The sequence below is a fragment of the Kribbella sp. NPDC055110 genome, assembly GCF_053607525.1.
On record NZ_JBSGTS010000012.1, the window covers coordinates 1 to 214,334 of the forward strand.

Below are 214,334 nucleotides of genomic sequence, written 5' to 3' on the forward strand. Positions count from 1 at the left end.
ACCGAGAGGTAGTGCTTCAGCGGGTCCTGGCCTTCGCCGACGCCCATCGTCTCGCGGATCTGGCCCTCGACCAGCCGGCCGAAGGTACGGGCCTGGATCCGGACCGCTTCCGGCCCGAGGTCCGCGACCAGGTCCGACGCCCGGGCGAACAGCCAGTCACCGGACAGGATCGCGACCGAGTTGTCCCACCGTGCGTTCGCCGTCGACGAGCCGCGCCGCAACACGGCCTCGTCCATCACGTCGTCGTGGTGCAGCGTCGCGACGTGCGTGAGCTCGACGACGACCGCCGCCTTCACCACCTCGTCGGACGCCACGTCAGCACCGAACTCGGCCCCGAGCAGCACCAGCAACGGCCGGAACCGCTTGCCGCCGGCAAGCATGACGTGCTGGGAGGCCGCCGTGACGAACGGCGCCTCCGACTGGGTCGCGTCGAGCAGCGCCTGCTCGACACGCTCCAGCCCAGCACGAACCCGGGACTCGAGGCCTGCGTCGGCGAACTCGAATCCCAGGCTCTCGGCCGGCAGCGGGGTCGGACTCAACGGATGAACTCACCAGCTCGGGCCGCCAGGTCGAGCACCGGTCCGGGAACCAGACCGAGAACCACCGTGGCGGCAAGACCCAGGGCGACGGCCGACGTGGTCTGCCAACCCGGCAGCGCCACGTCCGGCGCGTCGGCCGGCAGGTCGGAGAAGAACATCAGCACGATCACGCGGACGTAGAAGAACGCGGCGACCAGGCTGGACAGGACAGCGACGACGACCAGCGGCCACGCGCCACCTGTCCACGCCGCGCTGAAGACCGCCCACTTGCCGGTGAAGCCCGCGGTCAGCGGGATGCCGGCGAAGGACAGCAGGAAGAACGCGAAGATACCGGCCAGCAGCGGCGACTTCTTGCCCAGGCCCGCCCAGCGGGACAGGTGCGTCGCCTCGCCACCCGCGTCGCGCACCAGTGTGACCACCGCGAACGCGCCGATGGTCGGGAAGCCGTACGAGACCAGGTAGAACAGCACCGCCTGCGTCGAGGTGATGCCGTTGTGGACGCCGCTCCCGACCTGCGCGAGGCCGACGAACGCGGTCAGCAGGAAGCCCGCGTGCGCGATCGACGAGTACGCGAGCATCCGCTTCACGTCGGTCTGCGTGATCGCGACGATCGAACCGACCACCATGGTGAGGATCGCGATGATCCACATCATCGGCGCCCAGTCCCAGCGCGAACCGCCGAGCGCGACGTAGAAGACCCGCATCAGGCCGACGAACGCGGCGATCTTGGTGCAGGCCGCCATGAACCCGGTGACCGGCGTCGGAGCGCCCTGGTACACGTCCGGCGTCCAGGAGTGGAACGGTACGCCGCCGACCTTGAACAGCAGGCCGACACCCAGCAGCCCGGTCCCGGCGAGCAGGATGGTGTCACCGCCGGTGTCCTTGCTGAGCGCGTCCGCGATCCCGCCGAGCGACATCGTGCCCGCGTACCCGTAGAGCAGCGCGATCCCGAACAGCAGGAACGCCGACGAGAACGCACCGAGCAGGAAGTACTTCATCGCGGCTTCCTGCGAGATCAGCCGGCGACGGCGCGCCAGGCCGCACAGCAGGTACAGCGGCAGTGAGAACACCTCGAGCGCGACGAACAGCACCAGCAGGTCGTTCGACGCCGCGAACAGCATCATGCCGCCGACCGCGAACAGGGTCAGCGGGAACACCTCGGTGTGCTCGACGCGCGCCGCCGTACCCTCACGCTCGGCCTCGGAACCCGGTACGGCGGCCGCTTGGCCGGCGAACGCGGACAGGCCGCCGTCGATCGAACGCTCCGCGAACAGCAGCACGCTGATCAGGGACAGCGCCAGCAGGATCAGCCAGGTGAACAACGCCGGGCCGTCGACCGAGATCGCGCCCTGGGCGGCGATGATCTCCTTCTTGCCGTGCATCAGCATGCCGGTCCGCACGCCGGCCGCGATCACGGCCACCACCGTGATCGTCAGCTGCACCAGGTGCCGCAGCGGCCGGGGCACGAACGCCTCGACCAGGACGCCCACGGCCGCGGCACCGAAGACGATGAACAGCGGGAGCAGTTCGCCGTACTCGATGCTGGGCTTCGTGAAGTCCGCCAGCGGCAGCAACATCGCGGTCACTTCTGTCCCTCCGTCACGGGGATCTGCGGTGCCTTGTCGGTCACGCCCACCCGCTGCATGGTCGAGTCGACCGCGGGCTTGATGATGTCGACGATCGGCTTCGGGAAGATGCCCAGGAAGATGATCAGGATCACGAGCGGTGCGATCGCCAGCACCTCACGCGGGTTCAGGTCCTTCAGCTTCTCGATCCCGTCACGGACCGGGCCGGTCATGGTGCGTTGGTACATCAGCAGGATGTACAGCGCGGCCAGCACGATACCGAGTACGGCGATCACGGCGATCACCTTGTGCCGGCTGAACGTCCCGGCCAGCACCATGAACTCGGAGATGAACGGCGACAGACCGGGCAGCGCCAGGCTGGACAGGCCTGCGAACAGGAACGTGCCGGCCAGCACCGGTGCGACCTTCTCCACCCCGCCGTAGTCGGCGATCCGCGCGGACCCGCGCCGGGAGATCAGGTACCCGGCGACCAGGAACAGCGCCGCCGTGGAGAGACCGTGGTTGAACATGTACAGCGTCGAACCGGTCAGGCCCTGCGACGTCAGCGCGAAGATGCCCATCACGATGAAGCCGAAGTGCGAGATCGACGTGTACGCGATCAGGCGTTTGATGTCGGTCTGCCCGATCGCCAGCAGCGCGCCGTACAGCACCGAGATCAGCGCCAGCACGAGGATGACCGGGGTAGCCCACTGGGACGCGTTCGGGAACAGCCCCAGGCAGAACCGGATCATCCCGAAGGTGCCGATCTTGTCGAGGATGCCGACCAGCAGCACCGACGTCCCGGGCGTCGCCTCACCGGCCGCGTCCGGCAGCCAGGTGTGGAACGGCACCATCGGCGCCTTCACCGCGAAGGCGAAGAAGAAACCGAGGAATAGCCAGCGCTCGGTGTTCTGGCTGATGTCCAGCTTCATCATGTCGGTCAGCAGGTACGACGGGGCGCCGTGCTTGGCCGAGACGACGTACAGGCCGACGACCGACGCCAGCATCAGCAGACCGCCGAGCAGCGAGTAGAGCAGGAACTTCACCGCGGCGTACGAACGCTGCGGGCCGCCGAAGCCACCGATCAGGAAGTACATCGGGATCAGCGTGGCCTCGAACAGCACGTAGAACAGGAACACGTCGGTGGCGGAGAACACGCCGATCGACAGCGCCTCGAGGCCGAGGATCCAGGCGAAGAAGGACTTCTCCGACCAGCGGCCGTGCGACGCGTCGTTCCAGGACGCGATCATCACGATCGGCGTCAGCAGCGCGGTCAGCACCACCAGCACGATGCCGAGACCGTCGAGGCCGAGCGCGTAGTGCGCGCCGAACGCCTTGATCCAGGTGTGCGTCTCGGTGTAGTCCCCGGCGCCGTTGCGCTGGTAGCCGATCGCGACGATCGCGGTCAGCACCAGCGTCACGAGCGAGAACCCGAGCGCGACCTGCTTGGCCGTCAGCGCTTTCGCCTTCGGCACCAGCATCGTCGCGATGGCCCCGACGAACGGCAGGAGCAGTAACAGGGTCAGCCAACCGATGTTCACGACAACCTCACCGCGAGGAGGGCGACGACCACGAATGCGGCGCCGAAGACCATGCTGAGTGCGTACGAACGGACGAAGCCCGTCTGGAACCGGCGGAGCCGGCCGGACAGACCGCCGAAGAGTGCGGCCAGGCCGTTCACCAGGCCGTCGACGCCCCGGTTGTCGAGCCAGACCAGCGTCCGGGTCAGGTACTGCCCGGGCCGCATCAGGACCGCCTCGTTCAGCGCGTCGCCGTACAGGTCCCGGCGGGCGAAGACGGTGACCGGCGAACCGGCCGGCGCCTCCCGCGGGATGTCCCGGCGGTACTTGAGCACCGCGATGACGATGCCGACGGCAACCACCGCGAGGGTGATCAGCGTCATCACCAGCGCACTCACCGGCGGGTGGTCCTCCTCGTGACCGACGATCGGCTCCAGCCAGTCGACGATCCAGTGACCCGCGAAGTACAGCGCGCCGCCGCCCAGCGACAGCGCCGCCAGGATGATCAGCGGCCAGGTCATCACGGCCGGCGACTCGTGCGGGTGCACGTCGTCCGCCCAGCGCTTCTTGCCGAAGAACGTCATCAGCATCACCCGCGTCATGTAGAACGCGGTGATCCCGGCGCCGAGCAGCGCGCACAGACCGACCACCGTGTTGTCCGCGAACGCGGCCTCGATGATCTTGTCCTTGCTGAAGAAGCCAGCGAACGGCGGGATGCCGAGGATCGCCAGGTAGCCGAACGCGAACGTGACGAAGGTGATCTTCATCGGCGTCCGCAGGGCGCCGTAGTGGCGCATGTTCACGTCGTCGTTCATGCCGTGCATGACGGATCCGGCGCCGAGGAACATGTTGGCCTTGAAGAAGCCGTGGGTGAGCAGATGGAAGATCGCGAACACGTACCCGGCCGGGCCGAGACCCGCGGCGAGCATCATGTAGCCGATCTGGCTCATCGTCGAACCGGCCAGCGCCTTCTTGATGTCGTCCTTGGCGCAACCGATGATCGCACCGGCGAGCGCGGTCACCGTGCCGACGATCACCACCGCGGTGGACGCGGCGTCGGTGACCTCGTAGATCGCGTGCGACCGGACCACCAGGTAGACGCCGGCCGTGACCATCGTCGCCGCGTGGATCAGCGCCGACACCGGGGTCGGGCCCTCCATCGCGTCCAGCAGCCAGGACTGCAGCGGCACCTGCGCGGACTTACCGCAGGCGGCCAGCAGCAGCATCAGGCCGAGCAGCGTGGCCCAGGTCTTCGAGAGGTGCTCGGCGCCGGCGTTCACCGTGCCGAACGCCGAGGAGCCGAACAGCGCCCACATGCTCATCACCGCGAGCGAGAGGCCGATGTCACCGACCCGGTTCACCACGAACGCCTTCTTCGCCGCGACCGCTGCTGTCGTCTTGTACTGCCAGAAGCCGATCAGCAGGTACGACGCCAGACCGACGCCCTCCCAGCCGACGAAGACCAGCAGGTAGTCGGCGGCCAGCACCAGCAGCAGCATCGACGCGATGAAGAGGTTCAGGTACCCGAAGAACCGCCGCCGGCGCTCGTCGTGCTCCATGTAGCCGATCGAGTAGATGTGGATCAGCGAACCCACGCCGGTGATCAGCAGCACGAACAGGATCGACAGCGGGTCGATCAGCAGCGTGAAGTCGACCTTGATGTGGCCGACCGAGAACCACTCGAACAGCCGGACCGTCTCGGACCGGTCCGCACTCGGCTTGCCCTGCATTTGGAAGAACAGCACGACGCCGAAGGCGAAGGAGATCACCGGCGCCAGCGTGCCCAGCAGGTGACCCCATGCATCGGTGGCCTTGCCACCGAGCAGGAGGATCGCCGCGGACAAAGCCGGTACCGCGACCAGCAGCCACGTCAGCTCATGACTCATCGGTGCTTACCTCAGTACTTGAGCAGGTTGGCGTCGTCGACCGAGGCCGAGCGACGGGTGCGGAAGATGGCCATGATGATCGCCAGCCCGATCACGACCTCGGCCGCGGCCACCACCATCACGAAGAAGGCGGCGATCTGGCCGTCGAGGTTGCCGTGCTGGCGGGCGAAGCTCACGAACGCGAGGTTGGTCGCGTTCAGCATCAGCTCGACGCACATGAAGACGACGATCGCGTTCCGGCGTACCAGCACGCCGAGCGCGCCGATACTGAACAGAATCGCCGCGAGCACGATGTACGGCTCTGTCGTCACTTGTCGTCCTCCTCGACCGGGAACTCACCTTCGGCGGTGAGCGTGCGGACCTCGTCGACGTCCGCGCGCTCCTCGGCTTCGGGGAACACGGTGCCACGTGCCTGGAGCACACGCGAAACCGAGGTCGGTGCGATCGACCCGTCCGGCAGCAGCGCCGGGGTGTCGACGGCGTTGTGCCGGGCCAGGACACCCGGTGTCGGCAGCGGGCCGGGGTGGATGCCCTGTTCGGCGTACTTGCGGATCCGCTCCTCGGCGTGGTCGCGCTGCGTCTTCTTCTTGGTCAGCCGCTCGCGATGGGCCAGCATCATGGCGCCCATCGCCGCGGTGATCAGCAGCGCCGACGTGACCTCGAAGGCGAACACGTACTTGCCGAACAGCAGTTGCGCGAGGCCCTTGACGTTGCCGTCCGGCTGCGCGTCGGCCAGCCCGGTCGGGTGCCCGTAGATCGCGTTGCCGACGGCCGCGATCAGCAGTACGCCGAAGCCGAGGAACGCGATCCCGGCGAGCAGCCGCTGACCGCGGATCGTCTCGACCAGCGAGTCGGACGCGTCGACGCCGACCAGCATCAGCACGAACAGGAACAGCATCAGGATCGCGCCGGTGTAGACGATGATCTGTACGGCGAACAGGAACGGCGCGTCCTGCGCGGCGTACTGCACCGCGAGGCAGATCATCACGGTCGCCAGCAGCAGCGCCGAGTGCACCGCCTTACGGACCAGCACCATGCCGATCGCGGCCAGGATCATGACCGGGGCCAGCAGCCAGAACGCGACCTGCGGGCCGGTGACGAGACCGATCATTTGGCGTCACTCCCGTCGGTCTTGGCGGCGACACCGGTCAGACCGAGGTAGTAGTCCTTCTCGGTCTTGCCCAGCTGCATCTCGTGCGGCGGCTCCTGCATGCCCGGGAGCAGCGGCGCCAGCAGGTCCTTCTTCTCGTAGATCAGGGACTCGCGGCTGGTGTCGGCCAGCTCGTACTCGTTGGTCATCGTGAGCGCCCGGGTCGGGCAGGCCTCGATGCACAGACCGCAGAGGATGCAGCGCAGGTAGTTGATCTGGTACACGCGCCCGTACCGCTCGCCCGGCGACATCCGGCCGCCCTCGGTGTTGTCGGCGCCCTCGACGTAGATCGCGTCCGCGGGGCAGGCCCACGCGCACAGCTCGCAGCCGATGCACTTCTCCAGGCCGTCCGGCCAGCGGTTCAGCTGGTGCCGGCCGTGGAACCGTGGTGCGGTCGGCTTCTTCTCGAACGGGTACTCCTCGGTGAACACCTTCCGGAACATCGTCCGGAAGGTCACCCCGAACCCGGCTACCGGGTCCCAGAGGGACTCTTTGACACTAGCCACGGCTGCCTGCCTTCGATGTCGGCTCGGTCTGCTGACTGGGGAGCGGTGGTGGCACCGGGAACCCGCCGGCGAAGGCGTCGAACTCCTCGCCGTCGGCTACCTCGACCGGCTCTTCCTTGGGCTTCCCCGGGACGAACATGCTGATCACCGCGAGCACCAGGACGACAGCGGCGGCGACCAGCAACGTCGTCCGGCTGAAGTTGGTCTCGCGGCCGACCGCGCGGACGGTGGCGACCAGCAGGATCCAGGCCAGCGAGATCGGGATCAGGACCTTCCAGCCAAACTTCATGAACTGGTCGTAGCGCAGTCGCGGCAGCGTTCCGCGCAGCCAGATGTAGAAGAAGATGAAGCACATCAGCTTGCCCATGAACCACAGCACCGGCCAGTAGCCGGAGTTCGCGCCGTCCCAGAGCGAGATCGGCCACGGCGCCCGCCAGCCGCCCAGGAACAGCGTGGTGGCCAGCGCGGACACGGTCGCCATGTTGATGTACTCGGCCAGGAAGAACATCGCGTACTTGATCGAGGAGTACTCGGTCAGGAAGCCCGCGACCAGCTCGCCCTCGGCCTCGGGGAGGTCGAACGGCGCCCGGTTCGTCTCGCCGACCATCGAGATCACGTAGATCACGAACGACGGGAAGAGCAGGAACGCGTACCACCCGGGCAGCGGGATGTCGGCCCCGAACCAGTGCACGGTCTGATGCGACTGCGCCGCGACGATCTCCGAGGTGGACAGCGAACCCGCGAACAGGAACACCGTCACCAGCGCCAGTCCCATCGCGACCTCGTACGAGATCATCTGCGCGCTGGACCGCAGGCCACCGAGCAGCGAGTACGTCGAGTTCGACGACCAGCCGCCGAGCACGATGCCGTAGATGCCGATCGAGGCGATCGCCATCACGTACAGCACCGAGACCGGCAGGTCGGTGAGCTGCAGCCGGGTGTAGGTGTCGGTAAACGGGATCTTCACCGTCGGCCCGAACGGGATCACCGCGAAGGTCAGGAAGGCCGGGATGGCGACGATCGCCGGCGCCAGGACGAAGACCAGCCGGTCGACGCCCTTCGGCATCAGGTCTTCCTTGAGCATCAGCTTCACACCGTCGGCCAGCGACTGCAGCAGACCCTGCGGGCCGTGCACGTTCGGGCCGATCCGCTGCTGCATCCGCGCCACCACCCGGCGTTCCAGCCAGATGTTGAAGAGCGTCAGCACCACCAGGAAGACGAAGATGAGCAGCACCTTGATGAGGATCACCCACCAGGGGTCGTGCCCGACCCCTGCGTCAGGTACGGCGAGCGACATCATGCGTTTCCTCCGGCGATCGTCACGATCGAGCCATGGTCTGCGTGCAACGACCGGCGGACGTGGGAGTCGGCCGAGTTCGTCGGCAGCCAGACCACGTTGTCGGCCATCGGGGTGATGACAACCGGCAGCCGGATGCTCCCGGCGTCGGTGCTCACCACCAACTCGTCGGCATCGGCGACACCGATCCGGCGCGCGGTGGTCAGCGAGACCCGGGCGACCGGCGTCCGCGCGGTCGCGGTCAGGTGCGGCTCACCGTCGCAGGCGCGGCTGTCGTCGATCAGCATCCGCCAGGTCGCGAGCCGGGTGGAGTCGAACGCGCCGAGGGCCGGACCGGCCTGGTACGTCGGCTGCTGGGCCCGGTCGCCGTCCCACCGGCCGAGCTCGTCGTACTCGCGCTTCGCACCGTCGGGCGTGCTGAAGCCGAGCGGGTTGCCCATCTCCTGCGCCAGCGCGGCCAGCGCGCGGACGTCCGGCATCGCGGTCGGCACCTTGAGCACCACCGGGAACGGCCGCTCGCGGCCCTCCCAGTTCACGAAGGTGCCGGACTTCTCCACCGGCGGTACGACGGGGAAGACCACGTCGGCGTACTCGGTCACCTGCGAGTTGCGTACCTCGAAGCTGACCACGAACGGCGCGGCCTCGAGCGCGGCGAGCGCCGCGGCCGGGTCGGGCAGGTCGTCGATCTCGACACCCGCGACGATCAGCGCCTGCAGCGATCCAGCGCCCGCCCGCAACGCAGTGATGATCTCGGTAACGTCCTTGCCGGGCTCAGCCGGCAGGTTGTCCACGCCCCAGGCGGCCTGCAGGTCGACGCGCGCCTGCGGGTCGCTGACGAGCCGGCCGCCGGGCAGCAGGCCCGGCAGGCAGCCGGCCTCGAGCGCGGCCCGGTCACCCGCACGCCGCGGGATCCAGGCCAGCTGCGCACCCGTGTCGAGAGCGAGCCGGAGCGCCGACGAGTACCCGCCCGGTACGGCGGCCAGCCGCTCGCCGACGACGATGATCGAGTCCGCACCGAGCGCGGCGCGGGCAGCTGCCCCGGCCGCACCGGCGTTGCCGAGATCCGACAGTACGGCGGCCTCGGTACCCGGCGATGCCGGTACGACGACACCGGAGAGCTTCTCCACACCGCGGGACGCGTACGAAGCGACCGTGAACACCTTGGTGCCGTGCGCCTTCACGCCCTTGCGCACCCGGAGGAACACCGACGGTGCCTCTTCCTCGGGCTCGAACCCGACGAACAGCACGGCGCCGGCCTTCTCCAGGTCCGCGAACGTCGTACCCAGGCCGGTGCCGGCGACCGCGGCGGCGAGGAAGTCCGCCTCCTCCGCGGAGTGCGGGCGGGCCCGGAAGTCGATGTCGTTGCTGCCCAGCGCGACCCGGGCGAACTTCGAGTATGCGTAGGCGTCCTCGACCGTCAGCCGGCCACCGGTCAGCACCGCCGCGTTGCCACGGGCCGCGGTCAGCTGCTCGGCGGCGAAAGCGATCGCCTCGGGCCAGGACGCCGGCCGCAGCTCGCCGTCCTCGCGGATCAGCGGGTGGGTCAGCCGGTCACCGGTGGTCGCGTACTGGAACGCGAACCGGTCCTTGTCGGAGATCCATTCCTCGTTGACCTGTGGGTCGTCTCCGGCCAGCCGGCGCATCACCTTGCCGCGCCGGTAGTCGACCCGGATCGCCGCACCGGACGCGTCGTGCTCGGCCACCGACGGCACCGACACCAGGTCGAACGGCCGCGAGCGGAAGCGGTACGCCGCACTCGTCAGCGCACCGACCGGGCAGATCTGGATCGTGTTGCCGGAGAAGTAGCTCTCGAAGGGCTCCTTCTCGTAGATGCCGACCTGCTGCAGCGCGCCGCGCTCGATCAGCGCGATGAACGGGTCACCGGCGATCTGCTCGGAGAACCGGGTGCAGCGCGCGCAGAGGATGCAGCGCTCGCGGTCCAGCAGCACCTCGGCCGAGATGTTGATCGGCTTCGGGTAGGTCCGCTTGATCTCGTGGAACCGGGTCTCGCCGGCGCCGTTGCTCATCGCCTGGTTCTGCAGCGGGCACTCGCCGCCCTTGTCGCAGACCGGGCAGTCGAGCGGGTGGTTGATCAGCAGGAATTCCATCTGGCCGTGCTGGGCCTTGTCGGCCACCGGCGAGGACACCTGGGTGCGAACCACCATGCCGTCGGCGACGGTGATCGTGCAGGAGGCCTGCGGCTTCGGCATCCCGCGGCCGTTCCCGGCGTCGGTGATCTCGACCAGGCACTGCCGGCAGGCGCCGACCGGGTCGAGCAACGGGTGGTCGCAGAACCGCGGGATCTGGATCCCGATCTGCTCCGCGGCCCGGATCAGCAGGGTGTTCTTCGGAACCTTCACCTCGATGTCGTCGATGGTGACCGTCACCAGGTCGGTGCGCTCCACCTCCGACCCAGCCGGCGGGTTCGCTTGGATCGTCATGCGCTAGCTCCAGCAGTCGCGAAGACAGTGCTTGCCATCGGGTCGAACGGGCAGCCGCCGTTCTCGAAGTGCGCCAGGTACTCGTCCTTGAAGTGCGCGATCGAGCTGGCGATCGGCGCGGTCGCGCCGTCGGCCAGCGCGCAGAACGACCGGCCGGTGATGTTCTCGCACAGGTCGAGCAAGGTGACCAGGTCTTCCTCGGTGCCCTGGCCCTTCTCCAGCCGCTCGAGAATCTGCACCAGCCACCACGTGCCCTCGCGGCACGGCGTGCACTTGCCGCAGGACTCGTGCTTGTAGAACTCGGTCCAGCGCAGTACGGCGCGCACGACGCACACCGAGTCGTCGAAGATCTGCAGCGCCTTCGTACCGAGCATCGAGCCGACCGCGCCGACGCCCTCGTAGTCCAGCGGTACGTCGAGGTGCTCCGACGTCAGCAGCGGCGTCGACGAACCACCCGGCGTCCAGAACTTCAGCTCGTGGCCCTCGCGGACCCCACCGGCCAGGTCGATCAGCTCTCGCAGCGTGATGCCCATCGGGGCCTCGTACTGCCCCGGGCGGGTGATGTGCCCGGACAGCGAGTACAGCGTCATGCCCTTGGACTTCTCGGTGCCCATCGAGGAGAACCAGTCCGGCCCGTTCTTGACGATAGCGGGAACGGAAGCGATCGACTCGACGTTGTTGATAACAGTGGGGCACCCGTACAGACCGGCTACGGCCGGGAAGGGAGGACGCAGCCGAGGTTGACCGCGACGTCCTTCCAGCGAGTCCAGCAGCGCCGTCTCCTCACCGCAGATGTACGCGCCGGCACCGGCGTGCACGACCACGTCGAGGTCGTAGCCGCTGCCGAGGATGTTCTGGCCGATGTAGCCGGCGTCCTTGGCCTCCTGGACCGCCTGCTGCAGCCGGCGGATCACGTGCAGGACCTCACCGCGGACGTAGATGAACGCGACCGACGCGCGGATCGCGTAGGACGCGATGACGACGCCCTCGACCAGCGTGTGCGGCGAGGCCATCATCAGCGGGATGTCCTTGCAGGTGCCCGGCTCGGACTCGTCCGCGTTCACCACCAGGTACTTCGGCTTCGGGTTGTCCTGCGGGATGAAGGACCACTTCATCCCGGTCGGGAAGCCCGCGCCGCCACGGCCGCGCAGACCGGAGTCCTTGACCGTGGCAACGACATCGGCCGGCTGCATCGTGAGCGCCTTGCGCAGCGCGTCGTACCCGCCGGTGCGCTGGTACGACGCCAACTGCCAGGCGTTGATCTGGTCCCAGTTGTCCGAAAGCACCGGGGTCAGCGTGTCCACCATGGTCAGCCCTCCTTCGGGGTCTCGGAGCCGTTCGGGGCCGACCAGTTGCGCTCGCGGGCCAGGCGGAGGCCGGCCAGCGAGGCCTTGCCGCCGGTCGGGCCCTCGTCGGCGCGGCCGTCGGAGTACCCGGCCAGCACGCGCTCGGCCTCGCGCCAGGTGCAGATCGTCGCACCGCGCGGCGACTTCACCTCGGTGCCGTCCCGCAGGTCGTCGACCAGCTGGGTGGCCGACTCCGGCGTCATGTCGTCGAAGAACTCCCAGTTGACCATCATCACCGGCGCGTAGTCGCAGGCGGCATTGCACTCGAGGTGCTCGAGGGTGATCTTGCCGTCCTCGGTGGTCTCGTCGTTGCCGACGTCCAGGTGCTGCTTCAGCCGGTCGAAGATCAGGTCGCCGCCCATCACCGCGCAGAGCGTGTTGGTGCAGACGCCGACGTGGTAGTCGCCGACCGGGCGGCGCTTGTACATCGTGTAGAAGGTGGCCACCGCCGACACCTCGGCGCCGGTCAGCCCGAGCACGTCGGCACAGACCTCGATGCCCTCCGGGGTGACCCGGCCCTCGACCGACTGCACCAGGTGCAGCATCGGCAGCAGCGCGGACCGGGCGACCGGGTAGCGCGCCGCGATCTCGCGCATCTCCGCGATCGTGGCGTCGGTGATCGACGAGTCGCCGGTGCTGTACGGCACCGTCTTGTCGGTAGCAGTCGTGTGGTTCTCGGCCATTTAGCGGTCCACTCCACCCATCACCGGGTCAAGGCTGGCGACGGCGACGATCACGTCGGCGACCTGGCCGCCCTCGCACATGATCGGCATCGCCTGCAGGTTTGCGAAGGACGGGTCACGGAAGTGCACCCGGTACGGCTTGGTGCCGCCGTCGGAGACGACGTGCGCACCGAGCTCGCCACGCGGCGACTCGATCGCCACGTAGGCCTGGCCGGCCGGGACCCGGAAGCCCTCGGTGACCAGCTTGAAGTGATGGATCAGTGCTTCCATCGACTCGCCCATGATGTGCTTGATGTGGTCGAGCGAGTTGCCCATCCCGTCGGCGCCGACGGCCAGCTGGCTCGGCCAGCCGATCTTCTTGTCGGCCACCATCACCGGCCGGCCGTCCATCTTCTCCAGCCGGTCGGCGCACTGCTCGACGATCTTCAGCGACTCGTGCATCTCCTGCAGCCGCACCCGGAACCGCCCGTAGGAGTCCGAGGAGTCCCAGGTCGGTACGTCGAAGTCGTACGTCTCGTAACCGCAGTACGGCTGGCTCTTGCGCAGGTCCATCGCGTACCCGGTCGAGCGCAGCGGCGGGCCGCTGATGCCGAGCGCCATGCAGCCGGTCAGGTCCAGGTAGCCGACGTTCTGCAGCCGCGCCTTGAAGATCGGGTTGGCGTTGCAGAGTTCGGCGTACTCCTTGAGGTGCTTGTTCATCCACGTGATGTACTCGCGGATCTTGTCCAGCGCACCCGGCGGCAGGTCCTGCGCGACGCCGCCCGGCCGGATGAACGCGTGGTTCATCCGCAGCCCGGTGATCAGCTCGAACAGGTCCAGGGTCTTCTCACGCTCGCGGAAACCGATCGTCATCACGGTCAGCGCGCCGATCTCCATGCCGCCGGTGGCGATGCAGACCAGGTGGCTGCTGATCCGGTTGAGCTCCATCAGGAGCACCCGCATCACGTTCGCCTTGTCCGGGATCTCGTCCTCGATCCCGAGCAGCCGCTCGACCGCCAGGCAGTACGCCGCCTCGTTGTAGAACGGCGACAGGTAGTCCATCCGGGTGACGAACGTGACGCCCTGCACCCAGGAGCGGAACTCCATGTTCTTCTCGATACCGGTGTGCAGGTAGCCGATGCCGCAGCGGGCCTCGGTCACGTTCTCACCGTCGAGCTCGAGGATCAGCCGGAGCACGCCGTGCGTCGACGGGTGCTGCGGGCCCATGTTGACGACGACGCGCTCTTCCGGCTCCTCGCCGAGGCCGGCCACGACCGAGTCCCAGTCCTGGCCGGTGACGGTGAAGACCTTGCCCTCGGTGGTGTCCCGAGTGGTCGCGTAGGGGTCTGTAGTGGTCATCAGTTGTACGACCTCCGCGTGTCGGGCGGTGGGATGACAGCGCCCTTGTACTCGACGTCGATACCGCCGAGCGGGTAGTCCTTGCGCTGCGGGTGACCCGGCCAGTCGTCGGGCATCTGGATCCGGGTCAGTGCGGGGTGCCCGTCGAAGACGATGCCGAAGAAGTCCCAGGTCTCCCGCTCGTGCCAGTCGTTGGCCGGGTAGACCGAGACGATCGACGGGATGTGCGGGTCGGCGTCGGGCGCCGACACCTCCAGCCGGATCCGGCGGTTGTGGGTGATCGACAGGAAGTGGTAGACGGCGTGCAGCTCGCGGCCGGTCTCTTCCGGGTAGTGCACACCGCTGACCCCGGAGCAGAACTCGAACCGCAGCGCCTCGTCGTCGCGCAGGTGCTTGGCCACCTCGACCAGGTTCTCGCGCTTGATGTGCAGGGTCAGCTCGCCGCGGTCGACGACGACCTTCTCGACCGCACCGGCGGCGGCCAGGCCTTCCAGCCGGTCCACCGCACCGTCGAACCAGGAGCCGTACGGCCGCGGCGTACTGCCCGGCAGCACGACCTCGCGGCGCAGGCCACCGAAACCGGAGGTGTCACCGGTACCGCGGACACCGAACATGCCCTCGCGCTGCTCGATGACCTCAGGAGCCGGAGCCTCCGGCGTCGCCGGAAGATTCTCGGAGTCGCTCACCGCAGCAGACCCTTCATCTCGATCGTCGGGGCGGCGGTCAGGGCCGCGGCCTCCAGCTCGGTCTCCAGCGCCTTCTTGTGCGCGCCGAGCTTCATGTGCTGGATCTGGTCGTGGATCTTCAGGAACGCGTCCAGCAACATCTCCGGCCGCGGCGGGCAGCCGGGCAGGTACATGTCGACCGGTACGACGTGATCCACGCCCTGCACGATCGCGTAGTTGTTGAACATGCCGCCCGACGACGCACACACGCCCATCGCCAGCACCCACTTCGGGCCGGGCATCTGGTCGTAGATCTGGCGCAGCACCGGCGCCATCTTCTGGCTCACCCGGCCGGCCACGATCATCAGGTCCGCCTGTCGCGGCGAGGCCCGGAAGACCTCCATGCCGAACCGCGCGGCGTCGTACCGCGGGGCGCCGGTGGTCATCATCTCGATGGCGCAGCAGGCCAGCCCGAAGGTTGCCGGCCACAACGAGGCCTTGCGCATGTAGCCGAGCAGTCCTTCGACGGTGCTCAGCAAGACGCCGGCCGGAAGCTGTTCCTCAAGACCCATGTCAGTCCCACTCCAGTCCGCCGCGGCGCCACACGTAGGCGTACGCGACGAAGACGGTGACGATGAAGATGACCATCTCGACCAGCCCGAACAACGCCATCTGGTCGAACGCGACGGCCCACGGGTAGAGGAAGATGATCTCGATGTCGAAAACGATGAACAGCATCGCGGTGATGTAGTACTTCACCGGGAAGCGTCCACCACCGACCGGCTGCGGAGTGGGCTCGATGCCGCACTCGTAGGAGTCCAGCCGGGCCCGGTTGTAGCGCTTCGGGCCGACCAGCGCGCTAATGGTGATGCTGCCTGCGACGAAGAGCGCCGCGAGCACACCGAGAGCGAGAATCGGTGTATAGGGGTGCATCGCTGCGTGCTCCCTCCTTCAGCCGGTGGTCTGTATAGGTCTTTGGATATCAGTACGCCGGTGGCTCAGCTCACTCGCCCCGCCGCTCAGGCCGCGGGAGCGAGCTTCGTGAGACCGTTGATGATCTTGTCCATCACGTCCCCGTCGCGCGGGTCGGTGAGGTTGGCGAGCAACTTCAGGGTGAACTTCATCAGGGTGGTGCGCGGCAGACCGTACTTGGTGCAGAGCCGCATCACCTCCGGATTTCCGATCAGCTTCACGAAGATCCGGCCGAGCGTGTAGTAACCGCCGTACTCCTGCTTCAGCGCCTTCGGGTACGCCGACAGCGCGCGCTCCCGCTGGTTCGGCTGCCGGTGCAGCGCCTGCGCGGCGACCTCGGCGGCGAACGCCCCGGACTCCATCGCGTACGGGATGCCCTCGCCGTTGAACGGGTTGACCATGCCGCCGGCGTCGCCGAGCAGCATCAGGCCGCGGGTGTAGTGCGGCTGCCGGTTGAAGCCCATCGGCAGCGCGGCCCCGCGGATCGGGATGGTCTGGAACTCGTCGCGGAACTGCCACTCCTCGGGCGTGACCTTGAGCCACTGCTTCAGCAGGTCGGCGTAGTCGACCTTGCCGAACGCGTCCGAGGTGTTCAGGATGCCGAGGCCGACGTTGACCGTGCCGTCGCCCATCCCGAAGATCCAGCCGTAGCCGGGAAGCAGCACCCGGCCACCGGGCTGCTTCGGGTCGTCGGCCCACAGTTCCAGCCAGGACTCGAGGTAGTCGTCGTCGGTCCGCGGGCTGGTGAAGTACGTCCGGACGGCGACTCCCATCGGGCGGTCGTCGCGCTTGTGCAAGCCCATCGCGATGCTGAGCCGGGACGAGTTGCCGTCGGCCGCCATCACCAGTGGCGCCCGGTACTCGACGTCGGCCCCGGCCCGGCGGCCGTTGTCGTCGACCGGCTTCGCGGTGACGCCGACGATGTCGCCCCTGGCGTCCAGGATCGGGCCGGTCACGTTGGTCCGCTCCCGCAGCTGAGCCCCGGCCTTCTCGGCCTGCCGCGCGAGCATCTCGTCGAAGTCCATCCGGTTCCGGGTCAGCCCGTAGTTCGGGTGGCTGGCCAGATCCGGCCAGTCGAGCTGCAGGACGTGCCCGGCGCCCTGGATGCGGAGTCCGTAGTTGCGGATCCAGCCGGCCTCTTCGGAGATGTCGATGCCCATGTTGATGAGCTGCTTGGTGCCGCGCGGGGTGAGCCCGTCGCCGCACACCTTCTCCCGCGGGAACGCGGTCTTCTCCAGCAGCAGGACGTCCAGTCCGGCGTTCGCCAGGTGGTACGCCGCCGACGATCCGGCGGGTCCGGCACCGACGACGATCACATCGGCGGTCTCCGCCTGCTGCCCGCTCGGCACGCTCTCGCTCATCTCTCCGGCCTGGATGTTCTTGGGGCGTGTGCGCTCGTGAACGACTTCACGAGCCCTCTTCACTCGACAGTCTAGGACTGCCTGACTCGGACACGAAACTCGCCCCAACCCCCTTGCAGACAAGCCAATTACGCATAATTTCCGTTGCGTAATTAATCCGCCTTGACGGCCCGATGAATGGCGACCAGACCACCCGTCAGGTTGCGCCACTGGACGCGGGTCCACCCGGCGCCCTCGATCGCCCGGGCCAGCGGCTCCTGGGGCAGCCAGGCGCGCGTCGACTCCGCGAGGTACTCGTACGCCTCGGGGTTGGTCGACACCACCTTCGCCACCGCCGGCACCGCCCGCATCATGTACTCCAGGTACACGACCCGGAACGGCTTCCAGGTCGGGTGCGACTGCTCCAGTACGACGAGCCGCCCGCCGGGGCGCGTCACCCGCAGCATCTCCCGCAGCGCGGCCGCGACGTCGTTCACGTTCCGCAGCGCCCAGGAGATGGTCACCACGTCGAACGTGTCGTCGGCGAACGGCAGCCGCAGCGCGTCGCCCGCCACCAGGTCCAGCTCGGGGTGCCGGCGCTTGCCGACCCGGAGCATGCCGACCGAGAAGTCGCAGGACACCACCTCGGCGCCCGCCTCGCGCAGGTTGATGCTGGACGCGCCGGTCCCGGCCGCCAGGTCGAGGATCTTCATCCCCTTCCGCGGCGCGATCGCGGCCAGCGTCGCGGGCCGCCAGTACAGCTTCTCCAGCCCCATCGTCGCGACCGCATTGGTCCGGTCGTACCCCTCGGCCACGTTGTCGAACATGGCCGCCACGGCCTGCGGGTCCTTACTCAGATCTGCGCGCGTCACCTGTCTAGTTGATCACGCGAGGGCGAGTCTGCCGGACGGCAGGCATACGCTTGCATCTCGTGACAGCATCTCCAGGTAGCCGTGCGGCCCTCGCGACCCGAGGCCCCGCACCGCAGTTGGTGGTTCGCAGTCAGTCGGTGGACGGGGTCTCGGCGCATCTGCTGGACCACCTGCCGGACGAGGGCGGACTCGCGTGGGTACGGCGGGGCGACGGCCACGTCGGCTGGGGCGTCGCCGCCCGGCTGGACGTTGCCGGTAGCAACCGCTTTCAGGAGGCCATGACCTGGTGGCAGGAGCTGACCGCGGCCGCGGTGGTCCGCGACGAGGTCGGCGTACCGGGCTCCGGACTGGTCTGCTTCGGATCCTTCGGGTTCACCGACCAGGACCCGGGTGAGCTGGTGGTTCCCGACGTCATCGTCGGGCGCCGCGGCGACATCACCTGGGTGACCACGATCTCGCCCGCCAGCTCGCTGGGCGCGCCGCCCGAGCTGGTAGTCCACGAGCCGTCGCCGGTGTACGACGTGACGTTCGCGGACGGCGCCCGGACCGGGACGGACTGGTCGAGCATCGTCGCCGACGCGGTCCGCCGGATCACCGCCGGCGAGCTCGACAAGGTGGTGCTGGCCCGCGACCTGATCGCGATCGCCGCGCAGCCGATCGATCTGCGCTGGCCGTTGCACCGGCTCGCGACGGCGTACCCGAACTGCTGGACGTTCTCCGTCGACGGCCTGATCGGGGCCACCCCGGAGCTGCTGGTACGCCGGGAGAAGGGCCTGATCACGTCCCGCGTGCTGGCCGGGACCATCCGCCGTACCGGGGACGACGAGCACGACCTGGCGCTGGCCGCGTCGCTGGCGCGGTCGTCGAAGGACCTCGAGGAACACGAGTTCGCGGTCCGCTCGGTCGCCGAGGCGCTGGAGCCGCACTGTACGTCGATGAACGTGCCGGAGACCCCGTTCGTGCTGCACCTGCCGAACGTGATGCACCTGGCCACCGACGTCGCCGGCGTCGCGAACAACGGCGCGTCCGCGCTCGGACTCGCCGCCGCCCTGCACCCGTCCGCGGCGGTCTGCGGTACGCCGACGCCGGTCGCGCGGGACCTGATCGGTGAGATCGAAGGCATGCAGCGCGGCCGGTTCAGCGGACCGGTCGGATGGATGGCCGCGTCCGGCGACGGCGAATGGTGCATCGCGCTGCGCTGCGGCCAGGCCGACTCCGACGAGCCGCGCCGGATGCGGCTGTTCGCCGGGGCCGGGATCGTGGCGGGTTCCGACCCGGATGCCGAACTGGCCGAAACGAACGCCAAGCTGGTGCCGATGAGAGACGCTCTAGGAGACTGAACCTTGAAGCTCACGAAGTTTGCGCACGCCTGTGTCCGCCTGGAGAAGGACGGGAAGGTGCTGCTGATCGACCCGGGCACGTTCTCCGAGGACGCGGCCTTCGAGAAGGCCGACGCGGTGCTGATCACACACGAACACCCCGACCACATCGACGTCGAGCGGCTGAGCGGGTTGCAGGTGCCGGTCTTCACCACCGCCGGCGTCGCGGCTCAGCTGAACGACGAGCGGGTCACGGTGGTGTCGGACGGTCAGGCGTTCGACGCGGCCGGTTTCGCGGTCCGTGCCTACGGCAAGGATCACGCGGTGATCCTGCCCGAGCTCGGCGTACCGTGCGAGAACATCGGCTACCTGGTCGACGACGCGGTCTACCACCCGGGCGACTCGTTCACCCGGCCCGACCGCGAGGTGCACACCAACCTGGTACCGATCTCCGGCCCGTGGTTCTCGGTGCCGCCCGCGGTCGAGTACGCCCGCTCGATCAAGGCGGAACAGACCGTCGGCATCCACAACGCCCTGCTCAGCGACATCGGCCTCGGCATGATGGCACGCTGGATCACCGAAGCCGGCGGCCGCCCGTACCACGGCCTCACCCCTGGTCAGTCCCTCGAGATCAGCTGAACTCGGCCTCGACGAAATCGGCCACCGGGCGGTAACCCGCCTGGTGGTAGATCTTGTTGGAGGTCGGGTTCGCGAGGTCGGTGAACAGGCAGGCCTGGTTGCCGCCAGCAACGATCATCGCAGTCACATGGCTCGTCAGCGCACCGGCGTACCCATGTCTGCGCCTTGAAGGAGGCGTGTAGACCGGACCGACGCGGCTGACGCCGAAGACCGGCTGATGGAAGCCGACCATGCTGACCGGCTCGCCGTCGACCTCCCAGATCAGCATGCTCTCGTGCTCCAGGTGCCGCTCGGCCCACTCGCGGTGGCCGATGGTCAGTTCTTCGGCGAACCCGTCCTTGCCCCACCCGGCGACCAGGTCGACCTCGTCCGCGGCCATCAACCGCGGCGCGCCGGCGTCGGCTTCGAGCGGCGTCAGCTCGATCAGCTTGTGCAACCGCGTGCCGCGTACCACCGTCGCTCGGCCGCCGCGATGCGCACACCACCGCTCACCGAATCGCGTCACGACTGGTGGATCCCCCGCGACGCCGGGGACCTCCGGCAGTACGTCGGCGAGCGCGTCGGCGACCGGCTCCGCGAAGTCCTCGCGCAGCGCGCCGAGATACACGTAACGGCCCGCGGTGCGCATCGCGACCCCGACCACGTCCGGGTCGTGCACAGACACGTAGTACGACGGCTCGAGGTCACGCACCCGGCCGGTCGCCCGTTCGTGCACGACGGTCATGACGAGGTTGTGCAGCACCGGATCCGCTTGCAGGAAAGGAAAAACGGTCTGCTCGAAAGCCTGTGCATCGCTCGTCACACGGACATCCATGTCCGGGAGCGTACGCCTGCCGCACCGGACCGGTCGCGCGGATTTACACTGCGAGCATGTCCACCACGCGGTTGTTGCTGCTCGGCGTCGTGCGGATCTTCCAGCCGGCGTACGGGTACCAGCTGCGGCGTGAGCTGCTGACCTGGAACGTGGAGGCGTGGGCGAACGTCAACCCCGGCTCGATCTACACGGGATTGCGCACGCTGGCCAAGCACGGGTACCTCCAGGAACTCGAGCAGGACGGTGCACATCGGCCCGGGCGTACGTCGTACAAACTGACCGCGGACGGCGAGACGGAGTATTTCTCACTGCTCCGCGGCATGCTGTGGACCGTCGACGGGTTCCACCCCGACAAGATGCAGGCCACGATCAGCTTCATGTGGTCGCTACGCCGCGACGAGGTGATCGCCGCGCTCGAGGCCCGGATCAGCCAGCTGGAGTCCTGGCTGAAATCCGAGCCGTACTCCGAACGCCACATCCTCGAGGACCCGGCCACCCCGAACCACGTGGTCGAGATGTTCCGCATCACCTCCGCCCGCGACGGCGGCGAGCTCCGCTGGACCCACGAGTTCCTCGACCGCATCCGCGCCGGCGCCTACGCCTTCGCCGGCGAGACGGCCGACTGGGAACCGTACCCCGGCATGGTCACCCACTGGGGCGAAATCCCCGACGCACCAGCCCACACCTCCGGTAATCAAGATTGACTAGTCAAAGTTGATTAGTCAGACTGGCCCGCATGATGATCGAAGCTCGCGGGCTGGTGCGGACGTTCAAGACGAAGCGGGGGCCTGTCCAGGCGGTACAGGGAGTAGACCTTGATGTGGCCGACGGGGAGATCGTCGGTTTTCTGGGGCCGAACGGGGCCGGTAAGACCACGACGATGCGGATGCTGGCCACGCTGATCCAGCCGACGGCGGGCACCGCGACGGTGGCCGGATGTGATCTCGCGAAGGATCCGGTGGGCGTCCGCCGCGGCATCGGGTACGTCCCGCAGAGCGGGTCCACTCTGCCCGAGGCGATCGCCGGCGACGAGGTCGTCGATCACGCGCGGCTGTACGGCGTACCGAAGGCGAAGGCGATCGCCGAAGGGCAGCGCCTGTTCGAGGAGCTCGACCTCCCGGGCCTCTGGCGCCGCCAGTGCAAGACGCTGTCCGGCGGGCAGCGCCGGCGGCTGGACATCGTGATGGGCCTGATCCACGACCCGAAGCTGATCTTCCTGGACGAGCCGACCACGGGCCTCGACCCGCAGGCGCGCGCCAACCTCTGGGAGCACATCCGCGGCCTGCGCGACCGCGGCGCGACGATCTTCCTGACCACGCACTACCTGGACGAGGCGGACGCGCTCTGCGACCGGATCCTGGTCATCGACCACGGCAAGATCGTCGCGTCCGGTACGCCGGAGAACCTGAAGCAGCAGGTCTCCGGCGACGCCGTCCGGCTGAGTATCGCCGACACCAGCCAGGCGCCGGCGGTGATGAAGATCGTCCGCGAGCTCGAGGGTGCCCTCGACGTCGAGACCGAGGACGCCGTGGTCGGGTTCCGGATCCCGCGCTGCGGTTCGGTGCTGCCGGCGCTGCTCCGCTCGATCGATGCCCAGGGCATCGAGTTGCACGGGGTCGAGGTCCATCGACCGACGCTCGACGACGTGTTCCTGACCATGACCGGCCGTTCCCTGCGTGACGAGGACGCCACACCCACCGACGAGAAGAAGAAGGAGACGGCAGCGTGAACGTCCTGCGTGAGACCTGGATCGTTTTCCACCGCCAGATGCGGCTGTCGCTCCGGAACCCGATGTGGTCGATCCTGATGCTCAGCCAGCCGCTGATGTACCTGTTCCTGTTCGGCCCGCTGCTCAAGCCGATCACCGCCCAGATCAGCCAGGGCGCCACCACGAACGCCTACCAGGTCTTCATTCCCGGCCTGATCGTGCAGCTCGGCATGTTCGGCGCGATGTTCGTCGGCTTCGGCCTGATCGCCGAGTACCGGGCCGGCGTCATCGAGGCCGACCGCGTCACGCCGGCGTCCCGGATGGCGCTGATGGCAGGGCGAGTACTGCGGGACGTCGTCGTACTCGTGGTTCAGTCGGTCCTCCTGCTGCTCGCAGCGCTGCCACTCGGCCTGCGTGCACCGTGGGCCGGCGTACTGCTCTCGCTGGTGATCGTCGCGCTCCTGGGCGCCACGTTCGCCTCGCTGTCGTACTCGGTCGCGCTCATCACCAAGAGCGAGGACGCGCTGGCCCCGCTGCTGAACGGCATCGCGATGCCGCTCCTGCTGCTGTCGGGCATCCTGCTGCCGATGCAGATCGGTCCGACGTGGCTGCAGCGGCTGTCCGACATCAGCCCGCTGAAGCACGTGGTGAACGGCGTGCGCGCCCTGTTCCGCGGCGACATCAGCAGCTCGTCGTCGCTCTGGGGCCTGTTCTGGGTGGTCCTGCTGACCATCATCGGACTGGCTGTCGGTGCAAGAACCTTCCGCAAGGAATCCGCTTGATGTTCATCGACGTGTTGCATGGCCGGGCTACGGTCCGCTCATGCGCTCGCCGATGGTCCGTGGGGTCGTCGGCTCTGTTGTAGTCGCTCTGGCGAGCCTGGTGACGTCGGTCGTACCCGCGTCTTCCTGGGTCGCCTCCATCCCGCTGCGCCACTCGTTGGCCGGCCGGATGGTCGGGCTGACGTTCATGGTCGCTGGGCTCGGTCTGATGGCCTGGGCCTGGCTGACCGTGGGCAGGCGCGTCATGGCCCGCGAACGCCTCCCACTTCTCCGTATGACGGCCTGCTGGAGCGCACCGCTCTTGCTGGCGCCGCCACTGTTCAGCCGCGACGCCTGGAGTTACGCGGCCCAGGGCGCACTGGTCGCCGAGGGCTACAACCCGTACGACGTGGGACCCGGCGTACTGTCCGGCCACATCATCGAGGCCGTCGACCCGATGTGGATGCAGACACCGGCGCCGTACGGTCCCCTGCCGCTCGCGTACGGCGGTCTGGTCGCCCACCTCACCATGGACCCGTACGTGCTGATGCTGGCGCACCGCCTCCTCGCCGTACTGGGCATAGTCCTCATCGCGTGGGCTGTACCGCGCTTGGCGATCGCATGTCGCGTCGACCCGGCTTTCGCCACCTGGCTGGTCGTACTGAACCCCATGCTGATCACCCACGGCATCGGCGCGGCCCACAACGACGTACTGATGCTCGGCCTGGCCTGCAGCGCGTTCGCACTGGCCCTGACGGGTCGCTGGGGTACGGCGGCAGTCGTGGCCGGTGTAGCGGCTGCCGTGAAGCTCCCGGGTGGACTCGTAGTGATCGCGATCGCCGCAGTGATGAGCCCACTGGCCGGACGGGTGCTCCGCTTTGCCAGTCTGGTCATTGCGGGCGCGGTGTCCGTGCTGACGCTCGTCACCATCGGTGCACTGACCGGTGTGGGCTCCGGGTGGCTCGGTGCGCTCGACGTACCCGGGCTGGTCCGTTCACCCTTCTCCATCGCCAACCTGATCGGTATGGCGGCGTCCGGCGTACTGGGATGGCTAGGAGAGGACACTGCTGCCGCACAGGCGCTGCAGATCGTCCGTCTGGTCGGTATGGTCGCCGCACTCGCTCTGATCGCGTGGCTGAGTCTGCGGTCGTCGATCCACTACGCGGCACGAGCTGTCGGTGTCGCACTGCTCGCGGTCGTCGTACTCGGGCCGAGCGCGCACGACTGGTACTTCCTGTGGTGCCTGCCGTTCCTGGCCGTCGCACGCCCTGGACGACGGCTGACCACGATCATCACCGCGGTCAGCCTGATCTTCACGATCGCTGCTCCGCTGAACTCGTCGCTGCGCGGCGCGACGATCCCGATCCTCACGACGACCGCCCTGGTCATCGCGATGGCAGTGTCGCTGCTCAGCCACCTCCGGACGCTGCAACCGGCGCGGAAGGTACCTGTTACAACTGCTTGAGCGCCGCGACCATCGCCGCGCCGAGCGGTCGGTGAGCTTCCCGGGAGATCCGCACCTCGACCACGTCCAGGCCGGCGACCGTACGCGTCAGCGCGGCCCGCAACTCGTCGACGGTCCGCACCAGCATGTACGCCGTACCGCTGGCTGCGCACAGTGCGCCGAGGTCGACGTTGTGCGGCGTACCGAAGACGCGCTCGAAGTGCGTCGCGTGCGTCGGATCGCCTTGTTCGAGGGTGGAGAAGATCCCGCCGCCGTTGTCGTTCACGACCACGATCCGCAGGTCGGGACGCGCCTCGTCCGGACCGACGACCAGCCCGTTGCTGTCGTGCAGGAAGGCGAGATCGCCGATCAGCGCGTGCGTCGGGCCCGCGTTCGCGAGGGCGGCGCCGATCGCGGTCGAGATCGTGCCGTCAATACCGGCCAGGCCGCGGTTCGCGATCGTACGGATCGGGACGACCGGGGCGAGGTCGAGGTCGCGGATCGGGTTCGAGGAGGCGACGACGAGCATGCCGTCGGCGCCGACCGCCTCGCCGACGAGCGCCGCGACGCGTGGTCCGCTGAGGCCGTCCGCGAGGACCTTGTCGATCTCGGGGCGGGCGACCTGGTCGGCGTGCTGCCACCTCGCGAGCCAGTCGGTCCGGTCGGCGCCGGTGACCTCGAGCGCGGTGACGACGGAGGCCGCGCGGCGGGCCGGGTCCGGCCACAGCCCGGTCGGCGAGATCACGACGACCTCGACGTCCGGCCGGGCCAGCAGCTTCGAGATCGGGCGGGACAGGGTCGGGTGCCCGAACACCAGCACCCGCTCGATCTCGCCCGCCAAGGTGTTTGCCTGCAGCAACAACCGGTACGCCGAGATCACCGACGGGCCGATCCGTGCGCGACTGGACGGCTCCGCGAACAGTGGCCACTGTCCGGCCTCTGCCGCCAACCGCGCGGACTGCGACGCACCATCGCCGGCAACGACCACCGTCTTCGGTCCGGGCGACACAGCTGCCGGACGGCCCGCTGCTGCGTGAATGGAGGTCCACGGGCCGGTGCTGCGTCCACTCAGCGGCTCAGGCCACTCTGGTCCCTCTGTCGGAACCAGCGGCTCCGAGAACGGGCAGTTGAGCTGCACTGGCCCCGGGTCGGCGGTACGGGCACCTACTGCCGTCGCCACGGCTCTGGCAACCTGCGAGCGCCAGTACGCGACCTGACCGATCTCACGGATCGGCGTACCCATTTCGTGGAACAGGCGGACCGCAGAGCCGAACACCTTGATCTGGTCGGTCGTCTGGTTCGCACCGCTGCCTCTCAGGGCAGGTGGCCGGTCCGCGCTCAGCACGATCAGCGGGAGCCCGCTGTGCGACGCCTCGAGCACAGCCGGGTGCAGGTTCGCTACCGCCGTACCTGAGGTGGTCACCACAGGTACCGGTAGACCGCTGCCGCGCATCAGGCCGATTGCCAGGAATCCCGCCGTACGCTCGTCGATTCGCACATGCAGCCTGAGCCGCCCGTCACGGTCGGCGGCCGCGAGTGCCAGCGCCAGGGGGGCGCTGCGGGAGCCGGGTGACACCACGGCCTCGCGTACACCGCAGCGGATCAGTTCGTCGACCACTACGGTCGCGAAAGCCGTGGACGGGTTCATCCGGCACTCCTTACTCGGGACAGGCGTTCTTCCCACACCTTCGTCCGGTCCGCGTCCGCACGTGCGGCTTCCAGTAGTTGGGGATCCGGTACGACGCTTCGGACCGACAGGAACCCGTTGGTGGGTAGTAGCGGCTCGGCGACCACCTCTTGGGTGAACATCGACACGGTGGCCAGACCGCAGGCGTAGGGCAGTTCCGGAAGCGCAGCGGCGAGTGCTACGCCAGCAGCGATGCCTACTGAGGTCTCCAGCGCAGACGACACCACTACGGGCAGTCCGATCCGGTCAGCGATCTCCAGACACGCACGGACGCCTCCGATCGGCTGGACCTTCAGTACGGCGATGTCCGCGGCGTCGAGCTTCTTGACCCGCAACGGGTCCTCGGCCCGGCGGATCGACTCGTCAGCCGCAACAGGTACGTCGGTACGCCGCCGTACCTCGGCCAGCTCCTCCACAGTCGCACACGGCTGCTCGACGTACTCCAGGTCGAACCGCTGCAGCTGCTTGAGGTTCTGCACTGCCTGGTCCACCGACCACAGCCCGTTGGCGTCGATGCGTACCTGTCCGCTGCCGATGGCGTCCCGTACCGCTTCGAGGCGCTCCAGGTCGTCCGCGAGCGTCTGACCCGGCTCGGCCACCTTCACCTTCGCCGTACTGCAGCCAGACGCTCTTACGATCTCTGCGGCCCTCTCGGGTCCGATGGCCGGCACTGTGCAGTTGACGGGCACGCGGTCGCGGACCGGCGCCGGCCAGCCGTCCTCGGCCGCCTCTCGCGCCGCACGCAGCCAGGACACACAGGTGGCGTCGTCGTAGTCCAGGAACGGGCTCCACTCCGCCCAGCCCGCGGGGCCTTCGTACAGCATCCCCTCGCGCACTGTGATGCCACGGAACTTGTTCTTGAGGCCGATCGAGTACGTGATCACCGCACGCCCTCCAGCAACCGCTGCCGGTCCACCTTGCCCGAAGCAAGCATCGGCAACGCCTGCAGCTGTACGACGTCCCGCGGGGCCCACGTCCGCGGCAGGGTCTGACTGACCCAGTCCCGGAGCTCGTCGCGCGTCGGCTCACCTACGACGAACGCGACCACACGCGTCCCCCACTCGGCATCCGGGACCCCAAGTACTACAGCGTCCGTGAGCTTCGGATGCTCGAGCAGCCGCGCCTGCACAGTCGTCAGCGTGACGTTCACGCCACCGGAGATCACCACGTCGTCCACGCGACCGATCACGCGCAGACGCCCATCCACGAGTTCGCCACGATCCTGTGTGCGGAACCAGCCGTTCTGCAGCACCTCGGCGGTGAGCTCCGGTCGCAGCCGGTACCCATCGAAGAGCGTGCTCCCCTTGATGAGTATGCGTCCGCCGTCCAGGTCGATCGACGTACCGTCCAGCGGCACACCGGCGTACACACACCCGCTGCCGGTCTCGGTCATCCCGTACGCCGGGATCGCGTTGACGCCGGCCTCCGCGGCCCGCAGTTTGAGCGGCTCCGGCGTCGACGCCCCGCCGATGATGATCGCGTCGAACGACCGCAGCGCGTCCAGGTCCGTCTCGAGATAGCGAGCCAGCTGCGTCGGCACCATCGCCGTGTAGCGCCGTACACCGGTCAGCTTCAGCGCGGCCGCCGTGAAGCTTTCGTCGAGCAGCACTGGCGTCGTACCGGCGACCAGTGAACGCGTGAGGATCTGCAGGCCGCCCACGAAGTACGGCTTCATCGGGAGCAGCCACTGCCCAGGTCCGCCGAGCCGGTCGTGGGTGGCGGTCGCCGACGCGATCAGCGCCTCCCGCGACAGCAGCACGCCCTTCGGCTCGCCGGAGGACCCGGAGGTGGTGAGTACGACCGCGCAGCCGTCCTCGAGCGGCTCGTCCGGCTGGGCCGCGTCGTGAACCCGCGCGGCCGCCGCCGGGTCGCTCGGCACCGGCGCGAACGGCGTACCGCTCCCGTCGAGTACGCCGCTCAGCGCGGACAGCACCGCGTCCGGCGTGCCGGGAACCAGGCGCAAGGTAGACATGACACCGACGAGCGTACGGCCCCCCTGCGCCGGTCGGCCGCCTGGCTGACAGAATCGACGCTCATGGCCACCCCTGCCCAGTGGATCGAAGGCGCCCGCCCCCGAACCCTGCCTGCCGCGATCTCCCCCGTACTCGTCGGAACCGGCGCCGCCGCGTACCTCGACGGCTTCGTCTGGTGGAAGGCGCTGCTCGCCCTCGGCGTCGCGCTGGCCCTGCAGATCGGCGTCAACTACGCCAACGACTACAGCGACGGCATCCGCGGTACCGACGAGAACCGCGTCGGCCCACTCCGCCTGGTCGGCTCCAAGGTCGCCACACCGCGGGCAGTCAAGACCGCCGCCTTCACCTGCCTCGGTATCGGCGCAGCGCTCGGCATCGTGCTGTGTGCGACCACCACGTGGTGGCTGCTGGTCGCCGGTGCCGCGTCGTTGCTCGGTGCGTGGTTCTACACCGGCGGCAAGAAGCCGTACGGCTACCGGGCGCTCGGTGAAGTCAGCGTGTTCCTCTTCTTCGGCCTGGTCGCCGTCCTCGGTACGACGTACGCCCAAGCGGAAACGCTGCACTGGTCGGCCATCGCCGGCGCCGTCTCCGTCGGCGCGATCGCCTGCGCTCTCCTCGTCGCCAACAACCTCCGCGACATCCCGACCGACTCCGTCACCGGCAAGCGCACGCTGGCGGTGGTGTTGGGCGCCGCCCGCTCCCGCCGCTTCTACGCCGCCCTGATCGCCCTGGCCTTCATCCTCGCGGCCGTCTCAGTCATCGCCACCCCGTGGACCCTCCTCGCCTTCATCGCCCTCCCCCTGGCCGTCAAGTCCACCCGCATCATCCTGAGCGACGCAGTAGGCCCCGCCCTCATCCCCGTCCTCAAGCTCACCGGCCTCACCGAACTCCTCTACGCCATCGGCCTCGGCCTCGGCCTCGCCCTAGGCAGCTGACCTGCGCGCAGGAAAGCGTGGGGTTGAACAGGAAATAACCTGTTCAACCCCACCACCACGCCGGCCACCGCACCACAACGCTGGTGGTCCCGTGAGAAGCGGGGTTACTCGGGTTCGGTCCAGTGGCCGGTGGTGGCGAAGGATTCCAGGGTGGTGGTGTAGGGGGTGATGTCGATGCCGCTCGTGCGGAGCCAGGCGTCGTCGTAGTAGGTGTTGCCATAGCGTTCGCCGCTGTCGCAGAGGAGGGTGACGATGCTGCCGCGGGCGCCCGTACGGCGCATTTCGGCGGCCAGGCGTAGTGAGCCCCAGAGGTTGGTGCCGGTCGAGCCGCCGACGAGGCGGCCGGTGACGCGGGAGCAGAAGCGCATCGCGGCGATCGAGGCGGCGTCGGGGACCGAGATCATCCGGTCGACGACGCCGAGCACGAAGGACGGTTCGACGCGCGGGCGGCCGATGCCTTCGATGCGGGACGGGCGGCCGGTGGAGTACTCGTGGTCGCCGGCTTCGAAGGCCGGGAAGAACGCCGAGTTCTCCGGATCCACCACGGCGACCGACGTGTCGTACCGCTGGTACCGGACGTAGCGCCCGATCGTGGCCGACGTACCGCCGGTCCCGGCGCCGACCACGACCCAGGTCGGGATCGGGTGCTGCTCGAGCGCGAGCTGCTCGAAGATCGACTCGGCGATGTTGTTGTTGCCACGCCAGTCGGTCGCGCGTTCGGCGTAGGTGAACTGGTCCATGTAGTGGCCGCCGGTCTCCTCGGCCATCCGCTTGGCCTCGCCGTAGATCTGGCCGGAGCGTTCGACGAAGTGGCAGCGGCCGCCGTAGAACTCGATCAGCTCGACCTTCTCGGGGCTGGTCGAGCGCGGCATCACCGCGACGAACGGGAGGCCGAGCAGGCGGGCGAAGTACGCCTCGCTGACCGCGGTGGAGCCGCTGGACGCCTCGATGACCGTGGTGCCTTCGTGGATCCAGCCGTTGCACAGGGCGTACAGGAACAGGGACCGGGCGAGCCGGTGCTTGAGCGAGCCGGTGGGGTGCACGGACTCGTCCTTGAGGTACAGGTCCACACCGGAACCCTCCGGCATCGGGAACACGTGCAGATGCGTGTCCGCGCTCCGGTTCGCGTCGGCGTCCACGATCCGGATCGCCTCGGACACCCAGGCACGCGCCTTCTCGTCCCGGCGATCGACCTCACGGCACACCCCGTCAACCTCACTCATGCGGGCCAGGCTAGGACGTCGAGGCCGATTTGAGTATTCCTACGCTCAGCAACCACCCGCCCCGGCGGCGAGGATCGGTCCATGATCGATTTGCCTGACTGGTTCGTCGCGCTCATGTTCGCGGCTGTGGCGTGGAGCACCCTGCTGTCGACTGCGATCATCACTGCCTGCATGTTCCTGGACATCTTCTGGTGCGCGGCGGTCCTCGACTGGGGTCTGCTCTGGCTGCTCACCTGGTTCCTCCTGCCCCACGCCCAACGGGACCGGATCCGCCGGCCCGCACCCGCCCAGCAGTACGCCGGGTGGCCCCGATGATCCCGCTCGGCGCGGTCCACTTCTCGCCCGGCGAGATCGCGCTGATCCTCGCGGTCCTCACGTTCGGCTCGATCATCCTGGCGCTGCCGGCGACCCTCACCCTCGCCTGGGTCGGCTACCGCCGCGGCACCCTGCGACCGGGCGCGAACGCCCTCTGGTACTGGCTCATCGGTACGGCGCTCTCGGTCGCGACGACCGCGGTCGCGGCGGGCCAGGGCCTCGGCTGGTGGGCCGTATCGATCGGCTGGATCCCCACGTTGTTGCTGGCTGTAGCGCTCAACCCCCGCAGGACCCCGAACGCGAGCTAGGTTGGGAACCCATGACGAACCGGTTGGGGGAACGATGACCGAGAACAGTGATCGGCCGACGCGGCAGCGGGCGACGTTGACCGATATCAGCTCGCGGGCGTGGGAGCACCCTGCGGACCGTGGCGCACTGGTGGCGCTGCGGCAGCTGAAGGGGTTCGACTACGTCCTGCGGAAGATGTCGGGACTGATCAACGAGCGCGCGTTCCGGCTGCAGTACCTCGGCTCGGCGATCCGGGTCGACGAGCGGCAGTTCCCGACCGTGAACCGGCTCTTCACCGAGGCAGCCTCCACGCTCGACGTACGCCAGCTCCCCGAGCTGTACGTCACCAACAGCCCGATCTGGAACGCGGTCACGATCGGCATGGACAAGCCGTTCATCGTGGTGAACAGCGCCCTGCTGCAGGGCCTGGACGAGGAGGAACTGCGGTTCGTCCTCGGTCACGAGCTCGGGCACGCCCAGAGCGGTCACGCGCTGTACCAGTCGCTCCTGCTCTGGCTGATGCGCCTCACCGGCGCCATCGGCTGGATGCCGATCGGGGCGCTCGGTCTGCGTGCGATCATCGCCGCCCTGCACGAGTGGTCCCGCAAGGCGGAGCTGTCCGGTGACCGGGCCGGTCTGCTCGCGGTCCAGGACCCGGCGGTCGCGCTGCGCGTCCAGATGAAGCTCGCCAGCGGCGGTCAGCTGAGCGAACTCGACACCACCGCGTTCCTTGCGCAAGGAACGGAGTACGAGAGCGCCGGCGACCTGCGCGACAGCGTGCTGAAGCTGCTGCTGCTCGAGGCGCAGTCGCACCCGCTGGCCGTGATCCGCGCGCACGAGCTGCGCCGCTGGGTCGACGAGGGCGAGTACACGACGATCGTCTCCGGTGAGTACCCGAAGCGCCAGGACGACGGCGACGCGTCGATCTCGCAGGAGGCGAAGAACGCCGCCAAGTCCTACACCGACGCGTTCAACCGCTCGCAGGACCCGCTGGCCAAGTTCCTCCGCGACCTCGGCGACGGCCTCGGCGGCGTCCGCGACTGGGTCTCCTCGAGGTTCCCGCCGAGGAATTGATGATCGAGCTCGACAACGTCGGACCGGACGACTGGAAGGCCTGGCGGGAGCTGCGGCTCGCCGCACTGGAGGAAGCGCCGTTCGCGTTCGGTTCGCAGCTCGCGGACTGGATCGACGCTCCCGAGGAACGCTGGCGCGAGCGGCTGTCTGTACCCGGCGCCTACCAGGTGATCGCCTCGATCGACGGTACGCCGGCGGGTATGGCAGGCGGGTTCCCTGGCGAAGACGCGGCCGAGCTGGTGTCGATGTGGGTCGCCCCGGCCGGTCGCGGCAAGGGCGTCGGCAACGCGCTCATGACCGCAGTCGAGGACTGGGCCCGCAGCATCGGAGCCCGCGCAGTGAAGCTGTCAGTTGTCCCCGGCAACGACCCGGCGCACAACCTCTACCTCCGCCACGGGTACGTCGACATCGACGAGCCCGGCGACCTGATGGCAGACGGCGTGACCCGCGAACTCGTGATGCAGAAACACCTGTAACCGAAGACGAAGGGCCTGCTTCCCCCCTCCCGGGAAGCAGGCCCTTCGAGCATCAACAGCACTCAGCCCATGTGGACGGGCTGGCCGTCGTTGGCCAGGTCCTTGTGCTTGATCGACAGGCCGACCAGCGTGATCAGGGCCGCACCCAGCGCCAGGAACGCCGACCAGATGAACGCCCGGGTGAACCCGTGCGTCGTGGCGAGCGCGGTGAACTGCCCCTGGAGCTGCTTGATCTGCTCCGGTGACTGCCCGGACTCGGCCGCCTTCTGCAGGCCCGGGGCCAGCTCGGCGAACTTGTCCTTGATCGCGTTGGCGGAGATCGTGCCGAGCAGCGCCAGGCCGACCGCACCACCGATCTGCTGCACCGTGTTCAGTACGGCGGAACCGACACCGGAGTCCTCGTCCCCGACCCCGCTGACCGCGGTCAGCGTGAGCGGCACGAAGATCAGGCCCATCCCGAAGGCCAGCACCAGGATGTACGGCAGCAAGTGGGTCCAGTACGTCGAATCCACCTCGAGCCGGCTGAACCCGAACATGCCGGCCGAGACCAGCACGCCGCCGGCGCCGGAGATCCAGCGCGGGTCCATCCGCGCCACCAGCGTCGACGCGACCTGTGCGGCGGCCACGATGCCGAAGCTGAACGGCAGGAACGACAGACCGGTCTTGATCGCGCTGTAGCCCATGATGCTCTGCACGTAGATACCGAGGAAGTAGAACATCGAGAACATCGCCGCGCCGACGATCAGCATCACGAAGAAGCTGACGCCGCGGGTCCGGTTCGCGAGGATCCGGAACGGCATCAGCGCGTGCCGCGACCGGGACTCGATGACCAGGAAGATCGCGATCAGCGCGAGCCCGCCGAAGATGAAGCTCAGCGTCGCCGCGTCACCCCAGCCGTTCGAGCCCGCGTGGGTCAGACCGTAGACCAGCGAGGTCAGACCCACCGTGCCGGTGATCGCGCCAGGCAGGTCGAACTTGCCGGTCTGCCGGGGCGACTCGCCCAGGAACCGGAACGCCAGCACTGCCACGATCAGGCCGATCGGCGTGTTGATGAAGAAGGTCCAGCGCCATGACGCCTCGGTCAGCGCACCACCGAGGATCAGACCGACGGCCGCACCGGCCCCGGACATCGCGGCGTACACGCCCATCGCCCGGTTGCGCTCCTTGCCGGCCGGGAAGGTGGTGGTGATCAGTGCGAGCGCGTTCGGCGAGGCCGCCGCGGCCGCGAGACCCTGCAGAATCCGGCTGGCCAGCAGCACGCTCTCGCTCTGCGCGATACCGCCGACGAACGACGCCAGGCCGAACAGCACGACGCCGAAGATGAAGACCTTGCGGCGACCGAGGATGTCCCCGATCCGGCCGCCGAGCAGGAGCAGACCGCCGAACGCCAGCGCGTAGGCGTTGACCACCCACGGCAGCGACGCGTTGCTGAAGCCGAGCGCGTCCTTGATGTGCGGCAGTGCGATGTTCACGATGGTGCCGTCCAGCACCACCATCAGCTGCGCCATGCAGATCAGCGCGAGCGCGATCCCGAGATTGCGGTGACCGTGCGCGGCGGCCCCGGTCTCGGCGTCGACCGGCCGCCCCTCCGGCGGATCGGCGTTGATGACTTCTTCGGACATAAGAATTTCCCCTCTTGGGCAGACTTGCCTGGTTGAATCGCGGACCGGCCCCTCACCGGTCAGCTCACCTGCGACCCCCGCGCCGCAGGCAGAATCACGTTGTCGATCACTCGGAGGATCAGTTCGTCGGTCGGCTCGACGCCGAGCACGTAGGCGTGGTGGACGATGACCGCGGGCAGCGTCGTCGAGAGCAGGTCGACGTCGACGTCGGCGGCGATCTCACCGCGCTCGACGGCCCGTTCGAACACCTTGCGGGTCAGCTCCAGCCGCGGGGCCAGAAACCGCTCACGAAACGCCTTCTGCAGGTCGGCGTCGCGATGCAGGGCGGTGATCAGGCCGGCGATCACCGACATCGGCACCTCGTCGGTGAAGCCGCCGTCACCGCAGGACATCGAGATCAGGTCGCCGCGGAGGCTGCCGGTGTCGACGTCCTCCGGCATCGGGCAGCCCTTCGCCCGGCTGATCGCGTCCACAACCAGCTCGGCCTTGGTGGACCAGCGCCGGTACAGCGTCGCCTTGCTGGCCTTCGCCGCCGTCGCCACCGCGTCCATGGTCAGCCGGTCGTAGCCGAGCTCGGCCACCACCGCCACGGTCGCGTCGAGGATCTCCTCCTCACGCCCGCCTTCGACCCGCGGCCGCTGCCGCACGCCTGCTGCATCCAACGTCATCACCCTGAGTAGCTACAAGAACACCGATAGAACGAAACGGTTCCGTTTCATCCACCACGGTACGACTCATGTGAAGGCAGGCACAAATGATTTTGGGAGGATTTCGCTTATGGCATAGATCACTCTCCGTACCAGTCGACTACTGGTACGGCGTCTGTAGGCGGGACTCGCGCCTAGTCGTCGTCCTCGGCGGAGCGGGCCTGCTCGAGGCGGGTGGAGATCTTCGCGGCGCGGGTCTCGATCTTGCCGGCCAGGCGGTCCCGGGCGGCGCGCAGGACGAAGATCGACAGGATCGAGGAGACGATCAGGGCCAGCAGTGCGATCGGCCAGATCGACAGCCAGGTGCGCAGTGCGAGCCACAGCACCGCCAGGCAGACGGCGAACAGCGCCGCCCGCAGGCCGGTGTAGATGCCGAACTCCTTCATGTCAGACCCCAGCGTAGGAGTGCAGGCCGGAGACCAACAGGTTCACGCCGACGAAGTTGAAGATGAAGACGAACCAGCCGACGATCGCGATCGTCGCGGCCCGGCGGCCCCGCCAGCCCGCGGTCGCACGGGCGTGCAGGTAGGCGGCGTACACCACCCAGGTCACCAGCGACCAGACCTCCTTGGGGTCCCAGCCCCAGTAGCGGCCCCAGGCGTGCTCGGCCCAGATCGGACCGGCCACCAGCACGCCGAACGTCCACAGCGGGAACGCGAACGCCAGCACCTTGTACGCCGTACCGTCCATCGCCTCGGCGCTCGGAAGCCGGCGCAGCGATGCGGACATCGTGCCGCCCTCCAGCACGCGGCGTTGGGCGCGGGCCTTGACCAGGTACAGCACCGAGACCAGGCCGCCGACGGTGAACGCGCCACCGGAGATCGCGGCCGCGGACACGTGGATCACCAGCCAGTACGAGTGCAGCGCCGGGACCAGCGGACCGGCCGGCGTGTAGAGCGCCAGCGTCGCCAGACCGAGTACGGCGGCGATCACGAACGTCACGCCGAGCCCGAGGTACTGCAGCTTGTAGCGCTGCACGAAGATCAGGTACACGATCGCGACCGCGAGCGATGCCGTGATGGAGAACTCGTACATGTTGCCCCACGGCACGCGCCCCGCCGCGAGTCCACGGGTCACCACACCACCGAGGTGCAGCACGAAACCCAACCAGGTCAGCAGCAGCCCGATCCGGCTGGCCGCATCAAGCCGCTCGCCCGTCGCCGGCTCCTCAGCAGCAGGAGCATCGGGTACGTCGCCAACGCCGCCGGAGACTGCTGCGCCGTCGGACGCGACCAGCACCTCTTCCTGCACCGCAACCGTCTTGGCGACCGCAGCGCGACCGAGGGCCCACTCCATCGCGTGAGAGACCATCGCGAGGGCGTAGATCACCGTCGCAGTCGGGATCAGCAGGTTGGAGACTTGCGCGTAGGTCTCCGGACTCATGACTGCTCCTCGGTGCTCGAGCTGGGTTTCAAACTCTTGGTAATCGCCTGGATCTCGTCGCCGAGGCCGCGCTCGGGGCCGCGGTCCAGACCGGCGACCTCGACAACGGTACGCCCGTCCTGCTCGCGGACCCGCACCCAGGTACGGCGCGGATGCACGAACAACGAACCCATCAGGCCGAGGATCGCCAGCGAGATGCCCGCCAGCGCGAGGCCGGTCCCGGGAGTGTGGCTGATCTGCAGCTTCACCCAGCGGCTGTACCCGTCGAACGTGATCGACCCGGCCTTGTCCGGCAGCTGGGCGCTCTGCCCCGGTGCGAGCTGGAGCCGCCACTTGTCGCCGTTCGCCTGGAACTGCGTCAGCTTCGACTTGTCCAGCTGATACACCGACTCCGGCTTCCCGGTCTCCGGCTGCGGACGGCCGTAGTACCCGGTCATCACCAGCGCCGGGTTCAGGTCGTCGGGGAACACCGACACCGGACCGTTCTGGCCGATCACTGCGGTCGGCAGGAAGAAGCCCTCGAACCCAAGTGTCATCGGTCGCGCGTCCGGCGCCTTGATCACGCCGAACGACGAGAAGTTGCTGTCCTGCGGCAGGAACGGCGCCGGCCCGGAAAACGCTACATTGCCCTGTCCGTCGCGAACCGTCACCCGCGGCGCGTACCCGTGGCCGAGCAGGAAGACGCTGCTCCCGTCCAGCTTCAGCGGATGGTTCACCTGCAGCTCGTACGACTTCTCCGGCGCGTCCGGCGTCTGCTGGTAATCCAGCTGCGCCTTGAACTCGCGCGCCGCGCCCTTCTGCGGACCGTCCTCCTGGAACTTCACCTCGAAGTCCTTCACGGTCAGCGAGAACGGCGGCAGGTCGTCGTCACCGCTGAACGCGCGTCCCGGCGTGAAGTCGTCGTACTGCGCGACCGAGTTGGCGAACCCGTTGCCCACGACAACCAGTACGGAGCCGCGGTAACCGAACAGCGAACCCCACGCGACCCCGACCAGCGCCAGGATCAGCGAGAAGTGGAAGAGCAGGTTGCCGGCCTCGCGCAGGTATCCACGCTCCGCGCCGACCGCGCCGTCGTACGACTGGACCCGGAAACGGCGTTTCCGCAGCTCGCGGGTCGCGACCTCGAGGACGTCGCCGGCTTCGGAGAGCTCGAAGCGCTGGTACCCGGGCAGCCGGTTCAGGTTTCGCGGCGGCCTCGGCGGCCGCGCCCGCAGACCCTTCGCATAGACAGAGAGCCGGGGTACGACGCAGCCGATCAGCGAGATGAACAGCAACAGGTAGATCGCCGAGAACCATGCGGACTTGTAGACGTCGAACAGCCCGAGTTTGTCGTACAACGGCCCGAGCGTCTTGTGGGCCGCGAGGAAGTCCGAGACCTTGATCGGGTCGATCGGCGTCTGCGGGACCAGCGATCCCGGCACCGCGCCGAGCGCCAGCAGGAACAGCAGCACCAGCGCGGTCTTCATCGACGTCAACTGCCGCCAGGTCCACCGCAGCCAGCCGACCAGCCCCATCGCAGGCGGGCCGGACGGCTCCTCCGGTCCGGACGCGGCCGCGATGCGGTCCTTGACCTCTGTCATCTCAGACCGCCGATCCGAAGTTGGCGACCCACTGCCGCAGGTCCGCGGTCATCGCATCCCACACTCCCGTCAGCAGCAGCAGTCCCACCGCGATCATCAGTACGCCGCCGATCCTGATCACCAGCAACTGGTGCTTGCGCACCCACGCCACCGCGGACAGCATCCGCCGGAACGCCAGCGCGGCCACGATGAACGGGATCCCGAGCCCGAGGCTGAAAACCAGTGCCAGCGTCGCGCCGCGCCCGGTGCTCCCCTGAGTGGTGGCCAGCGTCATCACGGTCCCGAGCGTCGGCCCGATACACGGCGTCCACCCGAATCCGAACAGTACGCCGAGCAACGGCGCCGCCGCGATCCCGACCGCCGGCACCCGGTGCACCCGCACGTCCTTCTGCAGGAACCCGAACCCGCCGAGGAAGACGAGACCCAGGACGACGGTCAGCGCGCCGAGGACCCGGGTGATCGCGGTCTGGTGGTCGATCAGCAGGTCGCCTACCTTGCCGAACACGACGCCGGTGAGGATGAACACCGCCGAGAATCCGGCGACGAACAACGCCGTACCGGCGAGCATCCGGCCGCGCTTGTCCGAGCCGAGCTCGGCCGCGGACAGGCCGGTGACGTAGGACAGGTAGCCGGGCAAGAGCGGTACGACGCACGGCGAGAAGAACGAGATCGCACCGGCCAGCACCGCGATCGGCAGTGCCACCACCATCGACCCAGTCATCGAGTCGGCGAACCACTGTCCCATTAGCCCGCGCCAAACATCATTTAGCGTCAGCCACCATGCCGAGCAAGGTCTGCTTGGTGACCTCACCGACGACGCGGCCGGCGACCTTGCCATTCTTGTCGATCACCAGCGTGGTCGGGATGGCCTTCGGCGAGATCTGGCCGCGGAACCGCAGCAACGCCTTGCCGTTCGGGTCGTAGATGCTCGGGAACGGTACGCCGAACTCCTGGACGAACTTCTTCGCGGGCGCGGGATCCAGGTCGCGGGTGTTCAGCCCGATGAACTGCACCGACGCCCCGAGCTCCTTCGACGCCGCGACCAGCTCGGGTGCTTCCTTGCGGCACGGCGGGCACCACGAACCCCACACGTTCAGTACGACGACCTTGCCGGTCTGCTCGGACAGCGTCCAGGTCGTCCCGTCGAGCGTTTTCCCGGTCAGCTCCGGCGCCGGCTTCCGATCGGCCGCAGCGAACGTGGACACGTTGCCGTTGCCGCTCACGAACCCCGACTGGCCCTGGCGGTTCTGCGCTGCCTGCTGACCGGACGAGCATGCGGTGACCGCGAGCAACAGCCCGGCCACCAGCACAACAGCGCGGCGCATCAGGCTCCCCCGACGAATTTCTTCGGGTTCTTGACTCCCATTTCCCACCCGCTTTTTCTTTCCTTCATTACGCCCCAGCCACGAACTTCTTGGGGTTCTTCACAGGAAGTAGGTCTTTGGCGGGTTCGGAGTAGCCGACCGAGACGATCTGCTCGCCGTGAAAGGTGAACGAGGTCAGGCTGGCCAGGCTGCACTGCCGCTTGCGCGGGTCGTGGAACATCCGGCGGCCCTCGATCGCGGACCGGACGATCCAGATCGGCAGCTGGTGCGACACGATCAGCGCCTCGTGACCGGCGGCCTTCTGCCGGGCGGTCTCGACCGCGTCCCGCATCCGCCGGACGAGCTGCTGGTACGGCTCACCCCAGGACGGCTTCCACGGGTTCCGCAGCAGCCACCAGGCGCTCGGGTTGCGCAGCGCGCCGTCGCCGACGCCGAACTTCTTGCCCTCGAACAGGTTCGCCGCCTCGATCACCCGCTCGTCGATGTCCGGCGTCAGGCCGAACACCTTGGCGATCGGCTCCATCGTCTCCTGGGCCCGCTCCAGCGGCGAGCTGACCAGGTGCACGATGTCGCGGCCCTTGACGTGCTCGGCCACCCGGCCGGCCATCGCTCGGCCGAGCTCGGACAGGTGGAAGTCGGGGATCCGGCCGTAGAGCACGCCGGTCGGGTTGTACACCTCGCCGTGACGCATCAGGTGCACGACCGTCGTTTCGGTCACCGCTGTCCCTTCAGTCCTGTACGGCGGCTGCCGCGCGGGCCGCCGGAGTCAGAGCGGCCTCGAGCTCGCCCAGCGCGTCGTCGTCGATCGCCGCGCTGACGAACCAGGCCTCGAACGCGCTCGGTGGCAGGTAGACACCGGCGTCCAGCATGGCATGGAAGAACGCCGTGAACCTTGGCAGCACCTGAGCGTTGGCCCCGGCGAAGTCCCGGATCTCGGCAGGTCCCTCCGAGGACTCCACGAAGAAGACGCTGAAGAGGTTCCCGGCGGCCGAGATGACGTGCGGCACACCTTCCTTGTCCAGCGCGGTCGACACCAGGCGCTGGATGGTGAGCGAGGTCTCGTCGAGCTTGGCGTACACCTCGTCGGTCGCCAGTCGCAGCGTGGTCAGACCGGCGGTCGTGGCGATCGGGTTCCCGGACAGCGTGCCGGCCTGGTAGACCGAGCCCTCCGGCGCGAGGTGGGACATCACGTCGGCGCGACCGCCGAACGCCGCGGCCGGGAAGCCACCGCCCATCACCTTGCCGAACGTCATCAGATCCGGCCGTACGCCGTCGACGCCGTACCAGCCGGAGCGCGTGATCCGGAAGCCGGTCATGACCTCGTCGGAAATGAAAAGTGCACCGTTTTCCGTGCAGATCCGGGCGAGGAACGCGTTGAAGTCGTCCCGCGGCGGAACGACGCCCATGTTGCCGGGCGAGGCCTCGGTGATCACGGCCGCGATCTGGTCGCCGTACTCCGCGAACGCGGCGGCGACAGCGGCCTGGTCGTTGTACGGCAGCACGATCGTGTCCGCAGTGGTCGCCTCGGTGACTCCCGGCGTACCGGGGATGCCCAGCGTGAGGACGCCGGAACCGGCCTGGGCCAGGAGCGCGTCCACGTGTCCGTGGTAGCAGCCGGCGAACTTCACGATCTTGGCGCGCCCGGTGAACCCGCGGGCCAGCCGGAGCGCGGACATCGTCGCCTCGGTCCCGGACGACACCAGCCGGACCTTGTCCACCGGCGTCCGCGCGACGATCTCCTCGCCGAGCAGTACCTCGGTCTCGGTCGGCGTCCCGTACGACGTACCGCGGCCGACGGCGGCCTGGACGGCGGCGATCACCTCGGGATGGGCATGTCCGAGCAGCAGCGGACCCCAGGAGCTGACCAGGTCGAGATAGCGGTTGCCGTCGACGTCGGTCATGTGACATCCGTCACCGGAAGCCATGAAACGCGGTACGCCTCCGACGGCGCGGAACGCCCGGACGGGAGAGTTGACCCCGCCCGGGGTCACCGTGGAGGCTCTGGCGAAGAGTTCGGCGGAGTGCTCAGTGTGTGCGGGCCCAGGGTCTGTCACCGGGCCATTCTCCCCTGCGGGTCCGGCGCCCCGACCGGCAGGGCCGGGCGGTTTTCCGGACCCGATCGTCCGCAAGGGGTTCACAGGCGCTTTGTTACGCGCGAGTATGGGTACCCGGTGACCGCACGTACACGGTCTGCGTCCGACGCGTAACCCACGCAACGGGGCGGACGTTAGACCTATTACGACGGCAACCGACAAGACACAAAGACTGTCCGCGGCGTGGGGCCGGACCGGTCGATGAGTCACGGAGGGGAATCATCGATGGCGAAGGGCAAGCGCCGCGCCACGGGTAGCGGCTGGCGTCAGGTGGCGCCGCTGATCCCGCTGGCGCTGTTCGCGAGCGCGTTCACCGTCAGCGCCACGGACGACCCGGCGATCGCTACGGCGTCGCTGGACAACGGCCTGGCCGGGGGCAATCCGGTCGTCGTACCGAAGCAGCCGATCGCCTTCCCGGCCAACGTGCCGGTGCCGGGCGTCGTCGGCCACGGCGTCGACCCTGGCGAGCAACCAACGCAGGTGGTCTCGGGCCTGTCCCGGAACGGCATTCCGAACGCCGCACTGAAGGCGTACTCCCGGGCGCAGCAGGTGCTGGCCCAGGCGGACCCGGCGTGCCACCTGCCGTGGACGCTGGTGGCCGCGATCGGCCGGGTCGAGTCCAACCACGGCCGCTTCGGCGGCAACTCGCTGAACTCGCTGGGCGTCGCGATCCCGGGCATCTTCGGCCCGCGGCTGGACGGTTCGTCCGGGACGGCCCGGATCGCCGACACGGACGCGGGTTCGTTCGACGGTGACGGCGCGTTCGACCGCGCGGTCGGCCCGATGCAGTTCATCCCCGGCACCTGGCGAGCCATGGGAGTGGACGGCGACGGCGACGGCGTGCGGAACCCGCAGGACATCGACGACGCGGCGATGTCGACCGCGGTGTACCTCTGCTCGGGCAACACCGACCTGTCCAAGGCGAGCGACCTGAACGCGGCGGTGCTGCGCTACAACCACTCGCAGCAGTACGTCGACCTCGTGGTCAGCATCGCGAAGGCGTACGCCGGCGGCAGCTGGATCGCGGTCGGCAACGGCACCGCGGGTGACGACGTCGATGAGGCCGGCGACCAGATCGACGACCCGACCATCGACGCCCCGTCGGACAAGGACCTGCCGAAGTCGATCGACATCCCGACGCCGACCGCGACCGCGACGCCGACCCCGATCCTGACCGACGAGCGGGGCGGCGACCGGCCGACGGACCGGCCGACCGCGACGCCGACGGCGACTCCGAGCAGCAGGCCGACCGCGACACCCACCACGGTGAAGCCGACCACCTCGAAGCCGACCACGGCCAAGCCGACAGTGCCGACCACGACCACGCCGGGTGTCAGCAGCCTGACGACGGCCGTCGGGGTCATCGTCGGCACGGTCGGCAGCACGGTGGCCGAGCTGCAGAAGGCCACGACGTACTGCCAGTCCGAGATGGCGAAGGTGACGATCACCAAGCCGACCCAGACCCAGTTGCAGAAGTGCGTGACCGCCTACCAGACCGGTGGTGCCAAGGCGGTCGACCAGGTCATCCGTGGCCTGCTGTCCGCGCTTGGACTCCTGGGCATCCTCGGTGGAGGCATCCTCGGGAGCTGATCCCTACTGGACCGGCGCGCCTGCCCCCACCCCTCCCTTGGCGCGCCTCTGGCGACGCCACGGAGCACTCCCCCCCCCGCTTCGTGGCGTCGCCCTTTTTTAACGTTCAGCCGACCCAGGCGCGGTCGATGGTCTGGGTGATGCTGTTGCCGACCAGGTCCGTCGCGGTCACCCGGATGCTCGGGTACGCACCGGCCGGCACCTGGGCGCGGACGGTACCGATCCCGCGCAGCGACAGTTTCTTCCAGGTCTTCCCGTCGTACGAGATCTCCGCTGTGGTCCGGAAGATCCCCACGCCGCGCACGCCCGGCTGGTAGCGCGGGGTGAGCTCGAGCCAGCCGTTGGCGTGTTTGTAGTCGACCTGAACGAGCGGCAGCACGACCCGGCTCTTGGACGGCACCGAGAGGAAGTGCCACTGGGTGTGTGTCGACGTCGACGTTTTCGCCCAGCTGTTCGGGCCGCGCTTCTGGTCCAGCGTCAGGTCGTACCAGGCGACGCGTGCCGGGACCGTGAACTGTGCGACGGACCAGTTCTTGCTGCCCAGTTCGACCCCGTTGCTGCTCAGCTTCATGCTCGTCACGTCGCCGCGGTCGCCCCAGCCGAACGTGGTCCGGTCGCCGCTCACGTACTGCGGAATCGCGATCCGCAGCGCGTTCTCGAACCGCGCCGGCGGCCAGCCCTGCGCCTCGTCACCCGGCGAATCCGACAATCCGGGTACGGCGGGACGCGTCAGCGACTCCCACCAGCCGCGCGTGACCTGCTCACCCGGACGGTAGGACCGCGTGATCGTGGACTCGAAACCGGTCTCGTTCCACTCCCCCGCGGACGTCGTCTCGTCCCAGGTGACGCCCTTCAGGTCGGTGACCAGATAGTCGGTCCGCTTCACCGCCCCGGCCACCACGCGTGACGCCGACAGTCCGGTCGAGAGCCCCGGAAGGTGCGCGACCCGCTGGTCCCGATGCAGCCAGAACGCGTCGTTGCGCTGGAAGTCCGTCGTCACCGCGGCCGGGCGCATCTTCGCGACGTCGTACGTCAGTCCGCCCTTCACGACCGACGGGCCGATCGCGACGTCGTACCGGTAGGTGCTGTCGAGCAGGCCGCTCAACTGCAGCGTCGCCGGACCCTTCGCTAGCGCTGCTAGCAACTGCTTGCCCTGCTCGGATCGCAACAGGTACAGCGGAACGCCCTGCTCGGTGCCAGTCGACCAGAAGCCGGGTTCTTCGTTGTAGAGGAACACCACCTTGGCGCCCGCCGCCTTCGCGGCCTTGACCTGTGCGGTCGTCTTGTCGAAGCCACCCCACCGAATCAGTACGGCGGCGTCCTTGGCGCCGGTCAGCTCGGCCGCGGTGCCGTCGCCGCCGTTGTAGAGCGGGAGTTTCGCGTTCCCGACGTACACGGTCCGCTGCGATCCCTCGGCCGGGGTGGACAAGCGGACGCCGTTGACGTCGACGGTCAGCTTCGGCTGCGCGAGGTCCCAGCGCTGCACGACCTGGAAGGTGCCGTTGGCAACCTTTCCGAAGTCCTGGACGTAGACGCCGTCCGCGACCCGGCCGTTGTACGCCCAGCCGGAGACGGCGTCCCGGTCACCGACCTTGCGGTGCCAGGCGATCCCGATGCTCTGCGCGTCGGCCGGTCGCGGCGTCTTGATCGTCACCTTGTGCGCGGTCCGGGCGTCGAACGTGAACGTCCGGTCGCTGCCGATCCACTCGTCCGGATCGCCGAGCAGCGTGATCGAGTTCGCCCAGTCCGCCTCGTCGCCGCCGACGGCGTACGCCATCACGCTGTAACGGCCGGTCGGTACGTCGAGGGTGCGGCTGCCGGTCTCGTCGAACGCGATCGCGCTGACGTCGCCGGTGTCCTGGTTCCACAGCTGGACGCCGCTCGCACCAGCAGCCGTGGTGGCGGGCTTGCCGTCGCGGCCGATCGCCTTCACGGTCACCTGGTTCAGCCGTCCACCGGCCGCGAACCCGAGACCGGTCCGGACCGCGGTGTTCCCGCTCCGCGCGGTCAGTACGCCGGAGTACTTGGCGGACTGGGTCTTGGCGAGGTCGAGGGTGACCGTCGCGGACCCCGTAGCACCGGCGGGGATGGTCAGCCGGGCTGGGCTCACCGTCAGCCCGGCCTCCACCCCCGCCGGAGACTGTGCGTCGACCGACAGGGCCAGCGTCACCGAGCGGTTCGAGTTGTTGCGGTAGGCAACCTTGCGGGTGACCGGCGCGGGGGCGGTCGGGCCGGTCCAGGACAGGTCGCCGAAGAACAGGTTGGCGGTGTCCGGGAGGACCGTCGGGTCGAGCGCGTTCGGGATGTCGATCCGGCCGAGACCCTGCTGGTCCGTGCGGGCGCCGGCCGACGGGACAGCCGTCGAGGCCAAAGCGGCCTTCAGCTGCGGGCCGGTCCAGTCGGGGTGCCGTTGCGCGAGGATCGCGGCCGCACCGGCGACGTGCGGCGTCGCCATCGACGTACCGCTCATCGCTGTGTAGTACTGGCCGAGGATATGGCCCTGCTCGGTGCCGGCGGCGCGTGCGGCCGCGATCTCGACGCCGGGAGCGGTCACCTCGGGCTTCAGGGCGCCGTCGCCGAGGCGCGGTCCGCGGCTGGAGAACTTCGCCAGGCTGTTGTCCCGGTCGACCGCGCCGACGGTCAGCGCCTCGGACGCGGAACCGGGAGATCCGACGGTTTCCTCGGCGCCGGAGTTGCCGGCCGCGATCACGAACAGCGCGCCGCTCGACTTCGACAGCCGGTCGACGGCCTCGCTCATCGGGTCGGTGCCGTCGGACGGCCAGCCGCCGAGGCTCATGCTGACGACCTTCGCGCCCTGCTGGACGGCCCACTCCATCCCGGCGATCGCCTCGGAGTCGTACCCGCCGCCGCTGTTGTCGAGCACCTTGCCGATCAACAGTTCCGAACCCGGCGCCACACCCTTCCGCTGGCCGTCCGACGCCGTACCGAGACCGGCGACGATCGACGCGGTGTGCGTGCCGTGGCCGTGCAGGTCCTGGACCGCCTGGTCGGGGACGAAGCTCTCCGATGCGACGACCTGCTTCGCGAGGTCGGGGTGGCCGGCGTCGTACCCGGTGTCGAGGACGGCGACCTTCACGCCGTGGCCGTCGTACCCCTGCTTCCAGGCGGTCGGGGCGCCGATCTGCTTCGTGGACCGGTCGAGCGTCGCGTGGGTGCGACCGTCGAGCCAGATCTTCGTCACCTGGCTGGACTTGAACGTCGTCGGTCCGCTGATGCCGTCCCAGAACGTCTTCGCGTCCGCCTTCTGCACGGTCACCGCGGTGCTTCCGACGCTGGCGAGGGTACGGCGGTACGTCGCAGCGGCCGGCGTACTCGGCGCGATGCTCGTCGGCGCGGTGATAAGGAGCGGAAGGCTGGCGTTGCTGGCGTCGTCGTACCCCTGCGCCGCCAGCTCGGTCAGGTTGAAGAGGCGCTTGTCGAGGCGGCCCGCGGAGAGCAGCGGGTACGCGTCGGCCGGGACCAGCGTGAGGTCTCCGTCGAAGGTGCCGAAGTAGTACGGCTCGTCGTCGAGCAGGCGGGCCGAGACCTGACCGTTGGAGCTCGTGGTCAGCTCGGCGACATCGCCGGTGACGAGTGTGATCCGCTTGCTGCTCGCGCCGGGCGTCGGGTTGGTCGTCGGGTTGGTCCCAGGATTGGACGCTGCGGGGCCGGCCGGTACATCGGGCGGGCCGGCATTCGCCGCGGTGGTCGTCAGCAGCAGGGAACCGGCGACCACCGCGGCGAGCAGCCCGGCCGCGGACCGGGACATTCGAGACATCACAGGGGGAAACCTCCCGACGCCCCGACCCACGCGAGGCCGTCGGAACGACCCTCGCAGCCACCCTCACCCCCGGTCCACCAATCCCCCTGACCTACACCCGCCATGACCGATACCGGCCACTTTGAGAACCCACCAACCAAAAACCGCGCCGAAATCTGGTTGGTGGGTTCTCAAAGTCAGGCGAAGCGCTTGGTGACGTTCTCGACGCGCTCGAGGAGGTCCAGGTCGTAGGCGACGCCGGGGACGTAGAAGATGACGTAGTCGGCGCCGGCCTCGAGGACCGCCTCGACCTTGTCGGCGATCTCGTCCTCGGTGGCGACGAAGTTGTCCCGGTCGAACTTCTCCCGGTTCATCGGGCCGAGCGCCTTCTCGGTCGCCTTCTGCGGGTCGTCGCCCTTGTCGATCGGGAACACGTTGAAGTTCGTCGACTTGATGATGTCGTCGTAGTTGCGGCCGAGCTTCTCGCAGTGGCCGCGGAGGATGTCCGCCTTCTCCTTGAACGTCTCCGGGTTGCCGCCGCCGATGTTCGCGGCGTCGGCGTACTGCGCGACCAGCTTCAGCGTGACCTTCGGGCCGCCGCCGCCGATCCAGAAGCTCGGGTGCGGCTTGCGGACGCCCTTCGGCTCGTTGATCGGGGCATCGATCGAGTAGTACTTGCCGTTGTAGACCGGCTTGTCCTCGGTCCACATCTTGTAGATGATCTCGGTCGCCTCACGGAACGCCGCCATCCGCTGCGGTACGTCGGTCCACTCGTAGCCGTATGCCTTCCACTCGTGCTCGTACCAGCCCGCGCCGATCCCGGCGTACAGGCGGCCGTGGCTGGCGACGTCGACGGTGGACGCGATCTTCGCGTACAGCGACGGGTTGCGGTACCCGTTGCAGCCGACCATCTGGCCGATGTTCACGCGCTTGGTGTCGCGGGCCAGCGCCGCGGTCGCGCTCCAGCACTCGAAGGTGGTGTTGTCACTCGGCTCCGGCACCGTGTGGAAGTGGTCGAACAGCCAGATCGAGTCCCAGGACTGCTCGTCGGCGCGCTGGGCGACCGCGGTCATCGCCTCCCACTGCTCGATCGGATCGGCGATGCCGGCCAGGTCCATCTTCCAGCCCTGCGGTACGAATACCCCGAAACGTGTAGTCATGCTGCCATCCTTTCCGGGGATGGCAGCATCGGTCCATGAATACGAGTACTGAATTCGTTCTCAATGAGACCACTACAGCTTCTTAATTCGCGCTGAGGACTCCCGCCCCTGTGCCAGGCCCGCTGCGGGGTACGGCGCGGGCCGACAGGAGCGCGTTCAACGCAACCGGTGCCAGCCGGCCGCCGAACTCCTGCCGGGTCAGCGCCGCTACGCCGGCAGCAGTCGGCGCGGAGGCCGACGTACCGAAGAAGCGGCAGCCGCCCTGGGTCGTGGTCGGGCAGGTCCCGGAGCCGAAGCCACCTGCGCCGCTGACCGATTCGCCGTCGCCAGCGAGCCAGTTAGGCGCCGGGAAGTTCAGCGCACCCGCGCCGGGGATCCCGGTGCACGGACCGGGCCGACCACCCGGGCAGCGAGTCGTGCTGACGAGCTGCGTCGGACCTGCGGCGCTGAACGGCTCCAGCGGAGAGGTCTTCGGGTCGGTCGACACGCTCGCGTTCACGGCCCCCGCGCTGGTGGCGAAGACGGTGTAGTTCGAGTCCGGGTTCATCGAGCCGGCCCGGTCCGGCGGGTCGAGCGTCTGTACGCCGGACGCCAGCGCCCGCCAGCGCAGATCGAGAATCGGGGCCTTCCGCGCGGTCGAGGTGCCTTCGACATCGACGACGAGCTTCACGCGCTGCGCCGCGGTCGTCTTGTTGAAGTACTCGAACTGCTCGATAGTGTCGCCGACACCGTTCGCCTGGACAGCGTCGCTGGACGCGAGGCACTTCGTCCCGGTGCTGTCCATCAGGTACAGGTTGAGATCGGTGAACCCGCCCTGACCCGCGGTCGGGTAGATCGCCCGCGGCTCGCTCCACTGCAGCGTCGGCCGGATCCCGGCGCCAGGCAGCAGATTGAGGTCGTACGTCGTGTCGCTGCCGCGCAACTGCACCACGTTGTCGGGCGCCTTCTTGCAGCCGGTGAACGGCCCGGTCACACCGTCCGCGCCCTTGCCCGTGCCGGTCGCGGTGACGCGCGGTGCATGCCGGTTGCCGAGGTTCCCGGCCGACGAGCTGACCCAGATGCCGTGCTTGGCGAGTGCCTCGGCCGTTGCGGCGCCGAGGCCCTGCTGGAACGCGGGCTCGTCGTCGAGCGCGATGTCCTCGGCGATCATCGTGACGCCGGCCCGCGCGAGGACGTGGAACGCCTCGACATAGTCGGCGTTGCTGTCCAGCGTGCTCGCGAAGGTCAGCTTCGCGTCCGGCGCGAGGTCGTGGATGATCTCCATCATCGCGGTGCCCTCGTCGTTGCCGTACGGCGCCGCCCGCAGCACCTCGGTGTCGGCCGGCAGCTCACCCGCGGCGATTGCATCCGCGACATGGTCGGCGTCACCCGAGATCACGCCGATCTTCTGACCGCGACCGGTCAGGCCCTTCGCCTGGGCCTTGTCCGCCTGATGCAGCGGGACGCCCTCTGCGGTGATCGGGCCGACGTCGACAGCGGGCCGTAGCGACGGACGCAGGGCGGTCACCCAGCCGAGTGCCGCGACGGCGTCCAGCTTGTCGTACGGGACCGTGGCGGAGACCAGCCCGGTGCTCGGAAGATCGGCGTCGGCGACGGCCGGGAAGTCCGCGGAGTTCTTGAGGACCGAGACGCCGAGTGCAGTGAGGTCGTCCTGCTGCTGCGCGGTGACCGGCGCGGCGGCGTACACCTGGACCCCGACGCTGCTGCCTTCGACGCTCAGTGAGCGAGCCTGCACGCTCGATTGCTCCTGCGCGGCCAGCGTCGCGGCTTCCCGCAACATCGACGGGATCTTGCTCTGTGCGGTCTTTGCCGCCTGGGCTGCTGCCGGGTCCGGTGGCTCCGCAGCGGTCGCCGGTGAGACCACCGCAACCACCGCCATCGGAACGATCAGCATGACGCTGCCCAGCACATATCGAAGCTTCATCGGTGTCCTCTCCCCCTACACGGGCGGTTGCGACCCCACAGTCATCTACGCACCGACGGACTGTCCAGTCTTTGTGTCTATCGATCCGACCACGAGCGCGTGAGAGCGCTCTAGTTCCGGAACCGGCGAGGCCTTGACCCGGGTTCGGGGAGGGCTGAGAGTCGGGCCCGAGTGCTCTGTGTCCCCCGTTCTGTGTCCCCGCTCTGTGTTGCTGTGAGGAGTCGCCATGCTCTGGTGGTCTGGTTCTCGATCCGTGGATCGCCGGAGGCGGCGGGTGGCCGTTGTCGCGGCGGCGGCCCTGGTGGGCGGTCTGCTGGTGACGACGCCGGCGGCGGCCGACGATCCGGCCCCGGTGACGTTGGCGGCGTTCGAGGGTGCAGAGCCGTTCGCAGCGCCGCCGAACGCCGGGATCTTCACCTGGGGCAGTGACGCGGACGACCCGCCGACGCTCGAGCTGCAGACTCGGGCGGACGCGCCGGCCGGCGAGAAGGTGCTGCACGGGACGTACAACATCAGCGGCTGGGGCGGATTCAGCCACGACGTCACGTACGACGTGAATCCCGGCGACTGGTCGCCGTACAAGGGGATCCGGTTCTGGTGGTACGGGCAGAACACCGCTCCGCTTCCGCCCGGCTCCGGGAAGCGGATCTTCTTCGAGATCAAGGACGGCGGCGCGAACGCGGAGGCGTCGGAGCTGTGGAACACCAGCTTCACCGACGACTGGCAGGGCTGGCACCTGGTCGAGATCCCGTTCAGCGAGCTCGTGTACCGCGGCGACTACCAGCCCGTCGGCGGTATCGACCACATCCTGAACCTGACCCAGATGTGGGGCTACGCGTTCACGATGCCGGCCGGCGCACCGGGTGAGTTCGCGATCGACCAGGTCGAGGTCTACGGCAAGGCCGACCCGGCGCTGAAGAACAGCGTCGTCACCGACTCGGACGTGTACCCGGTCAAGGAGGGCGGGACCGCGCAGGTGAAGGTCACGGTCGCGACCACCGGCGGTACGCCGCTCGAGGAGCCGGTCACGGTCGACTACAAGACCGGAACCGGAACGGCCGGCCCGGATGACTACACGCCGGTTTCCGGAACGATCACGTTCCCGGCCGGAACGGTTTCCGGAACGTTCCAGAACGTTTCCGTGACCACTCGGAAGGACAGTTCCGCCGAGGTCGCGGAAACCGTTCCCCTCGAGCTCACGGTGACCGGCGCGAAGGCCCCGCAGACCCAGCCGGTCGTGGTGATCGACGCGCACGACCTGCCGTACCTGGACAAGAACCTCCCGATCAGGAAACGGGTCGACGACCTGCTCGCCCGGATGACTGTTTCGGAAAAAGTCGGACAGATGACCCAGGCTGAGCGGAACGCGCTCCGGTCCCGCTCGGACATCGCGTCGTACGCGCTCGGCTCGCTGCTGTCCGGCGGCGGCTCCGTCCCGACCCCGAACACCCCGGCCGCCTGGGCCGCGATGATCGACACCTTCCAGCGGAACGCGCAGGCGACCCGGCTGCAGATCCCGCTGATCTACGGCGTCGACGCGGTGCACGGGCACAACAACGTGATCGGCGCGACGATCCTGCCGCACAACATCGGGATCGGCGCCACCCGCGATCCGGACCTGGCCCGGCGGACCGGTGAGGTGACCGCGACCGAGGTCCGCGCCACCGGCATCCCGTGGGACTTCGCGCCCTGCGTGTGCGTGGTCCGCGACGACCGCTGGGGCCGCGCGTACGAGGGGTACGGCGAGGATCCGGCGCTCGTACAGTCGATGGCGACCGTCATCACCGGCCTGCAGGGCAAGGCCGACGGCAGTCAGCTCGCACGGAACAACCACGTCCTCGCGACCGCGAAGCACTTCGTCGGCGACGGCGGTACGACGTACGGCAGCTCGACGACCGGCTCGTACAAGATCGACCAGGGCGTCACGCAGGTGACCCGGCAGCAGCTGGAGACGATCCACCTCGCGCCGTTCAAGACCGCCGTCGACCTCGGCATCGGCACCGTGATGCCGTCGTACTCGAGCATGTCGGTCGACGGCGCCGCGCCGGTCAAGATGCACGGCGACGGTGAGCTGATCAACGGCGTGCTGAAGCAGCGGATGGGCTTCGGCGGGTTCGTGATCAGCGACTGGCAGGCCATCGACCAACTGCCGGGCGACTACGCGAGCGACATCCGGACGTCGATCAACGCCGGCCTGGACATGATCATGGTGCCGACGAACTACCAGGGCTTCACCCAGGGCCTGACCGAGGAGATCGGCGCCGGTCGGATCCCGATGACCCGGATCGACGACGCGGTCCGCCGGATCCTGACCGAGAAGTTCAAGCTCGGTCTGTTCGAGCACCCGTACGCCGACACGACCAACGCCGCGACCATCGGGTCGGCCGCACACCGCGCCGTCGGGCGCGAGGCTGCAGCGAAGTCGCAGGTACTGCTGAAGAACGACGGCAATCTGTTGCCACTGGCATCGACCGCCAAGGTTTACGTCGCCGGCAGCAACGCAAACGATCTCGGCAACCAGATGGGCGGCTGGAGCATCAGCTGGCAAGGCGGATCGGGCGCGACGACCACGGGTACGACGATCCTCGACGGGATCAAGCAGGTGGTACCGGACGCGACGTTCAGCGCGGACGCGTCAGCGCCGCTCGAGGGTCACGACGTCGGCGTGGTCGTGGTCGGCGAACGCCCGTACGCCGAAGGAATCGGGGATGTCGGCAACGGTCACGACCTGCTGCTCTCGGACGCCGACAAGGCCGCCGTGGACAAGGTCTGCGCCGCGATGAAGTGCGTTGTCCTGATCGTGTCCGGTCGTCCGCAGGTGATCGCGGATCAGCTCGGCAAGATCAACGCACTGGTCGCGTCGTGGCTGCCCGGAACCGAAGGCGCCGGCGTCGCGGACGTGCTGTTCGGCAAGGTCCCGTTCAGCGGTCGCCTGCCGGTCAGCTGGCCGCGCGCGGAGGACCAGGAGCCGTTGAACGTCGGCGATGCGTCCTACAACCCGCAGTACCCGTTCGGTTGGGGCCTCACGTCCCAGGCCGCGGCGCGTGCCGCACTGACCGAAGCCCGCAACACCCTGCTGCACAAGCACGATCCGTACGCGGTGGCGGCCGGGATCGCGGCGAGTGCCGCACTTCAGGTCCGCGACTGGTCGGGGCCGCAGGCAACCATCGCGCTGGCCGCGGCAGCCCAGTCCGCCAAGTTCCTGGAGCGTACGAAGGCGGACGCCTTCGCCGAGGACGATGCGGTCGTCGGCGTGGCGCGGTGGATCGCGCAGAACCACGTCGGCCAGAACGTGACCGAGCCGGCGTCGAAGCTCATCTCCGACGCCGACCACGCTCTGCTCAGCGGGCAGCTGAGCACCGCGGTCACGAACCTGACGGCGGCAACGCGCTAGTACCCGTGATGGTCGGGGCGGTGACCCCTCATCCGCCCCGACCACCACACCCCACGCACGAGACCCACCGCCCCAGATCCCCCAGGGCCTCGCGCCCGCGCGCTTTCCCCGTCGCCTTTCCGCCCGCGCCTTCCCCCGCGCGACTTCCCCCGCGGAACGTCAGCGGCTGATCTTCGCCGCCGCCTGCCGCGCGAGCTTGGTTGTACGAGTAGACGTGCGACCCCCGGAAAAAGTTGTTTCCGGTCTAGACGGATCTAGACGGGAGTTCGGCCGCGGAGGCGGCGGAGCATTCGGGCGTCCTCGAAGCCGACGGTTCGGGCGGCGGATTCGACGGTCGTGCCGTGGCCGATGAGGTGTTCGGCTCGCTCCAGGCGGAGGAGCTGCTGGTACCGGAGCGGGGTGAGGCCGGTGGCGGCGGTGAAGATGCGGGTGAGGGTACGTTCGCTGACGCCGACCTGTCCGGCCAGGTCGGTCAGTGGCAGGCGGTCGGCGTACCGGGCGTCGATGACGTCCTGGACGCGGTGGGCGAGGTCGCTGAGGTGGTCACGGTGGCGGAGCATCGCGGACTCCTGCAGTTCGTCGCCGTTGCGGCGGGCGTACACGACCATCTCGCGCGCGACCCGGGCCGCCGCCTCGGCGCCACGGCCGACCGCGACCAAGTGCAGCGCGAGGTCGATACCGCTCGCGATCCCGGCGGAGGTGATGACGCGATCGTCCTCGACGTACAACACGTCCCGCACGATGATCGCCCGCGGGTAGCGGGCGGCCAACGCGTCGGTCAGGTCGTGATGGGTCGTGAATCGGCGCCCGTCGAGCAGACCCGCCCACCCGAGCGCGTCGGCCCCCGAGCACACACTCGCGACCGACCCGCCCGCCGCGTGGTGCGCACGCAGTCGCTCCCGGAACTCCGGTCCGATCGGCGGCTCCGGCGACAACCGCGGCGACCGCCATCCCGGTACGACGACCAGGTCCCCCGCATCGAGCTCCGGCCACTCCAGCTGGGCCCGCAACGGCACGCCCTGAGCGGTCGCGATCTCCTCGGATTCGGCGACGTACGAGACGTCGTAGGAGTACCCGAAGTCGTTCGCCGTCGTGAACACCTGCGCCGGCCCGGCGAGATCCAGCAAGTGGAGCCTCGGCACCAGTACGAAGACGACGCGAGTAGGGCGCATTCGGTCAGGATGACACGGGTACGCCGGTGAGCTCGTCGAGCGTCCGGATGGTGGCGAAACGGCCGGCCAGCGCGTACTCCGTGCGCTCGACGACCTGCTCCGCGGTCAGCGTCCGCGGGTCGGCGAGGATCTCCTCGACGGTGGCCTCGTCGCGGATCGACCAGTGCGCCAAGGCCATCGTCGCGGTCGCCTCGGTGACGAACAAGACGTCGTACCCGAGGTCGGACGCGACCCGTGCGGTGGTCTCGCAGCACTGCTCGGTACGGATGCCGGAGACAACGATCTCGGCGACACCGTGCTGGGTCAGCAACTGCTGCAGATTCGTTGTGGTGAAGGCGTTGTGCGACGTCTTGGTGACGATCGGCTCGCCCGGCAACGGTTCGAGTCCGTCGATCAGCTGGACGTGCCCGTTGGCCGGGTCGAACGCGCCACCGGTCCCCGGTTCGGTGTGCAGCACCCAGACGACGAGATCGCCCTTGTCCCGGGCGGATTGCACCAGACGGTTCACTCGCTCGGCGATGTCGGGGTGGTTCACCAGCTGCCAGTTCGGGCGGACCCGGAACGATTCCTGGACGTCGATCACGATCAGTGCGGTTCGGCTCATGACCTCATCCTCGCGCGCGAACGGCGTACCGCTGAAGGCTCGATCGAGCCCCGGACCGGACCGATCTGGTCACGGGCGTCAACCGACCCGAGAGATCGGACGAATTCACACCGTTCCGAACTGTTCCAAACACTGCTGCGGCGTGCTTATCGTGCCCAGGTCTGGTCTCTACAACGATTGAGGGGATTGCGATGCCCGAACACCTGCCCCGCCGCCAGGTCCTCCGGACCGCCGGCGCACTGGGCCTCGGTGCCGCCGCCGCGGGCGCTCTCAGCACGACCGCGAACGCGAGTACCCAGGCCGCGAGTACGCCGGATAAGTTGACGCCCATGGCTGCACACCACGGAAAACTCGAGATCCGCAAGGACCCGTTCGGTACCACTCCGGACGGCCAGAAGGTGGACGTCTACACGTTCACCAACGGCCGGGTGACGATCTCGATGCTCACCTGGGGCGCGACCATCCAGCGGGTCGAGACGCCGGACCGCCACGGCAAGACCACAAACATCAGCCTCGGGTTCGACAACCTGCCGGATTACGCCGCGCTCAGCCCGTACTTCGGCGCCACCATCGGGCGGTACGGCAACCGGATCGCCAAGGGCAAGTTCACCCTCGACGGGACGGCGTACCAGATCCCGGTCAACAACGGTGAGAACGCGCTGCACGGTGGCACTCTCGGCTTCGACAAGAAGATCTGGACGGCGAATGTCGTGCAGACCGACACGTCCGTCGGCGTCGCGTTCACCTACGTCAGCCAGGACGGTGAGATGGGCTTCCCTGGTGAGCTCACCAGCACCGTCACGTACACGCTGGACAAGCGCGACGACCTGCGGATCGACTACCACGCGACCGTGGCCGGCAAGGCGACGATCGTGAACCTGACCAACCACGTGTACTTCAACCTGCTCGGTGAGGGCAACGGCACCATCTACGACCACGTGCTGGAGCTGAACGCGCCGAAGTACACGCCGGTCGACGCGACGCTGATCCCCACCGGCGAGATCGCCCCGGTCGCCGGTACGCCGTTCGACTTCAGCCGACCGACCGCGATCGGCGCCCGGCTCCGCGGCGACCACCAGCAGCTGATCTTCGGCCGCGGGTACGACCACAACTTCGTCATCGGCGGGCAGCCGGACAGCAACGGGCTGCGGCTCGCGGGGCGCTTCTGGGAACCGGAGCACGGCCGCACGATCGAGGTGCTCACCGACCAGCCGGGCGTCCAGTTCTACAGCGGCAACTTCCTCGACGGCACGTTCCTCGGCATCGGCAACAAGGCCTACCGCCAGGGCGACGCCTTCGCCTTCGAGACCCAGCACTTCCCGGACTCCCCGAACCACCCGAGCTTCCCGTCGACGGTCCTCCGCCCGGGCGAGACCTACAAATCCACCACCATCTACAGCTTCGGCACGAAGTAGGAACCGCGAGGCCATCACAATTGCTCCACCGACGACCGGCCCCGCCTGACGGTGGCGCCGGTCGTCACTTGTGATGGCCTGGGAGTCCGGTCTCCGCCTACCCCGCCAGCGCCGACGATGCTCGCGGTCAGTGGCGAGCGACCCGGACGCACAGCTCTGACCCGCGACGCGCTGGCCGCCTAAGCAAGGGTTACCTAACTTGCATAGGGTTGGGGCATGAGCGAGCCCGTGCTGCAGATTCCGTTCGAGGACGCGTTTCGGTTCGATCCGTCGCCGACGTTCGCCGAGTTGCGGGAGAACCGGCCGGTGGCGCGGGTGCGGACGCTCGCGGGGGCCGAGGTCTGGCTGGTGACGCGGTACGACGACGTGAAACTGGTGCTCGCCGATCCGCGGTTCTCGCGCGCCGCTGTGGTGAAGCAGGGTGCACCACGGGTCGCGCTGGCCAAGCCGATGCCGAACAGCCTGACCACCACCGACCCGCCGGAGCACAGCCGCCTGCGACGGTTGGTGGTGCCAACGTTCGCGCACCGGAAGATCGAGCAGACCCGGCCGTGGGTCGCCGAGCTGTCCGCGCAGCTCGCCGAGGACGTCGCGCAGGCGGGCGACGGCGCCGACATCAGGCAACTGGTCGCGTTGCCGTTGCCGATCCAGGTGATCTGCCAGCTGCTCGGCGTACCGTATGCGGACCGCGAGGAGTTCCGGGAGTGGACCGAGCTCGGGTACAGCATGAAGATGGCCGAGAAGGACCTCGTCGAGGAGGCGATGGCCAACCTCACGGCGTACATCGAGAATCTGGTCACGAAGAAGCTCGCGAACACCTCGGGTCCCGCGGAGGATCTTCTCGACGAGCTGGTGCGCGCTCGCGAGGAGGGCGACCGGCTGAGTCAGGAGGAGCTGATCGCGTTCGGTGTGAACCTCTTGGTCGCAGGCCACGAGACGTCGGCGAACCAGATTTCGAGCTGTGTCGCCACGCTGCTGCGCTGGCCGGAGAACTGGGCGCGGCTGGTCGCGGAGCCGGAGCTGATCCCGTCGGCGATCGAGGAACTGCTGCGGTTCAACAGGTTCAGCGAGGTCGGGCAACTCCGGGTCGCGATCGAGGACGTCGAGTTGCACGGCGTACAGATCAAGGCCGGTGAAGGCGTGATGGCCGCGCTCAACTCGGCGAACCGGGACCCGCGGGCGTACGACGCTCCGGACGAACTACGGCTGGATCGCCGCGACAACAAGCACATGTCCTTCGGCTTCGGACCGCACTTCTGCCTCGGCGCACAACTGGCGCGGATCGAACTGCAGGAGTCACTGGCGGCACTCGTCCGGCGCCTTCCGCGGATGAGCCTCGCGAAGCCCGCCGAAGAGCTCGAGTGGCGTCGCGTGCTGGTCAGCGGTCTCGCCGAACTGCCGGTGAACCTCAACCTCTGAGGTCCACCGGCACCTGATGCTTCAGTTCTGCGAGCTGAACACGAGACCGTGCTCGGTCTCGTACTGCTCGATGAAGCGCTTCGCCATCGGCTCGCTGCAGCTGACAGCCCGCGCAAGGTTCGCCGCGGTGCGCTCGTGCCCTTCCGGCCAGTCGGCCAGCATGTTCCACGCGCGCATGCGCTTCTTCTCCAGTTCGGTGGGCTCCTCCGCCGGCTCCGGCTCGGCCTTCGACACGACGACCGGTGCCGGGTCCGGCAGCACCGGCTCGACCTTCGGTGTCCGGATGAGCGCCGGCGGCTCGGTGTCCGTCACCGTCGCGAACGGAGACGGCGGTTGCGGCTTCTGGACGACCGGCTCGGCCTTCGGCTGCGGGGCCAGCGGCTTGAGGCCGCCCGCCGTACCACTGACGACGTGCTGCGGTTCGCTCTCGTCCTCGACGACGACCGCCTCGGACACGTTCCCGCTGTCGGTCGGGTCCTGGTCGACGATCGCCATCAGCTCGCCGGTCCAGGCGTCGTCGTCCCGCAGTCCTACCCCGCTGCCGTCGGCACGCCGCGGCTGGCCGCCCTCGAGCACCCACACGGCGGCGGGTACGGCGGGACGGTCCTCGGGCTGCTCCGGCGGCGGCGAGATCGCCTTCGTCAGCTTGTTGGTGATGACCTCGTAGTTGATCCGCTCCTCGAGCATCCCGGCCAGCCGGTCCGGGTCGTACGTCGTCTCGGCGATCTTCGCCAGCCGCTCGTCCTGGTGCTCGGAACGGATGTACTCCGCGACGGTGCCGGCGATCGCGTCCCGGCGGCTCTTGTTCCGGATCTGGTGCTGGGCCGCGCGGAGGCTCTCGTACAGGCCGTAGCCGTGCTCGATCGCCAGCGACCGCGCCAGCCAGGTGACCCGCGGCTCACGGGCCCACTGGACGACGCCGTACACCGGACCGGTCTCGCGCATCTGCCCCGCACGGCGCAGTGCGTCGCGACGACGGGCCGAGCTGTGGATCAGCCAGAGCACGTACGCGAACGCGGACAGACCGCCGAAGCCGAAGGCCAGGAACCGCTCCTCCGGACGCCAGTGGCCGACCACGTTGAAGACGACCGCGACGAGTGCCGCAAAGAACGACATCGCACGGTACGCGTAGGCCTGCTCACCCTTGCGGCGGCGCAGGTCGGCGAGTGCCGCGGTCGCGACACCACCTAGTTCCAGCACCGCGACGGCGGGGGTGACGAGGACGATCTTGAGCAGCTGCGAGAAGCCGCTGTCCGGCCAGGGGATATGGGTCACGCCGGCCCAGACCTGGCCGACCAGCGCCGCGGCAGCCGCGGTCGCGTAGAAAGCGTAGGCGACTTTGTCCGCACCGGTGAGGGGTACGTTGACCAGTTCGCCAGTACTGGTTGTGCTGGTGTTCTCCTGCAAGACGTGCACTCCTGACCGGTTTGGGCTCTCCGGCAGTTCGTCGGGTGGGTGGTACGGCGGCCCCCATAGCGCGCTGCAAGAGGCTACCGGTTTCCGGCCCCGAAAGGGGAGGCGAATCCGGAAACGTCTCGAACCTCCCCACTCTTACCACGGTTCTAACCTGTCAATTCAAACGCGTTGCAGGTCCGGCTACGGGATTCGTAGGGTCGGCTCCATGATCCCGACGCTCCGCTCGCTCCCCGATCCCGAGGCGCTGGCCGCGGAGCTCGGCACGCGCTACCACCTCGGCTTCACCAGTTGCACGCTGCTCCGTTCGCTGGTGAACGATGTCTACGAGCTGGCCACCGACGACGCCCGTTACGTCCTCAAGCTCTATCGGTACGGCGGCCGCGGACCGGACGAAATCCGTTGGGAGACAGGGCTTTCGGAGCATCTGCGCGCGTGCGACGTACTCGCTCCACCGGTCCTCCCGCTACCCGACGGAGACACCGTCGGCCTCCTCGAGTCACCCGAAGGTCCCCGGCCGTTCACCCTGCTCGGGTACGTCGAGGGCACCAAGCCGCGACCGCCCTTCACCGACGAGTTGTACGCCGCCTTCGGCCGGCAACTCGCCGCATTTCACGATGCCGCCGAGAACTACACGTCGCCGTACTATCGTCCGCCCGCCGACCTCGTTCACCAGCTGGACGAGCCGCTCGAAGAAATCCTCGCCGTGGACGACACGGAGGAAAACCTGCTCCGGTCCCTTGCAGGTGCTGTACGGAACAACCTCGCGCAGTACTCAAAGGCAGGAACCTGCCACGGCGACGTCACGCTGGACAATGTCTTGTTGACCAATCAGGGACTCCTCCTCCTCGACTACGACCTCGCCGCGATCGGCCCGCTGGCGGCCGATTTCGGCGGCGTCGCGACGACACCGCACTGGGACGCGTTCAGGTCCGGGTACGCCGAACAGCGGCCGATCACTCCCGAGGACGAGACGGCGATCCCGTACCTGCAGGTCGTCGGCAGCATCTTCAACCTGTACTTCCATCTCGTCGACAAGCCGCGGTGGCGCGGTGCAGAATCGCGGGGCGAGGGCTGGGCCGCGGCCGAGCTCAAGGGGTTGCGGGCGGCGGCCGACGTACTGCTCTAGTGGCTTCACAGGAAGGTCCCAGGAAACGCCAAGCGGGTCACAGGACTGGCCGCACATCCTGGGTGCATGAAGGTCGCGGCGCGTTCGTTGAGTGTGCGGGTCGCGGCGGCGATGGTGATGCTGGTCGCGGTGATGAGTCTCGTGATCGGCGCGCTGACGACCGCCGCGATCGGCTCGTACCTGACCAGGCAACTGGACGGGAAGGTGGAGGCGACGCAGGGCCGTGCGATCAACGCGCTGACCAAGGGCGATCTGAACGGGCCGCCGGGGGACGCGCCGCACGGGCAGGACGCGGGCACGGTGACGTTGTACCTGACCCCGACCGGTGTGGCGGGCAACGTGATCACCGCCGACGGGAAGCTGACCGGGCTCAGCGACCAGGCGATCGGCGTACTCGACGATGTGGCCGCAGGCGAGAACAGTACGGTCGACCTGCCTGATCTCGGCGAGTACCGGGTGCACGCATCCACCGTCGACGCGGTGACCGTGATCACCGGGCTCCCCACCAAGGACATCCAGAACACGATCAACAGCCTGATCGGGTGGGAGGCGCTCTTCGGCGGCATCGGCGTACTCACCGCGGGCGGCGTCGCGGTGTTCGTCGTACGGCGTCAATTGCGGCCGCTGCGCCGCGTCGCGCAGACGGCGCGCGAGGTGGCCGGTCTGCCGCTCGACACCGGCGAGATCGGGGTGACCGCACGAGTGCCGGATCAGCTCACGGACGAACGCACCGAGGTCGGCCAGGTCGCGGTCGCGCTGAACACGCTGCTCGGGCACATGGAGAACGCCCTCGACGCGCGTCATCGCAGCGAGCAGCAGGTCCGGCAGTTCGTCGCGGACGCCTCGCACGAGCTGCGTACGCCGCTGACGACGATCCACGGGTACGCCCAGCTCAGCCTGCACCAGGGCGACCCCGAACTGTTCACGCACGCGATGGGCAAGGTGATGGTCGAGACCACCCGGATGGCGTCACTGGTCGAGGACCTCCTGCTCCTCGCCCGCCTGGACGCCGGCCGGCCGCTCGACAGCCGCCCGGTCGACCTGTCCCGGCTCGCCCGCGACTCGGTCACCGACGCGCGGATCGTTGCCCCCAGCCACCATTGGGAGCTCGAGCTGCCGGCCGAACCGATCATCGTGATCGGCGACGAGCAGCGCCTGCATCAAGTCGTCGCCAACCTGCTCACCAACGCCCGCCGGCACACCCCGCCCGGCACGACGGTCACGGTCGCCGCCACCAGCAGCGATCGCTCCGCCCTGCTCACCATCCACGACGACGGCCCCGGCATCCCCGCCGACCTGCTCCCCAACGTCTTCCAGCGCTTCACCCGAGCCGACACCGCCCGCAACCGCTCCACCGGCGGCGCCGGCCTGGGCCTCTCGCTAGCCCAGTCCATAGCCCAAGCCCACCACGGCACCCTCACCCTCACCTCAACCCCGGGCAGCACCACCTTCACCCTCGCCCTCCCCCGCTAGAGCTCCTGTAGTTCCCCCACCACGTGCGCCAGGACAGCTGGTGCGCGAACCGGACCCTGTCGGCACGTCGTGGCCGAGACCCCCACATCCTGCGCCCGCCGCTGCGCGGCACCGGCCTCGTCGTCGGACACGTCCAACGCGTCGACCCGGTCGTGGTCCTGCGAGCCGTTGTTGTCGACCGGCCGACAGCGTGGTTGCAGCCGAGATTCATGAACTCTCCCGTGGTTGCCTTGTCCATGGCGCCCCGATCTCGCTGAACAGCGCCAGCTCGTCCGAGGCCCGGTCGATCCACTTCTCGACGTCGAGAACGATCGGCCGGCGCTCCAGTCCTTCGCCTTCCCATCGCACCAGCTCGGGTGCGATCAGCACCGGATCCGGCGCCGTCCGCACCGCCTCGACCACGCGGGTGAACCCACCCGTCGCGGCCAGCGGCACATACAGCGGGACCGTGGGATCCGCCCGATGCGCGAGCAGGTTCTCCAACAGATCGGCCCGGCCGTACTTCGTGTCGCCGATCAGATCCGCCTGGTACGTCAGGACAGCGCGCCCCTCCGACCCGTGCACGATCACCGACGCCTCGAGATGGTCGACGGCGCACAACGTGACCGCGATCAGGATCGGCGTACCGCGGCTGGTCGTGATCCGCACCGCGGAGGTGTCGTCGGACTCGATCGGGTTCGCGCGGTACAACTCGGTCTCGATCGACCGTACGTCGTCCACGCCGGTCGAACCGTCCAGCAGCAGGGCCGCCGCGGTCGCATGCGCGAGCGGGTTCGTGACCGCGCCGTCGACGACATCGATGCCGTCGAGCCGCCGCCTGCCGGACCACCGCGCACGCTGGAAGTACCTGGCCTTGCGCACCCACTTCCCCACCGCGCTGATGCCCCGGATCTCGCCGAGCTGCCCCTCGGCAACCATCGCCGCCAGCTTCAGCGTGGCCTCCGACGCCTGCGCCTGAAAGCCCACCTGGCACGCCCGCCCGGTCTCGGCCACCACCGCGGACAGCTGCTCGAACTCGGCCATCGACGCCGTCGGCGGCTTCTCCAGCAGTACGTCGGCGCCCGCGCGCATCGCCAGCTCCGCCAGCGGGACGTGCGTCTGGATCGGCGTACAGATCACCACGACGTCGACCTCGGTCGCCGCGAGCAACTCGTCCAGACCGCTGAAGACCTGGACGCTCACAGGCAGGTCCTCGGCGCCTTGCGGATCGGCGACCGCGACCAGTTCGGCCCGGCCGGCCTCCGCCAGCCGGGCGACGTTGCGGACATGGGAGGCGCCGTGGCCGTGGATTCCCACCACGGCCACGCGGGCCCCCGTCATCGGCAATCAGTTGCCGTCAGCAACACTATTTGAGCTCCCCGTTGACCTCGTCCAGGAACGCCTTGGCGGCCGCCTCCGGCGTCTGCCGCCCGAACAGTACCTCGGTCGTGTAGCGCTGGATGATCTTCTCCACCTGACCGCCACCGACCGGCGGCGCGGGCGACGGGTCACCGAGTTCCTTGCCGATGTCCTGGATGAACTTCGCGGACGCGGCGTCGGCGGGCTGCAGCTTCGACGTCACCGCGGAACGGATCTCCGTGTTCGGCGGCACACCCCGCTCGGCGAGCAGCACGCCACCAGCGGCGGGGTTGTTGGCAAGGTAGTTCACGAACTCCGTGGCCTCCTTCTGGTGCTTCGACCGCGCCGAGATCGACCAGAACATCGAGCCCTTGTAGTACGAGCCGTTGTCGGCGGCCTTGCCGTCGGTGCTCGGGATCCGCAGCAGCTTGAGCTGCTGGCCGGACGCCTTGCTGAAGGCGAGCAGCTGGTTGCTCCAGATGAAGCTCATCGCCAGCTTGCCGGTCGCGAACGCTGACTGGTCGAGCGAGGCGTTCATGTCCTGCGAGACCGCCTCGGCCGACGGGATCGCCTTCGCGTCCCGGAGCTTCAGGATGTACTTGAAGAAGTCGGTGGTTTTCTCCGGCGAGACGCCGAGCTTGCCGTCCTTTGTCCAGAGCGACTCGCCGTTCTGCCGGGCCCAGAGGTTCAGGCCGGCCTCGTTGCCGCCGAGCGTGCCGGTCCCGGTGATCTTCCCGCCGGTCTTGGTGGTGATCTCCGCGGCGATCCGGGCGAAGTCGTCCCAGGTCCAGGTGCTGTCGTCCGGGATCGGTACGCCGGCGGTCTTGAAGGCGGCCGGGTTCACGACCACCGCGAACGAGTTGATGCCGGCGTTCAGCCCGTACAGGCCACCGTCGAACTCACCGGCGCCGAGCGTGTCCGGCTCGAACTTGCCGGTGTCCAGGCCGTCGGCCTTCTTCAGGTCGAGCAGCGCGCCGCGGTCGGCGTACTCGCGCAGGTACTTCTCGTCCATCTGGATGATGTCCGGAGCGTCGTTCGCCGCGACCGTGGTGGCGAGCTTGTCCCAGTAGCCGGACCATTCGCCGAACTCACCCTTGATCGTGACGTTCGGATGGTCCTTCTGGTACGCGTCGATCACCTGCTGGGTGAGCTTCGTCCTGGTATCCGATCCCCACCAGGTGAATCGGAGCGTGACCTTGCCGCCGTCCGCGGACGACGACGCACCACCGGAGTCGCCACCACAGGCGCTCGCCGCCAGCAATGTGGTGGCCAGCGCCAGGGCTGTCAGGGCGCGTGGAATGTGCCTCATGAGGTGCACCTTTCAGGGGTTACTTGATGCCGGTGGTCGCGATGCCTTTGATCAGGAACCGCTGGCCGAGCAGGAAGGCGAGGAAGACCGGGACGAGGGACACGACCGACATCGCGAACATCGAGCCCCAGGACGAGCTGGAGGTCGAGTCGACGAACGACCGGAGGGCGACCGGGACGGTGTACATGTGCGGGTCGGTCAGGTAGATCAGCTGGCTGAAGAAGTCGTTCCAGGTCCAGATGAACGTGAAGATCGTCGTGGTGGCGAGCGCCGGGACCATCAGCGGAAGGATGATCCGGAGGAAGATCGAGGCCTTGCCGCAGCCGTCGATCCGGGCGGCCTCGTCCAGCTCGCGCGGGATACCGCGGATGAACTGCACCATCAAGAACACGAAGAACGCGTCGGTGGCGAGCAGCTTCGGCACGATCAGCGGCAGCACCGTGTTGATCCAGCCCAGGTGCGAGAACAAGATGTACTGCGGCACGATCACCACGTGGATCGGCAGCATGATGCTCAGCAGCATGATCGCGAACCAGAACTTCTTGCCCGCGAACTCCAGCCGGGCGAACGCGTACGCCGCCATCGAGCAGGACACCAGGTTGCCGAGGATCGAACCGAGCACCACGATTCCCGAGTTCAGCAGGTAGCGGGTGAACGGCTCGGTCAGCGCGTGCCAGCCGACCCGGTAGTTCTCGATCCGCAGGTCCTTCACCAGGATCCCGGGATCGCGGAAGATCTCGTTGCCCGGGCGCAGTGAGCTGACCACCATCCAGATCACCGGGTACAGCATCACCAGCGCGGAGCCGGCCAGCAGCACGTGGATCACCAGCGGCCGGATCCGGGACCAGGTAATCCGGACCGGCCGCGCGGCCACGGTGCTTCGGAGCGTTTCAGTCGTCATAGAACACCCAGTACTTCGAGGCGAAGAAGTTCGCGGCGGTGAAGACCCCGATGATCACGAGCAGGAACCACGCCATCGCGGAGGCGTAGCCCATGTCGAAGTTCCCGAAGCCCCGGTCGTAGAGGTACAGCGTGAAGAACATCGTCGAGTCCGACGGTCCGCCGCTGCCCCCGGAGACGACGAACGCCTGGGTGAACGACTGGAACGCGTGGATGATCTGCAGCACCAGGTTGAAGAAGATGATCGGCGTCAGCAGCGGCAGCGTGATGCTGAAGAACCGCCGCAGTACGCCGGCGCCGTCCACGGACGCGGCCTCGTAGTACATCATCGGGATCTGCCGCAGTCCGGCCAGGAAGATCACCATCGGCGATCCGAACGTCCACACGTTCAGTACGACGAGGGTGCCGAGCGCCGTACTGGGGTCGGAGATCCAGCCCTTGCCCTCGATGCCGAACATGTCGAGCACCTGGTTGAGCAGGCCCGTGGTGCCGAACACCTGGCGCCAGAGGATCGCGATCGCGACACTCGAGCCGAGCAGCGACGGCAGGTAGAACACCGAGCGGTAGAACGCCATCCCGCGGACGCCGCGGTCGAGTACGACGGCCAGCAGCAGGGCGATCGCCAGCTGCAGCGGGACCGAGACGAACACGTAGGTGAACGTCACCCGGAGCGAGTTGTGCAGCCGCTCGTCGGACAGCATCCGGGTGAAGTTCTCCAGGCCGATCCACTGCGGCGCCTGGATCAGGTTGTAGTCCGTGAAGGACAGGTACAGCGAGGCCGCCATCGGCCCGATCGTGATCAGGAACAGTCCCAGCAACCACGGCGCCAGGAACAGGTACCCGGCCAGGTTGTCCTTCTTCTGGCCGGGCGATTTCTTACCCCGGAGACTGCCGAGCTCACCTAGCGCACTCATGATCACCTGTTTCTTCCCCGTCGGCCTCCGGCCCGACGCCTCGGAAAGCGCTTGCCCTGGCCGGTCAAACTAGTACAAGAAACCGGTTCCCGCAATAGTTCATCGGTGTAGGAGATGACCGGATCCGGACCGCCTGTGCTGAGGTAGCAACCGTGGACGAGGACTTCCTGACCCTGCTGACCGAAGCGAACCGGAAACAGATTCCGCTCGTGCTCGGCAACTTTCCGAACGTTTCCGACAGTGTCCGGACCGTGGCCCGCAACGCCCGTCGACTGGTTTCCAGCTACGTCTGGGGAAGGTCGTCGTACCACCACGACGCCACCCTCCTAGGACCGCTCGCCCGGCTGGTCGACCAGCTCGCCGCGCGGCAGCACGAGGACGGCCTGTACGACGTCGGCAGCCTGCACTCACCGCCGGACAGCGCTTTCGCGATCCAGGACGTGTGCATGCTGTACGCGCTGCTCGACGCGGACGACCAGGCCGAGACCGCGCCGATACGCGCGACGCTGGCGTCGGTGGTCAAGAAGGCCGGGCCGGCGTTGGCTTCGGGTGGCGTGCATACGCCGAACCACCGCTGGGAGGTGTCGGCGGCGCTGGCTCGGGTAAACCATTTGTTCCCGGATCGGCGGTACGTGGCGCGGATCGACGACTGGCTCGACGAAGGCATCGACGCGACTCCGGACGGGATCTACAGCGAGCGGAGTTCGACGTACGCCGCCGAGGTGACGAACCCGTGTCTCCTCACGATCGCGTGGCTGCGCGCGAAGCCGGAGTTGCTGGACTACGTACGGCGGAACCTCGACGTGACGCTGTACTTGCTGGAGCCGAACGGCGAGGTGGACACGACCGCGTCGCGACGACAGGACCAGAAGGGCGTGCGAGAGGTCTGGTGGTATCTGACGCAGTTCCGCGAACTGGCACTGCACACGCACGACGGGCGGTTCACGACCGTTGCCAAGAGCATCGAAGCGCAGGGGACCGGTGAGCTCGGCGATTTCCTGGCCGAGGTGCTGGAGCGACCGGAGTTGTCCGCAGTTCTCCCGGCCGCGACACCGGCTCCGACGAACTTCGTGCAGCATTACCCGTCGCAGGCATCCGTTCGGATGCGGCGGGAAGGGCGGACCGCGGCGGTGTTCGGCGGCACCGACTTCCACGACCTGCCGTTGATCTCGTCGGGCCTCTCGACGAACCCGACGTTCTTCAAGCTCCGCAACGGTGCGGCGATCCTCGACTCGGTCCGCCTGTCGCCGCAGTTCTTCAGCACCGGGCATTTCCGCAGCGATGGACTCCACAGGCTGGGCGCGACTTCCTTCCGTCTGTTCCAAGAGGTCCAGGTTCCGTACCACCTGCCGCTCCCCCCGCGGTACCGCCGTCCGGACGGCCAGTACGCCCTCACCCCGGACGGCCGGTTCTACGCGGCAATGGATTTCGGGCACCGGCCGAAGCAGTACCGGACGTTGCGGACCGAGGTGACCGTGGCCGAGGTCGGCGACGGCTACGACCTGGCGTTCGAGTTCGCCGGCGACGCGACGGCGTACGCGATCGAGCTCTGTTTCCGCCCGGGCGGAACGCTTTCCGGCGTCGAAGCATTGGATGCTGCGGGCAACTACCAGCTGACGTCCGGGACCGGGAGCTACACCGTCGGCGCGGACCGGATCGAGTTCGGCCCGGGGAACGGCGCCGCCCGGGTAGCCATGGACCCGGGCGAGCGCTACACCTACCTAGGCGGCAGCCTCACCCCGGACGGACTCCGCGTATACCTGACCGGCCACACCCCAGGCCGCCAGGTGCTGAAGCTGCGCACCCCCTGACTATCCGGCCGTCCGCACGACGGTTTCGAGTAGGCCGTCGTGCGGAATCCGGAGTACGTGGACGCGGCGGCGCTGGTCGCGCAGATAGGTGCGCGACGAGGTGCTAAGCGTCGCCGTACGTCGCGTCGACCAGGTGATCGTGATCGTGGCCGGGCCGCGACGGATCACGATGCCGTCGGCAGTGGCCGTCCGGGTCTCGCCGTACGGCACGACGGTCCCGTCCGAGAAGACCACCTCGTCGCCCGGCTGCAGCACCAGCGGGACCTGCTCGGTCGCGGCCCCCGTCGCGGTCACCCGGCGGCTGACCGAGTGCGAGCCGATCACGAGTTCGGTCGACACCGAGCCGTCGGGCGTGCGGTAGCGGACGCGGTCCTTCGACGGGTACTCCGCGATCAGGTTGCTCTCGGCATCGGCCTTGCCGGCGCGGACCGTGCCCCAGCAGCCGGTCGCGGTCTGCTGCGCGTGGATCACGGTGCCGGCCGACGGGTGCCAGAGGAACCCGGTCCCGGCCTTGACCGCGCTGCCCTGCCGCTCGCCGAAGAAGGCGCCGAGATACAGGCCGGGGCGCCGTATGTAGAGGTAGTCCTGGTTGCCGAAGTCGTCGTGGCGCCGCTCGGTGAAGTTGTCTCGTCGCAGGTACGGGATGTTCGCGATCGCGGCCCGCTTGGCGCTCCGGGTCGGCAGCGTCTCGCCGTACGGCGCGTGCGCGATGATGCGCGGCGACGTGTCCTGCTTGGCCAGCGCCGGCACCGGAGCGGCGTCGGCGGCCCACGCCTGCCGGGTCGCCGTCTTGTCCTCGCGGGACGTGAAGAAGGCCCCGAAGTCCGGGACGGCGGGGACGAAGTGCGAGCCGAGGATGCTCCGGTCCGGGTCCGGGACGACATCGTCGTAGAACGCGACCGAGGTCCGGTCGGAGACGGCGTAGTACGTGAGCCAGCCGGAGCCGTCCGGTTCGCGGAGCAGGTTGTAGCCGAACCAGTCGGAGAACTTGCGCGTCATCGAGATCAGCAGCGGGTTCTTGGTCTGCAGGTAGAGCTCGGCCATCTCAGGGAGCATGACCTCGAAGTTGTAGTTGATGTCCATCCCGCGCGGATCGTAGAAGAACCCGGCCGGGCTCTGCGCCCACTTCGCGACGAACCGGATCCGGTCCTGCAGCTTGGTCCAGCGGGCCTGGTCGGGCAGCAGTCGCAGGGTGAGCGCCGAGCTCGCGACACCGGCGACAGCCTGGTTCGTGTACTCGAACGGGTCGTCCCAGACGACCGAGTTACCGGGGTCCAGGTACCAGTCGACTCCCTTGCGCAGGACACCTTCCAGTTGCGTCCGCCTGCTCGGCAACGCGTTTGCCTTGCGAAGGTTCGCCAGCGTCTTGGCGAGGTAGCCGATCCCGAAACCGCTGGACGCTTTGCCGCGCTCACCCGGGGAGTACTCCGGCCACGAGCCGTCCGGGTTCTGCAGGCCCAGGTAGTGCTGCAGGGCTGCGTCGAGCCGGCCGAGCAGTGCGTTGTTGCGGTAGTACGGGTTCCAGGCCCGCTTGTTCGCGTAGAACCAGCTCAGCGTGAAAACGTGTTCCTGCACGCGCGAGTTGAACGGCTGCGACGGCGTGCGCCACCAGCCGCCGCCCATGAACCCGTACGGATTGGTGTCGACGATGTCGTTCGTCATCGGCGCGAGGATCACCAGGTACCCCGCGAACCGCTGTTCTCCGGGCGCGAACAGCCGTCGATCGGGTGCTCCGGCCGGCAGGCTCGCCAGCAGCGGGAGACCGGCGGCACCAGCCGGTGCCGACATCATCGCGGGCGCGAGCCCGGCGGCTGCGGCCGCGCCGAGCAGGACGGTACGACGTTTGACGTGCATGACTGAACTCCTGAAGTAGTTGCAGCGGATGGTGCGACGCACTCCTCGCGACGATCGGAACAGCGGCGAGTTTTCTGTGCCGGACCGGCCGCGGTCAAGACCTTGGCTTTAGTAATCCGGATTAGCAGCCGAAGCGAGCCCTTGACGACGATCCGCGAACTGTTCTAATGTCCCCGGCAATCCGTATTACCGTGAAGGATCGATCGATGCCGGACAAAGCCACCACCCGACTCACCCAACGCGACATCGCGCGACTGGCGAAGGTCAGCCAGACGACGGTGTCGCTGGTGCTGAACAACCGCAGCGACGCGATCGCGCGGATCCCGGCCGAGACCCGGGACCGGGTCCTGAAGGTGATCCGCGAGACCGGCTACCAGGCCGATCCGCTGGCCCGCCGGATGACGAAGCAGCGCAACCAGATCCTCGGCGTGTTCACCTACGAGTCGGTGTTCCCGAGTGCGAGCGGCGACTTCTACCACCCGTTCCTGGCCGGTATCGAGGATCGCGCCGAGCGCCTCGGATGGGACCTGCTGCTGTTCACCAGTGCTCCGGTGACCGACGGGCATCGGCGGATCTTCCACGAGAACAACCGGCTGCGGATCGCCGACGGCTGCCTGCTGCTCGGGCGCGAGATTCCTTCCGACGAGCTCGCCCGGTTGATCACCGAGGACTATCCGTTCGTCTCGGTCGGCCGCCGCGACGACGCCGGCGCCCCGGTGCCGTACGTCGGCGCCGACTACGGCACCGCCACCCGGACCGTCGCGGAACGGGCGCAGGAACTCGGCCACCGGCGGATCGCCTTCGTCGGGCTCGGTGTCGGCGCCGAGTCGTCGGCCGACCGGCTCCGGGGTTTCCGCGAGGCCGCCGGCCCGCGCGCACCGCATGTGCCGACCCTCGATCGTTCGCCGGGCGAAGTGCTCGACGACCTGCTGGATCGGCGCATCACCGCGGCGTTCGTCGAGGAGCGGGCCGACGCGATCGCGTTGTACGCCGCGGCGGCCGAGCGCGGAGTCGACGTACCGGGCGACCTGTCCGTGGTCGCGCTCGGTGACTCGACGCGGCCTGTCGCCAGCGATCTCGACTTCAGCGGCTTCCACGTCCCGCGGCGAGCCATGGGCGTGCGTGCGGTCGAGCTGCTCGAGGCGGTCCTCAGCGGGACCTCCACCGAGCAGCAACTGCTGCTCGCCTGCGAGCTGACCGACGGAATCACACTCACTCCACCCAAAGGTGCCTGAATGCATACCGATGTACTTGTGATCGGCGGCGGACTCGGCGGCGTTGCCGCGGCTCTCGCCGCGCTGCGTGCCGGTCGCTCGGTGATCCTGACCGAGGAGTTCGACTGGCTCGGCGGACAGCTGACCAGCCAGGCCGTCCCGCCGGACGAGCACAGCTGGGTCGAACAGTTCGGCGTCACGGCGTCGTACCGGACGCTGCGCAACGGGATCCGTGACTACTACCGCCGCCACTACCCGCTGACCTCGGCGTCGCGAGCCTCGTCCGACCTCAACCCAGGCGCCGGGTACGTCTCCAAGCTCTGCCACGAGCCGCGGGTCGCGCTCGCCGTGCTGGAGGAGATGCTCGCTCCGTACCGAGCCAGCCGCCGGCTTCAGGTGCTGCAGCCGTACCGGCCCGTGGCCGCGGACACCGACGGCGATCGGGTCACCGCGGTCACCGTGCAGCATCGCGACACCGAGGAACGGCTGACGCTGACCGCGCCGTACATCCTCGACGCGACCGAGACCGGTGAGCTGCTGCCGCTGACCGGGACCGAGTACGTGACCGGGTTCGAGGCGCAGGGCGAAACCGGCGAGCCGAGCGCTCCGGCCGAAGCGCAGCCGCTCAACATGCAGGCGGTGTCGTACTGCTTCGCGGTCGATCACGTGGACGGCGACCACGTCGGGGACAAGCCGGCGAACTACGCGTTCTGGCGGAACTACCAGCCGTCGTTCTGGGGCGATCGCCTGCTGTCCTGGACCGCGCCGAACCCACGAACGCTGGAGAGCTCGCAGCGGACGTTCACCCCCAACCCCGACGACGACCCGCTCGCGGTGGTCGCGGACCAGCGGCGCACGGGCGGCGACACGAACCTGTGGACGTTCCGCCGGATCGCGGCCCGCCGGCACTTCGTCCCGGGCGCGTACGAGAGCGACATCTGCCTGGTGAACTGGCCGATGATCGACTACTTCGAAGGCCCGGTCATCGACGTACCGGACGGGGCGAAGCATCTCGCGGCGGCTCGTGAACTCTCGCACGCCGTCTTCTACTGGCTGCAGACCGAGGCGCCACGGGCCGACGGTGGCACCGGCTTTCCCGGACTGCGGTTGCGGGGCGATCTGGTCGGCTCCGCGGACGGTCTGGCGCAGGCGCCGTACATCCGCGAATCCCGGCGGATCAAGGCGGAGTACACGATCGTCGAGCAGGACCTCTCGGTCGCCGTCCGCGGCGCGCAGGGAGCGGTCGAGTACGACGACAGCGTCGGTATCGGGATGTACCGGATCGACCTGCACCCCTCGACCGGTGGCGACAACTACATCGACGTGGCCAGCAGCCCGTTCCGGATCCCGCTCGGCGCGCTCATCCCGGAGCGCGTCGAGAACCTGCTGCCCGCGAACAAGAACCTCGGCACCACGCACATCACCAACGGCTGCTACCGGCTGCATCCCGTCGAGTGGAACATCGGCGAGTCCGCCGGCGCGCTCGCGGCGTTCTGCCTCGACCGCGGGACCGCCCCGCGCGCAGTTCGCAACACCCCTGCTCTGCTCGCCGAGTTCCAGGACCACCTGGTTGCTCAGGGCATCGAACTCGCGTGGCCGGACGTCACCGGCTACTGATGGAGGACTGACCGATGAAACTCCGTTCCTTGACAGCGGCCGGTGTGGCCGCAGCTCTGCTCGCCCTCGCGGGCTGCGGCGGCTCGTCCGACGGCGACTCCGGCGCCCCGGGTCCGGTGGACCTGCGGATGACGATCTGGAGCGCCAACGCCAAGCATCTGGCGTTGTTCGACCAGATCGCCGCCGACTACAAGTTGGACCATCCCGAGGTCGGCAAGATCACCTTCGAGTCGATCCCGTTCGACAGCTACACGACTACCCTGACCACGCAGATCGGCGGCGGCAACGTGCCGGACCTGGCGTGGATCTTCGAGAGCAACGCGCCGGACTTCGTCAGTTCGGGCGCGCTCGAGCCGATCGACAAGGACGCCGATCTGCTGCCGAGTACGACGGCCAACTGGGAGAAGGACGGCAAGCTCTACGCGTACCCGTTCTCCACCTCGCCGCTGGGGGTGTTCGTGAACACCGACCTGGTGAAAGCGGCGGGGCGGCCGGCTCCGGCCCAGCAGATCGCGTCCGGGACCTGGACCTGGGAGGAGGCGGCCAAGACCGCAGCCGCCGTACAGGCCCGCGGTAAGGGCGGGCTCGTGGTCGGCGACTTCGACTACAAGGGCTGGGACACGCTGAACGCGATCTGGTCCGGCTGGGGCGCGCGGCCGTGGAGCGAGGACGGCAAGACCTGCCAGTTCGACCAGCCGGCGATGGTGGATGCGATGACGTTCGTCCACAAGCTGATCTTCACCGACAAGGGCATGCCGGGGCCGGGTGTGACGAAGGACTTCTACGCCGGCGACTCGGCGATGGTCCTGACCCAGATCAGCCGGGCCGCTCTGCTCGAGAAGTCCAAGTTCAAGTGGGACCTGGTGCCGCTCCCCAAGGGCCCGTCGGGTGAGTACTCCGTCGTCGGGCAGGCCGGGATCGGCGTCTTCAAACGCGGCAAGCACGCCGACGAGGCCAAGAAGTTCCTGGCGTACTTCAGCAACGCCGAGAACTCGGCGAAGCTCGCGCAGTTCTTCCCGCCGCCGCGCAAGTCGCAGCTGAACGCCGCGACGCTCGCCAAGGCCAACCCGCTGCTCAAGCCGGCACAGCTCGACAGCGTCGTCGTCAAGGGCATCGAGAACGGCACGATCAAGCCCAGCCACACCGGGTACGCCGAGCTGCAGCAGACCGTCCGCGCAGCGCTCGACCCGCTGTGGAAGCCGGACGCGGACGTGAAGACCGTACTGTCCGGCGTCTGCTCGAAGATCAACCCCCTGCTGGCGAAATGACCTTGCTCCTCGACAAGCCGGCGCCTCCCCGGGCGCCGGCGGAGCGTGCGCCGTACTGGACGATGCGGCGGCGGGACACCTTGGCCGGATGGCTGATGGTGTTGCCGCAGCTCGCCGGGATCGTTGCCTTCGTCATCGTTCCGCTCGGGCTCGTGGTCTGGTACAGCGTGCATGAGTGGAACGTGCTCGGTGGCACGTTCGAGTTCGTCGGCGGTGACAACTATGCTGCGCTGGCTTCCGATGCCCGGTTGGGTCCGGTGCTCAGGGCAACGGGTCTGTTCTCGGCCGGGCTGGTGGTGCTGAACCTTAGCCTGGCCCTGTTCCTCGCCGTCCTGCTGAACCAGAAACTGCGCGGAACGGTCATTTTCCGGACTCTGTTCTTCTCGCCGGTCGTCGTGACGCTCGTCGCCTGGACGATCGTGTGGGGTTTCCTGCTCCAGGACAACGGCGGAATCAATGGTTTCCTGGATCTGCTCGGGATCGACGGGCCGAACTGGCTGCGCTCCAGCGGTACGGCGATGGCGTCGGTGATCGTGGTCCAGCTGTTCAAGAACGTCGGCCTCAACATGGTGCTGTTCCTCGCCGCGTTGCAGGGTGTTCCGGCGGAGCTGTACGAGGCTGCCCGGATCGACGGTGCGTCCGCGTGCGCCCGGTTCCGTCGGGTGACCGTGCCGCTGATCAGTCCGACCATCCTGCTGACGATGATCCTGACCATCGTCGGATCGCTGCAGGTGTTCGCGCAGATCGCCGTACTGACCCAAGGCGGACCCGAGACGTCGACGACCGTCCTCGTCTACTACCTGTACCAGCAGGCGTTCCAGTTCCATCACTTCGGGTACGGCTCGGCGCTGTCGCTGCTGCTGTTCTTCATCGTCCTGGTGCTGACCGCAGTTCAGTGGCGGATGCGTCGTAGGTGGGTGTTCCATGAGGCTTAAGTTGCTGATCTACGGCGTACTGCTGGTGTGTTGTGTGCCGTTCGTGTTCCCGATCTGGTGGATGGCGACGACCTCGCTGAAGCCGGTGGCCGAGATCTTCGCGTTCCCGCCGTCGTTGCTGCCGGGATCGCCGACGCTGGACGCCTATCGGCAGGTGTTCGAGTTGCAGCCGTTCGGCCGGCAGTACCTGAACAGCCTCTACATCGCGCTGATCGTCACCATCGGGACGCTGGCGGTGTCGTCGCTCGCCGGGTACGCGTTCGCGCGGGTCAAGTTCCGCGGCGCCGGGGTCGTGTTCCTCGTCGTACTCAGTGGGCTGCTCGTGCCGAACGAGGTGACGATCATCCCGCTGTACCGGATGTTCGACGCATTCGGGCTGGTGGACACGCATTGGCCGCTGATCCTGATCCCGATGCTCGGCGCACCGAGCGTGCTGGCGACGTTCATCATGCGGCAGTTCTTCATCACGCTGCCGACCGAGCTCGAGGAGGCCGGCCGCGTCGACGGGCTGGGCCGCTTCGGTCTCTTCTGGCGCGTGTGCCTCCCGCTGGCCAGGCCGGCGATCGGCGCGGTGTCGATCTTCACGTTCCTGCACAGCTGGAACCTCTACCTCGAGCCGATCGTGTTCCTCTCCTCGAAGCAGAAGTTCACCGTCCCCCAGGCCCTCACCCAGTACGTCGACGCGTACGGCGGACCCATGTGGAACACCCAACTCGCGGCCGCGACCCTCTCCGCACTCCCCGTCCTCATCATCTTCGTCCTGGCCCAACGCCAGTTCGTCGAAGGCCTCGCCCAAACCGGCCTGAAGGGCTAACCACACGGAGATCCTCCGGTTACGTCCGAAGAAGCGGTGTGACGTTGCACCGCTTCTTCGGACGCAACGTCAGGCTTGGACCTGGTAGCCGAACTGGAGTGCTAGTCCGGAGGCCGAGGTGGAGTTGCTCCGTCACCACGCGGACCACGAGGACCCGGCCCGGCTGGCGTACGAGGGCTATCCGTTCGTGTACGTCGGTCATCGGGAGGTGCCCGGGGCATCCATCAGCTACGTCGGCGGGGACTACCGGACCGCGACCGGCGAAATCGTCGACGACCTGGTGACGCTCGGCCACCGCGCGTTCGCGGGTTGTCGGTGCCCGGCGACTTGTCCGTCGTACTCCTGGTGGACGACGAGACCGAGGTGGGTTCTTTGCCGTGGGCAATGTTGCGGGTGCCGCGGAATGCGATGGGCCGCCGGGCGGTCCGGCTGCTCACCAACCTGCTGGCCGAACCGGACGGCGACTACGAGCGCCAGATCCTGCTTCCGTGCGAACACACCCTGGAAGCCACGGTCGGCCCACCGCCGCGTTGAGCCGTCGTGGAAAATGGTGGTGTGAGTTTCCATGCCGCTGCGTTCATCGCCACCAGCCTCGACGGGTTCATCGCGCGCTCCGACGGGTCCATCGACTGGCTCACCGGCCGGGCCGAGCACGCCGGGGAGACCGGGTACGACGAGTTCCTGGCGTCGGTGGACACCGTCGTAGTCGGGCGCAACACGTACGAACTGGCCTGCAAGTTCGACGCCTGGCCGTACGAAGGCAAGCAGGTCGAGGTCCTGAGCACCACCCTCGACCCGGACGCCGACGACCGCGTCCTCGTCCACCGCACGCTGGACGCCCTGGTCGAGACCCTCAACGACCGCGGCGCCCAACGCGTCTACACCGACGGCGCCGCCACCATCCAGACCTTCCTGACGGCCGGCCTCCTCAACGAACTCACCATCACCACCGCCCCAGTCCTTCTGGGCACCGGCATCCCGCTCTTCGGCCCGGTCCCGTCCGACATCCCCCTCACCCACAACGCCACCCGCACCTTGAAGGCCGGCTTCACCCAATCCGACTACACAGTCGTGCGCTGACCAGGCCGCCTGTGGCCCCACAACCCGAACGGATATCCCTCCGCGTTGTGGGTTCTCCCCTCGCACACCAGGCGAGAACCCACAAGGCCAGCGGACATCCGGCTCATGTGACTGATGTCTGGGTGGTCGACGAGTTCCAGGGCGGCTGCGGGGCTTGGTGTGATGTGCACGCTCGACAGGAGGTGTCGGGTGGTCGGGTAGTGCACCTGAGCGTGAACGCGCCCGTGCGTACACCGTCTCACCGGTGCACTACCTGTCGAGCGCGCACACCACCCCCGCCGCGACCAGCCGTCCCACCACCAACCCGATCACCCAGCCACCCGTCCAGCAGAAGAACGGATATCCCCTGGCGTTGTGGGGTCTCCCCTCTAACACCAACGGAGAAGCCACAACACCATCGGATATCCCCTCGCGTGCGAGGGCTCGTGTCGCGCCCGACCTCGGCGACGGTGACGCACGGGACGCAGGCCAGGAACTGGGTCAGCGGTAGTTCAGGTGCTGGGCTACTTCGGAGGCCCAGTAGGTGAGGATGGTGTCTGCGCCGGCGCGGCGGATCGACGTCAGCGTCTCCATGATCGCCTTGTCGCGGTCGATCCAGCCGTTCGCGGCGGCGGCCTCGACCATGGCGTACTCACCGGAGATGTTGTACGCCGCGACCGGCACCGTCACGTGGTCGCGGACCTGGCGGATGATGTCGAGGTAGGCCAGCGCGGGCTTGACCATCACGATGTCGGCGCCCTCGGCGATGTCGAGGTCGACCTCGCGGATCGCGTCGCGGGCGTTCGCGTTGTCCTGCTGGTACGTCTTGCGGTCACCGGTCAGCGACGAGTCGACAGCCTCCCGGAACGGGCCGAAGAACGCCGACGCGTACTTGACGGCGTACGCCAGGATGACCGTGTCGGTGAAGCCGGCCGCGTCCAGCGCCGTACGAATGACCCCGACCTGCCCGTCCATCATCCCGGACGGGCCGACGACGTGCGCGCCTGCGGTGGCCTGTGCCACGCCCATCTCGGCATACAGCGAAAGCGTCGCGTCGTTGTCGACGCGACCGGCGGAGTCCAGTACGCCGCAGTGCCCGTGGGAGGTGAACTCGTCCAGGCAGAGGTCCGACATCACCAGCAGCGCGTCACCGGCCTCAGACACCGCGTCCCGGATCGCCACGTTCAGAATCCCGTCCGGATCCAGCGCACCGGACCCCTGAGGATCTTTCGACGAAGGTACGCCGAACAGCATCACGCCGCCGAGCCCGAGCTGCGCCGCCTCGGCGATCGCCTTCCGCGCCGTGTCCCGGGTGTGCTGGACGACGCCCGGCATCGACTTGATCGCGATCGGCTCGCGCGCGCCTTCCCGGACGAACATCGGCAGGATCAGCTGCCGCGGCTCCAGCGTGGTCTCCGCGACCAGCCTGCGGATCGCCTCCGACGACCTGAGCCGCCGCGGCCGCACTTCCGGGAATCCAGACATATCAGCTCTTTCGACGAGAACCCGAGCGGCGTTCGGACGGACGGGTGACCGGCTCACCGGCCTCCACCATGGTGTCACGGCGATCCGCGCCGAACCGGGCGAGGGCGTCGGCCAGCTCCTCGACGGACGGCGACTCGGCCATCGCGTCGACCCGCAGGCCGTGCTCTTCGGCGGTCTTCAGCGTCGCCGGGCCGATCACGCCGATCACCGTCGACGCGTGCGGCTTGCCGGCGATGCCCACCAGGTTCCGCACCGTCGAGGACGAGGTGAACACGACCGCGTCGAACTTGCCGGACTTGATCGCCTCGCGGGTCGGCGCGGGCGGCGGAGCGGCCCGGACGGTCCGGTACGCCGTGACGTCGTCGACCTCCCAGCCGAGATCGGTCAGGCCCGCGACCAGGGTCTCGGTGGCGATGTCCGCGCGCGGCAGGAACACCCGATTGATCGGGTCCAGCACCTCGTCGAACGGCGGCCAGTCCTCGACCAGCCCGGCGGCCGACTGCTCACCGGACGGGACCAGGTCCGGACGGATGCCCCAGGCACCGATCGCCTCGGCGGTCTTGTCGCCGACCGCCGCGATCTTCAGCCCGGAGAACGCCCGCGCGTCCAGCCCGTACTCGTCGAACTTCTCCCGGACCGCCTTCACCGCGTTGACCGAGGTGAACGCGACCCATTCGTAGCGGCCCTCGACCAGGCCGCGAATCGCCTTGTCCATCTGCTGCGGGTTGCGCGGCGGCTCGACCGAGATCGTCGGGACCTCCTCGGGCATCGCGCCGTACCGACGCAGCCGGTCCATCAGCGGGCCGGCCTGGTCCTTGGTCCGCGGGACCAGGATCCGCCAGCCGAACAGCGGCTTGGTCTCGAACCAGGACAGCGCCTCGCGCTGTTCGACGACCGCGCCGACCACGATCACGGCCTCGCCGGTCACCTTCGCGGCCCGCAGGTCTGTGACGATCGTCTCGATCGTGCCCACCACACTGGTCTGCGAGGTCGTCGTACCGCCGACGGTCGCCGCGACCGGGGTGGACGCGTCGAAACCGGCCTCGAGCAGCGCCGCGACGGTCTCCTTCAGCACCTCGGTGGCGTTCAGCAGGACGAGCGTCTGCTTCGGCTGCAGGCGGGTCAGGTCGAGCTTGTTCTCGGCGAGGTCCACGACGGTGACCTCGCGGTCGCCCTTCATGGTCAGCGGGATCCCGGCGTACGTCGGAACCGCGCTCACCTCGCTGACGCCCGGCACCACGTTGAACGCGATCCCCGCCTTCTTGCACGCGGCCGCCTCCTCGGCGCCGCTGGAGAAGGTGAACGGGTCGCCGGTCAGCAGCCGGACCACGTTCGCCGCGGTCTTGGCCGTCTTCACCACCAGGCGGGCCCGCGCCGCGACCCGCAGCGCCCGGCTGCCCTCGGCGCCGGACCCGTCCACGACCTCGACGCCCGGCCTGCAGTAGGTCAGGAACGCGTCGTGCTCAGGGCCCTCGACAACGACCGCGTCGGCGTTCGCGAGCACGTCGCGGCCCGCGAGCGTCAGCAGTGCCGGGTCACCGGGGCCGACGCCGACGAATGTGACATGGCCGAGCGGTTTGGTCTGCTTGACGGTACTGGTCGCGGCCTTCTGAGGTGCCGCGGTGGCGGCTGTCTTCGCGCTCACGTCTGCCTTCGCCCTCGTCGTTTTCGTGCTCGTCCTGTGGGCCGTGGTCTGGGCCGTCTTCTGGGCCTGCTGATGGGCCTTCTGATGGGCCGCGGTGGTCGTGCCCTGTGCCGGTGTCATGTTCGCTCCAGCAACTCGTTCGCCAGCGCCTTGCCGAGAGACACCGGATCGTCCACCGGCCCGTTCGCGGAGAGCCGCCGTACGCCGTCGTCCTGGCCGAGCGCGCCCCGCAGCCAAAGCTCCGGGCCGTCCTCACCCTCGACCACCTCGGCGAGCGCGCCGACCGGAGCCGTGCACCCTGCCTCGAGTGTGGCCAGCAACTGCCGTTCCGCCGTCACCGCCGCGCGGGTCGCCGGGTCTTCCAGCGGAGCCAGCGCAGCCAGTACGTCGGTGTCGTCCGCGCGGCACTCGACCGCCAGCGCGCCTTGTCCCGGTGACGGCAGGACCTGGATGGGGTCCAAGGTCTCGGTCACCTCGGCGAGCCGTCCCAACCGGGCCAACCCTGCCCTCGCGAGCACCACCGCGTCCACTTTGCCGTCGGCGACCAAGCTGATCCGGGTGTCCACGTTGCCGCGGATCCCCGTGCACTCCAGGCCGAGGCCGAGCGCGTCGATCTGCGCCGCCCGGCGCGGCGCGCCGGTGCCGATCAGGGCGCCGTGCGGCAGCTCGCCGAGCGTCAGGCCGTCCCGGGCGACGAGGACGTCGCGCGGGTCCTCGCGGACCGGAATCGCGCCGATCGTCAGGCCGTCGACAGGCGCGGTCGGCAGGTCCTTGAGCGAGTGCACGGCGATATCGATCTCGCCGGCCAGCAAGGCGTCGCGCAGAGCGCTGACGTAGATGCCGGTGCCGCCGATCTGCTCGACCGGCGCGACCTTGTCGGCGTCGCCGGTGGTCATGATCGGAACGAGTTCGACCTCGTGCCCGCGTTCGCGCAGCGCGTCGGCGACGAGCGTGGCCTGCGCGGTCGCCAGTACGGACCGCCTGGTCCCCAGCCGGATCATGCCTGCTCACTCCCCTTCGGCGTCGTGACCGCGTCCACGGTCGCCTGGTCGAGTGCGAACAGTTGCCGCAGCGCGTCGGCGTACGTCGGTCCGCCCGGATCGCCGCCGAGTTCCTTCACCCGGACCGTCGGGTTGTGCAGCACCTTGTCGACGACGCGACGGATGGTCCGCTCGACCTCGTGCCGCTCGTGCTCGTCGAGTTCGGGCAGCCGGCGCTCGAGGCGGGCCAGCTCCGAGTCGACCAGCGAGCTCGCCATCGCCCGCAGTGCGACCACGGTCGGCGCCACCGAAGCGGCCCGGCGCGTCGCTTCGAACGAACCGGTCTCCTCGCCGACGATCCGGCGTACCTCGTCGATGTCGGCCTGGCTGCCGCCCGCCGTACCGATCAGGTCGGCCAGGGTGATCAGCGTGACGCCGGGGATCCGGGCCGCCTCGGGGGCGACGTCCCGCGGCAACGCCACGTCGAGGACGCCGAGCGGACGGCCGTCGGCCGCGTCGCGGATCATCTCCGCGGTCAGTACGACGCCGCGGGCACCGGTGCAGGACACGACCAGGTCGGCGTCTTTCAGCGCAACCGGTACGTCGGCCAGGCGAATCGCCGTACCGCCGATCCGGTCGGTCAGCGCGACCGCACGGTCGTAGTTGCGGTTGGCAACGGTCACGCTGTGTGCGCCACCGGCGGCCAGCGTCTGCGCGGCCAGCGAAGCCATCGAACCGGCGCCTACGATCAACGCGCGGCGACCCTCGAAGCCGCCGACCGCGTCCAGCCCGGCCGAGACGACCGAGCGGCCGGCCGAGTCGATCCCGGTCTCGGTCCGAGCCCGCTTGCCGACCCGCAACGCGTGCTGGAACAGGGCGTTCAGGTCGGTGCCGATCGTCTCCAGGTCCTGGCCGACGCGCAGCGTCTCCTTCACCTGGCCGAGGATCTGGCTCTCGCCGACGACCATCGAGTCCAGCCCGACCGCGACCTGGAACAGGTGCGCGACCGCGCCCTCCTCGAAGTGGACGTACAGGTGCTCGGCCAGATCCAGCAGCGGTACGCCGGTGACGTCGGACAGGATCGCAGTGACCTCGTCCATCCCCGCGTGGAACCGGTCGACGGTCGCGTAGACCTCGGTGCGGTTGCAGGTGGCAAGGACCGCGGACTCCGCGACGGCCGCGGAGTCCCGCACCGCGAGGGCGAGCTTGGTCGCCGCCTCCGCGTCGAGCGCGACCCGCTCCAGTACGTCAATGGCAGCGGAACGGTGACTGATGCCGACGACCAGGTAACTCATGCGCCGACACCCCCGCCGACACTCGGCAGATCGGTCAGGCCGTTCATCGCTGGTAGCTCGGGCACCTGGGGGAGCGCCGCCTCTCCGGACTTTCGTTGTTCGTGGTACGCCAGGATCTGCAGCTCGATCGAGAGGTCCACTTTGCGGATGTCGACGCCGTCGGGCACGGACAGCACGACGGGCGCGAAGTTCAGGATGCTGGTCACGCCGGCGGCGACCAGCCGGTCGCAGACGTCCTGCGCGGGACCGGCGGGAGTCGTGATGACCCCGATCGAGACCCGGTCGGTCTCGACGATCTCCTCGAGCTGGGCGAAGTCGCGGACCTCCATGTCACCGATCCGCTCGCCGACCAGGGTCGGGTCGGCGTCCAGCAGGGCGACGATCCGGAAGCCGCGGGTGCCGAAACCCGAGTAGTTCGCCAGCGCATGGCCCAGGTTCCCGATCCCGACGATGACCACGGCCCAGTCCTGGGTGACGCCGATCTCGCGGGCGATCTGGTAGCGCAGGTACTCCACGTCGTACCCGACGCCGCGGGTGCCGTAGGAGCCCAGGTAGGACAGGTCCTTGCGGAGCTTGGCCGAGTTGACGCCGGCCGCGGTCGCCAGATCCTCGCTCGACGCGGTCGCGATGCCACTGTCCGAAAGCGCGGTCAGGGCCCGCAGGTAGACCGGCAAGCGCGCGACAGTCGCCTCGGGGATGCCGCGTTCGGTTCTCGTCGGCGGGCCGGGGCGACGGCTGCTGGCACGCGTCACAATTCTCCTGGGAGCGGTTGGTTCACCGCGGTCTGACGGCCGGCGGCCCTCTTACTCTAGGAGCTTGTGAACGTGAGAACAAAATCGGCGGAAGTGAGCCCTACCTCATCAGGGCCTTTCTGAGTCTGGCGGGGTCGACGCGCCAGAAGTCGTGCTGCTTCCCGTCCACGAACGTGACCGGGATCTGTTCGCCGTACTGCGTGAACAACCGCTCGTCCTGCGTGATGTCCACCTCGGACCAGTCCGCACCCACCTCGGCGCAGACCGCCCGGATGACCTCCCGGGCGTCGTCACACAGGTGACAGCCGGGCTTGCCGTACATCAGCACCCGACTCATCGGTCCGCCTCGCGGAGCCGGCCCTTCGCGACCTTGCCTGTGACCGAGTGCGGCAGGTTGTCCACGACCTCGATCTCGACCGGGCTCTTGAACCGCGCCAGCCGGCCCTCGGCGAACTCCCGGACCGCGGCCACGTCGACCGATGCGTCCGGCAACGGCACCACGAACGCCTTGACCGCTTCGCCGGTCTCATCGGACGGTACGCCGATGACCGCGGCCTCCCGTACGCCGGGAGCGCCGACCAGCACGTCCTCGACCTCGCTCGGGAACACGTTGAACCCGGACACGATGATCAGCTCGCGCAGCCGGTCGACCAGGAACAGGTCGCCGTCCGCGTCCAGGAACCCGACGTCGCCGGTGCGGTACCAGCCCTCCGCGTCGGGGCCGTCGACGCCGTCCGGCCAGTAGCCGGAGAACAGGTTGCCGCCGCGGATCAGGATCTCGCCGGGGTCGTCGCCCTCGACGTCCTCGCCCTGCTCGTCGGCGATCCGGACCTCGACGTTCGGCAGCGGGCGGCCGACCGAGCCGGGCTTCGGCTCGACCTCGCCCAGGGTGGTGGTGACGCCCGGGGAAGCCTCGGTGAGGCCGTACCCCTGGTGGACGTGCAGCCCGGCAGCCTGCTCGAAGCGGTCCGCGAGGGCGCGATCCAGCGTGGACGCGCCGGTCAGCACGACCTTGACGGTCTTGAGCGCCTCCCGCAGATCGGGGCGGGTCAGCAACGCGTGCAACGCGGGCGGAGCGAGCGGCAGCCGCGTCACGCCGTACCGGCCGACCAGTTCGAGGGTCTGCTCGGGGTCGAAACGCTGCTCGACGACGAGCGCGGCGCCGGTGGCGACCGCCCAGCCGAGGACCGCGTTCAGACCGAACGCGTGGAACATCGGGAGCACCCCGAGCACCACGCCCTCGGGCCCCATCCGGTCCTCGCCGAGCTCGCCGAGGTTGCGCACATTCGCCGCGAGGGCCCGATGGGTGAGCATCGCGGCCCGCGGATCTCCACTGGTTCCGGACGTGTAGAGCAGCACCGCGAGCGTCTCGGGATCCTTCGACGGAGGTAACAGAGCGTCACCCTGGAGCTCGTCGGGCGCCACCGTGCGGACGCCCTCGAACCGGTCCGCGAACCCCGGTCCGGCGATCGCCAGCCGGGCTCCGGAGTGCGCCGTGACGGTCGCCACCTCGGGCTTGGTGAGCCCGGTGTTCAGCGGTACGGCGACCAGTCCGGCCCGGAGAACGCCCAGGTAGGACGTGACGAACTCGATGCTGTTGGCAACCAGGAGCAGGACCCGGTACCCAGGCACCAGGCCGGCCGCGGCGAGCCCCTGCGCGGTCCGGTCGACGGCCTGGTCGAGCTCGCTCCAGGTCAGCCGCCGATCCCCGTCGACCAGCGCGGGTCGCTCGCCATGACGTTGCGCTGTGTCACGAAGAATGTCCGCGAAATTCACGTTCACCAGGCGAGTCTGTCACGGCCGGGATTCGGCCCGGGACCAACCGTCTTTCACAGAACGGTTGCAGCGGAGCGTAACCACCGATATACAGGTGACTTCGCGAGCGCGCTTCTGCTGAACCTCACACTGCAGAAACCCGCCCGCGGCGGGGACCTACATGCGCAACGCAACACCCCCGACAGCAGGCTGCTCCGTTTTTCGGAGGCAGTCCGCTGGCGCATTCGTGACCATCGGACCGGACGGAAGGCGGCACGCCCCAGCCTGTTGACAGCACGTATCTGAGCAGTAACGTTCAGTGCTGTCCCAGTCGCTGTGGCCATTCGCGGATGTGTCGAACGACGTGTCAGTTGAACGGGGAGAACACTTGACCACGCCGGAGCCAAGCCCGGACGGGATGAGACGTGCGGAGCTCGTCGATCGCGCCCAGGCCGGGGACGTCGGTGCCTTCGGTGAGCTGTACGACGAGTACTCGCTCACCGTCTATCGCTACATCTACGCACGGGTGTCGTCATCGGCACTCGCAGAGGACCTGACCAGCGAGACCTTCGTCCGGGCGCTCCGCGCGCTGGACTCGTTCCGCTGGCAGGGCCGGGACTTCGGCGCCTGGCTGGTGACGATCGCCCGGAACCTGATCACGGACCACTACAAGTCCGGCCGGGTCCGGCTCGAGGTGGTCACCGACGAGATCGAGACCCACGACCGGCAGACCGAAGGCCCGGAGGTCGACGTACTGGCCGCGGCCACCGCGGAGGTACTCCGGGACGCGGTCGCCGGCCTGCCCGACGAGCAGCGCGACTGCCTGACGATGAGGTTCTTCGCCGGTCTGTCGATCGCCGAGACGGCCAAGGCGCTGGAGAAATCCGAAGGCGCCGTCAAGCAACTGCAACTGAGGGCCGTACGGCACTTGGCGAAGGTTATCCCCAAGGACTTGAGATGAGGCGGATGACAACGAACGTCTTTCGTAACCCGTCAGGGAGTTACCTCGTTTGCCTGGTGAGGACCTGTCGGTGACCCCGACTGGCCATTGAGGAGAACGAGAACTCATGAGTGACCTACACAGGGCTCGAGCGCGCGCGGAGGCATTCGCGCACGCCGTCGATCACGGGCCCCGTCACTCCACGCGACTGGGCGATGACCCCGAGTTACTGGAAGCTGTGGAGCTCGTCGGACGGCTGAGGACCGCCGGCGCAGTGGCACCGCGACCGGAGTTCAGTGCCGAGCTGCGGCACCGCCTGTTGGAGCAGGCGGCGGCGCGCGCGGCGACCACTGCGACTCCGTTGACGGTGCACACGGCACCAGACGACTCGGACGACCCGCCGGGTAGCGAGGACGTTGGCGCGTCCGTGACAGATATCCGTCGACGCCAGGGCCGGAGGATCCGGCTCGTGGCCAGCACCGCCGCACTGGTGCTGCTCGGAGGTGGCATCGGTTCCGCCGCCGCCGCTCAGCAGGCCATGCCCGGCGACACCTTGTACGGAATGAAGCGCAGCATCGAGAACGTGGCGACCAACGTCGGAGTCGGCGACGACTCCCGCGGCCGGCGCGATCTCGAGCACGCGATGACCCGATTGTCCGAAGTCCAGGAGCTGGCCGGCAACGGCGGCTCGGTGGGCACGATCAACGCGACACTGGACGACTTCTCGGCGCAGTCCCGCAAGGGCGTGTCCCGACTGGTGGCGTCGTACCAGCAGGACGGCGACGAGAGTTCGATCACCGCGATCACGGCGTTCATCACCAGCGCCCGCCAGGCTTTGGTCGAGCTCGCGCCGAAACTCCCACCCGAGTCGCTGAAGTCCGGGGTCGAGGCACTGGCCACGATCGAGGAACTGGCGCGGCACACCTCGGCAGCTTGCCCGAAGTGTGCGGCACCCAAGGAATCGGGCGCGACCACCGGCACCAACAACAACCAGCCGAATCGCACCAACCCCGGCAGCACCGAGTCGAGCAACCCGGTCAAGGCCTCGTCGAGCCCCAAGGCATCGACAACGGTCCCGACACCGGTCGACTCGGCCTCGCTACAGCCGACCACAGTGCCGACCAAGCTGCCGAACACCACCATCGTGGAGTCCACCGCTCCGCCACCCACCAGCCTGAAGACACCACCCGGGCCGTCGTCGTCAAACTCGCCGATTGCGACGCCCACCGTGCTGCCCTCAACGCTGAACCCGACCACCCCATCCTGGCCGTGGCCGTTCCCGACAACACCCCTCATCAACCTGCCCGGAATCCTCCAAACCCTCTTCCCACCCTGGAAGTAGACGGAGAACCCGAGCACCCGCAGCCCCCGGCAAAGCACCATGTGCCGGGGGCTGCACCGTTCCCCCACCCACCCCATCAACCGCCGAACGCCTCCCCCGCGCGCACCACCTCCCGCACCGGCCGCCATCCGCCGCCGCCGGCCATCGCCCTTGCGCACCACCCCCCGCCCGCACCAGGTCCGGCCCAAGCCACCTCCTTGGCCCGGCCGCCCACGCCACCTCCCCCGCGCACACCACCACCCACCTGCGCGCACCCCCGGCGTACCTTCGCCTCCAGCCCCGCACCGTCCGCCCACCGACTGCCAGCGCGCCGGCCACCTCCCCGCCTCGCGCACCACCACCCCGCGCGGCGCACACCACCCGCCCGCGCGCACCCCTGGCGTACCTTTGCCTCCCGCCCCGCACCATCCGCCCACCGGCCGCCACAGTGCGCCCGCCACCTCCGGCCCGCGCACACCCACCTCCCGCGCCGCGCACACCACCACCCACCCGCGCGCACCCCCGGCGTACCTTTCCTCCCGCCCCACACCATCCGCCCACCGGCCGCCAGCGCGCTGGCGTGTTGGTATGCGAGGGGATATCCCCTCGCGTTGTGGGTTCTCCCCTCGCATACCAACAGAGAACCCACAACAGGAGGGGATATCCCCGCCTGTTGTGGCCGGCGTGGGTGGTTGGGGCACGGCAGGAGGCGGGGAGGTGGTGCGCGCGGGCCGGAGGCGGTGGCGCGCGGGCCGTGGTGCGCGCGGGTGGTTGCACGGCGCGAGGTGGTTGCACGGCGCGAGGTGGTTGCACGGCGCGAGGTGGTTGCACGGCGCGGGGTGGTTGCACGGCGCGGGGTGGTTGCACGGCGCGGGGTGGTTGCACGGCGCGGGCCGTGGTGCGCGGCACGGGAGGTGGTGGCCGCGGGAGGTGGTGGCCGCGGTGGGTGGCGGCCGGGCGATGGGTGGCGGCGGGGAGGGGGCGTGCGTGGGCTGGAGGTGACTTGGGCTGAGGCCAGGCCCGGGGCGGTGGTGCGCGGGCCGTGGTGCGCGGGTGGTTGCAGCGTGGGGGTGATTGCCGCGCGGATGGTTGCCGCGCGGGGTGATTGCCGCGCGGGGTGATTGCGCGGCACGGGAGGTGGTGGCCGCGGTGGGTGGCGGCCGGGGCAGGAGATGGCGTGGGCGGCCGGGAGCGGTGGCTTAGTAGCCCCGGGGCGGTGGGTGGGCGGGGCCGTCGGCCGGCGCGTGGTGGGTGGCGGCCGAGGCAGGAGATGGCGTGGCGGCCGGGGCGGTGGGTGGTGGCCGGGGCGGGTTAGAAGAAGACGCTGCGGCGTTGCATTAGGAGGGTGTAGAGGGTTTGCTGGATGGTTTCGCGGACCTGGTCGGTGACGTTGAAGACCAGCATGGGGTCGTCGGCGGCGCCTTCGGCGAAGTCGTCGGTGCGGATCGGTTCACCGAACTCGATCAGCCACTTGGACGGTAGCGGGATCAGGCCGAGCGGGCCGAGGAGCGGGAAGAACGGCGTGATCGGGATGTACGGGACGCCCAGCAACCGTGCCAGCGACGCGATGTTGCCGACCAGCGGATAGATCTCCTCGGCGCCTACGATCGAGCACGGAACGATCGGTACGCCGGTCCGCATCGCCGCGCTGACGAACCCGCCGCGCCCGAAGCGCTGCAGCTTGTACCGCTCGGCGAACGGCTTCCCGAGCCCCTTGAAACCTTCCGGCCAGACACCGACCAGGTTCCCCTGCCGAAGCAGGCGCTCCGCGTCGTCGTTGTTCGCCAGCGTCGCACCGCCCTTGCGGGAGAGTTCGCCGACGAACGGTGTCTGGAACACCAGGTCTGCTGCGAGCGTACGCAGCGGCCGGCCGGTGTGGTCCGCGACGACCACTTGGGTGACGAGCCCGTCGAGCGGCATTGTGCCGGAGTGGTTCGCGACGATCAGGGCGCTGCCGTCGGTCGGGATGTTCTCGATCCCGCGGACCTCGACCCGGAACCACTTCTCGACCATCGGACGCAGCATCGGCAGCAGCACCTGGTCGGTCAGGTCGGAGTCGTACCCGAACTCGTCGAGCTCGTATTCCCCGGTCAGGCGTCGCCGCAGGAACGCCAGCCACTCGGCAACCCGCCGCTCCCCGTCCTCCCCGAACAGTTGCCGCACAGCCCGCTGGAGCCCGCCGAAGTCGAACGGCGGCAGCTCCGGCCCATCCACGTCCGGTACGACGGCCAGCATCTCGCCGTGCGTCCCATCCACCGCACCCGCCGAGCCCTGCGGCTCAGCCGACCGCGGACCCGCCGCACCCCGCCCGCCGGCCACGGCCCGCTCGGTCGTCGCACGCCCGGATGCGGCACGCTCGGATGCGGCACGCCCAGTCGTCGCACGCCCGGATGCGCCACGGCCAGTTACGGCACCGCCGGTGGCGGTACGGCTGGTTGCGGCACGCCCGGCTGCGCCACCGCTGCTTGCGGCTCCACTGGGTACGGCCCCACCAGTTGCGGCTCCACCGGTTGCGGTACCGCCGCGTGCGCCTCCACCAGCTGCGGCATCGCGGGTTGCGGCATCGCGGGTTGCGGCATCGCCGGTTGCCGCGTCGTCGGCTCGTTCGGCGCCGACGCCTGCTCCGGTGCGGTTGTTCTTCTTGCGACCGCCCGGTCCCGCGAGGGCACGAGCTGCGGCCGAGGGCGTCGTACGGCGTCCGCTCCCCCGGCCCGGTCGGCCGCCGGAGCCGATCGGGATCACGTCCGCGTCAGCCACGCAGCGCCCCCAGGCCAGCAGTGAGCAGGCTGGACACCCGGCTCATCGCGCCGGTCCCGAGCGACTCCCGGAAGTCGTCGAACGCCTCCGCGGTCGTGTACCTCGGCTCGAATCCGAACTCGGTCCGCATCCGCGTCGTGTCAACGCCCCGTCCGTACGTCAGGAAAGTGATCTGGTCCGGTGAGAAGTCCGCTAGCCGGGCTCGCCGTACGGCGGCCGCTGTGCTGGATGCGGTGAACGAAGGCAGCCGCAGCGTCGGCCGGCCGAGGCGGCGGATCGCCTGGGACAGTGAGAGCACGCCGTCACCGGCCAGGTTGAAGGTCCCGGGAAGGTCGTGGACGGTCGCGTGGTGGATCGCCTCGACGCCGTCGTCCTCGTGCAGGAACTGCAGGCGGGCGTCGTACCCGAAAACTGTCGGTACGACGGGCATCGCGAAGTAGCGTGCGATCGGCGAATCGGTCTTGGGGCCGATCCAGTTCGCCATCCGGAGCGTGCTGACGCAGACGTCGGGGCGGCGGCGGGCGAAACCCCGCACGTAGCCCTCGACCTCGACGGCGTCCTTGCTCAGTCCGTGGTGATGGATCGCGCGCGGCGCCATCTCCTCGGTGAACATCGCCGGGTCCCGCGCGCCCGCGCCGTACACCGTGGTGGACGACTTCACCACCAGTTTGGCCACGCCGGGCGCCTTCTGACAGGCGGCCAGCAGCTGCATGGTGCCGATGACGTTGATCTCCTTCATCGACGACCGGCCGCCGGCGCTGCCCGGCGTGGCCACCACGCCGGTGTGGACGACCGTGTCCACGTCCTCGGCGGCGATCACCTTGGCGATCACCGGGTTGCGGATATCGGCGCGGACGAACCGCACCCGCCCGAGCTCCGCGCGCGGCGGAACCACATCGACACCGAGAACGGTGCCGATCGACGGGTCGTCAGCCAGTCTCCGCGCACAGCGAGCACCGGCGTCCCTCGAGACGCCGGTCACCATCACTACCTGTGCCACGAGCTACCCCCAGCCGGACCGGGCGCGGCAGAACGGACTACTTGCCGAGCTTGCGGCGCTGCACCCGCGTCTTCTTCAGCAGCTTGCGGTGCTTCTTCTTCGCCATACGCTTGCGGCGCTTCTTGATTACGGAACCCACGTCGGACCATCCAAACTCAAAGAGAACGTCGGCAAAGCTTACCCGTAGGTCACTGTCCCGACCTAAAGCAGGCTGCACCAGTAAACTGGGACCCTACCTGGGGAGGCTGGATGCGGGCTCGGTACGACGGTCTGGCGGAGTGGTACGACGAACGCTTCGTGCTCGGTTCCGACGACCACCAACCCGGTCTGCTGGAGCTGCTCGGACCCGGATCCGGGCCGTGCCTGGACATCGGCTGCGGCACCGGGCGGAACTTCGAGACCATCCGCGCCAGCGGGCGCAGCGTCGTCGGGCTGGACTTCTCCGGTGATCAGCTGCGGCTCGCCCGGACCAGGACCGGCGGTCCGCTGATGATCGGCGACGGTGCGGCGCTGCCGTTCGCGGACGCGTCGTTCGACACCGCGATCACGCTGTGGATCTCCACCGATGTGGACGACTTCGGCGCGGTCCTGCTCGAGGCGGCCCGGGTACTGCGGCCCGATGGGGTGCTCGTCGCGTACGGCGTACATCCCTGCTTCAACGGGCCGCATGTCCTGTACGCCGACGACGGTACGCGGATCGTGCATCCGACGTACCGCCGATCCGGTTGGCACGAGGCGTCGCCCTGGTGGAGCGAGGAGGGCATCCGGCGCCGGATCGGCATGCGGCACGTCCCGCTGCCCGAGTACCTGAACGCGATCCTCGCGACCGGCTTGATCATCGACCGCTTCGAGGAGCCTGCGGGTCAGGACATCCCGCATTCGTTGGCGGTGCGGGCGCGGAAGGGTTAGATTCGGTGGCCGGTGCGGGCGCCTTAGGCGGCCTTGCGGACCGCGACCGGTACGACCGGCTTGGGGAGGACCGCCAGGTGGGGCGTAGCGGTCTTCGTGGTGGTGCTTGCGTAGGCGGCGGGGGTGAAGGCGACGGCCGCGAGCCCCAGGGTCGCAATGGTGCCTACGGCAACGGTCTTGACGATTCGGATCGGCATCGGAGCCTCCTTCAGGTTGGTGATTCCATCCTGATCGCGCGGTCTGCGACGGTCCTGCCAGATTCCTGGGAGTCGGCTGGGACTGCGAGGTAGCGTTGCGGAATGGCCTACGTGGTGTTTCTGGTGGCGCTCGCCGCGGTGCTCGCGGGGCTGACGTGGTTCGCCACGTGGGCGAGGCGCAACGGTCGCGGGTCGGGAGTGGCCGGCGCGCTTGCGGCGTACGAAGAGGCGTACCGGACGACGGCGCACCAGTCGCACCACGAGCTGCGGCAGCAGGACGATCGGAAGTCCGAGAGCGGTTCTCCGGACGACCTCTAACGCAGGTAGTCGGCGATCGGGCCGAGGGTGAGCAGGCCGCTGCCGGCTGCGTGTTCGTCGGCCGCGGGGGCCAGCGCGGCTTGTGCCTTCGCGAGCAGCTCGGGGTCCTGGGTGCTGTGGGCGGTCAGGGCCCAGTACGCCTCGAACAGTAGGCCGGGCGGCGGATCCGGCGATCCGTGCACCCACGGGGCATGCGGACCGTAGTCAGCGTTCGGGATTGGTCCGCCATGGCGTACGGCGTGCGCGGCCAACGCCAGCGGGAGGAGACCGTCGCTGAGGCCGGGCATGCCCGCGCCGTCGAGGAGGGTGGCTGCGGCGCGGTACGACTCGGGGGTGTCGTCGCGGAGGGCGGCGTACCAGCGGGTGAAGACGGCGACTAGCGGGAGTTCGTGGCGGGCGGCGAGCGCATCGGCGGCTGCGGCGTGTTCGTCGGCGGTGGTGTGGTCGGCTCGTGCGCAGGCCGATTGCAGGCGGATCAGGTGGCCGAGAACCTCATAGGTAAAGAGGTTGTGGCGCTGCGAGAGCGTGACGAGCTCGGCGCCGATCGCGTCCCGCTCTGACGCGAGGCCGGCGCGGTAGCAGGTCTGCATGAACAGGCCGTTCAACGCAAACGCCAGCAACGCAGGATCATCAAGCCCCCGCGCAAGCTCCACAGCCTCAATCGCCGCTTCGCGTGCCTGCGACACACCTGCCTCGAGCGAGGCCTCACCCACTCGCGATGCGCGAGACTCGAACGCTGCCTGGTCTGCTCGCGGTGCGTGGGACTCGACGGCTGGCTTGTCTGCTCGCGGTGCGCGGGACTCGGAGGCTGGCTTGTCTGCTCGCGGTGCGCGGGACTCGGAGGCTGGCTTGTCTGCTCGCGGTGCGTGGGAGCCTCGGGACTCGAGGGCGATGGTGGCGAGGAGCCGTGCGCGGATACTTGGGTGGTCCTGGGTCGGCAGGACGCGTTCGGCGGCGGCCACGATCGCGGCTGCTTGCGCCTCGTCGTCTGAGCGGGTCCAGATCGCGGGTACGTCGTACGCGCCGATCACCCGGGCGGTGAGGTCGCGGTCGCCTAGCTCCTCGGCCGCGGCGACGGCTGCGAGCCGCTGCCGACGAGCAGCCTCCAGTCCACCGCCGCCGGTGACCGCGAGGTTGCGGAGCAGCCCAACGGTCGATTCGATCCGAGCACGCGACCCACCGACAGCACGGTCGTACGCCGCAGTTGTCTCCGCCCACACACTCCCGACCGGGGTGGGATGTGCGGCCGGGGTGAGGTGCCCGGCCGGGGTGAGGTGGGTGGACTGGGTGGGATGTGCGGCCGGGGGCAGGTGCGCGGCCGGGGTGAGATCGGTGGGCTGGTTGAGATGGGCGGTTGGGATGAGGTGGGTGGCGTGGTTGAGGATGTTGGTTTCTAGGCGGGTGAGGGTGGGGCCGGGGTCGAGGCCGAGCTGGCCTGCCAGGGTTTCTCGGGCGCGACGGAGTACGGCGAGGGCGTCACCCTGGCGCTCGCTCCGGTACAGGGCGAGGGCCAGCAGGCGCCAGGCGTCCTCGCGCCACGGGTGTTCGGTGACATGGGCGTCGAGGTCCGCTACTGCCTCCGCCGCGAGGCCTAACTCCAGGCGCGTTTCCGCGATCTGTTCCACCGCGTGCAGCCGCAGTTCGGTCAGTCGTGCTCGTTCGGCCATCGCCCACGGTTCGTCCATGAACTCGGCGTACGCCGGCCCGCGCCACAACCCCAACCCAGCCAACAACTCGGCCAACCGCTCCTCCGCCGGTAGCGCAGTCCCCGCCGACCCGCCACTCACGGCAGACGCTCGGACCGCTGACGCGTCTCTCGGGCGCGACGCTCGTACGGCTGTTTCGAAGTGCCAGGCGTCGATGTTTGAGGTCTTCAGGGCGTAGCCGGGGCCTGCGGTCACCAGTAGCTGGGGTGGTTCGCGTGGCGCCCGGTCTGGCTCGATTGCTCGTCTTAGCGCGGACACGAACGTGCGTACGGCGCTCAGCGCGCCCGCCGGCGGGTCGATCCACAGGTCGTCGACCAACACCTGCGCGGGTACGACTCGTCCCCGCGCCACGATCAGCCGCGCCAACACAGCACGATGCCGCGGCCCCTTCAGGTCAACCGGCTCCAGGTCGACAGGATCCCCCACCCGAAGCCGTGCCGCGTTCAGGTCGGTCGGTTTGTTCGACCAGGCGACCACCGGACCCAGTACGCCGAACTCCACTCGGCCACGGTAGCGCTCATCGGATGCTCATCCGGAGCGGCGACGCTGGGCGGTATGAAGATTGAAGGCTTTGAGTACCAGCGGGTCCCGGGGGCAGATGGTGTGGTGCTGAATGTTGCGGTTGGCGGCTCGGGGGCGCCGGTGGTGTTGTTGCACGGGTTTCCGCAGACGCATTTGATGTGGCGGCGGGTTGCGCGCGAGTTGGCGGTGGATCACACGGTGATCTGTCCGGATCTTCGGGGGTACGGCGCAAGTGACAAGCCGGTCGAGGGCTACTCGAAGCGGACCATGGCTGCGGATGTTGTCGCGGTGGCGGGTGCGTTGGGGCATTCGCAGTTCGCATTGGTCGGGCACGATCGGGGCGCGTTGGTTGCGTTTCGGGCGGGGCTTGATCACCCGGACGTGGTGACGCATCTGATGTGCCTGGACGTGCTGCCGACGCTCGACATGTGGGACGTGATGCACGGTGCGAGCGCGGCGGTCGGGTTCCACCTGTATCTGATGGCGCAGCCGGTCGGGTTGCCGGAGCGGATGATCGCGGCCAGCTCGGACGAGTTCTTCGGGTACTTCCTCGATCAGTGGGCGAATGATCCCGCGGCGATCCCGTCCGACGTGCGCGCGGCGTACCTGGAGGCCTGTCGGCAGGCGGTGCCGTCGATCGTCGCGGACTACCGCGCGTCGGCGACCGTCGACGTCACGCACGACGAGGTTGATCTTGCCCAGGGCAACAAGCTGCGGATGCCGGTGACGGTGATCCAGCAGGACTGGGGCGCCGCGCTCGGCTTCGACGCGGAGGGGCGGTGGAAGAGCTGGGCAGCCGACCTGCGGCACCACACCACCACGTCGGGTCACTTCATGGCGGAGCAGAACCCCGCCGAAATCAGCACGGCCATCCGCCAGCTGCTCAGCCGCTGACGGGTGCTGGACCCGCGTGGCGGGGGCGGTGGACAGGTTATTACGGGTGCACACGCCCCAGTTCCTGTGCACAGCACCCGGTTCCTGTGCACAGCACCGTTGGTTGGCGCGGGCGTGGCGAGGCGGCCGGTCCTGGGGTGGATCCGGCCGCCTTGCTTCTCGTGGTTATCCGGCCTGGAAGAAGGCGCCTTTGAGGTAGTCGTGCACGGCGTCCTCCGACACCCGGAACGAACGACCCACCCGCACCGCGGGCAGCTCACCGGAGTGCACCAACCGGTACACAGTCATCTTGGACACGCGCATGGCCGTGGCGACCTCCGCCACGGTCAGGAACTTCACCTCGGCGAGCGGCTGCTCACCACCGGACTTCTTTGATGCCATTTGCGCACCGCACTTCCAGCACGGATCGTGCGCCGGCTTCCCCTCCGGCACCTCCGTCCGTGCATGGACCGAGCGTAGTGGCTGTTGGTACGAATGGGAAAGAGGGGGACTCGTGTGACTCAATACGAAGGATCGAGGCCGAGCAGAGGGAAGCTCGCGTCGCGGGTCGCCTTGATGGAGCGGTCGAGCCAGGTGTCGGGGTTGTAGCCGCTCGACCAGTCGACGTACGACGGGTCGCGGCCGTCCGTCATGCGCACCGGCGCGATCCGCCCGAACCGCAGCTGGACCTCCTCGCGCCACGTCTCCGGCACCGCCGTAGCGGGGTCGATCGGGTGGCCGGCGACGATTGCCAGCAGGTGCGTCCAGGCCCGCGGTACGACGTCGATGATCGCGTACCCGCCGCCACCCGTGGCGATCCACTTCCCGTCGGCCACCTCGTGCGCGAGCTGGTGCAGGGCCAGGTACGCCGCACGCTGCCCGTCGATCGTCTTCGTCAGGTGGGCCAGCGGATCCTCGACGTGTGAGTCGCACCCGTGCTGCGTGACCAGGACGCTGGGACGGAATGCTTTCACCACGTCGGGGACGACCGCGTGGAACGCCCGCAACCAGCCTGCGTCGCCGGTCCCGGGCGGGAGCGCGACGTTGACCGACGTACCCTCGGCGCCCGGTCCGCCCGTCTCCCCGGCGCTTCCGGTGCCGGGGAACAGCGTGGTCGGTGACTCGTGCAGGCTGACGGTCAGGACGCGCGGGTCGTTGTAGAAGACGGTCTGTACGCCGTCACCGTGGTGAACGTCCACGTCCACGTACGCGACCCGCTCGGCGCCGTGGTCGAGCAGCCACTGGATCGCGATCGCCGGGTCGTTGTAGACACAGAATCCGCTGGCCTGGTTGGGCATCGCGTGATGCAGGCCGCCGGCGACGTTCGCGGCGTGGAGCACATCGCCCTCCCACACCGCGCGGGCAGCCTCGACCGAGGCGCCGGCGATCCGCGCGGAGGCCTCGTGCATGTGCGGGAAGCAGTACGTGTCCGACGTACCGAGTCCGTGCGCGGGATCGGCGTCCTCGGGGTGCTCGCCCGCGCGTTTGACCGCGGCCACGTACTCGGCGGTGTGCACGGTCTCGAGCAGCGCGTCGTCGGCGGTCGGAGCGGGCACGACCTTGAGCTGGTCGAGGACGCCGAGCTCGCGGGCGAGCTTGATCGTCAGCTCCACCCGGATCGGACTCATCGGGTGCCCACGGCCGAAGTCGTACGCCGTCAACCCGTCGTCGAACACCAGCAACGCCTCACCACTCATGCCCTTGACCATAACCTTCACGACTCCGGTAGGGGTTTCCCGAACCTCTCACTCATCCGGTAAGCACCTCGCCGGGCATGGAAGACGGTCATCGCGACGACGCCCAGTGCGCCGGCGGCCAACGCCGCCCGCTGGTGGTCGCCGACGTGTGCGGGCACGAGCAGTGCGCCGGCGATCGCGAACGCCGCGAGACCGCCGACGGCGTTGTTGGTGGGCGAGTTGCCGGTCAGGTTCGGGTACTCGCGGGCGGTGATGCCGGCGATGAAGTGCGGGATGCCGTTGGTACCCATCAAGCCGGCCAGCAAGGTCAGCACGATCGCCTGGATCATCGGTGCTCCTTATTTCGGTCTACATGTGTTGACTGAAAGATAGAACACCCACCCACACTGGGTCAACATGCGTAGACTGACGGCCGTGACGACCAGGGTGGAGCAGCGCCGCCGGACAGAGGCCCGGATCCTGACGGCGGCCCGGGAACTGTTCGGCGAGCACGGGTTCGACCGGACCACGATCCGCGCCGTCGCGACCCGGGCCGGCAGCGACCCCGGGCTGGTGATGCGGTACTTCGGATCGAAGGAGAAACTGTTCGCGCAGGCGGCCGCGATCCCCGCGGACGGGCCGATCGAGGGCTCGCCGGAGCAGATCGCGGAACAGCTGACCGCTGCTCTGACCGAGAAGCTGGCCGACGAGCCGACGGCAGCGCTCGCCGCACTGCGCGCGATGTTCACGCATCCGGAGGCAGCCGCAGAGGTCCGGGCCGCGATGACAGCGCAGCAGCGGCAGGTGGCGGCGCACTTGCCCGGGGACGACGCGTTGGTGCGGTCCGGCGTGATCGGCGCACTGACTCTCGGACTGGTGATCTCGCGGCACCTGGTCAGGCTGGACGGTCTCGACGTACCGCCCGACGAGCTGATGGCGGTCGCCGGACCGCTCATCGAGCAGCTGACGGAAGAGGCCGGGCACAACTAGACGGGCGGCGCGGCACCCCTCCCAGGTCGCGCCGGCCCGCCAGTGGTCCAACAGTCGATTCATCGGCGGCGGACTGCAAAGCGTTACAGAATTTGCAGTCGCTGACAGAAAAGCCGCAATTTCTGGCCCGATCGTGCCGTCACCCGACTGCGGACAGTGAGATTCGGACTTGCGAGTACGGGTGCCGGCGGCCAGAGTTCTCCGGTGAGGCAAATGAAACCCAACCGGCGGCAGATCTTCACGGTAGGAGCGGCGGCTGCGGCTGCCGCCACCGTGGCCGCCTCAACCGAAACCGCATCCGCCACTACGGCGTCCCTGTCCTCGGCAGAGTCCACCGAGTTCGCGACGACCACGTCGTCCACCGGACCGTACGGTTCCGGCGTGCTCGGCTCCTGGGCCGGCGCGCAGCGCGCCATCTCGACCCCGGCGCAGATCCAGCACACCCGCGACACCAACGGCGTCTTCATGTTCGGAGACAGCATCTCCGTCCAGGACGGCAAGGCGCTGGCGATCCGGCTGCTGAACCGCAACGGCACCCAGCTCGCCGTCAACAACTGGTCCAGCCGGCCCACCTCCGGTGCGGTCGACGCGTTGCAGCAGTGGGCGTCGACATACGGCCTGCCGCGCCGGATCCTGATCGCGAGCGGGTCCAACGACATCTTCGACCCGCCGAAGTTCGCGGCCGAGGTCGCCCGTGCGGTCGGCATCGTCGGCCAGAACCGGAGCCTGTACTGGGTCAACATCCAGGTCGTCCGCAAGAGCGTCACCGCGGCCGTGCAGCTCGCCGACCAGCGCAACAGCTCGTGGCTCAACATGCAGCTGTACGACCAGCAGGAGAAGTACCCGAACCTGAAGATCATCCGCTGGGCCGAGTGGCTCTGGGTCAAGCCGTACCGGCTGACCAACTACCTGCGCGACGGCGTACACCCGACGGTGCCGCTGGGCCAGGACGCGCGCAACGAGCTGATCGTCCAGTCGCTGGTATCCTGACCACGTGAACACGAACTTGCAGCTGTGGTGGGCCGCCTAGGGCGGTCCACCCGGCGTGTTCGCACGCATCCATGAGGCCGTCTCGCCGAGGCGGCCTCTTCTTATGTCCTCGGTGGGGCCTCCAACCACCGAAAGGGCACGATCATGACCTCGCTTTCCGGCATCACCCCGTCCGGCCGTCTGACGCTGGGCAACCACCTCGGCGCGCTGCGCCGGTTCACCGACCCGGACGGGTTCTACTTCGTCGCGAACCTGCACGCGATGACGACCCGGCACGATCCCCGAAGACTCGCCACGCTGACCCGCGAGTTCGCGACGCTGATGCTCGCCGCCGGTGTCCCCGAAGGCACAGTCTTCGTCCAGTCCGACGTACCCACGCACGCGCAGCTCGCGTACCTGCTCGAGTGCACGTCGTACGTCGGTGAGCTGTCCCGGATGATCCAGTACAAGGAGAAGGGCAACGGGCGCCCGATGACGCGGGCGTCGCTGTTCACGTACCCGTGCCTGATGGCCGCGGACATCCTGCTGTACGGCGCTGAACGGGTCCCCGTCGGCGGCGATCAGGACCAGCACGTCGAGCTGGCCCGCGACATCGCGATCCGGTTCAATCGCGAGTACGGCGAGACGTTCGTCGTACCGCAGCTCAACAAGGCGGCGCTGGCGACGCGGGTGAAGGACCTGGCGAACCCGACCGCGAAGATGAGCAAGTCCGACGCCGACGACGCGGTCGGCACGATCCGGCTGCTCGACCCGCCGGACGTGATCCGCCGGCAGATCATGCGCGCCGTGACGGACTCCGGCAACGAGGTCCGGCACGACGAGGCGGCCAAGCCGGGCGTCACCAACCTGCTGGAGATCCTCGCGGCGTGCACCGACGGCGATCCGGTCGAGCTCGCGAAGGCCTACGCGTCGTACGGCGCACTGAAGCAGGACGTCGCGGACGCGGTCCTGGCCGTCATCGAGCCGCTGCAGAAGGAGTACGCGCGGCTCGCGACCGACCCGGGCGCGATCGAGAACCTGCTCGCACAGGGCCGGGACCGGGCGCTCGAGGCGAGCACTCCCCGACTCCAGGCAGCGACCCGGGCCATGGGTTTGGCAGGATCTACGCCATGAGGATCCGCGCCGCCACGTTCAACCTCCGCAACTCCTCCGCGCCCGACGGCGACAACGCCTGGCCGGTACGGCGGAGGGCGGCGGTGGCGGCGATCGAACACCTGGACGCGGACGTGGTCGGGCTGCAGGAAGTGTTGCCCGACCAGCTCGAGTACCTGCGCTGGCGGTTCCCGAAGTACGAGATCGCCGGCGCCGGCCGGGACGACGGCATGAACGCGGGTGAGCACGCCACCGTCCTGGTCCGGCCCGGCGAATGGCGCGTCGAGCGGCAGGAGACGCGCTGGCTGTCCGACGACCCGGGAGCGCCGGGATCGATCGGGTGGGACGCCGACCTGACCCGGGTCGCGACCCTGGTCTGGCTGCGGCACCGCAACGGTACGACGATCGGCGTCGTCAACACGCACTACGACCACGCGGGCGAGGTCGCGCAACTGCAGTCGTCGCGGCTGATCGCGCGCTGGATCAGCGGATCGATCCCGTGGATCGTGATGGGCGATCTCAACGCGACCCCCGACTCGCCGCCAGTCAAATCCCTCGTCGACTCCGGCCTGTCACTCGCCGTACCGATCAAGGCCGGCGGGACCTGGCACGACTTCACCGGCGCGGTCGACGACGACCGCATCGATCACATCCTGGTGAGTCCAACCTGGACGGTGACCGACGCAGCCGTCTCCCACCACCGCCCGGACGGCCAGCTCCCCAGCGACCACTGGCCCGTAGTCGCGACCCTAGATCTTCGCTAGTACCTCTTCGCGCAGGCGCTCGAGCGCGTCGAAGCGGCGCTGTCCGTTGCCGAGGAATGCGTCTGGGACGAGGAGTTCGTCGATGCCGGCTGCTGGGTATTGGGCGACCACGTCGAGGACCTCCTGCGCCGATCCCATGATCACGTGCGCGCCGCGGTCCTCGAGGCGCTGCTTGCGTTCGAGCGCCTCGGTGTCCCCCGGTACGACGACCTCCAGGAACGTCTGCGCGGAACGCCGTACCGACTGCGGATCGCGGCCGATCCGCTCGCAGTGCTTCGCGAAGACCTCCCCCTTCTGCGCAGCCAGCTCCGGGCGGCCCCAGTGGTTCCACTCGTCGGCGTACTTCGCAACGATGCCGAGGGCAACCTTTTCTCCGGACGCCCCGATCAGGATCGGGAGGTGCGCCGGCTTCGGTTCGCAGGGCGCGTCGGTGAGCTGGTAGTACTTGCCGTCGAACGTCGTCCGCTCCTGGGTGAGCAGGCCCTTGATCACCTGACAGGCCTCCTCGAAACGCTTGAGGCGCGAGCCGATCGGCGGCAGCTCGATGCCATACGCCTCGTGCTCGTTGATCTGCCAGCCGGCGCCGATCCCGAGCACGAACCGCCCGTTCGCCATCTGGTCGATCGTCGCGGCCGCGTTCGCGACCACGGCCGGGTGCCGGTACGTGTTCCCGAGCACCATCGAGCCGACCCGCACCCGCTCGGTCCGCGCGACGATCCCCGCGATCAGCGCCAGTACCTCGTTGACCGGGATGCTCAGGTCGTCCCCGTTCTGCATGAAATGGTCGGCTATCCACACGCCGTGCCATCCGGTCCGCTCGGCGTACTCAGCACCTTCGAGCACGCCCTGCCAGTTCCGGGAGGCCGCAGGCCACAAAGAAAAGTCCATGACACGACCCTACGTTCGCCCGCCCCGACGTACCGTCCTGTTCCGCCGGCCGGGCGCCCCAGGAGCCGGATCTGGGGAGGATCGCCTGCTCAAATCGGGACAAGATCCTCCCCAAGTCATGTCCACTCGGCCTGTCCCCGAGACGCGGCGGGGACGTGTTCGGCGGTGGGTGGCCGCGGTGGGCCGTGGAGGATCAGGTGGGGGTTACGGGGACTCTTGGGCGGCGAGGATTGCGTCTCCGTTCTGTTCTGCCCATTCCGTGAGCATCCGGACCGGGCCCATCAGGGTGCGGCCGAGGTCGGTCAGGGCGTACTCGACGCGGGGCGGGACACCGCCGTGGTCGGTCCGCGTGACCAGGCCGTTCGCTTGCAGCCGGCGAAGGGTCTGGGTGAGGACCTTCTTCGAGATCCCGCCGATCAGTTCGATCAGCTCAGAGTGCCTGCGGGCGTGGTCGTTGAGGCCCCACAGGACGACGACGGCCCACTTGTCCGCGATCACCTCGACCGCGAGCCGGGCCGGGCAATCGGCGAGAAAGACGTCACCAGGTTCCACACCGTACACAGCGCCAGGGTACCCAGTGGTTCCCACGGCAGTACCTAGCGTTCCGTGACATGAGCACAATTCCGGACAGCGCGCAGCGGCTCTTCGAAGAGCCGAAGAACGTCACGATCGTCACCGTCGACCCGGACGGCTCGCCGCAGGCCTCGCTCGTGTGGGTCGAACGCGACGCCGACGACATCCTGATCGGGATCCAGGCGCCGCACCGCAAGACCCGCAACCTGTTCCGCGATCCGCGGGTGACGCTGCTGATCCAGGACGACCAGGTGAGCTCGCGCGGGATCACGCAGTACCTGGTGCTGCGCGGTACGGCGAAACTCGACGGGCCGGGGATTCCGCGCGAGTACAAGGCCTTGATGGATCGCGAGACGCAGCGCTACCTGGGTCTGCCGGAGTTCCCGTTCGGCGAGGGGATCTGGGACACCGGGGTGATCGCCCGGGTGACCGTGGAGCGGGTGAGCGGTGAAGGCCCGTGGGCCGCCAAGTGACTCAGATGACGATGTGCCAGCGGAGCAGGAAGGCGCCGATCGAGACGACGACGTAGAGCAGGACGAGGAGGGTGCCGATGCCGGGGCGCGGGCGGTGGCGCTGGACCTTGACCTCGAGGGACTGCTCGCGCAGGACCTCCATCACCGCGGCGACCTCGGCGGTGCGGTCCTTCGGGATGCCGTTGATCTCGTGCTCGTCCGGGCCGCGGGTGAGTACGACGTTGTCGTCGCCGACCTCGATCTTGCCGACGTCCTGCCAGGCGAGGCTGCGGATCAGCATGCTGGTGCGAGCCTTCAGGCCGCTCGGGAACAACTCGACGCGGTAGAGCACGACGCCGCCGGCGACGCGGACGACCGACGCTCCGATGATCGTCAGCAGACCGACCGCGAGCATGTCGCGGGCACCCATCCAGAGCCACGAGTTCAACGCCGGTACGACGACGAACGGCAGCACGAACAGCGCCCATGCCCACCACGGCGCCGGATCCAGCGGCACTCGCCACGGAAGCGGCGGCACCTCGCGTTCCTGAAGCTGTGCGGGCCGTTCCTGATGGTGCGCAGGCCGATCCTCATCCTGCGCAGGCGTCGTCGCCGGCTCGACCGAACCGTTACCCATGGGCGAACTCATATCCCTCGAACATGGCAGGAAACCTCGGCGCCCAACCATAACGCCACCCACGCGACAGGTGTTATTCGGCAGCCAGATCGCGCGAACGGTTGCGGGCGGCCTCGATCGCGGACAGGAACGCGGCGCGGACCTTGTGGTCCTCGAGCTCGCGGACCGCGGCAGCCGTCGTACCGCCCGGGGACGTCACGCGCTCCCGCAGTACGGTCGGGTGTTCGCCGGTCTCGCGCAGCAGCTTCGCGGATCCGACCACTGTCTGTACGACGAGTTCGGTCGCCGTACTGCGCGGCAGGCCCATGTGGACGCCGGCCTCGATCATCGACTCGACGACGAAGAAGATGTACGCCGGCCCGGAGCCGGAGACCGCGGTCACCGCGTCCTGCTGCTTCTCCGGCACCCGGATCACGCGACCGGTCGCGGCGAGCAGGCTCTCGGCCAGCTCAAGGTGGCTCTCGTCGCAGTGCGCGCCGCGGGAGATCGCCGCCATCCCCTCGTCGACGAGGGCGGGGGTGTTTGGCATGACGCGTACGACGGCAACGCCTTCCGGCAGCCGCGACTCGACGAAGCCGGTGGTGATACCGGCCGCCAGGGAGATCACGGTCTGGGTCGGCTGCACGGCCGGGGCGATCTCGGCGAGCAGATCCGGCATGTCCTGCGGCTTCACGACCAGGACGAGCGTGTCCGCCTGCTTCGCCGCGTCCACATTGGACACGACGTCGACGCCGTACCGCTCGCGCAGTTCGGCGGCACGTTCCTCCCGGCGCTCGGTGATCAGGAGGTCCTCCGGTCGCCGCCCGGCCCGAATCAGCCCGGACAACAACGTCTCCCCCATCACTCCGGCCCCGAGAACGGCCACCTTTGTACTCATGCCCACAGACTAACGACGAACTGCCCAGATCCCGGTCCCGCTGCCCAGGTACCGGGACATAGGCTCTCCTCTCCCGCCCCTCCGCCCCGAGAGAAGGACCCGTCCATGCGTATGCCGCGCGCTCTCGCCGTCCCTGCTGCCGCGCTCCTGCTGATCAGTGGCCTTACCCAAGCCACCGCCGCACAAGCCACGATCACCCGTGGAGCAGCCGCCGTGCTGCAGGCCGCCGACGCCGACACGGACACCGATGACGGCGTCAACGGGACGCTGACCAATCCGACCATGGCCAGCGCGGTCGCCCCCGCGACGATGTCGACAGCAGGCTTTTCCTACACAGCGCCCGTCGACCACTGCATCCTCTACGGCTACGAGATCGGCGCCACCTGCTACCAGTGGGTCGGTGACGACCAGTGGGTTGTCGACGGCATCGCCAACGGCTGGGCGGCCGTGGTGCACGTACAGACCAACTACGGCAAGGACCGGTACTGCCAGGCGCTCCCGTCCGCTCAGGGCTGGGGCAAGTGCAACTACGACCACATCGAAGGCAAGTGCGTCCGCTGGGAGATGTACGAGCTCAAGGACGGCGACACCCGCAACTTCACGGGCTGGAGCGCTTGGTACGGCACGCAGTACGGCTATGCGTGCTGATTACTTCTTGCTGATCAACGAGCGGGCGAAGAACTGCAGGTTGGCGGGGCGCTCGGCGAGGCGGCGTACCAGGTAGCCGTACCAGTCCTCGCCGTACGGGATGTAGATGCGGACCGTGTGGCCAAGGCCGGCCAGGCGGAGCTGCTCCTCGGGGCGGATGCCGTACAGCATCTGGTACTCGTAGCTGCCCGGTTTGCGGTGCGCGCGGTCGGCCAGCGCGCCCGCGATCGAGATCAGCCGCGGGTCGTGCGTCGCGATCATCGGGTAGCCGTCGCCGTTCATCAGGACCTTCATCGCGCGGACGTAGCCCTTGTCGACCTGGCGCTTCTCCTGGAACGCGACCGACTCGGGCTCCTTGTACGCGCCCTTGCACAGGCGGACGCGGGACCCGGCGTACGCGAGGTCGCGGCAGTCGGCCTCGGTACGGCGCAGGTACGCCTGCAGGACCGCACCCGTCTCCGGGAAGTCCTGGCGCAGCTCGCGGAGGATCCCCAGCGTGGAGTCGGTCATGGTGTGGTCCTCCATGTCCAGCGTCACCGTCGTACCGGCGTTGCGGGCCGCGAGGCAGATGGTCCGCGCGTTCTCCAGCGCGATCTTCTCGCCGTCGCCCGCGAGCGCCTGGCCGACGGCGGACAGCTTCACCGAGACCTCGGCGTGCTTCGTCAGGCCGGCCGCGGAGAGCTTCCTCAGCAGGTCCAGGTACGCGTTGGCGGTCGCGCCCGCCGCAGCCAGATCGGTCACGTCCTCGCCGAGGTGGTCGAGGGTGACGTTCAATCCGTTGCTGACAAGTTTCTCGGTGGCCAGCACGGCCTCCGGAGCGGTCTCACCGGCCACGAACCGGGCGACGATGCCACTGGACACAGGCAGTGACGACACAGCCTTCTTGATCTGGGGGCTGCGGGACACGCCCAGCAGAACTCGCCGAAGCACGATGTGTTCCTCCTCAACCCAGGGTTACTCGTTCGATGGTCGCACCCCTGCTTGGTGGAAGATGCGGCCATGCCCATCTTCAAGCGTCGCCGCCGGAAGGCCGTGGAGGCCGACCCGATCGGCGCGTTCTGGTCCTGGTGGTCCAGCGCCGGTGCAGCGAGCGTCGCGGACGCCGTCGCCCGCCGGGAGCCGACCGATGCGAACGTGGAACTGAACGAGCGGGTCGCCCGCATCCACCGGGATCTGGAGTGGGAGCTCGGCCCCGGCCTGCACGCTCAGCATGTGCTGATCGTCACAGCCGCCGGCAATCCGGCGCAGCGCGCGGTCGCTCGCCGCTGGTTACGCGCTGCCCCGCCGTCCGACCAGACCTGGGAGTACGCCGACCTGCGCCGGCCCGGGCCCGCGGTGACGATCCAGTTCGAGGGGCTCCCGCCGGTCGCGGTCGACGAGTCCGTGGTGTCGATCGAACCGGATTCGGCGTCGGTGCACGTCGGCGTACACCATCCTGTCTTCTCGTCGCTGTCGGTGGACGTGCAGCGGCGGGTGACGTTCCTGATCCTCGATCTGGTGCTCGGCGAGGAGATGGTGGAGACGTGGGTCGGCGCGATCGACACGCTACCGGCGGCGCCCGACGACGCCGTACCGGTGATGGAGTTGTTGCCTGCGGTGGCTGGGTTTGCTGCCGAGCACACGCTCGAGGACGGCAGTCCGGCGTGGAAGATGTTGGAGGGTACGCGCGACGGTCAGCGGGTGATCGCGACGGCCGAGTACCCGTTGCGCTCGATCCGGCGGCCGCACCTCGACACGCATGTCGCCGTGTCGATCAGCTATCCCGTGGTGCGTGACGACGGTCTTCCCGAGTCCGAGATGCTCGACGAGCTCCGCGCGTTCGAGGACCACCTCACCGACCGGCTCGGCGGCTCCGGCAACCTCCTCGCCCACGAGACCTCCGCCGGCACCCGCATCCTGCACTACTACACCGACGGCACCACCCCCGCCGACGCCCAACTCCAAGCCGCCACCACCGGCTGGCCCCACGGCAAAGTCACCCTCACCACCACCCCCGACCCCGCCTGGCACAACGTCACCCACCTCTCCGGCTGACAGGTGCAACCTCGGGCGTCGGGCTTTTCGTCTTGAGGGGGAGATGGAGAGTGGAGGCTCGGATGGTTGAGCGGGACCGGGAATTCGTCGAGTTCGTCGAAGGGGCGGAGGGGGCTCTGCGGCGGACCGCGTTTCTGGTGTCGGGCGATCGGCACCGGGCCGACGACGTCGTCCAGGACGCGCTGTACAAGCTGTACCTGGCCTGGCCGAAGGTACGGCGGGTGAGTAACCCGTTCGCCTACGCACGCCGGATGGTCGTCAACGCGGCGTACGACGGGAAACGGCGGCCGTGGCGGCGGGAGGTGATGACCGCCGACGTACCGGATGAGGTCGGGTACGACGACTTCGCGGCGGGGCATGCCGACCGGGACGAGGTACTGGCGGCGCTTCAGTCGCTCGGGCCTCGGCAACGGGCGTGCGTCGTACTGCGGTACTACGAGGACCTGTCCGTCGAGCAGACCGCGGAGATCCTCGGCTGTTCCACGGGAACCGTGAAGAGCCAGGCGGCACGTGGTCTCGACACTCTCCGACGAGCCATCGACCAGCGGCGGACGAGCCGGGCGCTGTGAAGGAGAACGAGATGGAAGACGTACGAGAGGTCAGCGCCGAACTCCACCGACTCGCCGAGTCGGAGGCGATGGACCCGCTGGACACCCGCCGGCTGCTGGAGCGCGGCCGTCGCGGCAGGCGGCGCCGCAAACTGATCGGCGCGAGCGGGGCGGTAGCGGGTGTCGCGGTAATCGCGATCGGCGCGAGCCTGCTGCCGAACCTGAGCTCGGCCGACAGCCAACCTGGCGTCGCGAGCAACCCGCCGGAGCAGTTCAGTCCGGTGCCGGGTGTGCCGCGCGGCGAGGAGTCCGCGGACCAGCGGATCACGCACGAGGAAGCCGAGCGCCGCTGCGCCCTGCGGAACCCGAAGGAGACGCGAAAGCTCCAGGGCACAGGTACGGCGAGGTCGGGGCATCTCGCGATGTACGAGTTCAAGATGGGCGCGGACGGCACCGACTGCATCATCCCCGGTGGCGACAAGCCATCGGCCGAGCTGGTCGTAGCAGCCGCAAAGGACCCGCTACCGAAGAGCACCGCGGACAAGCTCCGGAACTGTTCGGTGCTGGCCTGGGTCGACCTGACCGGCTGGCAGGTCGTGGCGGTCGACGAGTCGAAGACGGCAGGCCGAGCCGCCCTGGTTGCGATCTCGCCCACCGGCCAGAAGGTCGCCGAGTGCGAACTGACCGCGGAGAAGGGGGCCATGGGCTACTTCGAACGCACCACGACGTTCGCGACGTTGACCAAGCTCGGCGGCGACGACCCGGTTCTGAACCCGGCCGACAAGTCGGCCCGCTCCGCCATGTACTCGGCCGCCGGCGGCAGCGGTCGCGGCCAAGGCTGCACGGGCCAGATCTGCACCGGCTGGGAGGCGATCGGCTGGGGCCGGGTCGCCTCGAAGGCCGCCACGACGGTCCGAATGCGGATCGGAACCGGACCGGTCTACCAGGTGCCGGTCGGCGAAGGCGGCTGGTTCGCCTTCACCTGGCGGACCTCGAACAATTACAAGTTGAAGGAGCGGGCGAAGATCGCGGCGTACGACCGCGCCGGAAAGATCGTCAAGGTCATCCAGTAGCGGTGACGGCGCGCGGAGCGTCGTACCGAATGTGTACGCCGACGGCGCGGTCCGGACGATCGGATCGCCCCTTCGCCGACCCCACCTACTACCGGTGGTCCCCACCAGCAAAAACCGATTGGCTCTTCGGCGAGTAAAGCCCCGGCGCGCGCCGGATTCCTCAGGCGGTACGCCGTTCTGAGGAATCCGGCTGACGGACTGTGGTTCGGCCCCACGCGGCTCCTGCGGCTTTGACCTCGGCGATCAGTAGGGTGCTGCGCATTGCCGAGCAACGGATGTCCCAGCCCCGGACTGGGCTGAGTCTCAAGCGGTACGGCGTTTGAGCGTCGCCGCGCCCAGTCCTAACGCCGCGAGGATGAAGGCGAGGACGACCAGTGTGTCGGTGCCTGTGCCGGTGGTGAAGCCGTTGCCTTTGGCAACTCCTAGGACGGCGTCTACTGCGTAGGACAGTGGCAGTACGTCGCTCAGGGCGTGGAGGACTGTGGGTAGTTGATCGCGTGGGACCAGTAGGCCGCACAGCAGGATCTGCGGGATCATCACGGCCGGCATCATCTGCACGGCCTGGAACTCGGTCGCCGCGAAGGCGCTCGCGAACAAGCCCAGCGCCGTACCGAGCACCCCGTCCAGAACCGCGACCACGCCGAGCTGCCAGGCGGCGCCCTGGATGTTCAGATCCAAGAGATACAAGGCGATCGAGACCACGACGAGCGCCTGGACGACGGCGATTAGTGCGAACGCAAGCGCGTACCCGAGCAGGAAGTCCAGCTTCCCCATCGGCATCGTAAACAGCCGCGAGAGCGTCCCGCTCGACCGTTCGCGCAACGTCGCGACCGACGTGACGACGAACATGATGATCGACGGGAACACCGCGAGCAGCGGACCGCCGACGCGGTCGAAGACCATCGGGGAGTCGGTGAACATCCACCACATCAGGCTGACCAGCAACGCCGGCAGCACGATCAGCATCGCCACCGTCCGGTGGTCCCGCCGCAGCTGGGCAAGAACTCGGGCGGCTACGGCAAACGTCACACGCGGCGTCATCGCGCACCAGCCTTCCGGTCGATCAGGGTGAGGAACGCTTGCTCGATGTCGCTGGTCCCCGCCGACAGGAGCAGGTCCTGAGGGGTGTCGTCGGCGAGCAGTTCGCCGTCCCGCATCAGGAGGAGACGGTCGCACCGCGAGGCCTCGTCCATGACGTGGCTCGACACGAGCAGCGTCGCGCCGGCGTCGGCGAGTTGGTGGAAGAGGTTCCAGAGATCGCGGCGCAGCACGGGATCCAGGCCGACCGTTGGTTCGTCCAACACCAGAAGCTCCGGGCTGCCGAGCAGTGCGGCGGCCAGCGAGGCGCGCGATTTCTGACCGCCGGACAGCTGGTCGACCCGGGCGTCCGCGTGCGACGTGAGATCGACCGCCTCGACGACCCGCTCTACATCGGACGACGGGACTCCGAGGACCGCCGCGAAGAAGCGTAGGTTCTCGGTGACGGTCAGATCGCCGTACACACTGGGCTCCTGCGTCACGTACCCGATCCGGCCGCGCAGCTTCGGCGCACCGGCCGGCAGCCCGAGGACCGACACGTCGCCGGTCACCCGCGCCTGCAGGCCGACGATCGCGCGGATCAGCGTCGTCTTGCCACAGCCGGACGGCCCGAGCAGCCCGGTCACCGACCCGGCCCGGAGGTCGAACCCGACCCCGTGCAGCACCTCCCGGTCGCCGCGCACCACGACGACGTCACGGCAGCTCACCGCGGTTTTCATCATGTGATGAATTTAGCGCGCACGACGGACCTTGGCAACAGCCAACGACAGGAGGTAGTCCGCGATTTCGGCCCATTCACGACGACACCCCGCGGGCATGCTCCACCGTGGAGGCACTACCTCCTGTCGTTAGACGATGCAGTAGCCGGTGGTCTTGCTCAGCGCGGCCAGTGACGGGTCGCCGTAGCGGGACCGGAGGGCGGCGAACCGCGCCACCTTGTCTGTGCCGAAGCGCGCGACCTCCGCGGCGTACGTGTCGCCGGTCAGGAACACCGGTGGCCGTCGCTTGCTGTGGAACTTGTCGGCGTACAGGACCAGTTCCTCCTCCGGCGTCCGCGGGAGGTAGTCGTCGACTGGGATCGGCAGCGACTGGCGCACCACGTCGTCGCGCGTGATCCCGACACCGGTGTGACACGACGCGAACCGGCACAACTCGACCGGGAACCCGAGGGACGACAGCAACGAGTGCCCCAGTACGCCGTGCCGCACGTACGCCGTCGACTCCAGGCGGTACACGCCGATGTCGTGGAGCAGCGCGCCCGCACGTACCAGGTCGGTGTCGAGGTCCACGCCGGCGAAGAACTGTTCGGCGATCGAGCACACCAGACGGCAGTGCTCATGGACGAGCTCGAAAGCCTCTCGGCTCGGCGCGTACTCCCGGTGCAGCGCGAGGATCTCGCCGTCGGTCGGGATCTCCATCAACCGGTCAGGTGCAGCTGGAGAACCGGCGCCAATCGGTCGATCAGCGTCTCGATGTCCATGGACGCGACCGGTTCGAGCCCGACCAGGTACCGGACGATCGCGGCGCCGACCAGTTGCGTGGCGACCAGGCCGACCCGCAGTTGCGCATCGGGTACGTCGAGCACCTGGGAGATGGGCTGGATGATCATCTGGGTGATGCCTTCGCGCATCATCCGCGCCACCTCGTCGCTGGTGACGACGCTGCGGAACAGCGCCTTCATCCGCTGCTGCCCGTCCGGCGACTCCCAGACGCCGAGGAACACGGTGGCGATCCGGCGCCCGATCTCGTCCAAGGGCCCGTCGACGATCTGCGCGGCGATCCGGCGCGGGTCGACCGGGATCGCCATCGCCTCGATGAACAGCTCGTCCTTGCTGTCGAAGTAGTGGTGCACGAGCGCCGCGTCGACCCCGGCGTGCCGTGCGACGGCGCGGATCGAGGTGGCCGCGAATCCCTTGTCCGCAAAGGATTCCCGAGCCGACTTCACGATCTCGCCCCGGGTATCCGGTCCCCCTGGGCGGCGTCCCGGCGTACGGCCGGTAGCTGTCACTGGGTCAGCTCCGAGATCTCACCGTCCGGGGTGACCGCGAACGGCGTCCGTCGGGACCGGGAGGCTCCAGGTCGGACGAAGTGCTTGCGGGTGAACTCCAGCGACTCGACCAGGTCGACCTCACGCTCGGAGCGGCTGGTCGCGCGGCGGGTGTTGATCTCGATGATGATGTGCCCGCGGAAGTCCTGCTGCGCGAGGACGGTCAGCAGGTCCGCGGCGCGTTGCGTGCCGCGCCCCGGGACCAGGTGCTCGTCCTTCGCGGAGCCGGTGCCGTCGGTCAGGTGCACGTGGGTCAGGCTGTTGCCCATCGTCGCGGCCAGCTCGACACAGTCCTGCTCGGCGGTGGACGCGTGCGACAGGTCGAGGGTGGTGTGCGCGTACTCCTGCTCGGTCGGGTCCCAGCTCGGCGCGTACGCCTGCAGGTCGCGGCCGGGCGCGCGCCACGGGTACATGTTCTCCACCGCGAGCGTCACGCCCGTCTGGGCCTCTAGCTGGGCGATCCCCTCGACGAACCCGCGCGCGTAGTCCCGCTGCCAGCGGAACGGCGGGTGTACGACGACCACGTCGGCGCCGAGCTCTTTCGCGGCCTCGGCGCTGCGCTCGAGCTTGCTCCACGGGTCGGTCCCCCAGACGCGCTGCATGATCAGCAGGGTCGGGGCGTGGATCGCGAGCACCGGCAGCTGGTGGTAGTCGATCAGCCGCTTGATCGCGTCGATCTGGGTGCTCAGCGGATCGATGCCGATCATCACCTCGACGCCGTCGTACCCGAGCCGGGCGGCCAGCTCGAAGCCGCTCGCCGTGGACTCGGGATAGACGGAGGCGGTGGACAGGCCGATCTTCGCGGTCGTACGGGGGTTCATCGGGGCTGGAGCTGGTCGAGCCGGGACAGGATGACGCCTTCGCGCAGGGCCCACGGGCAGACCTCGAGCGCGGGCAGGTCGAAGAGGTCCATCACGGCGTCGGCGACCAGGGCGCCGGCAGTCAGCTGGGACGCGCGACCGGCCGAGACGCCGGGCAGCGCGGCCCGCTCGGCGGCCGTCATCTTGGTCAGCTTCGGGATCCACTCGTTCAGGTCGGCCCGGTTCAGCGTGCGCGGCACGTACGGTCCGTCGGCGGAGGGCGCGGCGCCGGCGATCCGGGCCAGTGAACGGAAGGTCTTGCTGGTGGCAACCGAACGCTGCGGCTTACCGGCCCGCAGGACCGGACCGGCGACCGCGGCCAGCTCCATCCGGATCCGGCGACGCAGCGCCCGGACCTCGTCCTTGTCCGGCGGGTCCGCGGTCAGTCCCTCGCGGGTCAGCCGGCCCGCGCCGAGCTGGACGGACTCCGCCACGGTCGGCTGCTCGTCCGACCCGGCCGCGATCTCCAGCGAGCCGCCGCCGATGTCGAACACCGCCAGGCGCCCGGAGGACCAGCCGAACCATCGCCGTACCGCGAGGAAGGTCAGCCGGGCCTCGTCCTCGCCGCTCAGCACCTCGAGGTCCACGCCGGTCTCGTTCCGGACCCGACTCAGCACCTTCTCGCCGTTCGGCGCCTCGCGGAGCGCCGAGGTGGCGAATGCGAGCACCGACTCACAGCCCTTGTCCTCGGCCAGCTCGACCGCCTGCTTGGTGAACGCGACCAGCCCGTCGGCACCGGACTGGTCGATCTTGCCGTCCTTGTCCAGGTGCTCGGCCAGTCGCAGCTCGATCTTGTGCGAGTACGCCGGAAGCGGCGCGGCACCGCGATGCGCGTCCACCACGAGCAGATGGACAGTGTTGGATCCCACGTCGAGTACGCCGAGCCGCATACCCTCACGCTACTGGACAACCGGAGTACGAGCGCGTTCCGGAGTCTTCGTTCACAGATCGACGGGTCCTGCGCGTACGCTTTCCAGGTGCCTGAGGTTTCTCTCGATTTCCCCCGTGCCTGGGTCGAGTTCACCGACCCCGCCGACCCCGACCAGGTCTTCCGCTGCGACCTGACCTGGCTGACGTCCAACTGGACCTGCATCTTCGGCGGTGGCTGCCAGGGGATCTACAAGGGCCGCCCGAACGACGGCTGCTGCACCCTCGGTGCGCACTTCTCCGACGCCGACGACGAGAAGCGGGTGAAGAAGTACGCCAAGGAGCTCGGCAAGGACGAGTGGCAGTTCCGCAAGGAAGGCCGCAGCAACGGCTGGGTCGAGACCGACGACGAGGGCGAGCGCAAGACCCGGGTCTGGGAGGGTGCGTGCATCTTCCTGAACCGGCCGGGGTTCGAGGGCGGCGCCGGGTGCGCGCTGCACGGGCTGGCGTTGAAGCGCGGCGTACATTTCGTCGAGACCAAGCCGGACGTCTGCTGGCAGTTGCCGATCCGGCGGACCTTCCGCGAGGTGGAGCGCCCGGACGGTACGTCGTACACCGAGGTCGGGATCGGGGAGTACGACCGGCGCGGCTGGGGACCGGGCGGGCACGACCTGGACTGGTACTGCACGGGTAACACCGAGGCGCATATCGCGGTCGAGCCGGTGTTCGAGTCGAGCAAGGTCGAACTGCAGACGCTGATGGGTCTCAAGGCGTACGACGTACTCGCCGATCTGTGCCGTCAGCGCCTGGAGGCAGCGCGGCCGTTGCTGCCGCATCCCGCGTCGAAGTGAGCTGACGACACCCCCTCCGCCGCATTTGTCGGTGCGGGGGGCAAGAATGACTGCCATGCGTCTGGATCATCTGTCGTACGCGGCCGGGCCCGATGGCTATGCGGCCACTGTCGAGCGGTTGTCCACGCTGCTCGGAGCTGAATTCGTGGACGGCGGGGTGCACCCGCGGTTCGGCACCGTGAACCACATCCTGCCGCTGGAGAACGACCGCTACATCGAGGTGGTCGACGTGCTCGACCACCCGGCGTCCGACAAGGCGCCGTTCGGTCAGGCGGTCCGGGCCCGCAAGGAGCTCGGCGGCGGCTGGCTGGGCTGGGTGGTGGCGGTCCGCGACATGGAGCGGATGGAGAAGCGCCTCGGCCGGCAGGCGGTCCCCGGCAACCGGCACCGCCCCGATGGGCTGAACCTCACCTGGCGGCAGATCGGTGTGAAGGGCCTGATCGCGGACCCGCAGCTACCGTTCTTCATCCACTGGGACGACCTCGCCGAGCACCCGTCGATCGGCGGCAAGGACATCAAGCTGTCCGGTCTGGAGATCGCCGGCGACCCGAGCCGGGTCACCGACTGGATCGGTCACCCCGCGGATCACCTTCTCGACGACCTCGACGTCGCCTGGGTCGGCCCGAACGGCCAGCCCGGCCTGGTCGCCGCCGTCTTCACCACGCCGAACGGGATCGTTCGCCTCTAGTAGATACTCTCGAGCTCCGTCAGGGACGTCTCGAGGTGGCCGAGCATGCGTTGCAGGTGCGGGACGGTGCGGCGGCAGCCGATCAGGCCGAAGTGGAGTTCGTGGGCGTAGCTGGTGACGCTGATGTTCAGAGCCTGGCCGTTGAGGACGATGCTCGCGGGGTAGAGACCGAGCAGGCGGGAGCGGTTCCAGTAGAGCGGGCTCTCGGCGGGGCCGGGCACGTTCGAGATGACCACGTTGTACGGCGGTGTCGTGTGAGCGGCGACGCCCGGAAGGACCGCGGCGGGGCCGGCGACGCCGAAGCCGAGGGCGCCGACGATCAGGTTCTGCAGCGGGCTGAGGTCGGACAGAACACGTTTTCCGTGGGCGGTCGACGCCATGATCCGGCGGATCCGGCGCTCGGGATCCGCCTGGTCGGTGGCCAGGTCGGCGATCAGCGTGGCGAGTGAGTTCCCGCCTCCGGGCGCGTCGCCCGACGTACGCAACGAGACCGGCACCATCGCGGTCAGCGCCTTGTCCGGCAACGCGTCCAGTTCGAGCAGATAGTTGCGCAGGGCCCCTGAACACATCGCCAGCAGTACGTCGTTGAGCGTCGCGCCGGTGATCGCCCGGACCTTCTCCAGCCGTTCGATCGGCCACGACTGCGCCGCGAACCGCCGTGCGCCGGTGACCGGCTGGTTGAAGATCGTCCGCGGCGCCTGGAACGGCATCGTCGAGTGCAGCAGGCTCTTCACGCCGGCCAGTGGGAGGCCCGCGAGGCCGGCCAGCGTCTTCAGCGCGTCGCCTGGCACCTTGGCCATGGCCGGCAGCCAACCGGTCTCCGGGCGCGGCGCGGCGGCCTTCGGCGGCAGCGCGTACGTGGCCGGCATACCGGTACGGGTCGGGTCGGTGGTGAGGGTGTCCTGCATCCAGCGCAGCGCGGTGACGCCGTCGATCATCGAGTGGTGGATCTTGCTGTAGATCGCGAACCGGCGGCCTTCGACGCCTTCGATCAGGTGCATCTCCCACAGCGGGCGGTGCCGGTCGAGGAGCGTCCCGTGCAGGCGGCTGGTGAGCTCGAACAACTCGCGGTACCGCCCGGGACGCGGCAGCGCGGACAGCCGGACGTGGTACTCCAGGTCGATCTCGTCGTCCTGTTCCCAGGACCAGTAGCCAAGGTCCACCGGCCGGTTCCGCACCCGGCGTGCGAACACCGGATTCACCTCGGCGGCTCCGACCATCTCGTGGTACAGCCGCGACACGAAGTCCCGCGAGGACTCCGGGAACACGTGGTCCCGCCCGGCCCCTTCCGGCAGCTCGAACAACATCAGCCCACCGACATGCATCGGCTGCTCCCGCGACTCCCCACCCAGGAACATCGCATCCAGCGGGCCGACAACGGTCACGGTCCTCACCTCCCGGCAAACCATCGTGGTCGTCGTTCGAGAGTGCGTCTACACCCCCACAACAGGCTTCACCGGGAATTGGTTACCCCAGCAGCAACTGAGGTATCAACTATCGGACGCGCTCACGCAGACCGATGGGGAGGACGATCTGCCGCGGCGGGGTGACCACCGACTGGGTGACGCGCTCGATGAGGAGTTCGGTCGCCTGCCGGCCGAGGTCCGCGGAGGGCAGCACCGCCTCGGCGGCCAGCGGAATGGTCTCGAACGGACCGGAGTCGTCCATGCACGCCAGCTGGATGTCGTCGGGGATCCGGAGTCCGAGCACGGACAGGTCGTGCGCGACCATCGCCAGCACATACCCGTTGGCGCAGAGCAGGACAGTCGGCGGCTCCGACGACCTCAACAGACCACTGAGCAACGCCAGCCGGTGCTTCTCGTCCAGAGGTTCGTACGGCCGAAGTACCGCAAGATCAGGACGGATCGGCAGGCCCGCCGCCCGGAGCGCCTGCCGGTGACCGGCCTGCCGGTCGGTGACGCTGGTGCATTCGGTCTCGCCCCAGAGCGCCGCGATGCGCTGATGCCCCATCGCGATCAGTTGCTCGGTCAGCCGCAGCCCGACGTCGGCGTTGTCAGCCACTACCGCATCACTCGGTACGTCGGGCCGGTAGCGGTCGATCATCACCAGCGGCACGCCCCGCCGGCTGACCTCCGCGAACGCCTCCGGGTGCGCGCGCCCCTGCACCGGATACAGCAGGATTCCGTCGACGCGGTTGTCGAGCGCACGGCGCAATGCACCTTCCTCGCGCTGGGTCGACTCGGCCGAGTTCTGCAGGACGAGTTGATACCCACGGTCCGCGCAGACCTCCTCGGCCGAGCCCAGGATGTTCCCTACGTGCGCGCCGCGCAGGCCGTGCAACCCGTTGACGATGCAGGCGATCACACCGGACCGGGACAGCCGTGCTCGCGACGGCGCAACGAACGTTCCGAGCCCACGACGCCGTACCAGAACGCCCTCGGCGACAAGGTCGTTCAGGGCACGTACGGCGGTGATCGAGCTGACCCCGAACCGCTCGCACACCTCGCGCTGGGTGACGAACGGCGCCGCCGGATCGAAGCGGCCGGCGTCGATCTCCGCGCGCAAGGCCTGCTTGATCTGCTGATACAGCGGCGACCTCTGGCTCACCGGTCAACCTCTCGTTAACATACGAAGCCCAATTAATATACTAAATCGGTAGGTGAGTCGATGCATCCGCCCCGCACCACGCCGTACCTGCTCTGCGCCGCCCTGCTCCTGACAGGCGTCGTCGGCAGCCAAACCTCCGCAACCGCCGCACCGAAGAAGATCCAGGCCGCCGGTGCCACCCTTCCGTTCACCACCCTCGAAGCCGAGAGCGGCACGCTCGCCGGCGGCGCGACGATCCGCAAGATCACGCCAGGTACGACGGTCCCCAGCACCGCGACCCTCGAACTCGAGGCCTCCGGCTACGCCCTGACCGAGCTCACGACCGCCGGCTCCTCCGTCACGTTGCGGAACACCACCGGCAAGCCCGCGAACACCCTCGTCGTCCGCTCCTCGCTTCCCGACACCGCGACCGGTGGCGGCATCACCGCACCGATCGCCCTGTACGTGAACGGCGTCTTCCGCCAGAACATCACGTTGAGCTCGACGCAGTCCTGGAACTACCAGAACTCGACCACCACCCCCGACGACCCGAACGGCGGCGGCCGGGCGTTCCACTTCTACAACGAGTTCCCGGTCTGGGTCAGCGGCGCCGCCATCGCACCGGGCAGCACGATCATGTTCCGCAAGGACAGTTCCAGTACGGCGCCGGCGTACGACCTGGACTCGGTCGACCTGGAGAACGCCCCGGGCGCGCTCGCCCAGCCGGCCAACTCGTTGTCGGTCGTCTCGTACGGCGCGGACCCGACGTTCGCCAAGGACTCGACGGTCGCGATCCAGAACGCGGTGAACGACGCGAAGGCGCAAGGCAAAACGGTCTGGATCCCAGCCGGCAAGTACCTGACCAACAGCGTCGCTCCGACGCCGCTGAACTTCACCGGCGTGAAGGTCCAGGGCGCCGGCATGTGGCACACGACGATCTATCGCCGCGTGCCGCTCTCGCCCCCGCCGAGCAGTTGGCGGTCGCAGATCCTGGTGGGCTCAGGCACCACGGTCTCCGATCTGCAGGTCGACTCCAACGCGACGTACCGCGGTATCGGCGGAGCGGGCGGTGATGACTACGGCTTCAACGCGAGCGGCGCCGGCGGCTGGCTGATCGACCACGTCTGGACCCGGCACACCGACGCCAACTGGCTGTCCGGCACCAACGGCGTCCTGCAGAACAGCCGTACGGCGGACAGCTACGGCGACGGGTTCAACGCGAACAACAGCAACACCCCGAACCCGGACAAGCTCGGGCACAACCTGACCATCAAGAACAGCTTCGCGCGCGGCACCGGCGACGACGCGTTCGCGACGTACTCCGATGCCGGTGCGACCGGGACCAACGGCCAGATGGTGGGGACGAAGATCCTGAACAACACCGCGGTCGCGCCGTACTGGGCCAACGGCATCCGGATCGCCGGCGGCAAGGACGTCGAGGTCCGGGACAACCTGGTCAACACCGTCTCGTCGAACAGCGCGCTGGAGGTCAGCATCTTCGGCGACACCGGTCAGCCGCTCGAGTCCGCGACCATCACCGGTAACACGCTGATCGGCGGCGGCGGGTGGAACGGCGTACGGCACGGTGTGCGGATCGGTTCACCGGCGCCGACCTCGCTGTTCCCGAATGCCTACACGAACGTCACGATGAGCGGGAACACGTTGCGTGGCTCGCTGCGCGCCGGCCTGTTCATCGACCGCACCTTCGTGAAGGCGTCGCTCACCGGCACCACGATCGACGGCCCCGCGAACCAGGGCATCCTCGTCAACAGCGGCGTCACCGGAACCGGCACCTTTACCGGCACCACCACGACGAACCTCCGCCCCGGCCAGATCGCCTTCCAGAACAACTCGCCCACGACCTTCACCACCAACTGACACCGTCTTTGGGCACCGGCCAACCATTTCCGGGCGGTCGGAATGGTTGGCCGGTGCTCAAGGTCAGTCGAGGGGGCGGTAGTTGACGCCGATCCGCTCGATGCGGGTGAGGTGGGGGCGGAGGCGGGTGAGGAATTCTTCGTACGACGTTTTCGGGGAGCCCCAGGCGCGTTCGGCGAAGGCGGACAGGCGCGGAAGGAGCATGTAGCCGACCTGCTCCGGGCCTTCCATGTACTCGGTCCAGATCTGGCACTGGGTCCCGACGATCAGCGCCTTCTCCTCGTCGGACAGCCCGGCCGGGATCACCTCGAAGTCGTACACCTTCTCCAGCGGGATGTTCCCGCCGATGGCGAGCGGCTCGGTCTTGGGGTCGCCCTGGTAGTAGTCGAAGTACACCGACTCGCACGGCGCCATCACGGTCGCGTGGCCGGCCTTCACGGCGACCTCACCGCGCTGCGCGCTCCGCCACGCCATGATCACCGCGTCGCGAGGGCAGTCGGTGTCGACCATCTCGTCCCAGCCGACCAGTCGACGCCCTTCCTCGGCCAGGACCTCCGCGACCTGCGCGGTGAACCAGCCCTGCAGCTGCCCCGGCTCGTCCAGCCCGAGCTCGGCCTGCCGCTTCTGCGCCGCCTCCGACTCGGCCCACTGCACCGACGGGCATTCGTCGCCGCCGAGGTGGATGTACGGCGACGGGAAGATCTCCAGCACCTCACGCAGCACGGTCTTCACGAACTCGACGGTCGCGTCGTTCACGTTCAGCACGTCGTCGCTGATGCCCCAGTACTGCCGGACCGTCAACTGCTCGTCCGGGTGGTTCCCGAGCTCCGGGTACGCCGTGATCGCGGCCTGCATGTGACCGGGCAGGTCGATCTCGGGTACGACGGTGATCCCGCGCTCCGCGGCGTACGCGACGATCTCGCGCAGGTCGTCCTTGGTGTAGAACCCGCCGTGCGGCGTGCCGTCGTACTCGAACTCCGTCTGGCCGTGCGACATCTTGCCGACCATGGTCTCGGCCCGCCACGCGCCGACCTCGGTCAGCTTCGGGTACGCCTCGATCTCGACCCGCCAGCCCTGGTCGTCGGTGAGGTGGAAGTGCAGCACGTTCAGCCGGTGCAGCGCGAGCACGTCGATGATCTTGAGGACGAACTCCTTCGGCAGGAAGTGCCGTGCGACGTCGAGCATCATCCCGCGCCAGCCGAACCGCGGCGCGTCCTCGACATGGGCGAGCGGTACGGCGACCTTCCCGTTCCCGGCCGGCTCGGCGGCCTCGACCAGCTGCGCGTACGTCGTCTCGGCGTGCCGGAGCGCGTCCTCGGTGCCGGCCGTGAGCCGGGCGCCGTCCGCGCTGATGTCGATGCGGTACTCGTTCGGGTCGAGGTTCTCGACGACGTCCCGGACGGCCTCACCGACCGGGTCGGCGGTGATCCACCGGCCCTCGTCGACGGTGAGTTCTCGCGGGGCAGGGACGATCGCGATGTCGGGCATCGGGACTCCAGTGAGCGCGGGTCGATTATGTCAGGACGAATTCTATTGTCTGTTCGGAACTGCGCAGAAGCAATGAAGGCAAGCACTAACAATCGACCTACGTTCGATGTCAGGTTCATGAGAGGGTTTGCCCGTGACAAGAGAGCGGCAGCGGACGACACTGCGGGTTCTGGTGGCGAGCAACGCGCTCGGAGGGGTCGCAACCGCGAGCGGATTCGCCGTCGCCGCGCTGCTCGCGGAGAACGTGTCCGGCTCCACGTCCATGGCCGGTCTGGTCGCCACGTCGACCACACTGGGCGCCGCCGTCCTCGCCGTACCGCTGGCCGGTCTGGCTCGCTCGCACGGTCGCAGGGTGTCGTTGAGCCTCGGTTACCTGATCGCCTTCGTCGGCGCTGCACTGACGATCGTCGCCGCGCAGATCGGCTCGCTGGCCTTGCTGCTGGCCGCAGGCTGCTTGTTCGGCAGCGGCTCGGCCTCCAACCTGCAGTCGCGGTACGCCGCCACGGACGCCGCCGAGCCCAGCCGAATCGCCCGTTCGCTCGGGCTGGTCGTCTGGGCTACCACGATCGGCGTGATCATCGGTCCGAACCTGACCGGTGTAGGCGGCTCGGTCGGCGCGTCACTCGGCATCCTGGCGCTGGCAGGTCCGTACGTGTTCTCGGTCGTCGCCTTCGGCCTCAGTGCGGCCACGGTGTGGGTAGGTATGCGCAGTCAGGTGCGGCCGGGCAAGGTGGAGCGCCAGCCGCTGGCCGAGACGTTCCGGCAGGTCATCCGCATCCCGCACGCGCGTCTCGGTCTGCTGGCGATCGCGACGGCTCACGCAGTGATGGTTGGCGTGATGTCGATGACCTCGGTCCACCTGCGCCACCACGGTGCCTCGCTGACCATCGTCGGCTTCGTCATCAGCGGACATGTGGCCGGCATGTACGCCCTGTCCCCGCTGACCGGTTGGCTGGCCGATCGGCTCGGCCGGATCCCCACGATCGGCATCGGCCTCGGCATCCTCGCCATCGCGATGACACTGGCCGCGGTGGCGCCGGACGACGCGCATGCGCTGACCGGACTCGCCCTGTTCACCCTGGGCCTCGGCTGGTCCGCCTGTCTGGTCGCCGGCTCCACGCTGCTGTCGCGGTCCGTCCCGGACGACATCCGTACGTCGGCGCAGGGCCTGTCGGATCTGACGATGGGCGTCCTGGCTTCCCTTTCGGGCACAGCTGCCGGCCCCGTCCTCGCGTACCTCGGTTTCCACTGGCTGGCCGTCTTCTGCGGCATCCTCCTCATTCCGGCAGCCCTACTCGCCGCTACCACCAAGCAGGCTGTAGCTAGGGTTTAGCGGTGTGAGCATCGCGGAGGGCGGGATCCCGAGTCCTAACATCTGGCACCACCCGAAGGTGTACGAGGTCGAGAACCGGGCGGTCGACCCGAACGGTGTGATCGAGCCGGCGATGCGGGCGATCCGCGACTGGGCCGGCGCGACGGTGCTCGACATCGGCTGCGGCACCGGCTTCCACCTGCCGACGTTCGCCGCGACGGCCGCACAGGTGATCGGCATCGAGCCACACGGAGCACTGGCGGAGGCAGCACGTCGACGTACCCGGGCGTTGCCGAACATCGACGTACGGCAGGGTACGGCGCAACATCTGCCGGTACCGGATGCGTCGATCGACGTGATGCACGCGCGCTGGGCGTACTTCTTCGGGCCGGGGTGCGAGCCCGGGCTGGCCGAGCTGGACCGGGTGATGCGCCGCGGCGGGACCGCGTTCGTGATCGACAACGACGGGAGCCGCTCGACGTTCGGTGAGTGGTTCAGTACGTCGTACCCGATGATCAAGGCGCCTGTGGTGGAGCGGTTCTGGACCGACCGCGGCTGGCACCGGACGCCGCTGGACATGGGCTGGCGGTTCGAGACCCGCGCCGATCTGGAGGCGGTGGTGAAGATCGAGTTCACCCCGAAGGACGCACGCCGGATCCTCGCCTCGCACACCGGCGTCGAGGTGGACTACGCGATCAACCTGTGGAGCCGGACCTTCTAGACGACACTCTGTGGTCTGCAGACCGACCTTCGGTCCTCATAGGGTTGACGAACCATTCGACGGGGCATTTCTGGGAGGCACCAGCCACGGATGGACGGACTGCTGCTCGATCACGTACCGGGGTTGCCGGGGCGGCTCCGGATCGACGTAGGTGAGCAGCGTGCGGTGGTGGTGCCTCAGGCAGCCGACCGCCGCAGGCTGGCCGACATCGTGACCGGACTGGACGAGCCACCGCCCGGTGCGTTGGTGCTGACCGGCGGACGGGTCCGGCTGGTACCTGCCGAAGGCGGCCTGCTCCCCCACCTCACTGTGCTCGGCAACGTGATGCACGGGCACCGCACGTCGCAGTCGATCACCAAACAGGCAGCGCGGGAGGCCAGTGTGGTCAAGGCGATCGGCTGTGGGCTGGAGGACGTGCTGGACCGCTACCCGTACGAGATCACGGCAGGCCGTCGCCGCCTCGCCGGAGTGGCCCGGGCACTCGGCGCCCACCCGCGAGCGATCGTGCTGGAGGACGCGAACGGCCTGCCTACGTGGGGATCGCTCCTGTCGCTCCGACCCAATCCTGACCTCGCCTCAGCCGCTCTGCTGCTCATCACGACCAGTGCGACACGCACTATGGGGTTTGCCGATGCTGAGTAGCCGCAGAGCGTTCCTGGGGACCGCTGCAACGCTTCTGCTCGCCGGCTGTTCGAGCGACGTGCTGGGACTGCGGCGTGCGGTGCGGGTGGCTGTCAGCTGGAGTGGGGTGGAGCTGCGCGCGTTCCACAAGGTCCTAGCCGGCTTGGGTGCGTTGGACTACCCGGTCGAGGTCGTACCGCTCGGCGACGACATCTCTACCGCTTTCGGTGCCCGCTCCACTCGCCGACCGGACGTCGTCATGCTGCCGCAGCCAGGTCTGGTGCCGCGCCACCTGGCTGACCTGGAGCCGATGCCCGACGACATCGCACCACTCGGGCAGGCCCGCCTGTGGAAAGAGCTCCTGGTCCACGAAGGAACGACGTACGGCGTGCCGTTCAAGACAGCGCACAAGTCCGCGGTCTGGTACCGCCCCTCGGTGTTCCGGCAGGTCGGCGTACAACCGCCGCGGCTGTGGAGCGAGTGGCTGACGCTGAACCGGACGCTGACCCAGGCGGGCGTCACACCGTTGGCGCTGGCCGCTGGTGACGGCTGGGTGCTCACCGACTTCCTGGAGAACGTCCTGCTGGGAATCGCGCCGTCCGTGTACTTAGGTCTTGCCACGGCGACAGATCCGCGGCCGTCGCAGCAGCCACAGTTCGGGGCCGCGCTGCGGTTACTGGGCACCATGTGGTCGGCGCCCAACCTGCTGGCGGGCGGAGTGAAGGAGTCACTCGTCCAGCAGTTCCCGGACGCGCTGGTGGAGGTGTTCGGGCACCGCAAGGCGGCCATGGTGCTCGCGTCCGACTTCGCCGAACCGGTGGTGCGCTCGTTTGCCGCAGACCCCAACGACATAGGGCTTTTCACATTCCCTCCCATGACTGCGGGCGCGGCCGCACCCGTTGTCGTCGGAGGTGACGTGATGGTGCTGCCGGAGCCGACCACGGAAGCCGCACGCGATCTGGTACGTCGCTTGTCCGCACCGACCGCAGCGGACCCGTGGATCACCGAAGGCGGGTTCCTGGTCGACGGACGGACCAGTGGGTACTCCCCCGAGCTCACCCGGCTCGCAGAGCAGCTGACCAGGCCTGGGGAGCAACTGCAGTTCGACCTGTCCGACCGGCTCGGTCGCATCGGGGACATCAACGGGCTGTGGCGCGTGCTGACCGACTTCCTGATCGCGGTCGGCCGCCGCGACGCCGCCGTACCGGATGCGGTGGACGACGCGATGACCGAGCTGCGGAAGGTGGAGGAGGGCTGATGGGCCTGCAGACCAACGGCCTGTCACTCGAGGTTGTCGGCCGGGAGATCACCGGCCGACCCGTGCAGGGCAAACCGCGCCGACCGGCCGGACCGTACTTGCTGGGGCTGCCGGCGTTGCTGTTGAGCTGTCTGCTGCTGGTACCGATCGGCGTGACCGTGGTGGCGGCGTTCCGGACAGGTGGCGGGTTCGGGCTCGGCAACTTCGCGGTGATGGGCGACCCGTCCGCGCTACATGCCGTGGGCAACAGTCTGCTGTGGGTGCTGGTCGCGTTCGGAACCGTTGTGGTCGGATTTTTCCTTGCCCTGTTGAGTTATCGGCTCCCGGCGGTCACGACGTTCCTGCAGCCCGCACTGGTCATTCCGTTCGCTGTATCGGTGCTGGTGTCCGGTGCGACGTTCCGGCTGATCTTCGACCCCACACCGGAACGCGGGACGATCACTGCCGTCTGGACGCGGCTGTTCGGCACCAGTCCCGTGTGGCTGGGTCCTGGTCTGTTCTGGCTGGTGCTGGTGTCCGCGTTCGGCTGGACCTGGCTCGGGTACGTCGTGTCGCTCTTCCGCGCCGGTCTGGACGCGATACCGGACGACGTGTCGCGGGCGATCACAGCTGAGGGCGTGAAGGGCTGGAGACGGCTGCGGGCGCTGGAGATTCCACTGCTGCGTCCGGTCACCGGTGTGGTCACGCTGACACTGGTCATTGCGGCAGTGCGGGTGTTCGACCTGGTGCTGATCGTCGTACCGGGGTCGATGCAGCGGTCCGCCGACGTACTGGGGCTGAACTGGTGGCGGGCTACCACGACAGGAGGCGACTCAGGACGTACGGCGGCGCTCGGTGTCGTGCTGTTCGCGATCGTCGCGGCGGTCGGGCTGATCGGGGTACGCGGGCTGCGCCGGCGGCGGTGGGCGATGCCGGTGACCGTCGTACGGCCGGATCCGTCACCAGGGCGACCGAAACCGAGCCGGAGGGTACGGCGGTTCGGCTGGCTCATCGGGTTCGCTGTCGCACTGGTGTGGATCTTCCCGGGTGTCGTACTCGTCGCTACGGCGTTGCACTCGCCACGGGAGGCCGGTCTCCGCGGGTGGTGGTCGCTGTCGGGTCTCGGGTTCTCGTCGTTCGCTGCTGCGGCTAACGTCGGGTTGTTCCGGGCTCTCCTGTCCACGCTGGTGATCGCGGCAGCGGCAACAGCTGTCCTGCTCGTCATCGCCGTACCGACGGCCTACCTGGTCGCCTGGGGAGGTCTGCCGACGCGGCTCGGGCGGATCGCGATGGGTGTCTTCGTAGTACTGGCCGTGACGCCAGTGCAGATGTACGCCGCTCCGCTGCGGGACGCGATCGACACAGCCGGCTTGGCCGGGTCCCGGGTCGCACTGGCTCTGGTACATGCGGCTGCGGGTCTGCCGTTCGCCGTACTGCTCCTGCGATCAGCCTTCGCGTCTGCACCGCCAGCACTCGTGTCCGAGGCGCTACAGGGTCCAGCGCGACAGAGCGCCGTACTGGCGACTGTGCAGCGGACCTACCGTCCTGCACTGGTTGCTGTTGCGGTGCTGGAGTTCGCACTGGTGTGGAACGACTTCATCGTCGGGTTCCTGATCAGTGGACCGGGTACGACGCCGTTGTCGCTGGTGCTGTGGGGTGAGGCGCGGCAGTTCTCCACGTCGAGCGGACCGGTCGCCGCTGCGGCTGTGATCGCGTCGGTAGTACCTGCGGTTCTCATGCTGTCGTTCTGGCGGACCCTCGTACGTGGACTGACGACAGGGAGCAGGCCATGAGTGAGGAGCGACCGAAGCCGCCGCAGGAGCCAGAGGAGCAGTCGCGGATCCAGGAGTTCTCCCTGGTCGTCGGCGGTGTCGCGTCCGCGTTGCTCACCGACCTCACGTCACAACTGCTGAACCAGAGCCTCGGCCAACGCGGCATCGTGCAATGGGTCGGGTACTCCGTGGCCGCCTTGCTCGTGGTCATCTCGTACCTCCGGCTGCGCGCGCGGCGCCGGCGTGCGCGCGACCGCCGTCTCCAGGGTGCGAGCGAACTCCACGCGGCGGCCGAGGAAGCCGAGCAGTGGATGATCGCGCTCGGATCGGACGCCGGCGGGATGGCCGCGGCCGAGTGGTTCACGGTGAACGAGGACTGGCTTCGCGACCTGGTCGCGACCGAGAACCCGCAGAACGCGGCAGTCGACGACTTCGCCCGCATCTGCGACGCACTCGAGGCCTGGTACGTACGCCGTCCCGATCCCGACGCTCTCCTCCAACTCAGCGAGCTCCTGAGCGCTACAGCCGAGGCCAGCGGGCGCCGTGGTCTTGCAGAGCTTGCAGCTGCCCGCGCGGCAACGGCGTACCGGATGCTGGGTGACCTCGACACCGCCAGCACCCGTCTGGGCGTTTCGGACAACATCGCGACCCACGGCCGTACGGCGGCTGCGCTGAAGATGAGGCGCCAGGTCGAACGCGCCCTGCTGCACCTCGCCCGCGCCGAACGCGCACCCGCCGGCAACGACCGCGACGAGGCCGTACTGAACGCACGCGACCGGCTGGACGACGCCCGACTCGCCCGCCCCGGTCCGGACCTCGCAGCCGACGTGGCGATCTCCATCAACCTCGCAGTCGTGCACCTGTACCAGGGCGACGGCGAAGGCGCCCTGGACCAACTGCGACCCGCACTCGCCCGTGCGACCGCAGCCGGCGACCTGAGCGGACAGGCTCACGCGCTGGAGCTCATGGGCGTGGCCGCGTGGATGCGACGCAACCCGCACGAGGCCGGCAGCCGGTGGGAGCACGCGGCCCACCTGTACGCCGAGATCGACGAACGCGAAGGCCATGCCCGCTGCCTGCAGCACCTCGGCTCCGCGGCCGTCGTCGACGGCGAACTCGACACCGCACTCGGACTGCTCGAACGGAGCGCAACCCTGCGTACGTCGGAGAGCGAGATCCTCACGAAATACCTCGACGCGGCCCGCCGTATCTCGGAACTCCCCGTCGTCCCCGACGACCCGCCACGCCGTACGGCGGGCACCCGGCTGAAACGTGCCTTGAGACGTTTTGTCGGCGGCCTGAAATAGGTTGATCTCATGGCGAAGGCGGGGACTCAGGCGAAGGGCAAGGCGGCGTACGCGTGCTCGGAGTGCGGATGGACCGCGGCGCGGTGGATCGGGCGGTGCGGCGAGTGCCAGTCCTGGGGCACCGTCGCCGAGGTCGGTGCGCCGAAGGCCGCGCGGATCACCGCCGGCCCGGTGACGTCGCCGGCGATGCCGATCGCCAAGGTGTCCGCGATCGAGGCCGAGTCCCGCCCGACCGGCATCGGCGAGCTCGACCGCGTGCTCGGCGGCGGTGTCGTGCCGGGCGCGGTGATCCTGCTCGCGGGTGAACCGGGCGTCGGCAAGTCCACGCTGCTGCTGGAGGTCGCGGCGCAGTCGGCCCGCGGCGGCCAGCGGACGCTCTACGTTTCCGGTGAGGAGTCGGCCGCACAGGTGCGGCTCCGGGCCGGGCGGACCGACGCGCTCGTCGACGGACTCTTCCTGGCGGCCGAGACCGATCTCGGCGCGGTGGTCGGTCAGGTCGACGCGGTCGAGCCGACGTTCCTGGTGATCGACTCGGTGCAGACGATGGCGCACCCGGAGGTCGACGGAGCGCCGGGCGGCGTGACGCAGGTCCGCGAGGTGACCGGCGCGCTGGTCCGGCTCGCGAAGGAGCGGCACATCGCGGTCGTGCTGGTCGGTCACGTCACCAAGGACGGCGCGATCGCCGGCCCGCGGATGCTCGAGCACCTGGTCGACGTCGTCCTCGCGTTCGACGGCGACCGGCACTCCGGCTTCCGGATGGTGCGCGCGACCAAGAACCGGTTCGGCCCGTCCGACGAGGTCGGCTGTTTCGACATGGTCGACACCGGGATCGTCGAGGTCACCGACCCGACCGGACTGTTCGTCTCCGAGCACGCCGAGCCGGTGGCCGGCACCTGCGTGACCGTGATGATGGAGGGCCGCCGGCCGCTGCTGGCCGAGGTACAGGCACTGGTCGGCCCGTCCGCCGCACCACAACCGCGCCGCACAACGTCCGGGCTGGAGTCGTCCCGGGTCGCGATGGTCCTCGCCGTACTGGGCAACCGGGCCGGCCTGAAGCTGGCCGACCAGGAGGTGTACGTCGCCACCGTCGGCGGCGTGAAGATCACCGAGCCGGTCGCGGACCTCGCGGTCGCGATCGCGGTCGCGTCCTCGGTGATGGACAAGCCGATCCACCCCGGGCTGGTCGCGATCGGCGAGGTCGGCCTGGCCGGTGAGGTACGGCGGGTCGGCGGTCTGGAGAAACGTCTCGCGGAAGCCGCCCGGCTCGGGTTCACCAAGGCGATCGTCCCCGCCGACATCCCGAACCGGAGCAAGGACGTGAAGCCGATGGACATCCAGAAGAAGTACGGCCTCCGCACCTTCGCCGCCCCCGACCTCCGCTCCGCCCTGATGGCCGCCGGCCTCGCTTGACCCCGTGTGGCCAACGCCACAGGTGAGACGGAGCATCCACAGCGGGCGGTTCGGGAACGTACTCTAGTGGGCCAACGGGCCGATGATGGGCCCGGTTCCCCGCCGGATGACTGCAGGAGCACTTGATGAGCGGATCCAGAGTTGTCGCGCTCGGCCACTACCAGCCGGAACGGGTGCTCACGAACGACGAGCTCGCCACCATGGTCGAGACCAACGACGAGTGGATCCAGAGCCGGGTCGGCATCCGCGAGCGCCGGATCGCGGCGCCCGACGAGCAGGTCGACGAGATGGCCTGGCGGGCCGCCGACAAGGCACTGGCGAACGCCGGGATCGACACCTCGGAGATCGACTACGTCGTGGTTGCCACCTGCACCGCGATCGACCGGTCGCCGAACATGGCCGCCCGGGTCGCCGCACGCCTCGGCCTCGGCAACCCGGCCGCGATCGATCTGAACACCGCGTGCTCCGGCTTCGCCTACGCACTCGCGACCGCAGATCAGGCCATCCGGGCCGGCGCCGCGACGAAGGCCCTGGTCATCGGCGTGGAGAAGCTCAGCGACTGGACGGACTGGACCGACCGCACGACCTGCGTGCTGATCGGTGACGGCGCCGGCGCGGCCGTGCTGGTCGCGAGTGACGAGCCCGAGGTCGGCCCGGTGGTGTGGGGTTCGGTGCCGGAGATGTCGGACGCGGTCCGGATCGAGGGCCGCGAGGGCCCGTTCGCCCAGGAGGGCCTGAGCGTCTTCCGCTGGGCCACCACGCAACTCCCGGAGATCGCCAAGCAGGTATGCGAGAAGGCCGGCCTGAAGCCCGAGGATCTCGGCGGCGTCGTCCTGCACCAGGCCAACCTGCGGATCATCGAGCCGCTCGCGAAGCGGCTCGGCGCGGTCAACGCGGTCGTCGCCAAGGACGTCGTGGAGTCCGGCAACACGTCGGCCGCGAGCATCCCGATCGCGTTGTCGAAACTTGTCGAGAAGCGCGAGATCCCGTCCGGCGCGCCGGTGCTGCTGTTCGGATTCGGCGGCGGTCTGTCGTACGCCGGTCAGGTCATCCGCTGCCCCTGACGCAGCAGGCGTCGTACCTCCACGAACCTCGTTCACGCGGGAAATCGGAATTGCACAGTCCGATGCACGGGCGGGTGCACGCGCATACGCCGCTGCAGGCCGATCCGCGGGCGCCGTACCGGACGCTGCGGCGGTAATCGGCACAACTGCAGGCGGCTGACCGCATAGACTCAGGTTCCGTGGCGGCGAACACGGACAAGAACAGCACCGGCGCCCGGCTCCGCGCGACGCTCGCGGCGGTGGCGCCCGGTACCGAACTACGCGAAGGACTCGAACGGATCCTGCGCGGGCGGACCGGCGCACTGCTCGTGCTCGGTCACGACAAGGCCATCGACGCGATCTCCACCGGCGGCTTCGAGATCGACGTCGACTTCACCGCGACCGGGTTGCGGGAGCTGAGCAAGATGGACGGCGCGATCGTCCTCGACCGCGACGCCACCCGGCTGATTCGCGCGGCCGTGCACCTGATGCCGGACCCGTCGATCGCGACCCAGGAGACCGGCACGCGGCACCGGACCGCGGACCGCGTCGCGCGGCAGACCGGGTTCCCGGTGATCTCGGTGTCGCAGTCGATGCACATCATCGCGCTGTACGTCGACGACCAGCGCTACGTGCTCGAGGACTCGGGCGCGATCCTGTCCCGCGCCAACCAGGCCCTCGCCACCCTCGAGCGCTACAAGCTGCGCCTGGACGAAGTGTCCGGCACGCTGTCCGCCCTCGAGATCGAGGACCTGGTCACCGTCCGGGACGTGGCCGCGGTCGCGCAGCGGCTGGAGATGGTCCGCCGGATCGCCACCGAGATCGACGGGTACGTCGTCGAGCTCGGCACCGACGGCCGGCTGCTCACGCTGCAGCTCAACGAGCTCGTCGCGGGCGTGGCCGGCGAACGTGAACTGGTCGTCCGCGACTACCTCCCGCCGTCCACGGGTCGCCGGCCCAAGACCGCGGACGACGTACTGGTCGAGCTGGACGCGGTCAGCCCGACGGACCTGCTCGACATCGGCCAGGTCGCCCGTGCCCTGCAGCTCGGCGGCGCCGAGCAGCTGGACGCGGCGGTCACCCCGCGCGGCTACCGGCTGCTGGCCAAGGTGCCGCGGCTTCCGGGTGCTGTGATCGACCGGCTGATCGACCACTTCGGTCACCTGCAGAAGTTGCTCGCGGCAAGCATCGACGACCTGCAGACGGTCGAGGGCGTCGGCGAGAACCGGGCCCGCACGGTCCGCGAAGGCCTCTCCCGGCTGGCCGAGTCCAGCATCCTCGAACGCTACGTCTAGAACGTCGCGACATCTGCCGGAGGTGCCCGCCCCAGCAGTGTGCAACCTGGTGGGTCACTGTGGGGAGCTTCACCCTCCCAAAACAGGCAATAGCCCTCCCCAGTCCCGATGAAAAGTCTCCCCAAACCGGTTTGGGGACCCATGCCCTCCCCGTTCCGGCGCACGGCCTCCCCAAACCGGTTTGGGGAGGTGTGGGGCATGGACTGGGGAGCCGGACTGCCCGTTTCGGGAGTGCAGGACTCCCCAAACTGGTTTGGGGAGGACCGGGCGCGTCGAGGAGGGCTCGTTCGGGCAGGTGATTCCAGCGGTTGTCAGCGTGCGCCCGGGCTTAGGCCGTGAACTTCAGGCGCGGGCTCTCGTCGCTAGCAGTCAGCAGACGCCTCCGGTTCGTGACGGAACCGGAGGCGTCTTGCCTTTCCGCACGCGTCGGCTAATACTCCATGTGGAACATTTCGTGCGGAGCAATCCAGGTGGAGGATCATGGCGGCCGAACTCACCCCGTTGGCGATCTCGGTCCTGGCGTTGCTCAAAGAGGAACCGATGCACGCCTACGAGATGTACCAACTGCTGGTCAAACGACATACGCACTGGCTTGTCAAGGTGCGGCCCGGCTCGCTCTACCACACGGTCGAGCGGCTGGCGCGGCAGAACTACGTCCGTGCCACCGGCACCGAACGGGAGGGGAACCGCCCGGAGCGCACGACGTACGAGCTCACCCCGGAAGGCGACGAGGCCCTGACCCGGCGGGTCGAGACGGGCATCGAGGAATACGTCCACGAATACCCGCTCTTCCCGGTCGTGCTGAGCGAGGCGCACAACCTCGAGGCCGACGACGCAGTACTCCGCTTTCGCAGCCGGATCGTGGACCTGGAGCGCTGGGTCACCGAGATCGACGAGGCACTCGCCGGCGCCCGGGCGCGACAGGTGCCGGAGGTGTACTGGATGGGCGGCGACTATCTCCGGACCCAACTGACCGCCGAGCGCGACTGGCTGGCCACCACCATCGAACGTATCGAGAGCAAGGACTTGGAATGGCAACCTCGCAAGACGCAGTGAGGCCCGAGGTTCGGCCGTGGCCCGCGCTGTGGGCTCTGGTACTCGGCTTCTTCATGATCCTGGTCGACTCGACCATCGTCTCGGTTGCCACCCCGGCGATCCTCGAGGACCTCGGCGCCGACGTCGGCACGGTCGTCTGGGTGACCAGCGCGTACCTGCTCGCGTACGCCGTACCGCTGCTGATCACCGGCCGCCTCGGCGACCGGATCGGGCCGAAGAAGCTGTACCTGACCGGGCTGGCGCTGTTCACGCTGGCGTCGGTGTGGTGCGGCCTCACCAACTCGATCGAGATGCTGATCGTGGCCCGGGTGTTCCAGGGGCTCGGCGCGTCGATGATGACGCCGCAGACGATGGCGGTCATCACCCGGATCTTTCCGCCGAACCAGCGCGGCCGGGCGATGAGCCTGTGGGGTGCGACCGCCGGCGTGGCAACGCTGGTCGGCCCGATCCTCGGCGGTGTGCTGGTCGACGGGCTCGGCTGGCAGTGGATCTTCTTCATCAACGCACCGGTCGGCGTGGTCGGATTCGTCCTGGCGATGCGACTGGTGCCGGACCTGCCGACACACGAGCACAAGTTCGACCTGATCGGTGTCGTGCTGAGCGCGGTCGGGTTGTTCCTGCTGGTGTTCGGGATCCAGGAGGGGCAGAAGTACGACTGGGGTCAGATCACGGGCCCGATCTCGGTCTGGTCGCTGATCATCACCGGCATCGTCGTACTCGCGATCTTCGTCGTCTGGCAGTCCCGGAACCGGGGCGAGCCGCTGCTGCCGCTGGGCCTCTTCAAGGACCGCAACTTCTCCCTGGCGAACGTCGCGATCACCACGGTCGGGTTCGCCATCACCGCGATGGCGTTCCCGCTGATGCTGTGGGCGCAGGCGGTCCGTGGGCTGACGCCGACGCGGTCGGCCCTGCTGCTGGTGCCGATGGCGGTCATCGCGGGTGCGCTGTCGCCGTTCGTCGGGCGACTGGTCGACCGGACGCCGCCGCGGTTCATCGCCGGGTTCGGGCTGCTGTGCTGCGCGGTCTCGATGTTCTGGATGAGTCAGGTGATCGAGCCCGACGTAGCGATCTGGCAACTGCTGCTGCCGATCGCCTTGCTGGGTGTCGCGAACGGGTTCATGTGGGCACCGATCGGTACGACGGCCACACGGAACCTCCCGATGCACCAGGCCGGCGCCGGGGCCGGTGTCTACAACACGACGCGCCAGGTCGGCGCAGTGCTCGGCAGTGCGAGCATCGCCGTACTGATGGAATCGCGGCTGGCGCACAACCTGCCGGCGATGCCTGGTGGCGCGGCTGCGGGCGAGGGGTTCTCCGGCGGCCGGCTGCCCGAGGTGGTCCGGCAGGGGTTCAGCGACGCGATGGCGCAGTCGCTGGTACTGCCCGCTTTGGTGCTGTTGGTCGGGCTGGCCGCCGCGCTGCTGTTCACCGCGCCCAGCCACTTGCAGAAGCAGCCGGACAATGCGGCGCAGCCGGTCGAAGCCGGCTGATGCTTGGTGATCAGACCACCTGGAAGGCCTGAGCGCCGGACAGACGGCCGTCGTACTCGGCCTTGACGACATAGGTTCCAGGCTTGGCGATCGGTTGACCCGGAAGGCAGCCAGGCCTGGACCGATGTCCGTTCCAGGGCACCGTGACCGCCGCTTGCTTGCCCTTGGCAACGACGACGGTGGCGGTCTGGATCGCCTTGTCGCACTGGGCGGTGCTCCAGATCTGATCCGTCCCGGACGTCACGGTGACGGTCAGTTTCTCGGCGTCGACGCTCGCCTTGCACCCGTCGCCGAGCGGGACGAACTGGACGACGAAGTTCAGCATCGAGCCGGAGACGATCTTCCGGTTCGCGGGCAGCGCGTCGAGGCTGAGGTCCGAGCCTCTGCAGGGGAGGTCCGTCGGCGGCGTGGTCTTCGTCGGCTTCGGGGTCGGCGTCGTACTCGCCTTGGTGCTCGACGTCCCGGATGGTGTGGTGGTCGGCGCGGAGGCCGGTGGGGCGCTGGTCGGGTTCGGCTGCGGGTCCGACGCGGCGGTGTTCTTCGTGTCGTCGCCACCGCCAGCGAACAGCCGGGCGATCAGGATGACCAGCACCACAACGACCGCGAGCACCAGTCCACGCCGGAACCAGTACACGCTGGCGGGCAGGTGCCCGACCGGACGGAGCAGACTGCTCATGAAGCGCACTCTAATATCGGCTCCGTGCAAGACCATTCAGGCTCGCCGCTGGCCATCCACGACCCCGTGCTGCGTTGGTACGACGCCAACGCACGGGAGTTGCCGTGGCGGGAGCCGGGGGCCGGGGCGTGGGCTGTGATGGTCAGTGAGTTCATGCTGCAGCAGACACCGGTGAATCGGGTGCTGCCGGCGTACCGAAGCTGGCTGGAGAGGTGGCCGAAGCCGGTGGACCTGGCGGCAGAGGCTCCTGGTGAGGCTGTGCGGGCCTGGGACCGGCTCGGGTACCCCAGGCGCGCCCTCCGGTTGCACGCGGCCGCTCAGGCGATTGTGGAGCGTCACGGCGGCGAGGTGCCGGACGACCACGCGGCTCTGCTTGCACTGCCCGGCGTCGGGACGTACACGGCCGCCGCGATCGCATCCTTCGCGTTCGGCCAACGGCACGCGGTCGTCGACACGAACGTACGTCGGGTCCTCGCGCGCTCCCTGACCGGCGTCGCGCAGCCGAGCATCTCCCCCACCGCGGCCGACCAGCGCCTCGCCGTCAGCGCACTGCCCGCCGACGAACCCACCGCAGCCCGCTGGGCCGTGGCGTCCATGGAGCTCGGTGCCCTCATCTGCACCGCCCGTACGCCGCGCTGTTCCGACTGCCCCATCCAGTCCGACTGCGCCTGGGTCCGCGCCGGAAGCCCGCCGTACGACGGTCCGCCGCGCCGCGGCCAGACGTACGAAGGCACCGACCGGCAAGCCCGCGGCCGTCTTCTGGCCGTACTGCGTAGCGCTTCGGCGCCGGTGTCCAAGGAAGCCCTCGACGCCTCCTGGCCTGACGCCGTCCAACGCGAACGCGCATTGGACGGCCTGGTAGCCGACGGCTTGGTAGAGCCACTCGCCCGCAGGCGTTATCGACTCCCCGAATAGCAAGAGGCCGGCTCGAGGAGTCGAGCCGGCCTCTTAGCGGGTGCTTCAGTTCTTCTTGCCTGCAGCCTGCTCTTCGTCGTCGGCCAGCAGGTCGAGCGGCATCGCCGGCTGGCCGGACAGCGTCGCCAGCATCTGGCGGACGTTGGTCAGCTGGGCGTTGATGCTGTCCCGGCGCTGCGTCGCGGCCGCGAGCTCACGCTCGGACTCGGCACGGATCCGCTCGGACTTGTCCTTCGCGGCGGCGACGATCTCCTGAGCCTGCCGGTTCGCGTCGGCCAGCTGCTGCTGGGACAACCGCTCGGCCTCGGAACGCGACCGGTCGGCCTCCCGCTGCACCTGGGCGGCGCGGTCGGTGACGGCGGCCAACTGCTGCTCGGCCAGTGCAGTCCGGGCAGCGAACTCCTGCTCGACCTTGCCCCGGCGCTCGGCCAGGGTGGTCTCGAAGGCAGCCGCGGCCTGGGCGGACTTGGCCCGCTCCTGCTCGTACAGCGCCTGGGCCTCGCTGCGGCGCGCAGTGGCGTCGCGCTCGGCCTCGTCACGCATGTCGTCGGCCTGGGTCCGGGCCTCTTCGAGGATCCGGGCGGCCTCCGCGTCGACTTCGCTCTTCCAGTCCAGGGAGTACTGCTCGGCCTCCTTGCGGACCTTCTTCGCGTGCGCCTCACCGTCGGCGACGATCGCCTCGGCATCGGTGCGGGCGCGGGTCACCAGGTCACGGGCCTCGTCGTCGGCCAGCGACAGGATCTTCGCCACCCGCTCGCCGAACTCGGTGAACGTCGGCGCGCGGTCCTTGGAGTCCTCCTGGGCGGAGATGACGGCCGCCTCCGCAGCGTCCGTGCGGGACTGCAGCTCCTGGACGTGCCGCTGCAGCTGCTCGGACTGCTGCTGCAGGGCGGTCAGAGAGGTGGTCAGCTCACGGATGTGCTGATCCACCTGGGCAGGCTCGTAGCCACGCAGAACGGTGCGGAACGGGGTTGGGCTTTCACTGCTCATGTTTTCCGATGCTCACTTCGATGGGTGGGTGGATCACACATTGTCACTGACAAGGATCTGACTGTCACGTCCTCATCCTGATTCCCCCGTGGAACCCTCACTGGAGGACATTCCACCACCTGGGCGGAACCCCGGTACAGCGAGTGCCTCGATCACACCCGAAAGCTGGGTGAGCTCCTTGGTGATCTCATCACGGCGCTGGTTCAGCGCGGCGACCCTCGCCTCGGCGTCGGCGAGAAGTTTTCGGGCCTGGGCACGCAAGGTGTCGGCGTGCTCGCGGGCCTGGGCCTCGAGCTGCTGAGCCTCCGCGCGGGACTTGCGGATCAGGTCGTGCGACTGGCGCTGCGCCTCGGACAGGTCGTTGGCCGCGCGCTCCCGCAGTACCTGGGTGCTCTGCTCGGCCTCGGCCTCGCGGCGGTTCGCCCGCTCGATGATCTCCCGTGCGTCCTCGGCGGCCGAGGCCTTCAGCCGGTCGGCCCGGGTCTGCGCCTGGGCGGTGACCCGCTCGGCCTCCTGCTTGGCCGCGGCCAGGGTCGACTCGGCCTGCTCGCCGGCCGAGTACAGCGTGGTCTCGGCGAGCTGGGTCAGCTCGGCGTTCTCCCTGGCGATCGCGTCCTGGGTCTGCTTGAGCCGGCTCGTCGACCGGCCGACCACACGGCGCAGGTGCGCGCGCTTCTGCTTGAGCAGCTCGGCCGCGTCGGCAGCAGCCTGCTCGCGAATCGACTGCGCCTCGGACTCCGCGGCGCCGATCAGGTCGTCGACGGTCTTCTTGCTCCACACCGTCTGCTTCTCGGCCTCGGCCATCGCCGCCTCGGCCCCCTTGTTCGCGTCCTCGACGATCCGCTGCGCCTCGGCCGACGCCGTCCGGCGGTCCGCCTCGATCGAGTCAACGACCAGCTTGGCCTGGGCCCGGGCGTCGGCCATCAGCCGCTCGTTACCGGCCTCGGCCTCGGCCTTCCGCTCGGCGATCTCCGCGACCGCCTCGGCCCGCAGCTTGTCGATCTCCAGCGAGATCGCGGCCAGCTTGGCGCGCTCGGTCTCCTCGAGCTCCGCCGTACGGCGTTCCAGCTCGGTGCGGTTCTCGCCGCGCAGCCGCTCGATCTCGGCGTGTGCGGCGGCGATCTCGACGCGGGAGCGCTCGCGAGCCGTCTCGACCTCGCGCTCGACCGCGGCGCGCAGATCGCTCGCCTCGGACTCTGCCCGGGAGATCAGGTCCGCCTCGTTGCGGCTGGCGGCCTGCGACACGAGCGCCGCCTGCTCGCCGGCGTCCGCAACCAGCTGCTGTGCCTCGCGGCTGGCCCGCTCCACCATCGCCTGGGCCGACTCGCGGGCCATCCGGGCTTCGTCGAGCAGCTCGTCGGCCTCGTCCTTCACCCGCCGCGCTTCACCCTCAGCCGCCGCAACCCGCCGATCCGCCGCTGCCTGCGACTCGGCCCGCAACTTCTCGGCCGCAGCCTCGCTCTCGACCCTCAGTCGCTCGGCGGTCGCCTCCGAATCCGCCCGGCGCTTGGCCACTTCTTCGGCCACCACAGCCCGGAGCTGCTCGGCCGCGGACTCCGACTCGACCTTCAGCCGCTCCGCAATCGCAGTCGCCTCGGCGCGGACGCGGTCGGCCTCGGCCGTGGATTCGGAGGTCAGTTTCTCGGCTGCGGCGGCAGCGTCCCGGCGTACCCGCTCGGCCTGGGCGGTTGACTCGGCGCGGAGCCTGTCAGCTGTTTCCTCGGCCTCGGAGCGAACGCGGTCGGCTTCGGCTTCGGACTCGGTACGGAGTTGCTCCGCGGCGCGCTCGGCGTCGTTCAGCACTCGCTGGGCCGCCGTCATCGCGTCCGAGCGGAGCTTCTTCGCGGCGGTCTCGGCGTCGGCCTTCAGTCGTTCGTTCGCAGCCCGGATCCGGCCGGCCTCGTCGCGGGCGAGATCGTTCTCGTGCTCGGCCTGCTCGCGGAGCGTGTCGGCGATCCGCTGGGCCCGCTCGAGCACTCCACCCGCCTGCCGCACGCCAAAGGAACCGGTGTCGGCGACCGGTTCCTGGGTCAGCGGCAGACGCGGCGCGTCCATGCGACGAGATGATTCCATCCTCGGCCCCCTTTCCGACAGTCCGGGTCCGAACAGCGTGGTCACAGGGTTACAACGCGGCAGACAGGCGGTAAGTAACTGCTTCCTCAGCAGTCGCGCGATCTTCCCATCGATCCATTGGCGGACGGAAGCCGTCTCCGTATCGAAGTGATCACGCTCCGCAGGACGATACGACCAATCAGTAGCCCCCGCGCAAATCAGGCGTGTCCAACCGTACGCCGAAGCCCACCGCAGTACTGCCCACTCCCCAACCCCCAATCCGGCCTGGACCACTCCACCCCCCAACGTTCGAGGGGATATCCGTTCCTGTTGTGGGTTCTCCGCTGGTATGCGAGGGGAGAACCCCAACACGAGGGGATATCCGGTCGTGTGCCTAATGGGTGGGCGGTCGCCGAGTTCCAGGCGGTGTCGGGCCCGGTGTGATGTGCGCGCTCGACAGGACATGTCGGGTGGCCGGGTAGTGCACCTGAGCGTGAACGCGCCTGCGCGTACACCGTCCCACCGGCGCACTACCTGTCGAGCGCGCACATCACCCCGCCACGAGCAGCCGCGCCGCCACCAACCCAGTCACCCCGCCGCACCACAACATCCACCCATCCAGCACAAGAACGGATATCCCCTGGCGTTGTGGGTTCTCCCCTCTAACACCAACGGAGAAGCCACAACGCCGACGGATATCCCCTCGTGTGCAAGGGCTCTCGTCGCGCTCGGCCGAGGCCCAGCCGGCGGCACGGACCGGGCCGGACGGTGCATGCCGCGAGCGGTGGTGTGGTGCGTGCGTGCGAGCGGTGGGTGCTGTGCGTGCGGCAGGTGCGTGCGCTGGGCGCGGTGCGTGCGGTGGGCGCGGCGCATGCGGTGGCGCGGTGGGTCCTGTGCGTGCGGTACGTGCGGCGCGCCGGGCGTGCGGTGCGTGCGAGCGGTCGACGGCTTGGCGTGGGGTTCGGGAGGCGGGTGCGGTGCGTGCGGTCGGCGGCGGCTTGAGTGGGGTTGGAGAGGCGGGAGTTGTGCATGCGAGCGGTGCGTGCTGTGCGCGCAGCGCGGTGGGTGCGGTGCGGGCGGGCGGTGGGCGGTGGTTTGCGTGGGGGCGGGAGGCGGGTGTTGTGGGGGGAACGGCGTGGTCGCCGCAACTCCTCGGGGGAGGGGTTGCGGCGACCGGGTGTTGTGTTAGCTGATCAGCTGTCGATCAGGTGTCTTGTAGGCCGGTGGTGCCGGTTGGGCCGCCGGTGGTTAGGTCGGTCAGCTCCAGGTCGGAGGCTGTCGACTTCTGGTTGCCGGTGAAGGTGAAGTACTCGGTCAGTCCGTCCTTGTCGACCGTGCCTTCCGGTGCCGCGTCGACCAGGACGATCTGGCCGGGACGCAGTTCCCCGAACAGGATCTTCTCGGCCAGCACGTCCTCGATGTCGCGCTGTAGTGCGCGGCGCAGGGGACGAGCACCCAGGACCGGGTCGAATCCACGCTTCGCGGCGAGTTCCTTCGCCGCCGGCGTGAGCTCGATGCCCATGTCCTTGTCCTTCAGCCGCTGCTCGATCTGGGCCACCATCAGGTCCACGATCCGGACGATGTCCTCCATCGTGTGCTGGTGGAAGACGACGATCTCGTCGACGCGGTTCAGGAACTCCGGCCGGAAGTGCTGCTTCAGCTCCTCGGTGACCTTCGCCTTCATCTTCTCGTACGACGACGTGGTGTCGCTGGCCTGCGAGAAGCCCAGGGAGACCGCCTTGGCGATGTCCTTGGTGCCGAGGTTCGTGGTCATGATGATCACGGTGTTCTTGAAGTCGACCACGCGGCCCTGGGCGTCGGTCAGACGACCCTCGTCCAGGATCTGCAGCAGCGAGTTGAAGATGTCCGGGTGGGCCTTCTCCACCTCGTCGAACAGCACCACGCTGAACGGCTTGCGGCGCACCTTCTCGGTCAGCTGGCCACCCTCTTCGTAGCCGACGTACCCAGGAGGCGAACCGAACAACCGGGAAGCGGTGTGCTTCTCGGAGTACTCCGACATGTCGAGGCTGATCAGCGCGTTCTCGTCGCCGAACAGGAACTCGGTCAGCGCCTTGGACAGCTCGGTCTTACCGACACCGGACGGGCCGGCGAAGATGAACGAGCCGCTCGGGCGGCGCGGGTCCTTCAGGCCGGCGCGGGTACGCCGGATCGAGCGGGACAGCGCCTTGACCGCGTCGGTCTGGCCGACGTACCGCTTGGCCAGCTCCTTCTCCATGTCGAGCAGCCGCGAGGACTCCTCCTCGGTCAGCTTGAAGACCGGGATGCCGGTCGCGGTGCTGAGCACCTCGGCGATCAGCTCCTCGTCGACCTCGGCGACGACGTCCATGTCGCCGGCCTTCCACTGCTTCTCACGCTCGGACTTCGCGTTGATCAGCTTCTTCTCGTCGTCCCGCAGCCGGGCGGCGCGCTCGAAGTCCTGCGCGTCGATCGCCGACTCCTTCTCCCGGCGAACGGTGGCGATCTTCTCGTCGAACTCGCGCAGGTCCGGCGGAGCGGTCATCCGGCGGATCCGCAACCGGGCGCCGGCCTCGTCGATCAGGTCGATCGCCTTGTCCGGCAGGAACCGGTCCGAGATGTACCGATCGGCCATCTGCGCGGCGTTCACCAGCGCGGCATCGGTGATGGTCACCCGGTGGTGTGCCTCGTACCGGTCGCGGAGGCCCTTGAGGATCTCGATCGTGTGTGCGATCGAGGGCTCGGCCACCTGGATCGGCTGGAAGCGGCGCTCCAGCGCGGCGTCCTTCTCGACGTACTTGCGGTACTCGTCGAGCGTGGTGGCGCCGATCGTCTGCAGCTCACCGCGGGCCAGCATCGGCTTCAGGATGCTCGCCGCGTCGATCGCGCCCTCGGCCGCACCGGCCCCGACGAGGGTGTGGATCTCGTCGATGAACAGCACGATGTCGCCGCGGGTGCGGATCTCCTTGAGCACCTTCTTCAGGCGTTCCTCGAAATCACCGCGGTAGCGCGAACCGGCCACCAGGGCACCCAGGTCGAGGGAGTAGATCTGCTTGTCCTTCAGCGTCTCCGGGACGTCACCACGGACGATCTGCTGGGCCAGACCTTCCACGATGGCGGTCTTGCCGACGCCCGGCTCACCGATCAGGACAGGGTTGTTCTTGGTACGCCGGGACAGCACCTGCATGACCCGCTCGATCTCGGTCTCGCGCCCGATCACCGGGTCGAGCTTCGCCTCACGAGCGGACTGGGTGTAGTTCCGGCCGAACTGGTCGAGCACCAGGGAGCTGCTGGGTGCACCCTCGGGGGCCGTGCCCTGCGGCGACGACTCCTTGCCCTGGTAACCGCTCAGCAGCTGGATGACCTGCTGCCGGACCTTGTTCAGGTCCGCACCGAGCTTGACCAGGACCTGCGCTGCGACACCCTCACCCTCACGGATGAGGCCGAGCAGGATGTGCTCGGTGCCGATGTAGTTGTGGCCCAGTTGCAGGGCCTCGCGCAGGGAGAGCTCCAGCACCTTCTTGGCGCGGGGAGTGAACGGGATGTGCCCGCTCGGTGCCTGCTGCCCCTGGCCGATGATTTCCTCGACCTGGGACCGAACGGCTTCGAGCGAGATACCCAGGCTCTCGAGAGCCTTGGCGGCGACCCCTTCACCCTCGTGGATCAGGCCGAGCAGGATGTGCTCGGTCCCGATGTAGTTGTGACTGAGCATCCTGGCTTCTTCCTGTGCCAGGACGACTACCCGACGGGCGCGGTCCGTAAATCGTTCAAACATCGCCAAAGCGCTCCTTGCCTCAGAGGAGTCGGACGTGCCGTGTTGGCCGACCCCCGTACATGCATGCTAGTCCCCGGCACCGACAGCCTCGCTCTCGGCGAACAACCGATCACGCTTCCACCGGCCCTCCGGGCGGCATCACAAGGGAACAACCGCACTGGTAACCAGCGTGTTCCCGGTGCACCGCGATCCGACAGCGTGTTCGCCACCAGCGAATTCCCAGAACTGCCTGCCGGGTCAGCCATCAGATCCGACACGCCGTGTCCCACTCTGTGAAACAACCGGAATGCGGACGGTCCCGACACCTCTAAGGGTGCCGGGACCGGCGACAGCTGAAAACCCACACCACCCCGCCGAGCGGAGCGAGGCGGGAAGTTACTTCGCGTCGTTGTACGCCGCGCGCACCTCGGCGGAGATCCGGCCGCGCTCGCTGACCTCGTAACCGTTCTCCTTGGCCCAGGCCCGGATGTCCGCGGAGTCCGAGGCCGACCGGCCCCGGCCGCGCGCCCGGCCCGCCGCACCCCGGCGGCCGGCCACCCGGCGCCCGGAGCCGACATACGCGGCGAGGGCGTCGCGCAGTTTGGCGGCATTCTTCTTGGACAGGTCGATCTCGTAGGTCGTTCCGTCCAGCCCGAAAGTGACGGTCTCGTCGGCCTTACCGCCGTCGAGATCGTCCTCGAGAACCACCTGCACCCTTTGTGCCATCGATGACAACCTTTCCGCGCCCGCCATCGGGCACAATCCCCCTGCTGAATTGTTAGCACCTGATTTGTACCGCACAAACCAGGTGCTTGTCATTCATCGACGCTGCGCAGTCATGGTGACCTTGCGTATTCATCCGGTTCGAACCGGCCGGTCCGGAATAAATTCGGCCCCTGGATTTGCGAAGGCCGTCCGTTGTGCTATGCAACGACCCTGTGTCCGGATTCGAAAATCACTCCGGACGCAGCAACGGGAACAGAATCGTCTCCCGGATACCGGTCCCGGTGAGCAGCATCACCAGGCGGTCCAGGCCCATCCCCATCCCGCCGGCCGGCGGCATCCCGAATTCCATCGCGCGCAGGAAGTCCTCGTCGAGATCCATCGCCTCCGGGTCGCCCGCGGCGGCCTGCAACGACTGCTCCACCAGGCGATCGCGCTGGATCACCGGGTCGTTGAGCTCCGAGTACGCGACCCCGAGTTCGACGCCGTTGAAGAACAGGTCCCAGGCCTCGACCAGCCCCGGAATTTCGCGGTGCGGCTTCGCCAGCGGCCGTGCCGACTCCGGATAGTCGCGGACAAAGGTGGGCTGGATCAGGGTGTGCTCGCAGAGCTTCTCGAACAAGTCGACGGCGATCTCGCCGGCATTCCGGCCCGGCTGCAGCTCGACGTCGTGCTGCTCGGCCAACTTGGTCAGACTGGCCAGGTCGGTGCTCGCGTCGACACTCTCCCCGACCGCTTCCGAGAGCAGCCCGAAAAGCGTCGCGTGCTGGAACGGCTGCTCGATGTCGATGATCGAACCGTCGCGCCCGGTGACCGTCGTACGGCCGATCGCACGGCCCGCGTTCCGGATCAGCTCCTGGATCAGCTCGGCCATCGTGTCGTAATCGCCGTACGCCTGGTACGCCTCGATCATCGAGAATTCCGCCGAGTGGGTGGAGTCCAGCCCCTCGTTGCGGAACGTCCGGCCGATCTCGTAGACCCGGTCGACGCCGCCGATCATCGCGCGCTTGAGGTCGAGCTCGAGCGCGATCCGGAGCTTCATCTCCTGGTCGAACGCGTTCAGGTGGGTCGAGAACGGCCGGGCCGCGGCGCCGCCGTTGGTCAGCTGCAGCACCGGCGTCTCGACCTCGACGAAGCCGTGCCCGTCGTACGTCGCGCGCAGCGCCTTCAGGACGGCTGCCTTCGCGCGGACCATCTCGCGCGCCTCGGGACGCACGATCAGGTCGACGTACCGCATCCGGACGCGGGCCTCTTCGCTGAGCGGCTTGTGCTCGTTCGGGAGCGGGCGGAGCGTCTTCGCGGCCATCTGCCACGCGGTCGCCTGCACGGACAGTTCACCGCGCCGGCTGGTGATCACCTCGCCCTGGACGGCCAGCAGGTCGCCGATGTCGACGAGCTGCTTGAACCGGGCCAGCTCCTCCTCGCCGAGGTCGGCGAGCGAGAACATCACCTGCAGCTCGGTCCCGTCGCCCTCGCGGAGCCGGACGAAGCAGAGCTTGCCGGTGTTGCGCAGGAAGATGACGCGGCCGGCCACCGAGACCTGCTCACCGGTCCGGGTGTCGGGCTCCAGGTCCTGCGTGTCGTACTTCGCCCGCAGGTCCTTGAGCAGGTGCGTCCGGGCTACCGAGATCGGGTACGGCGGCACGCCTTCCGCCAGCAGGCGGTCACGCTTCTCCCGGCGAACCCGCATCTGCTCGGGCAGGTCGTCCTGCCCGCTGTCGGGGTTCACCGGGTCCACGTGCGTATCAGTCATGGCTTAAGGCTAGTGACTGACCGCCTCCAGCTCCGAATCCTTTGATTCTTCCTTGCTCCGGGCGACGAGGACACCGGCCACCGCCGCGGCCACCGCACACGCCACTCCACAGGTGACGAACATCCCGCGCGCACCGAGCAACGCACCCGCCGCACCACCGAGCAGCAGGGCCAGGATGCTGAACGACCGGATCGTCCCGTTCAGCGCCGCGATCACCCGGCCGCGGACGTGCTCGGCCGACCTGGTCACCACCAGCGCACTGATCGCTGCGTTCAGCAAACCGCTGGCGACTCCGATCGCGGTGGCCCCGATCATCAGCGTCACGAAGTTCCCGGCCAGGCCCATCAGCACGCAGGACCCGCCGATCCCCGCCATCCCGCCGACGACGGCCCCAGACCGCCCACGGTCGCCGCGCAGCCGGCCGCTGTACCAGGCCCCGAAGATCGCGCCGGCCCCGGTCGCCGCGCCGGCCGCGCCGTACAGCGCGGGACCGAGACCGAGTTCGCGGGTGATCAGCTGGATCTCGACGACGTTGACTGCCTCGCCGACCACCACGAACAGCCAGAGGGCCGGTACCAGGATCCGCAGGATGCTGTCACCGAAGATCAACTGCAGACCGGCCGCGACGCCGCCTCGCTCGCCACGCTCTCCCAGCTCCGGCCGGCGGCGGGTCCGCACCAGGCGCGCGACCAGCACCAGCACCAGGAAGCTGGCGCTGTCGACCAGCAGCGCACCGCGAGAGCCGGACCACGCGACCAGAACGCCGCCCGTCGCGGACCCGGCGAGCGTGGCGACGCCGATCAGCGCCTGGCTGATCCCGGTGGTGCGGCCGACGAGGTCCTCGCCCACGATCCGTGGGATCAGCGCTCCCCAGGCCGGGCCGGCGACGGCCTGGCCGACCTGCAGGACGCAGACCAGGGCGAGCGTCTGGACCAGGTCGTGCACGAAGGCGAGCCCGATTCCGGCGGCGGCCTGCAGCAGACCCGACCAGACCAGGACGGTGCGGGAGTCGAAGCCGTCGACGATCCGCCCGGCGAACGGGATCATCGCGACGGTCGGTACGGCGAAGGCCAGCAGCAGGGCCGTGACGCCGGCCGTGCCGTGAGTGTCGGAGACCCGCAGCATCAGCGCGATCATCGCGATCGAGTCGCCTGCGTAGGACAGCGCGCGAGCGGGCAGCACCAGCCGGATGTCCCGGGACGACCAGAGCGAGGTCTGAAGTGTTTGCTTCATAGTTGTGAAGTAAACACTTCAGATTTTGCGACGTCAAGTGGTTCGCTACGCTGACCTCGTGGCGAAGAAGAAGAGGCTGGTGATCACGGACCCGAAGGCGATCCGTGCGCTCGCGCACCCGGCCCGGCAGCGGGTCATCGACGAGCTGTTCAACGGCAAGGTGCTGACCGCGACCGAGTGCGCCGAGCTCGCCGGGCTGACGCCGTCCGCGATGAGCTACCACCTGCGCGCGCTGGAGAAGTGGGGCATCATCCAGCGCGCCGACGAGTCCGCCGACGGCCGCGAGCGGCCCTGGCAGGCACCGGCCGCCAGTCTGGTGATCTCGTCGCAGTCCACCGGCGCCGGACGGCTGGCGAGCCAGGCGATGATCAAGACCGCGATGGACGCGGTCCTCGACCAGTTCGTCGACATGGCCCCGGACGATCCCTGGGACGGCGTCAGTTCGATGAGCCGGTCCCGGCTGTGGCTGACGCATGACGAGGCGGAGCAGTTCAACCAGGACCTGACCGACCTGGTCGACCGCTACAAGAAGACGCGGACGGCCGCGAACCATCCGGCCGGGACGCGGGAGGTGACGTCGCTGATCGCCGTCGTACCGACCGGGGATCCGCCGAAGGACAGCTGAACCGTTAGCTACCGATCTGCGTATCTCGGAGTACCTTCGAATCAAGAGGTACTTTCCGCCGCCGGGTGGTCGCCATGCAGTCCTGGATCCTGTGGTTGATCGTCGCCGCCGTCCTCGGCACGGCCGAGTTGATGACAGCGACCTTTGATCTGCTCCTGCTCGCCGTCGCCGCGCTCTCCGCGGCCGGGATCGGCGCGCTCGGGCTCGGCATCGCCTTCCAGGTGGTCGCGTTCGCCGTCACCGCCGTCGCGATGGTCACGCTGGTCCGGCCGGTCGCCCGCCGGCACCTGACCGGCCACCCGGGACTGCGCACCGGTGTCGCCGCGCTGGTCGGGCGCGAGGCCGTCGTACTCGCAGCGTGTGACCGCGACGCCGGCCGCGTCCGGATCGGCGGCGAGGAGTGGAGCGCCCGCTCCTACGACCCGCACCTGCAGATCCCCGCCGGTACTCGGGTCGACGTGTTCGCCATCGAGGGGGCTACCGCCCTCGTCCATCCTCAGGAGGAACCATGGCCGAACTGATCATCGGTATCGTCGTCGCGCTGCTCGCCGTCGTGCTGGTACTGCGGACCGTGCGGATCGTCCCGCAGGCGCGAGCCAGCAACGTCGAGCGCCTCGGCCGGTACCTGCGCACGCTCGAGCCCGGGCTGAACATCGTGATCCCGTTCGTCGACCGGCCCCGGCAGCTGATCGACCTGCGCGAGCAGGTGGTCTCGTTCCAGCCGAACTCGGTGATCACCGAGGACAACCTGGTCGTGCACATCGACACGGTGCTGTACTTCCAGGTCACCGATCCGCGCGCGGCGGCGTACGAGATCCAGAACTACATCCAGGCGATCGAGCAGCTGACCGTGACCACGCTGCGGAACGTGATCGGCGCTCTGGACCTGGAGAAGACGCTGACGTCGCGCGAGCACATCAACTCGATCCTGCGCGGTGTCCTCGACGAGGCGTCCGGCAAGTGGGGCATCCGGGTCAACCGGGTCGAGCTCAAGGCGATCGAGCCGCCGGCGTCGATCAAGGAGTCGATGGAGAAGCAGATGCGGGCCGAGCGGGAGAAGCGGGCCGCGATCCTGAACGCCGAGGGCCAGCGCCAGTCCCGGATCCTGACCGCCGAGGGTGACCGGCAGGCCGCGATCCTGCGGGCCGAGGGTCAGGCGAAGGCGATCGACACCGTCTTCGAGGCGATCCACCGCAACGACCCGGACCCGAAGCTGCTCGCGTACCAGTACCTGCAGATGCTCCCCGAACTGGCCAAGGGCCCCGGCAACACGTTCTGGGTGATCCCGTCCGAGGTCACCACCGCACTACAGAACGTCAGCAAGGCGTTCAGCGGCGAACCGACCCCGCAGGTCCCGTCAGACAACGGCCATAACCCTGAGATTTCCCGGGGATAGTTGCCCCGTCACCAAATCGGTTGGGTGACGATGTCACTATGGGTGCATGGGGGAACCTCTGCTCGCTCAGGCGATCGCCATCCCTACCGGGGTGGCCATCCTGGCGTATCTGGTGGTCGGACTTGTCATCGGCGTGGAGAGCATGGGTGTGCCGCTGCCCGGTGAGACCACACTCATCGCGGCCGCGCTGCTCGCCTCGCAGCACCATCTGAAGATCGAGTTCGTCATCCTGGCGGCCGCGCTGGGCGCGATCATCGGCGACTCGATCGGGTACTTCGTCGGTCGGAAGGCCGGCCGCAGCCTGTTCGAGCGGCTCGGCCGGCGGTTCCACCACTTCTCCGAGGAACGGATCGTCCGGGCCGAGAAGTACTTCCACAAGTACGGCGTCTGGACGGTGTTCTTCGGCCGCTTCGTCGCGCTGCTGCGGATCTTCGCGGGCCCGATGGCCGGCATGCTGCGGATGCACTACCCGCGGTTCCTGGCCGCGAACGCCGCCGGCGGTATCGCCTGGGCGACCACGATCGGTGTCGTCGCGTACAAGATCGGCGACAACGCCGACAAGATCTTCGGCCGGGTGTCCGTCGGCGCGCTGATCGCCGTCGCGGTCGTGGCGGTCGCGCTGTACGTCGTACACAAGATCCGCAAGCGCCGCCGGGAGCAGGTCGCCGAGCCGGCACCAGCCGAGTCAGCGGACGTGTAGTTCCAGCCCCGGCGTGGTGATCCCGTCCATCGGCCGGCCGAACATCATCGCGCCCGGGATCACGAACCGGTAGACGAAGTCGCCCGGCTGGGCCGCCTTGAACGCCAGCGCGGCCGCGCCATTGCGCATCGGCAGTGCCTTCGAGTTCACCCACCGGCGGGTCTGCCGGTTCCAGGCCTGCAGCATCACGGTCGTGTTCATGGCCGGCTTCACGGTGACGGAGACGGTCACCATCGAGCCCTTCGCCTTCGCCGTGTTCCCGCCGGCGAATCCGGCCGACGCGACCCGGACGACGCTCTTCGTGTACGCCGGCTTGCTGGTCGACGTACCTGTCTGCGTCGCGCCCTTCATGTTCTCCGGCACGATGATCTTGTACGGGCGACTGCCGCCGGTCGGCACCGCGATGTCGTAGTACCCACCGGCCGTCGTCGACCCGCGCGCGGCCGGCGTCCACCGCGAACCTGGGGCGACCTGGGTCAGTACCACGACCGGTACGCCGGCCGGCGTCGCACGCTTGCTCGTACACGGCGACTCGAGGTCGCAGCCGACCTGGTGCAGGATGACTCGCCCGCGGACGCGGATCGGCACGCTGAACTGGGCCAGCGCTGGTACGGCGGCGTTGATCGAACTGGTCAGCCCGAGCACCTGCCCGCCGATGCGCGTGCTCCACTCGTTCTGGGTGCGTAGCTGGAAGACGTACGGCGGTTTGATGCTCTTGATCACCTGCCGAGTCGAGGTTGTCGCCGGGCCGATCACCTTCAGCATCTGACCGGGCCGACCGATCATCGGCACGTACCGCTGGGTCCTCTTGCCCTTCACGTCCAGCGGGTCGTTCGGCGTGAAGTCCTGCGGAGCGACCGGCACCGACCATCTGATCAGCACCCCGCGCCCCTGCGGCGCCACCGCCGACGCGCTCGGCCGCACCGGGCCGTCGGTGTCGAACACCGGCGACTTGGTGAGCTTGCTGGTCACCCCGCCCTGCGAGGTACCGGTCCCGACCGCGATCTTGTAGTTTCCGTCCGGCGGGAACTCCGAGGTCGGGATCTCCCACTGGTTCGGCGCACCGGCCGGGATGTACTTCACGTACGACGGGCTCTCGCTGAGCACGCCCTCGATCGTGATCCGGTTCGGCTGCCCGTTGTCCTTCCAGGTCACCAGCACCGCAGCTCGCCCCTTGGGCGCCCACGCGACGGCGACATCGGCCGGCGCCGGATCGGAGGCACAGGCAGTCAGCGAGGCAGCCCCCGCAATCACCGCCAGCGCAACGGCCAGGGCGTGCCGCACTCCGACCACCTCGTCTCAACCGCCTCACGATCAACCTGCTGAACCATACCCAGTCACAGGTGCCGGATCCCCACGGCCGTTGCCGGATCGGTATGGCGCACCTACCGTGAGGTAGAGGTCGCGCGGCTAGGTGGCGCCGTCGCGAGCGTCGTCCCGCGGAGTGCTGGGCAAGGCGGAGGAGGGAGACGGGACGGAGTCCCGGCGACCGACGACAACGCCGCCCAGTGCCCGCGGGGCGGCGCGTAGCAGGCGCCACCTAGCCGCGGGACCTCTAAGCCACTGAGGGGGGAACCACGATGGCATTCATCAGCACGCCGAATGATCCGGAGCTCTTTGCGGCCAACCGGGCGCCGGCCGGGCACGTGCCCAACTTCGTCCACACGTTCGCCGCGCGACCGGCCGTGTACGACGCGTGGAAGCAACTGAACGGCGCGATCAAGGAGTCGATGGACCTGCGCCGCTACGAGCTCGCCACGCTGGCCGCTGCGACCGCGCTGAAGTCGAGCTACTGCAGCCTCGCGCACGGGCAGGTCCTGGCCGACAAGTTCTACACCGCAGAGGAAGTTGCCGCCCTCGTCGACGAGCCGGCGAACGATCCCGTCGACCGCGCCGTGATGGCGTTCGCCCGGCAGGTCGCACTCGCCGCTGACACGGTCACCCAGGCGGACGTCGACGTACTGAAAGCACACGGCCTGACGGACGCCGACGTACTCGACGTAGCCCTCGCGGCCGCGGCCCGATCCTTCTTCTCCAAAACCCTCGACGCCACCGGCACCCAACCGGACGCCGCCTTCAACGGCCTTCCCGAAACCCTCCGCGAAGCCCTCACCGTCGGCCGCCCGATCTACTCGGGCTGATTGTTCGGAGGCCCGCCGTGGTGGTGGGTGGTGGTGACGCCGGTGTACATGAGGTGGGTGACGAGGCCTTGCGCGGCGTGCGGAAGGTTGTGGCAGTGGTCCATCCAGATGCCTGGGTTGTCGGCCACGAAGGCGACCTCGTAGGTCTCCTTGTTCTCGACGTTGAGGGAGTCCGTCCGCCACGGGCTTCCGGTCGCGGCCACCCCGTTGCGGCTCAGTACGACGACGTGGTGGCCGTGCAGGTGCATCGGGTGGACCTGGCCCGAGGTGTTCTTGATCGTCATCCGGACGATGTCGCCCTCGCTCACCACGAACATCGGCACGTCCGGGTACTGGTGCCCGTTGATCGTCCACCACAGTCCGGGTTTCCCGTCGAAGAACCCGATCCGCCGGCCGATCTCGTACCGGAACATCCGCGTCGCCTTCGCGGGATCGAACCCGAGCGGCTTCGGCTTCCCGTAACTCAGCAGGTCGACCCGATCCCCCGGCTCGGTCCCGGTCGGTGCGTCACCGTCACCGATGACCAGCGTCGTCGGTCCGCCACCGAGCCCGATCCGCACGGCCTTCGTCGTACGGACCTCGAGGTCCACCCGTCCACCCGCGGTGACGAGCACTGCCTTCCCACTCACCTCGGTCGGCGCGTTCACCTCGGTCCCGTCGACCGCGACCACCTTGTACGACGCGCCGTCGACCCAGACCGCCATCGGTCCGTTGTCGGTGTTGATCAGACGCACCCGTGCGACCGGACCGGGTGCCCGCACGCGACGTTCGCCGTACTCGCCGTTGACCGTGCGGACCTTGTCGTACGTGTGCACCGCCGCGATCACGTCCGTCGCGGTGGGCTGGACGATCAGTACGCCGTACAGACCCTTCTGCACCTGCTCGTGCGAGACCTGGTGCGAGTGGTACCAGTACGTGCCGGCGTCCTTCGCGACGAAGCGGTACACGTACCACTTGCCCGGCGGGATCGCATCCTGCGTGACGCCCGCGGCACCGTCCTCGGCATTCGGTACGTCGACACCGTGCCAGTGCAGTGTGATGCCGTCGGCAACGTTCTCGTTGTGCAGGGTGACCTGGACGAGATCGCCTTGTTTCGCGACGATCCGCGGACCCGGCGACGTGTGGTTCAACGTGTACCCGTCCATCGGCCCGCGTCCGGGGAGGTCGAACCGCTCCTTCCGCGCGACGAGATCCACCGCGACGTCGGGCGTCTGGTCAACGGGCCCGGTCAACTGGCTGACGTCGGTACCGTGATGCGCGGCCGACGGTCCGCCACCGTAGTCGGCGTACCCCATCGTCATCGGCGACAGGTCGTCCGGGATCAGGCTCCGCTGCCAGAAGAACCCGATCGGCGCCAGCACGACGAGCGTCGCGACGACCGCGATCAGCACCCGACGAGACGGCGGCCGCACCCTCACGACCGCCGTACGTCAGTTGCCAACAGCATCTAAGTGGTCGCCTCGGTGGCCGCCGCCGCGGACTCGGTGGCCGCCGGTGCGGCCGCTCGCCGGGACGCCATCACCGCAACTGCCATCAGGGCGAACGCGTTCAGCCCGTGCAGCGCGCCGATCGCCGGCACCCCGAACGACGCGGCGGCAAGCCCGAACTGCAACGCGACCAGGCCGAAGACGTACAGCGCCCACCGCACGCCGCCGTCGACCTTCGCGAAGAACGAGATGACCAGCAGCACGATCGCCAGCAGCGGGATGACCCCGCTGCCCACGATCGAATGGATCAGGTGTCCGACATTGGCATCGGAGTTCTTGTCGAACACCAAGCCGCCGTCGACGTCCTTCATCACTGTGAACCACGCCAATGCGATCGCCATCGCCTGGACGATCACCAAGATCGCGATCAAGCCGGCCAATGCACGGTAGACAGACCTCATATTTCCCCCCACCCCGGAAGTCACCTAACTCATGGTGATCCAGATCACCTCAAGGGCACAAGAGGTTAATCGTCAGCCGTGGTTGCGGGGCCTGGTGTGATGTGCACGCTCGACAGGACATGTCCAGTGAACAGGTAGTGCACCTGAGCGTGAACGCGCCCGTGCGTACACCGTCTCACCGGTGCACTACCTGTCGAGCGTGCACACCACCCCGCCACGAGCAGCCGTCCCGCCACCAACCCCATCACCCAGCCACCCATCCGGCAGAAGACCGGATATCCCCTGGTGTTGTGGGTTCTCCCCTCTAGTACCAGCGGAGAAGCCACAACACGGTCGGATATCCCCTCGTGTGCGAGGGCTCTTGTCGCGCCTGACCTCGGGCCGGCCGGCGGGATGGACCGGGCGGTGCGGGCGGTGGTGCGGTGCACGCGGTGGTGCGGTGCGTGCGGTGGTGCGGTGCGTGCGGTGACGCGGTGCGTGGGGTGATGCGGTGCGTGGGGTGATGCGGTGCGTGGGGTGGTGCGGTGCGTGGGGTGGTGCGGTGCGGGCGGTGCGGGCGGTGCGGGCGGTGCGGGCGGTGCGGGCGGTGCGGGCAAGCGATGGTGCGGTGGGGACTGGATACAGGAGCTGGTGGGCGGAGACAGGGAATGTCGGGTTCCAGGCCTCCACGGCTTGTTTCACGTCCCCGGATGCGGCCGCCAACACCCACACATCGGACCGGAGAGCCGGTTAATGCTCAGCCGTGGTTGCGGGCGAAGGCCTGATACAGACCGCGCAGGGTCAGCAACGGTTCGTCGCGGACCGGGGTGTTCAGCTGGCCGGTGAGCAGCGGTGCGAGGGCGCCGGTGAGTACGACCGCGACGTCGTCGTTCAGAGACTGCTCGGTCCGGATCCGCGCGACCAGACCGTCGACCAGTGCGGCGAACCCGTGGATCGCGCCGGACTGCAGCGCCTCGACGGTGTTCTTCGCGACCACCGAGCGCGGCCGGACCAGCTCGACGCGGCGCAGTTGCGCGGCCGCCTGCCCGAGTGCGTCGGTCGCGGTTTCGATGCCTGGGGCAATCACTCCGCCGATGAAGGCGCCGGCCGGGTTGACCACGTCGATGGTGATCGCCGTACCGACATCGACCACCAGGCAAGGCGCGCCGTACAGCGCCACCGCGGCGAGTGCGTTCGCGATCCGGTCCGTGCCGACCTCCCGCGGGTTGTCGACCAGCACCGGCAGACCGGTCTTCACCCCCGGCTCGACGACCACGCTCGGCACGCCCTGGTAGTAGCGCGACACGACGTCCCGCAACTCGTGCAGCACATGCGGTACGGCGGAACACACAGCGATCCCCGACACCGGCGATTCACCGGTGAGCAGGCCCTGCAGCAGCACGGCCCATTCGTCCGCCGTACGCCGTGGATCGGTCCCGACCCACCAGTGCCGCTTGACCGTGCCTTCGAACACCAGGCCGACCAGCGTCCTGGTGTTCTCGACGGCAACGGCCAGCAACACTCAGGCCTCCTTGAGGTCCAGGGCGATGTCGAGCACCGGCGCGGAGTGTGTCAGCGCACCGACCGCGAGGAAGTCGACACCGGTCTCGGCGACCTCTCGCGCCTTGTCCAGCGTGAGTCCGCCGGAGGCTTCCAGCCGCGCCCGGCCGGCCACCTTCTCGACGGCTTCGCGCAGCAGCGGGACGTCCATGTTGTCCAGCAGGATCAGCTCGGCGCCGGACTCGACCGCGATCACCGCGTCCTCGACCGAGTCCACCTCGACCTCGATCGAGATCTCCGGGTACGCCTTGCGCACCAGCCGGAACGCCTCCGCGACGCCACCGGCCGCGATCACGTGGTTGTCCTTGATCAGCGCGGCGTCCGAAAGACCCATCCGGTGGTTCTTCCCGCCGCCGCAGCGTACGGCGTACTTCTCCAGAGACCTGAGCAACGGCATGGTCTTGCGGGTGTCGCGGATAACCGCGCCGGTACCCGCGACCGCGTCGACCCAGCTTCGGGTGAGCGTGGCGACACCACTCAGGTGGCAGAGCAGGTTCAGCGTGGTGCGCTCGGCCGTCAGGAGCTGCCGCGTCTTGCCGCGGACCGTCATCAGGACGTCGCCCCGCTGCACCGAGTCGCCGTCGCGGACGCTGTGCTCGATCTCGATCTCGTCCGGCGCGGCGACCTGCCGCAGCACCAGCTCCGCGATCTCCAAGCCCGCCACCACACCGTCGGTGCGGGCGACCAGCTCGGCGACCGACACCTGGTCCGGGTCGACCGTGGCCGTGGTCGTCACGTCGACGCCTCCGGCCAGGTCCTCCTCGATGGTTGCCCGCACGAGGTCACCGACCCACTGGCGGTCGACTGTCTCATCCATGCCGGTCATTCTCCTCGGATTCGCGCGAAACAAACGTGGTCTGCGGCACAGCCTGGTGATCAAGTGTCACGTCCAGGCTTCCGAACCAGTGCAGATCATCGCGGTCCGGGTGGTCCTCGCGCCAGTGCGCGCCACGGCTTTCTTCGCGGGCGGTCGCCGCGGCGATCAGGGCGGAGGCGACCGTCACCAGGTTCGTCGCCTCCCAGCCCGGTGTGCCCGGCTCGTCGTACGGCTGCTCGATCAGCTTGGCGATCGCCGCACCCGCCTCCGACAGCCCGGTCGCGCTCCGGATCACGCCGGCGCCGACGGTCATGGCCCGCTGCAGCTCGGGTACGGCGTCCGCGTCGACGAGTCCCGGCGTACGGCGGTCCGCGACCGGCTCGCGCCGTTCGGGCAGGCCGTTCGCGAGGTGCGCGGCAATCCGGCGGGCGAACACGAGTCCTTCGAGCAGCGAGTTCGAGGCGAGCCGGTTGGCCCCGTGTACGCCGGTGCACGCAACCTCACCGCACGCGTAGAGGCCGGGCACCGAGGTCTGCCCGTTCAGGTCCGTCCATACGCCGCCGGACGAATAGTGGCAGGCGGGCGCGACCGGGATCAGTTCGCGGACCGGATCGATGCCGTGCGAGCGGCAGGACGCGAGGATGGTCGGGAACCGGACCCGCCACTTCTCGTCGCCGAAGTGCCGGGCGTCCAGGTACACGTGGTCCTTGCCGGTGGCAAGCATCTGGCGCATGATCGCCTTCGCGACGATGTCCCGCGGCGCGAGGTCGGCGAGCTCGTGCTGGCCTTGCATAAAACGTTTTCCGGTGTGGTCGACGAGGAACGCGCCCTCGCCGCGGACGGCCTCGGAAACCAGCGGCTGCTGGCCTTTCGCGCTCTTGCCCAGCCAGAGCACCGTCGGGTGGAACTGCACGAACTCCAGGTCTCGCACCTTCGCACCGGCCCGCAGCGCGAGCGCCATACCGTCGCCGGTCGAAACGCTCGGGTTGGTCGTTGCTGCGTACAACTGTCCGAGACCACCGGACGCCAGAATCACTGCCCGGGTACGGATCGCGCCGACGCCGTCCAGTTGGCCCTCGCCCATCACGTGCAACGTCACGCCGGCGATGGAGCCATCCTCGGCGGTGAGCAGGTCGAGGACCAGGGCGTGCTCGATCAGCCGGATGTCCTTGGCCCGCTTGACCGCGGCAACCAGCGCCCGCTCGATCTCGGCGCCGGTCGCGTCGCCGCCTGCGTGCGCGATCCGGTTGCGGTGATGCCCGCCTTCACGGCCGAGCGAGATCTCGCCGTCGGCCATGGTGTCGAAGCGCGCGCCGAGGTCGATCAGGTCGCGGACGGCATCCGGACCTTCGGTGACGAGCACCCGGACGGCCTCCGGGTCGCTCAGCCCGGCGCCGGCGACGAGCGTGTCCTGCAGGTGCTCCTCCGGAGAGTCCTCCGGGTCGAGGGCAGCGGCGACGCCGCCCTGCGCCCACTGCGTGGAGCCGGAGGCGACGACGTCCTTCGTCACCACCAGGACGGTGCCCAGCTCACGGGCCTTGAGCGCGGCACTCAGCCCGGCCACGCCGGATCCGATCACCACCACGTCAACTGAGTCGGTCCAGCCGGCCTCAGGCGCGGCCAGCCGTTGCGGGACTGCGGGTCCACTCATCCCGCGACGGTATCAATCGATTTCATCGGAGCGTGATGGAAATGTTGTCAATGAGACGGGTCTGGCCGACGCGGGCGGCGATCAGCATCCGGGCCTCGCCGGGGCCGATCACCGGGCCGAGATCGGGTGCGCGCAGGGCGAGATAGTCGATCTTCACCGACGGAACCGCCTCGAGTTCAGCCTGCGCCGCGGCCAGCACCGCGTCCGGACCGTTCATCCCGGCCTTCGCACCAGCGCTCAGCGCTCGGTACAGCACCAGCGCCTCGTCACGCTCGGTCTCGCTCAAATACCGGTTGCGTGAGGACAGCGCGAGCCCGTCCGCCTCCCGCACGGTCGGCACCGGCACGATGTCGACGTCCATGTCGAGGTCGCAGACCATCTCGCGGATCAGTGTCAGTTGCTGGTAGTCCTTCTCGCCGTACAGCGCCAGATCGGGCGCGGTCAGGTGCAGCAGCTTCGAGACCACGGTCAGTACGCCGGAGAAGTGGCCGGGCCGGAACACTCCTTCGAGCTCGTCCGCCAACGGGCCCGGATGCACCGTGATCGACGGCTCGTTCGGGTACAGCTCGTCCCGGGACGGGTTGAAGACCAGGTCGACGCCCTCGTTCTTCGCGATCGCCAGGTCACTGGCCAGCGTCCTCGGGTACCGGTCGAAGTCCTCGCTCGGCCCGAACTGCAACGGGTTCACGAAGATCGTCAGGACCACGCTGCCGTCCGGCCCGACCCGCTCGCGGGCCTCGGCCAGCAACGCGGCATGGCCGTCGTGCAGGGCGCCCATCGTCATCACGACCGCCCGCGGCCGGATCGCAGCCGCCGCTCGCAGTTCAGCCTTGGTCTGGGTGAGTCTCATCGCGGTGCCTCCCCTGTCCGACCTGCCCGGTGCTCGTCGAGTACCTCGGTCAGTACCTCGGTCAGCCGGCGGACCGTCTCCGCGTCCAGCCGCCCGTCCGTCGCCAGTTCCACAGTCGCCCGGGCCAGTTCGGCGTACGTGCGCCGCGTGCTGCCCCGAAGTACTGCCAGATGTGCTGCCACCGTGTCGACATCGCCCCGGGCGATGGGCCCGGTGAGCGCATGATGACCGGATCGCAGCGTGTTGTCGAGGGTTGCGACGAGCAACGGCCGCAGTGTCGCCACCGGATCCGCCACGCCGGCCTCCCGCAGTACGGCGACCGCCTGCGAGACCAGTGTGGTCAGGTGGTTCGCGCCGTGGACCAGACCGGCGTGGTAGCGCGCCCGCTGCTCGTCAGCGACCCACTGCACCTGTGCGCCCAGCGCCTTCACCAGCCGCTCGACGATCGCCCGTGCCGCATCAGGAGCGGTCGCGGTGAACATGACCCCGTCCAACCGCACAAGGCCGCCCGGAAACGTCATCGACGGGTGCAGCGCGACCGGTGTCGCAGCAAGCCCGGTCAGCGGCGCCAGGCCGTGTGCTCCGGACAAGTGGACGACGTACTGCGCACTGGTCAACGGCAGCGTTTGCGCGACCTCGTGGATCAGGTCGTCCGGTACGGCGACCAGTACGACGTCGGCGCTCCTCGTGACCTCGTCAGCGGTCAGCACAGGCACAGCGGGCAGAAGCCTCGCAGCGCGGTCCAGCGACGCGTCCGAGCGCGCGGTGACTCCGACCAGGGGATGTCCGGCTGCCGCCAAGGCTGCTCCCAAGGCGGTCCCGGCCCGGCCGGCTCCGATCAAGCCGATCCGTTCCATCACTCACTCTCTTCTCGTTCCAGTCCCGCTTGGGGGTACCAGACGATCTACCTGTCAGCGTAGGTGATGAGAGCATGGTGCGGTGAGTGATGCGTGGGCAGCAGGTGCCGAATTGACCGCGATCCTGATCACAGTTCCTGAGCTGGCGGAGTACACAGAGCGTTGGCGTTCGGTGTCACGGTCGACCGCGAGACCACAGGTCCCGTTGACCGAGCTCATCCCGCCGCACGTGACCGTGCTGGTCCCCTGGGTTGCCGAACCCACCGACACCGAACTGGCCCGGCTGGAGGCAGCAGTCGCGGCGATCAAGCCGTTCGAGCTGAGCTTCCCGACCGCGGGTCAGTTCCCGAACGGTACGGCGTGGCTGCGGCCGGAGCCGTTCGACAAAGTGCAGTCGGTGCTCCTGTCCGTCTTCGACGCCTTCCCGGAGTGCCCGCCGTACGGCGGTGAATTCCCGGACCCGCATCCGCACCTGACCATCTCGTCGTCCGCCCAAGGCGGTCCGGCCGTGGTGGCTGAGGCGAACGCCGCCCTGGCCGCGGCACCGGCCCCGACCGTCCAGCTGACCCAGCTGGAGCTGTGGCGCGAGGACGCGGACGGTGTGTGGCACCAGCTCGGCGCCGTACCGCTGGGGTCGGCTACTTCCTGATCTGGAAGCCCACTGCGCCGGCAGCCTTCTTGGCCTGCCAGTCCGCTGGTACGTCGGCCGGCGTCAGCTCACGCAACTGGTCGACGCTCGGGTCGGTGAGCGCACCGATCCGGACGGCCTGCTCGGACACCGTGGCCTCGAACAGGTTCCGCACGTCCCGTCCGTTCCCGAACTCGGCCAGGTGCCGGATCCGGTCCAGCAACGCGCCAACCCGCTCCACAACCCCGTCGGCCAGCAGGTACCCGGCCTTGCCGCTCAGGAACTGGAAGATCTCCTGCAACTCCGGCAACGAGTAGTCCGGGAACTCCAAGGTCGTCGGCACCCGCGAACGGAGCCCGGGGTTCTGCAGGAACAGCCCCTCCATCGGCTCGGTGTACCCGGCCAGCACCACGACCAGGTCCTCGCGGTGTTCCTCCATCAGCTTGATCAGCGTGGCGAGCGCATCGGCCCCGTAGCCGCGCGCGTCCGCCAGCGTGTACGCCTCGTCGATGAACAGCACGCCGCCCAGGGCCTGCTCCACCAGGCGCTTCACCTTCGGCGCGGTCTGGCCGACGTACTGGCCCATCAACTCGTTGCCGCTCGTCTCCACCAGATGCCCGACGCCGAGCAGACCGAGGTCCCGGTAGATCTCCGCGAGCAGTCGCGCCACCGTGGTCTTACCGGTGCCGGGGTTGCCGGTGAACACCATGTGCCGGGACCGATCGGTCGGCGGCATCCCGGCCTTGGACCGCAGTACGTCGGCCTGCGCCTCCGCGGCCAGCCGCTCCACGGTCGCCTTGACGTCGGCGAGCCCGGTCATCGCCCCGAGCTCTGACCGCGGATTCTCGTGACGCGGCAGGTCGCCCAGGTTCTCGTCGGTCAGGTCGGCTACATCGGACCGCTCGATCGTCCGGACCTGCTCCATGGTCGGGGCCTCCAGCGCAGCCAGCCGGACCGCCTGCAGCGTCGCGATCCGCTCCAGCAACGTCCGTACCGTCCGCGCGTTGCCGAACCCAGGTGCCCGCGGCGCCTTGTGCAGCGTGGCGAGCGCCTGCTCGGACACGCCGTCACCGAGCACGAACCCGGCCTGCTCAGCCGCCTGCAGGAAGATCTCGTGCAGCTCGCCGTCGGTGTAGTCCGGGAAGTTCACGAAGGTCCGGATCCGCGACTTGAGGCCCGGATTGCTGTCCACCAGCGAGTACATCTCGTTCGGGTAGCCGGCCATCACCACGACCAGGTTGTCGCGGTGCGTCTCCATCAGCTGGATCAGGGTCGCCACCGCCTCCCGGCCGTAGTCCCGCCCCGAGCCGCTGAACAGCGAGTACGCCTCGTCGATGAACAGCACGCCACCCAGCGAACGCTCGACCACCTCGGTCACCCGGGGCGCCGTCTGACCGATGTACGACGCGACCAGGTCGGCCCGCCCCACCTCGACCAGATGACCGGACGAGAGCATGCCCAGATCGCGGTACACCTCGGCCAGGATCCGGGCGACCGTGGTCTTGCCGGTGCCCGGGTTGCCGCTGAAGACCAGGTGTCCCATCGGTTTCGGCAGCCGCAGCCCGGCCTCAGCACGCAGCTTCGCGACCTTCGCCTCCGCGACCAGTTCGTGCACGCGGGCCTTCACTGCACCCAGCCCGGTCATCTCGTTCAGGTCGGCGATCGGGTCCCCGGCCGCGGGTGCGTCCGCCCGCAGCTTGTCCGGCGCGTCCGCCTCGACCACGGCCTTCGGCGGCCGGAACGAGTGCAGGTCGCGCAGTCCCCGGAAGAACCCGGCGACCATGTACAGCTCCTTCGAGGCCTTCGCCTTGTCCGGAAGCCCGTTCAGGCTGGCGCCGACCTGGTAGACCGCGGCCAGGTACTCGCGGGCGCTGTACGGCGCTCCGGCCTCGACCGCGCGGATCATCCAGGCCTGCCGCCGGCGCCGCCACTCGGCCGGATCCGGCCGGGTCTTCGCCTGGTCGAGCGCCTTCTGGACGTCTGCCGTCCCGGACGGGCCGAGCGCCGAGAACGAGAGCCCGGCGGGCAGGTCGGTCCGGCCGATCTGCTGGAGCAGGCCGGCGATCTCCTCCGCGAACGGCTTCTCCGCCTCGGGCGAGACCGCCGCGATCTGCTCGTACGCCGCCTGCAGCCGGTTCACGCCGTACACCATCAAGTCGAGCGGATTGCCGGACAGGTTCGGGAAGATCTGGCGCAGGTCGTCGTTGCCGAACTCCTCGACCCAGCGCTTCAGCACCACCGGCCGGGACTGGGCGAGGTGCAGGTCGAGCAACTCAGGACTGGCCAGGACGTGGTCCAGCATGGATGCCATCGCCTTCCGGCGGGCCTCCAGTCCCGGGATCCCGGTCAGCAGGTCCAGCATCTCCCGGCACGCCCGGATGACCTCCTCCTGCGAATCCCGGTCCCGCCGGAGCGGGTACGGAATGTCGAAGGACGCGCCCGTCTCCCGCCAGTTGGCGATGTCCGTGTCGATCTCCTGCTGCTCCTCGCGCCACTGGTTGAGCAGCAGGAAGTGCAGATTCCGCGCGCCGCCGACGAGGATGCCGAGCGGCGGCCACAGGCTCTTGAACACGAAGTAGAACGTGTCCACCAGCAACGGTGAGCCCTCGATGAAGTACTTGTTGCCGGCCGACACCTTGCCCAGCCCCGGCCGGTCCACCAGTTTCGCGACCTTGGCCTTCGTCGCGTCGAGCCACTCCGGAGTGACGACGTACGGCGGTTCGGCACCGACCACATCGAACGCCGGGTCACCGTCGAACAGGACCCCGAGCTCCTCCGGAAGTGTCGCCACGATGCCTGATCCTAGGATCGTTGAGGTCCAATCCTCTTCTGACTGGTGGTTGTATGAGCGAGACGTTCCGGGTGGCCTGGGAGCGGGCTCTGTACGGCCCCGACGGCTTCTACCGCCGGGAGCGTCCGTCTGGGCATTTCCGTACGTCGGTGCACGCATCTGCCCTGTTCGGGCAGGCCATCGCGCGTCTGGCCGGTCAACTCGGTCTGGACGAGGTGGTGGACATCGCTGCCGGCTCTGGTGAGTTGGGCAAAGTCCTGCGCGCAGAAGGCCTGACGGTCGTCGACATCGAGCTGGACGACCAGCTGCCCGATCGCCTGAGCGGACTGGTCATCGCCAACGAGTGGCTCGACAACGTCCCGTGTGAGGTGGTCGAGTGGGACGAGGACGGCGTACCGCGCTATTTGACCGCTGACCTGACACCAGGTGAGGTTGTGGACGGCAACGATCTGGACTGGTTGCAAGAGTGGTGGCCGGGCGAGCCTGGCGACCGGGCTGAGGTCGGTAGGGCACGTGACGAGGCCTGGCAGGACGTGGTCGGGCGGCTCGCGGACGGTGCGGTCGCGATCGCCATCGACTACGGACACGTGAAGTCGACAAGGCCGCCGTACGGGACCCTGACCGGTTTCCGCGCAGGTCGTGAGTGCGCGCCTGATCCCGACGGGAGCTGCGACATCACTGCCCACGTGGCCCTCGACTCGCTCGGCGGAACCATCCTGAGCCAGCGGGACGCCCTGCGATCCTTGGGTGTCAGTGGGGCCCGTCCGAGCCTGCAACTGGCCCAGACGGAGCCGCTGCGCTACCTGTCCGAGCTGTCGTCAGCCGGCGAGGCAGCCGAGTTGCTGGACCCGTCCGGGCTCGGCGGGTTCGGCTGGGTCTGGACAGCGACCGACCCGGCCACCGTACGGCGGGCCTCGCGCGCCCTGTCCGCCTGAGCCGCCACCAGCGCCGCAGCCTCCACCTGGTCGCGGTGCAGCGCGATGGCATCAGTCGGACCCAGTGGGGTGTCCACATGCACGTCGGCGAGCCCCAGGCGCCGCTGGATCGGCCCCTGCTCCAGCCGGACAGACTGGGTCTTGTGGTGCAGCACGATCGACGTACGACGGCTCACCCAGCCGCGCGTGGTGACCATGACCTGGTCGTCGACGCCGTACGTCAGGTACCGCCAGCCGATCGGACGCAGCCACTTGGCACGCTCCGGCGCCGGGTGCATCTGGATGCGGCTCAGGTCGAAGCCAGGCAGCACCCGCGCAAGGACATAGGCCACCTCGGCACGCTCGCCGACCGGAAGCAGCTGCGCACCCTCCAGCGCGTCGGCGCCGTCCTCCTTCTGTCCGGCCACACCCGCGATGTCCAGCTCGACCCGGGACCAGCCGAGCAGCCGCCAGATCAGCGGCTCGGTGATCAGCAGGCCCTGCACACGGCCAGGCGGCACGGTCTGGCGCTGGACGTCGAATAGTCCGCGTTTGGTTCGCAAACCGTGGCTGGTCTCGGACAGCGTGAACCCATGGTTCCCCACGACCTGCTTCCAGATCGGCTGCACCACACCCAGCAGCAACGGCAGACCGGCGAACAGACCGATGTGGAAGTCCAGAACCATGGTCGCCACGATCAGCCAGATCAGTGCACCGGCACTACCGACGACGGTGGACGACAGCAGCGTCGCACCGAGCAGGCGGCTGGTCGGGACCGTCAGCAGCGGCGGGGCCTCCGCCTCGGCCTGCTGAGCGTGCTCCTGCTGTTCAGCAGCCTTCTCGCCCTTGGCCCGGACCAGGAGCGTGGTGCGGAGCTGCTGCGCCTCGTCGTACCGGAAGTAGCTCAGCTTGCCGTCGCTCTTGCCGCCGCCGGCCACGTCCATCCGCAGCTCGGCCATGCCGAACAGCCGCGCGACGAACGGCTGCGCCACGTCGATCGCCTGGATCCGGTCGAACCGGATGATCCGGGTCCGGCGGAACAGGAACCCGCTGTCCACCCGGATCGCATCGGCCGTCAGCTGCCACTTGGTGAACCACCAGGACAGTGCGCCGAGCAGGATGCCGCCGACGAGCACACCGGCCAAGCCGATACCGGCGATCGTCAGGTTGCTCCGCAGGCCCTCGTTGTTGACCAGAGCGACGGCCGCGACGACGAAGTACCCCCATCCCTTCACGAACGGGGTGAGCGGGTGCAGCCGTTGGCCGACGACCTCGCCCGTCTGCTCAGCCTGCTCGGTCACAGGCCCCACGCCTGTGCCTGACCGAGGGCGGACAACCGGTCGCGGAGCCGGCCGGCCTCGTCCGGGTGCAGCCCCGGGATCTTCGCGTCGGTGGCCGGCGTCGCCGTGTGCAACTCCACGGTGGCCATCCCGTACGCGCGTTCCAGCGGCCCGGCGGTCACGTCCACGAACTGCATCCGGCCGTACGGTACGACGACCAGCTCGCGGAACATGACGCCGTGGCTCACCATCAGCTCATCCTCGCGCTCGGCGTACTTCCAGGAGCGCTGGTTGCGGCCGATCAGCACCCAGGCCCAGCCCAGGACCAGTGCGATCACCACGACCGCGAGTACGCCGTACAGCCAGCTCAGCGTCAGGCCGAGCACAACCAGCGCCGCGATCGCGGCCAGCCCGGCGACGATCGCCGCGTTCAGCCGCCGCAGCGTGGCCAGCTTCGGCGAGACCGGCGTCCAACTGACATCCGAGGGTGCGAAGAGATCGTCCACAGCCCCAGCCTGTCACGATAGGGGGCATGAGTACCGAAAGAGTGGTGGGAGTCGGCGCGGGAGCGGCTGGATTCGACCGCGCGTACGAGCGGGGCGGGACCGGCGCCGGCTCGGAACTGGCCACGTCCGACATGGTGCTCAACATCGGTCCCCAGCACCCGGCGACGCACGGCGTACTGCGGTTGCGGCTGACCCTCGACGGCGAGCGGATCGTCGGCTGCGAACCCATCATCGGCTACATGCACCGCGGCGCGGAGAAGCTGTTCGAGGTCCGTGACTACCGCCAGATCATCGTCCTGGCGAACCGGCACGACTGGCTGTCCGCCTTCTCGAACGAGCTCGGCGTCGTGCACGCGGTCGAGCGAATGATGGGCCTCGAGGTCCCCGTCCGGGCGGTCTGGCTGCGGACCCTGCTGGCCGAGCTGAACCGGATTCTGAACCACCTGATGTTCCTCGGCTCGTACCCGCTCGAGCTCGGCGCGATCACGCCGGTGTTCTACGCGTTCCGCGAGCGCGAGACGATCCAGGCGGTGATGGAAGAGCTGTCCGGCGGCCGGATGCACTACATGTTCAACCGGGTCGGCGGCCTCAAGGAGGACCTGCCCTACGGCTGGCTCGGCCGCGCCGCCGCCGCCTCCGCCGCGGTCCGGACCCGGCTGCCCGACATCGAGAACCTCATCCTCGGCAACGAGATCTTCCGCGCCCGCACGGTCGGCGTCGGCAAGCTCGCCCCCGAACTGATCGCGCAGTACGGCGTCTCCGGGCCGATCGCCCGCGCCTCCGGGGTGGACGCCGACCTCCGCCGCGACGAGCCGTACCTGGCGTACGGCGAACTGCAGGACGTGCTCCGCGTCGTCACCCGCCCCGAAGGCGACTGCTTCGCCCGCTTCGCCGTACTGCTCGAACAGGTCAAGGTGTCGCTCGACCTCGTCGACGCCTGCCTCGACAAGCTGTCCACGCTGCCGGCCGGACCGGTCAACGTCCGGCTGCCGAAGATCCTCAAGGTCCCCGAGGGCCAGACCTACGCCTGGACCGAGAGCCCACTCGGCATCAACGGCTACTACCTGGTCTCCCGCGGCGACAAGACCCCCTGGCGCCTGAAACTCCGCTCAGCCAGCTTCAACAACATCTCAGCCCTCCCCGCCCTGCTCCCCGGCACCATGATCCCCGACATGATCGCCATCCTCGGCAGCATGTTCTTCGTCGTCGGCGACATCGACAAGTAAGTCAGCTGGGAAACAAATGTGCACGTGCTGACCACTAGTTTCCCAGCCGTCAGCTGACCGGGCAGGACGGATTGCAGGGGTGCGCGGTGACTGACCGCTCCTTGCGGCGCATCAGTTGCAGGACCTGTACTGCGGCCGCACACGGACGACTCGTGATGTCGAGCCACCCGTACCGCAGAGTCGCCTCCGATCTCAGCGCAGCGCGGTTGTCGCGATCGAGATCCCGCCACCGCTGTCGCGGCGCGAAATGGAAGCGGCCGTCCAACTCGACCACGAACTCGTACGGCACGTAGGCCACATCGGTGTATTCGCCGTCCACGGCACGCTGGCGCTGCCCTGCGGGCAGGCCGTGCGCTCGCTCGACGTCGCGCAGATAACGAAGCTCGAGCAGCGAGTGTGTTCCCTCGGCGACGTCGACGAGAATCGACCGCAGCGCGGCACGATGACGGAGTTGAGGGCGGCCGGTGAGTGCGGCGAGGATCTGTTCGGGGGCCACCCGCCCGCTCTGGCAGGCCTCCGCAACGACCGCTGCCGCGTCATCCAGGGACCGCGAGATGCCGACGATCTCCAGCACCGCCTCGGCCGGCCGGCTTCGCGGCGGGATCACCGCGGCCAACCGATCCTCCCAGTGCGCGTCTCGGGTGATCACGAGGTTCGGGCGTGCGCGAACCCGACGACGCCATGGGATGGTCAGGTACACCGGACGCCGGTCGTCAGGCTTGATCAGACCGAACTGCTCTGCGGCCGTGTAGTGGCTCCAGGCAGCCTCCGGGCCTGCGTAGAGGAGCGCCGCCACGAGTCGCTCGTCGTACCCGACCGGACCGGTGTGGGTCACGTACACACCAGGATGAACCGGCTTCCAGCGTCTGCTGCGAACACGGCGGCGTACGTCGACGTCGGGCAGCCCGGCCGCCAGCAACTGCGCTCGCGACACGACGCTGTGCTGCTCGTGAATCAGTACCGCGAGACCCTCGTCGTTGAGCTGTTGCCGCCACCACCAATCCACCCGCCCCAGCCTGACGGATTTCGCCGCCCCCCGCACACACCCTGTGGACAACGCAGCATTGCACGCCGGCTGGGAAACAAATGTGCAGTACTGACCAATAGTTTCCCAGCCGTGGTTAGGCCAGCAGTTCCTGCAAGGGTTCGCGGAGGGCGTTGGCGACGGCGAAGACGCCTCGGGACTCGGGGGCGTGGTTGGTGCCGTCGAGGTCCAGGACGGTGACGCCGGCTTCGCGGCAGATCGATACGCCGGCCATCGTGTCCCAGGGCTTGTTGGAGAACATGATCAGCGCGTCGAAGTAGCCGTTCGCGGTCCAGGTCAGGGCGGTGGCCGCCGTACCGATCATCCGGAGGCGTTGCACTCGCGGGGAGAGGCGCTCGATCAGCGCGAACCGGTCCGCGTTCTGGGCCTCCGCGTTCGGGCCGACGGCATAGTCGCCCACGGCAACCAACGCGGTGGTGAGGTCGGTGCAGTCACTGCCCCGGATCGGCTTCCCGTTGCAGGTTGCACCGAGCCCCTCGGCCGCGGCGTACGTCGTACCGAGCGCCGGGTGGTCGATCACGCCGGCGACCGCGCGGCCCTCGTGGATCAGTCCGAGCGAGATCGCCCACAGGGGTACGCCGTGGATGAAGTTCACCGTCCCGTCGACCGGGTCCAGCACCCAGCGCGTCCCGTCGGTGGCGCCGCCCTCCTCCTCGCCGAGTACGCCGATCTCCGGCGTCTCCCGCTCGAGGAAGGCCCGCACCTCGCGCTCCACGGCGAAGTCCACCTCGGAGGCCATGTCCCGGTCGCCCTTGAACGTCAGCTCACCGACCGCACGGCTCTGTGTCACCGCCCGCCCACGCTCGACGGCAGCTCCTGCAACCTTCAGCAGCTTCGTAAGATCCACACCCAGAACCTACGTGGAGCCACCTGCCCACCGCTCCCGGCCGTCCGCAGGGCGGGCGGCGTGGCCTCAGGCGAGCCCCAGTTCGCGGCGCCGGCGGCGCCATGCGGCTGCGGCGGCGAGGCCCCCGACTGCCAGCGCACCGACGGCAGCTGCTTGGCCGATCTTGATCGGGCAGCCGCTGGCGCAGTCCGGGATCGGGTACGGCTGGCCGGGGTTGAGTTCGTGGGTCTCGTCGGCGCCGACGTACGCCTCGTCCGCGGGGAACGGGAAGCCTTCCGGGTTCAGGAGGCGGTACCAGTACAGGTCGTCCCACGCCTTGCGCCGGCACGTCACGTTCACCGACGGAGACTCGTACGGCGTCGGTCCCAGCTGCCCGATCGGCAGATGATCCTCGTTGTAGACCGTGACGTGGCCGTTCGGATCGTTCATCGTCACGGCCGGATAATTCGCGTCCAGCCCCATACATCGCAGTATGGGGCGGGACTCAGGACGCGGCCAGGCCTCGGAGCTTGAGGTCGACGACGGTCGGCGCGTCGGCCTGCGAGTGCTTGTCGCCGGCGGCAACGACGGTCGCGACCTCCTCGTCGATCTTGTCCAGGCGCTGGTCGATCTTGTCCAGCCGGCGCTGCATCAGGTCGACGAACTCCGCGTTCTCGACGACCCGGGCGCTGGTGATCCGCGAGTACTCCTGCGCGACCTGCGCGCGCTCGTCTGAGTGGGCCAGCCGCTCGACCAGCAACTGATGGCGGAACAGGAAGGCAGCGGCGATCGCGACCAGAACGGCCCCACCTGCGGCGGCCCGGAGAATCCAGGCATTCTGCGAGAAGAGCGCAATACTCACGCCCAGGCAGACAACGATCAGCAGACCGTTGGCGACGGTGAGAACTGTGGTCCTGGTTCGACGGCGGCTACCCCTTGAACCCATGGACCGCATGTTAGGGGGTCTGGTCGGGGTCCTCGGGAATGCGACACGCGCGTTCGAGCAACAATCCGGCCGTGACGACCAGCACGGAAACCACCGCCGCGGCGCCGGCCATGATCACCCGGTTACGAGGACCGGAGGACCCCATCGCCTGCAGGAAGCTTAACGCGAACCCTGCGTACACGCCGGTGCACAACGCGCCGACGAAGGCGCTCGCCTTCCCGATCATCAACAGGAAGACCGCGCGCGACGGTTCGATGCGTTCCCGGCGTACCTGGATCCGCTGGTGGGTGTTGCGGGCCGCGGCGAACAGCAGCGCGGCCAGGAACGCCCAGGCGATCAACGTCAGCCAGGACGTGGCCGGCGCGACACCGCCGCCGGCCTCGATCGCCTTCACCATCGTCACGCCGACGGCGACGCCGAGCACGGCGATCGCGACCAGCAGCCGCCGTGACGTCGGCCGCACCGAGCCCGGGCGCGGCGGTTCCTGCTTGTCGCCGTTGGGATCCTTGGGTGCCCGATCGGGCTCGGTACCGCCGGACACCACTACTGCAGCTCGATGTCGAGCTTGGTCACACCGTCGGTCCCGACCTTGGCGAGCAGTTCCGCGACCGGACCGTGGCCCGGCAGTACGGCGTCCCGCTCGATGTCGAGCCACGGCGCCAGCACGAACGCGCGCTCATGCGCCCGCGGGTGCGGAATCGTCAGTTCGTCGCTCTCGATCGTCTTCTGCCCGTAGGTGATCAGGTCGACGTCGAGGGTCCGCGGCGCGCCCGGCACGCTGCGCTCGCGGCCGAACGCCTGCTCGATCGCCTGCGCCCGCTCGAGGAGCAGGTCGACGCCCAGCGTCGAGTCGGCGAGCAGGACGATGTTCAGGTACGGGCCGGACTCGTCCGGGCCGCCGATCGGTTCGGTCTCGTAGACCGGCGAGACATCGACCACCACGACGTCCGGGGTGTCCCGCAGTGCGTCGACCGCGCCCTGCAGGTTCGCCTCACGATCGCCGAGGTTGCTGCCGAGCGACAGGATCACCTGACGGATCGGCTTCAGGCCGCCGCTCAGGGTGTCCGCGTCGATGACGTGGGGACTTGGGGTCTCAGTCACGAGGATTCTCCGGCTCTGCGCTGCACGGTCAGGACAACGTCGTCGAACGGCACCGTGATCGGCGCCGAGGGTTTGTGGATGGTGACCGCCGTCGCTGTCACCCGCTTGTCGGCGAGGCAGAGATCGGCGATGCGCTGGGCGAGGGTCTCGATCAGGTCCACCGGGTCGGTCTCGATCGCGGTGTGCACCTGCTCGGCCACCACCCCGTAGTTCACGGTGTCGGCCAGGTCGTCGGAAGCCGCCGCGGCCCGGGTGTCCAGCTCCAGCCGGACGTCCACGACGAACTCCTGCCCGTCGGCCCGCTCGTGGTCGAACACCCCGTGGCGCCCGAAACCGCGGATGCCCCGGATCTCGATCACATCAGGAGGTGAAACGGGATTACTCATTCCGCCTCCTCCTGTCGGCCCCCAGACGACAGTACCGGTGAGGCATGGTGGATCCACAACCGCCAGCCGGTAGAAGTTCGGCGGAAAACGTTGGTGGCCAGCGCCTTTCCGCCCGCGAACCCGTCCTCCGGCGCACCCTCGCCCGACGACAGGACATTCTCCGTACACGTGACGTATGCCACGTCTTCATCCACCCGCACCTGCACGTCGGTGAGGAAGAACTGGATGTACGGCGTGTTCGCGAAGATCATCGCCCAGGCCCGCATCAGCTCGGCGTACCCGGAGATCGCCGCGTTGCCCGGATGGATGCACACCGGGTCCGGCTCCGGCAGCCAGACGGCCGCCATCAGGTCCAGGTCACCGGCCTCGAAAGCGTTGTAGAAGGCGGTGTTCGCAGTGAGTACGACGTCCTGCACCGTGGCACCGGTCTGTCGCTTGGGAGTACCGTCCTGCCGCGGTCCGTCCGTCATACGGTTCCCCATCTCTTCGCCACCCGGACCGCGTCCGCGCTCGGTGCCACCGCGTGCGCCCGGACACACCAGGCACCTGCGGCGGCGGCCAGGGCGGATACGGCCACGCTCGCGTCGTCTCGTCGTACGGCCGGTCTGGGTTCACCGGTCTGCTCGTCGGCGAGCAGCCTACCGAGGAACGTCTTCCGGGACGCACCGATCAGTAACGGTCTTTCGAGTACGGCGAATTCCCGCAACCGGCGCAGAATCTCCCAGTTGTGGTCCGCGTTCTTCGCGAACCCGAGACCGGGGTCGAGCGCGACCCGGTTCAGGTCGATGCCCGCCTGGCGGATGACCTCGAGACGTTCGGCCAGCTCGGCGATCACCTCGGCCACCACGTCGTCGTACTCCGCCTGGTTCTGCATGTCGATCGAGTGCCCGCGCCAATGCATGCACAGGTACGGCGTTCTGCGCTCGGCGACCAATGGGAGCATGTCCGGATCGGCCTGCCCGCCGGACACGTCGTTGATCATCGTGGCGCCGGCGTCGAGCGCCAACTGGGCGACCTGCGCACGCATGGTGTCGACGGAGATGATCGCGCCTTCCGCGGCGAGGGTCTCGACGACCGGGATGACCCGGCGGATCTCCTCCTCCGGCGACGGCCGGACGGCACCCGGGCGGGTCGACTCACCACCCACGTCGAGCAGATCGGCGCCCTCGGCCAGCAGTTCCCGGCCGTGCTTGATCGCGGCGCTCGGCTCGAACCACTCGCCGCCGTCCGAGAACGAGTCCGGCGTCACGTTCACCACACCCATGACAAGACACCGGTCCACCACCGGCAACCCGTCTACGTGACCGCCCAAGACATGACTCACCAGACCACCGTAGTAGCCCGCACCCCCAAGCTCTCGCCTGGGCTCAGTTCGCGAGGATCAGGCGGGACTTGGTGGCCTGCAGGGCCGGGGCGATGGGCTGGGCGTACGACTCGTTGGCCTGGCCGTACTTCTCCAGGCACTGCCCGTCGATCAGCGCCGCTCCGCTGGTGATGCCCTGGGCGTAGTTCCCGGTCATGCTGGCGCCGCCGGAGTCACCCGACTCGACGCACGCGGTGTGCTGGAACAGCCCGCGGACCACGCGGTTGTTGCCGTAGTTGACCGTCACGTCCCGGGCGACGATCCGCCCGCAGGTCCACCCGGTGCTCTTGCCCGACTTGCACAGCGTGGAGCCGACGGTGGCGTCCGCGATCCCCTTGACCGCGACGTTCCCGTTGCCCCAGCCCTCGACGTACCCCTGCTGGTCCCAGCCCTCGATCACGCCGACCGACCCGAAGTCGTGCCCCGGGAAGCTCGAGGTGGACGTGTTGCCGAGGACGTACCCGTTGCGGGAGAACGACGGCTTGCCGGACGTGCAGTGCCCCGCGGTCAGGAAGATCCGGTTGCCCTTGCGGGTCCGGGCGTTGAACCCGAGCGAGCACACATACCCGGTGTTCTTGTCGACCTGTACGCCGCCGCGCAGACTGAAATCGTCGGCGGTCGGCCGGACCGTGCCGGACACCTGGCGCAGCGTCACGCGCTCGCCGTTCGCGAGCGCGCGGGACAGGAACCGGTCGGTGATCGAGTCGTGCACGCCCCGCGGCACCGAGACCACCACGGTCCCCGACACCGGGTCGACGTACCAGGACCGCACCTTGCCGGCGCTGGACGTGACGGCCAGCCGGTTCAGCTCGCCCTGTACGGCGTTCAGCTGCTCGAGGGTGAACTTGACCAGTCGCGGGATCGCGCCGATCCGGCGGACGAGGGCGGCGGTCGACAGGTCCGACACCGCGACGATCAGCTCGCCGGACTCGTCGTAGTAGCTGCCCACGACGCCCGAGTCGGAGCCGAGCTCGGACTCCAAGGTCTTGGCGACCAGCGGATCAATGGCCTGGTTCTGGTGCGCGGGCTGAGGCTTGGCCTTCGTGTCCGCGGTGGCCCAGTTCGCTGCGGCCAGCCCGCCGGCCGTCAGGGCGACGACCCCGGCAAGTGCGGCGCCGACCCGGAAACGCCCCGACATCCTGTCCTCCTCACACCGGCACCTGGTCCCCGTTGGCCAAGCACCACTACGGAAAGTAAACGCTCAGCGACAGAATGTCCATAGTCTCGGACTCCTAAACTTCAACGAGCGCGGCCCGCCCCGGGCTACGGGGGTCAACCAACGATCAGGCTCATCGCCTCGGCGCGGGTCACCGGGTTGCGGAGCTGGCCGCGGACGGCGGACGTGATCGTCTTGGCGCCCGGTTTCCGGACGCCGCGCATGGTCATGCACAGGTGCTCGCACTCGATCACCACGATTACGCCGCGCGGCTGCAGGATCTCCACCAGTGACTCGGCGATCTGCGTGGTCAGCCGCTCCTGGACCTGCGGGCGTTTCGCGTACACGTCGACCAGCCGCGCGAGCTTCGAGAGCCCGGTCACGCGGCCGTCCCGGCTCGGGATGTAGCCGACGTGCGCGACACCCGTGAACGGGACCAGGTGGTGCTCGCACACGCTCCAGACCTCGATGTCCTTCACCAGGATCATCTCGTCGTGCTCGAGCGCGAACGTGGTCGTCAGCACGTCCTCGGCACGCTGACCGAGCCCGGCCGTGATCTCGGCGTACGAGCGGGCCACCCGGGCCGGCGTGTCCTGCAGCCCCTCGCGGTCCGGGTCCTCGCCGATCGCGTACAGCAGCTCGCGCACGGCCCGCTCGGCGCGCTCGTGGTCGAAATTCGGTGACGCCATCCCGGCTCTCCTCCCCGCCAACGGAACTTCGCACGCTACCCCGGCGGAATACGAAAACGCCGCCACCCTGACCGGGTGGCGGCGTTCGTTCGAGCCGATTCAGCTCACTGGCGGTTCGGCGGGGTCGGGCCGCTGCCGTAGTCCGGCGGGCGGATCGCCTCGTCCGGGCCGACGGAACCACCCGGCAGTACGTCGGACAGCGAACCGTTCTGCCCGTTCTGCTCGGCGCGACCGACGACCGGCATCACCGGCGGCTGGTCGGACGGGATCCGGGTCGACGACCCGGTCCAGGCCGGCCGGCGCTCCTTCATGATCACCGGCTCGAAGACCCGGGCGATCTGATGCTTGTCCAGGGTCTCCTTCTCCAGGAGTTCCTCGACCAGGTGGTCCAGGACGGCCCGGTTCTCGACCAGGATGTCGAAGGCCTCCTGGTGCGCGTTCAGGATCAGCTTGCCGACCTCCTCGTCGACCGCGGCCGCGATCTCCTCGGAGTAGTTCCGCTGGCTGCCCAGGTCGCGGCCCAGGAACGGCTCGCCGGTGTCCTGGCCGAACTTGATCGCCCCGAGCCGCTCGGTCATGCCGTACTGCGTGACCATCGCGCGGGCCAGCGCCGTCGCCTTCTCGATGTCGTTGCTGGCGCCCGTGGTCGGGTCGTGGAAGACCATCTCCTCGGCCGCGCGGCCGCCGAGCATGTAGGCGAGCTTGTCGAGCATCTCGGACCGGGTGGTCGAGTACTTGTCCTCGTCCGGCATCACCATCGTGTAGCCGAGGGCACGGCCACGCGGCAGGATCGTCACCTTCTGCACCGGGTCGGAGTGCGGCAGCGCCGCGGCGACCAGCGCGTGACCACCCTCGTGGTACGCGGTGAGCACCTTCTCCTTGTCCGACATCAGTCGGCTACGACGCTGCGGACCGGCGATGACCCGGTCGATCGCCTCGTCCAGCCCCGCGTTGTCGATCACCTGCCGATTGTTCCGGGCGGTGAGCAGTGCGGCCTCGTTCAGCACGTTGGCCAGGTCGGCACCGGTCATGCCCGGCGTCCGGCGGGCGACCGCGGTGAGGTCCACGTCCGGCGCCATCGGCTTGCCGCGCGCGTGCACCTTGAGGATCTTCTGCCGACCGGGCATGTCCGGCGCGTCGACGGCGATCTGCCGGTCGAAGCGGCCGGGCCGCAGCAGTGCCGGGTCGAGCACGTCGGGCCGGTTGGTGGCCGCGATCAGGATCACACCGCCGCGGACGTCGAAGCCGTCCATCTCGACCAGCAGCTGGTTCAGCGTCTGCTCGCGCTCGTCGTGACCGCCGCCGAGGCCCGCGCCGCGGTGCCGGCCGACGGCGTCGATCTCGTCGATGAACACGATCGCCGGAGCGTTCGTCTTGGCCTGCTCGAACAGGTCGCGGACCCGGGAGGCGCCGACACCGACGAACATCTCGACGAAGTCCGAACCGGAGATCGAGTAGAACGGCACGCCGGCCTCACCCGCGACCGCACGCGCCAGCAGGGTCTTACCGGTGCCGGGCTGGCCGTAGAGCAGCACGCCCTTCGGGATCTTGGCGCCGACCGCCTGGAACTTGCCCGGTTCCTGCAGGAACTCCTTGATCTCCTGCAGCTCCTCGATCGCCTCGTCCACCCCGGCGACGTCGGCGAACGTCGTCTTCGGGGTGTCCTTGGTGACCAGCTTGGCCTTCGACTTGGCGAAGCTCATCACCCGCGACCCGCCGCCCTGCATGGAGTTCATCAAGAAGATGAACACCACCGCGATCAGCAGGAACGGGATCAGCGTGGAGAACACCTGGCCGATGAAGCTCGGCTTCGGGTTCTCGACGTCGTACCGCTCGATCTTGCCGTCCTGGAACAGCGACTGCAGGTCGGTGCCGAGGTTCTCGCCCTGACCGGTCACCCAGTGCGCCCGGAGCTTGGTGCCGTCGGTCTTCTCGATCCGGATCTCCTGATCCGGGTCGATCAGCGTCACCGTCTTGATCGTCTTGTCGCTCGACGACTTGGCCTGCTGGATGAGCTGGACGACCTGGCCGGTGGGCTCGGTCTTGTACCCGGTCGAGCCGGTCAGGAGCTGCCCGATCACCAGTACGCCCAGGAAGGCGACGACGATCCAGAACAGGGGTCCGCGGAAGATGCGCTTCACGTCCATGATCGAGGCCTAGACCTCGTCCCTCCTAGCTCGGCAGGCCCGGGTGTCGCGGGCTTGTGACGGTAATACCAGTCCAAGTGTCTCGTGTCGCACAAGACAACACAGCACGAGGGTCACCAATGGACAGTACGACCCGTTGTACAGGCCGTCACCAAGTCTGCCCTGAAGCGCGGATCAGGAGTAGACGTGCGGGGCCAGTGTTGCGACGCAGCGCAGGTTCCGGTACTTCTCGGCGTAGTCGAGCCCGTACCCGACCACGAACTCGTCCGGCAGCTCCAGGCCGACGTACTTCACCGGCACCTGCATCTTCGCTGCGTCCGGCTTCACGAAGGCCGTGCACAGTTCCAGCGAGGCGGGCTTGCGTGACTCCAGGTTGCTGACCAGCCAGCTCAGCGTGAGGCCGGTGTCGATGATGTCCTCGACGATCAGCACGTGCCGGTTGGTGATGTCGGTGTCCAGGTCCTTCTGGATCCGCACGACACCCGACGACTTGGTCCCGGAGCCGTACGACGAGATCGCCATCCAGTCCATCTCCACGTGCCGGCTGAACGACCGGGCGAGGTCGGCCATCACCATCACCGCGCCGCGCAGGACGCCGACGAGCAGCAGGTCCTTGCCCTCGTAGTCGGCCTCGATCCGCGCTGCGAGTTCCCGCAGCTTCGCGAGGATCTCGTCCTCGGTGTAATGGATCTTGCTCAGGTCCTTCTCGATGTCCGCCGCATCCACACGATCAGCCTGTCACATCAGGACCCAGGATGATGAATCCGCCCTTGCGGATTGCGTGGATGCCCTGTGGGAGATCGATCCAGCGCTGCCCGCGCCAGTCGGTCACCAACGCGTCGACGGACGCCACGTGACCTGCGGTGAGGTCGGTGGCCCGGCAACCGGCTTCCAGCGCCGCCTGGCGCAGGACCCGCGTACGGATCGCTGCAGGCTGATCCTCGAGTACGCCGATGTCGCTGCGGACCTGTCCCTCCGCGCGGCTCAGTGCGGTCTCCGCAACGTCTGCAGCGAGCTGATCGAGCGCATCCGCGTCCGCTCGCAGTAACCCCGCCGTACGGGCCAGCGCCTCGACCACACCAGGCCCCAGCGCCTCCTCCAGCACCGGCAGCACCTCGTGCCGTACGCGGACCCGCGTGTACTGCGGGTCGTCGTTGTGCGGGTCGTGCCACGGCCGCAATCCAGACGCGATGCACGCAGCAGCCGTGGTGGCTCGCGGCACCTCCAGGAACGGCCGGCGCAACCGCCCAACGGCCGGAGCCATCCCAGCCAGCGAACGCGCACCAGAGCCACGCCCCAGCCCAAGAAGGACAGTCTCCGCCTGATCATCACGGGTGTGAGCGAGCAGTACGACGTCTGCGCTCAGCTCATCCGCTGCGTCGCGGAGTGCGTCGTACCGCGCTGTGCGCGCAGCGCCCTCCGGACCGCCCTCGTTGCCGACCTCTACCGCGCGGACCAGGACAGGGTCGAGCCCGAGCGTCCGGCACTGCTCTGCGGCGGTCTCCGCGATATGTGCCGAGTCCGCCTGCAGACCGTGATCCACGATGACCGCACCGGCCCGTAGACCGAGCTTCGGCGCTTCAAAGGCGGTGGCGGCCGCCAGCGCGAGCGAGTCCGTTCCGCCGGAGCAAGCGACCAGAACAGCCGTGCCCTGCGGCAGCTCGGCCAGTGTCGCGCGGACAGCCTCCCGCGTGCGAGCGACGGCGGGGTGGAGTTTCCCCCGCCGCTGCTCCACCAGGCGCTCAGCCGTGGAGTCGGGCGACCCAGGCATCGGGGTTCGCGATCTCGTTCTTCGTCGGCAACGTGTTCGGACCGGTCCAGACCCGGTTGAAGCCCTCCATACCGACCCTGTCGACCACGCGGCGTACGAACGCGGCACCGTCCTTGTACTGCCGCAGCTTCGCGTCCAGCCCGAGCAGCCGCTTCAGCAGCTGGTCCACCGGGTTGCCGCTCGCCCGCCGCGACGAGAACTTGGAGCGGATGGTGTCCACCGTCGGAATGACCGACGGCCCGACCCCGTCCATCACGAAGTCGGCATGACCCTCCAGCAACGACATGACCGCGGTCAGCCGGTCCAGCACGGCACGCTGCTCCGGCGACTGCATCAGGTCCACCAGGCTCAGCTCGGCCTCACCACGCACCGACCGCCCCAGCCGCTGCACGGCCTCGCGGAACATCGCGGCGTACGCCGAAGCGTCCAGCTCGGCCTGGTCCAGGAACAGGGCGATCTCCGACCGCAGGTGGTCCCGCAGCCACGGGACCGCGGTGAACTGCACCCGGTGCGTCTCCTCGTGCAGACACACCCACAGCCGGAAGTCTCGCGGTACGACGCCCAGCTCCGACTCCACCTGCATCACGTTGGGCGCCACCAGCAGCAGGCGGCCGGTCAGACCGGGACGGTCCGGGTCGGGCTGCGCTGGGAAGAACGGGTCGAACTGACCGAGCACCCGCGACGACATGAAGGCCAGCAGTGCACCTGCCTCGATGCCTGTCACCCGGGAGCCGACCGCGGAGGACAGGCCTGCAGTCCGGTCCGCCTTCTCGCGCAGCTTGTCCGCCAGCGGCTGCAGCACGGTCCGGAAGCCGTCCGCGTTCGCCTGCACCCAGCCGGGCCGGTCCACGATCATCACCGGCGCGGTGGCCGACGTGGCCTTCAGGCCGGTGAACTCGCGCACGTGTCCCTCGGACTCGGCCGCGAACTGGCGCAGGTCGGCGACCACCTGGTCCGCCTCCGCGCGGCTGACCGCCGGGCCGGGGCGCACCAGCTTCCGCGCCACACCGGTCGCCAGCTGCCAGTCGACCATCTCGGTCGTGGTCCCGCCTTCCGCCGTACTCATATAACGACCCTAGTGGTATGTCCCAACATGCGCTGCTCAATCAGCAGCCGCAGTTGGCGAGCGCGGCGGTGGCGCGGTCCAGCGCCGCACGCGCGTCGAGCGTCTTCGCGACCGGCACGCTGTCACTGGCGATCGCAAACACCAGCAGCGTGCCGGAGCGGTCACGGGCGTACCCGGCCAGGCTGTGGACCCCTGTCAGCGTTCCGGTCTTCGCATGGACCAGACCGGTCCCGGTGCCGGTACCAGCCGAAGCGAACCGTTCCCTGAGGCTCCCGTTGAAGCCTGCGATCGGTAGCCCACTCAGCAGGTGTCGCAGCTCCGGGTGGTCCTTCGACACGGCCACACGGACCGCACCGGCGAGCAGCTCGAGCGGGACCTTGTTGGCGCGGGTCAGACCGCTGCCGTCGTAGATGGTCGCTTGGGACACGTCCAGGCCCAGCTTGGTCAGCGTGGCGCGGAGACCCTGGACGCCACCGGCGTACGAGCCGCCGTTCCCGGTGGCGATGCCCACGTGCCGCAGCAGCGTCTCGGCACCGTCGTTGTCGCTGTGCAGATTGATGTACTCGACGATCTGGCCGAGTGTCGGAGACTTGACCTGTGCGAGCGGCGTGGCGCCGGCGGGCGCCACGGCGGCCTTGGCAGCGGTCGCCTTGATGCCGTACTGCGTCAGCAGCTTCTGGAACGACGTGGCAGCAACCAGCGCCGGAGAGGTCGCGCGCTTGGCCATGCCCGGAGACACACGACCCTCGTTGACCCACAGCGCCGAGGTGGGGGCGGCGATGCCCTCCGGCACGTAGTTCGCTTCCCAGCGCGTGTTGACCGCGGGGCCGGTGAACAGCGAGGCGTCGTACCCGAGGGTCACAGAGGCGACGCCCTGCGCCTTGAGCGCCTTCGCCGTACTCGCGGCCAGCGCCTGGAGCGTGGCGCGGGCCGGGAAGCCGTCACTCGCGGACGCCTTCACGGTCAGCAGCGGGTCGCCACCGCCGACCAGGACGATCGACCCCGTGCCGGCGCTCACGACCTTGGTGGCGAACGTGTGGTCCGGGCCGAGCGTGGCGAGCGCAGAGACCGTGGTGAGCAGCTTCAACGTGGAGGCAGGCGTGTACGGCGTGGCCGCGCCGACCGAGAACACCGGTTTACCGCGCGAGGCGTCGTACACGTAGATGCCGTGGTGCGGGCCGAGCGACGGGTCCTTGATGATCGCCGCGAGCGCCGTACCGACACCCGCTGCGGTCGGAGCGGAACCCTCGGTGGTAGCCGGCGCCAGAACCGGCGGCGCCTGCTGCGTGATCTGCACTGAACCGGGTACGGCGCGTGCGCTGCTCACCAGGCCGGCACAGAGCGCCGTGGCGAGGAGCGTGACGAATGCCGCACGGGCAGGTCGAGCCACCGGGCTGCTCCTGTCATTCGGTCGGTCGGAACCGTGACAGTATCTGCCGTATGGAGTTCGACGTCTTCATCGAGATCCCCAAGGGCACTCGCAACAAGTACGAGCTGGACCACAAGACGAACCGTCTGCGGCTGGACCGGACGCTGTTCACCGCGACCCAGTATCCGTCCGACTACGGGTTCATCGAGGACACCCTGGGCCAGGACGGCGACCCGCTGGACGCGCTCGTGCTGCTGCCGGAGCCGACGTTCCCGGGCTGCCTGATCCGCGCCCGGGCGATCGGCATGTTCCGGATGACCGACGAGAAGGGGCCGGACGACAAGGTCCTCTGCGTCCCGGCCGGCGACCCGCGGCAGGAGCACCTGCGCGACATCCACCACGTGCCGGAGTTCGACCGCCTCGAGATCCAGCACTTCTTCGAGGTCTACAAGGACCTCGAGCCCGGCAAGTCGGTCGAAGGCGCCACCTGGGTGGGTCGCGCCGACGCCGAGGCCGAGATCACCGCCTCCTTCGCCCGTCTGAAGAGCGAAGGCCACTAGTCACCTGATACGCGGCGGAGCAGCGCAAGCAAGGTCTTGCGCTCCGCCGCGGTCAGCGGCTCCAGCAGTTCCGCCTCCGCGGCGCGGATCAGCTCGTCCATCGACTCGATCTGCCGCTCGCCCGCCGGGGTGATCGCGACGATCTTCCGTCGCCGGTCGGCGGGATCGACCCGCCGGGCCAGGAACTTCAGCTCCTCGAGCTCGTCCAGCAACGTGACCAGATCGCTGCGGTCGAACCCGATCCGGTCCGCGAGCGTCGCCTGCGCCGCCTCGCCGTCGTCCGCGAGACTCGCGAGCACGTGATAGTGCTGCGTCCGGACGCCGCCCTCGGTCATGTGCTGCCGGACCAGCCGCTGGGCGTGCTGACTCGACCGCCCCAGCGCGAACAGCACGTGGTCGGACAGCCGGTGGTTCGGCGACTTCTTCACCGCACCAACTCTATTGGCAACGTCGACCCATCGAGATACCGTGGGATTCTCCCATTATTTATGCATCCCACGATATGGAGCACCCACCATGCGCGCAGTGCGCTTCCACCGCCACGGCGGTCCCGACGTACTCCAGCTCGACGAGGTCGCCGTCCCCGAACCCGCCGCCGGTCAGGTCCTGATCCAGGCCGAGGCGATCGGCGCGAACGCGATCGACACCGTCCTGCGCCGCGGCGGCTCCCCCTGGGACCGCCCGCTGCCCGGCACCCTGACCGGCGACGTGGTCGGCCGGATCGTCAAGCTCGGCCCGGACACCCCGCCCGGCGTTGCCGTCGGTCAGCGTGTTTCCGCCCTCACCGTGGACGCCTTCGCCGAGTACGCCCTGGCGGACGCGGGCTTCCTCGCTCCGATCCCGGACGACGCGGACGCGGGCGAGGCCACGATGATGTCGCTGACCGCGCCGCTCGCCTATCGACTGCTCGAAACCGGCCGGGTCGCCCCCGGGAGCACCGTCCTGATCCAGTCCGCCGCCGGCACCGTCGGCCACCTGGCCGTCCAGCTGGCCCGCAGCTACGACCCGAAGACGATCATCGGTACGGCGTCCTCGGCGAAGCGGCTCGACTTCATCCGCGAGCTCGGCGCCGAGCCCGTCGACCTGACCGACCCCGACTGGCCCGCCCGCGTCCGCGAACTCGCCCCCGACGGCGTCGACACCGTCCTCGACGCGGTTGGCGGCACGGTCTTCGCGCAGGGCCTCGACCTGGTCAAACCGCTCGGCACGATGGTCTCGTACGGCGCCATCAGCACCGAGGTCCCGACGATCCCGGCCCTCGGCCTGCAGCTGCGCAACGTCACCGGTGTCTCCTTCTACGGCTGGCAGCAAGCTCGTCCTGACGAGGCTCGCGCCGACATCACCGAGGTCGTCCGCCGCTGGCAGTCCGGCGAGCTCCGCCCGATCGTGCACGCCACCCACCCGCTCGCCGACGTCGCCCGCATCCACGAAACCCTCGACGCCCGCGCCAACCTGGGCCGCCTGATCGCCACTGCCTGAATAGAATCACCAGGTGGAGCTTCGGCAGTTGCGGTACTTCGTGGGCGTCGCCGAGGAACTGCATTTCGGTAAGGCCGCCGAGCGCCTGTACATCTCCACCCCGACGCTCAGCCAGCAGATCAAGCAGCTCGAACGCGAGGTCGGCACCGCCCTGCTGATCCGGCACAGCCGCGGCGTCGAGCTCACCCCGGCCGGGCAGGTGCTGCTCACCCGCGCCCGGGAAACCCTCCAGGCGGCCGGCCTGGCGCTGAAGGACACGCGCCGGGCCGCCGGCCTCGACGAGCCGGTGCTCCGCCTCGGCCTGCTGAACGGGATTCCCGGCCACCTGCCGGCCGCCCTCGAACAGCTCGCCAGTGAGCGCTTCCCGAACAGCACGGTCACCCTCGAAGCAGGCACCACCACCGACCAGCTCCGGATGCTCGACACCGGCGAGATCGACCTCGGCCTGGTCCGCACCCCGCTGACGTTGCCTCCGGCAATCACCTCCGAAGAGCTCGCCGACGAGGAGCTCGGTGTCCTGCTGACCGCGAGTCATCCGCTCGCCACAGCACCGGAACTCACGCTCGACGACCTGACCGGACTCGAGCTCATCTGGATCCCCCGCGTCGCCGCGCCCGAGTTCTACGACGACACGATTCGCCGGATCGGCACCGGCGTACGGCTGAGCGACATCAGCATGAGCCACTCACAACTCCGGTCGGCACTGCTCGTACGGCGCTCCGCGTTCAGCCTCGGCTCCCGGCGCGCCGCCACACCGGACGTCGTCTGGCGACCGCTCGCGGGCCGCCCGCTGGTCGCACGGTACGCCGCCGTGTGGCGCACCGACTCGCACAACCCGGTGCTCCAGGCGATGATCGTTAGTCCCGGCCTAACGGTCGTTAGGCAACAGGTCGTGGCGGACTGACGCGCCCGGTGGTTGGCTCGAAACGTCAACCACCGAAGGAGAAACTGTTGCAGGAACACGTCGTGATCGTCGGCGGAAGCTCGGGGATGGGCCGTACCCTCGCCGCCGAACTCGTTGCCCAAGGCAGCGAGGTCACCATCGCCGGGCGGACACCGGCCAAACTCGACGCAGTACGCCGGGAACTCGGCGTACGCACCGTTGCCATGGACCTCGGAAGCGAGCAGGACATCGAACGGCTCTTCGCGACCACCGGCAAGCTCAGCCACATCGTCACCACGGCGGCCGATGTCGGCGGCGCCTACCAGCCGATCGCCAAGTACGACGTCGCCGCGGCGCGCTCCGCCGTCGACTCCAAGTTGCTCGGCCCGTTGCTGCTCGCCAAGCACGGCGCCCCGATGCTCGAACCTGGCGGCTCGATCGTGTTCACCTCGGGTATCGCGGCGTACCGGCCGGGTCCGCGAGCCTCGTTGCTCGCGGCACTCAACGGCGCACTCGCCTCGCTGGCTGCGGCGCTCGCGGTCGAACTGGCGCCGCTGCGGGTCAACGTGGTCTCGCCCGGCTGGGTCGACACCCCGATCTGGCAGGACGTCGCCGGCGACGCGGCAGCCGAGACGCTGGCCGCGATGGCGGCCCGCCTCCCGGTCGGCCGGATCGGCCGCACCCAGGACATCGCCGCGGCGATCATCGCCTTGCTCCGCAACGGTTTCATCACCGGCACCGTTCTGCATGCCGACGGCGGACACCGGCTCGCCTAGAGCTGAGTCCCCGGCAACGGATCGTTGCCGGGGACATCTGTTTCAGGGACGACCGAAGAAGTCCGGGGGCTCCCAGTAGTAGACGCTGTCGATCTGCACCGGCTTGCCGGTCCGCGGGGCGTGGATCATCCGGCCGCCGCCGAGATACATCGCGACGTGGTGGATGGTGCCCGGGTCGCTCGGGTTCAGCGACCAGAAGATCAGGTCGCCGGGCCGCAGCTCGTCCTCGTTGATGTGCTGGATCTGCTCGTACTGCGCGACGCTGTAGTGCGGCAGTTGCACACCGGCCTGCTCCCAGGCGCCCTGGGTCAGCCCGGAGCAGTCCCACCGGCTCGGGCCGGTCGCACCCCACAGGTACATGTCGCCCAGTTGCCGCATCGCGAACTCGATCGCCGCCGACGCGCCCTTCCGCGAGCTGTGGTTGTTGCCGTTGTCATCGTTGCCACGGCTCGGCGTCGACGGCTTGTGCCGCTTCGGCGGGTTCTTCTTGCCGTTGTTCTGCTCGCGCTGTTCCTTCTCCTCGCGAGCCTTCTCCGCCGCCTCCCGGGCCCGCTCGGCCGCCTCGGCGCGGCGCTCGGCGGCCTCCCGGGCGGCGATCCGGCGCTTCAGTTCGGCGGCCTTCTTCGCGGCGATCGCGGCGGCGCGCTGCCGCGCAAGCTCTTCGAGCCCCCGCTGCCGCTGCGCGGCCACCTGCACCGAGATGTTCTGCAAGGTGGCGAGCTGCGCGATCGACTGCTTGCGCTGTACGCCGATCGCGGTCACGGCGGCCGACTGCGCAGCCTCCGCGTCCTCGGCCGCCTTCTTCGCCTTGGCGGCCTCGTCGGCAGCCTTCTTCACCTTCACGACCGCCTGGTCGGCCTGCACCTTGAACAGGTTCGTCATCACCTGGGTCGCCGTGAACCGCAGGTACGAACCCTGCATCGCGGCCGACACCGAGTGCGCCGCGCCGGCCGAGTCCAGCAGCTGCTGCGGACCCTCCGCGGTGAACAGCGGCGCGATCTTCGCCACGTCGCCGCCACCCTGGTACGACGCGGCGGCGAAGCGACCGATCTGCTGCCGCTGTGCGGTGAGAGTCTTCTGCGCCTCCGCCGCCCGGGCCGCAGCGGCGGTCGCCTCGGCCTGGGCCTGCTGCAGGCGGTAGACGGCGCCGTTGTATGCCTCGTCGGCGATACCGGACGCGATGCCGAGCTGCTCGAGCCGCGCGCCGGCGGCGGCGAGCTGACGCTCGATCGCGGCGACCTGGCCGGCCTTCGAGGCGGCGGCCTGCTTGGCGCGCTCGACCGCGGCCTTGGACGGAATCACCGGCGGCTTCGGCTTCGCGGCCTCTGCCGGAAGGGTGGGCATGGCCATGGTGCCGGCCAAGCAGATCGCGAGCACCCCGGAGAGCAGCGCCTTGCCTGCTCGGCCGGTCTTCCCAGCACTCGTGATCCGCCCGCCGGACGTGGCCCTGAGGGGCGTCCGCATCGGGATCTTTCCTTCCGCCGGTCACGAACCCCTTCCCCAGGGTTCGTGAACTTTTGGTCCTCCTGGACCACATACGTGACACTAGTTGCCTACAGCCCCATTGGGAACAGCTTTCACACAAGTATCTTTGTTTCACCCGTGTGTCGACTTGACAAACTACAAGCTTGTAATTCCGCGAAGCCGCAGGTCGGCGCACGAAAACGCCCCTCCGGCCGGAGCCGGAGGGGCGTTGCCGCGCGTTCGGTGATTCAGCTGAGGACGAACGAGGCGACCACCGGCAGGTGGTCCGAGGCCGGCGTCACGGGTACGGCGGCCTTCGTCGGGCGCAGGCCCGCGCTGTGCAGCTGGAAATCGATGCGTTTGGTCGGGTTGCCCGCCTCGATCGTGTAGCCCGGACCCACCCCGACCTCGGTCCAGGTGTCGTCGTACACCGCGGTCAGCGTCTTGATCTCCGGCTTCTCCGGCGTCGCGTTCAGGTCGCCGGCGAGCAGGGTCGGCGTCCGCGATCCGCTCAGCAGCTCGACCACCTTCTGCGCCTGCTCCAGCCGCTCGGCGTTGTTGTTGCTGGTCAGATGCGTGTTCGCGAAGCGCAGTTTCGCCCCGCGGACTGTGAGGTTTGCCACCGCCAGGCCGCGCTGTTCACCGGCCGGGTAGCGCGGCAGCAGCGTGTTCTCGAAGTCCTGGATCGGGTACTTCGAGAGGATCGCGGTCCCGTACTGGCGACGCGGCTCCCCCGGGTTCACGGGCGGGAGGTCGAGGTTGGCGGCGTACGCGTAATGCATCTTGAGCCGCTTCGCGAACCAGGCCGGCTGGTCGACCCAGTTGCTCCGCACGGCCCAGTGCCGGTCGACCTCCTGCAGGCCGATCACGTCGGCCCCGGACTGCTCGATCAGTACCGCGATCCGCTCGAGATCGAGCACACCGTCGATCCCCGCGCCGTGGTGGATGTTGTACGACAGGACGGTCAGCGGCCGGCCCGGACGACCCGCGTCGGGCTGAGCCGCGGCAACGGTAGGAACCATCATCAGCAACCCCACGAAGACGGTCAGCAATTTACGCATGCGCCTATTTTCCGGAAAACCGGCGACACCCGCACGACAGGCGAGTGTCGCCGGACTGAACGTCAGTGCACCAGTCGGCCGACTGCGCCCTTCGCTCCGGAGGCCCAGCAGCCGGCTTGGATGCCGTGGCCGGCGCATTCGACGCTGTCGAAGCTGCCGTCGTAGAACTGCTTCCAGCTGCGGCCGCCGTCGAAGCTGACGTCACTCCCGGACGGACCGACCGCGACAACGGTCGTCGGCGACCACGGGACGAAGTGCGACCCGCTCCGGTAGCCCTTCGGCGCCTTGTCAGCCGGCACCAGCTTCCACGTGCGACCACCGTCGTTCGTGACCGACGCGGCGTTCACCGCCTCCGTCGGCTTGAGGAAATCACCGCCGACCGCGACGCCGAACAACGTGTTCCGGAACGCCAGGCTGAAGATTCCGGCCGCTTCGCCACTCGCCATCGGAGAGTCCGAGACCGTCCAGCGTCGGCCGCCGTCAACGGTCCGGAACACTCGGGGCCGATCGCCGCCACCACTCGCGAACCACGCCGTACGACCATGGCCGGCGACCAGGCAGGTGCCGCTCGCCGCGAACGCGAACTCACCGGCGAGGGCGGCCGGCATTCCGTCGGTCGGCTGCACCTTCCAGGACTTTCCGCCGTCGGCCGTCGCCGCGATCCGGAACTTTCCGTCCACCGGATCGCTCAGCGCCAGGCCGTGCTTGTCGTCGTTGAAGGCGATGCAGTCGTAGAACGCGTTCGCATCCGTGTTCCGGAACGTTTCCGACCAGGTCTTTCCGCCGTCGGCCGTCCGGTACACCCGGGAGTCCTCGCCGGTCCCGATCGTCAGCGCGACCGCACGCCGCGCGTCGAACGCCTCGACGTCGCGGAACTGCAGCGCCTCCGCACCGGGCGGACTGACGTTCTGCCAGTGCTTCCCGCCGTCGACCGTCCGCAGCACGGTCCCGGCGCTCCCGCCCACCCAGGCGACGTCCTTGCTGACCGCCGCGAGCCCACGGAACTGCGCCGTACTCCCGGTCGGCGTCAACTCCCACCGGTACGACGATCCGCCGTCAGCCTGGGCGGGCACGACCTGACCCATCAACAACAGACCTCCTGCCGCCAAAGCGGCCACACGCAGGATTCTCATGCGCCGCAATCTAACCTCAGGTCATGTCAGCTTGAAGGACTGCGCTGTACTTCCGTTGCAGGTGAGTTGGACGAGTTGAGTGCTGTCGGCCGTGGAGCCGCCCGGAACCGTGAGGCATTTGTTGCTGAAGCGGCTGACGAAGTGGAAGTAGCCGCTGCCTTCGGAAACGGCCTGCCACTGCTGGTTGTTTCCGTTGCTGTACGTCCACAGCTGGAGACCGGCGTTGTCCGCGGCGGACACACCGGTCACGTCGATCACCTTGGTGGCGTCGTTGCGGTTGTTCACCCGCGTGAAGCCGCCCGATGTCGGCTGGAACTGGAACTGCTGCGCCTGCGTGCCGTTGCAGCCGTACTGCTGGATCACGGTCCCGTTGGCAGTCCCGGCCGCACGGGCGTCGACGCACTTCCCGTTGGCCTTGTTCGCGACCGAGTACCACGAGGTCGGCGACGGCTGGTCGACCGGCGGCGTCGTACCGGCACCGCCCAGCCACTTCAGCGCATCCATCATGAACTGGTTCTGCGCCGGGCTGTCGAAGGTCGACGAGAGCCGCGTGTTGGTCTCGTAGTTCATCGCGTTGTGGCCGAAGTTCGCGTAGATCATCTTGTAGTTCTTGTTGGTCCAGATGATCGGGTAGTAGCCGCTGTACCAGGTCTGGTTCGGGTCGGTGCCGACCGGGAAGCTGGAGTCGTCGATCGACGCCAGGATCTGGATGTCGGGGTTGTTCCGCAGGTCGTTCTGCCAGCTGTACCACTCGCTGACCGACGACCGGAACGTCGCGCCGGTGTTCACCAGGGCCGGGTGCGAACGGTTCTCGGTCCGCAGCGTCACCGCGGTCGGGCCCCAGGTGTTCGACTGGAACCTCCCGGTCCCGAGCAGCGTGTTGTTGAACCACGGCCAGCCGCCACTGGCGTCGTTGTACGCCGCGACGTGGAAGCCGAAGAACGCGCCGCCGTTGTTCATGTAGTTCTGGAACCCGTTGCGCTGCGCGTCGGTGTGCGGCGAGTCGTCGAGGAACATCACCACCTGGTACTGCGACGCGCTCAGGTTGTTGAGCTGGTCCCAGTTGTTCGTGGACGTGTAGGTGAACCCGTTCTGCGCGCCGAACTCCGGAAAACGCTGGTTGGCCTCTTTCTCGAAGTCGATGTGGGCGGCGTCCCAGGTCCCGCTGTAGAACGCCAGGACCTTGAAGGTGGCTTGAACCTGGGCGGCCGCGGTGCTGGTCAGGCCGCTGACCAGAAGCACCAGGGCGAGCAGGACTGCGGGCAGGCGGAATCGATCGGAAAGCATGGGGGCGGACCTTTCCGTAAGAACGCTCTATAAATTTCAGGACTTAAATTAACTCTCGATCAAAGCCCTGTCCAGGGTTCATCACCTGGCTGCCCAGAACGCTCAGCAACCGCAACTTCTCCGCGCTCTCGCTGCCCGGCTCCGCGGTGAAGACGATCAGCGTCTGCTGCTGGTCGCGGTTGTCGATCAGCTCGCAGTACAGCTCCAGCTCGCCGACAGCCGGATGCCGGAAGCGTTTGGTCCGGCTGTGCGCGGCCACGACCTCGTGCGCATCCCAGATCGCGGTGAACTCCGGGCTCACCTTCTGCAGCGCCCGCACGATCGAGGCGGCGTACGACTTCGGTCCGTCGATGGTGGCGACCGTCCGCAGCATCGAGACCTGCAACCGGCTGTGGGTGCTCAGCTCGGGCTCCGCGTACAAGGCGCGGGACTCCGGGTGCGCGAACCAGCGGTAGATCTCGCTGCGCTCCATGCCTTCGAAGTTGGTCAACTCGCCCGCGAACGCGACGTGCGCCGGCGTCTGCGCGAGCACCTCGCCGCACCGGTTGAGCAGCATCGCGGGTGTGTCGTGCAGCCGGTCCAGGATCCGCAGCATCCCGGGGTCGACGTGGCACGCCCGCGTCGTGCGCGGCGGCGTACCGTGGCCGGCCAGCAGGAACAGGTGGTCGCGCTCCTCGAGGGTCAGCCGGAGCGCCCGGGCGATCGCGCCCAGCATGTCGACCGAGGGCTGCGGGCCGCGTCCGCCTTCGAGCCGGCTGTAGTAGTCGGCCGACATCGACGCGAGCGCCGCGACCTCCTCACGGCGCAGTCCCGGCGTACGGCGTCGGCGGCCGCGAGGCATCCCGACGTCTTCGGGTTGCAGGGCCTCGCGGCGTTTGCGCAGGAAGTCGGACAGGTCGGCGTACTCCATGAGTCCAGTGTCCACGGGTTATGCCGCTTAACCACTGCTTGCGGAGCAGTGGCTGAGCGCGGCCTGGTTGCCAACGGCATCCGATCGCAGGCTGGAGACATGAAAACCACAGGGAACACGATCTTCATGACCGGCGGTACGTCGGGTATCGGCCTCGAACTCGCCCGGCGGTTCCGCGACCTCGGGAACACCGTCATCATCAGCGGCCGCCGCAAGGACCTGCTCGACACGATCGCCGCCGAGGACGGGATCGAGGGCATCTACGTCGACGTCGCCGACCCGGCCTCGATCACGGCCGCGTTCGAGCAGGTGACGAGCACCCACGACGTCAACGTACTCGTCACGATGGCCGGCATCATGCAGGTCGAGGACCTCCGCGATCCCGCACATGTCGCCACCGCGGAGCAGACGATCGAGATCAACCTGCTCGGCACGATCCGGGCGGTCGCCACGTTCACGCCGTACCTGCTGAAGCAGCGCGATCCGGTGATCCTCACGGTCTCCTCCGGCCTCGCCTCGGTGCCGCTGACGATCACGCCGACGTACAGCGCGACGAAGGCCGCGATCCACAGCTACACGCAGAGCCTGCGGATCCAGCTCGCCGACACCGGGATCCAGGTGATCGAGGTGGTACCGCCCGCCGTCCAGACCACGCTGATGAACCAGGAGGACGACGAGCGCGCGATGCCGCTGGACGAGTACCTCGACGAGACGATGAACCTCCTCCAGCAGCACCCCGACGCCGAAGAGATCCTCGTCGACCGGGTCCACTTCCTCCGCCACGCCGAACGCGAGAACCGCTACGACCAGGTGATCGGCGTACTGAACTCAGTCCACTAACGCCTGCTCGATCCGCTCCACCTTGGCGGCGAGCTGGCCGGTGTAGCCGGGGCGGATGTCGGCCTTGAGAACCAGGCTGACCCGAGGCGACACGGCGGCGACGGCATCCACGGCCTGCTTCACGACCGCCATCACCTCGTCCCACTCGCCCTCGATGTTCGTGAACATCGCGTTGGTCTCGTTGAGAAGACCGGAGGCGCGGACGACGCGGACGGCCTCGGCCACCGCTTCGCTCACGCCCCCGGTCTCGTCACCGGCCGACGGGCTGATGCTGAATGCGACGATCATGCATCCAGTTTGTCAGGCTCCTCGTTCGCGCGGCGTTCGGCGCCGGAGGTGGTGAGGAGGGCTTTCTCCTTGATGAAGAGGACGGCGACCAGGGCGAGGACCGCGAACGGGACCGACATCATGAACAGGTCCGCGGTCGCGGCGCCGTACGCGTTCTCGACGATCGACCGGATCTCCGGAGGCAGTTCCGCGATGTTCGGCACCGCGTTGCCGCCGCCGGACGAGGCGCCGCCGGGGTTCAGCGTCTCGGCGACCTTGTTCGCCAGGATCGCGCCGAGCACGCTGACACCGATCGTGCCGCCCATGCTCCGGAAGAAGCTGACCGCGGACGTCGCCGCACCCAACTCCCGGGCGGGTACGTCGTTCTGCGCCGCGAGGACCAGGTTCTGCATCACCAGGCCGATGCCGACGCCGAGGACCACCATGAAGCTCCACAGCAGGTACTTCGAGGTGTGCGCGTCGATCGTGCCGAACAGCGCCAGCCCGATCGGCAGCAGGACGCTGCCGATGACCAGGTAGATCTTCCAGCGGCCGTACTTCGTGATCAGCCCACCGGCGACCGTGGACGCGACCATCATGCCGAGGATCAGCGGCAGGCTCATCAGGCCGGCCTTGGTCGGCGAGTAGCCCTGCGCGATCTGGAAGTACTGCGCCAGGAACACCGAGCCGCCGAACATCGCGATGCCGACCAGTGCGCTGGCGATGATCGACAGCGTCACCGTGCGGTTGCGGAACAGGTCCATCGGGATGATCGGCTCGGGGTGCCGGCGCTCGACCAGTACCGCGGCGGCCAGCGCGGCCACGGCGACCGCGACCAGTGCGAAGCTCCAGCCGGAGACCCACTCGAACTTGTTGCCGGCGAACGAGGACCAGACCAGCAGCGTGCTCACGCCGCCCATGATCAGCACCGCGCCCCACCAGTCGATCTTCACCTCGCGACGGACGGTCGGCAGTTTCAACGTGCGCTGCAGCAGGATCATCGCCGCGACCACGAACGGGACACCGATCAGGAAGCAGGCCCGCCAGCCGAGCGGCGAGTCGACCAGGAAGCCACCGAGCAGCGGTCCGCCGACGGTCGCCGACGCGAAGATCGCGCCGAACACCCCGGAGTACCGACCGAGCTCACGCGGCGGGATGATCGCCGCCATCACGATCTGCACCAGCGCGGTCAGACCGCCGCCGCCGAGGCCCTGGAGCACCCGGCTGCCCAGCAGGACCTCGATGTTCGGCGCGAAACCGGCGACCAGCGAGCCGACCACGAAGAAGCTCAGCGACAGCTGGATCAGCAGCTTGTTGTTGTAGAGGTCGGCGAGCTTGCCCCACAGCGGCACCGTGGCCGTCATCGTCAGCAGCTCGAGTGTGACGACCCAGGTGTACGACGACTGGCTCGCCCCCAGGTCGTGAATGATCCGCGGCAGCGCGGTCGACACCACCGTGCCGGCGAGGATCGCCACGAACAGGCCCATCATCAGGCCGGACATGGCCTGGATGGTCTGCCGGGGCGTCAACACGGCTGTCTCGATGGTTTCGGTGGTGCTGACCTCACCCACGGGTTCCGGAGTGGGTGACGAGGTCGTCGTCATGAGTTGCCCTTCTTCTGGAAGTTCGGGTCAATGCCTTGGGCAAGTAAGTGGAAGGCTTCGTCGAGCAGGTCGCGGATCGGCCGGTCGGGAGCGGTCTTGTGCAGCTCCATCACCACCCGGCAAGCGGCCCCGGCCAGGCTGACGACCAGCGCGGGCCGCATCGACCCGGCCGGTTCGCCCATCCGTTCGGCGAGGGCGGCGGTCAACTGCCGCTCGTCGTCGAGGCTCGACAGCATCAGCTGGTACAGCAGGCTCGGCGAGCTCATGATCAGCTCACCGCGCTCGGACAGTTGACCGTCGCTCTCCAGCTCCCGCAGTACGTCGTGGACGATGAACCACATCGTGGTCAGCGGCGACTCCTCGGGCGGCGCCGTCCGCATCCGCTCCAGGGCGCGCTCGAGATGCTCGGGGTTGCGCGCGAGGATCGCGTGTTCCTTGTGCGGGAAGTAGTTGAAGAAGGTCCGCACCGAGACGTCGGCCGCCTCGGCGATCTCCTCGACCGTCACGTGGTCCGGCCCCTTCTCCAGCGCAAGCCGCAACGCCGCGTCGGCCAACGCCGCCCGCGTTTGGAGTTTCTTGCGCTCCCGCAACCCACCCTCGACCTGCCTCACCGCATCAGCGTAGGCAGATTCTTGCAGTCACTGCAAACAATTATCCGTGCAACTTTGCACCTCTGCACGAAGGGGCAGGCCGACATGCCGAGGCCGCTGCGACGATGTAGTTGGTCGGCTACGGTGCGTCAGGTGACTTACGAGACCGCCCCGTCCACAATGACTCGCCGCCGGTTCGCCGGCCTGACCGCCCTCACTGCCGCCGCCGCGACCGGCCTCACCCGGATCGGCCCGGCGCACGCAACGCCGTACGCCCCGGCCCTGGTCGTCGGGACCGGGTACGGCGCGGCCGTCACCGCGCTCCGGCTCGGAGAAGCCGGGATCCGCACCACGATGATCGAGATGGGTCAGCAGTGGAACACCCCCGGTCCGGACGGGAAGGTGTTCTGCTCGACCCTGGACCCGGATCGCCGGTCGATGTGGTTCCACCGCCGTACCGAGGCGCCGCTCGACACGTTCCTCTGGCTCGACGTCGTGAACCGCGACCTCGGGACGCCGTACGCCGGGGTGCTGGACCGGATCGACTACCCGAACATGGGCGTGTACGTCGGCCGCGGGGTCGGCGGCGGATCGCTGGTGAACGGCGGGATGGCGCCGACGCCGCAGCGCGCGTACTTCGAGAAGGTGCTGCCGCAGGTCGACGCGGACACGATGTACCGGCGGTACTTCCCGCTCGCGCGGCGGATGCTCGGCGTGAACACGATCGACCCGCGGTACCTGGAGAAGACGCCCGTGTACCAGTACGCGCGGGTGTCGCGGAAACACGCGCATCAGGCCGGTTTCCGGACTGCCGTCGTACCGAACGTGTACTCCTTCGACTACCTGGAGAAGGAGGAACGCCGGACGGTGCCGCGGTCGGCGCTGGCCGGTGAGGTGATCTACGGAAACAACCACGGAAAACAGTCGCTGGACAAGACGTACCTGGCCGACGCGGTCGGAACCGGGAACGTGACGATCCGGACCCTCACCCGGGTGACGACGATCCATCGGCAGGGCAGCGGGTATCTGGTCGGGCTCGAGCAGATCGACGCGGCCGGGAAGGTGCTGAAACGTAGCGAGCTCGCCTGCCGGTACCTGTTCCTCGGCGCGGGCAGTGTCGGCACCACGGAACTGTTGCTGAGGGCAAGGGAAACCGGAACGCTGCCGGACCTGCCGGCCGCGATCGGAAACGGCTGGGGCGGAAACGGAAACGTGATGACCGCCCGGGCCAATCACCTGTGGGACCCGACCGGCTCGTTGCAGTCCACGATCCCGACGCTCGCGATCGACAACTGGAACGACCCGGTGCACCCGGCATTCGCCGAGATCGCTCCGCTGCCGGTCGGACTGGAGACGTGGGCCAGCCTCTACCTGGCGATCACCGTCAACCCCGAACGCGGCCATTTCACCTACAACCACAGCACCGACCGCGCCGACCTGCACTGGTCCGCCGACCAGAGCACACCGTCCGTCCGCTCGGCCCAAGCACTCTTCGACCGCATCAACAAGGCTGTCGGTACGACGTACCGTCGCGACCTGTTCTCCGGAAACCGCCCGTTTGCCGCGGATTTCTGCTACCACCCGCTGGGTGGATGTCTCCTGGGCAAGGCGACCGACACCTACGGCCGGGTCGTTGGCCACACCAACCTTTACGTCACCGACGGCTCGCTCATCCCCGGATCGCTCGGCGTCAACCCGTTCGTCACCATCACCGCACTGGCCGAGCGCAACGTCGCCCGGCTCCTCGCTACCGACGTGAAAGCCTAGGGATCCACGCCGGCACGGCCCGGCAGTACTCCTCGTACTGCCGGCCGTACCGCTCCAGCAATACCGGCTGCTCGTACCACCGCACGAACGACGCCATCACGACCCACGCGATCACGCCGTACCCGAGCACCCGCCAGTCGAGGAAAACGAGTGCCTGGCCGAAGATCGCCGCGACCACCCCGACGTACATGGGGTTCCGCACGAACCTGTAGTCACCGCCGACCACAAGCTCCTCGGTCGGCGCGATCGGCGCCGGCGTACCCCGGCCTTCGCGGACGAACCGGACGAAGGCTCGCAGTACGACGAACGCACCGCCCGCGACGATCACGAAGCCCGGCCAGAACCGTGGCGCGGCCCAGCCGCTGACCCACCACGGGAGCACGCCGGCGACCACGCAGGGCGCGGCGAAGAAGAACACCGCGCTTCCGAGGATGGCTTTGACCATGGCACTCCCTGTAGAATGTGTGCACAGCCTCCGGCACGGTTCCCGTGTTCGGAGGCTTCGTGTATGACGACTCTTCTCTACAAAGCCGCCGGTGACATCCGCGGTGACGACATCCTGCCGCTCAACGAGCTCCGCGCGCACTACCCCGACCTCTACGAACGCGAGTTCGCGAAGTACGCCGTACACCCGGAGATCGTCGACTATCCGGTCTATCCGCTTGGCTGCCGCTGGGCCGACGTCGTGTTCCTCTCCCCCGTCCACCCGGCGAAGACCTGCATCCTGCTCAAACGCCACGACCCCGACCACCGCCCGCAGCCGGCCGAGGACTTCATCCCCTACACCCCAGAAGCGGCCGCCGCCCTGTCCACACCCTCCGAGCGCGCCCTGCACCGCCTCCGCAACCTCAACGCCACCGAACCCCTCTACCCCTGGGCCGACATCCCCCACATCCTCCACCGCGGCCCGATCCCGGTGCGGTGGTTCAAGGTCAGCGCTCAGGAGTCCCAGGCAGCCGAATGACCGAGGACTGCGTACCGCCGCGGGCACCGTAGCTGCCCCAACCCGACGTATCTCGCGCGGGCGATGCCAGACCGCCGAACGACACCCTCCGCGTGAAGTACTGCCCGGCGACGGCTCGGCCCGCCTCGAACGCGTCCCGGCCGATCGCGCACGAGCGGCCGAAGATCTGCGTCGACCCGACGGCGGACAGCGCGGGAAGCTTCTCGAAGTGATTCCACATCGCGTTCGTGATCCGGCGCTCGGCGATCTCGCGCTCACCGGCGAAGCGTGGATCGCCGAGGCCGTAGCGGTCGGCGATGACGCCGGTCGCGACGGCCCACTTGCCGGTCGCGTTGACCACCACCAGCCGCTGGAGCATCTCGAAACGATTGGTCTCGTCGAGCGTGGCGAGTTCGTAGGCCAACGTGTCGGCCGCCGGCGTGAACCGCTCGTAGGCAGGGAACAGAGGCAAGTTCTCGAACCCAGGGGCGATGCGACGGAGCTGGTACTCGTCGATGTACTTGCCCAACGTCTCGTGGCCGTAGCTCTCGGTCACGCCTTCCTCGAGTGCACGCACGGCCGCGGTGCGGAAGTCCTGCTTCGCGTCCGCGTGCTCGGTGCCGTCTGCGGCGAGCATGTGCAGGTTCTCGTGGTAAACGATGGCCAGGGCCTCGAGATACCGCAGCAACGTCTCATCGTCGTGCTGCTGCCCGGCGTACCTGAACATCTCCCGGAGCGGTCGCAGCACCCGATCCTCGTCGTACCGGATCGTGTGGTCCCACCCGGCCGAGCCAAGCACCTGCAGGCCGTCGTCCGTCAGCTTGTAAGGCTGCGGCTCGTACTTGCCGTTCCAGCTGGAATGGTCGGCGCCGGTGACGTTGAGCGCGCCCACGTGCTGCAGGCGCATGAACTCGTCGAAGGAGGCAGGTAGTGCTAGCGGCATCCTCAGTCGCCGAGGTCCGCTCGCCAGCTGGCCGCGAGCTGCGCCAGCGGTTCGTTCAACGCGAGTACGGCGTACTGCTCGAACTCGTCGCTCGTCTCGCGGGAGACGGCCGTGATACCGCGGATCCCCTGCTCCAGCCGGGCAACCCGCTCGCGGGCGTCACCCTCGTCCCGCTCCGCCTCCGCGGCGATCCGCTGGGCACGCTCCATCCGCTCCTGCGCATCGGGTGACACGCGCGCCGCCCACCGCTCGATCAGGAAGACCGCGGTCTGCCGCAGCCGCGCGTCGTCGATCTCCGGTACGACGCCACGCAACGCCGACAGCACTTCGCGTGCGTCGACGACACCGAGCCGCCACTCGCGTTGCGCCGTCTTGTAGCGCTCGAGGAATTCGTCGTACCGCACGCCCACACAATAGACAAAGCCCAGGACACAGCGGGTGTCCTGGGCTTTGGGGTACTGCTACTACTCGCCGACCAGCTGGTCGTAGTGGGTGGTGAGCAACACGTGGCTGACGCCGTTGAAGACGCCCGGGATCCTGCCGTACGGCGTGATCGCGGTCGCCGCGCCGTTCGCCTTGCTGATCGCGTACAGGTCCGCGGTCTGGGTGTCGTGGTCCACGCCCGTCACCAGGGAGCCGCCGCGGGTGCCGCAGCCCTCGACGACCAGGGACTCGTACGCCGCCCAGCCGGTGGCGCGGATCCGCTTCAGGACCGGCTTCGCGCCCGGGGCAACCGGGATGTGGACGGTGTAGAGAGCGCCGGCCGTGGTGGTCATCAGCAACGTGTCGTACGTCGCGGTCTCACTGATCACCGTCATCGCCTTGAAGCCGCGGAAGCCGGGCAGCGGGCCGAGGCCCCGGAAGCTGGAGCCGACCATCTGGTACCGGTACAGGCTGCCGTTCGTGTTCAGGCCGTACAGGTACGCGTGCCGCGGCGTGCCGCCGCTGTAGTTCGACGTGGCGATGGACTTGAAGCTGGTCCACCCCGGCCCGACCTTCTTGAAGGTGGGCACCCACGGCTTGGTCTCGTCCGCCGGCAGGTACGTCGTGTGACGGTACAGGTTCCCGCCCTGCAACAGCAGACCGTAGAAGTAGAACTGCGTGCCCGTGGCGTTGAACGCCGCGTACCACGTCGCGTCGGCGCGGCTACCCACGTACTTGAACGGGTCCCAGGAGTCGGACGCCGGCGGCTTCCCGGCCGTCACGTCGATCTCCTGCATGGTGCCGGCGGCGGTCGGTACACCGACCGAAGTGCCACAGGCCTCAGCGGTGGCCGACGACGACATCGTCTTCGCCAAGCCGGACTTGCTGAAGAAGCGTGGTTTCGGATCGGCCTGGCCGGTGGCGGCGGCCGGAGCAGACGCGGCGGCCGCGGCAAGCAGCCCGGCGCCGGCCAGTGCAAGCGCAAAGCGCTGCAGTTTCATACGAGTTCCCCTCTGGTGGCGCCTCGAGGAGTTCGAGCGCGCGCTGAACGTCGCCGAGCCCGCCAACAGATGACGGAGCCGGGCAGCAATGTGCACATCGTTGACATCGCACCGGCCGTTACAGATCCGGTGATCTGTTGACCTTTCGTGCACCTTCCCGGTCGTCAGCGCGCCTGCGCGGTATCGATGTCGAGGAGCAGTTCGGCGCGCGGTGTGCGGGAATAGAGAACACGTTTTCCGTCGCGCCGTGAGCTGCACAGTCCGGCCGAGACGAGAACGGACAGGTGCTGGCTCACCGTTCCAGGGCTGAGCATCAAGGCATCGGCGAGAGCGGTCGTCGTCAACGGGACGCTCAACCGCGCCAGGATCGCCGCCCGCGAGCGCCCGATCAGCGCGTCGAGGCCGCCGACGATCGCCTCGACCGGCCGCTCCCAGAGCTGTCCGGCGCCACGCGCGGAGTACGCGATGACCGGTGGGGTCGCGTTGTCCGCGAGCATGACTCCGCGCCCTCGGAAGACCAGCGGCAGCAGCCACAACCCTTGCCCCGCCGACGGCAGGCGGACCCGGCCGGGGCCGAGCGGGAGAGCCAGGCCGTCCCTGCTCCAGGTGACGTCGGGGTGCAACTCGTCCAGGGCTCGTTCGAGTCCGTCGGACGCGAGCCCGACGGACCGGTGCGCGATGTCGGCGCCGGTGATCGCCTCGATGCGATCCCACAGCGGTTCGAGCACCGCGAGCCAGTACGCCGCCATCGCTTCCGCCGTACGCTCGGCGAACTCCCGGGTGCCCATCCGCGCGGCCCGGGACCCGGGGGCGAGTTCCCGCAACGCGCGGAGATCGGATTCGACCATCTGTTCGTCGGTGCCGGCGATGCGCCCGAACTGGTCGAGCGGATGACCTGGCTGCGCCGACGGCGACGGCCCGAGCAGATCGGGCACGAAGTGGTCCGGCCGGGTCAGCTCGAGCAGCAGGTCGAGATCGAAGTCCGGATCGACCGGCACCCGGGGCCGCAGATGCCGGTGCAACTGGAAGTGCTGCTTGTGATTGATGAGACTGAGGCTGGCCGTCGTCTCCCATACGGCATCACTGGTGAACCGGATCTTGGTGAGGTCCGCGGCCGTCAGTTCCAGCTCGATCATGCTTCGCCCTCTCGTACCTGCTGCCCGGCGCGGCTGCTCAGGCGTTTCCCACGTGCTCCTCGAGCAACGTGCCCTGGTCCAGGATCACCAACCAGCGGCCGTGCCGGTACTCGTACGTCACGGTAGTGACCGCCGTGAACCAGTAGTCCAGGCGCGGGATCGCGTACTTGGTCGTGTAGACGATGAAGCCCGTGCTGCAGCCGTCGACCTTGCGGGTGATCTCGGTCCACGACCACACCGAGTCCTTGCTGGTGAAGCGGGGCAGACTCGCCTGGGCGACGGCGTCCAGGCCGACCCGGACCCGGCCGTCGGCGACGATGCTCACCACCCCCGTGTCATGACCGCGCAGCCAGGTGTCCCGGTCGAAGTCGCGGAACGACTCCATGTCGGTGCGCTGCGCCTGGTCGAACTTCTGCGCACAGGTCCTGGCCTCGTCCGGCACGGCGCCGGTTGCCGACGCACCGGCAACAGCCGGTACGACGAGGGCGAGAGCGGCGGCCAGAACACCGGACCGTACGACGCGGGCGGTGATGGATCGGTCCATGGCGACTCCTGTTCTCCGGCCCTCTGGAGATGAGGGCATGCAGGCAGGCTCAATCCCGGCCGCACCACCCCGCCACGATTCGGCTCTGACCAAAACGACCGCAGGCAAATGTGGCCATCAGGACTGGATGAACTCCTTGGCGAAGCGGCGGACGGTGTCGACGTTCAGGGCGTCTTGGAAGCCGACGACGAGTTCGTCGACGCCGGCTCGTTCGTAGACCGCGAGCCGTTCGCGGATGGTGTCGATGGTGCCGACCAGCCCGTAGGAGCCGAGATCGCCGGGGAACACCATCGGCGCCCATGGCGGTACCGCGGCGCGGGCCTCGTCGTCGGTGTCCGCGATGATGCAGTACGACGTCGAGGTCTTGGTGATCGAGGCGAAGTCACGATCGACGGCGGCGCAGTGCCGGGCGAGTACGTCGTACTTGTGGGCGACCACCTCCGGTGCCTCTTGGATGTTGCAGAGGTCGCCGTACTTCGCGACGAGCTTGAGGGTGACCTGCTCGCCGCCACCGGCGATCATGACCGGAATGTGTGGTGTTTGGACGCCGGTGGGCTGGTTGACGACGCCGGACGTGCGGAAGTACTTGCCGCTGAACGTAGTGGACTCGCTCTCCCACATCGAGTGGATGATCTGCAGGGACTCCTCGAGGCGCTTGAGCCGTTCGCCGGGCGGTGGGAAGTCGTATCCGAAGGCGTGGTACTCGTCCTCGTACCATCCGGCACCGATACCGAAGGTGAGCCTGCCGGCGGCGATCACGTCCAGAGTCGAGGCCATCTTCCCCAGCAGCGCGGGGTTTCGGTACCCGTTGCCGGTGACCAATTGGCCGAGACGGATCCGCTTGGTCTCCCGGGCCAGCGCCGACAACGTGGTCCACGCCTCGAACACGTAGGCTCCGGGCGGTCCGAACGGGACGAAGTGGTCCGGAGCCCAGATCGTTTCGAATCCAGTCTCGTCCGCAGCGACCGCCAACTCACGGATCCGCTCGAACGCGGCCACTGGATCCGTGAAGCCGTAGAACTCTTGGGTGGTGCCGGTCGGGATGTACAGGCTGAGCTTCACCTGAGGTCCTCTCGATGACGAGTGAATCGCGGCCGCAGCAAACAAACGGCCGCTCACTGGGTTAGACCTCGCGACGCGTCAAAAGGAATCGGCCGGACGATAGGTGAGGCCGGCCAAGCCGGGATCGTCGCCTTGTCCTGCCCGCACGAGTTCCCAGCGATGACTCTGCTGACCGTCACGGAAGAGCGAGGTGCCGTTGGGCACGAAGACGGGCACGATGGTGAGGGTCAGTTCGTCCACGAGACCGGCGTCGACGAGCGTCTGCCCGAAGCGCCCGTGCCCGTAGACGACGAGGTCGTTGCCTCCCGCATCCTTCAGCGCACGAACGCCGGCGGCGACATCGCCTGCCATGACTGTGGTGTTGCTCCACTCGGCCTCGACCAGGGTCGACGAGAAGACGTACTTCGGTATCCGGTTGAGGGCATCCGCGTACGGCCCGCTCGCAGCGGGCCACTGACGCGCGAAGATCTCGTACGTCCTCCGCCCCATCAGGAACGCGTCGCTCCGTTCGAGAACGGCCAGCGAGTGTGCGGCGCTTCCTGCCCCGAAATACGGTCCGGCCCACGCCATCGGCTCGCTGACGACACCGTTGAGAGACACGAGAACCGACTGCACCAGTCGGCGAGTGCTGTTTTCAGTCATCCCGGATAGACCGCCGGGAACCCGAAAAGGAATCGGCGGAACTGTCCTCGACGTGCGCCGTCACCGCCGGGCAACCGCCGAGACAGACCCGAAATCTGAGATCTGGCGATTCTCGACAGCGTGACCGGCCTCACCGTCGGGACGGATAGATATACATAGTATTCCTATGTATATTTGCGGCTGTGATCGCAACGGATCTGACTCGACTCGGTGAGGACGTCGTCGTCGCGTCGACGCGGTTGGCGCGGCTGGCGACCCGGAATGTGAATGCGCTGCCGCACGCCGCGCTGCGCGTGCTGGGGCGACTGGACGAACTCGGGCAGGCCCGGATCAGCGAGCTGGCCAAGGCCGACCGCTGTTCGCAGCCGACGATGTCCAACCTGGTGCAGCGCCTGGAGGAGCAGGGCTGGGTGCGTCGTATCCAGGACCCGGCCGACTCGCGCGCCAGTCTGATCAGCCTCACCGACGCAGGCCTCGCGGAGCTGCGCAGCGCCCGGCAGCAGGCCGGCGCCGCCCTGGCCGCGCACTTGAGTCAACTCCCGGCGACCGACCTCACCACCCTGGAGGCCGCGGTCGCCATCATCCACAAACTCCTCACCCTCGAGCCATTGGAGGACACGCCCCGGTGAGCAACTCGTCGTTCCTGAAGCAGCCCAAATCCGTCTGGGCGGTCGCCTTCGCCTGTGTGATCGCCTTCATGGGCATCGGTCTGGTGGATCCCATCCTCAAGCCGATCGCCGAACAACTGCACGCGAGCCCGTCCCAGGTCTCGCTCCTGTTCACCAGTTACATGGCGGTCATCGGTGTCGCGATGCTGATCACCGGCGCGGTCTCCAGCCGGATCGGAGCCAAGCGCACCCTGCTCATCGGTCTGGCCATCATCGTCGTGTTCAGCGCGCTGGCCGGCCTGTCCAACAGCATCGGTATGATCGTCGCCTTCCGGGCCGGCTGGGGTCTCGGCAACGCGCTGTTCATCGCGACCGCGCTCGCCACGATCGTGAACTCGGCCGCCGGTTCGGTCGCCGAGGCGATCATCCTCTACGAAGCCGCCCTCGGTGTCGGTATCGCGGCCGGCCCGCTGGTCGGTGGCGAACTCGGCACGATCTCCTGGCGCGGCCCGTTCTTCGGCGTCGCCGTCCTGATGACGATCGCCCTCGCCGCCACCGCGTTCCTGCTGCCCGCATCACCGCCGGAAGCACGTCGTACGTCGGTCCTCGAGCCGTTGAAGGCTCTGCGGCACAGGTCGCTCGCGACTGTGGCGGTCACGGCGTTGCTGTACAACTTCGGGTTCTTCACGCTGCTCGCGTTCACCCCGTTCCCGCTGGCGATGTCGGCGCGGCAGATCGGGCTGATCTTCTTCGGCTGGGGTATCTGTCTCGCGTTCACGTCGGTGTTCGTGGCGCCGCGGCTGCAGCGCCGGTTCGGCACCCTCCCGGTGGCGATGACCGTCCTGCTGCTGTTCGCCGCCGACCTCGCGGTGATGGGTGTCTACGCGCACCACAAGCCGGTGCTCGCGGCCGGCGTCATCGTGGCCGGCCTGTTCCTGGGCATCAACAACACGCTGATCACCGAGGCCGTGATGGGAGCGGCTCCGGTCGAACGCGGTACGGCGTCCGCGGCGTACTCCTTCGTCCGCTTCTCCGGCGGCGCGGTCGCTCCGTGGCTGGCCGGCAAGCTCGGCGAGGAGTTCAACATCCAGCTCCCGTTCTACGTCGGCGCCGTCGCCGTACTCCTCGCGGTCGGCGTCCTCGCCAGCGGCTGGAAGCCCCTCTCCCACCTCCGGGTCCCCGCCACCCACTCCGAGTCCGAAGCCGAAGCCCTCACTGCAGCCGACGCCTGACCTAGTCGCCGAGCTGGCGAGACGTGGCTCGACCGGCCGTGAGTGCCGTGGCGGCCCCGACGACCACCAGCGCCGAGGCGAAGATCAATCCGAGCAGCCGCCACGGAATCGCCAACGCAGCAAGGCCGTAAGGTCCCGCAGCGACTCCGGCGAGCGCGGCTGCGGCGACCAACGATCCCAGCAGTACGCCGACCACCACAACGGTCCCTGATTCCACGAGCGCGACCATCACGACCTGCGCCCGCGTCAGCCCGGCCAACCGTGACAAGGCGAACTCCTGCCGTCGGTCAGCCGTCGACATCACGACCGCGTTGACGACCGCGACCGCGGTGAAGATCCCGGCCAACCCCAGCAGCGCGGCGAACAGTCCCGAATTGCTGCGCTGCTGCGCCTCACCGCGCGCCTCCGCCCATTGCTCGACCGTCTGACCGTCCATCGTCGCGCCGGGCGCCAGCTTCACCAGCGTCTCGGTCCGCCCACCGGCCGGCAGCAGACTCCTCGGAACGAAGAAGTTCTCGCTCACATCGAGCGTCTCGGGCATGATCGCGACGACCTTCACGGCGATCGATCGGTTGCCCAGCGCAACCTTGAGCGTCGATCCGAGTTTGTACCCCTCGGCCGCCATCCCCGGTCCGATCGCGATCGTCCGCCCGGTCAGCCGATCCAGCGAACCCTTCCGCGGCCGCAGCTTGTGGGTCCGTTGGTAGGCGGCCGGATCGATCCCGATCGCCTCGGAGTACAGCGTTTTCCGTCCCCGCGTCACAGCGATCGGTACGGCGGTCTGCGCCGAGGCCGCCACGATCCCCGGGCCCGGTGCGACGACGCGATCGACCACGACATCGGCCGTGATCAACTGTTTCTGCTCGACTCCGACCGCCTTCGCCAGCGACCCGAACGTGCCCCACAGCCCGATGACCAGCCCGACGAGCACGATCAACGGCGCAGCAGTCGCCGCGCTCCGCCGTACCGCATGCAGCACGCCGGCCCGCGCGAGGTCCGTAATCAAGTTGCCCCGGACAACGATCGCGGGCAGCCGGCCGACCAGTGGTACGACGACGGGGCTCAGCTGGCTCAGCGCCACGGACCCGCTGATCATCACAACCAGGCCGATCATCAACCCGGCCACGAGGTCCCGCGCCGCCTGCGCCACGATCACCAGCAGTACCGTGCCGAACGCGGCCGACAACCCCCAGAACCACCGCCATCGCGTCATCACCCGTCGCGCCGCCTGTCCCTCGACGATCGCCTCGAGGGCATTGACCCGCGACGCCCGCCAGGCCGCGGCGAGTACGCCGACCAGCGCCGTACTCACGCCGACGATCATCGCCGCCCACACCGCGCCCTGATCCCACGGCGCCTCGAACCACTCCGGCAGCATCCCCAACTGAACGAGCAACCACGACTGCGCCCAGGTCGCGAGCACACCCAACGGCAGCCCGACCATGCTGCCGACCACCCCGAGCAGTCCGGCCTCCGTCACCACCATCAGACACAGGTAGCCCCGCTGCGCTCCGACCAGCCGCAGCAGGCCGAACTCGCGCCGCCGCTGGACAGTCATGAACCCGAACGTCGTACTGACGATGAACACGCTCAGGAAAACGGCGAGCATGACCGACATTCCGAGCAGCGTCGCGGCACCGACGTACCCCTCACGGACCTTGGCTCGCTCGTACGCCGAGAGTCCCGCGGGCAACACCGGCCTGTCGGTCGCAGCCAGCATCTGCAGCCCGGACTGCACCAACCCGACCCCGAGCGCGACAGCAACCACCGCACCGGCGAACAACTGCCACCTGGTCCCCAGCGCCCCGACAGACAACCTCAGCATGGACTCAGCCAACAGCCTGCGACTCCAACAAGCCCTGGCCTCAGCACCCGACCAGAGGTAGCTCGCGCGCTACTGTGCTGACAGTAGAAGGCTGATCGTGCTGTGGTTGGCCAGACCACCGAGTGCGCCGAGAGCGCGGAAAGTCAGGGTCACGTCGACAACGGTGGGCTCGTCGAGCCGGACCCGGAATGCGGCCTCCTGACGATGCTCACCGGTCAACTCCTGCACCGGCAGGTCCAACTGGAGCCCGCTGACCGGTTCCGCCTCGACGGCCAACGGCCCGGTGACGAAGCCGTCGTTGACGACCGTCACTGCGAGCGTGTGCCACTCCCCTGGCTTCAAGGTCCCGATCGGCGCACCGCTGCGGGCCACGTTCACCCGCGCCTCCGGGTTGATCGTCACAGCGAGCGGCGCGTCGGTGTCGACCGGTCCGCAGCATCCGATGGCGGGTGCCTGGTGGGTCATCAGTCCGTCTCGCTTTCGTCTCGCCTCGACCGGTAGATCGCCTGCGCCTCGTCGTACGCCTGCCGCGCGGCGGCCCGCTCTTCCTCCCGCATGAACCCCGACTTCACCTTCCACAGCTGATCGACAGAGTCGTGCAGCCACTGCGCGCTGCGGCGGGACGCCCGGATCGGCCGGCCGCCGACCTCGAGGAAGATCGGCTGGGTGTGCACACTGCGCAGGATCCGCAACGCGAGCCAGGACGACGCTTCCACCGGTACGTCGAACGCGACTTCCTGCTCGGTGCCATCGGCAACCAATTCTTGAGACGCGACCGCGACGCCGTTCAGCACGACCTCTACCAGCACGGACCGGGACGTGCCGATCCGGGCTCGCTCGAGGTGCCAGCCGACCGGCGCGCTGTACACGGGACGCCCCGCCGGCGGTGGCGGCGGATCCTCGGGCAGCCAAGCGGCGATTGTCGCGCTGACCCGCACCGGGCCTGGCGCGTCCAGCGGGTGCTCACGACCAACCTCACCGTCGACCGCCAACTCGAAGACATGGCTCCGGCCGTCCCCGAAGTACGACGCGTCCTCCCGCAGGCCGGTGATCCACGCCTCGATCGCCTGCGGACCCGTGGGCGGTTCGGCCAGTCGTACGTACGTGCGCCCGACGCCCGGCCCCTCGTCGTACATGCACGGATAGTCGGTCTCGCCGAGCATCAGGGTGCGGAAGCCGACACTGAGCAGGTGGTACCAGATGTTCAGCTCGGCGGCGGGCGCGAACTGGCCTCCGCACTGGAAGTCGGCGGCACCGAGCGGTACGTCGACCACGATCTCGTTGGAGCCGATGCCTTGGAAGGACGGCACGATGTAGTTCGGCAACTCCTCGGTGCCGACCCCGAGGCCGACGCCGCAATGCGCGTACCCGACCAGTGCGTTCTGCTCCTTGGCCCAACGCAGGACGGGCAGGTTCCACGACGGCCAGTCCTCGATCAGGCTGGTCCCGGGATAGTCCTGGTCGGTGAGGCCGAGCAGAATCAGGTGACCGGAGTGACTGGACGGGAACCCCGACACCTCGACGTCGTACCGCAACGCACTCTCGGCATCGCGATCCGTCGGCTGCGGCGTCCACGTCATGCCCTGCGCGGCTTGCATCGCCGGGTACTCCAGATCGGCCGGCGGGCTGATCGACTCACCGCTGAAGAACTGTTTCTGGTGGTAGTAGCACGGCGCCCAGGTGAGCACACTGCCCAGCCACAGGCCTTCGCCGCGGACGTGCCGGATCATCGTTTCCGGCGTGACGCCTTCGCTCGGGACGTTGTAGTGCGAGCAGCCGCCGGCGTGGATGTGCGGATCGCCCGAGTAGTAGCCGCGGCCCGCCGGATCGACCCACCGATCGAGAATGATCGGAATTTCCGACGTTTCCGCGTCGATGTCGGCTGTGGCCAGGACCGGCCGATACTCAGGCCCGCGGATCGCGGAAATCTCGTACCGTCCCTCGGGCAGCCGGATCATCTCGCCGGTCGCCCGATACACGTGCTCGTGGAAGAACATGTCCGGCGCCAGTCGCATCGCCTTGGACGGGTACGAACGTCCCTGCTCGTCCCGCACGGTGATCGCGGCCATGCAGCTGCGTCCGTCGGGCTCCCGGATGTCGAGCTCGATCTCGCGGGCGGCGGCGCAGTCGAAGTCGAACGAAGCGGCGTACTCACGCAACTCGAAGTTCGTCCGGAAGCCCGCGAAGCCAAGAGCTGTCCGGCTCAGGCTGTGATGGTTGTGCTCGTCCGCGGCGAACACCGACAGTCCGCCCTGCCGGACGCCGTCGTCGCGGGTGTACAGGCTGATGACCTTGTACTCGACCTCGAAGCCGGACAGCTCACTCGGTACGGCGATCTTCGCGTCGAGCCACGCGTCCTTGATCCGCGGGACGATGGTCAGCGTGTCGTGCAAGGCGATCCGCGCGGAGTGACTGACGTAGTCGATCACGCCGTACACGCCACCGCTCCCCGCGACCAGGTTGGCTTCGATCCGATGCGGATTCGCCACCCGCACGAGGAAACTGCGCCAGCCGTGCTGAACCAGTCGCGGCGGCGCGGCGCCGGGCGCGCACACCGCGATTCCTTGCTCGTCGATCGTCACGTCCAGCAGGACGAACGGCCGCAGCAGGCTCTCGAGCTGGGTACTGCCCTCAAGCTCGGACAGCTGGGTGACCACGTCGGCGGGCAACGGATCGCCGAGTTCCTGGAGTTTCCGCACGGCGCGGGCCGCGGATGCGAACAGCGGTTGCACTGGGGGCTGCACTGGGGGTTCTGACACCGAGGACCTCCCTGTTGGCGAGTTCCTTCGCGACCCTACTCGGCGCGGTCTACCTCAGCACCTCCAATAACGCGGCGACGTCGGCCTGGTCCAGATCGCGGGCGCCGATCAGCGCCTGCATCAGGAGGCCGTCCAGAGCGGCCACCAACAGCCTCGCCTTCTGGGGATCCGCGGTGCACGCCCTGGCGATCTCCGTCAGCGGCTCCAACCACGCACCGGCCGTCTCCCGCAGGTCAGGCCGCCGAGCCGCATACAGATACAACTCGTAGAGCGCCAGCGTCCGGCCACGTCGCCGTACGACGCTGTGCTCGATCAGCCGCGCCAACTCGTCGGCGGGCCGCGCACCCAGCTCGCTCCCGCGGCCGTGCAGCTCGGCGGCGAGATCCTCCGCGGCCGACTGGAGCGCCGCGACCAGGAGGTCGTCCAGCGTCGGAAAGTGGTAGGTGATGGACGCGACCGAGACATCGGCCACTGCGGCCACCGCGCGATGGCTCACACCTGCGACTCCGTCGCGTTCGATCACGACCAAGGTCGCCGCGAGCAACTCGCTCCGGCGCTGCTCACCGCGCACCCGGCGCCCGTCCACACCCCGCCTGACCTGCACGAACAGCAAACTATCAGGACGTCTGTACGGATTGATTTTGCTGTCCGGAATCGCGGGATCCAGCGTTTTCCGCGACTTAGGCTCGGATTCCGTGGCCCCTGAACTGACGACAGCGATGCGACGCGCACTCAAGCGTGCGGATGACGGCAAGACCCTCGACCCGGCGGAGGTGGAGGTGCTGCTCGGCGCGAGCGGCGACGCTCTCACCACGCTGATGAGCACCGCGGCGAGGGTCCGCGACCAAGGCCTGGCCGACGCCGGCCGGTCCGGGATCATCACGTACTCGAAGAAGGTCTTCATCCCGCTGACGCGGTTGTGCCGCGACCGGTGCCACTACTGCACCTTCGCGACCACGCCGGGCCGGGTGCACGCGCCGTACCTGTCGCCGGACGAGGTGCTGGAGATCGCGCGGCAAGGCGCGGCCCTGGGCTGTAAGGAAGCGCTGTTCACGCTGGGCGATGCGCCCGAGGACCGGTGGGACGCGGCGCGTCAGTGGCTCGACGAGGCCGGGTACGACAGCACGCTCGACTACGTCCGCGCGATGGCGATCCGGGTGCTCGAGGAGACCGGTCTGCTGCCGCACCTGAACCCCGGCGTGATGTCGTGGCAGGACCTGCAGCGCCTGAAGCCGGTCGCGCCGAGCATGGGGATGATGCTCGAGACCACGTCGCGGCGGCTGTTCGAGGAGAAGGGCCAGCCGCACTTCGGGTCGCCGGACAAGGACCCGGCGATTCGGCTCCGGGTGCTCGAGGACGCCGGGCGGTCGAACGTGCCGTTCACGACCGGGCTGCTGATCGGCATCGGGGAAACGCTGCCGGAACGTTCCGACTCGATCTTCGCGTTGCGGAAAATCGCCCGGCAGTACAACGGCATCCAGGAAGTCATCATCCAGGGATTCCGGGTGAAGCCGGACACCGCGATGCGCAACGACGCCGACGTACCGCTGGACGAGTGGCTGGCCGCGATCGCCGTGACGCGGATCGTGCTCGGGCCGCGGGTCCGGGTCCAGGCGCCGCCGAACCTCGTCGACCTCGCCGAATGCCGTGCGCTGCTCGACGCGGGCGTTGACGACTTCGGCGGGGTCTCGCCGCTCACCCCCGACCACGTGAACCCCGAGCGTCCGTGGCCGCAGATCGACGACCTCGCGAAGGTGACCGCCGACGCCGGATTCACTCTTCGGGAGCGGCTTACGGCGCATCCCGAGTACCTGCGGGAGCCATGGCTCGACCCGCGACTCATCTCCCACGTTGAGGCTTTGGTCGATCCCGCCACGGGTCTCGCGAACGAGGAGGCGCGGCCGGTCGGCCTCCCGTGGCAGGAGCCGGACGGCGGGTGGGACAGCGTCGGGCGAACCGATCTGCACACCGCAATCGACACCGAAGGTCGCCGCACGGAAACCCGCTCGGACTTCGATGCGGCGTACGGCGACTGGGATGTACTGCGCGAGCAGGTCGCCGGTCGTTCTGCACCTGAACGGATCGAAGGTGATGTGAAGGAAGCTCTCGCCGCGGCCGAGCGGGATCCTGCTGGGCTCTCGGACGCTCAGGCTCTGACTCTGATGACTGCTACCGGGCCTGCGCTGGATCAGCTCGCGCAACTTGCGGACGACTTGCGGAAGGCAACGGTCGGGGACGACGTGACGTACGTCGTGAACCGGAACATCAACTTCACCAACGTCTGCTACACCGGCTGCCGGTTCTGTGCGTTCGCACAGCGCCGCACCGACGCCGACGCCTACTCGCTGTCGATGGATGAGGTCGGTCAGCGCGCCGAGGAGGCGTGGGTGATCGGCGCCACCGAGGTCTGCATGCAGGGCGGTATCCACCCCGACCTGCCCGGTACGGCGTACGCCGACCTGGTCCGCGCGGTCAAGGACCGCGTCCCGCAGATGCACGTCCACGCGTACTCGCCGATGGAGATCGTGAACGGGTCGGTGCGCACCGGCCTGTCGATCGAGGAGTTCCTGATCTCGGTGAAGGAGGCCGGGCTGGACAGCATCCCCGGCACCGCGGCCGAGATCCTCGACGACGACGTCCGCTGGATCCTCACCAAGGGAAAGTTGCCGACAGCAAGCTGGATCGAGGTGATCAGCACCGCGCACAAGGTCGGCCTGCCGTCCAGCTCGACGATGATGTACGGCCACGTCGACGCGCCGCACCACTGGGTCCAGCATCTGCGCACGATCGCCGCGGTGCAGGACGAGACCGGCGGCTTCACCGAGTTCGTGCTGCTGCCGTTCATCCACCAGAACTCGCCGATCTACCTGGCCGGTGTCGCCCGGCCCGGTCCGACGTACGACGAGAACCGGGCGGTGCACGCGATGGCGCGGATCATGCTGCACGGCCGGATCGACAACATCCAGTGCTCGTGGGTGAAGCTCGGCGTGGACGGCTGCGTCGCCGTACTGAACGGTGGCGTCAACGACATCGGCGGCACCCTGATGGAGGAGACCATCAGCCGGATGGCCGGCTCCAAGCACGGCAGCCGCAAGTCGATCGCCGAACTCACCGCGATGGCCACCGCTGCCGGGCGGCCGGCCCGGCAGCGCACCACGACGTACGGCGACGTGCCGGCCCGCCCGGCGACCGAGCTCGAACTCGCCTGACGCTCCTGGATCCAGGAGCGCCAGGCGACTGGTCACTTGATCGGGTCGAGGTCGACTGCCCGGGTACGGCGCTTGCTGCCGACGCGGTGCCCGAGCGCGACCAGCAGGTTGCCGACGACGTAGATGCCGGCGGTCACGAACAGGTACCCGAACGGCCAGGCGTTGGGATCCGCCGGGAAGGCCTGCGAGTGGTCCCCGACCCAGCTGCGCATCAGGTACACCAACTGGAAGGTGAAGCAGTAGCCGAAGATCGCGATGTAGGCGATGTAGGCGGACAGCCGGTTCCGCAGGAAGAAGCCGAGCGGAAAGGCGAACAGGACGGTGGCGATGGCGATCACGGGAATCCCCTCCTCGAGTAGCTGATCCCCTCACGATCGCCTCGCCGCACCGCCTTCCACATCGGTGCTGTCGCCGGACTTCGGTCGTGGCCGGCCACTAAGTGCTGGCACGGGTGCGCGAGCGGCGGTCCGAGGTCATCATGTGGTTGTGCTCCGGCCTCGGCGTCTGGTCGTCGCCGCGACGGTCGTGTTCGTCGCGGCCGCCGCCGTACGCGCGGTGCTCGCGTACGGCCCGCCGTCGATCGGGTCACCGGCGGACTGGCCGCTGTCGACCGTCTTGCTGCTGCCGTCGCTGCTGCTCGGTTGGCTGGTCGTAACCCGGGTACCGGCGAGCCCGATCGGGCCGGCGCTGGCACTGACCGCGACGATGCCCGCACTGGTCTTCACCGCCGAGGACTGGGGTTCGACATCTCGGACCGCGGCGCGCTGGCCATCAGCTTCCGCGGTGGAGGAGGTCGCGGTCGGCGCCTGGCCGTGGATCTTTCTCGGATTCGTCACGTTGATCCTGCTGTTCCCGGACGGCCTGTTGCCCGGCCGGCTCTGGCGATGGATCTGGGCGGCGGTGCCGGTCTCGGCCGCGCTGGTGAACTTCGTCGTCTCCCGGGAAGAAGCCGCGACGCCGGTGCACACGGCGCTGATCGTCGTCGCGTTCGGCGCGTTTCTGGCCACCTTGCTCGCGGCCGCGTCCAGCCTGGTGGTGCGGTACCGGCGTGGTGACGATCTCACCCGGCAACGGCTGCGCTGGCTGATGGCCGCGGCCATCGCGGTGCCGATCCTGCTCGCCGCGAGCTGGCTGGCGACCGCGACGGGCGTGTCCGGGACGTTGGCCTACACCTGGTTCCTGATCGCCATGCTGTTCCTCGTCCCGGGCGCGATCACGGTCGCGATCCTGCGGCACGACCTGTTCGACATCGACCGGCTGCTCGGCGCGACCGTCAGCTGGCTCGTCACCACGCTGATCTCGGCGAGTGTGTTCGCGGTCGTGGTCCTCGTGGTCGGCGGGTACTTCCCCGACCGGGTCGGCATCACGACCGCCGCCTTCGTCACCGCACTGGTCCTGCTGCCGCTGTACCACTGGATTCACCGCGCGATCGGCCGGCTGGTCGACCCGGACCGGACAGTCGCGCTGGCCCGGATCCGCGCCTTCGTCCGGCAGGTCCGCGACGGGGCGGCCGAGCCGGAGCAGATCGAGTCCGTACTCCGCTCCGCGCTCGATGACCCCGGGCTACGGGTGCTGCTGCGTCGCCCCGGGGCGGAACTCGACGTACCCGACGACGCGATCCCATTGCAGACCGGCGAGTCCGTGGTCGGCGCGCTGGTCCTCGGTACGACGTCTGCGCGCCGGGTTCGGCGGGCGCGCGAAGCGGCCGTCGAGGCCCGGCTGCCGATCGAGGTCAGCCGGCTGCGCCTGGAACTCCAGGAAGCGCTGGCCGAGGTCCGGTCGAGTCGGGCCCGGTTGATGGACGAGGTCAACGCGGAACGACAGCGACTGGAGCGTGATCTGCACGACGGGGCCCAGCAGCGGCTGATCGCGATCGGGATGCGGCTGCGGTCGGTGCAGTACCAGCTGCCTCCCGACGTACCGGCGTATCGGGAGCTCGACGAGGTGGTGGAAACGCTCGAGCACACTGTCGCGGAGCTCCGGCGGATCGCGCACGGGGTACGGCCGAGTCGACTCGACGACGGTCTTGCCGTCGCGCTGCGGGATCTGGTCGCGGACAGCACACTGCCCGTCGACCTCGTCGTACCCGAACTGGAGGTCGGTGAGAGTGCGGCCACGACGGTGTACTTCACGGTCGGCGAGGCGATCGCGAACGCGCTCAAGCACGCCTCTGCGACCCGGATCTCGATCTCGGTCGGCGTGACCGATCAGGTACTGCGGGCCGTGGTCCGCGACGACGGTGTCGGCGGGGCCAAGGAGGGGTTCGGGCTGACGTCGCTGCGGGACCGGGTCGCGTCGGCGGGCGGGGAATTCACGGTCGACAGCCCGCCCGGGGCCGGGACCTCGATCACCGTGGAGATCCCGTGCGCATCGTGATCGGCGAGGATTCCGCCTTGTTCCGTGAGGGTCTGAGCCGGCTGCTGACCGAGAACGGTCACGACGTCGCCGGTACGGCGGAGACCGCTGACTCGCTCGTCGACGTGGTGCGGGCGGTGGATCCCGACCTGACGATCATCGACGTACGGATGCCGCCGACGATGACGGACGACGGCGCGCGGGCGGCCGTGACGCTGCGCGCGGAGCGGCCGGACCGCCCGATCCTGATGCTGTCGCAGCACATCGAGACGCGGCACGTGGTCGGACTCGTCGGCACCGGAGGGTTCGGGTACCTGCTCAAGGACCGGGTGCTGCGCGTCGGCGACTTCCTCGACGCGATTCGCCGGGTCGTGGACGGTGGCTCGGCGCTCGATCCGGCGATCGTCGCCGCGCTGGTGACGCCGACGCGTCCCGACGATCCGCTGTCCGCGCTGTCTGCGCGGGAACGCGAGGTGCTGGCACTGGTGGCAGAGGGGCGCTCGAACGGCGCGATCGCCGCCCACCTGGTGCTCGCGGAGCGGACGGTCGAGAGTCACATGCGGAGCATCTTCCAGAAGCTGCGCATCGACGACGCCCCGGACACCCACCGCCGGGTATTGGCCGTTCTGACCCAGCTCCGCCAGTGAGCACAGGAGTCTTGACGAGTGGTTAGTTGTTGCAGAAGGCAACATCTGCACGGAAAGTGAGGAGATTTTCACTGAGCGTTGCTTACTTCAAAGGCAATGCAAATGTTTGAACCGGAGGATTCCCGGTACGCCGGGCCGCGTGACACCGTTCACTTGTCGGCGGCGGACGGGTCGCCGGCACTAGGTCCAGGTGGATCCCGCAGCACTCCCGTCCGTGACCGGACTGTACCTCCCCTGCCGGCCACGGAATGAGACGCGGGACCGCCCTCCTTCGGGCCGCTGCCCTCTCGGGGCAAACAGCAGGACGCCGGCCGTGTCGGTGGGGTGTTGGTCGCCAGTGAGGTGGCGACCAACACCCCACACGGGCGGCGTTTGTTTCTGAATTCCGCCACGCAGTACGGGTGCGGGTGGGGGCCAGTTCAGCGTGGGGGGTCGGTTTGC

At 68.6% G+C, this 214,334-nt stretch carries 200 protein-coding genes and 1 pseudogene; 74 read left to right on the forward strand and 127 right to left on the reverse strand.

The window, feature by feature from the left end; all coding sequences use genetic code 11:
- The 17 genes from ACWF0M_RS20045 to ACWF0M_RS20125 form a co-directional block, all read right to left on the reverse strand.
- On the reverse strand, window positions 1-509 hold a 509-nt coding region (locus ACWF0M_RS20045), incomplete at its 3' end, for a polyprenyl synthetase family protein (RefSeq protein WP_452237375.1).
- A gap of 26 nt (window positions 510-535) precedes the next feature.
- On the reverse strand, window positions 536-2,116 hold the full coding sequence (nuoN, locus tag ACWF0M_RS20050) for an NADH-quinone oxidoreductase subunit NuoN (protein ID WP_452237376.1): 1,581 nt from the start codon (window positions 2,114-2,116) through the stop codon (window positions 536-538).
- A gap of 5 nt (window positions 2,117-2,121) precedes the next feature.
- A complete protein-coding gene (locus ACWF0M_RS20055) occupies window positions 2,122-3,645 on the reverse strand; it encodes an NADH-quinone oxidoreductase subunit M (RefSeq protein ID WP_452237191.1) in 1,524 nt (507 codons plus the stop codon).
- The gene (gene nuoL / locus ACWF0M_RS20060; protein WP_452237192.1) at window positions 3,642-5,510 is read right to left on the reverse strand and encodes an NADH-quinone oxidoreductase subunit L; all 1,869 of its coding nucleotides are present in this window, start codon (window positions 5,508-5,510) and stop codon (window positions 3,642-3,644) included. The genes ACWF0M_RS20055 and nuoL overlap by 4 nt, the downstream gene beginning before the upstream one ends.
- An 11-nt stretch (window positions 5,511-5,521) precedes the next feature.
- Window positions 5,522-5,821, reverse strand: a complete 300-nt coding sequence (nuoK, locus tag ACWF0M_RS20065) for an NADH-quinone oxidoreductase subunit NuoK (protein WP_130384807.1) — start codon at window positions 5,819-5,821, stop codon at window positions 5,522-5,524.
- Window positions 5,818-6,621 (reverse strand): NADH-quinone oxidoreductase subunit J, encoded by an 804-nt coding sequence (locus ACWF0M_RS20070; protein ID WP_452237193.1) that lies wholly within the window; start codon window positions 6,619-6,621, stop codon window positions 5,818-5,820. Before ACWF0M_RS20070 ends, nuoK begins: the two co-directional genes overlap by 4 nt.
- A complete protein-coding gene (gene nuoI / locus ACWF0M_RS20075; RefSeq protein WP_452237194.1) occupies window positions 6,618-7,166 on the reverse strand; it encodes an NADH-quinone oxidoreductase subunit NuoI in 549 nt (182 codons plus the stop codon). Before nuoI ends, ACWF0M_RS20070 begins: the two co-directional genes overlap by 4 nt.
- Window positions 7,159-8,466: an NADH-quinone oxidoreductase subunit NuoH gene (nuoH, locus tag ACWF0M_RS20080; RefSeq protein WP_452237195.1), complete on the reverse strand. Its 1,308-nt coding sequence runs from the start codon at window positions 8,464-8,466 to the stop codon at window positions 7,159-7,161. Before nuoH ends, nuoI begins: the two co-directional genes overlap by 8 nt.
- Window positions 8,463-10,904 carry an NADH-quinone oxidoreductase subunit G gene (locus ACWF0M_RS20085; RefSeq protein ID WP_452237196.1) on the reverse strand — a complete coding sequence of 814 codons (2,442 nt, stop codon included), beginning with the start codon at window positions 10,902-10,904 and terminating at the stop codon, window positions 8,463-8,465. The genes nuoH and ACWF0M_RS20085 overlap by 4 nt, the downstream gene beginning before the upstream one ends.
- The gene (gene nuoF / locus ACWF0M_RS20090) at window positions 10,901-12,211 is read right to left on the reverse strand and encodes an NADH-quinone oxidoreductase subunit NuoF (protein WP_452237197.1); all 1,311 of its coding nucleotides are present in this window, start codon (window positions 12,209-12,211) and stop codon (window positions 10,901-10,903) included. Before nuoF ends, ACWF0M_RS20085 begins: the two co-directional genes overlap by 4 nt.
- 2 nt (window positions 12,212-12,213) lie before the next feature.
- Window positions 12,214-12,933 carry an NADH-quinone oxidoreductase subunit NuoE gene (gene nuoE / locus ACWF0M_RS20095; RefSeq protein WP_452237198.1) on the reverse strand — a complete coding sequence of 240 codons (720 nt, stop codon included), beginning with the start codon at window positions 12,931-12,933 and terminating at the stop codon, window positions 12,214-12,216.
- Complete coding sequence (locus ACWF0M_RS20100; RefSeq protein ID WP_452237199.1) at window positions 12,934-14,271, reverse strand: NADH-quinone oxidoreductase subunit D; 1,338 nt, start codon at window positions 14,269-14,271, stop codon at window positions 12,934-12,936.
- Window positions 14,271-14,957: an NADH-quinone oxidoreductase subunit C gene (locus ACWF0M_RS20105; protein ID WP_452237200.1), complete on the reverse strand. Its 687-nt coding sequence runs from the start codon at window positions 14,955-14,957 to the stop codon at window positions 14,271-14,273. Before ACWF0M_RS20105 ends, ACWF0M_RS20100 begins: the two co-directional genes overlap by 1 nt.
- The gene (locus ACWF0M_RS20110) at window positions 14,954-15,508 is read right to left on the reverse strand and encodes a NuoB/complex I 20 kDa subunit family protein (protein WP_130384815.1); all 555 of its coding nucleotides are present in this window, start codon (window positions 15,506-15,508) and stop codon (window positions 14,954-14,956) included. Before ACWF0M_RS20110 ends, ACWF0M_RS20105 begins: the two co-directional genes overlap by 4 nt.
- A 1-nt stretch (window position 15,509) precedes the next feature.
- Window positions 15,510-15,869: an NADH-quinone oxidoreductase subunit A gene (locus ACWF0M_RS20115; RefSeq protein WP_133789593.1), complete on the reverse strand. Its 360-nt coding sequence runs from the start codon at window positions 15,867-15,869 to the stop codon at window positions 15,510-15,512.
- An 86-nt stretch (window positions 15,870-15,955) separates the two neighbouring features.
- Complete coding sequence (locus ACWF0M_RS20120; RefSeq protein ID WP_452237201.1) at window positions 15,956-17,269, reverse strand: geranylgeranyl reductase family protein; 1,314 nt, start codon at window positions 17,267-17,269, stop codon at window positions 15,956-15,958.
- Window positions 17,270-17,421: 152 nt separating this feature from the next.
- Window positions 17,422-18,120 (reverse strand): demethylmenaquinone methyltransferase, encoded by a 699-nt coding sequence (locus tag ACWF0M_RS20125; RefSeq protein ID WP_452237202.1) that lies wholly within the window; start codon window positions 18,118-18,120, stop codon window positions 17,422-17,424.
- 59 nt (window positions 18,121-18,179) lie between these two features.
- On the opposite strand from ACWF0M_RS20125, the gene ACWF0M_RS20130 reads away from it, so the two are divergent.
- Window positions 18,180-19,460 carry an isochorismate synthase gene (locus ACWF0M_RS20130; RefSeq protein ID WP_452237203.1) on the forward strand — a complete coding sequence of 427 codons (1,281 nt, stop codon included), beginning with the start codon at window positions 18,180-18,182 and terminating at the stop codon, window positions 19,458-19,460.
- Between the two features lie 3 nt (window positions 19,461-19,463).
- A complete protein-coding gene (locus tag ACWF0M_RS20135) occupies window positions 19,464-20,078 on the forward strand; it encodes an MBL fold metallo-hydrolase (protein ID WP_452237204.1) in 615 nt (204 codons plus the stop codon).
- Here ACWF0M_RS20135 and ACWF0M_RS20140 read toward each other — a convergent pair.
- The gene (locus tag ACWF0M_RS20140) at window positions 20,071-20,892 is read right to left on the reverse strand and encodes a GNAT family N-acetyltransferase (protein ID WP_452237205.1); all 822 of its coding nucleotides are present in this window, start codon (window positions 20,890-20,892) and stop codon (window positions 20,071-20,073) included. The genes ACWF0M_RS20135 and ACWF0M_RS20140 overlap by 8 nt on opposite strands.
- A 56-nt stretch (window positions 20,893-20,948) precedes the next feature.
- Here ACWF0M_RS20140 and ACWF0M_RS20145 point away from each other — a divergent pair, with 56 nt between their 5' ends.
- Genes ACWF0M_RS20145 through mptB form a run of 4 tightly spaced genes read left to right on the forward strand, consistent with a single transcriptional unit; the run spans window position 20,949 to window position 24,826 of the window.
- Window positions 20,949-21,596, forward strand: a complete 648-nt coding sequence (locus ACWF0M_RS20145; protein ID WP_452237206.1) for a PadR family transcriptional regulator — start codon at window positions 20,949-20,951, stop codon at window positions 21,594-21,596.
- A gap of 32 nt (window positions 21,597-21,628) precedes the next feature.
- Complete coding sequence (locus ACWF0M_RS20150) at window positions 21,629-22,621, forward strand: ABC transporter ATP-binding protein (protein ID WP_452237207.1); 993 nt, start codon at window positions 21,629-21,631, stop codon at window positions 22,619-22,621.
- Window positions 22,618-23,382, forward strand: a complete 765-nt coding sequence (locus ACWF0M_RS20155) for an ABC transporter permease (protein ID WP_452237208.1) — start codon at window positions 22,618-22,620, stop codon at window positions 23,380-23,382. Before ACWF0M_RS20150 ends, ACWF0M_RS20155 begins: the two co-directional genes overlap by 4 nt.
- Before the next feature lie 40 nt (window positions 23,383-23,422).
- Window positions 23,423-24,826: a polyprenol phosphomannose-dependent alpha 1,6 mannosyltransferase MptB gene (gene mptB, locus ACWF0M_RS20160; RefSeq protein ID WP_452237209.1), complete on the forward strand. Its 1,404-nt coding sequence runs from the start codon at window positions 23,423-23,425 to the stop codon at window positions 24,824-24,826.
- Here mptB and menD read toward each other — a convergent pair.
- From menD to menE, 3 genes are read right to left on the reverse strand one after another with little or no spacing between them, the layout of a single operon-like run.
- Entirely contained in the window at window positions 24,813-26,453 is a 1,641-nt protein-coding gene (gene menD / locus ACWF0M_RS20165; RefSeq protein WP_452237210.1) for a 2-succinyl-5-enolpyruvyl-6-hydroxy-3-cyclohexene-1-carboxylic-acid synthase, read from the reverse strand. The genes mptB and menD overlap by 14 nt on opposite strands.
- Window positions 26,450-27,376: an o-succinylbenzoate synthase gene (locus ACWF0M_RS20170; protein ID WP_452237211.1), complete on the reverse strand. Its 927-nt coding sequence runs from the start codon at window positions 27,374-27,376 to the stop codon at window positions 26,450-26,452. Before ACWF0M_RS20170 ends, menD begins: the two co-directional genes overlap by 4 nt.
- Window positions 27,373-28,464, reverse strand: coding sequence for an o-succinylbenzoate--CoA ligase (menE, locus tag ACWF0M_RS20175; protein ID WP_452237212.1), 1,092 nt, complete (start codon window positions 28,462-28,464; stop codon window positions 27,373-27,375). The genes ACWF0M_RS20170 and menE overlap by 4 nt, the downstream gene beginning before the upstream one ends.
- Before the next feature lie 63 nt (window positions 28,465-28,527).
- Here menE and ACWF0M_RS20180 point away from each other — a divergent pair, with 63 nt between their 5' ends.
- Complete coding sequence (locus ACWF0M_RS20180; protein WP_452237213.1) at window positions 28,528-29,400, forward strand: 1,4-dihydroxy-2-naphthoate polyprenyltransferase; 873 nt, start codon at window positions 28,528-28,530, stop codon at window positions 29,398-29,400.
- A 104-nt stretch (window positions 29,401-29,504) separates the two neighbouring features.
- Here ACWF0M_RS20180 and ACWF0M_RS20185 read toward each other — a convergent pair whose 3' ends face one another.
- A complete protein-coding gene (locus ACWF0M_RS20185) occupies window positions 29,505-30,623 on the reverse strand; it encodes a PLP-dependent cysteine synthase family protein (RefSeq protein ID WP_452237214.1) in 1,119 nt (372 codons plus the stop codon).
- 81 nt (window positions 30,624-30,704) lie between these two features.
- On the opposite strand from ACWF0M_RS20185, the gene ACWF0M_RS20190 reads away from it, so the two are divergent.
- From ACWF0M_RS20190 to ACWF0M_RS20205, 4 genes are read left to right on the forward strand one after another with little or no spacing between them, the layout of a single operon-like run.
- On the forward strand, window positions 30,705-30,938 hold the full coding sequence (locus ACWF0M_RS20190; RefSeq protein WP_452237215.1) for a hypothetical protein: 234 nt from the start codon (window positions 30,705-30,707) through the stop codon (window positions 30,936-30,938).
- Window positions 30,935-31,246, forward strand: a complete 312-nt coding sequence (locus ACWF0M_RS20195; RefSeq protein WP_452237216.1) for a hypothetical protein — start codon at window positions 30,935-30,937, stop codon at window positions 31,244-31,246. Before ACWF0M_RS20190 ends, ACWF0M_RS20195 begins: the two co-directional genes overlap by 4 nt.
- Before the next feature lie 34 nt (window positions 31,247-31,280).
- Window positions 31,281-32,300: a M48 family metallopeptidase gene (locus tag ACWF0M_RS20200; protein ID WP_452237217.1), complete on the forward strand. Its 1,020-nt coding sequence runs from the start codon at window positions 31,281-31,283 to the stop codon at window positions 32,298-32,300.
- Window positions 32,300-32,776 carry a GNAT family N-acetyltransferase gene (locus ACWF0M_RS20205; protein WP_452237218.1) on the forward strand — a complete coding sequence of 159 codons (477 nt, stop codon included), beginning with the start codon at window positions 32,300-32,302 and terminating at the stop codon, window positions 32,774-32,776. Before ACWF0M_RS20200 ends, ACWF0M_RS20205 begins: the two co-directional genes overlap by 1 nt.
- A gap of 62 nt (window positions 32,777-32,838) precedes the next feature.
- Here ACWF0M_RS20205 and ACWF0M_RS20210 read toward each other — a convergent pair whose 3' ends face one another.
- The 9 genes from ACWF0M_RS20210 to hemL all read right to left on the reverse strand — a co-directional run bounded on the left by ACWF0M_RS20210 (window position 32,839) and on the right by hemL (window position 41,447).
- On the reverse strand, window positions 32,839-34,398 hold the full coding sequence (locus tag ACWF0M_RS20210; RefSeq protein WP_452237219.1) for an MFS transporter: 1,560 nt from the start codon (window positions 34,396-34,398) through the stop codon (window positions 32,839-32,841).
- A gap of 59 nt (window positions 34,399-34,457) precedes the next feature.
- Complete coding sequence (locus tag ACWF0M_RS20215) at window positions 34,458-35,060, reverse strand: TetR-like C-terminal domain-containing protein (RefSeq protein ID WP_452237220.1); 603 nt, start codon at window positions 35,058-35,060, stop codon at window positions 34,458-34,460.
- A 179-nt stretch (window positions 35,061-35,239) separates the two neighbouring features.
- Window positions 35,240-35,491: a DUF4229 domain-containing protein gene (locus tag ACWF0M_RS20220; protein WP_452237221.1), complete on the reverse strand. Its 252-nt coding sequence runs from the start codon at window positions 35,489-35,491 to the stop codon at window positions 35,240-35,242.
- 1 nt (window position 35,492) lies between these two features.
- A complete protein-coding gene (gene ccsB, locus ACWF0M_RS20225) occupies window positions 35,493-36,488 on the reverse strand; it encodes a c-type cytochrome biogenesis protein CcsB (RefSeq protein WP_452237222.1) in 996 nt (331 codons plus the stop codon).
- Window positions 36,485-38,068, reverse strand: a complete 1,584-nt coding sequence (gene resB / locus ACWF0M_RS20230; protein WP_452237223.1) for a cytochrome c biogenesis protein ResB — start codon at window positions 38,066-38,068, stop codon at window positions 36,485-36,487. The genes ccsB and resB overlap by 4 nt, the downstream gene beginning before the upstream one ends.
- A 1-nt stretch (window position 38,069) precedes the next feature.
- A complete protein-coding gene (locus ACWF0M_RS20235; protein ID WP_452237224.1) occupies window positions 38,070-38,813 on the reverse strand; it encodes a cytochrome c biogenesis CcdA family protein in 744 nt (247 codons plus the stop codon).
- A gap of 16 nt (window positions 38,814-38,829) precedes the next feature.
- A complete protein-coding gene (locus tag ACWF0M_RS20240; protein WP_452237225.1) occupies window positions 38,830-39,393 on the reverse strand; it encodes a TlpA family protein disulfide reductase in 564 nt (187 codons plus the stop codon).
- 67 nt (window positions 39,394-39,460) lie between these two features.
- Entirely contained in the window at window positions 39,461-40,084 is a 624-nt protein-coding gene (locus ACWF0M_RS20245; protein ID WP_452237377.1) for a histidine phosphatase family protein, read from the reverse strand.
- A 37-nt stretch (window positions 40,085-40,121) separates the two neighbouring features.
- Window positions 40,122-41,447, reverse strand: a complete 1,326-nt coding sequence (gene hemL, locus ACWF0M_RS20250) for a glutamate-1-semialdehyde 2,1-aminomutase (protein ID WP_452237226.1) — start codon at window positions 41,445-41,447, stop codon at window positions 40,122-40,124.
- A 264-nt stretch (window positions 41,448-41,711) separates the two neighbouring features.
- On the opposite strand from hemL, the gene ACWF0M_RS20255 reads away from it, so the two are divergent.
- On the forward strand, window positions 41,712-43,076 hold the full coding sequence (locus ACWF0M_RS20255; RefSeq protein WP_452237227.1) for a lytic murein transglycosylase: 1,365 nt from the start codon (window positions 41,712-41,714) through the stop codon (window positions 43,074-43,076).
- A 106-nt stretch (window positions 43,077-43,182) separates the two neighbouring features.
- Here ACWF0M_RS20255 and ACWF0M_RS20260 read toward each other — a convergent pair whose 3' ends face one another.
- The 3 genes from ACWF0M_RS20260 to ACWF0M_RS20270 form a co-directional block, all read right to left on the reverse strand.
- Complete coding sequence (locus ACWF0M_RS20260) at window positions 43,183-46,845, reverse strand: S8 family peptidase (RefSeq protein WP_452237228.1); 3,663 nt, start codon at window positions 46,843-46,845, stop codon at window positions 43,183-43,185.
- Between the two features lie 188 nt (window positions 46,846-47,033).
- Window positions 47,034-47,996 carry an LLM class F420-dependent oxidoreductase gene (locus tag ACWF0M_RS20265; protein ID WP_452237229.1) on the reverse strand — a complete coding sequence of 321 codons (963 nt, stop codon included), beginning with the start codon at window positions 47,994-47,996 and terminating at the stop codon, window positions 47,034-47,036.
- Between the two features lie 82 nt (window positions 47,997-48,078).
- On the reverse strand, window positions 48,079-49,920 hold the full coding sequence (locus ACWF0M_RS20270; protein ID WP_452237230.1) for a S8 family serine peptidase: 1,842 nt from the start codon (window positions 49,918-49,920) through the stop codon (window positions 48,079-48,081).
- A gap of 274 nt (window positions 49,921-50,194) precedes the next feature.
- On the opposite strand from ACWF0M_RS20270, the gene ACWF0M_RS20275 reads away from it, so the two are divergent.
- On the forward strand, window positions 50,195-53,314 hold the full coding sequence (locus ACWF0M_RS20275) for a glycoside hydrolase family 3 N-terminal domain-containing protein (protein WP_452237231.1): 3,120 nt from the start codon (window positions 50,195-50,197) through the stop codon (window positions 53,312-53,314).
- A gap of 254 nt (window positions 53,315-53,568) precedes the next feature.
- Here the strand turns inward: ACWF0M_RS20275 and ACWF0M_RS20280 are convergent, their stop codons facing one another.
- Together ACWF0M_RS20280 and ACWF0M_RS20285 are read right to left on the reverse strand one after the other, a co-directional pair.
- A complete protein-coding gene (locus ACWF0M_RS20280) occupies window positions 53,569-54,486 on the reverse strand; it encodes a GlxA family transcriptional regulator (RefSeq protein WP_452237232.1) in 918 nt (305 codons plus the stop codon).
- 4 nt (window positions 54,487-54,490) lie between these two features.
- Complete coding sequence (locus ACWF0M_RS20285) at window positions 54,491-55,090, reverse strand: cysteine hydrolase family protein (RefSeq protein ID WP_452237233.1); 600 nt, start codon at window positions 55,088-55,090, stop codon at window positions 54,491-54,493.
- A 191-nt stretch (window positions 55,091-55,281) separates the two neighbouring features.
- On the opposite strand from ACWF0M_RS20285, the gene ACWF0M_RS20290 reads away from it, so the two are divergent.
- Together ACWF0M_RS20290 and ACWF0M_RS20295 are read left to right on the forward strand one after the other, a co-directional pair.
- Window positions 55,282-56,505: an aldose epimerase family protein gene (locus ACWF0M_RS20290; protein WP_452237234.1), complete on the forward strand. Its 1,224-nt coding sequence runs from the start codon at window positions 55,282-55,284 to the stop codon at window positions 56,503-56,505.
- A 216-nt stretch (window positions 56,506-56,721) separates the two neighbouring features.
- Window positions 56,722-57,924, forward strand: coding sequence for a cytochrome P450 (locus ACWF0M_RS20295; protein ID WP_452237235.1), 1,203 nt, complete (start codon window positions 56,722-56,724; stop codon window positions 57,922-57,924).
- A 21-nt stretch (window positions 57,925-57,945) separates the two neighbouring features.
- Here ACWF0M_RS20295 and ACWF0M_RS20300 read toward each other — a convergent pair whose 3' ends face one another.
- Window positions 57,946-59,331, reverse strand: coding sequence for a hypothetical protein (locus ACWF0M_RS20300; RefSeq protein ID WP_452237236.1), 1,386 nt, complete (start codon window positions 59,329-59,331; stop codon window positions 57,946-57,948).
- A gap of 214 nt (window positions 59,332-59,545) precedes the next feature.
- Between ACWF0M_RS20300 and ACWF0M_RS20305 the strand changes: the two genes are divergently transcribed.
- A complete protein-coding gene (locus tag ACWF0M_RS20305) occupies window positions 59,546-60,466 on the forward strand; it encodes a phosphotransferase enzyme family protein (protein WP_452237237.1) in 921 nt (306 codons plus the stop codon).
- Window positions 60,467-60,532: 66 nt separating this feature from the next.
- Window positions 60,533-61,939, forward strand: a complete 1,407-nt coding sequence (locus ACWF0M_RS20310; RefSeq protein WP_452237238.1) for a sensor histidine kinase — start codon at window positions 60,533-60,535, stop codon at window positions 61,937-61,939.
- A gap of 207 nt (window positions 61,940-62,146) precedes the next feature.
- On the opposite strand, the gene ACWF0M_RS20315 is transcribed toward ACWF0M_RS20310, so the two are convergent.
- The 4 genes from ACWF0M_RS20315 to ACWF0M_RS20330 are packed head-to-tail and all read right to left on the reverse strand — an operon-like array spanning window position 62,147 to window position 66,400.
- Window positions 62,147-63,259, reverse strand: coding sequence for a Gfo/Idh/MocA family protein (locus tag ACWF0M_RS20315; RefSeq protein WP_452237239.1), 1,113 nt, complete (start codon window positions 63,257-63,259; stop codon window positions 62,147-62,149).
- A 25-nt stretch (window positions 63,260-63,284) separates the two neighbouring features.
- Window positions 63,285-64,586 carry an ABC transporter substrate-binding protein gene (locus ACWF0M_RS20320; protein ID WP_452237240.1) on the reverse strand — a complete coding sequence of 434 codons (1,302 nt, stop codon included), beginning with the start codon at window positions 64,584-64,586 and terminating at the stop codon, window positions 63,285-63,287.
- A 19-nt stretch (window positions 64,587-64,605) separates the two neighbouring features.
- A complete protein-coding gene (locus ACWF0M_RS20325) occupies window positions 64,606-65,487 on the reverse strand; it encodes a carbohydrate ABC transporter permease (protein WP_452237241.1) in 882 nt (293 codons plus the stop codon).
- Window positions 65,477-66,400: a carbohydrate ABC transporter permease gene (locus ACWF0M_RS20330; protein WP_452237242.1), complete on the reverse strand. Its 924-nt coding sequence runs from the start codon at window positions 66,398-66,400 to the stop codon at window positions 65,477-65,479. The genes ACWF0M_RS20325 and ACWF0M_RS20330 overlap by 11 nt, the downstream gene beginning before the upstream one ends.
- Window positions 66,401-66,552: 152 nt before the next feature.
- On the opposite strand from ACWF0M_RS20330, the gene ACWF0M_RS20335 reads away from it, so the two are divergent.
- On the forward strand, window positions 66,553-68,211 hold the full coding sequence (locus ACWF0M_RS20335) for a hypothetical protein (RefSeq protein WP_452237243.1): 1,659 nt from the start codon (window positions 66,553-66,555) through the stop codon (window positions 68,209-68,211).
- Here ACWF0M_RS20335 and ACWF0M_RS20340 read toward each other — a convergent pair whose 3' ends face one another.
- The gene (locus ACWF0M_RS20340; RefSeq protein WP_452237244.1) at window positions 68,212-70,065 is read right to left on the reverse strand and encodes a hypothetical protein; all 1,854 of its coding nucleotides are present in this window, start codon (window positions 70,063-70,065) and stop codon (window positions 68,212-68,214) included.
- Window positions 70,066-70,271: 206 nt separating this feature from the next.
- Between ACWF0M_RS20340 and ACWF0M_RS20345 the strand changes: the two genes are divergently transcribed.
- The 7 genes from ACWF0M_RS20345 (at window position 70,272) to ACWF0M_RS20375 (ending at window position 76,993) form a co-directional block, all read left to right on the forward strand.
- Complete coding sequence (locus tag ACWF0M_RS20345; RefSeq protein ID WP_452237245.1) at window positions 70,272-71,300, forward strand: LacI family DNA-binding transcriptional regulator; 1,029 nt, start codon at window positions 70,272-70,274, stop codon at window positions 71,298-71,300.
- Window positions 71,301-72,896 (forward strand): FAD-dependent oxidoreductase, encoded by a 1,596-nt coding sequence (locus ACWF0M_RS20350; protein WP_452237246.1) that lies wholly within the window; start codon window positions 71,301-71,303, stop codon window positions 72,894-72,896. It begins immediately after the preceding gene.
- A 14-nt stretch (window positions 72,897-72,910) separates the two neighbouring features.
- Window positions 72,911-74,164: an ABC transporter substrate-binding protein gene (locus tag ACWF0M_RS20355; protein WP_452237247.1), complete on the forward strand. Its 1,254-nt coding sequence runs from the start codon at window positions 72,911-72,913 to the stop codon at window positions 74,162-74,164.
- Entirely contained in the window at window positions 74,161-75,099 is a 939-nt protein-coding gene (locus tag ACWF0M_RS20360) for a carbohydrate ABC transporter permease (protein WP_452237248.1), read from the forward strand. The genes ACWF0M_RS20355 and ACWF0M_RS20360 overlap by 4 nt, the downstream gene beginning before the upstream one ends.
- Window positions 75,089-75,913, forward strand: coding sequence for a carbohydrate ABC transporter permease (locus ACWF0M_RS20365; protein WP_452237249.1), 825 nt, complete (start codon window positions 75,089-75,091; stop codon window positions 75,911-75,913). Before ACWF0M_RS20360 ends, ACWF0M_RS20365 begins: the two co-directional genes overlap by 11 nt.
- A gap of 315 nt (window positions 75,914-76,228) precedes the next feature.
- Window positions 76,229-76,447, forward strand: coding sequence for a substrate-binding domain-containing protein (locus ACWF0M_RS20370; protein ID WP_452237250.1), 219 nt, complete (start codon window positions 76,229-76,231; stop codon window positions 76,445-76,447).
- 21 nt (window positions 76,448-76,468) lie between these two features.
- Complete coding sequence (locus tag ACWF0M_RS20375; RefSeq protein ID WP_452237251.1) at window positions 76,469-76,993, forward strand: dihydrofolate reductase family protein; 525 nt, start codon at window positions 76,469-76,471, stop codon at window positions 76,991-76,993.
- A 480-nt stretch (window positions 76,994-77,473) separates the two neighbouring features.
- Here the strand turns inward: ACWF0M_RS20375 and hemB are convergent, their stop codons facing one another.
- The 7 genes from hemB to ACWF0M_RS20410 form a co-directional block, all read right to left on the reverse strand.
- On the reverse strand, window positions 77,474-78,457 hold the full coding sequence (gene hemB / locus ACWF0M_RS20380) for a porphobilinogen synthase (RefSeq protein WP_452237252.1): 984 nt from the start codon (window positions 78,455-78,457) through the stop codon (window positions 77,474-77,476).
- Window position 78,458: 1 nt separating this feature from the next.
- Window positions 78,459-80,102, reverse strand: coding sequence for a uroporphyrinogen-III synthase (locus tag ACWF0M_RS20385; RefSeq protein ID WP_452237253.1), 1,644 nt, complete (start codon window positions 80,100-80,102; stop codon window positions 78,459-78,461).
- Between the two features lie 116 nt (window positions 80,103-80,218).
- Window positions 80,219-81,103: a hydroxymethylbilane synthase gene (gene hemC, locus ACWF0M_RS20390; protein WP_452237254.1), complete on the reverse strand. Its 885-nt coding sequence runs from the start codon at window positions 81,101-81,103 to the stop codon at window positions 80,219-80,221.
- Window positions 81,100-82,377, reverse strand: a complete 1,278-nt coding sequence (locus ACWF0M_RS20395) for a glutamyl-tRNA reductase (protein WP_452237255.1) — start codon at window positions 82,375-82,377, stop codon at window positions 81,100-81,102. Before ACWF0M_RS20395 ends, hemC begins: the two co-directional genes overlap by 4 nt.
- Complete coding sequence (locus ACWF0M_RS20400; protein WP_452237256.1) at window positions 82,374-83,129, reverse strand: redox-sensing transcriptional repressor Rex; 756 nt, start codon at window positions 83,127-83,129, stop codon at window positions 82,374-82,376. The genes ACWF0M_RS20395 and ACWF0M_RS20400 overlap by 4 nt, the downstream gene beginning before the upstream one ends.
- Window positions 83,130-83,229: 100 nt before the next feature.
- Window positions 83,230-83,466: a glutaredoxin family protein gene (locus ACWF0M_RS20405; RefSeq protein WP_452237257.1), complete on the reverse strand. Its 237-nt coding sequence runs from the start codon at window positions 83,464-83,466 to the stop codon at window positions 83,230-83,232.
- Window positions 83,463-84,911: a class I adenylate-forming enzyme family protein gene (locus ACWF0M_RS20410; protein ID WP_452237258.1), complete on the reverse strand. Its 1,449-nt coding sequence runs from the start codon at window positions 84,909-84,911 to the stop codon at window positions 83,463-83,465. Before ACWF0M_RS20410 ends, ACWF0M_RS20405 begins: the two co-directional genes overlap by 4 nt.
- A gap of 391 nt (window positions 84,912-85,302) precedes the next feature.
- Between ACWF0M_RS20410 and ACWF0M_RS20415 the strand changes: the two genes are divergently transcribed.
- Together ACWF0M_RS20415 and ACWF0M_RS20420 are read left to right on the forward strand one after the other, a co-directional pair.
- On the forward strand, window positions 85,303-85,845 hold the full coding sequence (locus ACWF0M_RS20415; RefSeq protein WP_363683870.1) for a sigma-70 family RNA polymerase sigma factor: 543 nt from the start codon (window positions 85,303-85,305) through the stop codon (window positions 85,843-85,845).
- Window positions 85,846-86,062: 217 nt separating this feature from the next.
- Window positions 86,063-87,166 carry a DUF5667 domain-containing protein gene (locus ACWF0M_RS20420; protein WP_452237259.1) on the forward strand — a complete coding sequence of 368 codons (1,104 nt, stop codon included), beginning with the start codon at window positions 86,063-86,065 and terminating at the stop codon, window positions 87,164-87,166.
- A gap of 1,290 nt (window positions 87,167-88,456) precedes the next feature.
- On the opposite strand, the gene ACWF0M_RS20425 is transcribed toward ACWF0M_RS20420, so the two are convergent.
- From ACWF0M_RS20425 to ACWF0M_RS20435, 3 genes are read right to left on the reverse strand one after another with little or no spacing between them, the layout of a single operon-like run.
- The gene (locus tag ACWF0M_RS20425) at window positions 88,457-89,902 is read right to left on the reverse strand and encodes a lysophospholipid acyltransferase family protein (RefSeq protein WP_452237260.1); all 1,446 of its coding nucleotides are present in this window, start codon (window positions 89,900-89,902) and stop codon (window positions 88,457-88,459) included.
- Window positions 89,895-90,902 carry an NAD-dependent epimerase/dehydratase family protein gene (locus ACWF0M_RS20430; protein WP_452237261.1) on the reverse strand — a complete coding sequence of 336 codons (1,008 nt, stop codon included), beginning with the start codon at window positions 90,900-90,902 and terminating at the stop codon, window positions 89,895-89,897. Before ACWF0M_RS20430 ends, ACWF0M_RS20425 begins: the two co-directional genes overlap by 8 nt.
- A gap of 37 nt (window positions 90,903-90,939) precedes the next feature.
- On the reverse strand, window positions 90,940-91,041 hold the full coding sequence (locus ACWF0M_RS20435) for a 30S ribosomal protein bS22 (RefSeq protein WP_008356322.1): 102 nt from the start codon (window positions 91,039-91,041) through the stop codon (window positions 90,940-90,942).
- A gap of 110 nt (window positions 91,042-91,151) precedes the next feature.
- Between ACWF0M_RS20435 and ACWF0M_RS20440 the strand changes: the two genes are divergently transcribed.
- Window positions 91,152-91,811: a class I SAM-dependent methyltransferase gene (locus ACWF0M_RS20440; protein ID WP_452237262.1), complete on the forward strand. Its 660-nt coding sequence runs from the start codon at window positions 91,152-91,154 to the stop codon at window positions 91,809-91,811.
- A gap of 23 nt (window positions 91,812-91,834) precedes the next feature.
- Here the strand turns inward: ACWF0M_RS20440 and ACWF0M_RS20445 are convergent, their stop codons facing one another.
- Window positions 91,835-92,008 carry a hypothetical protein gene (locus tag ACWF0M_RS20445; protein ID WP_166680057.1) on the reverse strand — a complete coding sequence of 58 codons (174 nt, stop codon included), beginning with the start codon at window positions 92,006-92,008 and terminating at the stop codon, window positions 91,835-91,837.
- A gap of 102 nt (window positions 92,009-92,110) precedes the next feature.
- Here ACWF0M_RS20445 and ACWF0M_RS20450 point away from each other — a divergent pair, with 102 nt between their 5' ends.
- Window positions 92,111-92,326, forward strand: a complete 216-nt coding sequence (locus ACWF0M_RS20450) for a hypothetical protein (protein ID WP_452237263.1) — start codon at window positions 92,111-92,113, stop codon at window positions 92,324-92,326.
- On the opposite strand, the gene ACWF0M_RS20455 is transcribed toward ACWF0M_RS20450, so the two are convergent.
- Window positions 92,323-94,533, reverse strand: a complete 2,211-nt coding sequence (locus ACWF0M_RS20455) for an AfsR/SARP family transcriptional regulator (protein ID WP_452237264.1) — start codon at window positions 94,531-94,533, stop codon at window positions 92,323-92,325. The two genes, ACWF0M_RS20450 and ACWF0M_RS20455, sit on opposite strands and share 4 nt — an antisense overlap.
- A 54-nt stretch (window positions 94,534-94,587) precedes the next feature.
- Here ACWF0M_RS20455 and ACWF0M_RS20460 point away from each other — a divergent pair, with 54 nt between their 5' ends.
- Window positions 94,588-95,448 (forward strand): alpha/beta fold hydrolase, encoded by an 861-nt coding sequence (locus ACWF0M_RS20460; RefSeq protein WP_452237265.1) that lies wholly within the window; start codon window positions 94,588-94,590, stop codon window positions 95,446-95,448.
- A 165-nt stretch (window positions 95,449-95,613) separates the two neighbouring features.
- On the opposite strand, the gene ACWF0M_RS20465 is transcribed toward ACWF0M_RS20460, so the two are convergent.
- The 3 genes from ACWF0M_RS20465 to ACWF0M_RS20475 all read right to left on the reverse strand — a co-directional run bounded on the left by ACWF0M_RS20465 (window position 95,614) and on the right by ACWF0M_RS20475 (window position 97,453).
- Window positions 95,614-95,829, reverse strand: coding sequence for a helix-turn-helix domain-containing protein (locus tag ACWF0M_RS20465; protein WP_012923942.1), 216 nt, complete (start codon window positions 95,827-95,829; stop codon window positions 95,614-95,616).
- A gap of 119 nt (window positions 95,830-95,948) precedes the next feature.
- Window positions 95,949-97,124, reverse strand: coding sequence for an acetoin utilization protein AcuC (locus ACWF0M_RS20470; protein ID WP_452237266.1), 1,176 nt, complete (start codon window positions 97,122-97,124; stop codon window positions 95,949-95,951).
- Window positions 97,125-97,141: 17 nt separating this feature from the next.
- Entirely contained in the window at window positions 97,142-97,453 is a 312-nt protein-coding gene (locus ACWF0M_RS20475) for a hypothetical protein (protein WP_452237267.1), read from the reverse strand.
- Window positions 97,454-97,538: 85 nt separating this feature from the next.
- Between ACWF0M_RS20475 and ACWF0M_RS20480 the strand changes: the two genes are divergently transcribed.
- The 4 genes from ACWF0M_RS20480 (at window position 97,539) to ACWF0M_RS20495 (ending at window position 100,939) form a co-directional block, all read left to right on the forward strand.
- Window positions 97,539-98,093: a TetR/AcrR family transcriptional regulator gene (locus ACWF0M_RS20480; protein WP_452237268.1), complete on the forward strand. Its 555-nt coding sequence runs from the start codon at window positions 97,539-97,541 to the stop codon at window positions 98,091-98,093.
- Between the two features lie 213 nt (window positions 98,094-98,306).
- Window positions 98,307-99,083 (forward strand): hypothetical protein, encoded by a 777-nt coding sequence (locus ACWF0M_RS20485; RefSeq protein WP_452237269.1) that lies wholly within the window; start codon window positions 98,307-98,309, stop codon window positions 99,081-99,083.
- 144 nt (window positions 99,084-99,227) lie between these two features.
- Window positions 99,228-100,196, forward strand: a complete 969-nt coding sequence (gene trpS / locus ACWF0M_RS20490) for a tryptophan--tRNA ligase (protein ID WP_452237270.1) — start codon at window positions 99,228-99,230, stop codon at window positions 100,194-100,196.
- Complete coding sequence (locus ACWF0M_RS20495) at window positions 100,193-100,939, forward strand: endonuclease/exonuclease/phosphatase family protein (protein WP_452237271.1); 747 nt, start codon at window positions 100,193-100,195, stop codon at window positions 100,937-100,939. Before trpS ends, ACWF0M_RS20495 begins: the two co-directional genes overlap by 4 nt.
- On the opposite strand, the gene ACWF0M_RS20500 is transcribed toward ACWF0M_RS20495, so the two are convergent.
- Both ACWF0M_RS20500 and ACWF0M_RS20505 read right to left on the reverse strand, forming a co-directional pair.
- The gene (locus ACWF0M_RS20500) at window positions 100,925-101,827 is read right to left on the reverse strand and encodes a TIGR03560 family F420-dependent LLM class oxidoreductase (RefSeq protein ID WP_452237272.1); all 903 of its coding nucleotides are present in this window, start codon (window positions 101,825-101,827) and stop codon (window positions 100,925-100,927) included. The genes ACWF0M_RS20495 and ACWF0M_RS20500 overlap by 15 nt on opposite strands.
- A 204-nt stretch (window positions 101,828-102,031) precedes the next feature.
- Complete coding sequence (locus ACWF0M_RS20505) at window positions 102,032-102,388, reverse strand: winged helix-turn-helix transcriptional regulator (RefSeq protein ID WP_452237273.1); 357 nt, start codon at window positions 102,386-102,388, stop codon at window positions 102,032-102,034.
- Between the two features lie 50 nt (window positions 102,389-102,438).
- On the opposite strand from ACWF0M_RS20505, the gene ACWF0M_RS20510 reads away from it, so the two are divergent.
- Window positions 102,439-102,873 carry a pyridoxamine 5'-phosphate oxidase family protein gene (locus ACWF0M_RS20510; protein WP_452237274.1) on the forward strand — a complete coding sequence of 145 codons (435 nt, stop codon included), beginning with the start codon at window positions 102,439-102,441 and terminating at the stop codon, window positions 102,871-102,873.
- A 1-nt stretch (window position 102,874) separates the two neighbouring features.
- Here ACWF0M_RS20510 and ACWF0M_RS20515 read toward each other — a convergent pair whose 3' ends face one another.
- On the reverse strand, window positions 102,875-103,501 hold the full coding sequence (locus ACWF0M_RS20515; RefSeq protein WP_452237275.1) for a hypothetical protein: 627 nt from the start codon (window positions 103,499-103,501) through the stop codon (window positions 102,875-102,877).
- A 61-nt stretch (window positions 103,502-103,562) separates the two neighbouring features.
- Window positions 103,563-104,366 carry a pyrroline-5-carboxylate reductase gene (gene proC / locus ACWF0M_RS20520; protein ID WP_452237276.1) on the reverse strand — a complete coding sequence of 268 codons (804 nt, stop codon included), beginning with the start codon at window positions 104,364-104,366 and terminating at the stop codon, window positions 103,563-103,565.
- 105 nt (window positions 104,367-104,471) lie between these two features.
- Here proC and ACWF0M_RS20525 point away from each other — a divergent pair, with 105 nt between their 5' ends.
- A complete protein-coding gene (locus ACWF0M_RS20525) occupies window positions 104,472-105,014 on the forward strand; it encodes a hypothetical protein (RefSeq protein WP_452237277.1) in 543 nt (180 codons plus the stop codon).
- Here the strand turns inward: ACWF0M_RS20525 and ACWF0M_RS20530 are convergent, their stop codons facing one another.
- A complete protein-coding gene (locus ACWF0M_RS20530) occupies window positions 105,015-105,944 on the reverse strand; it encodes a proline dehydrogenase family protein (RefSeq protein WP_452237278.1) in 930 nt (309 codons plus the stop codon).
- Window positions 105,945-106,013: 69 nt separating this feature from the next.
- Here ACWF0M_RS20530 and ACWF0M_RS20535 point away from each other — a divergent pair, with 69 nt between their 5' ends.
- From ACWF0M_RS20535 to ACWF0M_RS20545, 3 genes are all read left to right on the forward strand, one after another.
- Complete coding sequence (locus ACWF0M_RS20535; protein WP_452237279.1) at window positions 106,014-107,048, forward strand: DUF695 domain-containing protein; 1,035 nt, start codon at window positions 106,014-106,016, stop codon at window positions 107,046-107,048.
- A gap of 62 nt (window positions 107,049-107,110) precedes the next feature.
- The gene (locus tag ACWF0M_RS20540; protein ID WP_452237280.1) at window positions 107,111-107,617 is read left to right on the forward strand and encodes a SigE family RNA polymerase sigma factor; all 507 of its coding nucleotides are present in this window, start codon (window positions 107,111-107,113) and stop codon (window positions 107,615-107,617) included.
- 11 nt (window positions 107,618-107,628) lie between these two features.
- Window positions 107,629-108,669, forward strand: coding sequence for a hypothetical protein (locus tag ACWF0M_RS20545; protein WP_452237281.1), 1,041 nt, complete (start codon window positions 107,629-107,631; stop codon window positions 108,667-108,669).
- 303 nt (window positions 108,670-108,972) lie between these two features.
- On the opposite strand, the gene ACWF0M_RS20550 is transcribed toward ACWF0M_RS20545, so the two are convergent.
- The 6 genes from ACWF0M_RS20550 to ACWF0M_RS20575 form a co-directional block, all read right to left on the reverse strand.
- On the reverse strand, window positions 108,973-109,710 hold the full coding sequence (locus ACWF0M_RS20550; protein WP_452237282.1) for an ABC transporter permease: 738 nt from the start codon (window positions 109,708-109,710) through the stop codon (window positions 108,973-108,975).
- On the reverse strand, window positions 109,707-110,429 hold the full coding sequence (locus ACWF0M_RS20555) for an ABC transporter ATP-binding protein (protein ID WP_452237283.1): 723 nt from the start codon (window positions 110,427-110,429) through the stop codon (window positions 109,707-109,709). Before ACWF0M_RS20555 ends, ACWF0M_RS20550 begins: the two co-directional genes overlap by 4 nt.
- 126 nt (window positions 110,430-110,555) lie before the next feature.
- Complete coding sequence (locus ACWF0M_RS20560; RefSeq protein WP_452237284.1) at window positions 110,556-111,125, reverse strand: HDIG domain-containing metalloprotein; 570 nt, start codon at window positions 111,123-111,125, stop codon at window positions 110,556-110,558.
- On the reverse strand, window positions 111,125-111,715 hold the full coding sequence (locus ACWF0M_RS20565; protein ID WP_452237285.1) for a TetR/AcrR family transcriptional regulator: 591 nt from the start codon (window positions 111,713-111,715) through the stop codon (window positions 111,125-111,127). The genes ACWF0M_RS20560 and ACWF0M_RS20565 overlap by 1 nt, the downstream gene beginning before the upstream one ends.
- Complete coding sequence (locus ACWF0M_RS20570; RefSeq protein ID WP_452237286.1) at window positions 111,712-112,575, reverse strand: sugar phosphate isomerase/epimerase family protein; 864 nt, start codon at window positions 112,573-112,575, stop codon at window positions 111,712-111,714. The genes ACWF0M_RS20565 and ACWF0M_RS20570 overlap by 4 nt, the downstream gene beginning before the upstream one ends.
- A complete protein-coding gene (locus ACWF0M_RS20575) occupies window positions 112,572-113,504 on the reverse strand; it encodes a Ppx/GppA phosphatase family protein (RefSeq protein WP_452237287.1) in 933 nt (310 codons plus the stop codon). The genes ACWF0M_RS20570 and ACWF0M_RS20575 overlap by 4 nt, the downstream gene beginning before the upstream one ends.
- Window positions 113,505-113,591: 87 nt before the next feature.
- On the opposite strand from ACWF0M_RS20575, the gene ACWF0M_RS20580 reads away from it, so the two are divergent.
- Window positions 113,592-114,332 (forward strand): hypothetical protein, encoded by a 741-nt coding sequence (locus ACWF0M_RS20580; protein ID WP_452237288.1) that lies wholly within the window; start codon window positions 113,592-113,594, stop codon window positions 114,330-114,332.
- Between the two features lie 55 nt (window positions 114,333-114,387).
- Window positions 114,388-115,020: a VOC family protein gene (locus tag ACWF0M_RS20585; protein ID WP_452237289.1), complete on the forward strand. Its 633-nt coding sequence runs from the start codon at window positions 114,388-114,390 to the stop codon at window positions 115,018-115,020.
- Here the strand turns inward: ACWF0M_RS20585 and ACWF0M_RS20590 are convergent.
- Together ACWF0M_RS20590 and ACWF0M_RS20595 are read right to left on the reverse strand one after the other, a co-directional pair.
- Complete coding sequence (locus ACWF0M_RS20590; RefSeq protein ID WP_452237290.1) at window positions 115,017-116,405, reverse strand: WS/DGAT/MGAT family O-acyltransferase; 1,389 nt, start codon at window positions 116,403-116,405, stop codon at window positions 115,017-115,019. The genes ACWF0M_RS20585 and ACWF0M_RS20590 overlap by 4 nt on opposite strands.
- Window positions 116,406-116,514: 109 nt before the next feature.
- Window positions 116,515-117,588 carry a LacI family DNA-binding transcriptional regulator gene (locus ACWF0M_RS20595; protein ID WP_452237291.1) on the reverse strand — a complete coding sequence of 358 codons (1,074 nt, stop codon included), beginning with the start codon at window positions 117,586-117,588 and terminating at the stop codon, window positions 116,515-116,517.
- A 60-nt stretch (window positions 117,589-117,648) separates the two neighbouring features.
- Here ACWF0M_RS20595 and ACWF0M_RS20600 point away from each other — a divergent pair, with 60 nt between their 5' ends.
- On the forward strand, window positions 117,649-119,445 hold the full coding sequence (locus ACWF0M_RS20600) for a glycosyl hydrolase family 28-related protein (protein ID WP_452237292.1): 1,797 nt from the start codon (window positions 117,649-117,651) through the stop codon (window positions 119,443-119,445).
- A gap of 63 nt (window positions 119,446-119,508) precedes the next feature.
- Here the strand turns inward: ACWF0M_RS20600 and ACWF0M_RS20605 are convergent, their stop codons facing one another.
- On the reverse strand, window positions 119,509-120,933 hold the full coding sequence (locus ACWF0M_RS20605; protein ID WP_452237293.1) for a beta-N-acetylhexosaminidase: 1,425 nt from the start codon (window positions 120,931-120,933) through the stop codon (window positions 119,509-119,511).
- A gap of 133 nt (window positions 120,934-121,066) precedes the next feature.
- Between ACWF0M_RS20605 and ACWF0M_RS20610 the strand changes: the two genes are divergently transcribed.
- From ACWF0M_RS20610 to ACWF0M_RS20660, 11 genes are all read left to right on the forward strand, one after another.
- Window positions 121,067-122,266 carry an MFS transporter gene (locus tag ACWF0M_RS20610; protein WP_452237294.1) on the forward strand — a complete coding sequence of 400 codons (1,200 nt, stop codon included), beginning with the start codon at window positions 121,067-121,069 and terminating at the stop codon, window positions 122,264-122,266.
- 4 nt (window positions 122,267-122,270) lie between these two features.
- Complete coding sequence (locus ACWF0M_RS20615) at window positions 122,271-122,966, forward strand: class I SAM-dependent methyltransferase (RefSeq protein ID WP_452237295.1); 696 nt, start codon at window positions 122,271-122,273, stop codon at window positions 122,964-122,966.
- A 90-nt stretch (window positions 122,967-123,056) separates the two neighbouring features.
- Window positions 123,057-123,608, forward strand: a complete 552-nt coding sequence (locus ACWF0M_RS20620) for a hypothetical protein (RefSeq protein WP_452237296.1) — start codon at window positions 123,057-123,059, stop codon at window positions 123,606-123,608.
- Window positions 123,598-124,845 carry an ABC transporter substrate-binding protein gene (locus tag ACWF0M_RS20625; RefSeq protein ID WP_452237297.1) on the forward strand — a complete coding sequence of 416 codons (1,248 nt, stop codon included), beginning with the start codon at window positions 123,598-123,600 and terminating at the stop codon, window positions 124,843-124,845. Before ACWF0M_RS20620 ends, ACWF0M_RS20625 begins: the two co-directional genes overlap by 11 nt.
- Window positions 124,845-126,617, forward strand: a complete 1,773-nt coding sequence (locus ACWF0M_RS20630; protein ID WP_452237298.1) for an ABC transporter permease subunit — start codon at window positions 124,845-124,847, stop codon at window positions 126,615-126,617. The genes ACWF0M_RS20625 and ACWF0M_RS20630 overlap by 1 nt, the downstream gene beginning before the upstream one ends.
- Entirely contained in the window at window positions 126,614-127,903 is a 1,290-nt protein-coding gene (locus ACWF0M_RS20635; protein ID WP_452237299.1) for a hypothetical protein, read from the forward strand. The genes ACWF0M_RS20630 and ACWF0M_RS20635 overlap by 4 nt, the downstream gene beginning before the upstream one ends.
- A 9-nt stretch (window positions 127,904-127,912) precedes the next feature.
- A complete protein-coding gene (gene radA / locus ACWF0M_RS20640; RefSeq protein ID WP_452237300.1) occupies window positions 127,913-129,313 on the forward strand; it encodes a DNA repair protein RadA in 1,401 nt (466 codons plus the stop codon).
- 125 nt (window positions 129,314-129,438) lie between these two features.
- A complete protein-coding gene (locus ACWF0M_RS20645; RefSeq protein ID WP_452237301.1) occupies window positions 129,439-130,377 on the forward strand; it encodes a beta-ketoacyl-ACP synthase III in 939 nt (312 codons plus the stop codon).
- A 179-nt stretch (window positions 130,378-130,556) separates the two neighbouring features.
- A complete protein-coding gene (gene disA / locus ACWF0M_RS20650; protein WP_452237302.1) occupies window positions 130,557-131,651 on the forward strand; it encodes a DNA integrity scanning diadenylate cyclase DisA in 1,095 nt (364 codons plus the stop codon).
- Between the two features lie 480 nt (window positions 131,652-132,131).
- The gene (locus ACWF0M_RS20655; protein WP_452237303.1) at window positions 132,132-132,707 is read left to right on the forward strand and encodes a PadR family transcriptional regulator; all 576 of its coding nucleotides are present in this window, start codon (window positions 132,132-132,134) and stop codon (window positions 132,705-132,707) included.
- On the forward strand, window positions 132,683-134,197 hold the full coding sequence (locus ACWF0M_RS20660; RefSeq protein ID WP_452237304.1) for a DHA2 family efflux MFS transporter permease subunit: 1,515 nt from the start codon (window positions 132,683-132,685) through the stop codon (window positions 134,195-134,197). Before ACWF0M_RS20655 ends, ACWF0M_RS20660 begins: the two co-directional genes overlap by 25 nt.
- A 10-nt stretch (window positions 134,198-134,207) precedes the next feature.
- Here ACWF0M_RS20660 and ACWF0M_RS20665 read toward each other — a convergent pair whose 3' ends face one another.
- Window positions 134,208-134,873: a hypothetical protein gene (locus tag ACWF0M_RS20665; RefSeq protein ID WP_452237305.1), complete on the reverse strand. Its 666-nt coding sequence runs from the start codon at window positions 134,871-134,873 to the stop codon at window positions 134,208-134,210.
- 24 nt (window positions 134,874-134,897) lie between these two features.
- Between ACWF0M_RS20665 and ACWF0M_RS20670 the strand changes: the two genes are divergently transcribed.
- Entirely contained in the window at window positions 134,898-135,788 is an 891-nt protein-coding gene (locus ACWF0M_RS20670; protein WP_452237306.1) for an A/G-specific adenine glycosylase, read from the forward strand.
- Window positions 135,789-135,833: 45 nt separating this feature from the next.
- Here the strand turns inward: ACWF0M_RS20670 and ACWF0M_RS20675 are convergent, their stop codons facing one another.
- From ACWF0M_RS20675 to ACWF0M_RS20700, 6 genes are all read right to left on the reverse strand, one after another.
- Window positions 135,834-136,778 carry a coiled-coil domain-containing protein gene (locus tag ACWF0M_RS20675; RefSeq protein ID WP_134120527.1) on the reverse strand — a complete coding sequence of 315 codons (945 nt, stop codon included), beginning with the start codon at window positions 136,776-136,778 and terminating at the stop codon, window positions 135,834-135,836.
- Between the two features lie 72 nt (window positions 136,779-136,850).
- Entirely contained in the window at window positions 136,851-138,833 is a 1,983-nt protein-coding gene (locus tag ACWF0M_RS20680) for a kinetoplast-associated-like protein (RefSeq protein WP_452237307.1), read from the reverse strand.
- Between the two features lie 1,201 nt (window positions 138,834-140,034).
- The gene (locus tag ACWF0M_RS20685; RefSeq protein WP_452237308.1) at window positions 140,035-142,581 is read right to left on the reverse strand and encodes an ATP-dependent Clp protease ATP-binding subunit; all 2,547 of its coding nucleotides are present in this window, start codon (window positions 142,579-142,581) and stop codon (window positions 140,035-140,037) included.
- Window positions 142,582-142,956: 375 nt separating this feature from the next.
- Entirely contained in the window at window positions 142,957-143,286 is a 330-nt protein-coding gene (locus ACWF0M_RS20690) for a histone-like nucleoid-structuring protein Lsr2 (RefSeq protein ID WP_130384932.1), read from the reverse strand.
- Between the two features lie 229 nt (window positions 143,287-143,515).
- Window positions 143,516-145,036, reverse strand: a complete 1,521-nt coding sequence (gene lysS, locus ACWF0M_RS20695; protein ID WP_452237309.1) for a lysine--tRNA ligase — start codon at window positions 145,034-145,036, stop codon at window positions 143,516-143,518.
- Between the two features lie 9 nt (window positions 145,037-145,045).
- A complete protein-coding gene (locus ACWF0M_RS20700; RefSeq protein ID WP_452237310.1) occupies window positions 145,046-146,269 on the reverse strand; it encodes an MFS transporter in 1,224 nt (407 codons plus the stop codon).
- Window positions 146,270-146,327: 58 nt separating this feature from the next.
- On the opposite strand from ACWF0M_RS20700, the gene ACWF0M_RS20705 reads away from it, so the two are divergent.
- The 4 genes from ACWF0M_RS20705 (at window position 146,328) to ACWF0M_RS20720 (ending at window position 148,990) form a co-directional block, all read left to right on the forward strand.
- A complete protein-coding gene (locus ACWF0M_RS20705; protein WP_452237311.1) occupies window positions 146,328-146,894 on the forward strand; it encodes an ArsR/SmtB family transcription factor in 567 nt (188 codons plus the stop codon).
- 74 nt (window positions 146,895-146,968) lie between these two features.
- Window positions 146,969-147,415, forward strand: coding sequence for an NfeD family protein (locus ACWF0M_RS20710; RefSeq protein ID WP_452237312.1), 447 nt, complete (start codon window positions 146,969-146,971; stop codon window positions 147,413-147,415).
- Window positions 147,403-148,290 (forward strand): SPFH domain-containing protein, encoded by an 888-nt coding sequence (locus tag ACWF0M_RS20715; RefSeq protein ID WP_452237313.1) that lies wholly within the window; start codon window positions 147,403-147,405, stop codon window positions 148,288-148,290. The genes ACWF0M_RS20710 and ACWF0M_RS20715 overlap by 13 nt, the downstream gene beginning before the upstream one ends.
- A gap of 46 nt (window positions 148,291-148,336) precedes the next feature.
- The gene (locus tag ACWF0M_RS20720) at window positions 148,337-148,990 is read left to right on the forward strand and encodes a DedA family protein (protein WP_452237314.1); all 654 of its coding nucleotides are present in this window, start codon (window positions 148,337-148,339) and stop codon (window positions 148,988-148,990) included.
- On the opposite strand, the gene ACWF0M_RS20725 is transcribed toward ACWF0M_RS20720, so the two are convergent.
- Window positions 148,976-150,274, reverse strand: coding sequence for a hypothetical protein (locus ACWF0M_RS20725; RefSeq protein WP_452237315.1), 1,299 nt, complete (start codon window positions 150,272-150,274; stop codon window positions 148,976-148,978). The two genes, ACWF0M_RS20720 and ACWF0M_RS20725, sit on opposite strands and share 15 nt — an antisense overlap.
- Before the next feature lie 296 nt (window positions 150,275-150,570).
- On the opposite strand from ACWF0M_RS20725, the gene ACWF0M_RS20730 reads away from it, so the two are divergent.
- The gene (locus ACWF0M_RS20730) at window positions 150,571-151,131 is read left to right on the forward strand and encodes a carboxymuconolactone decarboxylase family protein (RefSeq protein WP_452237316.1); all 561 of its coding nucleotides are present in this window, start codon (window positions 150,571-150,573) and stop codon (window positions 151,129-151,131) included.
- On the opposite strand, the gene ACWF0M_RS20735 is transcribed toward ACWF0M_RS20730, so the two are convergent.
- The 7 genes from ACWF0M_RS20735 to ACWF0M_RS20765 form a co-directional block, all read right to left on the reverse strand.
- Entirely contained in the window at window positions 151,119-152,543 is a 1,425-nt protein-coding gene (locus ACWF0M_RS20735) for a multicopper oxidase family protein (RefSeq protein WP_452237317.1), read from the reverse strand. The two genes, ACWF0M_RS20730 and ACWF0M_RS20735, sit on opposite strands and share 13 nt — an antisense overlap.
- A gap of 35 nt (window positions 152,544-152,578) precedes the next feature.
- Window positions 152,579-153,019 (reverse strand): hypothetical protein, encoded by a 441-nt coding sequence (locus ACWF0M_RS20740; RefSeq protein WP_452237318.1) that lies wholly within the window; start codon window positions 153,017-153,019, stop codon window positions 152,579-152,581.
- Between the two features lie 736 nt (window positions 153,020-153,755).
- Window positions 153,756-154,520, reverse strand: a complete 765-nt coding sequence (locus ACWF0M_RS20745; RefSeq protein WP_452237319.1) for a type III pantothenate kinase — start codon at window positions 154,518-154,520, stop codon at window positions 153,756-153,758.
- Window positions 154,521-155,375, reverse strand: a complete 855-nt coding sequence (nadC, locus tag ACWF0M_RS20750; RefSeq protein ID WP_452237320.1) for a carboxylating nicotinate-nucleotide diphosphorylase — start codon at window positions 155,373-155,375, stop codon at window positions 154,521-154,523.
- Entirely contained in the window at window positions 155,368-157,026 is a 1,659-nt protein-coding gene (locus ACWF0M_RS20755; RefSeq protein WP_452237321.1) for an L-aspartate oxidase, read from the reverse strand. The genes nadC and ACWF0M_RS20755 overlap by 8 nt, the downstream gene beginning before the upstream one ends.
- A 22-nt stretch (window positions 157,027-157,048) precedes the next feature.
- The gene (gene panC, locus ACWF0M_RS20760; protein WP_452237322.1) at window positions 157,049-157,876 is read right to left on the reverse strand and encodes a pantoate--beta-alanine ligase; all 828 of its coding nucleotides are present in this window, start codon (window positions 157,874-157,876) and stop codon (window positions 157,049-157,051) included.
- Window positions 157,873-158,733: a Rossmann-like and DUF2520 domain-containing protein gene (locus ACWF0M_RS20765; protein ID WP_452237323.1), complete on the reverse strand. Its 861-nt coding sequence runs from the start codon at window positions 158,731-158,733 to the stop codon at window positions 157,873-157,875. The genes panC and ACWF0M_RS20765 overlap by 4 nt, the downstream gene beginning before the upstream one ends.
- An 82-nt stretch (window positions 158,734-158,815) precedes the next feature.
- On the opposite strand from ACWF0M_RS20765, the gene ACWF0M_RS20770 reads away from it, so the two are divergent.
- On the forward strand, window positions 158,816-159,382 hold the full coding sequence (locus ACWF0M_RS20770; protein WP_452237324.1) for a 2'-5' RNA ligase family protein: 567 nt from the start codon (window positions 158,816-158,818) through the stop codon (window positions 159,380-159,382).
- On the opposite strand, the gene ACWF0M_RS20775 is transcribed toward ACWF0M_RS20770, so the two are convergent.
- A complete protein-coding gene (locus tag ACWF0M_RS20775) occupies window positions 159,372-162,152 on the reverse strand; it encodes an AAA family ATPase (RefSeq protein WP_452237325.1) in 2,781 nt (926 codons plus the stop codon). The genes ACWF0M_RS20770 and ACWF0M_RS20775 overlap by 11 nt on opposite strands.
- A gap of 53 nt (window positions 162,153-162,205) precedes the next feature.
- Between ACWF0M_RS20775 and ACWF0M_RS20780 the strand changes: the two are divergent.
- Window positions 162,206-162,844, forward strand: a pseudogene (locus ACWF0M_RS20780) (SAM-dependent methyltransferase); the annotation flags it as partial.
- A 107-nt stretch (window positions 162,845-162,951) separates the two neighbouring features.
- Here ACWF0M_RS20780 and ACWF0M_RS20785 read toward each other — a convergent pair.
- Together ACWF0M_RS20785 and ACWF0M_RS20790 are read right to left on the reverse strand one after the other, a co-directional pair.
- Window positions 162,952-164,367 (reverse strand): PH domain-containing protein, encoded by a 1,416-nt coding sequence (locus tag ACWF0M_RS20785; RefSeq protein ID WP_452237326.1) that lies wholly within the window; start codon window positions 164,365-164,367, stop codon window positions 162,952-162,954.
- Complete coding sequence (locus ACWF0M_RS20790) at window positions 164,364-164,852, reverse strand: PH domain-containing protein (RefSeq protein WP_452237327.1); 489 nt, start codon at window positions 164,850-164,852, stop codon at window positions 164,364-164,366. Before ACWF0M_RS20790 ends, ACWF0M_RS20785 begins: the two co-directional genes overlap by 4 nt.
- Before the next feature lie 26 nt (window positions 164,853-164,878).
- Between ACWF0M_RS20790 and ACWF0M_RS20795 the strand changes: the two genes are divergently transcribed.
- Window positions 164,879-166,078, forward strand: coding sequence for an NADH-quinone oxidoreductase subunit D (locus ACWF0M_RS20795; RefSeq protein WP_452237328.1), 1,200 nt, complete (start codon window positions 164,879-164,881; stop codon window positions 166,076-166,078).
- Window positions 166,079-166,127: 49 nt separating this feature from the next.
- Here ACWF0M_RS20795 and ACWF0M_RS20800 read toward each other — a convergent pair whose 3' ends face one another.
- The 16 genes from ACWF0M_RS20800 to dacB all read right to left on the reverse strand — a co-directional run bounded on the left by ACWF0M_RS20800 (window position 166,128) and on the right by dacB (window position 179,964).
- On the reverse strand, window positions 166,128-167,084 hold the full coding sequence (locus ACWF0M_RS20800; RefSeq protein WP_452237329.1) for a type IV toxin-antitoxin system AbiEi family antitoxin domain-containing protein: 957 nt from the start codon (window positions 167,082-167,084) through the stop codon (window positions 166,128-166,130).
- Window positions 167,085-167,199: 115 nt separating this feature from the next.
- Window positions 167,200-167,970: an inositol monophosphatase family protein gene (locus tag ACWF0M_RS20805; RefSeq protein ID WP_452237330.1), complete on the reverse strand. Its 771-nt coding sequence runs from the start codon at window positions 167,968-167,970 to the stop codon at window positions 167,200-167,202.
- Between the two features lie 66 nt (window positions 167,971-168,036).
- Entirely contained in the window at window positions 168,037-168,432 is a 396-nt protein-coding gene (locus ACWF0M_RS20810) for a hypothetical protein (RefSeq protein ID WP_452237331.1), read from the reverse strand.
- Window positions 168,433-168,454: 22 nt separating this feature from the next.
- Window positions 168,455-168,895 carry a hypothetical protein gene (locus ACWF0M_RS20815; protein WP_133785777.1) on the reverse strand — a complete coding sequence of 147 codons (441 nt, stop codon included), beginning with the start codon at window positions 168,893-168,895 and terminating at the stop codon, window positions 168,455-168,457.
- Window positions 168,896-168,905: 10 nt separating this feature from the next.
- Window positions 168,906-169,436, reverse strand: a complete 531-nt coding sequence (locus ACWF0M_RS20820; protein ID WP_452237332.1) for a DUF3180 domain-containing protein — start codon at window positions 169,434-169,436, stop codon at window positions 168,906-168,908.
- Window positions 169,437-169,438: 2 nt separating this feature from the next.
- Window positions 169,439-169,996 (reverse strand): 2-amino-4-hydroxy-6-hydroxymethyldihydropteridine diphosphokinase, encoded by a 558-nt coding sequence (gene folK, locus ACWF0M_RS20825; RefSeq protein ID WP_452237333.1) that lies wholly within the window; start codon window positions 169,994-169,996, stop codon window positions 169,439-169,441.
- Window positions 169,993-170,382 (reverse strand): dihydroneopterin aldolase, encoded by a 390-nt coding sequence (gene folB, locus ACWF0M_RS20830; protein WP_452237334.1) that lies wholly within the window; start codon window positions 170,380-170,382, stop codon window positions 169,993-169,995. Before folB ends, folK begins: the two co-directional genes overlap by 4 nt.
- On the reverse strand, window positions 170,379-170,852 hold the full coding sequence (locus ACWF0M_RS20835; RefSeq protein ID WP_452237335.1) for a nuclear transport factor 2 family protein: 474 nt from the start codon (window positions 170,850-170,852) through the stop codon (window positions 170,379-170,381). Before ACWF0M_RS20835 ends, folB begins: the two co-directional genes overlap by 4 nt.
- On the reverse strand, window positions 170,849-171,646 hold the full coding sequence (folP, locus tag ACWF0M_RS20840; protein WP_452237378.1) for a dihydropteroate synthase: 798 nt from the start codon (window positions 171,644-171,646) through the stop codon (window positions 170,849-170,851). The genes ACWF0M_RS20835 and folP overlap by 4 nt, the downstream gene beginning before the upstream one ends.
- A 103-nt stretch (window positions 171,647-171,749) precedes the next feature.
- Window positions 171,750-172,883: a S1 family peptidase gene (locus tag ACWF0M_RS20845; protein WP_452237336.1), complete on the reverse strand. Its 1,134-nt coding sequence runs from the start codon at window positions 172,881-172,883 to the stop codon at window positions 171,750-171,752.
- A 134-nt stretch (window positions 172,884-173,017) separates the two neighbouring features.
- Window positions 173,018-173,590 carry a GTP cyclohydrolase I FolE gene (gene folE, locus ACWF0M_RS20850; protein WP_452237337.1) on the reverse strand — a complete coding sequence of 191 codons (573 nt, stop codon included), beginning with the start codon at window positions 173,588-173,590 and terminating at the stop codon, window positions 173,018-173,020.
- A 104-nt stretch (window positions 173,591-173,694) separates the two neighbouring features.
- A complete protein-coding gene (gene ftsH / locus ACWF0M_RS20855; RefSeq protein WP_452237338.1) occupies window positions 173,695-175,737 on the reverse strand; it encodes an ATP-dependent zinc metalloprotease FtsH in 2,043 nt (680 codons plus the stop codon).
- 174 nt (window positions 175,738-175,911) lie between these two features.
- Entirely contained in the window at window positions 175,912-176,463 is a 552-nt protein-coding gene (hpt, locus tag ACWF0M_RS20860; protein ID WP_130384962.1) for a hypoxanthine phosphoribosyltransferase, read from the reverse strand.
- 4 nt (window positions 176,464-176,467) lie between these two features.
- On the reverse strand, window positions 176,468-177,472 hold the full coding sequence (tilS, locus tag ACWF0M_RS20865; RefSeq protein WP_452237339.1) for a tRNA lysidine(34) synthetase TilS: 1,005 nt from the start codon (window positions 177,470-177,472) through the stop codon (window positions 176,468-176,470).
- Between the two features lie 7 nt (window positions 177,473-177,479).
- Entirely contained in the window at window positions 177,480-178,574 is a 1,095-nt protein-coding gene (locus ACWF0M_RS20870) for a zinc-dependent metalloprotease (RefSeq protein ID WP_452237340.1), read from the reverse strand.
- A gap of 40 nt (window positions 178,575-178,614) precedes the next feature.
- Window positions 178,615-179,964, reverse strand: a complete 1,350-nt coding sequence (gene dacB, locus ACWF0M_RS20875; RefSeq protein WP_452237341.1) for a D-alanyl-D-alanine carboxypeptidase/D-alanyl-D-alanine endopeptidase — start codon at window positions 179,962-179,964, stop codon at window positions 178,615-178,617.
- Between the two features lie 50 nt (window positions 179,965-180,014).
- Between dacB and ACWF0M_RS20880 the strand changes: the two genes are divergently transcribed.
- On the forward strand, window positions 180,015-180,503 hold the full coding sequence (locus ACWF0M_RS20880) for an inorganic diphosphatase (RefSeq protein ID WP_452237342.1): 489 nt from the start codon (window positions 180,015-180,017) through the stop codon (window positions 180,501-180,503).
- Here ACWF0M_RS20880 and ACWF0M_RS20885 read toward each other — a convergent pair.
- Window positions 180,500-180,931, reverse strand: coding sequence for a MarR family winged helix-turn-helix transcriptional regulator (locus tag ACWF0M_RS20885; RefSeq protein ID WP_452237343.1), 432 nt, complete (start codon window positions 180,929-180,931; stop codon window positions 180,500-180,502). The genes ACWF0M_RS20880 and ACWF0M_RS20885 overlap by 4 nt on opposite strands.
- Before the next feature lie 88 nt (window positions 180,932-181,019).
- On the opposite strand from ACWF0M_RS20885, the gene ACWF0M_RS20890 reads away from it, so the two are divergent.
- The 3 genes from ACWF0M_RS20890 to ACWF0M_RS20900 are packed head-to-tail and all read left to right on the forward strand — an operon-like array spanning window position 181,020 to window position 183,641.
- Window positions 181,020-181,982: a quinone oxidoreductase family protein gene (locus tag ACWF0M_RS20890; RefSeq protein ID WP_452237344.1), complete on the forward strand. Its 963-nt coding sequence runs from the start codon at window positions 181,020-181,022 to the stop codon at window positions 181,980-181,982.
- A gap of 13 nt (window positions 181,983-181,995) precedes the next feature.
- A complete protein-coding gene (locus ACWF0M_RS20895; RefSeq protein ID WP_452237345.1) occupies window positions 181,996-182,886 on the forward strand; it encodes a LysR family transcriptional regulator in 891 nt (296 codons plus the stop codon).
- A 47-nt stretch (window positions 182,887-182,933) separates the two neighbouring features.
- Window positions 182,934-183,641 (forward strand): SDR family oxidoreductase, encoded by a 708-nt coding sequence (locus tag ACWF0M_RS20900; protein ID WP_452237346.1) that lies wholly within the window; start codon window positions 182,934-182,936, stop codon window positions 183,639-183,641.
- Window positions 183,642-183,683: 42 nt separating this feature from the next.
- Here ACWF0M_RS20900 and ACWF0M_RS20905 read toward each other — a convergent pair whose 3' ends face one another.
- The 5 genes from ACWF0M_RS20905 to ACWF0M_RS20925 form a co-directional block, all read right to left on the reverse strand.
- Window positions 183,684-185,105, reverse strand: a complete 1,422-nt coding sequence (locus ACWF0M_RS20905) for a C40 family peptidase (RefSeq protein WP_452237347.1) — start codon at window positions 185,103-185,105, stop codon at window positions 183,684-183,686.
- 248 nt (window positions 185,106-185,353) lie between these two features.
- Window positions 185,354-186,166, reverse strand: coding sequence for an endonuclease/exonuclease/phosphatase family protein (locus ACWF0M_RS20910; protein WP_452237348.1), 813 nt, complete (start codon window positions 186,164-186,166; stop codon window positions 185,354-185,356).
- A gap of 62 nt (window positions 186,167-186,228) precedes the next feature.
- Window positions 186,229-187,299, reverse strand: coding sequence for a WD40/YVTN/BNR-like repeat-containing protein (locus tag ACWF0M_RS20915; protein ID WP_452237349.1), 1,071 nt, complete (start codon window positions 187,297-187,299; stop codon window positions 186,229-186,231).
- A gap of 21 nt (window positions 187,300-187,320) precedes the next feature.
- Entirely contained in the window at window positions 187,321-188,586 is a 1,266-nt protein-coding gene (locus tag ACWF0M_RS20920) for a ThuA domain-containing protein (RefSeq protein WP_452237350.1), read from the reverse strand.
- Window positions 188,587-188,629: 43 nt separating this feature from the next.
- On the reverse strand, window positions 188,630-189,496 hold the full coding sequence (locus ACWF0M_RS20925) for a helix-turn-helix transcriptional regulator (RefSeq protein WP_452237351.1): 867 nt from the start codon (window positions 189,494-189,496) through the stop codon (window positions 188,630-188,632).
- A 99-nt stretch (window positions 189,497-189,595) separates the two neighbouring features.
- Between ACWF0M_RS20925 and ACWF0M_RS20930 the strand changes: the two genes are divergently transcribed.
- A complete protein-coding gene (locus ACWF0M_RS20930) occupies window positions 189,596-190,336 on the forward strand; it encodes an SDR family oxidoreductase (protein WP_452237352.1) in 741 nt (246 codons plus the stop codon).
- Here ACWF0M_RS20930 and ACWF0M_RS20935 read toward each other — a convergent pair.
- From ACWF0M_RS20935 to ACWF0M_RS20945, 3 genes are read right to left on the reverse strand one after another with little or no spacing between them, the layout of a single operon-like run.
- Window positions 190,325-190,624: a thiamine-binding protein gene (locus tag ACWF0M_RS20935; RefSeq protein WP_452237353.1), complete on the reverse strand. Its 300-nt coding sequence runs from the start codon at window positions 190,622-190,624 to the stop codon at window positions 190,325-190,327. The two genes, ACWF0M_RS20930 and ACWF0M_RS20935, sit on opposite strands and share 12 nt — an antisense overlap.
- Entirely contained in the window at window positions 190,621-192,207 is a 1,587-nt protein-coding gene (locus ACWF0M_RS20940; RefSeq protein WP_452237354.1) for an MDR family MFS transporter, read from the reverse strand. The genes ACWF0M_RS20935 and ACWF0M_RS20940 overlap by 4 nt, the downstream gene beginning before the upstream one ends.
- Window positions 192,204-192,818, reverse strand: coding sequence for an acyl-CoA-like ligand-binding transcription factor (locus ACWF0M_RS20945; protein WP_452237355.1), 615 nt, complete (start codon window positions 192,816-192,818; stop codon window positions 192,204-192,206). The genes ACWF0M_RS20940 and ACWF0M_RS20945 overlap by 4 nt, the downstream gene beginning before the upstream one ends.
- A gap of 132 nt (window positions 192,819-192,950) precedes the next feature.
- On the opposite strand from ACWF0M_RS20945, the gene ACWF0M_RS20950 reads away from it, so the two are divergent.
- Complete coding sequence (locus tag ACWF0M_RS20950; protein WP_452237356.1) at window positions 192,951-194,564, forward strand: GMC oxidoreductase; 1,614 nt, start codon at window positions 192,951-192,953, stop codon at window positions 194,562-194,564.
- On the opposite strand, the gene ACWF0M_RS20955 is transcribed toward ACWF0M_RS20950, so the two are convergent.
- The gene (locus tag ACWF0M_RS20955; RefSeq protein ID WP_452237357.1) at window positions 194,545-195,009 is read right to left on the reverse strand and encodes a methyltransferase family protein; all 465 of its coding nucleotides are present in this window, start codon (window positions 195,007-195,009) and stop codon (window positions 194,545-194,547) included. The genes ACWF0M_RS20950 and ACWF0M_RS20955 overlap by 20 nt on opposite strands.
- Window positions 195,010-195,072: 63 nt before the next feature.
- Here ACWF0M_RS20955 and ACWF0M_RS20960 point away from each other — a divergent pair, with 63 nt between their 5' ends.
- Complete coding sequence (locus ACWF0M_RS20960) at window positions 195,073-195,528, forward strand: hypothetical protein (protein ID WP_452237358.1); 456 nt, start codon at window positions 195,073-195,075, stop codon at window positions 195,526-195,528.
- Here the strand turns inward: ACWF0M_RS20960 and ACWF0M_RS20965 are convergent.
- The 7 genes from ACWF0M_RS20965 to ACWF0M_RS20995 all read right to left on the reverse strand — a co-directional run bounded on the left by ACWF0M_RS20965 (window position 195,497) and on the right by ACWF0M_RS20995 (window position 201,258).
- The gene (locus tag ACWF0M_RS20965; RefSeq protein WP_452237359.1) at window positions 195,497-196,450 is read right to left on the reverse strand and encodes a hypothetical protein; all 954 of its coding nucleotides are present in this window, start codon (window positions 196,448-196,450) and stop codon (window positions 195,497-195,499) included. The genes ACWF0M_RS20960 and ACWF0M_RS20965 overlap by 32 nt on opposite strands.
- Window positions 196,451-196,452: 2 nt before the next feature.
- Window positions 196,453-196,854, reverse strand: coding sequence for a hypothetical protein (locus tag ACWF0M_RS20970; RefSeq protein ID WP_452237360.1), 402 nt, complete (start codon window positions 196,852-196,854; stop codon window positions 196,453-196,455).
- A gap of 60 nt (window positions 196,855-196,914) precedes the next feature.
- Window positions 196,915-197,874, reverse strand: a complete 960-nt coding sequence (locus ACWF0M_RS20975; RefSeq protein WP_452237361.1) for a hypothetical protein — start codon at window positions 197,872-197,874, stop codon at window positions 196,915-196,917.
- A 164-nt stretch (window positions 197,875-198,038) separates the two neighbouring features.
- Window positions 198,039-199,010, reverse strand: a complete 972-nt coding sequence (locus ACWF0M_RS20980; protein ID WP_452237362.1) for a winged helix-turn-helix domain-containing protein — start codon at window positions 199,008-199,010, stop codon at window positions 198,039-198,041.
- Between the two features lie 37 nt (window positions 199,011-199,047).
- Entirely contained in the window at window positions 199,048-199,554 is a 507-nt protein-coding gene (locus ACWF0M_RS20985) for a hypothetical protein (RefSeq protein WP_452237363.1), read from the reverse strand.
- 117 nt (window positions 199,555-199,671) lie between these two features.
- A complete protein-coding gene (locus ACWF0M_RS20990) occupies window positions 199,672-200,616 on the reverse strand; it encodes an LLM class F420-dependent oxidoreductase (protein WP_452237364.1) in 945 nt (314 codons plus the stop codon).
- Window positions 200,617-200,694: 78 nt separating this feature from the next.
- A complete protein-coding gene (locus ACWF0M_RS20995) occupies window positions 200,695-201,258 on the reverse strand; it encodes a dihydrofolate reductase family protein (RefSeq protein WP_452237365.1) in 564 nt (187 codons plus the stop codon).
- Between the two features lie 182 nt (window positions 201,259-201,440).
- Between ACWF0M_RS20995 and ACWF0M_RS21000 the strand changes: the two genes are divergently transcribed.
- Both ACWF0M_RS21000 and ACWF0M_RS21005 read left to right on the forward strand, forming a co-directional pair.
- The gene (locus ACWF0M_RS21000) at window positions 201,441-201,887 is read left to right on the forward strand and encodes a MarR family winged helix-turn-helix transcriptional regulator (protein WP_452237366.1); all 447 of its coding nucleotides are present in this window, start codon (window positions 201,441-201,443) and stop codon (window positions 201,885-201,887) included.
- Window positions 201,884-203,098, forward strand: coding sequence for an MFS transporter (locus tag ACWF0M_RS21005; protein WP_452237367.1), 1,215 nt, complete (start codon window positions 201,884-201,886; stop codon window positions 203,096-203,098). Before ACWF0M_RS21000 ends, ACWF0M_RS21005 begins: the two co-directional genes overlap by 4 nt.
- Window position 203,099: 1 nt before the next feature.
- Here the strand turns inward: ACWF0M_RS21005 and ACWF0M_RS21010 are convergent, their stop codons facing one another.
- From ACWF0M_RS21010 to ACWF0M_RS21025, 4 genes are all read right to left on the reverse strand, one after another.
- On the reverse strand, window positions 203,100-204,923 hold the full coding sequence (locus tag ACWF0M_RS21010; RefSeq protein ID WP_452237368.1) for an ABC transporter permease: 1,824 nt from the start codon (window positions 204,921-204,923) through the stop codon (window positions 203,100-203,102).
- A gap of 69 nt (window positions 204,924-204,992) precedes the next feature.
- On the reverse strand, window positions 204,993-205,388 hold the full coding sequence (locus ACWF0M_RS21015; RefSeq protein ID WP_452237369.1) for a hypothetical protein: 396 nt from the start codon (window positions 205,386-205,388) through the stop codon (window positions 204,993-204,995).
- The gene (locus ACWF0M_RS21020) at window positions 205,388-207,682 is read right to left on the reverse strand and encodes a CehA/McbA family metallohydrolase (RefSeq protein ID WP_452237370.1); all 2,295 of its coding nucleotides are present in this window, start codon (window positions 207,680-207,682) and stop codon (window positions 205,388-205,390) included. Before ACWF0M_RS21020 ends, ACWF0M_RS21015 begins: the two co-directional genes overlap by 1 nt.
- Window positions 207,683-207,731: 49 nt before the next feature.
- Complete coding sequence (locus ACWF0M_RS21025) at window positions 207,732-208,286, reverse strand: TetR/AcrR family transcriptional regulator (RefSeq protein ID WP_452237371.1); 555 nt, start codon at window positions 208,284-208,286, stop codon at window positions 207,732-207,734.
- 115 nt (window positions 208,287-208,401) lie between these two features.
- Between ACWF0M_RS21025 and ACWF0M_RS21030 the strand changes: the two genes are divergently transcribed.
- Window positions 208,402-210,891 (forward strand): bifunctional FO biosynthesis protein CofGH, encoded by a 2,490-nt coding sequence (locus ACWF0M_RS21030; RefSeq protein WP_452237379.1) that lies wholly within the window; start codon window positions 208,402-208,404, stop codon window positions 210,889-210,891.
- 32 nt (window positions 210,892-210,923) lie between these two features.
- On the opposite strand, the gene ACWF0M_RS21035 is transcribed toward ACWF0M_RS21030, so the two are convergent.
- Window positions 210,924-211,229, reverse strand: a complete 306-nt coding sequence (locus tag ACWF0M_RS21035; protein WP_452237372.1) for a hypothetical protein — start codon at window positions 211,227-211,229, stop codon at window positions 210,924-210,926.
- Window positions 211,230-211,377: 148 nt separating this feature from the next.
- On the opposite strand from ACWF0M_RS21035, the gene ACWF0M_RS21040 reads away from it, so the two are divergent.
- Together ACWF0M_RS21040 and ACWF0M_RS21045 are read left to right on the forward strand one after the other, a co-directional pair.
- Complete coding sequence (locus tag ACWF0M_RS21040; protein WP_452237373.1) at window positions 211,378-213,267, forward strand: sensor histidine kinase; 1,890 nt, start codon at window positions 211,378-211,380, stop codon at window positions 213,265-213,267.
- Window positions 213,255-213,893, forward strand: coding sequence for a response regulator transcription factor (locus ACWF0M_RS21045; RefSeq protein WP_452237374.1), 639 nt, complete (start codon window positions 213,255-213,257; stop codon window positions 213,891-213,893). Before ACWF0M_RS21040 ends, ACWF0M_RS21045 begins: the two co-directional genes overlap by 13 nt.
- Window positions 213,894-214,334 lie beyond the last annotated feature (441 nt).

Excerpts from the sequence above, each read along its gene's own strand:
- nuoN (WP_452237376.1), bottom strand. The coding sequence starts at position 2,116 with ATGTTGCTGCCGCTGGCGGACTTCACGAAGCCCAGCATCGAGTACGGC.
- nuoL (WP_452237192.1), bottom strand. The coding sequence starts at position 5,510 with ATGAGTCATGAGCTGACGTGGCTGCTGGTCGCGGTACCGGCTTTGTCC.
- ACWF0M_RS20070 (WP_452237193.1), bottom strand. The coding sequence starts at position 6,621 with ATGATCGGTCTCGTCACCGGCCCGCAGGTCGCGTTCTGGCTGCTGGCC.
- nuoH (WP_452237195.1), bottom strand. The coding sequence starts at position 8,466 with ATGATGTCGCTCGCCGTACCTGACGCAGGGGTCGGGCACGACCCCTGG.
- ACWF0M_RS20085 (WP_452237196.1), bottom strand. The coding sequence starts at position 10,904 with ATGACGATCCAAGCGAACCCGCCGGCTGGGTCGGAGGTGGAGCGCACC.
- nuoF (WP_452237197.1), bottom strand. The coding sequence starts at position 12,211 with ATGGTGGACACGCTGACCCCGGTGCTTTCGGACAACTGGGACCAGATC.
- nuoE (WP_452237198.1), bottom strand. The coding sequence starts at position 12,933 with ATGGCCGAGAACCACACGACTGCTACCGACAAGACGGTGCCGTACAGC.
- ACWF0M_RS20100 (WP_452237199.1), bottom strand. The coding sequence starts at position 14,271 with ATGACCACTACAGACCCCTACGCGACCACTCGGGACACCACCGAGGGC.
- ACWF0M_RS20110 (WP_130384815.1), bottom strand. The coding sequence starts at position 15,508 with ATGGGTCTTGAGGAACAGCTTCCGGCCGGCGTCTTGCTGAGCACCGTC.
- ACWF0M_RS20115 (WP_133789593.1), bottom strand. The coding sequence starts at position 15,869 with ATGCACCCCTATACACCGATTCTCGCTCTCGGTGTGCTCGCGGCGCTC.
- ACWF0M_RS20120 (WP_452237201.1), bottom strand. The coding sequence starts at position 17,269 with ATGAGCGAGAGCGTGCCGAGCGGGCAGCAGGCGGAGACCGCCGATGTG.
- ACWF0M_RS20140 (WP_452237205.1), bottom strand. The coding sequence starts at position 20,892 with ATGGATGTCCGTGTGACGAGCGATGCACAGGCTTTCGAGCAGACCGTT.
- ACWF0M_RS20145 (WP_452237206.1), top strand. The coding sequence starts at position 20,949 with ATGTCCACCACGCGGTTGTTGCTGCTCGGCGTCGTGCGGATCTTCCAG.
- ACWF0M_RS20150 (WP_452237207.1), top strand. The coding sequence starts at position 21,629 with ATGATGATCGAAGCTCGCGGGCTGGTGCGGACGTTCAAGACGAAGCGG.
- mptB (WP_452237209.1), top strand. The coding sequence starts at position 23,423 with ATGCGCTCGCCGATGGTCCGTGGGGTCGTCGGCTCTGTTGTAGTCGCT.
- menD (WP_452237210.1), bottom strand. The coding sequence starts at position 26,453 with ATGAACCCGTCCACGGCTTTCGCGACCGTAGTGGTCGACGAACTGATC.
- menE (WP_452237212.1), bottom strand. The coding sequence starts at position 28,464 with ATGTCTACCTTGCGCCTGGTTCCCGGCACGCCGGACGCGGTGCTGTCC.
- ACWF0M_RS20180 (WP_452237213.1), top strand. The coding sequence starts at position 28,528 with ATGGCCACCCCTGCCCAGTGGATCGAAGGCGCCCGCCCCCGAACCCTG.
- ACWF0M_RS20185 (WP_452237214.1), bottom strand. The coding sequence starts at position 30,623 with ATGAGTGAGGTTGACGGGGTGTGCCGTGAGGTCGATCGCCGGGACGAG.
- ACWF0M_RS20190 (WP_452237215.1), top strand. The coding sequence starts at position 30,705 with ATGATCGATTTGCCTGACTGGTTCGTCGCGCTCATGTTCGCGGCTGTG.
- ACWF0M_RS20195 (WP_452237216.1), top strand. The coding sequence starts at position 30,935 with ATGATCCCGCTCGGCGCGGTCCACTTCTCGCCCGGCGAGATCGCGCTG.
- ACWF0M_RS20200 (WP_452237217.1), top strand. The coding sequence starts at position 31,281 with ATGACCGAGAACAGTGATCGGCCGACGCGGCAGCGGGCGACGTTGACC.
- ACWF0M_RS20205 (WP_452237218.1), top strand. The coding sequence starts at position 32,300 with ATGATCGAGCTCGACAACGTCGGACCGGACGACTGGAAGGCCTGGCGG.
- ACWF0M_RS20210 (WP_452237219.1), bottom strand. The coding sequence starts at position 34,398 with ATGTCCGAAGAAGTCATCAACGCCGATCCGCCGGAGGGGCGGCCGGTC.
- ACWF0M_RS20220 (WP_452237221.1), bottom strand. The coding sequence starts at position 35,491 with ATGAAGGAGTTCGGCATCTACACCGGCCTGCGGGCGGCGCTGTTCGCC.
- ccsB (WP_452237222.1), bottom strand. The coding sequence starts at position 36,488 with ATGAGTCCGGAGACCTACGCGCAAGTCTCCAACCTGCTGATCCCGACT.
- resB (WP_452237223.1), bottom strand. The coding sequence starts at position 38,068 with ATGACAGAGGTCAAGGACCGCATCGCGGCCGCGTCCGGACCGGAGGAG.
- ACWF0M_RS20235 (WP_452237224.1), bottom strand. The coding sequence starts at position 38,813 with ATGGGACAGTGGTTCGCCGACTCGATGACTGGGTCGATGGTGGTGGCA.
- ACWF0M_RS20240 (WP_452237225.1), bottom strand. The coding sequence starts at position 39,393 with ATGCGCCGCGCTGTTGTGCTGGTGGCCGGGCTGTTGCTCGCGGTCACC.
- ACWF0M_RS20245 (WP_452237377.1), bottom strand. The coding sequence starts at position 40,084 with ATGCGTCACGGCGAGGTGTACAACCCGACCGGCGTGCTCTACGGCCGG.
- ACWF0M_RS20255 (WP_452237227.1), top strand. The coding sequence starts at position 41,712 with ATGGCGAAGGGCAAGCGCCGCGCCACGGGTAGCGGCTGGCGTCAGGTG.
- ACWF0M_RS20260 (WP_452237228.1), bottom strand. The coding sequence starts at position 46,845 with ATGTCCCGGTCCGCGGCCGGGCTGCTCGCCGCGGTGGTCGCCGGTTCC.
- ACWF0M_RS20265 (WP_452237229.1), bottom strand. The coding sequence starts at position 47,996 with ATGACTACACGTTTCGGGGTATTCGTACCGCAGGGCTGGAAGATGGAC.
- ACWF0M_RS20270 (WP_452237230.1), bottom strand. The coding sequence starts at position 49,920 with ATGAAGCTTCGATATGTGCTGGGCAGCGTCATGCTGATCGTTCCGATG.
- ACWF0M_RS20280 (WP_452237232.1), bottom strand. The coding sequence starts at position 54,486 with ATGCGCCCTACTCGCGTCGTCTTCGTACTGGTGCCGAGGCTCCACTTG.
- ACWF0M_RS20285 (WP_452237233.1), bottom strand. The coding sequence starts at position 55,090 with ATGAGCCGAACCGCACTGATCGTGATCGACGTCCAGGAATCGTTCCGG.
- ACWF0M_RS20290 (WP_452237234.1), top strand. The coding sequence starts at position 55,282 with ATGCCCGAACACCTGCCCCGCCGCCAGGTCCTCCGGACCGCCGGCGCA.
- ACWF0M_RS20295 (WP_452237235.1), top strand. The coding sequence starts at position 56,722 with ATGAGCGAGCCCGTGCTGCAGATTCCGTTCGAGGACGCGTTTCGGTTC.
- ACWF0M_RS20305 (WP_452237237.1), top strand. The coding sequence starts at position 59,546 with ATGATCCCGACGCTCCGCTCGCTCCCCGATCCCGAGGCGCTGGCCGCG.
- ACWF0M_RS20310 (WP_452237238.1), top strand. The coding sequence starts at position 60,533 with ATGAAGGTCGCGGCGCGTTCGTTGAGTGTGCGGGTCGCGGCGGCGATG.
- ACWF0M_RS20315 (WP_452237239.1), bottom strand. The coding sequence starts at position 63,259 with ATGACGGGGGCCCGCGTGGCCGTGGTGGGAATCCACGGCCACGGCGCC.
- ACWF0M_RS20320 (WP_452237240.1), bottom strand. The coding sequence starts at position 64,586 with ATGAGGCACATTCCACGCGCCCTGACAGCCCTGGCGCTGGCCACCACA.
- ACWF0M_RS20325 (WP_452237241.1), bottom strand. The coding sequence starts at position 65,487 with ATGACGACTGAAACGCTCCGAAGCACCGTGGCCGCGCGGCCGGTCCGG.
- ACWF0M_RS20330 (WP_452237242.1), bottom strand. The coding sequence starts at position 66,400 with ATGAGTGCGCTAGGTGAGCTCGGCAGTCTCCGGGGTAAGAAATCGCCC.
- ACWF0M_RS20340 (WP_452237244.1), bottom strand. The coding sequence starts at position 70,065 with ATGCACGTCAAACGTCGTACCGTCCTGCTCGGCGCGGCCGCAGCCGCC.
- ACWF0M_RS20345 (WP_452237245.1), top strand. The coding sequence starts at position 70,272 with ATGCCGGACAAAGCCACCACCCGACTCACCCAACGCGACATCGCGCGA.
- ACWF0M_RS20350 (WP_452237246.1), top strand. The coding sequence starts at position 71,301 with ATGCATACCGATGTACTTGTGATCGGCGGCGGACTCGGCGGCGTTGCC.
- ACWF0M_RS20355 (WP_452237247.1), top strand. The coding sequence starts at position 72,911 with ATGAAACTCCGTTCCTTGACAGCGGCCGGTGTGGCCGCAGCTCTGCTC.
- ACWF0M_RS20360 (WP_452237248.1), top strand. The coding sequence starts at position 74,161 with ATGACCTTGCTCCTCGACAAGCCGGCGCCTCCCCGGGCGCCGGCGGAG.
- ACWF0M_RS20365 (WP_452237249.1), top strand. The coding sequence starts at position 75,089 with ATGAGGCTTAAGTTGCTGATCTACGGCGTACTGCTGGTGTGTTGTGTG.
- hemB (WP_452237252.1), bottom strand. The coding sequence starts at position 78,457 with ATGTCTGGATTCCCGGAAGTGCGGCCGCGGCGGCTCAGGTCGTCGGAG.
- hemC (WP_452237254.1), bottom strand. The coding sequence starts at position 81,103 with ATGATCCGGCTGGGGACCAGGCGGTCCGTACTGGCGACCGCGCAGGCC.
- ACWF0M_RS20395 (WP_452237255.1), bottom strand. The coding sequence starts at position 82,377 with ATGAGTTACCTGGTCGTCGGCATCAGTCACCGTTCCGCTGCCATTGAC.
- ACWF0M_RS20405 (WP_452237257.1), bottom strand. The coding sequence starts at position 83,466 with ATGAGTCGGGTGCTGATGTACGGCAAGCCCGGCTGTCACCTGTGTGAC.
- ACWF0M_RS20415 (WP_363683870.1), top strand. The coding sequence starts at position 85,303 with ATGAGACGTGCGGAGCTCGTCGATCGCGCCCAGGCCGGGGACGTCGGT.
- ACWF0M_RS20440 (WP_452237262.1), top strand. The coding sequence starts at position 91,152 with ATGCGGGCTCGGTACGACGGTCTGGCGGAGTGGTACGACGAACGCTTC.
- ACWF0M_RS20445 (WP_166680057.1), bottom strand. The coding sequence starts at position 92,008 with ATGCCGATCCGAATCGTCAAGACCGTTGCCGTAGGCACCATTGCGACC.
- ACWF0M_RS20450 (WP_452237263.1), top strand. The coding sequence starts at position 92,111 with ATGGCCTACGTGGTGTTTCTGGTGGCGCTCGCCGCGGTGCTCGCGGGG.
- ACWF0M_RS20460 (WP_452237265.1), top strand. The coding sequence starts at position 94,588 with ATGAAGATTGAAGGCTTTGAGTACCAGCGGGTCCCGGGGGCAGATGGT.
- ACWF0M_RS20465 (WP_012923942.1), bottom strand. The coding sequence starts at position 95,829 with ATGGCATCAAAGAAGTCCGGTGGTGAGCAGCCGCTCGCCGAGGTGAAG.
- ACWF0M_RS20470 (WP_452237266.1), bottom strand. The coding sequence starts at position 97,124 with ATGAGTGGTGAGGCGTTGCTGGTGTTCGACGACGGGTTGACGGCGTAC.
- ACWF0M_RS20475 (WP_452237267.1), bottom strand. The coding sequence starts at position 97,453 with ATGATCCAGGCGATCGTGCTGACCTTGCTGGCCGGCTTGATGGGTACC.
- ACWF0M_RS20485 (WP_452237269.1), top strand. The coding sequence starts at position 98,307 with ATGAAACCCAACCGGCGGCAGATCTTCACGGTAGGAGCGGCGGCTGCG.
- trpS (WP_452237270.1), top strand. The coding sequence starts at position 99,228 with ATGACCTCGCTTTCCGGCATCACCCCGTCCGGCCGTCTGACGCTGGGC.
- ACWF0M_RS20495 (WP_452237271.1), top strand. The coding sequence starts at position 100,193 with ATGAGGATCCGCGCCGCCACGTTCAACCTCCGCAACTCCTCCGCGCCC.
- ACWF0M_RS20500 (WP_452237272.1), bottom strand. The coding sequence starts at position 101,827 with ATGGACTTTTCTTTGTGGCCTGCGGCCTCCCGGAACTGGCAGGGCGTG.
- ACWF0M_RS20510 (WP_452237274.1), top strand. The coding sequence starts at position 102,439 with ATGAGCACAATTCCGGACAGCGCGCAGCGGCTCTTCGAAGAGCCGAAG.
- ACWF0M_RS20515 (WP_452237275.1), bottom strand. The coding sequence starts at position 103,501 with ATGAGTTCGCCCATGGGTAACGGTTCGGTCGAGCCGGCGACGACGCCT.
- proC (WP_452237276.1), bottom strand. The coding sequence starts at position 104,366 with ATGAGTACAAAGGTGGCCGTTCTCGGGGCCGGAGTGATGGGGGAGACG.
- ACWF0M_RS20525 (WP_452237277.1), top strand. The coding sequence starts at position 104,472 with ATGCGTATGCCGCGCGCTCTCGCCGTCCCTGCTGCCGCGCTCCTGCTG.
- ACWF0M_RS20535 (WP_452237279.1), top strand. The coding sequence starts at position 106,014 with ATGCCCATCTTCAAGCGTCGCCGCCGGAAGGCCGTGGAGGCCGACCCG.
- ACWF0M_RS20540 (WP_452237280.1), top strand. The coding sequence starts at position 107,111 with ATGGTTGAGCGGGACCGGGAATTCGTCGAGTTCGTCGAAGGGGCGGAG.
- ACWF0M_RS20545 (WP_452237281.1), top strand. The coding sequence starts at position 107,629 with ATGGAAGACGTACGAGAGGTCAGCGCCGAACTCCACCGACTCGCCGAG.
- ACWF0M_RS20550 (WP_452237282.1), bottom strand. The coding sequence starts at position 109,710 with ATGACGCCGCGTGTGACGTTTGCCGTAGCCGCCCGAGTTCTTGCCCAG.
- ACWF0M_RS20555 (WP_452237283.1), bottom strand. The coding sequence starts at position 110,429 with ATGATGAAAACCGCGGTGAGCTGCCGTGACGTCGTCGTGGTGCGCGGC.
- ACWF0M_RS20560 (WP_452237284.1), bottom strand. The coding sequence starts at position 111,125 with ATGGAGATCCCGACCGACGGCGAGATCCTCGCGCTGCACCGGGAGTAC.
- ACWF0M_RS20570 (WP_452237286.1), bottom strand. The coding sequence starts at position 112,575 with ATGAACCCCCGTACGACCGCGAAGATCGGCCTGTCCACCGCCTCCGTC.
- ACWF0M_RS20575 (WP_452237287.1), bottom strand. The coding sequence starts at position 113,504 with ATGCGGCTCGGCGTACTCGACGTGGGATCCAACACTGTCCATCTGCTC.
- ACWF0M_RS20585 (WP_452237289.1), top strand. The coding sequence starts at position 114,388 with ATGCGTCTGGATCATCTGTCGTACGCGGCCGGGCCCGATGGCTATGCG.
- ACWF0M_RS20600 (WP_452237292.1), top strand. The coding sequence starts at position 117,649 with ATGCATCCGCCCCGCACCACGCCGTACCTGCTCTGCGCCGCCCTGCTC.
- ACWF0M_RS20605 (WP_452237293.1), bottom strand. The coding sequence starts at position 120,933 with ATGCCCGACATCGCGATCGTCCCTGCCCCGCGAGAACTCACCGTCGAC.
- ACWF0M_RS20620 (WP_452237296.1), top strand. The coding sequence starts at position 123,057 with ATGGACGGACTGCTGCTCGATCACGTACCGGGGTTGCCGGGGCGGCTC.
- ACWF0M_RS20625 (WP_452237297.1), top strand. The coding sequence starts at position 123,598 with ATGCTGAGTAGCCGCAGAGCGTTCCTGGGGACCGCTGCAACGCTTCTG.
- ACWF0M_RS20630 (WP_452237298.1), top strand. The coding sequence starts at position 124,845 with ATGGGCCTGCAGACCAACGGCCTGTCACTCGAGGTTGTCGGCCGGGAG.
- ACWF0M_RS20635 (WP_452237299.1), top strand. The coding sequence starts at position 126,614 with ATGAGTGAGGAGCGACCGAAGCCGCCGCAGGAGCCAGAGGAGCAGTCG.
- radA (WP_452237300.1), top strand. The coding sequence starts at position 127,913 with ATGGCGAAGGCGGGGACTCAGGCGAAGGGCAAGGCGGCGTACGCGTGC.
- ACWF0M_RS20645 (WP_452237301.1), top strand. The coding sequence starts at position 129,439 with ATGAGCGGATCCAGAGTTGTCGCGCTCGGCCACTACCAGCCGGAACGG.
- ACWF0M_RS20655 (WP_452237303.1), top strand. The coding sequence starts at position 132,132 with ATGGCGGCCGAACTCACCCCGTTGGCGATCTCGGTCCTGGCGTTGCTC.
- ACWF0M_RS20660 (WP_452237304.1), top strand. The coding sequence starts at position 132,683 with ATGGCAACCTCGCAAGACGCAGTGAGGCCCGAGGTTCGGCCGTGGCCC.
- ACWF0M_RS20665 (WP_452237305.1), bottom strand. The coding sequence starts at position 134,873 with ATGAGCAGTCTGCTCCGTCCGGTCGGGCACCTGCCCGCCAGCGTGTAC.
- ACWF0M_RS20675 (WP_134120527.1), bottom strand. The coding sequence starts at position 136,778 with ATGAGCAGTGAAAGCCCAACCCCGTTCCGCACCGTTCTGCGTGGCTAC.
- ACWF0M_RS20680 (WP_452237307.1), bottom strand. The coding sequence starts at position 138,833 with ATGGACGCGCCGCGTCTGCCGCTGACCCAGGAACCGGTCGCCGACACC.
- ACWF0M_RS20685 (WP_452237308.1), bottom strand. The coding sequence starts at position 142,581 with ATGTTTGAACGATTTACGGACCGCGCCCGTCGGGTAGTCGTCCTGGCA.
- ACWF0M_RS20690 (WP_130384932.1), bottom strand. The coding sequence starts at position 143,286 with ATGGCACAAAGGGTGCAGGTGGTTCTCGAGGACGATCTCGACGGCGGT.
- lysS (WP_452237309.1), bottom strand. The coding sequence starts at position 145,036 with ATGACTGATACGCACGTGGACCCGGTGAACCCCGACAGCGGGCAGGAC.
- ACWF0M_RS20700 (WP_452237310.1), bottom strand. The coding sequence starts at position 146,269 with ATGAAGCAAACACTTCAGACCTCGCTCTGGTCGTCCCGGGACATCCGG.
- ACWF0M_RS20710 (WP_452237312.1), top strand. The coding sequence starts at position 146,969 with ATGCAGTCCTGGATCCTGTGGTTGATCGTCGCCGCCGTCCTCGGCACG.
- ACWF0M_RS20715 (WP_452237313.1), top strand. The coding sequence starts at position 147,403 with ATGGCCGAACTGATCATCGGTATCGTCGTCGCGCTGCTCGCCGTCGTG.
- ACWF0M_RS20720 (WP_452237314.1), top strand. The coding sequence starts at position 148,337 with ATGGGGGAACCTCTGCTCGCTCAGGCGATCGCCATCCCTACCGGGGTG.
- ACWF0M_RS20730 (WP_452237316.1), top strand. The coding sequence starts at position 150,571 with ATGGCATTCATCAGCACGCCGAATGATCCGGAGCTCTTTGCGGCCAAC.
- ACWF0M_RS20740 (WP_452237318.1), bottom strand. The coding sequence starts at position 153,019 with ATGAGGTCTGTCTACCGTGCATTGGCCGGCTTGATCGCGATCTTGGTG.
- nadC (WP_452237320.1), bottom strand. The coding sequence starts at position 155,375 with ATGGATGAGACAGTCGACCGCCAGTGGGTCGGTGACCTCGTGCGGGCA.
- ACWF0M_RS20755 (WP_452237321.1), bottom strand. The coding sequence starts at position 157,026 with ATGAGTGGACCCGCAGTCCCGCAACGGCTGGCCGCGCCTGAGGCCGGC.
- panC (WP_452237322.1), bottom strand. The coding sequence starts at position 157,876 with ATGAGACTCACCCAGACCAAGGCTGAACTGCGAGCGGCGGCTGCGATC.
- ACWF0M_RS20765 (WP_452237323.1), bottom strand. The coding sequence starts at position 158,733 with ATGGAACGGATCGGCTTGATCGGAGCCGGCCGGGCCGGGACCGCCTTG.
- ACWF0M_RS20795 (WP_452237328.1), top strand. The coding sequence starts at position 164,879 with ATGAGTACCGAAAGAGTGGTGGGAGTCGGCGCGGGAGCGGCTGGATTC.
- ACWF0M_RS20810 (WP_452237331.1), bottom strand. The coding sequence starts at position 168,432 with ATGGGGCTGGACGCGAATTATCCGGCCGTGACGATGAACGATCCGAAC.
- ACWF0M_RS20815 (WP_133785777.1), bottom strand. The coding sequence starts at position 168,895 with ATGGGTTCAAGGGGTAGCCGCCGTCGAACCAGGACCACAGTTCTCACC.
- folB (WP_452237334.1), bottom strand. The coding sequence starts at position 170,382 with ATGAGTAATCCCGTTTCACCTCCTGATGTGATCGAGATCCGGGGCATC.
- ACWF0M_RS20835 (WP_452237335.1), bottom strand. The coding sequence starts at position 170,852 with ATGACGGACGGACCGCGGCAGGACGGTACTCCCAAGCGACAGACCGGT.
- folP (WP_452237378.1), bottom strand. The coding sequence starts at position 171,646 with ATGGGTGTGGTGAACGTGACGCCGGACTCGTTCTCGGACGGCGGCGAG.
- ACWF0M_RS20845 (WP_452237336.1), bottom strand. The coding sequence starts at position 172,883 with ATGTCGGGGCGTTTCCGGGTCGGCGCCGCACTTGCCGGGGTCGTCGCC.
- folE (WP_452237337.1), bottom strand. The coding sequence starts at position 173,590 with ATGGCGTCACCGAATTTCGACCACGAGCGCGCCGAGCGGGCCGTGCGC.
- ftsH (WP_452237338.1), bottom strand. The coding sequence starts at position 175,737 with ATGGACGTGAAGCGCATCTTCCGCGGACCCCTGTTCTGGATCGTCGTC.
- ACWF0M_RS20870 (WP_452237340.1), bottom strand. The coding sequence starts at position 178,574 with ATGAGTACGGCGGAAGGCGGGACCACGACCGAGATGGTCGACTGGCAG.
- ACWF0M_RS20880 (WP_452237342.1), top strand. The coding sequence starts at position 180,015 with ATGGAGTTCGACGTCTTCATCGAGATCCCCAAGGGCACTCGCAACAAG.
- ACWF0M_RS20890 (WP_452237344.1), top strand. The coding sequence starts at position 181,020 with ATGCGCGCAGTGCGCTTCCACCGCCACGGCGGTCCCGACGTACTCCAG.
- ACWF0M_RS20905 (WP_452237347.1), bottom strand. The coding sequence starts at position 185,105 with ATGCGGACGCCCCTCAGGGCCACGTCCGGCGGGCGGATCACGAGTGCT.
- ACWF0M_RS20910 (WP_452237348.1), bottom strand. The coding sequence starts at position 186,166 with ATGCGTAAATTGCTGACCGTCTTCGTGGGGTTGCTGATGATGGTTCCT.
- ACWF0M_RS20915 (WP_452237349.1), bottom strand. The coding sequence starts at position 187,299 with ATGAGAATCCTGCGTGTGGCCGCTTTGGCGGCAGGAGGTCTGTTGTTG.
- ACWF0M_RS20920 (WP_452237350.1), bottom strand. The coding sequence starts at position 188,586 with ATGCTTTCCGATCGATTCCGCCTGCCCGCAGTCCTGCTCGCCCTGGTG.
- ACWF0M_RS20925 (WP_452237351.1), bottom strand. The coding sequence starts at position 189,496 with ATGGAGTACGCCGACCTGTCCGACTTCCTGCGCAAACGCCGCGAGGCC.
- ACWF0M_RS20930 (WP_452237352.1), top strand. The coding sequence starts at position 189,596 with ATGAAAACCACAGGGAACACGATCTTCATGACCGGCGGTACGTCGGGT.
- ACWF0M_RS20935 (WP_452237353.1), bottom strand. The coding sequence starts at position 190,624 with ATGATCGTCGCATTCAGCATCAGCCCGTCGGCCGGTGACGAGACCGGG.
- ACWF0M_RS20940 (WP_452237354.1), bottom strand. The coding sequence starts at position 192,207 with ATGACGACGACCTCGTCACCCACTCCGGAACCCGTGGGTGAGGTCAGC.
- ACWF0M_RS20955 (WP_452237357.1), bottom strand. The coding sequence starts at position 195,009 with ATGGTCAAAGCCATCCTCGGAAGCGCGGTGTTCTTCTTCGCCGCGCCC.
- ACWF0M_RS20960 (WP_452237358.1), top strand. The coding sequence starts at position 195,073 with ATGACGACTCTTCTCTACAAAGCCGCCGGTGACATCCGCGGTGACGAC.
- ACWF0M_RS20965 (WP_452237359.1), bottom strand. The coding sequence starts at position 196,450 with ATGCCGCTAGCACTACCTGCCTCCTTCGACGAGTTCATGCGCCTGCAG.
- ACWF0M_RS20975 (WP_452237361.1), bottom strand. The coding sequence starts at position 197,874 with ATGAAACTGCAGCGCTTTGCGCTTGCACTGGCCGGCGCCGGGCTGCTT.
- ACWF0M_RS20980 (WP_452237362.1), bottom strand. The coding sequence starts at position 199,010 with ATGATCGAGCTGGAACTGACGGCCGCGGACCTCACCAAGATCCGGTTC.
- ACWF0M_RS20985 (WP_452237363.1), bottom strand. The coding sequence starts at position 199,554 with ATGGACCGATCCATCACCGCCCGCGTCGTACGGTCCGGTGTTCTGGCC.
- ACWF0M_RS20995 (WP_452237365.1), bottom strand. The coding sequence starts at position 201,258 with ATGACTGAAAACAGCACTCGCCGACTGGTGCAGTCGGTTCTCGTGTCT.
- ACWF0M_RS21010 (WP_452237368.1), bottom strand. The coding sequence starts at position 204,923 with ATGCTGAGGTTGTCTGTCGGGGCGCTGGGGACCAGGTGGCAGTTGTTC.
- ACWF0M_RS21015 (WP_452237369.1), bottom strand. The coding sequence starts at position 205,388 with ATGACCCACCAGGCACCCGCCATCGGATGCTGCGGACCGGTCGACACC.
- ACWF0M_RS21030 (WP_452237379.1), top strand. The coding sequence starts at position 208,402 with ATGCGACGCGCACTCAAGCGTGCGGATGACGGCAAGACCCTCGACCCG.